Raw genomic sequence first — 230,686 nt, 5'->3', positions numbered from 1 at the left:
TATTTCTTTCATATTTTTTAATTCTTCAACGCAATCCAATCCTAAACGACCTTTAGCTCGTTTTAACGGTTCCTCAGAATCAGAAATTAGTTGTAATTCTTTAAGTACAAAGTCGGGAACAATAATCTTCCCTTCTAAAAATCCTGTTTTAGCAACATCGTGTATCCTTGAATCGATTAAAGCACTTGTATCAATTATTTTATTTAAAACATCTAAACTTTTTTTAGATTTAGAACGAGTTTCCTTATTTTTGTTTCCAATTTTAAACGCCGTAAAAATATTAACAAATTCTCCTCCACGACGATAACCTATTACAAGTCCTAAATAACCGCAAACTATATATATCACAGCTGATATAATTCTTCCCATTATTCCGGAACCTGCTATAACATCAACTCCTGCTGATAACAACATCGCAAGCAGAAGTCCCAGTATCAGTCCGATAGTGGTAAAAACTATCTTTTGAATTGGTGTTTTTGATAATCGCTCTTCTATAGCACTCATCGCTGTTACAAATCTATTAGAAAACAATAAAGACACTATTAAAAAAATTAAAGCTGTACCGATTGTAACAATTAATCTTAAACTAGTTTCACTAAGCGACGAAAATACTTCATAGGTTATTAATGCTGATGTTATTAATGTACCTACCGTTATTCCAAGTAATAGTGAAACTATCATTAACACTTTTTTAACATATAATCACTCCTTTTTTAAAATTTATAGTTCTATTCTACTACATTCAGTTAAAAATTAATATAATTTTATTCAAAAAATTTTAAAATTTTTTCTAATTTTATACTTTTCACTGGAGCAACTCAAAAATCATGGTTTTATTAAAAATCGATTTTGTAAGATCTTCCCTGTGAAATTCACCGAAATTAGAAAATTTTTCAAGAATATTTCCAAATCAATGAACTGCTGCATTTGACTACCAATAGGTAAATTCTATTAAAATTTTTAACTTTTAGGTTGATCTCACAACAATTATATACTTTTTCTCTTAATAATTTATATGTTATGTAATATTATCTACATTTATTGCAAAATCGTAGGGCATTTTACCCTACGATTTTATTAAAATATATTTTTAAATGCTATGTCTAAACATTGTCTAATGTCTTTAACAGGAATTATTTCTATTTCTTTTGGGAATTCTGAGTTTTTGATATTGCTCGAAGGAATAATTACACGTTTAAAACCATGTTTTTTTGCTTCATTAATACGTTGTTCTATTCTGCTAACACGCCGTACTTCTCCAGTTAAACCAACCTCTCCTATAAAACAATCATTCATATCAACCGCAATATCTTTGAAACTGGAAGCAACCGCCATTATAACACCAAGATCTACTGCCGGATCATCTATTTTAACCCCACCGGACACCTTAACATAAACATCTTGCTGTTGCAATAAATACCCCGCTCGCTTTTCTAATACAGCCATTAATAATACCAGCTTATTATACTCCAATCCGGTTGATACACGTCGCGGATTATTAAATGCTGTCGGTGTTGTTAATGCCTGAATTTCCACCAAAAGAGGACGACTACCTTCCATTGTGCTAATAATCGTTGCGCCTGCTAAGTCCTTACTTCGTTCTTCTAAAAACATTCGCGATGGATTTTCTAAATCATGTAGCCCGCTTGACTTCATTTCAAAAATACCGATTTCATTCGTTGAACCGAATCGATTTTTAACAGCACGTAAAATACGATAACTATGCTGACTCTCACCTTCAAAATACAAGACGGTATCAACCATGTGTTCTAACATTCTAGGTCCTGCTATCGTACCTTCTTTTGTTACATGACCAACTATAAAAATTGCAATATTTAAACTCTTTGCCATTTTCATTAATTGCTGAGTACATTCCCTCACCTGTGTAATACTATCGGGAGAATTTTCCAAACTTGGATTATATATAGTTTGAATTGAATCAATAACTAAAAACTGAGGTTTTATTTTTTTAACTACCTGATAAATCAAATTAAGATCTGTTTGTGCATAAACATAAAGTTCATCCGTATTGTTTTTTAATCTATCCGCTCTAATTTTCACCTGTCTTACAGATTCTTCTCCTGTAACATAAAGTACATTATGTTCTTTTGCTAAATAGGCTGAAATTTGTAACAATAGCGTTGATTTACCTATGCCGGGATCTCCTCCCAGTAATACTAATGACCCTCCAACAACTCCTCCACCAAGCACTCTGTTTAATTCTCCGCTATCAGTCAGCGTTCTTGGAACGTCTTTAGTAGAAACCGTTTTTAGTTTTCCGGCTTCTACTCGTTGTACTTTTGTTTCTTCTGTACGATATTCAGTATGTTTACTCTTTACTTTTGATTCAACAACCTCTTCTAACGATCCCCACTTTGAACACTTCGGACATTTACCCAGATATTTTAAACTTTGATAACCACAGGCATTACATTCATATTTTACATTTATCTTTGCCATAATTACCCCTTAGTTTTCTTTATCATAAACTTATCATTTTTATAATCAATATTGATTACACCGGTTATATCCGGATTTTTCAACAATTCTTCACTTAATAAATCTTCTATATTTTTTTGAATACTACGTTTAAGAGGTCTCGCACCGTATTCTTTTATACTACCATCTTCAACAATTTTTGACATCGCTTTTTTTGTTAATTTAATTGTAATATTTTTATCGACTAAACGTTTCGATAAACCGGCTATTAATAGTTCAGATATTTGTTCCAACTCTTCTTTTTCAAGTGTTTTAAAAACAATAATATCATCAATACGATTTAAAAATTCAGGACGATATTGTTTTTTTAATGCTTCCATCATTGTATTCTGAACATTTTTATAATCATTTTTAATTGATTCACTGCCGCCAAAACCGACAAATTTTTGATCTTTTAGCTCGCTAACCCCTACATTTGATGTCATTATAATAATGGTGTTTTTGAAATCAACTGTTCTACCGGCAGCATCTGTCAAACGCCCATCATCAAGAACTTGCAGCAAAATATTAAAAATTGATGGATGTGCTTTTTCTATCTCATCAAACAACACTACTGAATACGGTTTTTGTCGTACTTTTTCTGATAGTTGACCTGCATCTTCATAACCAACATACCCCGGAGGTGCTCCTATTAAACGACTGATTGAATGTGATTCCATATATTCACTCATATCTATACGAATCATATTATCCTCTGAACTAAATAGTGCTTCCGATAAACTTTTTGCAAGTTCTGTTTTACCGACACCCGTAGGCCCAAGGAAAATAAAACTACCGATCGGTCGATTTTCTGCTTTAAAACCGCTTCTTGCACGGCGAACAGCTTTTGCTAAACTTGTAACGGCTTCATCTTGCCCAATAACTCTCTTATGTAGAATTTCTTCGAGTTTTAGTAATTTTTCACTTTCCGTTTCTGTTAATTTCGTTACCGGAACACCTGTCCAACCTGCTAATACCTCAGCGATATGATCTGCATTAATCTGAATTTTTTCTTTTGTTAAATTATCCTGCCATGAAATTTTGAATTGTTCAATTTTTTGAATAATTTTATTTACTTCATCACGTTTTTTTGCAGCTATTTCAAATTCTTGATTAATTACAGCTCTATCCTTTTCTTTATTTAAACGACTTAATTCTTCCTCATATTGTTTTAATTTTTCCGGTGATTTGTAAAAACGCAATTTAACTTTTGAACAAGCCTCATCAATTAAATCTATCGCTTTATCCGGCAAACAACGATCCGGAATATATGTTGAACTAAGTTTAACCGCCGTTTCTAATGCTTTATCTAATATTTCAACATTATGATGTTCTTCATATTTATGTTTTAAACCTTTTAGTATCATAATTGCATTTTCTATATCCGGTTCTTCAACTTTAATAGGTTGAAAACGGCGTTCTAATGCAGCATCTTTCTCAAAATATTTACGATATTCTTCTGTTGTTGTCGCTCCAATACATTGGATTATGCCACGCGATAGTGCCGGTTTTAAAATATTTGATGCATCCGCACTTCCTTCAGTACCACCTGCTCCGATAATAGTATGAATTTCATCAATAAAGAGGATAATATTCCCCGCTTCTTCAATTTCTGAAATAATATTTTTTAAACGTTCTTCAAATTCACCACGATACTTCGTACCAGCTAGCAAAGATCCCATATCCAAGACCATAACTCGTTTACCTAGTAGATTACTTGGTACATCTTGTGAAACAATTCGTTGCGCCAATCCTTCTACTATTGCAGTTTTACCGACACCCGGTTCTCCAATCAGTACCGGATTATTTTTTGTTCTCCTATTTAATATTTCAATCATACGTGTAATTTCTTTGTCACGTGCTAACACCGGATCAAGTTTGTTATCTAACGCATCTTTCGTTAAATCTTTAGCCAAACTATTTAATATTTTTGTTTTTTCAGAATTATCTTCTACTACATCCACTTTTTTAAAACCATCAAATAATTTTGAGAATAATCCTTGGCTTTGTTTAACTAATTCGAATAATTCTGTTATTAGAACATCGGTGTTTATATTAAGTTTATCGGTTAATAATCTAACTGCCGTACTATTTTGTTCATTTAACAATGATAACAATAAATGTTCGCTGGTTACGACAAAACTTGATGTATCATCAGCAAACTGTTGGCTTTTTTCTATCGTTCTTACCGCACCGTTTGTATAATCAATTTTCATCAAAACATTTCGATAAAAATCCGTTCCTTCAAGCTCATTTTCATAAAAATCTAATACATCTTTCCTAAAGTCATCATAATATACACCATATTTATTTAATGTTTTACAAGAAAGTGTATTACTTAAACTCAACATCGCCAATAATAAATGCTCAGTTCCTACAGCTTTAACACCAAAATCATTCGCTTCTTCTTTTGCTGTTGTCAAAACTATAAGGGCAGTTTCATTAAATCTTATATACATTGCATTACCCTCTCTTATTGTATTTTATATTTGTTAAAAATTTAATCGTTAAATTTCTTAATTGTGCTTTAGTGGCATATTGCATCTTTTGTGCAACCTCATCACTAGCTGCCAACTCAAGAAATTGATTATGAACATCAGTTACCGTTTCTACACTATTGATAAAATGATTATAGTCAAATTTGTCGATATATTCTTTATCTAATAAAATTTTTGTTATACGAATGGCTTCATCTATTTCTATTATATCAGTAGGTAAATTATCAATTAAATAGTCCAAGTAGTCTGTACCTGTGTGTAATGTGATTTTCGTAATACGAATAAAACCTCCACCTCCACGTTTACTTTCAATAATAAAACCATGCTCAGGTGTAAAGCGGGTCTTTATCACATAATTTAACTGTGAGGGAACACAGTCAAACTTTTGGGCTACATTACTTCTTTTTATTGTTATATAGTCTTCTGTAGATTTATTGAATAATTCTTTAATATATTGCTCAAGTATATCTGTCATATTATTATTCATAAGCCCACCTCCTTTATTGACTAAAATTGACCTTTAAATAAATTATACTATAAAAGTGTCTTAGTTGCAATTACAACGGATACTAAATAACATAATTGAAAATTAATGTATATATTATTTTACACTGACATTTGTAATATTATCTCAAAAAAATAAAAACATAGAAGCTACTTACCTCTATGCTTTCGTTTCCTTTTAAGCTTTTTTAGTTCAAATAAATATTTTTTACGCTCCTCTCTTTGTATTGAACAATTTTTCTTGCGTTCTTTTTTATATTCTTCAAATTGTAATTTCAGTGCTTGTTGTGATTTTGATGAAAATGTTTTATTACAAGATTTTTTTACAGCACGCTGTAATCTTTTAGGATTTTTTATTTTTACTTTTTTCTTGGTCGTTACGCTTGAACCAAAATTAAATTTGGTATAATGATTAATTATGTACTCATATACTTCTTTGTCATTCGGTTCTTTTCCAAAAGTCACCTTAACTGCTGAAAGTTTTCCATCTTCAACCCTTTCAAAAACACCAATCCAATAAGAATTACCAAAAAATATATTACACGAAATTGACAAACGGTTCATCAAACATCCTCCTTTAATTTTTATAAAAAAGAATGGACAACCAAGGAGGCAGGTTACTTACAGTGGATACTTGATTTCCAAATATTCTCTGCGGCTGGACTACCAACCAGCACTGTGTTTTTATCTTTTTTCTATATATTTATTATAACATCTAACTATTTTTCTTGTCAGCAAAAAAGAACATTTCCTAAGTTGAAAATGCTCTTAGCTTGTTTACTCCCTTGTTTCTATCCTTATTAAAGCATTGGGTTAATTCTATGACAATAACGTATAATATACAAATTAACCACATAGCATCATTTCTCTAAACTGAGTAATACTATTTCTCACGTTTTTATTATACCCCTTTTACTATTTTTCTGCAAGCGGAAACATTAAAAAATATTTATTATAATTAAAACAATGTATTATATTATTTTTATAAAAATATATATTAAAAATAATTGTAATAAAAATACAATAAATTTCACTTCTTTTCTGCTCTCAGATTTCCAAAATTATAACTATTTAAATTTGCACATTGACCAATTTTGATATATAATATCAAGTGAAATATAAATTTAGGAGGAAACACAATGAATCTAATTCCTACGGTAATAGAACAAACATCTCAAGGAGAAAGAGCGTACGATATTTACTCAAGATTATTAAAAGATAGAATTATTATTCTTGGTTCTGATGTAAATGACCAAGTTGCAAATTCAATTACAAGTCAGTTATTATTTTTAGAAGCACAAGACAGTGAAAAAGATATTTACTTTTACATTAATTCACCGGGTGGAAGTGTAACAGCAGGTTTTGCAATTTATGATACAATGCAACACATAAAATGTGATGTTGTAACTATTTGTATGGGTATGGCTGCAAGTATGGGAGCATTCTTACTGACAGCCGGAACAATCGGGAAACGTTACGCACTTCCAAACGCAGAAGTAATGATTCATCAACCACTTGGTGGAGCACAAGGACAAGCAACAGAAATAGAAATAGCGGCTAAACATATTTTGAGAACGCGTGGAAAACTAAACAAAATATTAGCCGATAGAACGGGTCAGACAATCAAAACAATCGAACGTGATACAGAACGTGATAACTATCTAACTGCAGAAGAGGCTTGTGAATACGGTTTAGTTGATAAAGTTATGTATCCGGAAAATAATAAACTGCAAAAAAAGAAAAAATAAAAAAAGCAACAACTAAAAAAACAACTAAAAAATCGGAAGAATAATTGACCTATTTTCTTTCTATTATATTTATAGTTTACTCTTTATCCATAGCTATATATTGGCTAAATAAACAAAATAATATATAAGTAAAAAACACCGAAGAAAAAACTTCGGTGTTTTGACGTTGGTGTATAAGACCAAATATTAACGTTTTGAAAATTGAGGAGCACGTCTCGCACCACGAAGACCGTATTTTTTACGTTCTTTCATACGAGGGTCACGAGTTAGTAATCCTGCCGGTTTTAAATCTTTACGATATTCCGGATTTACTTCTAATAATGCACGAGCAATACCATGACGGATTGCTTGGGCTTGTCCGGTGTAACCTCCACCTTTAACGTTAACTAAAACGTCATAATTTCCTGTAGTAGATGTAACTTCTAAAGGTTGCATTAAATCTAATACCAATGATTCTAATGGTAAGTATTCACGCATTTCTCTATTATTGATAACAACTTTCCCTGTACCAGGTACTAATCTTACACGTGCTACTGAGCTTTTACGGCGTCCTGTACCGCGATATTCTACTTGTGCCATTTAATTATTTCCTCCTATATTAACCACGTAATTCATATTTTTCCGGTTTTTGTGCTGCATGTGGGTGTTCTGCTCCACGATAAACATGAAGTTTCATACCTTGAGCTCTACCTAAAGTATTTTTTGGTAACATACCTTTAATAGATAACTCTAAAAGTTCTTCCGGATATTTTTCCACCATTAATCCGGCAGTTCTTTCTTTTAATCCACCCGGGTGCATTGTGTGACGACGATAAACTTTATCAGATAATTTTTTACCAGTCAACACAATTTTTTCAGCATTGATAATGATAACATTATCACCGGTATCGATATGTGGTGTATAAGTAGGTTTGTGTTTCCCTCTTAAAATTGAAGCTACTTCTGATGATAAACGACCTAAAGTTTGTCCTTCAGCATCGATTACATACCATTTTTTTTCTACAGTTGATGGCTTTGCCATATATGTTTGACGCATGTCTTGTTTTCCTCCTAGATGTTGTTTTAAATCTGTCATAACGACTAAGTTTTCCGGGGCTTACTCGTGAAGATATATAAACAATATCACTAGATATAATATCGTATTTAAAAGTAAATGTCAAGTTATTTTCTTTACTTTTGTTATATATTTTTTCCCCAATCAATGAGTAAGACAGGTATTGCAATTTCAACACTCACAACACTCTGTCTTCTTCTTTTATAATAATTCCAATGCCAATTTTACACGTGTTCCTACACGTTTTTTACCTAATAATTCTAAACTTGTATTTAACTCCGGACCATGCATTGAGCCGGTTGATGCGATTCGAATAGGCATAAATAAGTTTTTACCTTTCACTCCTGTATCTTTCTGAATTGATTTGATTAGAACTTTTATGTTATCTGCGGTAAAATCTTCAATTGAATCAAGTTTGTCCAAGAAATCTTCAAATACTACTTTTGTAGTTTCTTGTTTTAATATTTCCAATTCTTCTTTATCAAATTTAATATCTTGAGTAAAAAATTGTTTTGTTAATCTTATTATTTCCGCTCCGTAACTCATCTGTGGTTGATATAGCGAAATAAGCTTCTCAAACCATGCCTTATTGGTAATTACTTCTTCTTCGGTAGCCACCCCTTCTTTAACAAAAAATGGTAACGCCAAATTTACTATTCTTTCAAGAGGTTGTGCTTTGATGTATTGATTGTTTATCCATGTTAATTTATTGTTATCAAAAAATGCCGGTGACTTACTTAAACGTTTTTCATCAAAAATTTTTACAAACTCTTCTTTTGTGAAGATTTCTTCTTCTCCTTCCGGTGACCAACCTAACAGTGTAATAAAATTAAACAATGCTTCCGGTAAATATCCTAAATCGTCATATTGTTCAATAAATTGAATAATAGTTTCGTCACGTTTTGATAATTTTTTCTTGTTTTCATTAACAATTAAAGTCATATGCCCAAAACGTGGCGCTTCAAACCCTAATGCCTCGTAAACTACCAATTGTTTTGGAGTATTTGATACATGGTCATCACCACGTAATACATGTGATATTTCCATTAAATGATCATCAACGGCAACGGCAAAATTATATGTTGCTACTCCATCATTTTTTACAATAACAAAATCACCAAAATCTTTCCCTTCAAACGATAATTCACCTTTTACCATATCGTCGAAACTATATACTCTATCTTGAGGAACTCGAATACGAATAGATGGTTTTCTTCCTTCTCTTTCAAATGCTTCTTGTTCTTCTTTAGTTAAATGGGCATGTTTTCCGCTGTAACGTGGCGGCAAACCGTTTGCAATTTGCTCTTCACGTTCTCTTTCTAATTCTTCAGCAGTCATGTAACATTTATACGCTTTATCTTCTTCTAAAAGTTGATTTGCATATTTTTGATAAATTTCAATACGTTCTGATTGACGATATGGGCCGAATTCTTTTTCCTTTCCAATACCTTCATCATAATCAAGACCCAGCCAATTCATATATTTGAGTTGACTACGCTCTCCTTCTTCTTTATTACGTTTAAAATCCGTATCTTCTATTCTTAAAACGAAGTCCCCTCCGTAATGTTTAGCAAATAAATAATTAAATAATGCTGTTCGTGCATTTCCAATATGAAGATTTCCTGTTGGAGATGGTGCATATCGTACTCTTACTTTTTTCATAGTTATCTCCTTTCGCTTTTTTCTAAAATTATAACACTAAATATTATATCATAGGTAACTACTTCTTTTCAATGCGAAAAAAATATTATTAATAGACTTTTTCCACATTTTAAGTTAATATTTAACTAGGAGTGTTATATTATGAATTATACAAACTTTAATATATTAAATATAAATTTATCATATGTAATAGATTTAATTGCAACATTTTTTAATAATATTAATTTTGATTTACTCTTAACATTGTTTTTAATTATTAATACAATACTCGCATTTTCTATTGTTTTTTTGGAATATCAAACAGCATCTTCATCATGGGCTTGGATTTTGGTATTATTTTTAATTCCTTATCTAGGGTTTATTTTATATTTGATATTTGGACGTCCCATATATCGAGAAAAAATTTTCCCTTTCTCAGATGAAGAAAAAATTTCATATCAAGAACGACTGTTGAATAGAACAACACCATATGAAATTACAAAAGATGAACAACTTATACATAAATATAGAAATTTAATTGAATTGAATTATGAAACAGATAAGGCATTTTTATCAAAAAATAATAAAATTAAAATTATAACCGACGGTAAAGAAAAATTTGATTTACTATTTGAAGATATAAAAAACGCTAAAAATTATATCCATATCCAATACTATATTTTAAAAAAAGATGGTATAGGTAAACAACTTTTTAAACTTCTTGAACAAAAACTAAAAGAAGGAGTTGCCGTTTATATTTTGTATGATGACATCGGTTCTAGAAAACTCAGCATATCATCTTTGAGAAATTTAACTAAAAATAATGCTAAAATAAAAAGTTTTTTTAAATCAAAATTACCGATAATAAACTTTCGTATGAATTATAGAAATCATAGAAAGATTGTTGTTATCGATGGTGAAATTGGTTATACCGGTGGTTTTAACGTTGGCGATGAATATTTAGGGCTGGATAAAAAGTTTGGTTATTGGCGTGATACACATCTTCGTATAGAAGGCGAAGCTGTAGGATCTTTAGAATATCGTTTTATTGATGATTGGAACTCTCAATCATCTAAAAAAGCCGAACAATTAAGTCTAAGACCTGACTTTATAGCTACTCATGTAAATAATTATACACCTATACAAATAGTATCAAGCGGACCAGATAGTAAACTTGAAAAAATAAAATATGGTTATCTCCAAATGATTTCACGTGCTAAAAAGTATATTTATATACAGTCACCATACTTCATTCCTGATGAAAGTGTTATGAACGCATTAAAAATGGCTATCCTTTCCGGTATAGATGTAAGAATAATGGTTCCAAATAAGCCCGATCACATTTTTGTATATTGGGCTACCTATTCTTATATTGGAGAATTAGCATCTTTCGGAGCAAAAACTTATATCTATGATAACGGTTTTATCCACACAAAAATGATTATAATAGATAATGAAGTTGCCAGTATCGGTAGCGCCAACTTTGACTATCGTAGTTTTAAATTGAACTTTGAAATGAATGCCTTTATTTATGATTATCAAACTACAAATACATTCAGAAAAATATTTTTACAAGATATTGATAAATCTATTTTGGTTTCATATTCAAAATACCAAGAACGTAGTATTATTATTAAAATTAAAGAAGCATTTGCAAGATTAATATCACCTATTCTTTAGTTGTTTTTAAATAAAAGATATGTTATATTTGTAAATAGTTATTAACTTATGGAGGAAATTTTAATGACAAAATTAAAAAAAGCTATTTTACCTGTAGCTCTTAGTATCTCTGTTATTGGTTTAGCAGGTTGTTCTTCTGGCGGAACAAAATACATCTCTAGTAAAGCCGGGGATGTTACAGAAAAAGATATAGTAGAAAGCATTGGTTCCAGCCAATTATCTAAAACGGCAACAAGCATGATGATTCAAAAAGTTCTTTTAGATAAATATAAAGGAAAAATTGATGACAAAGCCATTGATGAAAAACTAAAAAAAGCTGAAGAGCAATACGGTGGAAAAGAAAAATTTGAACAATTATTAAAACAACAAGGTTTCACCCTTGATAAATATAAAGACGGCCTTAAGGTTAAAGCTGCTCAAACACTTATGATTAACGAATACAACGGTGTTGACGATGAAACAATAAAACAAAGTTACGAAAAAAATAAACATCAATATCACCTTGCACACATCTTAATAAGTGTTAAAAGTGAATCAAACCCTAATGGACTGAGCGATGAAGACGCTAAGAAAAAAGCTGAAGAAATTCTGAAAAAAGTTAATGACGGAGAAGATTTCGCTAAACTTGCTAAAGAAAACTCTAAAGACACAGCTAATGCCTCTAATGGCGGCGATTTAGGTTGGTCTTCTAAAGAAGATAACTCTTTCGTTAAAGAATTTAAAGAAGCTGCTTATGCTCTTGAAAAAGGAAAAACTTCAGATGTAGTTAAAACTTCATTCGGGTATCACATAATCAAATTATTAGATACAAAAGATTCTACTTTTGAAGAATTAAAACCATCACTTGAAGAAAAATTAGCAGAAGAAGCTGTAAAAAGCGATCCAACAGTAGTAAGTAAAGCACTTAAAAATATTTTCGAAGAATATAATGTAAAATCTAGCAACAGCGATGTTGAATCTTACATTAAATCTATGTTAGAAGGAAACACTTCAGGACAATCAGGTCAATAATTTAAAAATCCCAGCTAATTAAAACTGAAATACCCTAAAGAGTTAGACAACCAAAAAATCTAACTTTTTAGGGTATTTCAAATTTTAATTGTTTTTTATTTGTAATATGAATGCAATTTTTTTACAAACGTTATAGTTGAATTATCAATCAATACAGCATCTATCCAATGTTTTTTATACATGTGATAAATCGGAGATGTTTTAAAAGAAATTTTTTATATTTTTATCCGATTGATTTTTTGGCTTTATCCAACACCTTCATTACCGACAAACTATGTCTTTTTTGTTTATTAACAAATGCAAAATCTCTTTGCGTTATTACCTGTGAAATTTTCTTAAATTCAGCATACATTCTGTGGTTATGACTGTTATCATTAATATTATCCTTAACTATATCCTTAGTTTTTAAGCTATAGTTTGACACTTCGTTAGTTGAACCTGTTACCTGTACTAAACCTTTATCCCCTTGAATATTAACATAACTATTATTAAAGGTATCTTTTGCTGCTATACATACCGCTTTAAATTTTTCATAAATTAAAACTAAAACTCCCGAAGTATCTATATCATTAATAATGTTAGGAAAATAATTTACGGTTTGAGGTTCTCCAAAAATCCCGACAATAAAATGAATATTATAAATATTCAAATCATTAAGAACACCGCCACCGTGTTCTTCGCTGAATACAGGTGCTATTTTCCCTTCTTTAAAATCCTTATAACGAGATGACAGCTGAGAAAAATTACATTCAATCAGTCTTACTTCTCCTATTTCTTTTACAGCTTTTTTTATCTCATAATAATTTTTTAAATATTGGTTTGTTATAGCTTCTATCAAAATTAAATTTCTACTTTCAGCTAATTCAAATAACTCTCTTGCTTCTTCATAATACAATGTAAAAGGCTTTTCACAAATAACATTTTTATTTGCCAATAAAGCTTTTTTCACAACACTATAATGAATATTATTTGGTATAGCTACATAAACAGTATCAATATCTTTATCAGTCAAAAATTCATCTATATTTGTATATATTTTTTTTATTTTATATTCTTTACTAAGTTTTTCCAGATTTTCTCTATTTCGTGCTACTATTGCTTCTAATTCTATTTCCGGTAACTCATCTGCTATGCTAAGAAAATCCTTTACTATCATTCCAGATCCAATAATTCCTAATTTCATACTAATCTCCTTTGTCGTCTTTCATAATCTCATTATATACTATATTTAAAAGAAAATCACAAAAACTTCATTAAAACCGTAGCGATTCTAACGAAGTTTTTTTCTATGCTTTTTTACGTGATTTTAATGTTCCAATTATTAGCGGTACTAAACTAATCAAAATTATTCCAATTACCACTAATGAAAAATTTTTCTTTACAATTTCAAAGTTCCCAAAGAAATAACCTACCGAAACAAACAGCAGACACCAGCAAGTTCCACCCAGAAAATCTATTGTTCTGAATTTGCTATATTTCATTTTACCGGCACCTACTATAAAAGGAACTATAGTTCGAATTATAGGAAAAAATCTTGCCAGAAAAATTGATTTCCCACCATGTTTTTCAACAAATTTTTCGGCATCTTTTATGTTCTCATCTGAAACAAATTTTTTAAACCATGACCTGCTCTTCAAATATTCAGAGAAATTTCTTCCAATAAAATAATTACAATTATCTCCTATTACCGCTGCGCTAATACATAGCATAAGCAATAAAAAAATATTATTTCCGGTAGCCGCCCACAAAGCACCGCTAGCAAAAAGTAGCGAATCCCCCGGTAAAAACGGCATAAATACCACACCGGTTTCTATAAATATTACTAAAAATATAATTCCATATAACCACCATGGACCATGTTGATTCATAAGCTCACCTAAATGTTTATCTATATGTAGCACAAAATCAATTAAAAATTTTATCGTGTTCACTCATAACCTCCTAAAACAATTATAAAATAGATTATAACATAGCTTAGCATAACTGTCTAATATTAATATAAGCTATTCACGAATAAACTTCTTCATCTCTGCTACATAATCTTTGTTTGAGTTATATTTTCTAAGATGATTTAAAACACCAATTGTCGGTTCACTGACGTCTTCCAATTTTCGTCGTGTTTGCCATAAAATTTTCACTTCATCTTCTGTTAATAACAACTCCTCTTTTCTGGTTGAACTTTTAGCAAAATCTATCGCAGGGTACACCCTTCTTAATGCCAGTTCAGGCGATAAAACTATTTCCATATTACCCGTTCCCTTAAATTCTTCAAAAATCATATCATCCATTCGAGAACCGGTATTTATCAATGCTGTTGCAATAATTGTAAGACTTCCACCGCCTTCAACATTACGTGCCGCTCCAAAAAAAGCCTTTGGCTTATGAAGACTTGACGGATCAATCCCTCCGGTTAACACTTTACCGCTACTAGGTTCAACTATATTATAAGCACGTGCTAAGCGTGTAATACTATCCATTAAAATAATAACATCTTGTCCCAACTCTACTCGACGTTTTGCATGCTCTATTACAAGCTCTGCCACTTTCACATGATTTTCCGATGTTTCATCAAAAGTCGAGCTAACTACATCTGCACCTTTTACTGAACGTTCCATATCGGTAACTTCCTCCGGTCTTTCATCAATCAACAAAATAATTAATTTTTTATCTGGATAATTTTTTCTAATTGCATTGGCAATATCTTTTAACAAAGTAGTTTTCCCCGCTTTAGGCGGCGCTACTATTAAACCACGTTGTCCAAGACCGATAGGTGCTACCAAATCAATAAATCTGGTTGATAATTTTTCTTTTGTAGTTTCCAAAACTAATTTACTGTCCGGATAAATAGGGGTTAACGCCTGAAAATGCGGGCGTGATTTTATTTCTTCAGCATTAACGCCATTAATAACATCTACTTGAAGTAACCCATAATATTTATCATTTTCTCTGGGAGGGCGAACTTTTCCGGTTACTTCATCACCCTTTTTAAGCTCAAAACGTCTTATTTGTGATGCCGAAACATAAATATCAGCTTCTCCTTTATTATAATTAACCGTCCTTAAAAAACCAAAGCCGTTGTCCGGGTGAATATCATCTAAAATACCGGTCATATAATAATTATTATCTTTTTCCATTTCCTTTTCTAAAATTGCAAGAACTAATTCCTTTTTATTAAGGGTAGAGTAACGAATAACTCCTAGTTTTTTTGCAAGAAGCGTCAGTTCCTTTGTCGTTTTACTTTTATACATATCGTCAAAAGTTTGATAATTATTATTCATTTGTTAAAATCTCTTTTCTCTTTTATAATTATTGTTAAAATACACTTATTTACCCCTTAATGTGATAATGAGAATATCAGACCTTACTAATACTCTCACCCTATTGTATATTCATTTTTCTTATTAAGCAAGTATTATCTTTTGCTTAAAACCACAACGGCAGATAGTATAAAGGCTGCTCCCAGCAAGTCTAAACTACTGAATGTTGTTCCAAGTAATAAAAACGAAAAAATTATCGCCGCTATCGGTTCAAAACAACCTATTATGCTACCGGTAACCGCTCCAATTAATTTAATTCCCTCTAAATACATGGTAAATGAAGCGATAGTTCCTATTAAGACAATTCCGGTTATACATAAAAAGTCAATTAAACTAAATCCTGCCGGTATATAATAACTTCCTGTCGCAAAATAAACAATCGTTCCCGCTATAAAAAGTCCCCATGCAGTTATGATTGTTGCACCATATTTTGTGGTAAGTCTTATTGAAGAAATATTGTAACTGGCAAGCCCAACCGCCGAGAAAATTCCCCAAAACAAACCGATTGCCGAAATAGATAATGTATTAAAGTCTAAATGAGTAGCCATCAAAACAACACCAAACAATGAAGTTATCATAGCTACAGCTTCCCTGATCATCGGCAAACGTTTATTTAAAACACAATAAAATGCCATTATCATAACCGGACCTGTAAATTGAAGAACTGTTGCCATTCCGGCATTGGTATATTTTATTGCTAGAAAATATGTTCCCTGACAAATAAGTAAACCGAAAAACGAAAAATTTATTAACCTTAAAACATCTTTTTTATCTTTAAACACTCTAAGTGTCACCTTTTTATTTTTTATTAATACTACAGCTAATAAAATTAATCCCGCATAGAATAAACGTGTAGCTATTACCCAAACAGAGTCTATTTTAGAAATATTAAGAAGATATTCTCCTAAAACCCCGGATAATCCCCAACATGTTGCTCCTGATATAGTAAGTAAAGTACCCTTTTGCATTGTACTTAATTTCATAACTTCCTCCTTAGTGATTAAATAATTTTAATCTTGAACTTACTATCGAATTTGTTCTTTCTATAACCTCATCATAACTGTCATCTTTTGATAATAAAATACTGGTAAATAAAGTTATCATATTTTCTAATGCAATCATGGTATTCCCGCAAGTATAAAACCTTGCATCTAAATTTGCATTAATATAACCGAAAGGCGAATACCAAAAACCATATCCTGTAGGACAATTTTCTTTTAAAAACTCTTCAGCAGCTACTTCGGGATAACCTTTTAATAGAGGAATCGGGTATAAAACACTAAGTGCCTTTATCGCCTTTTGTTTACTTATTATTCTTGTTTTTAGTACAGCATAAACATCTAACTTTTTACCCATTAACATCTTGTCATCCGAAACTTCAAAATCTTTCTCAAACTTAGCTTTAAACTCTTCTTTGTATCTGATAAATATATCCTTTTCATCAAACATAACAACACTTTTATCAGAAAAAAGATTTTCCTGTTTTAAATACAAGTACGCTTTTAATTCTTCATCATCAACATCTAACGATACCAAAGGATTGGTCGTTACAAAGAGGCTTTTTTTCATCTCAAATGCAATAAAATATCTCTTTTTATTAAGCAAATATTTTGTTATAGCAGCAAGTGAAGTTCTATTTTCTAATAATATCTGATTTTTTCTTGGTAATACTAATCTTTTAAGCTCACCTTGTTCTATTTTTAATAACGCTTTTCTTATATTTTCTTGCCAAACTTCCGGATAAATATCTCTTACTACAGATATTTTAGGTTCATTAAGTAATGGTTCTTCTTGAAAAACCAATTTTTCTAAAAATTCCGTTCTTTTTCGCCATAACTCCAGAAAGTCAACACCATCTTCCATATCAAAAAATAAGGTGAAATATACGAAGTCCCCTTTAAAAACAGCCAAAATTTCCGGTACTACAAAAGAAGTATCACTAAAATCTACCCACTCCTGCGTACTTTTATTACTACCGTCAGAAACACCGCCATATAAACCGAAATATTCCTCATCATGTTCATGAATATCAATAAAAGTTACCTGTGTTTTTAATTCTTCAAAACCCGATAAAATATTTTTATTATCAAAACTGGACAAAAAATCATTTGAATCTAATAACCAAGTTTTTTCATAACCTATTCCTATTTTAGAACTTCTGCTATCAGGTGTTTTTATTATAAATCTCTCCCCACGTTTGTGTGAAAATAAACTTATAAAGTCCCATTCACTAAAAGTTTTTTTCATTTTAAATTTTACTACTAACTTATTATCAAGAACTACATCATTGAAATCATAATTTATAATTCTCTGGTAATCATTCATTATATTCTCCATCACTCTGTATTTTCTCTATAATTTTCGCTTCTTTTTCTTCTTCACGACGTTGTTTAGCTAAAAGCTGTTTTTGTCGCTGTTTTATTAATCTATTTACTTCTTCTTCCGATTTATAACTTGCTTCTTTATCCGTAAAAATAAAAACATTATCATGCTCGTTTAAAAGTGATAAAATAGTTTCTTGTTCGTCATGATCATTTTCAAACAACTCCACCATATACTCTCTTTTATCAGCTCCTAAAACAACTATAAATAAACTTCTTGCTGATAGTAAATTTTCATATCCGATACTTATTAGTTTATTTCCTCGAAGTTGAATTCCGGACTTTTGTAACTGCGTTTTATCTTCCTTAGAAAACTCCAACAAATGAACTCGTTTATTTTCTTCGTTCATATATTTATAATCCAGTATCGTTCCTTCCGCACCTAAAAATACTATTGCTACATCAGCAATATTTTCTGCCAATATCTCTTCATATTTAGCAATATCATCTTCACTATTTTCACTATCCAAACATTTTGGATAATAAATATTCTTAGCATCCAAATCTAATTTTGTTATTAATTCTTTTCTAAGATAACGATATAATCCAAAATCTTCTTCTATATCTATATCTGCAAACTCTCTTTGTCCCACAAGAGTTATATGTTTATAGCGATACTTTCCGGCATTATAATCATCCACCATTCTATTCATAAATTGCGTGCCGATTATTTGTTCCGGCAACGACACAACAGCACCATCTTCTAAACATTTTTCAAATTCATCATACATTCTATTAAGCACCGCCGTCTGACTGTTACAAACTATATATTTCACTATTTCACCTCCAAATAAAGTCCGGTTATTTTTAATAACTATTATATCATATTTAGACTATAGTAACAATGAGAAGAAATTTACAGATTTTATCAAAAATTCACAAAATGTAACTCACCTGATTTCTACACTTCTATTAATTTTGATAAAGTGTAAGAATAGATGTAAGTCTTCACCTCAGTGCAATTATAATATTTTTTTACCGCTTCTTTATATATTTTCAACTGTTCACCATGACGTTTTTCTAAAATACTTTCACCGTTTTTCTTTGAAACATTATCAGTTTTATAATCTATTATTAAATATTGCCCATCTATATTAATTAACAAATCGACAACACCTTGAAGTATTACCTCAATATTGCTTTCACTTTCATTATAAAGCTCTTTTGCTTTTTTTAATGTTGTAAAAGACAATTCAGTTTCACAAGTATCTGCATCTTTTACAAAACTGATCACTTCACTTTCTAAAAACATTTTTACTTTAGTTAAATCATCTTCGTTATTTATTAGATTATACTCTTCTTTTGTCAATAAAGTTTTATTTTTTATATTATAGATAATATTATCCGTTCTAACTAAATTTTCTACATACGATTGAACATCAATTATTTCCTCTTTCTCAAAGACGCTTTGTACTATTCTTTCAAACAATTTATGAATAATATTACCCCGTTGTAAAGCTTTTGTAGCGGTAGTTATTTTATTTAGGTTAGATAATTCCAAGTAATTGATTTCTTTATTATCTTTTTTTATTATCTCATCTTTATCCTTATTAATTTTCTTCATAGCACTATATGAAGTTTTCGCCGGAAATATTTTGTTAGTCTTTTGTTTAATTAATTTATCTTTATTTTCGACTTCCAATTCTTTATAAATTTCAACAAAATTAACTTCTCTCTCATTTTCAACGGAAAATACTTTCTTATTTTGATTAGGTTCATAATATTCAAACTCCGCCGTTAATTCATTTTCTGCACGATCTTCGTTATTATAATTACTCAAGACAACGCTTAATATTTCTTCAAAATTTACTGCTTCAAAAACGCTACCGGTTACACTTATTTGTTTTTTTTCTTCGTCATTTAGCATAATACCGTTTGGACTTACCAAATACAAACCTTTCTCCGCTCTTGTTAACGCTACATAAAGATTTCTTATTTCTTCCTCACGTTCTCTTAATTTTATTAACTGTGCATTTAATTTATACAACTTAACAGGAAAAACGCTCTGATATTCATAATTATGCTTGGTTGCTATATTTTCCACATCAACACTAAACCCAAATTCAGAAGTGAATAATACTTCGCCGCTAAAACCTTGATTGTTAAAATCGGTATCTAAATCAGCGATAAAAACATACTTATACTCCAATCCCTTAGAAATATGGATAGTAGATAACGTTACGCTATTATTTGAAACTCTCTTCTTAGTTTCAAACTTCTCTTGTTCTCTTATATTTTCCAAATACACAATAAAATCACTCAAATTATTATTTACATTTTCATATTCATAAACGACATCTAAAAAATTCTCATAGTAATCAACTTCCTCATCATTTATATCAACTGTTCTCAAATAATTAATAAAATCTGTATCGATGACTATTTTTTCTAAGATAGTTCTTATTGAATTATTAAGGCTGTAATTCAGCCATGAATTTAAAATGTTTATAGTATGTCTATCTTTTACCTCATCACTAATTTTTAATTTTTTATAAAAAGTTTTTTCATTATTTAATGATAATTTCAATAACTCATCATTGGTATAAGAAAAAAGTTCGCTACGAAGTATAGCCACAAGGCTGCTATCTCTATTAGTATTATCTAAAAATTTAAAAATATTATAAAGAATATTAAATGTGTTTGATGAAGTAAATCCATCTTTCTCTTTAAAAAACAGCGGAATATTATAACTTGAAAAAATTTCTTTAAAACTTGCCATTTTTGTACTATTTCTTACTAAAATAGCATAATCACTATAATTATTACCTTGTTCTACACCGTTTAATATTTCAAAAGCGATATTTTTTATCGATTGTTCTCTATATCCTTTTTTATTTTCAATTTCCTGACCGCTAAAATAATCGATTTTACCATTTATTATCTTTGTCGGTATTGTTAATTTCGTCTTTTCTTTAACAGCCGGATAGTAAAGAGCATTTTCTTTATCATAACTAATTCCGGCGTTAAAATTCTTCATAAGTCGATTAAAAATATAGTTACAGCTACTTAAAACATTTACTTCACTGCGGAAATTTTCTTTCAACATTACACAAATTCCGGTTTTGGTTGTTTTCAAATGATATTCTTTTTCCATGCTGTAGTCTTCTATATTCAACTTTTCATAACTATTATATTTTTCTTCAAAAAGATCCGGATTTGAACCTCTAAACCCATAAATCGCCTGTTTTACATCACCTACTCTAAAAAAATAGACATTCTCCCCACGAATAATGTTTAGAATATACTCCTGAAGATTATTATTATCTTGATATTCATCTACATAAATTTCTAAAAAATATTTTTGATAATATTTAGCAGCAGCCGTTAATATCATTTTTCCATTTTCTTTTTTAGTCAAAGCTTTTATTGCTAAATGATTTAAGTCGGAAAAATCTAAAAAATTACTTTTTCTCTTCGTTTTTACAAACTCGAAATGAATTGTTCTAAGTATTTTTTGATAAGAACAGGCAAAATCTTTTATACTTCTTAAAATATTAAATTTTTCGGAATAACTTTTTAATTCTAAAAAAGTTGTTTCAAGCAACTGAGCATTAATTTGTTTTGTATCCTGCATTAGAAAAATATTTTCATCTAAAATATTAACTATTTTCTTTAGTTTAGTCTTATTTTCTATTCTACTACCAAAAATCGTTTCTTGTTCTATATCTCCACTAAAAAAATTGAATATTTTTTCTTTTTTTACATTATTCAAATCGACAGAAATAACAATGTCTTCTATTCTTCTAATATTTTTATCATTTTCTATAAAACTTTCTAAATATTTTGTAAATTGCCTTGCCGTTTGCAACGAATTATTCGTTGTTAAATCTGTTAACAAATTAAATTCAGACAAGACACTTTCATCAAAATTTTTAACCGTTGAATTTATATTAATCAAAAACTCTTTTTCCAAATAATTTTCAAAGTTAGGAATTGTGAGCAATTTATAATAAGTATCTTGTAAACTAGCTACAATATCCTTTTTTCCATTAAACACTGTAAATAAAATATCTGTTAATTTTGGAGAAATTTCCACAGTATTTTCTAAAACTGTATTTATTACTTGAGTTAACAAGGTCTTACTATTTGGCAGTACATTAAAGTTTGGTGATAAATAAATCATTTCCCCGTCAATATTTTCTTCAACAAGATAATAAAATTTTCTCAATACACTCAAGCAAAAACTATCTATCGTAGTTATCAAAGCATCATTCATCAACATTCTCTGCTTTCTTAAAAAGTGCAAAGCCTCTTCGTTATCAAAACTCAACAATCTATCTGCTATTTTATTTTCTATTCTTACTTTCATATTTTTTGCCGCCGCCGTTGTAAAAGTAAGTACTAAAATTTTATCAATATCCCATCTATCTATTGCCACTTTCCTTGAAATTCTCTCTGATAAAACTTCCGTTTTCCCACTTCCTGCTGCCGCAGCTACTAATATATCAGCACCGTCTATCCCTATAGCTTGCCATTGTGCCGGCGTTGGCGGATATTTTTTATTTAACGTAAATTTATCTATTTTATCAATCTTAATCATTATCTAAATCCTCAAAATCTAATTAATCATCTTTTATTTTATCATAAAGTTCCCATATGTTATAATATTTGTAATAAATATATTGAAAACAGTATAATAAAGGGGACATACATGAATTATAAAAAATTAGCATTGGCACTATCTATTGTGAGTGCCGCTTCTTTAATTAAACAAAATAAAAAATTAAAACTAAGTCATTTTAACTTGCCGTTTAAAAATCTTCCGAAAAATTTTCATAATTTTAAAATCGCTCACATTAGTGACATTCACTCCGCTAAAATTGGCATTAGTGATTTAATTTTTATAAAAAAATTAAAAAATGAACATCCCGATATTATAGTTATTACCGGAGATATGCTTGATAGTTACAAAAATGACATGGACTGTGTTTACAATATTCTCAGCCAAATATCTGAGATTGCACCGACTTATTTTGTTTCCGGTAATCATGAATTACGACTTCCTGATGAATATGAAAAACTTAAAACTATTTTAGCTAAACTTGGAATTGTCAATTTAAACAATTCTAATGTTTTTCTTACTAAAGAAAATGAAAACATAAATTTGGCAGGTGTTGAAGATTACAACTTTTTTAAAAAATCTTTAGACCATAGAAACTCTTTTAATACTAAGTTAAATAACTTACACTCTAATGATAAATTTAATATCCTTCTATCGCATCGCCCGGAAAAAATTAAAAATTACGTCCTCACAGGCTTCAACTTAGTTCTTTCCGGTCATGCACATGGCGGACAATGGCAAATTCCTTTTATCGGCGGAGTATTTTCCCCAAGTCAAGGATTTTTCCCAAAATATTCAAAAGGAATATATAAAGAAAATAATACAACTCTGGTTGTTTCTTGTGGTTTAGGTAACAGTTCATTTCCACTTAGAATAAACAATCAAATAGAATTGGTAATAATCACACTAAAAAAATTTTAAGGTAAACCTTGTAAAAACATCGACCCGGAAACCCCAAGTCGATGTTTTTGTACTAATATTTATTTTTCAAAATATAATTTTTCAAATTTAGCTATTTTTTCTGCAAAATCTTGTAATGCCGATTCAATAGCTTCCGGCTTAGACATATCTACACCGGCATTTTTTAAAACAGCTATAGGATAATTCGAATCCCCTTTTGATAAAAATTCATCAATATATATTTTTGCATTTTTACTATCTTCCAAAATTAAACGTGATAGAGCTTGTGCAGCCGAATATCCTGTTGCATATTGATATACGTAGTAGTTATAATAAAAATGCGGTACCCTTGACCACTCATATTTAATTTCCTCATCATATTCAAATACATCACCGTAATATTTTTTAATAAGTTTTAGATACTCCGTGTTTAAAAACTCTGCCGTTAATGCCCCACCATTTTGTAAATGGCGGTTCATCATGTGTTCAAATTCTGCAAACTGAGTTTGTCTGAATACTGTTCCAACAAAACCTTGCAATGCTTGGTTAAGTACTCTTAGCATCGCTTCTTTATTACCCTCTTTTTCGAATTTATTATACAAATATTCTGTTAATAATGCTTCATTACATGTAGACGCAACCTCTGCAACAAAAATTGAATATCCGCCGTAAACCACCGGTTGATGTTTTCTTGTATAATAAGAGTGCATAGAATGACCTAACTCATGAATTAATGTGTAAACATCATTTAATGTACCGTCAAAGTTCAATAAGATAAACGGTTTTGTCTTATAACCTCCCCATGAATAAGCACCTGAACGTTTCCCTTTATTTGGATAAATATCAATCCAACGCTCTTCAAATGCTTTTCGCATATCATTGACATACTCTTCACCCATTGGTTTTACCGCCTCCAGCACAATATCACGTGCTTCTTCAAAGGTAAATTTAATAGGTTCTCCATCAATCATCGAAACTGATCTGTCATATAATCTAAAATCTTCATAACCGATTACTTTTTTGTGAAGTTTGTAGTATTTATGCAATTCATCAATATGACTATTAACAACCGATACTAAATTATCATAAACTTCTTCCGGGATAAGATTTTCTGATAAAGCATGGTTACGTGTAGAAACATATTTATGAGTATCCGCACGGTATTTTTTCGCTTTTAAATTTCCTCCCAGAGTAGATGCCAGTGTATTTATATGTTTTTCAAAATAACTATATAATGAAAAGAAAGTATTTTTTCTCAGTTCTCTATCCGGACTTTCCATATACGCACCATAAGTACCATGAGTTAAAGTATGTTCATTACCGTCACTGTCTTTTACATCATCAAATATTACATCAGTGTTATTTAAAGCTGCAAATGTTTCATCACTGGCATTAAGTGCCTCACTCGCCATTGCAATAAGTTTTTCCTGTTCTTTATCCAATGTATGCGGACGTTTTTTATTAATTTTTTCTAATTCAAATTTATATATTTTTAAATCATCTAATTCGTTTAAATAGCTGTTTAATTTATTTTCATCAACAGCTAATAATTCCGGTGTTAAAAACGACCACTCCGCACCATATTGTGCAACCAAACCGCTAGCTTTAGCATACATTTCTTTATTCACAGCATCTGTGCTGTCTTGATCATTTCTAAGATGTGCAAAAATAAATATCGTTTCAAGTCTTAACCCCCACTCTTCAGTAGTTTTAAAAACTTCTAACAATTCTTTTGCGCCTTGTGCTACTTTCCCTTGGTAATTTTTGATTTGCGGGATAAAATTTTCCACAGCTTTAAATTCTTTCCAAAAATCTTCGTCAGTTGAAAATATTGAGGATAAATCCCATGTATTTTCCGGTTTTTGATCTTTTCTTAATAATTCTGTCATATTATTCCTCCTTATATAATATAATTATTTACAATTATAACAGTTTTCATTACAATATTGCAAAAATATTGCTATAATATTTAAAAATATTTTTTAAAATTTACTATACCTATCATCTGCTATATGAGTTTATTTTAAAAGATGTTAATTACAAACTTTTATACCTATAAAACTACAGTAGTATCTTTAGAAAAAACAGCATTAGCGATATATATTAAATACCTATTAAAAAAATATTTTTAATATGATATTTTATAAAATTTGATTATATAGCCTTTCAGTGTATAGATGAGCTAATTTTTTATGTTTTAAAATATAATATTAATAATACATACATATTTTTAATATTTATTGACAATGTTTTATTTTAATTGTACAATAAAACTGCAGTGATATAATATAATACTTTAGCTAAAGAATAACCAATCATGCAATTTATAAATTTAATATAATTTTTAAGGAGAATTCAATAATGGACACATTATATAACACCGCAAAAGAATTCGGGAAAACTCATCTATTACCGGAAGCAAAAGATGTTGACATTAAAGGTCGTTTCCCAAAAGAAGGAATTCAAGCGCTAAGAGATGCCGGATATTTTGGACTGGTTATCCCTACTAAATACGGCGGACAAGGTAAAGGGGTATTAGCTCACGCCGAAGTATGTACCGGTCTAGCCGAAAGTTGTGCTTCCGCTTCATTATGCTATATGATGAGTAATGTAGGTTCATACTGTCTATCATTATATGCCAGCGAAGAATTAAAACAGGAAATTTTACCGAAAGTTGCTAGCGGAGAAATTATCTTAGGATTAGCTTACAGTGAAACCGGATCAGGCACACATTTTTACAAACCTGATATGACAGAAGAACCGCATGACGGTTACTCTATTCTAAATGGTAAAAAAAGCTTCGTAACTACTGCACGTGAAGCAGATTATTATTTAACTATTACAAAATCCGTTGTGGACGGCACTATTAATTTGTGGCTTGTTCCTGCTGACAGCAACGGTTTAACATTTGATGAAGCCGGTTGGAATGGTGTCGGTTTACGCGGAAATGTTTCGGAACAAATGTATCTAAAAGATACTAAAGTTGACCATTTCTATAAAATAGACGGTAACGGTGACGGCGACAGACTTATCTTTGTTGTCGGTCTTGCATCGGCTTGTGCCGGAATTTCTATGGCTATTGCTGATGAAGCTGTTAGATACACAACATCAAGAAAATATACAAGCGGAAAATCTTTAGCCGAAATTGAAACTGTTGAAACTCATTTAGGTGATTTATATTCAAGAGCTTATGCTGCACGTGAAACACTGTTCTCAGCTGCTCGTAGCGTTGATAATAATGATGAAGACGCATTTAAAAATTGTATCGCAGCACGTGTTACATCTACAAAAGCAGCTGTTGAAAATGGGCACGAAGGAATGCGTGTTTGTGGCGGTATCGGATATGTTAGAAATCATCTACCTATGGAACGCTTAATGCGTGATTCTCTAGCGGGTCAAGTTATGGCTCCCGGTATTGATGTACTTCGTATTTGGCTTGGTAGATTACTTGCTGACTTAGATTATTTAGCAATCATGAAATAAACCATACTATATTTATAATTTAAAAAGAGAAAACAAGGAGAATTATTGTTATGAGTAAGATAAAAGTAGGAGCTGTTGTTTATGCTCCACAGGTAACTGTTATTTGGGGAATTATCGCTGACTATTTTAAAGAAGCCGGCATGGAAATTGAAACAGTATTCTTCAAAGATTATCGTTCTCAAGATAAAGCACTTTTAGACGGCGAAGTAGATATTATTTGGAACTCTCCTTTAGCATTTGTTGAGTGTGACATAAAATCTAACTCAAAAGCTACTTATAGCTATATGAGAGATACTGACCAAGACAGAACCAGTTGTTTCCTTACTAAAAAAGACAGCGGTATAAAAACTACCGAAGATTTACGTGGAAAAACAATCGGCTTCGGAGCCGTTGATTCACCTCAAGCCCGTTTGATACCGATTCAACATCTTAGAGAAAACGGCCTTGAGTATAATAAAGATTACAAAGAAGTAACTTTTGATGTTGCTTTAGGTTTAGACGGTGACCACGAAGGTGGAGAGTATGATGCATTGGAAGCACTAAGACGCAGTGAAGTAGATGCTTGTGTAACAACTGATAATAACCGTCGTTCATGGGAACTTAGCGGTAAATTAGATCCTAACCAAATTATAGTTTGTTCTACTACCGGACTATATGACCACTGTATATTCTCTGTAAGAGAAGGATTCCCTAAAGATCTATTAGAAAAATGGGAACAAATTCTTTCTGCTATGGATTATAACAATCCTAAACATAAAGAAATGATGGACATGGAAGGTCTTAAAAAATGGGTTCCGGGCAGACGCTCAGGCTTTACCCTATTAGAAAAAGCTGTTGATTATTTAAAATATTTTGATTAAAAATAACAATTATAAATTAGAAAGGTATCAATTTGTTGTACAAATTGTATTGGGGTGAAATCACAAAGGATTTCACTGACAAAATAAATAAGTTATATTATCCTAGTTGTGATTTCAAAATCACCCCTTGGGAAAAATTATTATGAATGAGAATAACAAAATTAAACCCAATGGATTGGCTTTATTGCCATTTATAATATTCGTTGGTATGTATTTAGGGGTCGGTATTATCCTAACACTTAATGGAGATAAGTTAGGATTTTACACCGTTCCCGCTTATATTTCTACTATTGTCGGTATTATTGCAGCCTTTATTTTATTTAGAGATTCAGTTAATAAAAAATTTGAACAACTTGTTGCAGGTTGTGGGGAGTCCAACATTATTATTATGTGTCTTGTTTTCTTGTTGGCAGGTGCTTTTTCAAAAGTTACCGCCAATATGGGTAGCGTAGATTCTGTTGTTAACCTTGGACTAACATACATCCCACCTCAATTTTTAGCGGCCGGAGTATTTATTATTGCTTCTTTCGTTTCCTTTTCTATCGGAACAAGCGTCGGTACCGTCGCTACCATGGGAGCAATAGTCTTTGAGCTTGCCAGTAAAACCGGCATCTCTCCTGCATTGATGCTCGCTACTCTTTTGTGCGGTGCAATGTTTGGGGACGGATTAACTGTAATCTCTATGACAACTATTGCATCAACTAAAATCTTAAATATAGATATTAATTCAAAATTTAAAAATCATCTAAAATTAGTTGTCCCAGCTTTCGTGTTAACCGTGATTTTACTACTTGTTTTCGGTTCTCCAAAAGATATCGGGAACATTAATATAGGTGACTTCAGTTTTGTAAAAATTATTCCATATATTTTTGTTTTAGTCGTCGCCTTGATCGGCGTCAACGTCTTCATGGTATTAACCTGTGGAATTATTTTATCAGGTATGATTGGTATTGCAACCAAAGACTTTACCCTTTTAAAATTTACTACCAGTATTAATGAAGGGTTTATGGGAGTCATCGATGTATTAATATTCTCTTTACTTATCGGTGGGCTTGCTTATATGGTTCAGCAACACGGGGGTATAGAATGGCTAAATGTTAACTTGAAAAAATTTATAAAAGGAAAAAAATCTGCACAAATCGTATCATTATTAATGATGATGATTGTTAACATCGCTTTAGCCAACAATACTGTATCGGTTATTATAACCGGAGCAGTTCTTGGCGACGTTTCTAAAAATTTCAAAGTTGACCCTAGAAAAATGTCAAGTATCGTCTGCGTAGCCGCCTGTGTTACTCAAGGTCTTATTCCATATGGAGCACAAGCATTGATGGTAACCAGCTATTCTAACGGAGCAGTCGCTCCCGTTCATTTAATACCATATTTATGGTACTTCTTCTTATTGATATTAAGTACGGTAATTTCTGTATTTATTCCGTTTGATAAAGATAAGACAGAATGGGATTATGAAACACACGCTCCAGTAGCAAGCACTAAAGCATAAAATTAAATATAAATTAAGTGGAATAAAGAAAATGTTCTTAACTTTATTCCACTTTCAATATATTATTTTTTTACAATCATATGATCATAATGTTCATGACCGATATATATTTCACAATCTTTTTTAAAACCATAACTTTCATACAGTCTTCTTGCTCCATGATTCGATTGTGCCACATTTAGACTTTTTAAACTATAGTTCTCTTTTACAAACTGCGTAAGTAACTTATTGCCAACACCTTTTCCACGACTGTCGCTAAAAACATACAATGTATCCAAATAATATTCATTAGGCAGCAATTCATCATAATCAAAAATAATTGTTTCAGGTTGTAGATCAAACCTTTTCCCTGCATCATTAAACCAAAAATCTCTCATTTCATCTAATTTATTATAATGGTAACCAAATGAAAATCCAAGTATTTCCCCATTTTCTTCGTAAACTGTACAATATTTATGACTAAACCTATCTTCTTCCGATTCAAAAACGTAATTTAAAATTTCTTGAAATGTTTTCATCGATACTTCTTTTAGTATATCAATCTCCAATGATTCAATAAACTCACCAAGCCCTTCAAGTACCTTCTTATCTTCTTTAGTAGCTTTTCTTATCATAATAATATATTGCTCCTATACTCTATTTACTTATTTTCTACTTCTCCAACATTGGCATATTTTGCAAATGAAGGTTCATAATTTCTTACACTATAACCTAATTCTTCTAAAATAATTGCAACATACGCAGCACGAACACCGGTAGTGCAATATGTAATCAACTGTTTATGTTTATCCAACCCTTTGTTTTCTACATACTTCTCCAACTCTGTTCTTGTTTTTATAAAACCATTTTCATCTACTAATGAATTAAACGGCAATGATATAGCATTAGGTATATGCCCTGCTTTATTTTCTCCATAAATTACTCTTCCATTATATTCTACTTCCAAACGTGTATCAATAATTTGAACATCTTCTTTTCCTATCAAAGATAACAGTTCATCTGTAAAAATAGCTTTTCTATTATTAACAGCCTCTTTTCTTTCAATATCACTTACATCTATTCTATCTTGTTTCGGATTATATTTTTTATTAAAACCTAATTTTTCTACTTGCTTAAATCCACCGTCAATTATTTTCACATTATCGAAGCCTACATAATTAAATGTATATATAATACGCCCTTCATCACCAAAACCTTGATCGGGCATTGTAAATCCGTAAACTATTACTTCTGAATCAGGGGTAATATTAAGTTTTGAAAAAATTTGTTGATAATTTTCCTTAGTTAATAATTTCCCTAATTCTTCCCCTCCGAACTCTCCAAGCAAACTAATATTCGTCCAATCGACAACAGTTGCTCTATCATACATTAATGCACCTTCTTCCAACATTCCGCCGCGTGCATCAATCACGACAAGATTATCGTTATCTCTATTTTGCGATAAATACTCTACATCCACTAATTTTCTAAAATCAAATTTTGTCATATTTACCGTTCCTTTCTAATTATTTAATATACGAATTATTATAACATATCCCAAAATAAAAATCATATTTTCCACTTATTTTCAACCTATTTCTAAATATTTTGTACTAATACATTTTAAGGTATGTATAAAATAAAAAGTTAAATATATCCTTTAAAACGAATTATCTAATAATATAGGTTTTAAATATTTACTAACTTTAGGAATATAATTTTAAATCGGAAACAATACTATTTACAAAACAAAATATTTATGATATACTAAATCGGAATAATTTTGAATTAAAAAACTAAAAGGAGTTATTATGACAAAAAATAATAAGAAAAAAATAATTATTACAGGTGCATGTGGTACGGTTGTCATTGGATTATCAGCCTTTGCCGGATATGAATATGGCAAATATTCTAATAATTATCCTCATCAACCAATCCACAACATAGCACAAGCGAAAAAAATAAACTATGCCGATAAAATCAGCACTGTCGTTGTAAGTGAAATAACTGAAGACGGTTATGCTACTTTACATGGTGATCATAGCCATTTTGTAAAAGGGCTTGTACCATATAATGCCAAAATTTTAGAATCTCTTGTTTATAAAGATGATAAATACGTCCTTAAAGATGAAGATATTCAATACGAATTAGCTCAAGGTTATGTTATTAAAGTAAATGGTAAATTTTACTACTACCCTAAAAAGGGAGTAACCCAAACAAATGTTGTTGACGAAAAAACTGCAAGAGAAATAACAGCACATTCACATCATCATAGCCATTCCGAAGGTGAAAAAGAAGATAACTACACTTTTAATCCTAAAGATATTGTTAGTGAAACTGCTGACGGCTATGTAGTTCGTCACGGCGATCACTTCCACTATATTAAAAAAAGTGATTTAACCGCCCAACAATTAGCACAAGCAAAAAAACACGGTGTCAATACAGTATTAGCATCGTCAACAGCCGGAATTACCACACCCACAAGTGACGGTTATATTTTCAAAGGAGAACGTGATATTATAGGCAGAAATAGTTTAGGTTTTATCGTTCGTCACGGTAATCACCAACACTTTATTCCATATAGCCAGTTACGTGGCACAAAATGGGAATATCTATTATCTTCACCTTCAACACCATCTCATAATCATAATAACACACCTTCTGTACCTTCTACAGAAGATAACTACACTTTTAATCCTAAAGATGTTGTTTCTGAAGATGAAAATGGTTATATTGTTAAACATGGTGACCATTATCATTATATTCCGAAAAAAAATAATAATTCCAATAACGGCACACAAACACCGGATAAACCTAAACCGAATACACCCACACAAGATGACAAAAAAGATTTTAACAGCATCTTAAAATTCCCGGGAATTCATTTTACCACAAGCGACGGATTTTTATTGAGCGAAAACGACAAAATCACTACTACTTCTTCCGGAATTTCAGTAAAACATGGCAAACATGAACATTTTATCTACTATTACCAACTTGTTAATAGTAAATTTGAAAACTTAATTCCTAGTGAATATAAAGATAAAGCAAAAGATGAATATGCAAAACTGGAGCAAGAAGTAACTAAAAAAATTAATTACCTTGCACGTAAAAATAATGCTGATGCTAAAGAATTTCATTTTGTTGTGACAAATGAAGGTAATGCAATTGAATTTAAAGGTAAAACAACGTTGTTAAAAGATATTGTTATCGACAATACAGCAGATAACACAAAACCTAATGACACAGATGAAGATAAATCACTACAAGAAAAAATCAATTATTTAGCAAAATCGTTAAATATCGACCCATCTACTATTAAAGTTATTGATACCGACAAAGGAAAAGCATTAGTATATCCGCATGGCGATCACAGTCATACTATCTTAGCAAAAGACATTGATACTTCTAAACCGATAGAAGATCCACATCACAATGCCGGTGCCGATACACTTAAAAAACTAGGTTTTGACGATGATATTATCCATGATATTCAACATGCTTCTGCGGATACCGATTTCCCTACTCATGAAACTGATACAGAAAAAATGAAAGAATGGTTAAAAACTGTCAAATATCTAAATATAGGACAAAATAAAGACCCACTAAAACGTAAAGGTCTTGACCTTATGCCTAACATTGAAGTTCTTGGTGTAGGATTTACACCGATTGACGATATTACACCGGTTTATAAATTCAAAAAATTAAGACACTTATATGTATCAAAAACCGGTATTAAAGACTATTCATTTATTAAAAATATACCAACACTGGAAGGAATTGACTTTTCCGAAAATGATGTTGATGATATTTCGTTCTTAAAAGATTATCCTAATCTAAAATTAGTAGCCGCAGCCGGAAATAATATTAAAAATATTGATGTTCTTAAAAATCTTAAAAACTTGGAATCATTAAACCTTGATAACAATAAAATTAGCGATATTTCCGCTCTAAAAGATTTAACACACTTAAAAGCGGTAAGTTTGGAAAATAATAATATTACAAAACTTGATGCCTTTAATAATAAACCTGAGTTAAGTCGCTTATTCTTATCTAATAACGGCGGTTTAGAACTTGCTACACTTAAAAATAATAACCTTGAACAATTAACGGTAAATAACTGTAATATTCGTGATTTAAGTGTTGTTTCCAACCTACCTAAATTAAAAAACTTGGTAGCAAATAATAATAAAATTTCCACCCTTTCGCATCTTAAAAATGCTAAAAGTTTAGATTCAGTTGAAGTAAATAACAATAATATAGATCGTTTAGACTTTGAGAACAATACTATTACAAGTTTGGAAATTAAAAACAACAAACTGGATAATATTAATAACATACATAAATTAACATCACTTGAAAATCTTGATGCAAGCGATAATGAAATTAGCGAACTTCCAACAAATAAACACAACAAACTAGTTAATTTAACACTAAGTAATAACAAAATCACAACACTGGAAAATGTGAACAACCTTACTGCATTAAAATATTTAACAATGTCTAATAATTATGTATCGACACTAGTGCTAAAAGAAAAAAACAAAACACTTGAATATTTAGATATTAGTCATAATAATATATCAAAAGAAGAATTAACCATTCCTAGCGGGAAAAAGATTCCTAAAGGTATAGCAGATAATTTCGAAAAAGTTGACGGCGGTGATGTTAAAGATAACTACACACTATCTGCCGATTATATTACCAATGAAGCAAAAAAACTTCAAGAAGAAATTTTAAAACTTAAAAATGAGAAAAAATTAGATTCTAAAATTGCTGACGAATTAAAACAAAAAGCGCGTCTCATTGATCTTGATATTACATACAGTATAGATAAAAGTAAAAATAAATTAATCAGCTTAGAAAAACAACTTAATGAAATACGCAAAGATGTTAAAGAACGTTTAACTAATAATCAAACATCGCATAATAATGATAATCAAGGAAATCAAAACTCTCACCACGATGAAAACGAAGAACATAAATTTGAATTTGATGTTAATAATATAATTCGTGAAGAAGGTGACGGCTATATTGTAAAACATGGCGATCACAATCATTTTGTTAAAAAATCGGATTTAACCGCTGAACAATTAGAACAAGCTAAGAAATTTTTAGCAAACAAAGAAAACGGTTCAACCACTACCGATAAAGAAACTTTAGCTAAAAAGAAAAATTATATCGCCCTATTCTACGGAATAAAAGAAACTGACATTAAAGTCGAAAATAATACATTAGTCTTTAACTACAAAGGTACTGTCAAACGATTGGTACTTAGTGACATAACCGTTCCGGCGATGAGCGATGACTTAGAAGCAGATTTTGAAAAAGAAATTACCGCACTGGCTACCAGCATGAATACAACGGTTGAACATATCCAAGTTCAAGACGGACAAATGATAGTTAATCATGGTGATCACAATCACTATTATCCGATAAAAAGTCCGGGATGGAGATTATACAACCAAAATAAAATACCTTATATTGAAATTCCAAAAGTAAAAGGAACCATTGATGAAGCTGTTGTTAATAACAAAATAACCGAATTGGAAAACAAAGCAAAAGTCGTTTTAGCTAAAAATCCTGCTAAATTAAGAAAAGTTTTAGCATGGCTTAATAATTTCAGAGAAGTCAGCCTAGCTTGGCACGTAACAGCGACCGATGGATATTTACAAGCACTGGCTACTTTTGAAAAAACTCAATTAAATGGCTAAAAATACTTGACATTTACTACAAATATGGTAGAATAAATCTAAATAAATATATAATTTGATTATAGACATGTTTTAATCTAAATACTTTACAGAGAGGATATGGTTGGTGAAAATATCTAAGTCATATTTTAAAATTCTACTATAACTTTTATCAAATTGATGTTTTAAAGAATCCAACGGATTAAATTTGGGTGGAACCACGGTGAAAATTAATCGTCCCTTGCGTTTTAATAAACGCAGGGGATTTTTATTTTATCACTTAAGCTACTAATAAATAAAAAAGGAGAAATATTTATGTTAGATATTAAACTATTTAGAGCAAATCCTGAAATGGTTAAACAAAAATTAGCGGCTCGTAACCTCGAAACAGATGTTGTCGATTTATTAATCGATCTTGATAAAAAACGTCGTACTCTTCTTGTTAAAGTAGAAGACCTAAAAGCACTTCGTAATAAAAAAAGTGAAGAAATCGCTATTTTAAAAAGAAAACGTGAAGATGCCAGTGATGTTATAACTGATATGAAAAACGTATCTGATGAAATTACTGCATTAGATATTGAAGTAAAACAAATCTCTGATGAAGTCAACGAAAAAATTATTCGTATTCCTAATCTAATTTCTGATGAAACACCAATAGGTGAAGATGAAGACGAAAATATCGAAGTACGTCGAATCGGTCAGGTCAGAGAGTTTGGCTTTGAACCGAAAGCACACTGGGATCTTGTCGAAGAACTGGATATTGTTGACTTTGAACGTGCTGCTAAAATAGCCGGTAGCCGTTTTGTATTCTATAAAAAAGCCGGAGCATTACTGGAACGTGCCTTAATTAATTTTATGCTGGATACTCATGTTCTAGAACATGGTTATGAAGAATTTATGGTTCCACAATTAGTTAATCGTAATTCATTATTCGGTACCGGACAGTTTCCTAAATTTGTTGAAGACGTTTATACAATAGAATCAGAAGGATTAACGCTTATTCCAACTGCTGAAGTTCCTTTAACAAACTACTACAACGGTGAAATACTAAGCGAAGATATGTTACCGAAAGCAGTTACATCATTTAGTGTTTGCTTCCGTTCAGAAGCCGGAAGTGCCGGGCGTGATACTCGAGGTTTAATTCGTCTTCATCAATTCAATAAAGTTGAAATGGTTCGCTTTGCTAAACCGGAAAATTCATATGAACAACTTGAAATCATGACTTCACATGCAGAAAATATATTAAAAAAATTAAACCTACCATATCGTGTTATCACGCTATGCTCAGGTGATACCGGATTTTCTAGCGCAAAAACCTATGATATTGAAGTATGGTTACCAAGCTATAATGCTTATAAAGAAATAAGTTCTTGCTCTAACTGTACCGACTTCCAAGCAAGACGTGCTAATATGCGTTTTAAACGTGAAGACACCGAAAAAATAGAATTTATACACACGTTAAACGGTTCAGGTTTAGCTGTCGGTCGATGCTTAGCAGCAATTATCGAAAACTATCAAAATGAAGACGGTTCTATCACAATACCGGAAGTTTTACGCCCATACATGAGAAATATTGAAAAAATAGAAAAAATCTAATTTATTATATCCTTAAAATGAACTAATCTTCTAACCCGGCTCATTTTAAGGATATTTTCTGCTTTAATAATTTACGATTATAAAAATAATTAGTATAGTTTTACTATCCATACTAATTATTATATATCCATTATTATATTCCATTTTCTACTAATCAACTGAGATTTCACTAAATTTTAAACTAATTACCATAAAAATCTTTAGTTTTCTTTTTTATTTTTCCAACAATCAGCATTATCTATTTTTATCGGTAAATTATCCAGATAAAACTCCGGATTTTTCCCTTGTTTATGTTGTTTAACATAATCTTTTAATACCACATAAACTATCGATGATAAGCCTATTATAGCAATTAAGTTAAGCAAACTCATTACACCCATTGTTACATCGGCAAGTCCCCAAACTAAGTTCAAATCCATGACACTTCCAATATAAACAAAAATACAAACTATAACACGATATATATTTACCGCCCATTTTTTAGGTATTAAATACTGAATATTAGTTTCTCCATAATAGTAATTTCCAATTACTGAACTATATCCAAATAAGAAAATTGCAACAATTAAAAATATTGTTCCGATACTTCCTATTTGAGAAGTTAATGCAGCTTGCGTTAATTTAATACCCTGAAGTTTATCGTTGCCGTATTCTACTCCCGGATACAAAAGAATTAAAAATGCTGTTGCTGTACAAACCAGACAAGTGTCAAAATATACTCCAAGTGTTTGGATAAATCCCTGCTTCGCCGGATGTGAACTCTCTGCGGTCGCTGCAGCATTCGGTGTCGATCCCAACCCCGCTTCATTGGTAAACATTCCACGTTTTACCCCAAGAAGAATAGAAGTCGCCATTCCAATTACTCCACCACCAACCTGTTCAATACCAAAAGCTGATTTCACTATTTGTCCTAACACTGTTGGGAGTTTATCATAATTAATAACCATTATTATTAAAACAATAAAAAGATAAATGACTGCCATAATCGGAACTAACCACTGCGTTATTTTTACAACCTTAGTTACTCCACCAAAAATAACAAAAACAGTAAGTGCCAACAACACGCCTCCGGCTACTTTTGGATTAATATTATAAACCGCCAGTGATTGAGCAATTGTATTAGTTTGTACTGAGTTAAATGCAATTCCGTAAGTTATTGAAATAACAATGGCAAACAGTATCGCCATCCATTTCTGCCCAAGACCTTTTTCCATATAATAAGCCGGTCCTCCACGATAGACACCCTTTCTATCTCTTACTTTATATACTTGAGCAAGTGTTGACTCCGCAAATGAAGAAGCACCACCAAAAAGTGCAACAATCCACATCCAAAATACAGAACCGGGTCCTCCCATTGCGATCGCAATTGCAACCCCTGCTATAGTCCCCGTTCCAACACGTGATGCTGCTGATATTGTAAATGCTTGAAATGCCGATACTCCTTTTTTTTCTCCATTTTTTCCTATTTTCGGTTTTTCTGTAATTAATCTAAACATTTCTTTTATATAAGTGAACTGTATAAAATTTGTACTGAATGTAAAATATACCCCCGTCACCACAACAAGCCCTATTAGAAAATACGTCCATATAAAATCGTTTAAATTAGTTAACCATGTTAACAAATTATCCATTCTATAATCTCCTTAATAAATTTTTATATTCACTATTATACTTATTAATGATTATTTTTTAAAATATATGTCAAATTTTATAACAATTAAACGCAAAAATAACCTTGAGATTAGTTTTTTCAAAAAAATTCCCAAGGTTATTTATATATTTTTGTTAGATATATTCCATATTTTGAATACTGTTATTATGCTGTGCTTGATTATTATCCGCTACTAAACAACGTTTTCTACTTACTAATATTTCATTTATCTGTATATTATCCAATGAATTATAATCTAACTTATCATGTAGTATTTTCTTACCGCTTTGTACTTGTCTTCTTATGTCACCTGCTGAATATAAAGCGACGACGATAAATATTATTGTTATAGCTATCGTAATTAAATTAACAGTCGATTTTAAATCCGGATTATTCTCAGCTGTGATGTTCATTATTCCGGCAATTTGCGATACACCGAAAATTAAATATAATACCAAGATAACCTTTCTTGCTGTAGTTAACATTAGAGGCCAATATAGAATGACAGAAAGGATAATGTTAAAAACAGTTGATACTACTCCCAGCACCATAATCACTATTAACCATAAAAATAATCTCGAAATAATATCTAATATAGCATCTTCTGCATTCATACCACTTGTTACATTTGTTATTAACATTGGAATAAATTCTAAAAATATTACTACTAAAAATACATATAACAGAAAAGATATTACCGTAACTGCTACATATACTATTCCCCAATTACTTTTCCACACTCTTCCTTTGTATTCTTTGTATAATCGGTATGTATTATAAATAGGTATAAAGGCAAGTCCTTTTTTCACTCCAAGTACCTCAAATAAAATTGCACAAAAAACAACATTTATAATATATGCCATTAATAGTATTATTCCCACAATTATGGCTATTGCTACTAACAATCCTGTTGTAAAATCCGTAAAATCTGTAAAATCCATTGTTCCCATCTCCTTTTTTATGTTTTTTTTAAGAATTGTATATAAATAATGATTAAACTTGATAATGATATTTATTCCGGATGCAACTAGAAAATCTCAATTTCTTAAAGTTGGATTTTGTTAAGCCGTATCTTCAAAATTTACTAGAGGTACCCAAAAATTTTTGTAAAACAAATCTGAATATCGGCAAACTACCTGCGTCTAAATTAAATTATAAACGTTTTTATTAAAAATTAAGACTTTCGAATTATCTCCAAGTATCCATACCACTATCAATTATTGTTAAAATTTATCAAAAAACTTATTTTTTTTACTTATGATAACTTGCTCCCATAATTATACGATATGCCCTATATACCTGTTCAAGTAAAATAACACGCATCATTTGATGTGGGAAAGTCATTTTACTAAATGAAAGTGCATAGTTACTTCGTTTTTTGACACTATCGGATAATCCATAACTTCCACCTATCACAAGTACCACATCACTCTTTCCAGTTATCATTAAGTTATTGATTTTTTCTGAAAATTTCTCACTTGAAATACTTTCACCGAGTATTTCCAAGGTAATAACATATTGCGTATCTTTTATTTTGGATAAAATATTGTTTCCCTCTTTTTCCATCGCAACTGCTATTTCTGATGAATTTTCAACTTTAACCTTTTCATCCGGTATTTCAACCGTTGTTAATTTAACATATGCACTAAGGCGTTTTTCATATTCTTTTATAGCTTCTCTATAAAATTTTTCTTTTACCTTTCCAACACATAACAATGTTACTTTCATTTTTTACTCTCTTTCGAAAACAAATTTTTCTACTGCATAGGCAAAACCATCTTCATCATTCGACTTTGTAATAAAATCCGCCTTCTCCCTTACTACATCACCGGCATTTGCCATTGCCACACCTACACCTGCAAACTCTATCATACTTAAATCATTTAACCCATCACCAAGTGCGATAACATTTTCTCTTTTAAATCCTAACTTTTTACACAAAGCACTAAGAGAGACACCCTTTGATATTCCTTTATCATTAATTTCTATAAAAAATGGTTTTGACATTGCGACTTCGTAACTATCACTAAGCTCTTTTTCTAATTTTTCCTTTATTCTTAATGCTTCAGTTGGTTCTTTTAAAACAATTACTTTTGCTGCACCCTCATTAATATAATCTTTCATGTTTTCCTTTATCGAAAGTTCAGCACCCACCAGTTCTGATTCTATTCTTGCATATTTATTATCACTATTCGTAAGTATTTTCCCATTTTGATAAGTTAAAATATCGCAATTGTTTTTTAAAGCTACATCTACCAAAAACTTTAATCTCTCTTTTGATAAAAATTTTTCATATACTTACTCTTTCGTTTTTATATTGGTTATTTTTGCACCATTAAAAGATAATAAATAATTATCATAATTATTCAAACCTAATTCTTTTACCATTGGTAACATTCCAAAATCCGGTCTACCTGATGCCAAAACTACTTTAATATCTTTTTTCTTACATCTTTCGATTATTTCTCTATTTTTTTTAGAAATTTCATGTTTGCTGTTCAGCAATGTATCATCTACATCTGTAACAACTAATTTTATCATACATTAGCTCCTTTTTTAATTTACTATGCGTGGTACGTTTTGATTTATAGGAACAAAGTGACGCATAAATCATTACGTACAACGTATGCAAAAACAACTGGAATTATCAAATCACAAAGTGATGAAGATAATTGCTAGTTGTAACTGCTGGGAGGGGCAAAGCCCTCTTAGGGGGCATTGCATTGTACATTTGTGTTTTTAGAAGCAAAGCGACGACAAAAAACTTAGGTACAGCGTATGCAAAAACAACTGGAATTATCAAATCACAAAGTGATGAAGATAATTGCTAGTTGTAACTGCTGGGAGGGGCAAAGCCCTCTTAGGGGGCATTGCATTGTACATTTGTGTTTTTAGAAGCAAAGCGACGACAAAAAACTTAGGTACAGCGTATGCAACGAAGACTTACTTTCAAAGAAACAAAGTGACGCTTGAAAGTTTAGTCAAGACCGTCTACGATTTTTATCAATATTGTTTTAATAATATTCTACAAATCTGTTTTCGCCTAGTTCTATACATATATTATATCAGATAACATTATTTTCTCATAGAAAAAAAGAAAAATCATATCACATTGATGTAGTGTTACAATAGATGTGAGACATATAATAAAAAAAAGAAGAGTAAATCCTGTATAATGAAGTTACACCAAATCAAAAAAAGGAATTTACTCTTATGAAAACTATTATAACAGAAAATATAGAAAAAACACAACGATATATACCTCATACTTTACAAACAAGAATAGCTGCAGTTAAAACTTATAGATTGGTATTAATTTTATTATATCTAAAACACTAAACTTATTTTCATCAAAAACAAATTCTTTAGAATCAATATTTGTACGTAAAGGAAATATTCCTTCTTCATTTAAATCTACTATATTTTCTCCATGCATTTTTAATTTTTTATATTTATTAAAAATTTTCTTAAAGCTTTTCACTTCACCGTCATAGTTTATTTCACCATCACTAATTAAAATCATTCTCTTACATACTTTTTCAATATCCGAAATCTCATGAGTTGTTAGTATGATAGTTGTATTATACTTCTCATTTATTTTTAGTATTAATTCCATAATCTTCTTCTTTGTTTCTATATCTAAACCAATTGTTGGTTCATCTAAGAACACCAATTGAGGCTTATGAATAATACTAGCTATAAATTCTCCGCGCATTCTTTGTCCTAAAGAAAGTTGCCTCACTGGTTGATATAAGTACTCTTTTACATTTAATTCTGTTATCAAATAATCTAACCATTCTTTATTATCTACTTCATAGATTTTTGATAAATACTCAAAAGAATCAATTAATGGTAAATCCCACCATAAATGTGATTTTTGTCCAAATAGCACACCTATATTTTCAGCATTTTTTTGCCTATTAACAAATGGATCTTTACCAAACACTTTTATTGATCCTTTTGTACTAGTTAGTATCCCTAACAGTAATTTTATAGTTGTGGATTTCCCAGCTCCATTATTTCCTATATATCCTACAATTTCACCTTCTTTTATACTAAAATTTATGTCCTTCAATGCTTGTTTAATTATCTTTTCCGTATTGAAAAAGCTAATTCTATTTTTTATTATGTAGTCTTTACTAAGTCTTTTAACAATAATTATCTCTTTCATGATATTTCCTCATATTTTTAAATTTTTCTATATATTAATGTTTTTTACAACATAACTATTGTTTTTATGAATTTTCTTTATATATGTTTTTACCATAAATTAAATACCGTTCTTTATCCAAGACTTTTTCATAACTCCTAATATTATTAATACTAAAACAAAAATAGAAGCAATATATAGTAAAATTTCCGGTATATTTAACATACTATAATCACCTGTAGAAAAATACTTTTCAAAACCTTTGTAAGTCTTATTGGTAGCGTCAAAGAAAGAAAAAATTGAACTTCCACCTAATATGCTATTTATAACTATTCCTGCTATCCAAAAAACTATATTCACTCCGAATGAAAAAAGTATATTAGAAAATAAATATGCAAAGATACCGGAAGTTAATAAAATACTAATAATTACACTAATAAAATAAAAACATATTATTAAAAAATCATCAAATTTATTATAGTACAGAGATAGTATTATCAGTGATGATATAGTCGATAGGAAATACCAAAAACAAACCACTAAAATTTTTTCGAAAAAATATTTAAAAACTGTATAGTTTAAAGTTTTATAAAATATAATATTTTTTTCTTTATAATCAACATTAATAAAATTTATAATAGGAATAGATATTATTAACGGACCGAACTGAGTAAATACCGTATATACAGACAGAATAAATTGATAATAATTAACTTGATTTATATTATCTATAGTCTTCAGCAAAATATATCCAAATACAAACATAACATATGACGATAAAGTTATGAATAAAAACAATTTATTATTTAAAGATCGTCTAAATTCCATATTTATATATCTCCTTTTATATATTTTTCAATAACTATTTCTTTGTTTTTATACTCTTTTATATTATTATTCTCTATTAAATAATATTTCCCTTCTAACTCAGACAAATCCGCCATGTTATGTGTAATATTTAAACATATAGTTTCTTTAAATTCGTTAATATAATTTTTTATGAATTTATACAATTCTAATGTAGTTTGTTTATCTAGTCCATTTGTAAATTCGTCAAAAATAATAATCTTAGGTTTTTTCATTAAATAAAATAATAATTTTAATTTTTGTTTTTGTCCATCGCTTAATTTTGATATTTGAATATTTTTATCTATATTTTGCATATTAAGTGTATCTTTTAATTTATCAATAAAACACTTGTCATTATTTAATACTCTCTCTAAATCGCTCCACTTTAAGTCAGAAGGAATATTACTATATGAAGCTATTATTACAAAATCAGTTGCACACACTTCTCCAGAATAATCAAATCTTTTCTCCAATGTCTTTACTAGACAAGATTTCCCAGATCCATTTCTGCCTATTAAATGCGATATTCCGCTACTAAACTCTATATTTACATCATCAAATAATTTTTTATTTCCTACTTTCAAAGAAAAATTTTTAAATTTCATCCTTTTTATCCTTTCCATAGACTAATTATATACCAAATAGATAAAATTATATTTAATAATACTATTACCTTAATAATTACTTTGTTTCTCTTATGCATTTTCTTCATTTATAAAAATATTATATCAAAATAACTAATATGTTCCAATATAATATATTACAAAATATTTAGTTTATACAAATAAACCTACCATAGAATTTATTTCTACAGTAGGCTCACATCTTACCTTAATAATTCATTTGCTTTTTGTTGCACTTTATTGTAGTCATAACCGGCACTAGTAAGTCTATTAACCCTACCTTGTCCATTATCTCACATTCCTCTTGGGCTACATCAATTAAGTTATTGATTGTAGCATCACCGTGTAATAACTTATTCGTTATATTTAATACTTCAAGTATTCTTCTTACAGGATTTTGGATACACATCATTCTTTCCATCTCCTCTATTTATTATACAGCTTATATTTTTGTACTTTGTATAACTTAAAAGTATCGGCATTACCATAATTGAGTTGCTGTAACACCATATACAATCTTTTTTATTTAGCACCTGTTTACTTTTTCTTATGCCCCGTATTTGGTATATTCCTCATCTTTATTAACATAAATTTAATATTTATTTACAATTTTATATTTTCTAATAATATGTTGCAACTGTTTTTGTGTGATTTTTTCTTTTTTATAATCGATATTTTCCTCAGTTAAATAATTTAAAACACGTCGTATACTTACATAACCGGTTTTTGCTATAATAATGTGGTCTAACATCTCTATTCCCACTATCTCCCCAACTTCTAATAAATTAACCGTTGTTTTAATATCTTCCAACGATGGTGTTGCATCACCACTCGGGTGATTGTGAATACATATTACACTTGATGCACTGTTTTTTATTGCATTTTTGAAAATTTCTCGCGGGTGAATAATTGACATACTAAGACTACCTTTAAAGACTTCTCGCTGTTGTAAGATTTTTCCCTTTGTATTAATATCAAGTGTAATAAAAATTTCTTGTGTTAAATTTTCTAATGAGGATTTTAAATAATGTGCTATTACATTAGGGTTATTGCATATTACTTCAGGTTGCTCGGTTGCATAAATTCTTCTTGCAAATTCAATATTTGCTAGTATATGAATGGCTTTTTCATCACCAATTCCTTTATGCTTAGTTAATTCATTAAAAGTTACCTCACGAAGATTCCTTATTCCTCCGGCATCTTTTAAAATACCGGTAGCAAGTTCTAACACATTTTTTTCTTTTGTTCCCGTTCTTAAAAGTATTGCCAAAATTTCTCTATCACTAAGAGATGTTGCACCAAGTGTTCTTAATTTCTCCCTTGGGCGTTCATCCATCTCTAACTCTTTAATCGTATATCCCTTTACCATAAAATTGCCTCCCTTATTAAAATTATTGTTAAATAGGATAAAGTAATAAACGGCACCAAAGCAATCTTAGACCCTTTTTTTACTTTATTTAAAATTAATAACCCTACCGCAAAACCTCCGGCATATAAAAAAGTAAAAATCAGCAAATACAATCCCTCGTAAAAATTAAGACTAAGAGCTAAAATACAAAAAATTTTTATATCACCGTATCCCATTTTAAAACGTGTTAAAAAATATAAAATATGAAATAGAACAATTAATCCAAAAAAATTATAGAAAGAAAAAAATTTAAAATTATAAATTGCAAAAATTATACTGCAAAATAATAACGGGAAAAATAATTCATCAACCACTTCAAAATGCTTCACATCTTCAATAGAAATAAAGGAAAGTAAAACAGCAATTACAAGATGAAAAATACTTAAAAAAATAAACTGCTCCTGAAAAATAAAATATAATAAGGTTAACGTACTTGCAACAACTTCATACATAAAAATATCAATAGGAATATGAGTATGACAATAGCGGCAACGCCCTTTACTGATAATAAAACTCACAATCGGTATTAAATCACTTAACCCCAATAGGTGCTTACAGCTATCGCAACAACTTCTTCTATATAAGAAACTTCTTTTATTGCTACTGTCAATAAAACATTTTATTCCACTTGCAAATACACTCATTATTACAACATAAAAACAAAGTAATACTCCCTTTTCCATATTATTTCTCCCTAAAATAAATAACATTTATAGCCTTATTGTATCATACTGAAAAATATTTTAAAATAGATTTTAACCTAAAATAAAGACAGCTTTTTGGCTGCCTTTATCTTTCGTGTCTATTCATTATTTAACAGGTAATACCGCACCATTCCATTTTTCTTGAATGAATTTTTTAGTATCTTCCGATTTTAATGCTTCCAAAATTTTCTTAACAACAATTTTATCTTTATCTCCTTCACGTACTGCCAAAATGTTACCATATGGGTTATCTTCTGTTGCTTCTTCAACCAAAACAGGATCTTTTATCGGGTTCAAACCATTATCAACCGCAAAATTGGCATTAATAGAAACTAAATCACCCTCTCCATTTTCGTAGAACTTAGTCATTAAGGCAGGATCATTCTCGTAACTGAATTTCAAGTTTTTAGGGTTTTCAGAAATATCATCAAATGTAGCTGTTATCGGATCAACACCATCTTTAACTTTTACCAATCCTTTTTTAGCTAATAATTTAATTACACGTCCCCACTCAGATTTATTATTACTTACTAATATCTGTGCTCCATCTTTTAACTCAGAAACATCTTTTACTTTTTTAGAGTATAACCCGATCGGTTCTAAGTGTACTGCGCCGGCATTTTCAATTTTATAACCATTTTCTTTGACCGCATTTTCTAAAAACGGTAGGTGTTGGAAATAGTTAATATCTATTTCTTTATCGTTTAACGTTTTGTTAGGTACATAATAATCTTGGTAAGTAATAATATCTAATTTGATTCCTTCTTTTTCCAACTGTGGTTTAACATGCTCCAATAATACCGCATGTGGAACGTTAGTTGCTCCTACTTTAACAGTTACAGGATTGCTCGGGTCTAATTTTTCAACATCAATACCTTTTTTCTCGCTTGATTTACTTGAACAAGCTGTTAAAACTACTACAAGTGCTAAAAGACTTGCAACGAATGATAATATTTTCTTCATATGAAAATCTCCTTTTATATTATAATATTTTTTTGTTAACTGTGAGTTTTCCATAAAATAAAAAACACCCCTACTCTCCTAAGAGAATAAGGGCGAAATCAATTTCACGGTACCACCTTACTTTTCGTAAATACGAACTCAATCACTACATTTGAATATATTATATATCCAAAGATAATGTGCATTTATAACGTAATGCACACGAAAAGAGTTTGTTTAAAACTCACTCTTTTTACCATTCAAACCATTTTCATATATCGTCTACATTATGTGCTTACACCTACCCACACTCTCTGAAAAAGTTCTTATATACTACTTATTTGAATATTGGTAATTCTTAACTTGAATATATCTTATCACCATCGGTATTAATTGTCAATAGTTTTTCTAACTTTTTACTAAATTTTTTGAAAATTCTTTTTTGTAAAGGTTTTAATTTGGGCGTTTGTCTATCTAAAAAATACATTTTCCTAAATAATCAATAAAATAACACAAATTTTTTATTTAAAATTATTTTTTTCTAACCACTCGTTTATAATTGATATTGTAACACTTCTAAATTTCGGTGCTTCGTACATATGATCAGAACCTTGAATAATTTTTAATTCAGAATTTTTATAACGTTTCGCTGTAGCTTTTGCGATATTGGGTGAAACCATTTTATCATCTGTGCCGGTTATTACTAGAACCGGTTCTGTTACTTTATCAAAATCTACACTTGCACCTTTTTGTCTATCTAAAAACGGTAATGCCATTTGAAAATATACAAAACCGGACTCCGGAACCAGCTTAGCAAATTCTCTTTCTTTATCATGTAATTCCTGATTATTCATACAGTAATCATAAAAAGCATGCTTATATGGTGGCATAGGCTTTTTCCAAAAACCCCAACGTAAAAAATGTTTATAAAAACAAATTATCATATTTGGATAAAAAGCAAAAATTCCTGTAGCCGGTGCCGTTCCCATAAGTACAATACCCTCTACCTTTGTTCTAACAGCTACTAGTTGTGCTATCAATCCACCGAGTGAATGCCCTAATATTATCGGCGGTTCATTTAAACTTTCTACCAGTTGCACAATATCCTCCACATAATCATTAAGGCTTACCGTTCCGACTTTTTCTTCAACTTCTTTATACGGTAAATCATGGTATCGAAGACTTGGTGTATAAACTCTTAAACCTAGTTTTTCCAATTCCACAGCGAATTCTCCCCAGACACTTCCGTCACACCATGTACCATGAATCAAAACAATATTCTTCATAACACTATCTCCTTTAGTAAATTAAATTTTACACTTATTATACTTTAATTAACAAAAAAATAAAATTATTTTGAGAGTGTTTGAAAAATATATTTTTTGAAAGTATTTATAATTTATAGAACTTTAACAAAATTTTAATATATTTTACTTTTACCAAATGTTAATATTAAATTTAGATAGAAAAATTTTAGTAAAAATCTAAGGGGGGATTAACCACACATCCTCCTGCATTTTTTTAAAACAAGTAGCTTAATAGTCAACAAGAAAAAACAACTTTATCAAAAGTTTAAGTGAAGCATCTCTTTACTAACAATGTTAGTTTTTTCTATTTATTTTATACCATATTTTTCTATATATAAATTTTCAATAATATAAAATAAACTCTATAAATTTATTTCATAATATGATTTACTTTTTTGTTTTACATTTACTGTAACTCCACAGTTATTTTTAAGTTTATTTTAAGTTTTGTACATTTGTAAATGATGTGAGACAAAAAAGTAAAAAATAAATACCGGATATAATAGAATTACATAGAAGCTAGCTTCTATGTAAACCGTATGAAGCCCCCGACGTAAATTACATTATTTGATTAGATTTGCCAGCTTTAATTCCTTAGAGAACATTTCAGATTTCTAAAACTTATTTGTCAAGGATTTGAAAAAGGCGTAGCCCTTGTCCTTGACAAATAAATTGTGAAATCTATTATCTAACAAGGAATTAAAGCCGGCATATTTTTATAGACTCTTTCCGTAGCTCTTTTCTTTTTTCAACAGGAGAAAGCCAATTTAAAGTCTGCATAGGAAGACGGTTAGAGCGATATAGATACTTTTTCATCTGAGATATAAGATCATCATACGAAAAGAAAGATAAATGCCTGTAAAAACGTTCATTATCATTTCTATGACTACGTTCAACCTTACCGTTATGTCTAGGAGTTCTAGGTCTAATAAGTTGATGTTTAATGCCAAGATTATTACACAATACATCAAAAGGGTGTATTCGTTTAGTATCTTTAAAATGCGTAAATTCAAAACCATTATCAGTTTGAATTATCTTAGGTTTATACCCAAAATAATCAATAGCCATTTTAACAAATTGAACAGTAGAATATGATGATTGTTCTTTAAAAGGGAAAATAAATCTTTCCCTAGTAGCTTCATCAATGATAGTATATTGATAAAATTTATCTGGAACTTCTCCTACATAACAACGTTTAGGAACATATTTCACATCAAGTTGCCATTTTTTACCAATTTCAGTAGGTGTATCATAAGGTTTAGGTTTATAAGGAATTACTTTTTTCTTAGTATCTTTATAAAAACCTAATTTTCTAAGTACTCTAAATAAAGAACAAGGATGTCTTTTATAACCTTTGTTGAATTTAAGTTTAGCATATAATTCAATCATAGAAATATTAGGGTTACGTTTAATAAGATTTTTAATCCAAGACAATTCTTCAACTGTATGGGCGTTAGGGTGAATAGAATGAGGTCTATGAGACTTATCTATAAGAGACTCTTTAGTACCGTCATATTTTTTATTCCAACGCAAAAGAGAGGCTTTTGATATTTTATAGCGCCTACAAATAAAGCGGATAGAGTTACCATTTCTATAAGTTTTAACTGCAGCTATTCTTGTTTGTAAAGTATGAGGTATATATCGTTGTGTTTTTTCTATATTTTCTGTTATAATAGTTTTCATAAGAGTAAATTCCTTTTTTTGATTTGTAGGTAACTTCATTATACAGGATTTACTCTTCTTTTTTTTATTATATGTCTCACATCTATTGTAACACTACATTATTTTTAAGTTTATTTTAAGTTTTTATTTGTATTTTTCTGTAAGTCATGGTAATATATTTAGTGAGCAACCTAGTTGTGTATTTTTTTTAAACACCTATTGATAACGATTATCTTTATCGTGATTTCTTTAGAGATTATTTAAAAAAACACACAATAAAGTTTTAAACAATAAATATACTAAGAGAGGTTATCTTAATGAAAAAAAATAATTTATTTACGTTGTTGCTGGCAGGAGTTGTAACAACCGGTATAAGTGCACCTTATACGACACTCAATCATAATAACGTAGCAAATGCTACCGATAAAACTGCCGCTACCAACAAAACTTTAGATATTAAAAATCTAAAAGACGGGGAATACTCATTTGATGTGAAAATCTTAAATTTCAGCAATGGAAAAGCGGCATCGATGGCAGACGGTGCTGTAAAAAGAGAAAACACACGTCTTATTGTTAGAAACGGGCAATATTTTATAAGACTTTCTTTCCAACCGATTGAACATGGTATGGGAAGTCAAAAATTCAGAGGTTACTTAGGTGATTTAAAATATTACAGCGGTGATAAATCTTATGCTGATAGAATGAAAATCGCTGATAATGAATTTAAAGAAGCAACAATAGTAGAAAACTATAACACTAACGAAAAAGATGACTTTTTCGATACTTATAAAAAACACTATCCTTCTCGAACTGCTTATCCTAAAACAGTAGAATATCCTGTTGATAAAAATAAAATAACTGCCGACAATAAATTAATTGCTTTCGGTCAGGTCTACGTCCCTGTTATGGATTCTATTAGCGAGGGTCTTGGAACACAAAACATTATACTAAATCATGATTTTAGTACACTTAAAGTAATTAAAGTAACAGAAGATCCGAAACCTGTTGAACGATATGTTAACATTCATGTTAAAGATGATACTATAGTATCTCCTGTAGTTAGAAAAAATGTTGATACTATCGGAAAATTAGTTCAAGAAAATGGACAAGAATACTTAGTTCTTACCTATTATAGTAAAATAGGTGAAGGAAAAAATAACAACGGTCTTCAAAATATTAAATATGCGGATAAAGCTATTGAAAATGCTAAAGACTCTGATTTAAAAACTCCTACAGAGGTAAAAGTAATTCAAACTTTAAAAACTTCCGAATCCGTTTTTGAAATTTCTCAAGCTAAAATCCCCGTTACCGGTAAAAAAGAAGTTTTTGTTTACGGTGATTTTCAATATCCGGCAGGTATATTCAGAAAATACGGAACCGTCACTTGGGACGATAAAAATGTTAATATCAACAAATCCCCTAAAGTAGATGCTCCTAAACTATTTTCTCTTAAACCTGTAGTACATGGAACTACCGTTAAAAAAGCCGGTGACCCTAAACAAGAATTCGATTTTTCTAAAGATGGTGTTGATTATTCACCATATAACGGTATTAATGGCGATAAATTCAAATTAGCTAATAACTACTTCTTCTCATTAGAAGCTGCATTTGAACGACCTAGTCTTGTGAATACTAAAACTCGTTATTTAAAATATACCTTAGATGGCAGCGAACCGACATTTTCATCACGAGATGCCGTAGCACGTTTCGCTAATGCAAATCCACATAAACCGGAATTTTACTACAACTTAAACATAGATCCTTTTGAAGAAGGTTCTAAAGTACCAACTACCGGTGGAAACTTAACATTAAAAGTAAAAGCATTTAGTGAAGACGGTAAAGAAAGTAGTGAAACAAAAACTTACGTATTACCTTTTGACAAAGAAACACTTGACAAAACAGAAACTACCGTTGACATGGATGGTACCAAGTACAAAGCTACATTATCTTCTGACAGAAAATTCTTACTTGATGAAAACGCACGTCTTGAAGCTACTCCTATTTCTGAAGAAATAATAAATAAAACACTGGACAGCAAGATTAATGAACTAGGCTTAAAAAATGCTAAAACTTTAAAATTAAATATTACTAAAAAAGATGGTTCTAAATTTACTCCTACTACCAAAAACGGTTGGAATATTGATGAAAACCCAATCTTTACTTTAAAACTGGAGAATTATAAAGCAACAACTAATACTCATGCTTATATCTATGAAAACGGTATTCTTCGTCCGGTTCCGACAACAGCAACAGTTTCTAAATCTACTTTGCAATTCAATGTTAACAGCGATGAAGCATACTTTGTTATCGCTGAAAAAGATACAAAAGCATTAACTGAAGAAAAAGTCGCGGAACTTAAAGAAAAAGCTGAAGAAGCGGAAAAAATTCTTGCTGAAACTACCAGCATTTCTACTGCAAAATCTAATTTAGAAGCTGAATTGCAAAAAGTTAAGAAAAAAATTAAAAAAAATAGTTTTACATTAAACGCTGTTCTTCTTCATCTGGAAAACATGGATAAAAATATAAAAATTTTAAAATCTGAAAAAACAACAGATATAAAATACTTACAAAAAAATGCTAAAACTCTAAGTGATATTGTTGATTCTGATATTTTAAAACAATTATTAACACCTGAAAAACTTTCTTCTTTAAATGAGTTAAAAACACGTGTAAATAATTCATTAACAGATACCGAAGCACTATCTAAAAACCTAAAAGACTTGCAAACCGCATTAAATACATTAGAGTACAAGTACCCTACTCAAAATGTTGAGTTCGCTATTAAAAAATTCCATCGCCCGGAAGAAACTTCAATGGCAAATAATGTATTTGTTAACAAAGGAAAATTAATCTTCACTCCAACTAAAACTTACTTGGATATTGATTTAAAAACTATGATTTTCGGTTCAGTACATGCTCATTTATTAGATTTTGATATTTTTAAAGACCAACTTGATGGAGAAAAACTACCATATCATGTCGTTAATAAATACGATGATCTTAATTCGCTAACCGGAGAAATCGGTAACTTTAATAAAAAATTGCTTGTTGAATTAGAAAAAGATGTAAAAACCAGCTATGATGTTCGTGTACCTAATGACGGAATGGGAACTTCAAGACCGGAGGCAAAATTAGTTTTCTCTACCACCATTAATCGTCCTGAAGCGCCAAATGACGAAGAAATGGCAGCAAAAAAACTAAAAGAAGCCGTTGAAAATGCAAAAACTGAGATTGAAAAATTACCTGATTTAACTAAAGAACAAAAAGAAAAATTTGTTAAACAATTAAATGATGCAAAAGATATTAATTCAGCTAATAAAATCTTAGAAGATGCGAAAAAACAAAACGAAGAAAATAAATCCGGCGATAACAACAATAATAACAATAATAACAATAACAACAATAACAACAATAACAACAATAACAACAATAACAATAATAACAATAATAACAATAATAACAATAATAACAATAATAACAATAATAACAATAATAACAATAATAACAATAATAACAATAATAACAATAAACCTACCGATAACGGTAAAAAATTACCTAGTACCGGTATTCATGCTACAGCCACTGCCGGCTTAGGTTTCTTGACACTGCTTTTCGCTTTGGTTCTTCGTAGAAAAAATAATAAATAATTACTAAAAAAGGATATACCACTATTAATTTAGTGTATATCCTTTTTATCACTTTGCGAATCGTCTTCAAAAAAGTGATTTCCTTTGGAGGCTTTTTATAATTGTTTTATCATGGTTTTAACGGTTTCTTCTATATTACCTGCATAGGAAATGGCAGAAATAATTGATACACCATCTATCCCAATGTCTATAATATCTTTAATATGTTGTATATTAATACCGCCTATTGCGACGATTGGCAAATCTTTTGCCAATTCTTTTACTTTGTTTAAGCCGGTATATCCTATTGCACTACCTGCATCATTTTTGGATATTGTTGAAAAGACAGGTCCCACTCCAATGTAATCAACATAGGCTAGTTTTGAATTTTTATACTCTACGGTATTCCCTACTGACAACCCGATAATTGCCTTTGGAAGTAATTTGCGAATTTTTTCTACATCAATATCCTCCTGACCGACATGGACACCATCTGCTTGAAGCTTTATTGCTAAATCAACATCATCATTAATAATAAATGGTACATTGTATTGCTTACATAGGTTTTGGATCGTTCGTGCCATTTGTTCTTTTTTATCACCTTTTAATGCTCCCATACCCTTTTCACGAAATTGAAACATTGTTATACCACCTTTAAGTGCCTCTTCAACAACATCAGGTAGATATTTATTATCACAAGTAGTCGTTCCGCAAATAAAATACAATCGTAAAACTTGTCTATTAAACATACTATTTCACCCTTTTATAATGTGCTATATCTTCGTCCGCTACCGTATATAAAGCGTTAATAAATTCTACTTTATACGTACCCGGTAAGTCTGCACGTGGCATTTTTTCCGCAATTTCTCCGGCAATATTATATGTCAGCAAAGCGGTTTCCAAAGCAACTAACAGATTATCTTCGTCTACTCCGATAAAACTTGCCAATACCGCACCTAAAAGACAACCCGTTCCTATAACCTTAGGCATCATTGCACTACCATTATATATAGTACGAACTTCGCCATTTACCGCTATCGCATCTACTTTGCCCGTCACTACTATCGGAATATTATATTTTTTGTTCGCCAATAACGCTAGCTCCGCTACATTATCTACCGTTGCACTGTCAACGCCTTTTGATTCTATATTCATTCCTACTAAACTGCCGATTTCTCCCGCATTACCACGTATTACGGCTAATTTATGATTACTAATTAAATCATTAACCACTCTTTTACGGTAAGCACTCGCTCCGCAAGCAACCGGATCAAGCACCGCCGGTACTTTATAACGCTCGGCAATCGTTAACGCATCTTTGTAAAGTTGCCAATTCTCATCGGTTAATGTACCGATATTAATAAATAATCCACTCGCATAACGTAATAAATCTTCCAAATCATCTTTATACTCACTCATTGCCGGTGATGCTCCGAGTGCTACCAATCCGTTTGCTGTGAAATTTTTCACAACGTCATTAGTAATACAAATAACCAACGGAGATTTTTCTTTTATTAATTTTATACTACTCATTATATTATTCTCCCTTGTATGCCAAATGATTAACGGGTCCATTCCCATGCCCTATCCCCGGTGCTTCGGATATCGCCGTTGATATAAATTTTTTAGCTGTTGCCACCGCTTCAACCAAATCACGCCCTTTTGCCAACTCCGCTGTAATGACCGCAGAAAATGTACAACCTGTCCCATGTGTATGACGTGTATTTACACGTTCGCTTAAAAATATATGACGTGAACCGTCTTTGGTAAACAAATAATCCGTAGCATTACCTGTAAGATGACCGCCTTTAATAACAACCGACTGACATCCCACTTCCGATATAATAAATTTTCCTGCTTTATTAATATCCGACTCCGTTATTATTTCAAAATTTACTATTTCTTCTGTCTCCGGAATATTCGGTGTAATAACCGTAGCTAAAGGTAAAATTTCTTGTTTTAAATTTCTTCTTGCTTTATCATCTATAAGTTTATCTCCACTTGTGGCTACCATAACCGGATCAACTACGTACAGATGATTTTTCGGTATATATCGTTTTATTAATCTCATCATATCAGCATTAGCTATCATTCCGGTTTTAATAGCGTGGGGTGCTATATCGTTAAATACGCTGTTCAACTGTGCTTCTATCGTTTCCAAATTCAGATGTTGAATATATTGAACACCCAAAGTATTTTGGGCAACAACACTGGTTACTACCGCCATACCATAGACACCACGTGCCTGAAATGTTTTCAAATCTGCCATAATACCCGCTCCTCCTGTCGGGTCTGTGCCGGCTATCGTCAACGCAATATTTAACTTACTCATTATTCTTTCAACTCCCAACATTCTTGTGTATATGCCATATTAAAGAATTTTCTTTCATGTTTGCAACTTTCCAAAAAATTTTTAATAAGTCGTTTCCTATCAGCAATAGACATATGCTCAGCTAAACGATTAATTATTCTATAATACCAATGTAAACAATCTTTTGCCAAATCTCCGGCATAGAACTCAACCCAAAATTTTAACGGGTGATCATCTGCCAATTTATTTTCTGCCAAAATTTTCTCTGCTATTTTCGCATAAATCCATGGGCACGGTGCCATAGCACTAAGTGTTTCTGCCATACCGAAAGCATAGGCATTATAATACATATGCTTTATATAATGATCAGCCGACGGATACCACTCACCACCTTTAATAATTTCATTGTAATCACGTCCTATATAATCGGCTAAGTTTTTATGAGCGGCAATTTCTTCATTTAAAACAAAATTTATTTGACTTAAAAAGAAATTTTTTTCATCTTTATTATCACTTTTTGCCAGTAATAATGCGTAAATATCGCTAAAATTAGCTAAATACAACGCATCCGCTTTTAAATAATGAACAACTGCTTCCTCTGATAAATCAGCATGAATTAATCCTTGAATAAAGCCGTCATAATAAATTTTATCAATAATCGGTAGTGCCTTTTCTTCCATTATATCTGTAATTTGTTTCATCAATATATCCCCCTCAGTATTTTATTTGATTATAAACACAACCTAAAAAACTCCCAAACGTAGTGCATGGGAGTTAAAAAGTATATTAATATTTACATAAAAAGACAAATTTTTATCACATTTCCTACGCTAGCATTATCTAGTTCAGGTCAAAGGGTCTAACATTTGTTATCTCAGCCTAAAGGCACCCCTAGTGCTTATATTTAATTTACCACCCTATCGTAACAGACTTTTTTAAAAATGTCAATCTTAATGCAATCGTTTTATTTATTTTTATATATCACTTAAATCATTGAAAATTATCTTTATTTTTATAATAAAACAAAGATAATAACCTTATATTTTACTGAAATTATATATTTTTTTAAATAAATTAAGAATGATTATCATTTTCTTCTTTATTTTTTACAGATTTTATAATATAATATTGCTTAGCGATTTTTTAAAAATCGATTACATATAAATAAGGAGATTTATCAATATGAAAAACAACACATTATTAAAAGTTCTTTCTGCTACGGCAATTTTCTCTGCAATAGCAGCCATAGAAGCCTACAATCAGGACGAACTTGCATACGCTGCGGAAGATAGTGCTATTCATGCTACAACAGGAGTAAGCACACCCAACACCACTCCGAAAGTACAAACTACCGCTACTACTTCGACTACCACTAAACAAGATGGTAAAAACTTAAAAAATGATGGAGGTAAAAAAGTTACAGCTGACAACTACGAGGCTGCTACATATAAAAACCCGAATAAAGACAGAGAGGTTGATTCAAAAACTGTAAAAAAAGAATTTCCACTTAATGTCCAAGGGCATCTAAGAAATGCAAACAATAATGATGAACCGTCACTATATGAACCGGCATTAGATAACAATGTTAAAGTCGAAAAAATCGGTAATAAATATAAATATACGTTTAGAATTAAACCGGGAATTACCGACGTCGGCGGAGAATTTTACAATTTTGAATTAAGTAAAATTATATATCAAGATAAGGTGCTGGAATTAAAAACATTAAGCGAAAAACAACGTATTAAAGAAGCATCTATTACATCAGATAAATTATTGGATAAAATTCAATTAGACGGTACTTCTAAATATCCCGACGGACGTGATATGTCTCACTTTGTCACATTGCAACTGTATTACGAAACTGCTCGTAAATGGGAAGACAGACCTATCGTTGAAAAAGATGGTTCTACTGAACCGATTACTCCAAAACCTACTAAACCTGTAAAACCGGAAAAACCTAAAGAAGAACCTACCCCGGCTAAACCTATTGCCGAAGACCACGAAGCTGAGGCTAATAAAGTGCCTAATACTTTCCCGACCACAGTAAAAGGAGAACTTAACGGGAGAAATCGTGATGATTCTTCTATTTATTCTAACGCTTTTGTTAAAGATGTAAAAGTTGAAAAAATTGGCAACAAATATCAATATACTATCCAAGTAAAAGAGGGAACATCGTCTAATATGTTGCTTCGTAACAAACCGTTTACCCTTTCTAAAATTTATTATAAAGGTAAGGAAATAACACTTACTGAAATAGATTCAACCACTAAATTATATGAGGGTAAAATTATTACCGATAGTTTATTGGACAAAATTCAGCTGGATGTTATCGTTAATGTAAGGGTAAAAGCCGGTGCAAAACCTCGTTATGAAGATAGAACGACGGAAACTACTTTGGCTTTAAACTTCCCGATGGTAGAAAAAGCTGACAGTCCTTATAATAGCGTTCCGGCTAAACTTCTTAATGCCAATACCGATAATCTTTCTATGGGAAATCCGGCCTTAGTTAGTGAAAAAACTCGTGTTGAAAAAATCGGTGATACATATCACTACTACGTAACATTTAAAGACTTACATGTAGGACCTATTGTAGGTAATGTAAGTCGTCTTACAGTTAACGGTAAAGAGGCGGAAGTAAAAGACCTTGGTGGTAATGACCATGAAAAACAATATCATTTCACCAGCTCTGAAAAATTAACCACTGCACCTGTCACTATGGATATTTCTGTCGGTGGAAAATTATTCCATGCAAATACGCCGGCACGTCTATCGTTCGACTGGTCTAAAGCTACTCCTTTAACTAAAGAGCAAGTTCCTAATAACAAAGAAGATAATAAACTTCCAAAAGAACAAGAACCCGGCATTAAAGATAAAAACAAACTGCCTAAAGAAGAAGATAAACAAGAAAATAATACTAAAGAAGATAATAAAAAAGTTGAACAAGAAACTTCTATTAAAGAAAAAGATAAAAATAAAACAGATAAAACTTCTCAACTTGGTAGCAATAACTTAAATAATCAAAGTTCTGTCGGTAATATTTCAAATAATAAAAAAGTATTACCTAATACCGGTATTGCAACCGCTACCTTTAGCGGACTTGGTTTCTTAACTCTTCTTTCTGCATTAATTTTTCGCAGAAAAATTAATAAGTAGTAAATAATTTTATTAGAGTAGTGTAGGTTTTACATTACTCTAATATTTTTTAAGTTAAAGATACTAAAAGAATTAATAATGATTATCATTTACTACTTTATTTTTTGTTATTTTTATACTATAATAATAGTTAAGTTAAATAAAATATAAAAAATAAAAGGAGATAATAGATATGAAAAAAAATAATCTATTAAAAGTTTTTTCTGCCGCTGTTATTGTATCCACATTATCAGTGACCGAACTTTCTAATGTGCAAATACCTGCAAAAGTAGCAACAGCTGCTGAAAATACACCTAGTTCAGCTGTGTATGATATTCCTGTTAAACTGATGAACTATTATACACCTAATAAGCTATCTATGGGTAACGCTGCAATGGTAAAAGCTACCGTACAAAAAATAGGTAATCAATTCAAATATACTGTAATACTAAAAGATATCACATTTTTAGGAATGAGTGACGGAATCAGAAAATTCTGGGTTGAAGGGAAAAAAATACCTCTTAAATCTATAACTTATCCGGATCCTAATGTTAAAAATCCTGTTCAAGTGGAATTTATGAGTCCTGCACTTAAAGATTCTTTTGATGTAGAAGTATTTGTTAATGCTATGGAACAAATTATGCCGGGTGCCGGTCGTCAAAAAGCAAAACTCACTTTTGATACTTCAAAAGTCCCTTCTTCAATAAATGATCTTACTTCTGAAGAAACAAAAACTGAAGAAATTCCATATAAAACTACAAAAGTAGAAAATCCTAATCTTGAAAAAGGAACTGAAAAAGTCAAAACACCGGGTAAAAAAGGTGTTAAAACTGTTGTCTATACAGTAGTTACTAAAGCTGACGGTACTCAAACAAAAACTGTTAAATCAGAATCCATTACGCAACAACCTGTTGACGAAGTAATTGAAGTCGGTACAAAAGTTGTACAACAAAATAATCAAATTCAACAAACAGTTGTTAAATCTGGATACGTTGTACCTATAAAGTTACTTAATTATTATGAAAACAACAAATTATCTATGGGGCATGCTGCTATGGTAGATGCTTTTGTTTATCAAGAAAATGGTGTATATAATTATGTTATAACTATGAAGGATATTACTTTCTTAGGTCAAACAGACGGTGTTAGTGCTTTTTGGGTTAACGGTAAAAAAGTTGACTTGTATGAAGTAAAAATACCGGGACTTCTTCACCCTAAACAAGCTGTTTTCACTAGCACTAAAAAACTGGACAAAGTAGAAGTTGAAGTCTTTGTTAATACCATGGAAAAAATTATGCCGGGAGGCGGTCGTAAAAAAGCTATTCTTACATTTGATTGGAGTAAAGCTAAATTAGATGAGCGTACAGTCCCTACAAGTTCAACTCCTAAGGTTGATGGTGGTATCGGCGGTCCATCAGATAATGGTGGTCGAGTTGATAACAGCATACTACCTAGAACCGGTTTAGAAACGTCTTCTTCTCTATTAGCAGGTGCTATTACATTAATGGGTGCTGTTTTACTTGGTAGAAGAAAACAAAAATAATAATTAAATATAGTTAGTAGCCCCGCTCTTATTTTGGCATGTTACTACTAACTCTAAAAGCGGGAAAATTTATTCCCGCTTTTTATTTTTGAAAAGATATATTTATTTAGAAAGTGAGTAATAATAATGAAAAAAATATTGAAATTTGTTGCAATAACAATTACTACTTTAGCGTTTATTGTAACATCAAGTAATGTTCAGTTAAATCATAAAGTACAAGCTGCAGATAAAGTTTATAATGTTCCGATTGAGCTATGGCATTCTGAAAATACCGGGCGTTTATCGATGGGAAATAAGGCATTAGCTACACATGCTACCGTTAAGGTTCACGATAATAACACCTCATCAATTACCGTTCAATTCGTTCCGATGGATTTTAATAATATGCACGGTCATTTACTATCATTAAGCATTTATTCATCACCGATTTTTTCCGGTAAATTAACTCCGGCTTCTGTCGTAAGCACCTATAACGATACTAACCTTGACGGTGGAACCAGTACCTACCCTAGCAATTTAAGTTTTGACTTTGGAACTGCTAAACCCGATAAAGTCGGAGTTAGAGTTTCTGTTGATGCTATGAATAAAATTATGGGTGGCGACGCTTCTCAAAATGCTATTATAAAATTTAACTGGTCAGCTGCAAAACTGGTTTCAGGTACTGAAGACGGTAATGCCGATAAAGATAAGAATAAAAAAGAAGAAAACAAAGATACTGAGAAAAAAGATGAAAATAAAGCACCGGAAGGGTTTGTTACTAAGAAATTAGAAGATTACTTTAAAGAAGATCAAAAAACTAAAAACACCGGTGTTTATAACCTTGATATAACAGGCTCTTACCTAAGCCCATTAACCGGAATTACCGCTGACGGCGGAACTAAAAATGCCGCAATCGGTGAAGGTATGGTTCAAGGAGTTATATCTCCCGTTAATTCCGGCGGGAACTTAAACGATGCTCTTAAAAATCAAAAAGCGGGTGGAGAAAAACGTTGGTCTAAAGCCTTATTACAACGAACTAAAGATGGAAAATTATATGCTACCGTTAGAATTCACTTAATGAACTGGGTTCAACGTAGTAAAGAGCAAGGACCTTTTATTAAAGTATTGCAAAAAGACGGAGAATTTAAACAAGTTACAGCCACCGAAACAAAAGTTAATATTGAACAATATAAAGACAGCTATGTTGACTATCGTTTTGAAGTACCGAATGAAAACTTCTTAGCGATGGTTCAAATGTATGTAGAACCTATGAATCGTCCGGTTAGATTTTTCGTTGAAGTAAATACCGATACCATTCAAAACGGAAACGGTAATCTTGATATGGAAGTAATAAAAGAAAAAAATTACCTACCGTACTACCTTGGCGGCGGTGCTGTTGTTCTTGTACTAATCGCCGGCATCTTCATTGGCGTTAAAAAACGTAAAAATAATGTAGTTACCGAAAACCCTACCGAAGAAATCAAAGAAGAAAACGAATAAGAGGTCATAAAAATATGAAAAAAAAATTATCACTATTATTAACGATTCTTTTGAGTTTTTCACTGATTTTAACTGCTTGTTCTTCCAACAAGAACGCTAACACAACCGGAGATGAACCAAATATTGCTGATAAGGCTTTTAATGAAACTATTGACCTTACGGGAGTTAACAAAGATAAAAAATCCGAAGAAGAAAACGGTAAACGTGTTGTAATGGATTCTGTGGCTCTTTGTCAAGTTGCAGATGTTCTTGATATTAAACTTGCGGGTATTCCTACAACAAGATTAGGTCATATGCCAAAAAGATATGAAAACACCGTTCAAATCGGTTTGCCTATGAATCCGAATATGGAAGTAATTAAATCAATAAATCCGTCAATCGTTTATTCACCTGACAGTTTACAAGATTGGATTAAAGAAGGATTTGAAAAAAATAATATTCCATACAAGTTTGTTGATATTCGTAGTGTCAGCGGTTTATATTCTGTAACAGAAGATTTAGCCAAAGAGTTTGGAAAAACTGAAAAATTTAACCAACTAAAAAAAGAACATGATACATTTTTTGCAGAGTTTAATAAAAAAATAGCCGACAAAAAGAAACCTAAAGTATTAGTTTTAATGGGATTACCCGGCAGTTACATGGCTGCTACCGAAAAATCATATGTGGGTAATTTAGTAAAACTTGCAGGTGGAGAAAATATTATTAAAGGCTCTGAAGAATTTACACAATTAAACTTAGAAACTGCACTTAATGAAAAACCGGACTATATTTTACGTACGGCACATGCTATGCCTGAAACTGTAATGGAAATGTTCAAAAAGGAATTTGAAACAAATAAAAGCTGGTCACACTTCGATGCAGTTAAAAATAATAAAGTAATTGACCTTGATAATTCCATATTCGGCATGACCGCTACATATGACTATCAAAAAGGTCTTAATAACTTATACCAAGTATTTTATGGAAATTAATGTTACCAATCCGGAAGTAGCATATGCCTCTTCTGGATTTTCCTAATAATCACTAAATATATTTATAAATTTTTACAATCAACTTTATTTATTCGCATTTAGAAAGGAGGAAGTTATGTTGCGTAATAAAAAAATAATCTCTTTTATTGTTCTTGTCTTGTTATTGCTGACAACAATATTTGTTTCCGCAAACAGCGGTAGTATTAAGGCGGGTGTTTATGAACTTGTTGTTGGAATTTTTAATAACAAATACGCTAATGTTAATGCTATTGTAGATGTACGTTTTCCCCGTATTATTATTACGATTTTAGTGGGAGCGGCTCTCGGTGTTAGTGGTTTACTGCTTCAAACCGTCTTAAAAAATCCGCTCGTTGACCCAAGTATTATTGGAGTATCCAGCGGAGCTAACTTATTTTTATATCTTGGTATTGGACTATTTCCCCAATTATTAATGTTCAAAACAGTTTTTTCTATTATAGGGGGGATAATTGGATTTATTATTATCTATTACCTTGCAGGTCATACTAAAAATAATGTCAAGATCATTCTTATCGGTATTGCTATCAGTTATTTCTTTACAGGAATATTAAGTAGTATACAGTATATTACTCAATCAAGTCCGTCTACATCATCAGCTGCTAAAACCGTTTCCCTTGGAACTAAAAACTGGGAAGATGTGCGACTTCTTTTAATATGGATTCCTGCGTTATTAATTATCAGTTTGTTTTTAGCAAAACTATGTAATATTTTTACACTTGATGACAATATTATTGCTTCACTCGGAATTAACATTAACAATATACGTTTACTTATTTCATTTGTTGCAGTAGCACTTGCCTCTGTTGCAACTGCGGTTGCCGGTGTTTTAGTATTTTTAGCACTTATAGTACCACATATCGCAAAAATTATTATCGGGCGTAATCATCTCTACACAATACCTTTTAGTGCTGTTTTAGGTGCATTTGTATTACTACTTTTTGATACTTTAGGACGTGTGGTGTTTGCCCCTGTAGAAATCCCTGCGGATCTAATTATGATGATTATTGGTGGCCCTGCATTTATTATTCTTGTTAAGAGAGGGGTTAACTAATGGAACATATTATTGAAATTAATAATTTATCATTCAAATATAATAATGACACCGTGATTTTTAATAATCTGTCATTAGCTATTGAAAAAGGAAAAATTACCACCCTACTCGGTAAAAATGGTTGTGGTAAAAGCACTTTAATTAAAATACTGGCAAAAAATCTTCCTTATCATAGTGGTAGTATTCTCTTGGAAAACAAAGAATTAAAAAATTATTCTTTAAAACAATTGGCAAGTTCACTTTCCATAGTTTATCAAAAAAATGAAACTCCTAAAGAAATTACAGTCTATGACATGGTCAGCTTTGCTCGACTTCCATATCAAAATATCTTTTTCTACAGAAAAACACCGGAAGATATAGAAAAAATTGATTTTGCATTGGAACAAACCAATCTTACCGATTATAAAGATAAACGTGTTGATGCTTTATCCGGCGGTCAATTACAACGTGTTTATATTGCGATGTGCCTTGCTCAAAGCACCGATATTATAATACTTGATGAACCGACAACATTTCTTGATATTAAATATCAAAAATCAATTATGACGTTGGTAAAAGAGTTGAATGCACGTTTCGGTATAACTATTATTATGGTGCTTCATGATATTAACCAAGCGTTGACATACAGTGATAATATTATAGCATTGCATAATGGCATGGTAGTAAAACAAGATAAAGCAAGTGAATTTTATAATACAAAGCTGCTAAATACCATTTTTGATGCTGATATACAGATTAAAGATAAAACTGTTATTAGCTGGTAATACTTAAAAACCTAGAAAATCTCTAGGTTTTTTAAAATTTTTACCTAGAAAATACGTATTTTTTTACTTCTCATATCTAATAATTTCCCAATTAAGGAGTAAGGATCGACTTAAAAGTTGTAATCTCAACTATTCTATAAAGTCACTCCTATTTATATCTCACTATATTTTATTGTAAAAAATGTAGTTCTTTAAACTTTACTCCGCTGAAAATTACTGCTACAATAAAAATAGTATATACTATTTAAAAAGAGGAATTGTATGAATACGAAAGAGAAAATTTTAATAACCGCACGAGATCTTATTTACGAAAATGGTTATGCAGGAACTTCTGTCAATGATATTTTAGTAGCTGCTAATGTCGGCAAGGGGCAGTTTTATCATTATTTCGAATCAAAACATGATATCGCTTTAAAAATTATTGAGTTAAATATTTCTGAGTGGGAACAAAAACTTTTTAAACCTATTTTAATGAGCAACAATAATCCTGATAAAATATTTTGCGATATGATTGATTGGTTTTCTAAGGCACAAGAATCGGGAAAGCCGGTATTTCATGGTTGCCATATAGGAAATCTAATTGTCGAATTTTCTGCTAAAGAAGAACATTTTAGAACTTTATTAAGTGATTTATTGCTTACTTTTGCTGATTTAATCGCAAAAAATTTAATGGAATTAAATAACAACAGTTTTAATACCTATAATGTAGCTTTTAACGAGGCAAAATTTATTATTGCTGTAATTCAAGGAAATACTCTTCTCCTTAAGGCAACACAAGACATAAATGTTTTCAAAGATAATTTGAATTTACTAAAGAATAAATATCTTAAATAAAAATGATGACAGTCACATAAAACGACTGTCATCGGGTTAACCTTGTAGAATATTCTTATGTTCGATAAAATCAACCATAGAATAAATTAGAAATTATATAAAAGAAAGTATTTGTACCTACTAGTAGGTACAAATACATATTATCATTTTATTACTCTTTTGTCAATATTCTTATATATATTTTACAAATATTTCCGCAATAATTAGGTAGTGATATGAACCCCCACAACTAACTTGAACTAATCCTGAAATTATTTTATCCTTTTTCAAAAGGAACAACCAAGATTACTTTTGATTATTTTTTTAAAATAATCTTCTCAACGAAATTAAAGGCTTGTTTCTGACTATTTTTTCGTTGCCGATAAACTTCCTCATTTCTTTAAGACATTTTCCGGCATTTTTTACTACAAAATTAAAACTGCCATCTTTTTTAGTATCTATAAAAAATCCTCGAATATATTTATCTTTGAAAAATATTTGCGCTCTTACCCTTTCGATTTGCTCCCACGGTATTTGGATATAGTCTTCAGGGTTACGATGATTATAAAATTCTATAGCTTTATCTCCTACTAAAATATCACCATGTTTATTACCTATTCCACCCGATAAAAAATTAGCCTTTGTATTGTAAACTACTTTAGTATTTATAGACATTGCCATAAAAACACCTCCTTTATTTATTTTTTCTCCAATAACTTCGTATTCCTGTTAGTGTTATTAATACTATTATAAACATAAATATATAATTTTTAATACTGAAATACTTTGATGCTTCCGTTTTTATAACTTCGATCTTTTTATCAATATTATTATTCTTTTTAACAACTTTGTTATGTTCTTCAAATTTTTCCAAGTCGTTATTGCTGATTTTTGTATTTTTTACCGCAACATAATAAATATATTTCAAATCATTTAACGGTTTTATTTCTTCTACCGCTGTATTGGAAATATCCAAACTTGCCAAATTACCTGCGGTGGCTAGTGGAGAAATATCTTTTAATCCCAAATTATCATTAAGCATTAGACGATATAAATATTTCTTGCCGTACAATGCTCTTATATCTTCAATACTGTTTTTGTATAACAATAACTCTTCCAAATTTTCTAGTTTTCTTAGTGGGCTTATATCTATTATATTATTTCTATCTAAATATAAAATTCTTATATTGTTTAAGCTCTCAAGCGGAGTTAGATCTTTTATTGAATTTTCTTCTGCAATCAAACTTTCCAATTTTTTCGCATTTTTTAAAAATGTTATATTGTCAAAACCAATTCCTGAAATATTTAAACTCCTTATATTGTCCAGTTTTAAGTTATTCGGGACATAATCTTTTAAAGCTCCGTTTATTGAAATATCCAGCGACTCTACATTTAATTCATTAAGAAAATCTAAATTATTCATTAAATTTTTTCTTAATGACAGTTGTTTTAATTTCTTTAGCTGTGCCAAACTTTTTGTATCTTTTATTTTATTATTAGTTAAATTCAAATCTTCTATTTCTTTAAGATTTTCGAGTGGCGATAAATCTTCAATAAAATTATTGGATAGATTCAATGTTTTTAAATTTGTTGCATACTCTAACCCTTTTAAAGAAAAAATATTCATCCACGGTAATGACAAACTTGTAAATTGTTTCATCATTCCTACAGTAATATCTTTTCCTTTATAATTTTTATCAATATGAAATTTATAATATTCCAATAATGATTCTTTTAAATTCAAATCTTCAAAGTCTATTATTTGTCCACTTTCTTCCTTTGATAAATCCTTTTTTCCGAACGGAACGTAAATATCACCGGCAGAAACGATTTTTGTATTAAACTGTGAAGTCATTAAACTCAAAGTTGCAATCATAAAAACACTACACATTACTTTTTTCATTTTGTTCCTCTTTTATTTTTTATATGTTAATATTTTATTTTTAACGACAACTAATCCATAAGCCGCTAAGGGTAGAAGAAAAACAAAATACGGAAAAACATATCTGCTCTTCGCTTCCCAAATCATATGGAATAGAGTTCCACCTACAAATGCTATCGGTATAAGTGCATATACTTCCTGTTTACGTCTATATATTACTACCGAAAAAACAAAGGTGAATATATAAATAAACACTTGAAATATCTTCATTAAAAAGTTTAAGAAACTATGTGTTTCATTAAAGTAAATCTGTTTAACAAAAAAATCTTTAACCTTTTCCAGTTGTGTTTCACTGTCAAAATTACGCTGTGGTGCCGTCACCAATAAACTTTGAAACGTCGGTTCTATAAATTGATTTTCATATTTTCTCTTATAAAAATCCAGTGCATAACTAGGATTTTCTTTAAAAACATTTAATCTTTGTTTAATAGAATTTTTTGCGATTTCTTTTATTCTTTCATCATTATATTCTTCTTCCGGCATAATATCATAGTTAAATCTATTCCACCAACCTGCTTCTCTTTCACCTTCCTGCATACCCATAGCAATCCAAGTTATTTTATTTACTCCGCTAGAAATTTCCCTTTGCGATTTCACCTCGTAATAATTATAAATAATACTTTTACCTGCTATCATTACAAAAAGACATGAAATAATAAATAATGGTATCTTTTTGTCTTTTTTCTTAATAAAGTACACCATCGCAACACTAAAAATCGCCAACATATGAATAATATTATTACCTATCAAAATAATCGAAAGATTAAGTGCAAATAAGCTGATAACCAACATATACCATTGTTTTTGCTTTGTATACTTTATAAAATAATAATAAGCTACAAGTGTTAAAAACATTCCCGGCAATATACCATAAACAAATGCTACATAAAAAACTAAAGGAAAACACAATGCACCAAGAATAACTACAAGATAATTTGTATCTTCATCATCAAATAATATATTAGATATTTTATATAACATCATTATGATAAAACTTATCGAAAAACTTTGCATAATATACAAAATAAATGTTGCTCTTCCAAAAAGATTAAGTATTATTTGGAATATAAAAATAGTCGTTATTTGGTGTGAGTATATATATAAATAATTATTTCCTTTATCAAGCCCACTATAATTACCACGAATAAAGTTGTTTGTTTGATCAATAACATTAAATGGATCAAACTGTACATAATCACGTCGTAAAATTGCGAATAATATACTCATTATAAAAGCATAAATCATTACAATAAGTACCAAACGCTTTACACTAATAATTTTTTTTAGATATTTTGTACACATTAAGATAACTATACTAAATATTACGAGAAAAATAATATTTAGTATAGTATTATCTTGTTTATAATATAATGTTTCTTGATAATCTCTTGGAAATATTGCTGTTTTTGTTAAAACTAATAGTGTATTAAATCCCATTAATAAAAAGAATATAATGGCTATTACTTTTATTAAAAAATTAGCAATTTTAGATAATATTTCCTTACTCATAGATTATTCCTTTGTTTCTTCGTTTAAAAATTTTTCAATAATAAAGCGTGGACGCTCTTTTGTTTCAAGATAAATTTTTCCTACATATTCGCCAACAATTCCCAGAGAAATCATAATCATCCCTCCGATAAACCACATTGAAATCATTGTACTTGACCAGCCCGGACGTGCAGAACCTGCAAAATAGCTGTATAATGTGTAGAAAAATACAATCACCGCTATAAAAATCATCAACATTCCACCGACTGTAATAAAACGAATTAGTTTTACCGACAATGACGTAATTCCCTCAAAAGCGAATGCAAGCATTTTTGACAACGGATATTTACTTTCCCCCGCAAAACGCTCCGCACGTTCATAAGTAACAACATCTGTCGGATACCCGATCATAGGAACGATACCGCGTAAAAATAAATTAACTTCTTTAAATTCTGCCAAACCTTCCAAAGCACGTTTGCTCATTAAGCGATAGTCAGCATGGTTAAACACCGTATTAGCCCCTAATTTTTCCATCATACGATAAAAGGCTTCTGCTGTAAAACGTTTAAAAAATGTATCGGTTGTTCGAGCTGAACGTACTCCATAAACAATATCACAACCGTCATAATATTTTTTTATCATTTTATTCATGGCATCAATATCATCTTGAAGATCCGCATCCATTGAAATACTCACATCACAATAATCTTTTACCGTCATAAGTCCGGCTAAAAGTGCATTTTGATGTCCACGATTACGACTTAAGTTTATTCCGCTGAATAACGGATTATTTTTGTGTAATTTTTCTATCATTTCCCATGTTTTATCTTTTGAACCGTCATTCACCAAGACAACTCGACTATCTTCGGCAATCAAGTTTTCCTCTATCATAGTGTTCATTTTTATTTCTAAACGTTTTGCCGTTTCGTTTAATACCTCTTCTTCATTGTAGCAAGGTATTACCACATATAGTTTTTTCATTACTAATCTCCTAATTACTTTTTACTAATCGCTTTATTAAGTCTATTAAGCAAAGCTACGTTTTCTTTAGTTTCTTTTATGGGTAGCATATATATTTCATCTACCTTCTCATTATCGAACTCTCTTAGAATATTATATAAATTTTTATTCGATTGTTCAATATTTTTTTCGTTGTTCGCAAGAAATTTTACTACTACCGGTAAGTCTTCTACTTTTTTTTCATTATCACTATAAGTTATTAAACCTGTTTTTTTATTTTTTGTTTTTAAATATTCTATCAATTTGTCTAAAGTATCATGATAAACTATAAGTTCCGCTTCCGGTGAATAGTGTCGGTACTTCATTCCCGGCGCTATCGGGGCTTTAGTTTCAGTCATTATTTCGTCATTATATTTTACACTGCCTGTACCTAGTACAGCTTCAATATTTTCTTTTGTTATCTCTCCGGGTCTTGCTATAACGAGCGGTGTTCGTGTACAGTCAATCACCGTACTCTCTAACCCAAATTCCGCTTGTTCATCTTCGATTATTACCTCTATTTTCCCGTTCAAATCATGGTAAACATGCGAAAAACGTGTCGGTGACGGTTTCCCGCTGGTGTTGGCACTCGGTGCTGCAAGTAATATACGTGTTTCTTTTAAAATATTTCGTGCCGTTTTATTCGACGGCATTCTTACCGCCAATGTTTTTAACCCTGCACTAGCTTTTTTTGATATATTGTTATTAACTTTTGCATTTAAAATAAGGGTCATCGGGCCAGGCCAAAAATACTCTGCTAATTTTTTTACACATTCATCTGAATAATCAACAATATTATCCAACTGGCTAATTTCATAAAAATGGATAATAAGCGGATTGTCACTCGGTCTTCCCTTAGCAGTATAAATTTTTCCAACCGCCTCATCTTTAGTTGCATCAGCACTTAATCCATAGACCGTTTCTGTCGGAATAGCAACTAATTTATTTTCATTATAATATTGTTTTAATTTTTTATAAATACTCTCCTTATCAGTGCTTGTATTTATATTAATTATTTCCGTTTCCATATATTCTCCTTACATTATTAGGTGAAATTCAGACTAATTATTTTAATTAATAAAAGTCATAATATCACTATAAATATTGTAATAGCTATAATTAATACATAGCTTAAATAATCATATTTTTGATAATGTAATACCTTGTATCGTGTTCTTTTAGCTGTTGTATTATAGCCCCGCACTTCCATTGCCGTTGCCAGTTCATCAGCCCTTTTAAGAGTAGCTATAAACAACGGGATAAGTATAGGAATAATTTTTTTTGTTTTTTGGAGTATATTCCCCTCATTAAAATCTGAACCGCGTGATACTTGAGCATTAATTATTCTATTAGCTTCTTCCAAAATCGTTGGAATAAAACGCAGTGAAATAGATAAAACTAAGGCGAAAGTCGAAATAGGTACACCAATTTTATTTAAAAATCCAAGACTTTTTTCTATTGCGTGGGTAATTTCCGTTGGAGAAGTTGTCATCATAAAGACTATCATAATCATTACTACCAACGAAAAACGACAGGTAATAAGTATTATACCGTACAACGCACCGCTGTATAATACAAAACCGTAATACTCAATTAACTTTTCCCCCGTTCTATTAAACACCAAGTGTATTAGTGATGTAAAAAAGATTAATACACTAACCGATTTGATACTGAATATTAATTGCTTTAATGTTGTTTTAGATAAGTGTACACTTATTATCAATATTATAAATAATATCAAAAATTCTACAATATCAGTTGCTATAAATACATCAACTAAATACACCGTTACAAAAAACAGTTTTAGTCGCGGATCTAAATTATGAATAACTGTTCCTAGCGGTATATATTTACTAATTAATGAATTATTCATCTTTAGCCCTTTCCAGTAATAATTTTATGCCCTTTGTTAAATCAGAATATTTTCTTGGGAATAACCCTATGTCTATTCCCTGATTTTTTAATTTATTATACATTTTTAATACTTCCGGCAATTCCAGTGCATTTTCCGTTAATATCGTTTTATTGGTAAAAAGTTCTTCCGCACTTCCGCTAAACACTACTCTACCTTTTTTCATTACAAAGACCTTATCGGCATACTCAAGCACATATTCCATATTATGTGTTACTAAGACAATTGTCATATTTAACTGTTCTTTTAATTTACTTATAAGTTTCATAATCTCTGTTCTGCTTTTATAATCAAGTGCTACCGTCGGTTCATCAAGTATCAGTGTTTTAGGCTTAAGTGCCAAAACACCGCAAAGAGCGATTTTTCTCATCTCTCCGCCGGATAGTTCAAATGGTGATTTATCCAAATATTCTTCACTAAGTCCTACCAGATTAATTAATCTTTTTGCACGATTTATCGCTGTTCGTTCGTCAACACCGTAGTTTAACGGAGCAAAAATAATATCTTTTAACACAGTTGTTTCAAATAGCTGTTGTTCGGAAAATTGGAAAAGTACAGCTACTTGTTCTCTAAGATTACGTAATGTTTTTGCCAGTTCTTTACGTTCTTTTTTATTTTTTGCTTGTCTTAAGACTGTCGTACCGACCGTAACTTCTCCCGTGCTTGGTACCAATAAACCGTTTATATGTTCTATTAGCGTCGATTTTCCACTGCCCGTCTTGCCTACGATAACAGTATAACTGCCGTCTTGTATATCTATATTGATATTTTTTAGTACCTTTCTTTCGTAAGGGGTTTTTTCATTATAATTATAATCTACGTTTTTAAAACTAATTTGCATAATTTATCTACCACGCTCTTTTCGCTATCTGTTACTGTAAATATATCGCTATTTGTATATTCATTTAGGTTTCGTTTAAATTTCTCAAGAAAAGGTACTTCTAAATGATAATTTTCCAATATTAGGGCATTATTATATAAACTATTATAATCTCCTTTATATACTATTTCACCTTTTTTTAAAATAATTATATTATCAGAATAGATGCTTTCTTCCGCATCATGCGTTATCGAAATAATCGTCAATTTTTGCTCTTTGTTAATTTTTTTTATATATTTTAATATATAACTTCTTGCCCCCGGATCAAGCATACTTGTCGCCTCGTCCAATATTAATAGTTGCGGTTTAAGTGCCAGAGCGGATGCCAACGCAACGCGCTGTTTTTGTCCACCGGATAATGCTGTCGGTTCGGACTTTCGATATTCTTTCATATCAACAATCTCCAAAACTTCATCAATAATCATATCCATTTTTTCACGAGGAATATTATTATTCTCAAGTCCAAAGGCTATATCTTCTTCAACGGTGCTACCTACAAATTGATTATCAGGATTTTGAAATACAACCGCTATTTTACTATGAATTTCATTCAGTATTTCTTTTGAATATTTTTTATTATTTAGAAAAATATTACCGCTACTTGCAATATTCTGTCCATAAATTAATTTCATTAATGTTGATTTACCACTACCATTTTCTCCAAGGACGGTTAACCAACTGCCCTTTTCTACCACAAAAGTAATATTTTTCAATACTTTTTTTTTAGTGTTATTATATATAAAACTTACATTATCAAATTTTATCATCTTTATGTCCTTGCCTTAACAATATCATTTTATTATACCAAATTTCTTTATATTTCTCAAACTTTAGTACCGGTTGAAAATTAAAATTCTATAAAAAACAAAATATCCGGTATTTTTAATTTTTTCAAAAATAATAATTTTATTTTTTAATATCATAACCGGTTCTGATTTGTTTTTTCAATATCAATATAATATTTTAGAATTTTTCTCAAATATTTCCTTTCACTCAATTTTTTCGATAAAAAAGAATTAAGAAAAACCTTTTTCACCAAAACGGCGATTAAGTATTTTCCCTAATTCTATTACCCCATACCCCAAACCGGTTTTTATCTTAATTTTAAATTTCTTTAAGGGAAAAATAACCCGTGGTACTATGTATAATTTCTTCCTCTTATTCAATCTGTTTAAAACCTAATAATTCGTATAATTTTATCACCGGAATTAAAGCAGTTCTCGGAATATCTAACTTTTCTTTTACTAAGCTCGTTCTGATAATTTTCACCATTTTCTCATCATAAGCTAATAAATCTAACATCATTATTTATAATATTTTAAAGCATTTTTTATAAATCTATTAACAACTTCATTATTATATTCTACACATTTTAAATATAAACCTTGTGCGTCAGCACGTGCTCCGGCAAATTGTCTATCTTGTTTTTTAAATATTTCTTCAATATATTCAGCTTCATATTTTCCATTTGCAACATTTATTATAGTCCCGACAATAATTCTTACCATATTATATAAAAAACCATTACCGGTAATTTCAAAATTAATTATATTATCATTTAAACTGTCACGTTCTATAGAAAAATCATAAATTGTTCGAACTTTGTCTTCTACACTGCTATTTTTTGAACAAAATGAGGTAAAATCATGTTCTCCTAAAAAATATTGTATTGTACTCTGCGCTTTTTCTAAATCAAAACGAAAAGGTTGATGCCCTACATAATTAATTAACAGAGGATCTACTTCTTTTCCGATATATAATTTATAAAGATATGTTTTTTTTATGCTATTATATCTCACATGAAAATCATTATCCGTTAACATTGCAGATACAATACGAATGTCTTTAGGTAAATTTGCATTTATTGCCCTTTTCCATGCCTCACCCGAAATATTTAAATCACTATCAAAATGTAACACTTGGCCATAGGCATGCACCTTGCTATCGGTACGCCCACTCATATAAATACGCACATCTTTTTTGTGTATTTTTTTTAAACTCTGTTCTATTTCTGCTTGAACGGTATTATTATTCGGCTGAATTTGAAAACCGTGATAGCCGCTCCCGTCATATCTACAAAGTAAAACTACCCTCACATTATTCCTCCTTAGTAATTTTTCCTATATCCAACCATAAAATTTTTATGGATAATAGATTATTCCATTTATGTCTTAATAAGCTTTTGCCTCTTCTTCACTCATCCAAAAATGAATACCACCTGTTGAATCATACCAACGATCTTCATTGAAATTTTTGGCAAAAGCCCATTCTCCTAATTTATAGCAAAAGTCGTTATCAACAGTCGACCATGCTTCATCGTAATGCTTCGTCCCATCAAAACTTTTTATTTCTAAAACTTTAGCTTTGTCGCATCTGCAACAATTCATCGTTGACGATACTCTTTTAGCATCGCCGGGTATCAATAACTTTACTATTAAATTATTGATACATTTTTTATAAGCGATAAATGCTCCCTCTTCGGGGCAATGTAATGTAAAGTTTTTAGTCATATTATCAAATTTTATATTTTTTAAATTGGCATTCTCTAAAATCGCACCATATAAATTTGCTCCGCTAATATTCGCTCCTTCTAAATCTGCCCTACGAAGTGAAGCTGTTTGTAGATTAGAGTTTTTAAAATTAGCATTTTTTAATGAACAATCATCTAACAAACAATTTTTCAAACTACTGTTTGAAAAATTAACATTATCTAAACGGACATTAATAAAATTAGAATTTGAAAAGTCGATATTGCTTAAATCATAGTTTCTTAAATCACAATTTTCCAATATAATATCCGACAAATTCAATCTACCAGTTCTATTGTGCAGCATGTTTTTTAATTTATCAAGGTTAACTATTTTCATATCATCACCTCACATACTATTATACAATAAAAGTAAACAGCTGCAAAAATAAATTTTACAATTTATTCCGCAACTGTTTGTTTTTTCATATTTACCCTTATTATCTTTCAACTAATGTTCCGTCTTTATAAGCATCAAGCAACACTTTCAGCTGTTCTATCTGTATTTTTATCTCTTGACCGGTATCTGTATCAGCTATTGTTTTTCGCTCAACTTTCTTATCAACAACACGACGTGTCGACACAATATCCGTTTCATCTTTAAGAGCTTTTTTCTTACTTTGAAATATATCATGTCGCATAATCTGCAATCCATAAGAATTATAAGTTAATGTATATCCACCATGCCCCGTAGTTTTATGATAAGCACGTGACATACCGCCGTCGATAACAATAGTGCGTCCGTTTGCTTTAATCGGATTTTCTCCTTTTGTTTCTTTAACCGGTGTATGACCGTTAATAATATGACCACTTTCTGACAATCCAAATTCTTTTAATAACTTAATACAAAACGCTTCGTTATCACGTAATTTATAATAAGCATTTTTTACTTCTTCGTGAGAAGCCTTATCTTCAATAAAGTAGCGTTCAAATGTAGTCATATCACGTTTACCGAAGAGCGGAGAATATTCCCCTTGCCATAGATAGAAAAATAATCCGTCACCGCTTCGATCATTACTGTAAAAAATGCTACGAACTTTTTTATCAAAAAAGTCCAACATCGCTTTTCCTGTATAAGTTTCTCCCCTATAGGTAAATGTTTGGAAATTACCGTTCACATCAACCGGCATACAACCGTGAATTAATAGATTACCGTTATAACATTTATACATCGCACCTTTATTTATAAATAATTCAATATGTTTTTTTAATTTTTCACTGGTGGTAAATAACTCTCTTAATTTTTTCACTACTTTTTCTTCTTCCTTACTCAGTTTATAAGGATTTTTTCTATCAACGGTCGGAAAATTACATGACGTCATCGGATATGTTTTCCCACGCACCTCTACAGTTTTTTTCTCAAAGTTTATTTTATCAAGTAAAGCACGACTACCTAAATTAAATTCCGGATTTGCATCAATTTCCTGTTTTTCCAATTTAAACTGAATTACCGCTATAGCCTTGTGCATACGTGCTATTTGCATAATTTCATGTTCACTGTATTTTAATTCGTCATTTTTCGATAATTTCGGCATAAATTCCTTACAAGGATCATCTTTATAATATGTTTCACTAAGATTTAATAAACTTCTTAAAGAAATTCCATATCTGTCTTCTATAATATCCAAATTGTCATATCTCGCACAAATTCTCAGTACATTCGCCATAGTAATTGCATCGCCACAATATGCTCCAATCCACAACATATCATGATTACCCCATTGAATATCTACAGAATGATAATTAAGCAGGCGATCCATGATTTTATCAGGATAAGGCCCACGATCATAAACATCACCCACTATATGCAGGTGGTCAATAATCAGTTTATGAATAGATAAACTAAGTTCAATAATAAACTTATCCCCTGCTCCTAATTCAATGATATTTTCAACAATTTTCTCATAGTAATCAGCTTTATCACGTGTTTGCATTTTGTATAACAATTCTTCAATGATGTAACTAAAATCACTTGGTAGAATTTTTCTTACTTTTGAACGTGTATACTTACGTGCCGCTATTTGAGTTACTTCTAATAAACGTAAAAGCAAAATCTTTTGATATTCTTTATATTCGTTCTCAGTAAATTCTTTTTTCAATATATTTAACTTTTCTTCCGGATAATAGATAATTGTTGCCAATAAATTTAACTCTTTTTGTTGCAATCTATTACCAAAAACTTCTTTTAATTTTTCTTTAATTACACCGGAACCATTACGTAATACATGGTCGAACGCCTCATATTCGCCGTGAATATCACTAAGAAAATGCTCTGTTCCTTTTGGCAATGATAAAATCGCCTCAAGGTTAATAATTTCTCTCATTGTTTCATTAATATTTTTAAAATTATTTGATAATAAACGTAAATGTTCCCTAGATATATCCATAGTTTTCTCCTTGAAATCGTTTTATACCTATCATTCTATCACTTTTTTTATCATATTTCAATTAGAAAACGTATCATAATACTAAAATTAGATTGTTATTATTTCCTGTTATTTTAAATATCAAATTCAATTATTTTTTCGTTATCCTGATAAAAGGTTTTACAACAATAGTTTTAATTTCAAGAATATAGCCACCCTATATATATTATATTTTTACACATTTAATCCGGCATCTCTCACATATGAATAACCCTTGTTAAAATTAAATACCTACTATTTTTACTTTTGATGAATTATTATCAGAATATACTTCCACTCCGGCTCGTACCCGCTCTTTTAATTCACTAACATGGGATATTATTCCGATATTTCTACCATATGACTGCAATTCAATAAGAGTTGAGATGGCAGTATCGAGTGTTTCGCTGTCTAATGAACCGAACCCCTCATCTATAAAAATCGTTTCAAGAGAAATACTGCCGCTTTCTTGCTGAATAATTTCAGCAAGTCCTAATGCTAGGGATAGCGAAGCTAAAAATAACTCACCTCCGGAAAGAGAACTAACATCTCTGTTACTGTTTGAATTAACGTCATATACTTCTATATCCAAACCTTGAAGTCCATTACCTTTTTGACGTTCTAATTTTCTTATAAAACTGTAACGCCCCTCGCTCATTTTTAAAAATCGCCTTGAGCCGGCTTCTAATATCAGATCAAGATAATAACCTTGAACATATGTTTCAAGGGATTTTTTGTTATCGGTTTTCCCGCTGATAACATTACTTAAATGGATAATTTCGTTGCTGTTACCAACATCTTTTTTCCATATATTATATTCACCCAGTAAAGCATTATACAACTCATTATTTGTGTTAAAAATTGTTTCAAGGACAACCGCTTCTTTCTTTATTTCCTCTAAGGAATTTCCTTTTTTGTCCAATTCTAGTTTTATTTGTTCCAACTGTGGGCGTTGTTTTCCTAGCAGTTCTTTTTTCAATCTCTCAATATTATTCAATAACATATTTACGTTATTATTATATTCTTTTACCGTTAAACGGTATTCCTCTAATTTTTTTATTTCAGACAAATTATCATTGGCAGTTTCAATACTATTATAGTATTGTTTTAATTTTGAATTATTAAATTCTTCTGTTAAATTACTTTTGTCAATTTCCAACTTTTCAAACTGCTCTATATTATTTTTTATTTCAAAATCTAATTTAGCATCAGCAAGCACCAAATTATTTTTTGTTTCGATATATATTTTTTCTTTTTTCTGAAAATCTTTTATTCTGTCCAGTAGCGAATTATAATATTTTTCAAAATCATCAACATTAACTTTTATTTTTTCTTTATATTGACTTATTTTAATTTGAGCGGATAATAATTTTTCCTTATAGCTTTGTTCTTTTTGCAAAACTTCTTCTAATTGTACTATCTCTTTTTCCGACTCATTTACAGCTTTTTGTATTTTTTTTAAACTTTGTTTTATTTTATCACTTTTCTCTTTTAATCTGCTCTCGTTATTACTTAATTCTTCCAACTCTTCGGCTGCTTGTTTATTTATCTCCATTTTCAGCGTAGCAGATTTTTTCTCCAATTCAGAAATATCTTCTTTATTTTTTTGGAATGTTGTTTCCAATTTTATTATTTCCCTTGTAATATTTTCCAACTCATCTTTAAAATTAGAATCTAACTGAACTACATTTTCTTTTTTGGGAAGATGTTTTATCTTTTGCTTGCAAAGTGGACAATCATCACCAATATGAAGTTTCTCCACTAAATTATTTATTAATTCTCTATTTTTATTTTTTTCTATTTCAGCTACTTTATTTTCCAACTCTTTTTTAGTTATTAGTAACCCCTCTAATTTAGTCTTATCAGCCTTAACTTTTTTTAATTTATTTTCTATTTCTGTTGTTAAGTTATAATAATTTTCCAGATTTTCTACTTCATATTCTTTCTTTAAAATTTCCAGCTTAATATTATTGAATTCTTTTTCCACTACGATATTATCTTCTTCTATTTCCTTTTGTTTAGCGATTTGTTCTTCCAAACCTATTTTATATTCCCTAAGTTTGTTCTTATCAGCTTCTAAATTACTAATTTCCAAAAGATATTTTTTTTCATCAAAAAATGCTTCCTTATAGCTGTTAATATTATTGTAAAAATAACTTCTTTCTTCTACATACTCTAATTCTTTTTCTTTTGTTTCGGCAATATTTTTTAAATAATCTCCTAAATTATTATTTTTCTCTAATTCCTTAATATAATTTTCTTTTTTCTTTATTAATTCTTCGCTTTTATCTTTTTCGTTCTTTATTTTTTCCAACAAAGTATAATACAACTCTATTTTATGTTTATTTTTCCCCAATTCTTCTAATTTCTCTATTATTTGATTAAGGTTTGCAATATTTTCTTCTTTAGCCTGTAAGTTTTCATATTCATTATTGTAATTATCCAACTGAATAAACTTATCATCTACTTTACCTAACTCTAAATACTTATTTTGAAGTTTTAAAAACTCCATTTCTTTTTCTTTTAAGTCTTGATCTAAATTATTTTTTTCTTGTTCTTGTTTTTTAAGCTCCTCTTTTAAATTATCAAAACTATTTTCTTGGAGATATTCTACCTCTTCCAACTTATTTGAAAATTTAAAATGACTAAATCTATTTATCAATTCTTTTTCTTTTACCTTGTATTCACTCGCTAATTCTTTAGCGTAATTTTGTAATTTTTCTACAAATTTTTGGTATAAATAAGTATTAAATAATGAGCGTAAAATTGCAGCCTTTTCTGATGATTTTGAGAGTAACAGCTTTTTAAATTCTCCTTGTGGCAAAATTATAATTTGACAAAATTGTTTATCATCAAGCCCTAACAGTTCTATCACTTTTTCATTCACCGTTGTTTCTTTACTCGCAATAACTTTTATATTATCGCCGTTTATTTGCATAAATTCAACTTTACCGGGTGTTAGCGACCTGTTTCCTTTTTTAAGATACGCTAACGTTCTTTCTAAACGATAGCGTTTTTCTTTTATCTCAAAATCAAAAATAACCTTTGTCTTAATTTTATCATCGGCAGTTTTTGAGCGTAAGCTATCAATATTCTTACCACCGCTAGTTTTGTTATAAAGTGCATAAACCATTGCATCAAACAAAGTTGATTTTCCTGCACCGGTTTTTCCTGTTATAAGAAATATCGGTTCATTTATTATTTTACTCCATTCTATTATTTCATGTTTATATGGTCCAAACTCCTGTAATTCTAATCTAATTGGTTTCATCGCTATTCACCGCCTTAAAAATATTATCCAGTGTTTTTTTCTGAATATATGTAAGTTCTCCACTAGCTTCTTCTTTATAAAAATTTTCTATAAGTTCTAACGGAGTTTTTGATAACATTTCTTTGGTTAAACTTTCTTTTTCGTTATTTTCTTTTTTTGTTTTTTTCTTTAATAATAGGGTATTGGGATACATTGCCTGTATTCTTGGCATCGGATCTGTTATACCGTCCAATCCGCTAAGTTCCATACTAAAAAAATCATTCTTAAAATTAAAGTTTTTTTGAAACTCCTTAGTCATTACTTCGCTATAATCCGCCACTACATTATGTAGCTTTCGCAGTGGTTCCAACGGTAAAAACTGTTCTTCAAATGAATTTTTCGTAATATTAATAAGCCTTGTCCCTTTTATTTGTTTTGCTTCACTAAATGAATATGCTAACGGACTACCGCTATATTTTATTTTTTCTTCATTACACGCATTCGGATTATGAAGATGTCCAAGTGCCACATAATCAAATTTTTCAAAAACATCAACTGCCACATTTTCTACGGTACCGACAGAAATTTCACGTTCGGAGTCGGTTTCCAAACTACCGGCAACAAAAGTATGTGCAACAAGAATATTAATATTCTTCTCACTCATCGTACTATATATTTCATCAACAACTCTCTTAGTCGCTTTATGATGTGTATCAAGTGTATTATCGTTAAAATACTCCCTTGCTTCATACGGCTCAAAATATGGTAACAAATACATGTCTACATTATCAAATGTTATTTTTTTAAAACTTTGCTCAAGTGTTGTATGTAAGTAGAAATTATGCTGACTGAACCACGCCTCTCCTACCGAAAGTCGCTCTCTACTATCATGATTACCGCTAATCGCAACAATCGGTAAATTATGTTTGATATTAATATCGGAAAGTGCTTGTTGTAGCAAATGCGTTGCCTCTTTACTCGGGATACTCTTATCGTATAAATCACCCGCAATAATAAGTAATTCCGGATGATATTTCTCTATTTGATTAATAATTTGATTAATAATATATTCTTGGTCTTCCAGTAGACTAATCCCTTGTAATTTTTTCCCAATATGCCAATCGGCTGTATGTAATATTCTCACACCAATTCCTCCGCTATATTTAATATAATTATTATAACAAATTTTTTTACCCAAACCAACGTAATTATAAATATATATTATTTTACAAACATTGTTATTAGGCTCGTTTCTATCCTTTGTGGTTGATTTTTTAAGGTTACCACCACTATAGAATTAGCAACAAATAATATTTTATATATAAATATATACAAAAAGCTAGTTGGGCAAAACAGCAAAATCTATTTTTACCCGACTAGCTTTCTTTATAATATTGTTACATTATCGGTTTTAAAAATGCCGACCATGTTTCGTAATTTTCTTCAGCACGTGCTTCTTCCGTATTATCCCACTTTATAACAAGCGTATCGTTTTCTTTAACTTCGACTTTATCTTTATCAACTTCACAAGTGTAAACTACTCCGACATGTACTTGACCGACAACTTCTTTATCATCATTTATTAAGCCTACAAAATGAAGATTTTTTAGTGCGTAATCCTCATCTACTCCTACCTCTTCGTTCAATTCTCTTGCCGCATTAACTTTTAACATCTCGTATATTGTCTTTCCTGCTACTTCGTTCATATGCCCGCCAATTCCTACAGATGCTTTCCCGTGAAGTCTTGCTTCACCGCCTCCTACCAGACGACGATATACTAATACTTCTTTAGTTATTTTATCTTTTACCAACACATAACCGATAAGTTGCTTATATTTTGGATTTTCTTCCATATCGCCACGACGTTTTACTTCGTAATGTTCAAATGTATCTACTATTTTTTTTACTTTCTCGTCTTCTTTTGGTAAAAAACCGTAGAAATCATTTTCCTCATTATTAAATAAAATTTCTCTTTTCACGACCAATATTTGTTCATCCCACTTGCTCATTACTATTCTCCTTTATTTTATCTTATATGTTCCATCTCTCAGTTCTTTTGCAATTTTGGATATTTTTCTAAAACGGTGGTTAAGCCCCGATTTTGATAAGTTTCCATCCTCTATCATTTCCGCTATTTCTTTTAACGGATACTCCGGATATTTTAAACGTGCTTCTGCCACAACACGAAGTTTATCATCAAGATTATCAAGTCCCAACCGCTCTTCTATTACATTAATATCTTCCACTTGTTTAGCAGATGCGTTTACCGTTTTATTCATATTAGCCATATCACAATTTTGCATTCTATTGACGGAGTTATTAATATCACGAACTATTCTTTCATCCTCAAACTGAAATAACGCTTGATATGCACCGACTAAATTTATAAATTCCGCTATTTTTTCCGACTCTTTAATATAAACTATATAACCTTTTTTTCTCTCTAAGGTTCTTGAGTTAAGTTTATAAAAATTTAATAACTCATTGAGTTCTTTAATATGTTCCAAATAAGATGAAAAAATTTCCATATGATAACTTGAAGTTCTCGGATTATTTATTGACCCTCCTGCTAAAAATGCACCACGTAAATAGGCTCTTTTTTTCTCATCTGTATTTATTAATTCATTAGCTATATCCACACGCATTGTATAATCATCACCTAAAATATATAACTCGGTTAAGATCTCTTTAACATTTTGTTCCAAACGACAAATATAGACATTATTTTTTTTTAATTTTAATTTTTTTCGCACCGAAATATGAACGTCAACATTATAAAAATATTTCACCAAAGAAAACATTCTTCTTGCTATTGAGGCATTTTCAGTTTGAAAGTTAAGGCTTAGTCTGCCATTTGCTATTGTTAAAACACCATTCATTTTTATAAGTGCTGATAACTCTGATAAAAATTCTTCTTTTTTCGTTATTTCTATTAGAGTTAATTCTTTTTTCATATCCGACGCATATGACACACCAATCCCTCCTTTTTACTTTAGCTTTTTTATTTTACCATGATAGCCATTAATAGACAACTGTTTTAGTGTATCAAAATAAATTCAAAGAGATTTTTTTCCCTTTGAATTTATTTTAACTCATTATTTTTAAGATTTTTTCTTTTGTTTCAACGTTTAGATCAATCCGTTCTCTTATCCCGTTTTCATCAAAGTGCAATACTTCATCGGCAACTGTACATAAAAATTCATAATCATGAGTTATGATAAAAATAACTACATCGCTTTTTCCTATTTCATGAATTAATTTACTCAATTCTATCATATTAATGTAGTCCAAACCACTTGTCGGTTCATCAAAAATAAGAATTTTTTTCTTTGATAAAAGAGCCGAAGCAATAGCTACCCGTTGCTTTTCTCCACCGGATAATGTATTGGGGTGTCTTCCTAACAGTTTTCTTATACCCAGACTATCGACTATTTTATCAAACATTTCTATATTATTACAACCCAATTTTATTTCTTTATCCACTAAATTGGTAAATAGCTGATAATTAACATCCTGCATTACTTGGAAAGTGTTTTTTAACAAACCTTTTTTAGAAATAACTTCCCCGGCTAATTCTATATTATATTTAATTTTTACTAAGCCACTTAACGCATTTGCAAAAGTAGTCTTACCACAGCCGTTATCTCCAATAATGGCATAAACTTTTGAAGTTGAAAAGTTTTCCCGTTTTATTTCTATATTTTTTTTATTTACCTTGTAGCTAAGAGAATTTATCATTAAATAATTTTCTTTACCATCTGTAACTCTTTTTCTTGTAGCAAGCTCTACTTTGTTCAAATCTATTTGTCTTGTTTGACAAGCTCTACCGTCAAAATTATTTAATTCTTCTTTACCAACAGAATGAATGACTTTACCGTCTTTTATGATGTACATTCTATCTATTAAATCTTTTAAGTAGTATATTCTATGTTCAGCAATAATAACCGTTTTTCCATTTTTTTTCAAATTTTGTATAATGGTAGAAATTAGCTTTATAGCCTTAAGATCTAGGTTACTCGTTATTTCATCAAGAACGTAAATATCAGCATCCAACATCATGCTTGCCATAAAAGCTAATTTTTGTTTTTCTCCGCCACTAAGTTCAAGGACGTTTCTATCAAGAAGATGTTCAGCAGAAAATTCGCTAATAACCTCATCTATTCTTTTTTGAATTTTTTCCCTTGGATAACCGTAGTTTTCCATACTAAAAGCAAGTTCACTCGTTGAATCAAGGTTAAAAAATTGATTTTTAGGATTTTGAAAAACGCTGCCGACTATTTTTGAAAATTCCCTTAATCTATCACCAATATTCAAATGAAGAACCTTAAGTTCGCCACTATACCCGCCTGAGAAAAATTCCGGTGCAAGACCGTTTAGCACTCTAAGAATTGTCGTCTTACCGCTACCGGAGTTTCCGGTAAAAAGAACACACTCCTCTTTTTTTATATCAAGCGATAAGGAATCTATATTTAATTTTTCCGATTCTGTATATTTATAATTAAAATTTTTAAATGTTATCAACTTACCACCCCATAAACATAATATAACTGAATAAAGCTAAACATACCAATATAACTAGGTAATCCTGTATTCTAAATTTCAATGTAATAAATGAAGTAGGTTTAGCCTCATTATCTATTCCTCGACATAAACAAGAAACCGCAAGTTCATTAGCAATATTCGTACTAATAATAACATAAGGAACAAAAACATATTCAAAAAACTTGAACGGATGAATTAGGTAATACCCTCTGGTTATACCTATTCCTTTCATTTTTAGAGAATTTTTTATCTGTTTATAGTCCGTCATTAATACGGGGAAAAATCTATACAATACCGCCAAAACAATTATTGCATTTTTCGGTATCTTTATCATTCTTAAAAAAGTTATTAACTCTGATACTTTAGAACTGCTAACCAATGCTATTCCGGCACAAAGCGGGAAATAAATAGTTTTAAACATTAAAGAGGTCAGCAGCAAAAAGCTATCCAACATCTTTACTATGGAAACATGCCCGAAATATACCTCATAAATAGTAAAAATCAAATATACAAGAAACATTCTCCCTGCTCTTATAGGCTTGGACTCTATCGCTAAATATAAAGTAAAAAATATAGCTACACCTAAATGCCACATTACATCTAATGATTTAAACATAAGTACATTAGCCAATATAAGCAATAGTATTTTTGTTCTTATATCCAACTTCAACATAATTACAAACCTGCTTTATGGAAATTTTTAAAGTATAGTTTTCTACCTAAATATGCTCCAATAAAAGATAATAGTACCGTTAATACTATAATTAAAATAAAAGTTTTAATATCAGAACTTCCCATTACAAAATCTATTTTTTCTTGAGAATAATTTCTCCCTTGAAGATGTTTTATATAAGTATCTTTCATAAAAAACATTGGAAGTATTATACCGATATTTCCAAGATTAAAGAATAGATAAGACAAATATTCATTATTCTTTCTAAAGAAAAATTCTGCAAATATTGCACAAACAATCATAGTTACAGAGCCAACCAATGAATGACCCGTTAAAGCTATAAAAACTGCAATTATTGTTATCATTGTGAAAATTGCCATGTTTTTATTTATTTTATTAAAAATTAAACTATAAGCACTTCCACAAACTAACGCAGTCGCAGCAGAAACATATGTTGCAAAATAAACCTTACCGCCAAAAACAACTGATGTTACCAATGTTCCGATACCTACTCCGATTGCCATTGATAAAATCAAAAGTATTGTATAAAGCCCTAATGTAATTAAATCTTTTATTTGAAGTTTTTTATTACCTTGTTTATCTATGTATTTTAATTCTGTCATTAATTACCTCTTATAATATTTTTTTTACAACTTCTAGTGCAGCTTCATAGTTCGGTTCACTACCGACTTCTTCGCAAAGTTCTTTATGACGAACTACACCTTCTCTATCAAGTACATACACTAATCTTGCCAATAAACCTAATTCCTCAATTAGTCCCCCGGCATTATTTTCAAAATCTTTGTACTTGTAGTCGGAAACTGTTATTGCATTTTCGATTCCTTTATCTGCACAAAAACGTCCTAAAGCAAACGGTAAATCTTTTGAAACAGTAATGACAACCAAATCGTTGTAGTTTTTTACCTCTTTATTAAATCTTATAGTCTGCAAAGCACAAATTCCTGTATCAACCGATGGAAAAGCGTTAATAACAACAACTTTACCTTTATAATCTTCTAAATTAAAATCAGCAAGTTCTTTCGTTACCGCTTTAAATGTCGGAAATACATCACCTACTTTAACTATATCTACCACTGTGACCGGTTTTCCTTTAAACGATATTGTTTTCTTCATAGCAATTACCATCACATGATAAAAAATATCATGTGTCCTTTCTTAATTTTATCTACTTAATGATAACATATTTCAATTAGGATGGTAAAGTTTTTTTTATTATTTTAACTCATTTTTATGTAGTAGTAATAGAATTTTATGGTATAATAAAATATAATAATTAGTACGAAAGGATTGTTACAATGACACAAGATGAAAAAGATAAATTAACCGATCAAGAAGAAAATTCTTCTAAAATTGATCCTGACGACAACACTAATATATCTTTTTTTGGTCGCCTTAAAAGTCAATTAGGAAATTTTAAAAAAAACAAAACAGAAAATAGCAACCTTGAAGAAGACCATCCAGAACAAAAATTTTCACCATTTCAAATAAAAAAAGAAATCAAACAAAAAGAGCAAGAAGCTAGGGCTAAAGCCGAAAAACTGGAATATGAGAGAAAACAGTTTGAAGCTGCACAAAAAAAAGCGGAAGAAGAACGTGAAAAACACCATTTAGAACGAATGGAACAAGAACGTATTGAAAAAGAGCGTATCGCTCGTGAAAAAGAACTTGAACGAGAGCGTATTGAAAAAGAAAAAGCTGAAAAACGTGAAAAAGAGCGTATTGAAAAAGAGCGTATCGCCCGTGAAAAAGAACTCGAACGAGAACGTATCGAAAAGGAAAAAGCTGAAAAACGTGAAAAAGAACGTATCGAAAAAGAACGTATCGCCCGTGAAAAAGAACTTGAACGCCAGCGTATCGAAAAGGAAAAAGCTGAAAAACGTGAAAAAGAACGTATCGAAAAAGAACGTATCGCTCGTGAAAAAGAACTTGAACGCCAGCGTATCGCAAAAGAACAAGCTGAAAAAAGAAAACAAGAATTTTTCGAAAAAGAGCAGGCATTTAAACTGGAAGGCGATAAAAAACAGGTAGAATTTCTGGAAAAAGAAAATAAAATAAAAGAAGCAGAAAACCAAATATTAATGCTTAAAACAGATGCCATAGTATTAGACGATAAAATCGCCGAAGAAAAAAGAGCTATAGACAGTTTAAAAATAAATAATGATGATAAAGAAAAAATTACTTATCACGAAAAAAAATTAGCCAACTTTACCTTTGAAAAGCAAAAATTGGAAAAAGAGATTTCTCTAATAACCAAATCTATCGAAAAAATCAAAAAAAATCTTGAACTTGAACACAAATTAGTTGGGCTAAAAAAAGAAATATACAATATAAAAAAAGAAGTCGTTAACGAAAATGAAACAGCATTTAAAATAAAAGATTATGACAATAAGGTGAAAAATATTTTCTTAGTAGCTTTCGCATCTATAAAAGCATTTATTTTAAAAAATATTTTTAGAAAAAATGTCGAAAACTATGATAAAATTAGGAAAATTTCAAAAAATATTAAAATAAAAATTGCAATTTCCTTTATTCTTGCGATAGTTTTATCAATCTTCTTCCTTATTCTACTAAAATTTGTTTCTTCTGCCAAGGAACATTATGCTGATTTCGACAATGTTCAAACCCCTGCTGTAGACTCTACAGAAGAGATGAAAAAACAAAAAGAAGCTGAAGAAAAAGCTAAGATACTTGAAGCACAAGAAAAAGCAAATGCGGCAAGAATCGATTCGGCAGCACAAGATGAAGAAATAACCGCAAAACTTGGTGGAACATTTGTCAGCTATTCTTTTGATGTTAACCGTGAAATTACGGTAAACAAAAAAATTCATACATTCAACTCTGCCAACTGGAATGATGTTGATAAAGTTGTTGAATCCGGGACTAAATTTACAGTTAATAAACTGGTTTCCCCTGCCGGATATATGATGTATCAAATTACTTCCGGTGACCACGCCGGAAAATTCATTACGGCTAATGAAAAATTTGTTACTATTGATAAAAAAAATGATGATACCTCTAATTTTATTTCTAAGACAAGTGCTATTAAATTCCTTGCTACTCAAAATGTGTATAGCGATGAAGAAATTAGTAAGGTTAAAGCTACTTTCGGTAGTAACGCCGTCCTTAATATCAGTGGATACGGTATTTCTAAAAATAATAGATTAGTATATCATATTACAGACGGTTCATTTATTCCGGTTAATCCTGTGAGATTAATTGAAGTTACCCGTGAATCAGCTAAATCAAAAAATATTGATAAAGATAATAATAACAGTTCTAACAATCAAAAAAACAGTACCACACAAAACACTACCCGTTCTAAAAAAAATAACAGATAATTAAAAGTGGTGCTACATAAGTAACAAAAATAAATAAATTAGGATTATTTCAAAAATTTCAAATTTTTTATAAAATAAGAGCGGTTTTAAGTATGATTTCAAAAATCACATTTTAACCGCTTCTAATTTATTTAATAATCTCAAACCTAAAAACCTCACAAACTGCCAGTTCAATTTGTGAGGTAATTATTTTATTATCTTATTTCTGCACCATTTGGAACGTCAGCACTAATTTCCACTACTCTTAGTATTCCATCTTTTTCTGCTGATAAAATCATTCCTTCGCTTAATTCTCCACACAATTTAACTGGTTTTAAATTTGCAACAATCGCTACTTTTTTACCGATTAACTCTGTCGGTTCATAATACTTGGCAATACCCGAAACGATTCTACGTGTATGATTTCCTAAATCCAGCTTGAACTTCAATAGTTTAGAACTTTTTTTCACTTTTTCACATTCCAATACTTCTGCTACTCTTAATGATGTTTCAAAAAATTTATCAATGGTAATTTCTTCCGCTAATTCAACAAAAGAATTATCTTCTTCTTTTATTTCTGTTTCCAAATTTGCCAATGATTTTGGTGACATTTGCTCTTTAATGTACCCAATTTCAACTTCTTTATCAAAACGTGGGAATATCGGCATCGGTTTTTCAATTACTTTTACATCACCTTTAAAAACACCGAATGTTTTTACCGTATTAAATGTTAATAAATCTTTATTAATCCCTAATTGTTTTGCAATTTCTTTAGGTGCATTCGTTAATGCCGGACTAATCAGAATGGTTGCTATTCTCAAACTTTCTGCCAAGTAATTCATTACCTTATCAAGTTCTGCTTTACTATTTTCGTCTTTTGCCAAAATCCACGGTGTTGTTTGGTCAATATATTTATTAGTTCTTGAAATAAATTTCCAAACAGATTCCAACGCTTTAGAAAATTGCATATTTTCCATATAATCTTCATAATCTTCAACAACTTCTTTTGATAATTCGATTAATTCTTTATCAAATTCAGTAGTCGGTGCTACGAATTTCGGAATAATACCACCACAGTATTTATTAATCATCGAGATTGTTCTGTTCAACAAGTTTCCTAAATCATTTGAAAGATCCGAATTAATTCTTTCTATAAAACTCTCCGGTGTGAAAATACCGTCCTGTCCAAACGGAACTTCACGTAATAGGTAATAACGTGCCGCATCTAAACCATAACGTTCAATTAACATATATGGATCTACTACATTACCTTTTGATTTACTCATTTTACCGTCTTTCATTAAAAACCAACCATGAGCAAAAACTTTTTTAGGCAGTGGTAAATCTAATGCCATTAATAAAATCGGCCAATAAATCACGTGGAAACGAACAATTTCTTTCCCAACTACTTGTACATCAGCAGGCCAGTATTTATTAAATAATTCTTCACTCTCACCGGTAGCATACCCCAAAGCTGTAATGTAATTTACCAAAGCATCTATCCATACATATACAACATGTTTCGGATTTGATTTTACTTTCACACCCCAGTCAAAGGTTGTTCTGGTTACAGCCAAGTCTTCCAATCCCGGTTTAATAAAATTGTTTAACATTTCATTTTTTCTACTTTCCGGTAAGATAAACTCCGGATGTTCATCATAATATTTTACCAAACGATCTGCATACTTACTCATCTTAAAGAAGTAACATTCCTCACTAACAAGTTTTACCTCGTTACCGCTTGGTGCAATACCTCCGATCATATTTCCGTTTTCATCACGAAATACTTCTTTTAGTTGAGTTTCAGTAAAGTACTCTTCGTCACTTATTGAATACCACCCTTTATACTCACCAAGGTAAATATCACCTTTTTCAATAAGACGTTCAAAAATTTCTGCAACGGCTTTTTCATGATAATCATCAGTTGTTCTAATAAACTTGCTATAATCAATATCCATCGCTTTCCATAATTTTTTTATATTTCTAATCATTTCATCAACATAAGCCTGTTCACTAATTCCTTTTTCCTGTGCTTTTTGTTGAATTTTTTGTCCATGCTCATCAGTCCCTGTTAAAAAATAAGTATCAAAACCGCTTAATTTTTTATATCTAGCTATTGCATCACATGCAACCGTTGTGTAAGCATGACCTATATGTAAATTACCACTTGGATAATAAATGGGTGTTGTAACGTAAAATGTTTTTTTAGTCATTTCACAAAACTCCTCTCGTAAGTTTCATTATAATATACAGTAACTATTGTACCATATATTAAAGGCTATTGCATAACTTTTTACAATGTACAGGGTAAAAAAAATAGGATAAAAATATCCCAACTCTAATATACTCGAAATTTACATCTTTCTCAAACTTTATCTTATATCCTATCCATTCGGACACTGTACATCTATTAATATTTAGTACTCTCGAAATTCACACATACTATTAGTCTAAATATCCATATAATCTCAGATTTTTATAAATAACTGCTCACAACGAGCAACCTTTCGGCATCTTAAATAAATTTTTATTTGAACTCTTTTGTAAATTTCGAATATGTCTATATTGTACCCTTGATTCTGTAAAAAATCAAGTTATACTATATTTACTATACTTTGTACATTTGTAAATGATGTGAGACAAAAAAAGTAAAAAATAAATACCAGATATAATAGAATTACATAGAAGCTAGCTTCTATGTAAACCGTATGAAGCCCCCGACGTAAATTACATTATTTTATTAGATTTGCCAGCTTTAATTCCTTAGAGAACATTTCAGATTTCTAAAACTTATTTGTCAAGGATTTGAAAAAGGCGTAGCCCTTGTCCTTGACAAATAAGTTGTGAAATCTATTATCTAACAAGGAATTAAAGCCGGCATATTTTTATAGACTCTTTCCGTAACTCTTTTCTTTTTTCAACAGGAGAAAGCCAATTTAAAGTCTGCATAGGAAGACGGTTAGAGCGATATAGATACTTTTTCATCTGAGATACAAGATCATCATACGAAAAGAAAGATAAATGCCTGTAAAAACGTTCATTATCATTTCTATGACTACGTTCAACCTTACCGTTATGTCTAGGAGTTCTAGGTCTAATAAGTTGATGTTTAATGCCAAGATTATTACACAATACATCAAAAGGGTGTATTCGTTTAGTATCTTTAAAATGTGTAAATTCAAAACCATTATCAGTTTGAATTATCTTGGGTTTATACCCAAAATAATCAATAGCCATTTTAACAAATTGAACAGTAGAGTATGATGATTGTTCTTTAAAAGGGAAAATAAATCTTTCCCTAGTAGCTTCATCAATGATAGTATATTGATAAAATTTATCAGGAATTTCTCCTACATAACAACGTTTAGGAACATATTTCACATCAAGTTGCCATTTTTTACCAATTTCAGTAGGTGTATTATAGGGTTTAGGTTTATAAGGAATTACTTTTTTCTTAGTATCTTTATAAAAACCTAATTTTCTAAGCACTCTAAATAAAGAACAAGGATGTCTTTTATAACCTTTGTTGAATTTAAGTTTAGCATATAATTCAATCATAGAAATATTAGGATTACGTTTAATAAGATTTTTAATCCAAGACAATTCTTCAACTGTATGGGCGTTAGGGTGAATGGAATGAGGTCTATGAGACTTATCTATAAGAGACTCTTTAGTACCGTCATATTTTTTATTCCAACGCAAAAGAGAGGCTTTTGATATTTTATAGCGCCTACAAACAAAACGAATAGAGTTACCATTTCTATAAGTTTTAACTGCAGCTATTCTTGTTTGTAAAGTATGAGGTATATATCGTTGTGTTTTTTCTATATTTTCTGTTATAATAGTTTTCATAAGACTAAATTCCTTTTTTTGATTTGTAGGTAACTTCATTATACAGGATTTACTCTTCTTTTTTTTATTATATGTCTCACATCTATTGTAACACTACACAAGTTATACTATATTTACTATACTTCATATTGAAAATATAAAAATAACCGTGTATAATTAAATTATCTATAAAACATCACAAAAAAGGAGAAAAAATTTCCATGAAAAAAATATTTAAACTATTGACCGTTTTACTTACAGTTTCGTTGATTTTGACAGCCTGTTCGAAAGAAAAAACTAAAGTATTCACTCAAACTCACGATCAACAAAATAATGAAATAACCATCTATTATAAAGGAGATGTAGTTAATAGAATAGTTAACGTTTCAACAATCAATGAACTTGGAACGGATAAGGATAAAGCCATAAAATCCATAAAAGAATCAATAAAAGAACATTATGGCGATGTCGAAGGTCTAACTTACGAGTTTGAAGAAAAAGATGACAAACTGATAATGAAATCAGTATTGGACTATACTAAAATTGATTATGATAAAGCTAAAACCAAACTTAGATTTAATAACACATCGCTTGATGAAGAACGTAAATTATCAAATGTTGAAAAACGTATAATAGATAATAACGGAAAAGAGAAAAAATAATTATAACCATAAGTCTAAAAAGGGGGGACTCAAAATTATGATTTCGTTAAAAATCAATTTTATAGGGTCGCCCCATATAGTTTATTAATTCGAAAAAACTCTTTAAAGCATATTTTTAAATCAATAAATCATCACGTCTAACTGCTAATAAATTCTATCAGAATTTTCAGCTTTTAAGCCAATTCCTTTATAATACTCTGCCATAAAACCCAAATATACTAAAGATTTATTATTTTCACCTTGGCTAACTTATCTTTTTGACTTTCTTTTCTATTTATGAAATAATAGTATAGAAATTTATATTATTAAACAATACAATATTTAAGGAGAATTTTAATTTGATTACAACTAAAAATATAATTATTGATCCTCATGATACTCTAAGAGCTCGTGCTAAAGAAGTATCCAATCCTATTTCAGATGAGGACAAAGAAATCTTACGAAATTTATTAGATTACGTTATTGCATCTCAAGATGACGAATTAGCAGAAAAATATGGATTAAAACCGGGAATCGGTCTGGCAGCTCCACAAATTAATGTAAGCAAACGAATGATTGCTGTTCACATTCCCAACTATGAAAATCCGGAAGATACAGTTTCATACGCACTTTACAACCCTAAAATAATTTCCAACTCGGTTACGAAATGCTATCTGGCAGGTGGTGAGGGATGTTTATCCGTTGAGGAACAAATTCAAGGATACGTACCACGATATTCAAAAATTAAAGTCGTCGGTTATAATGAAAATAACGAAAAAATTACACTAAATCTGACGGGTTTACCTGCTGTTTGTTTCCAACATGAAATTGATCATCTCAACGGTATTATGTTCTACGATCATATTAATAAGGAAAATCCATTTTCTGTTCCTGAAGATTATGAGAAACTATAATGTTTATCTTAAAATAACTGTAAATATTAATAAAATAACCAATATAAATACTTAGATTTATTATCTATAATATATTTTTTATTAAAAGAGAAATAAATTCTAAATTATATTAATTATTTAATAAGCAACAATATTACAAATCCATAATATTGTTGCTTATTTTTTAAAAATGTGGTATATTTAAAGTATAGATAAATATCAGGAGGATTTACCGTTATGAAAAAATTACTAACTATATTATCAGCTGTTTTACTTATATTCCTTGCGGGATGTTCGGGAAAAGAGCAAAGCAAGACTTTTACAAAGTCTGAAAATGGTGTTACAATGGAATTGACATATTATTATAAAGGCGATAAAGTTACTAAACAAACTGCCAATAATACGATGGAATATTCTAAATTAGGTGTTACTAAAGAAGCACTGAAAGCAACATTAGAACCTATAATGAAAAAATATCAAGGGGTTGAAGGGTTGGAAGAAAGTGTTGATTTTCAAGATGATAAAGCTGTAGAAAAACTAACTATTGATTACACCAAAGCAAAAATCAGTGAACTTAAAGGAATCCCCGGCATAGAACTTGATGCAAAAGACGGTGACTCTGTCAGTTTGAAAAAATCTGAAGAAGCACTAAGTTCACAAGGTTTCAAAGAAAAAAAATAAGATAACAAAATAAGATGATACCGGATTTAATGAAAATCTGATATCATCTTTTTAAATTGGCAACTACTTTCCTTGCATATAATAATGAAGATACGCATCGATAAAATCAATAATCTCACCATCCATTACTTTATCTACGGTTGATACTTCATAATTTGTTCTATGATCTTTTACCATGGTATATGGTGTAAAAACATAAGATCGAATTTGTGAGCCCCAACTAATATCTTTTTGTTCGCCACGAATACTTGCCAACTCTTTTTCTTTTTCTTCCAATTCTAATTTATATAGCTTCGATTTTAAATTTTTCATCGCATATTCTCTGTTTTTTATTTGACTGCGTTCTGCTTGAGATTGAACAACTATTCCTGTAGGTATATGTGTTATTCTTACTGCCGAATCGGTAGTATTAATATGCTGCCCGCCCGCACCTTGTGCTCTATAAGTATCTATTTTTAAATCTTCCGAATTTATTTCTATATCTATCTCATCATCAGAAAATTCCGGTATAACATCTATTGAACAAAACGACGTATGACGTTTACCTGACGGATCAAAAGGAGAAATACGAATTACACGATGAACACCTTTTTCCCCTTTTAATAAACCATATGCAAAATCACCCTCTACTTTTATAGTAGCTGATTTAACTCCTGTAATGTCACCGGTTTGATAATTCAAATAACTATAATTTAAACCCTGCTTAACAAAAAACCTCTCGTACATCCTAAGCATAAGCTCCGCCCAATCTGTAGCGTCTGTCCCGCCGGCTCCTGCATGAATTTCCAATATTGCCGCATTGTTATCATATTCCTCTGAAAATAATAACCTGAAGCTGAAATCATCTACTTTCTTTTTTAAATTTTTTACAGTATCAATCAATTCCGTATAAATTTCTTCATCTTCATCTTCTTTTAAATACTCTATCATTTCACTTGAGTGTTCTGCATAATCAATCATTTCATTAAATTCATCTAATTCTTTTTTTATGTTCTTAGATTCCGTAACCATTTCACCGGCTTTTTCCGCCTCATTCCAAAAGTCAGCTTCCAACATCATATTTTCTATTTCAGCAACACGTTCTTTTTTATCTTCTATATTTAGAGAATTTTTAAATTCTGTAATTTTCTTTTCGATTTCTTCCAGCTCTCTTTTTAATTCAACAAGTTCCAAAATTGTCACCTCTTTTTCCTTTTTTATTATACAAGAATTATCTCCAATATACAAGAGTTCATAACAGTAAATACTTTTATATTAATATTTCACATTGAAATAGATAGTGAATAAAATTTTAATACTTTTTTCACATTGATAAACATACCCTATTATAATAAAATTACCGGGATTATATAGTATAATATTATGAGTTTTGAATAAATTATTTTAGTTTATAATTCACATGGGCAATAAAATAACAAATTTTCTCTATCGTATTATTAATTCTTTTCACCACTATATATTATAATTAATTTTTCTATTTTCAACAGTGAATTTTCTGAAAGTTTATTTTGTATTTTTTCTTTATTCATGGTATGATAGTTGTAATATTTATTTATACGATTAATAGGAGGATAATATGACTTTTGAACAATATCAATACACAAGACCTAATATTGAAGAAACAAAATCTAATATTTTAAAAATTGAACAAGAAATAAAAAATGCTAAAACCGCTAATGAAGTATTGGAAGTATTTACTAAATATAACACTCTGAGAAATTCTCTTGAAACAATGTCCGTTCTAGTTGAAATCAGACATACTATTGATACAACAGAAAAATTTTATGAAAGTGAACGAGAATTTTGGGATGAATTTTCTCCTGAATTAACTGCATTAAAAACAAAGGTTGACACTGCAATTTTCAATTCACCTTTTAAAACCGAGTTAAAAAAAGAAATCGGAGAACACTATTTCAATCTAATTGAAACTAATTTAAAAGTTTTCAACGACGATATAATTGAAGACCTTAAAGAAGAAAATAAACTTGCTTCTGAATACACTAAATTAACTTCAAGTGCAAAAATTCCTTTTGACGGCAAAGAAAGAAACCTTAGCGGTATGGCTAAGTACACTCAACATGAAGATAGAAATGTAAGATTGGAAGCGGGAAGAGCCGTTGCTAAATTTTTCACCGATAATCTTGAACAATATGACAGCATTTACGATCGCATGGTTAAAGTTCGTACTCGAATTGCTAAAAAACTTGGTTTTGAAAACTTTGTTGAAGTTGCATACCTTCGCTTAAACAGAACGGATTATAATGCTAAAGATGTTGCTAATTACAGAAAACAAATTCTTGAAGAAGTTGTTCCTTTAGTCGAGGAATTAAAGAAAGCTCAAGCAAAACGCCTTGGTTTAGAAGCACTTCGTTTCCAAGATGAAGCCGTAAACTTTAAATCCGGCAACCCCACTCCAAAAGGTGACAGAGCCTATCTGGTAGAAAGTGCAAAAACTATGTATAAAGAATTATCACCTGAAACAGATGAATTCTTTAGCTTTATGGTAAATAACAATTTACTTGATCTTGATACAAAACCGGGCAAAACAGGTGGCGGTTATTGTACATTTTTACCCGATTATAAAGCTCCATTTATCTTCGCAAACTTTAATGGGACACCTCATGATGCCGAAGTCCTAACACACGAAGCAGGTCATGCTTTCCAAGTATATCAAAGTAAAAATCATTTACCTGAATATGTCTGGCCTACTTTTGAAGCATGCGAAATTCACTCAATGAGTATGGAATTTCTGACTTGGCCGTGGATGGAACTATTCTTTAAAGAAGAAACTGAAAAATTCAAATACTATCACCTGACAGGCTCTTTAAAATTTTTACCATACGGCGTAACAGTAGATGAATTTCAACATGCTGTATATGAAAATCCGGAAATGTCACCAAAAGAACGTCGTGCAAAATGGATAGAAATTGAAAAAAAATATTTGCCATCACGTGACTACACCGATATACCTGAACTAAACAACGGTATGTTCTTCTATCGTCAACTTCATCTATTCCAAATGCCATTCTATTATATAGATTACACACTAGCACAAGTTTGTGCATTCCAATTTTGGAAAAAAGCACGTGACAATAGAGAAAAAGCGTGGGAAGAATATCTTCACCTATGTCGTTTAGGTGGAACACTTCCTTTCTTAGCATTAGTTAAGGAAGCAAATTTAGAAAATCCATTCCAAGATGGAACTATTTCTCACATTGTACCTGAGATAAAAAAATATATTGATTCTGTTAATGCAGAACAATTTTAATAAAAATAGGGCTGATCCCAAAACTAAAAATTCTAACAAATTTTACTTATTGGTAGTCAGCCACAGCGGTTCATTGATTTAAAAAGTTACTTTAAAAAACTTTTACCCTACATCAATGAACTGTACGGGGCGTCTTAACAAAATCGATTTATAACAAAATCATGATTTTTTAAGTCGCTCCCTACTCTTATAATGGAGGTAATCTTATGAACAAAAAAAAGAAGATTGCAGCGTTCTTTGATATTGACGGAACTCTTTATAGAGATTCGTTAATGACAGAACACTTTAAAAAACTAATAAAGTACGAAGTTGTCGATGAACGTTATTGGATAAACGGAGTAAAAGATACCTATATAAATTGGGATAAACGCTTTGAAGACTATGACAACTATTTATTCGAGGTTTCAGAAGCCTATGTTCAAGCAATAACGGGACTTCATAAAAAATACATTGACTTTGCTACCGAGCAGGTTATGAAATTAAAAGCCGATCGAGTATATAAATTCACGAGAAATATTATTGAACAACACAAAAAAGATGAACACCTTATTATCTTTATTTCAGGTAGCCCTGATTATCTGGTAGAAGCTATGGGCAAAAAACATCATGCGTTTTTTGCAGTAGGTAGTAAATACATAATAAAAGATAATAAATTTACCGGTGAGGTTATCCCTATGTGGGACGCCGACAGTAAAAATGCAATGATAGATAAATTGGTAAAAGAATACAATATTGATTTAGAAAAATCCTTTGCTTATGGCGATACAAACGGCGATTATAATATGCTAAGACGAGTAGGTAATCCTGTAGCTATGAACCCGAGCCGTGAACTTCTCAGTAAAATTAAAGACAACAAAGAACTGTCAAAAAAAGCTACTATTCTGATAGAAAGAAAAGATGTTATCTACAAAACTCATGCTGATATAGAAATTGTGGAGGTATAAGAGGAATTAGGTTTTATAAAACCAATCAAATTTTATTAATAGTTTTAAAATAAATCCCCTTAGAAAATAGCCCTCAAAACACTTGAAACAACTGTGTTTTTGAGGGCTATTAATTTCTTAAGTGATAAACTTATGGTTAGTTTATAATACCTATTTTCTCATGTTTTGTATTTAATCTAGGGTCAAAAAACTGATTAATCTTGATAATTAATTGATTAAGGCTGTACATCATATTTATACCGCGTTATTTCTTTAAGACCGCATTAATAATAACAAATAACTCTATCCATGCCAATATTATTAAAATAACCATTTGTAGTAAATTGTTAATTAGTAAATCCATATCCCACAATGCATGCATCAGTATAATAGATGAAAAGAAGAAAATAAATTGAGATTTCATAAAATGAGATAACTCTAAATTTTTATCTCTTTTAGCTATTATTAATGCACCACCCGCTATAGCTGTCCATGCAAGATGAACACCAATAGATGTAGTAGTACGTAAAATAGTTATATTCATAGGTTGGTATTCTTTCATGAATAAGTCTTTAGAATAAAAAGATTATCTTTAAAGACATATCCAACTCCTACTAAAATAAATATGAGAGAAGCAAAAACAGAGTAGAATGTTTTTTTATCTTCTCTTTTTATGTATATTTTGTTCATATGTAGTATTATTTGAGTTCATCTTTTTTCCGTATGGCTGACAGAAATTAGAAGTAGCACTATTTTCTTTCCCACAATTATCACAAAATTTCATAATACATTATTTCCTTTATATTTCGTATTCTATAATATTAATTTACACTTATAAAGAGATTATCATCGTACACATGTATGACATATCCTCCAAATGCTCCACTTATCCATTGATAATTGAATTCTGCAGTTTTAGTTTCTCCATTTTTCATTTCTATGTAAATAGTAATAGGGTCATCTGGATTCACTTGATGAAGAGAATTGTAATTTGTAGTAATTCTTTTTGCATTTTTATACGAACTTTTAACCGTTGATAACATTTCTGAATCCCCACCTCTTTTTATCCATTCTTGTTGAAGACTTGTTACATTATCAGGAATAGTCATACCCATTGAGTTTTTTCTTTCCATTTTTACAGGTTTATTTTCTGAAGTCGTATTTTGATTTTTAACTGATGTTACCTTTTCGGTATTTTCTTTATTCTCATTTTTATTTGCTTCATCACTCAATTTAGCTTTTAAAGCACTGTGATTAAATTTATATTTATCTAAAATATCATTAATACTGCTGCTATCTTTATTATCTAGTGCTTCAATTTCTTTTAATGCCTTATCGTAATTTGTAATATCCGATTTTAACCACTCTTCTACCTGTGAAAAAGTATCATCCATTTTTAATGTTTCTACTTTTTCCAGTGATTTTTTAGCTCCCTCAATATCCTTGTTATCCAAACTATTATGAGTATTTTTTAATTCTTTCGCTATTTTTATTTCTGTTTTTATATTAGAAAGTGATGATTTGTCTTGCAAACTCTCTAATCCCGCCACACCGGTATCAAAATCGTGTGTAATATTAATAGCATCAATATATTTTTGATGTTCAGCTTTTACATTTTTACTGCTACCGCTACCTAGAAAAAAGTAATATCCCACAAAACAAATTATAACAAATACTATCATTCCTGAAACTATTCCTACTGTTGTTTTTTTCATAAAAACCTCCTTAGTTTAAATATAACTTAATTTACATTGATATAAACATGTAAATTTCATATATTTCTAATGTTTAACTTTCTCATTTTATACTACTCCACCAAGAAAAGAGTAACCTACTTCAAAACAAAATACATCAAATACTATTGCTCTGAAGTCATTACTATATTTTTTATATTTCACTTGAAATATTATTTTCTACAACTTTCTCTTCGTCCCCATAATCTCTCACTACTCCTTGAACTATATCTAAATCTTTTTGTGCTTTTTTCTCTGAATAATCATAAGTAACTTCACTCAATCTTTGTCTTAAATTTTCACCTGATTTACTAAGACTTACATAAGTAATTCCACCTGATATAAATCCACCGACTACAGGAATTGATTTTTGAACTACTTTTCCTAAACCGCCTTTCGTAACTTTTATACCAAAAAATTTGGCTACCGATTTTATTATTGGGTACCATACTGTTTTTGTTACAGCTGTTTTATTCAAGATTTTTACTATTTCTTTAGGTGAATTTTTTGAAAATAATCCTATTGCTGCTGTTGCCGATGAGGAACCTAACATTACTCCAAAATATGCAATAATCGTATTATAGCCATTTTCTTGTAGTACACCACTAGCATCATGTAAATCATTTTCTCCGTAAAGATAAGCTAATTTTTGCGCTAATCTTAAGCTATGAGCTAAATTTTGTAATATATCTGCTGGAATAGTTCCAGCTATTGCATATCCTCCTGGAAGACCGGTTGCAAATGCTGCTGCCGACGAACGATTTGTTTCTGTTTTTATTACTTTTTTTGCTAATCTATCTATATAATATCGTGAAAATAATTCTACATTTCCTGTTTTTATATATTCTTCTATTTTATTAGAACTCTCGTTTTTAAAAGTATCATACAAAAATTCTCTTCTATTAATTTTTACATAAGGTAATGTTAAAGCTTTACTAATATATTCTTCACCTGTTTTAATATATATATTTTTTTCTTCCATTGTTAAATTAATTCTCCTTTTGAATAGTATTTATTTATTTTTATTAATTTTTGATATTATTCTTTCATCTTTTTCCTCCTTTTAATTTAGATATACTATTTATTATTCTCAACATCGACAGACAAAAAATAGCTTTTTTTGCATCTCTTATTCTTAATGGTCTTTTTACAGCTTCATTCATCAAAATTCCTATTATTCTATTCATCCCCCTACACCTCTCTTTCTTCTAATATTTCAACATCTTCACCTTGACTGTTAAGCCACATGTTTATGCCATTGCCGTAGCTTTCTGCTTCAATTATATGTATACCATTTTCTGATTTTAATACTTTAGCTGTCGGTAGTCTGTCTAAGATGGATTCTAATGATTTTCCACTAAATTTGAATTTTACTTTTTTAAGTTTTCCTGTATACATAAATTGAATTCTCTTTCTAAATTCTCCGTCTTCGAATTTATCTCTATACGGAATATAAAAACTTTCATCTGTATATTTGATTTCACTCATTCTATCTATTCTAAAGATAATCGGAATTTTTTCTTCATCTTTTTTATCAAATGCTATTAAATAAAAATAATATTCCGAAAACATTATAGCTACCGGTAACATTTCTTTTTTAGTTTTTTTACCATCCATTCTTGTATAATTAAACTTTATAACTTTACTATCTCTTATTACTACAGATAAGTCATATATCAAATCCAAAAGTTTCTTTCCATGCTGCGGTTGTACATAATGGTATACTTCATTATCTAAAATACTCTTGGCATTCTTTTGTAAAATCTTAGGTAATTGAGCGATTAATTTATCGTATAATAATTTCAATTCGCTATTATTAAATGCTCTACTTCCCAAAATTATTTTTGAAACAGCTAATATTTCTTTTTCGTTCAAGTTTTTGCTGATATCATCTTTTATTTCATATATTTCTTTTGCTCGTGAATAGTTGATACTCACATCGCCGTATCTTTCTTTTTTATCAAAAATATACTGTCGCACTTCCTCAATATCCCGTTGAATAGTTTTTTCACTAACTCTATATTCTTGTGCTAAAGATTTTTTCGTCAACGATTCATTATTTTTTAACCTATCAAAAATATCCAGTACCCTATAACTCTTATGTTGTGATAAATAATCGTTCACTTTCCTACCCCTCTTTCTAAATATACAACTGTATTTTCCACCACTATAATATATATTCAAATATTGATAATGTCAAGCTAAAAATTAAAAAATATTTTTTATTCGTCCTTACTTATTTATTATATATTTTCATATGGACTTTTATTGTCCTTTTGGTAATTTTTTAAAAAAAATGTTATATATGAATTTTTTCTTTCTATGAAATTATCTATTCTAAATTTTTATTTTTTAAATTTATTAAAAACAACTACCTTAATTTTTAAAAATTATCTACTATAAGCTCCTTTGAACTATGAATTATTTATTTTTTAATATAATATAGTTTAAAACTTTTTATCTTTTTTATTAATTTTCTTTCCTCTTGGTAAACTTTTTTATATTTATTGAAAATTACTTTACTTTCTAATTGATAGAGATTATAATTTTCAGTAGATACAAATTTATATAAAATATGAAAGTGAGTAATTATTATGAAAAAATCTAAATTATTTTTAGCTATTATGACCGGTGCTATTGTTATTAGCGGATGTTCTGCCAAGACTGAACAGAAAAAAGAGGAAAATAAAACCGAACAGGTTGATACCTCTAAGAGTACAAAAGAACAGCTAAAACAGGCTACTGATCTTTATAAAAAATATGTTGAAGGTCAAGTGGATAATCTTCTTAAAGATACTGAAAAATTTGCCGAAGCACTTAAAGCCGGCAATTTAGATGAAGCTAAAAAACAATATCCGTTAATTCGTATGGCTTATGAACGTTCTGAGCCTATCGCTGAAAGTTTTGGTGAATTAGACGTTAATATTGACTTCCGTCTTGCTGATTATTTAGAAGAGAATAAAACAGAAGAAGGTTGGAGAGGATTCCACAGAATTGAAAAAATCATGTGGGAAAAAAATACGACTAAAGGTACTGAAGAATATGCTGATCAACTGGTTAAAGATATTAAAGAACTAAAAGCTAAAGTTGCAACCGTTGATGTTACTCCTGATTTAATGGTAACCGGTGCTGTTGACTTACTAAATGAAGTAGCTACACAAAAAATTACCGGTGAAGAGGAAATTTTCTCTCATACCGATCTTTATGACTTTAAAGCTAATATTGAAGGTGCGGAAGAAATTTTTAAAATCTTTAAACCTCTTATTGAGAAAAAAGACAGCAAACTTTCTTCTGACTTAGTTGAGAAATTCAAAGTTATTAATGACTTATTAGATAAATATAAAACTGATGATAAAAATTACAAACTTTACACTGAATTAAGTAAAGAAAATACTAAAGAATTATCAGAAGCTGTTACAAAACTAGGTGAACCACTTTCTCAAATGGGTGTAATTTTAGACGAAGAGGCTAAGTAGTATGGAAGAAAAAGGTAAAAATTGGACAAATAAGAAAATAACACGACGTGATTTTCTTAAAAAAGCAGGTATGACCGGTGCCGGAGCTGTAATCGGTGCTTCAGCACTTGGAGGTTTTTTCGCTAACAAGGCTGAAAACAACCGTGAAATTGCCGACGGTGATGAAAAAATTACCTTTTACGGTAAACATCAAGCCGGTATTACAACAGCGATGCAAAAATGTATATATTTTGTTGTTTTGGATTTATATTCTACAAAACGTGAAGATGTTATTGATATGTTCAAAGAATGGACTAAATACAGTGAAAAACTTATAAATGGTGAACTCGTTGAACCCGCTCTTAAAAACCATTATTTACCGCCAAAAGATACAGGTGAAACGGTAGGGCTTAACCCCTATCGTTTAACTCTTACCTTTGGAATAAGTCCAAGTTTTCTTAAAAAAATGAATCTTGGAAATAAAGGATTAAATGAGTTTAAGGAGCTTCCACCTTTTGCCAGAGAGCAATTAAAAGAACGTTATACCGGTGGTGATATTTGTATTCAAGCGTGTGCCGATGATGAACAAGTAGCTTTTCATGCTGTAAGAAACTTAATAAGAAAAGCACGCTCTACTATCACTATGAGATGGAGCCAATCCGGTTTTGCGGCAATCGGTAATCGTTTAGAAACTCCACGTAATTTATTCGGTTTTAAAGACAGTACAGCCAATGCTACAAAAGAAGAACAATTTAATAATATTGTTTGGTGTGATGGAAACAACTGGCTTAATGGCGGTAGTTATTTAGCTGTTCGCCGTATACAAATGCACCTTGAAACATGGGATAGAACAAACCTAAATGAACAAGAACACACATTCGGTCGCTACAAAGACAGCGGAGCACCGATTGGAGAAACTGATGAATTTGCTACCGTTGATTTCGATAAAAAAGATTCGGACGGTAAGCCGTATATTCCAACCGATTCTCATGTTCATCTGGCACATAAAACAGGTGTCGAAGTATTAAGACGTTCTTACTCTTATTCTGACGGTATTAATGAAACTACCGGTCAATTTGAATCCGGTCTACTCTTTATTTCATTTCAAAAAGATCCTAAGCAGTTTATTACCATACAGAACAGTCTAGGGAACGAGGACAAAATGAATGAATATATTACACATATCGGTAGCGGTCTATTCGCTTGTTTCGGTGGAGTGAAAGAAGGTGAGTATATTGGTCAAAAATTATTTGAGTAAAATAATAATAGCTGTTGCCATTGTACTTAGTGCGATACTTCCTTATAGTTACTACGCTCAGGCAAAAGATAGAACATCTTACAGTCAATTATTTATTAAAATTACCGATGCTACCACAGCTTTAAAAAATAATGATAATGATAAAGCAAAAAAATTGATTGAAGAATTTAAAACAGAGTTTGAATCTACTAAAAATTCAGACTCTGAAGCCGGAAAAAAGGTTAAACAAACAATTAAGACAGATAATATTAATGAAGAACAACTAAGAGAACTTTCTACCGCACTTCTAAACTTTGAAAACGAGCAAAATCCACTGGATGTTGATGCGGAGAAAAAAGCATTTAAAACAAAATTATTTCCGGCTTTTAATAAATTAGAAAAAGCTATCGACACTAAAGATGTTGAAACGATGAAAGCCGAGTATGTGAAATACAATGCCGCTTGGGTTAGAAATGAAGGTATTCTCCGCACGTTAGAACCTGCTTATTACGGAAAAATAGAAACAACTATGTCGTTTTTGCGTAGTTCTATGGAAGTCGAACCTTATGATTACCAAACGACAAAAATGTATCTGACAGATTTAAAAAAATATCTTGATGATTTTTTAGTAGGGAAAAAATTAGAACAAAATAATGATGTGAAAACTCTTGAACAAGGTATTAAACTATTAGAAGAAAGTTATAACTCCTTTGTTAACGGTGATAAAGCCCAAGGTTCTCAAAAAATGAAAAAATTTATTGAAGTTTGGCCTGTTATCGAGGGAGATGTTCGTACTCGTAATGCCTCACTTTATACAAAAGTGGAAAGCGAAACCCCTATTATTATGGTTAAAGGTGATGAGGTTAAATATCAGGAGCAACTGAAAAATTTAATCACCGAACTTTCTAAAATTGACACAAAATCTAATTATAACGCTATCGATTCAATGCTTATTCTGTTACGTGAGGGTGTAGAAGCACTTGTTATCGTCTTATCACTAGCCGGTGCATTAAGAGCGGCTAAACAACGTAAAGGTTTAATCTGGGTTTATGCGGGTGCTATTGTCGGTATTTTAGCCAGTATTCTTGCGGCGGTAATACTAAAATATTCATTCCCTGTTTTGGCGTCCGGAACCAATAGGGAAATTATTGAGGGAGTTGTTGGTATTTTTGCCGTAGTTATGATGATTGGTATCGGTATTTGGCTACATGGTAAATCATCGGTTAAAGCATGGAAAAATTATATGGATAAAAAACTGAATTTGATGCTTTCTACCGGTAGTTTTATTTCAATGTTTACGTTAAGTTTTCTTGCAGTATTTCGTGAAGGAGCGGAAACAATACTATTCTATGCCGAAATTATGCCGCTAATTAGTACCGCCAGCCTGTTGACAGGAATCGGATTAGCCGTCATCGCTTTAATTATTATCGGCTTTGTTATGCTTAAAGCTTCCGACAAACTACCTATTAGCAAAGTATTTCTTGTGCTTTCTTGGTTAATTTACATACTTGGATTTAAAATGTTGGGTGTAAGTGTTCATGCTTTACAAATTACGAATATGGTTTCCAATCATATACTTGAACATATTCCCACTATTGAATGGTTAGGTATTTATCCGAGTACAGAGGTACTTGGTTCACAGATTATTTATATAATTATAGTTGTTGCCAGTATTCTTTATGAAAAATCTAAACATAAATAGGGTATAATTATGAAATATGGTGATAAAGTATCAACCGTCGATCATTTAACGGAACTTAGACGGAGATTGATATTAAGCCTTTTGTTTTTTATCATCTCCTTTCTTGTAAGTTTGGTATGGTCTGCGGATATTTATAAATTTTTAACGAGTAATTTTAAAGATAAGTTGATTGTTTTAGGTCCTAATGATATACTATGGATATATTTAACTTTAGCGGGTATTTGTGCTATTACATTTACGATACCTTTCGCTTGTTATCAAATATGGGCGTTTATCAAACCTGCACTTGAAAGAAGAGAAGCACGCGCATTGCTTGCTTACATTCCGGCGGTCTTCATCTGTTTTACAGTCGGTTTATTGTTTGGTTTTTTCTTGGTAACTCCTGCCATTTTAAACGTACTGCTTTCAATAGGTAATGATTTATTCAATACTCAGCTGACAGCACAAAATTATTTATCTTTTGTTATTAACACAACTATACCAATCGCTATCTTATTCGAGTTTCCGGTTGTTGTTGCGTTTTTAACATCTCTTGGAATTGTTACTCCAAAATTTCTTACAAAAAACAGGCGTTACGCATATTTTATTTTAATCGTTATTGCTGTTGTTATTACACCGGCGGATTTTATAAGTGATATTGTAATGTCTATCCCATTGATACTAATTTATGAAGTAAGTGTTCTGATTAGTAAATATATTTATAAAAAAAGAGGTTAATAACTATGGGTTTTTTGCGTGATATAGGTGCTCCCGGAGTTATTGTGCTTATTATTGCAGCACTAATTATCTTTGGACCGAAACGTCTTCCGGAACTTGGTGAATCAATCGGAAAAATGTTTACATCATTTAAAAAATCAATCTCCGGATTAACTGATGAAAATTCTTCATCAGAAAAAGAAAAAAAAGAACAGGAAAATAAATAAAATTGAGTTTTTGACTCAATTTTATTTATTTTATAACTATTTATACTATTTTTCTAAGTTTTTTAAATCATACGGTGTTAGTTGATATACTTGATTTAGCCAATTATGATAGAATAAATATGCTACACATCGCCACGTGTTTTTAGGTTCTTTTGTATCATCATTTTCCGGGTAATAATTAAATGGAACTTCTATCGGCAGACCACTACTTTTATCTCTTATATATTCATTGTGTAAAGTATCTGCTTCATATTCAATATGGCCCGTTATAAATATTTTTCTTAAATTTTTTGTAGTAATCAACAGCGTTCCGGCTTTGTCTGTTTTTGCTAAGATTTCTAATTCATCAATAGTCAATAATTTATCTTCTTCTATTTTTGTATGTCTTGAATGTGGTGCTAAAAATACGTCTGTAAAGCCACGTGTCAACGCATGGTTTTTAATTAAAACTTCATGTTCAAAAACTCCAAATATTTTTTCTGAAACCTTTTCTTTTTTTACACGATAATGATAGTATAAACTCGCTTGTGCTGCCCAACAAATATTTAATGTTGAAAATATATGGGTTTTACTCCATTTAAAAATCTCTTTAAGTTCTTCCCAATAATCCACTTCTTCAAACTTTAAATGTTCTATCGGTGCTCCCGTTATGATAAGACCGTCATAATACTCATTTTTTATCTCAGAAAATGTTGTATAAAATTTTTCTAAATATGAATTTGCCGTGTTTTTAGCAATGTGAGTTGCTACATGCAAAAATTCCACTTTTATTTGTAGAGGTGAATTTCCTAATAATCTTAGTAATTGTCTTTCTGTTTCTTCTTTTTTTGGCATTAAGTTCAATATTAAAATTTTAAGTGGTCTAATATCTTGATTTTTTGCTCTATTTTCTTCAATTACCACAACATCCTCTTTTAATAAATCATTTTTTACCGGTAAATCATTTTGAATACAAATTGGCATAACTTTTTCTCCTTAACTATTTTTTATACAGATAATTTTTCTATAAAGTGCAACGTAAAAAACTCATCTCTATTGCATTTTACTACAATAGGGACGAGTTTATCGTGTTACCACCCTGTTTTATAAATAATCTCACAATTATTTACCTTAATCAGTACATTATAAATACCGTATGCTTTAACGTGCATTAACGTAACCACCTATTAGATAATTATAGCTCCAAGACCATTTTCAATTAACTGATATTTTGTTTTCTTTCACCGAACAAAAACTCTCTTTATTTATACCGAGATAATTTACTTATCTTTTCAACACTAATTCTTATTAAATTATCTATAGTATAATTAATACTCCAACTTTTGTCAAGAAATTATACAGCTATATCATATGAATTATCCTTAATATTTTTTATAGTTTATTGTTAATATTCTAAATATAATCAAGGTTACAAAACATTAAAAGAGTGATGAATTTTTCCATCACTCTTTCTTTTCCTGATTTTTTAATCAGTTTTGTTTAATAGCCCAAAACGTTTATTACTTTTGTTTATTTCTATTCTTCATCTTTTCTTTTTCTTCTTAATGCTAATCCAAGTCCTGCCAATAATGTTGCCACTCCTGCATATATTCCATTTGTTGCCTCATTACCTGTTTTTGGTAATGGTGTTTTTGGTGTTGTCGGTGGTACCGGATTAGTTGTCGGATTGGTGTCTATGTCTAATACTCCGTCTGATGTACGGGCTATATTTTTAATCTCTTTGCCATATGTTTCTTCATTGACTTTTACTTTAAATGTTACTGTCCATGTTTCACCTTTGGCTACTCTCTTAGTCCATACTACTTCTCCGTTTGTGTATTTTCCATTGTTATCTGCTGAATTTTCTACATATGTTGTGTATTCAGGGATTTTATCTTTAATTGTTACATCTCGGTCTTCTCCCGTTGTATTTGTGTAACTTACTGTATATGTTAAGATATCTCCAGGTTTTACCGCTTTTCCGTTTATTGTTGTTCCTTTATTATCTACAACATCTTTTATCGGCTTTTTCGGTGTCGGGTTATTTGTTGGGTTGGTATCTATATCCAATACTCCGTCTGATGTACGGGCTATATTTTTAATTTCTTTACCATCTACGTCATTGTTTACTTTTACTTTAAATGTTACTTTCCATGTTTCGCCTTTAGCTACTTTTTTACTCCATGTTACTTCACCATTAGCGAATTTTCCGTTGTTATCCGCTGAGTTTTGTATATATGTTGTGTATGCCGGGATTTTATCTTTAATTGTTACTTCTCTATCTTGGTCTGTTGTATTTTTGTATTCAACAGTGTATGTTAGAGTTTCTCCAGGTTTTACTACTTTTCCGTTTATTGTTGTCCCTTTATTGTCTACAACATCTTTTACTGGTTTTTTCGGTGTCGGGTTATTTGTCGGATTGGTGTCTATATCTATTACTCCGTCAGCTACTCTAGCTTTGTTTATTACCTCAACTCCATTGGCATCGTCATTTACTTTTACTTTAAATGTTACTTTCCAACTATCTCCCTTAACTACTTTTTTACTCCATGTTACTTGTCCATCTGCGAATTTACCACCGTTATCCGCTGAGTTTTCTACATATGTCGTGTATGCCGGGATTTTATCTTTAATTGTTACTTCTCTATCTTGGTCTGTTGTATTTTTATATTCAACAGTGTATGTTAGAGTTTCTCCAGGTTTTACTACTTTTCCGTTTATTGTTGTCCCTTTATTATCTACAACATCTTTTACTGGTTTTTTCGGTGTTGGATTATTTGTTGGGTTGGTGTCTATATCCAATACTCCATCGGCTACTCTAGCTTTGTTTATTACCTCAACTCCATTGGCATCATCGTTTACTTTTACTTTAAATGTTACTTTCCAACTATCTCCCTTAGCTACTTTTTTACTCCACGTTACTTCACCATTAGCGAATTTACCACCGTTATCCGCTGAGTTTTCTACATATGTCGTATACGCAGGGATTTTGTCTTTAATTGTTACTTCTCTATCTTGGTCTGTTGTGTTTTTATATTCAACAGTGTATGTTAGAGTTTCTCTAGGTTTTACCGCTTTACCATTAATTGTTGTTCTACTTTCGTTTACAACATCTTTTACTGGTTTGGTAAATTCTTCAAGTACCCACTTACCTATAAAGTGAACATCTTGACCATCTATAGTTTGTGTCTCTTTATCATACCCTTTAAATACCCAGTTACCTTCTTTTACAGTAACTTTAGTTTTTGTAGGTTGATCCGGATGCACTACCGTACCGTTTGGAATTCTTTCAACGGTTTTTGGTGTCAAATCCTTAACAGATTGTGGCAATTCTTTGCCCGGAGTTCCACTAATAAACTCATGAGTTTTTTATAAAGTAAGGTTGTTCTTACTTTATTAGATGGTGTTAGTGTGTTATCAGCTTTTAAAGTTACTATATTATCTATAATTCCTGAAGTTTTTCCTTCTACTTTTTTATTGGTTTCCATATTATAAGTAACAGTAATTTCTTTTCCTGCACTTTCACGTTGCAAATATTCATCTCCCATATTGACAATAACCGTTTGTCCATATGTTGTAATAGTATAATCCTTATTTTCCGTTAATGTTTTTCCATCTACATCTACTTTTAAACTCTTGAAGTCTAAACGGTCATCAAAATTATCTATTAAATTTAAATTACTTAACGGTCCTATAATATCTTTTCCCGGAGTTGGAACTTTAAATGTCCCTGTGTAAACAATTTTTTCGCCGGCTTTAGCCAATACTTGCGGTTTATCGACAGTTTTTTTAGGTGCCGGAATTTTACCTTCTACAAAAAGTCCAAAGACTGTTGAGCAGTTTATCGTTGTATGATATCCAAAGTTTAATTTATTATCAACAGAACGTACGGCTAATCCCGATACATTATTTTCTTGGTCATCACCTTCTGTTGTGGTGGTTGCCTTCCAGTAAGTTGAATCACCTTCTGTTACTTGATTTAATTTATTTCTATTATTTATAACTCTTTTGTCAACACTTGTACTATAATTTTTAATATAAAAAGTTTCTCTAAGAGAACCATCAACAACATCAATATCAGCCGGACGCATAACTAATTTTAAATCTGTTTTTGAACCATCTGAATATCTTAATTCAGCTGTTATGTCTGCATCATTCCAAAAAGCCCCTTTTATAAGATTAGTAGGGTTTTCATCTTTATATGGATCATATTTTTTCTCACTATAAATAAGGTTTCCTATTTCAAAATTTCCACCTTCACCCCAAAAGCTTGAAAGTTGGAAAAATGGAACAGCAGTTTTACCTTCTTTTTCAAGAGCATTTTTAGCTACTTCATTATTTAAATAATGAAGAGTAACCTTATTAAATTTTAAATATGCATCAACTTTTTTACCGTAAACTTCACCTACATTTGAAAATTTCAACTCCAAAGGTTTATAAAAAACCTGATTCCCTTTATTATTTTTATCAACTTTAAGGGAAAAATTTTGCAATGGTCCGGAAAGCTGTTTTAAATTTCCTTCATACCATGGATTATTTAATGTCGTTTCTTCGACTGCATCAGATTTTGATACTACGGTGGCATTATTTATATTTAAATTAAATTTATATGTATTGATTTTTGCCAAATCCGTATCATCTTTTACTTCATTTACCGAAGCCGCAGCTTTTTTAGCTGGAAAAAGCGATAAAATTACCATAATTGATAAAATTATTACAAACAGTTTTTTTAGTTTAGACAACCTAAATTTTGCCTTTATCATAAATATTCTTCCTCCTTAATTTATTAAATATTTTTCCTTTCTGTGTATTTTTTAGTAGGAATTAATTTACACATGAATTTTATTATGTTATACTATATCATATAGTAAGGATATTGGTTTATATGATTGATATTTATGACTTTTCTGTCATCAGTGTTTTATAATATTATGTGTTATTTTAAGTGTAAATTAAATCCTGATTTTTTTACACTATATACTATGGCAATACCTTGTTTAAACTGTTTTAACTAAGATAAAATTTAACTTTAAAATTAATTTTAAAAAAGAATATTTTCAAAAATTTAACACTTCTCAAATTTGATTAAATTTGCGAAGTGTTATTAATTAGGTTATTAACTAAAAAAATAAAACCGTACCTTAACTAATTTCTTATTAATTGCTATTTATTAAACTCTATTAATGTAAAATTCTCTCCGTCATAATCCAAAATACTTACCGATGTATTAATAATAGTACCTCGTCCTACTTTTTTTATACCTTTTTCAGTAAGAAATGAACGAATTAATCCACCATGACACACCGCTAAAATAATTTCGTTTTGATGTTCTTTATGTTTTTCTTTGAAAAATTCTTCTACTCTATCAGCTGCTTCTGCATCTGTTTCCATTCCACGAAATTCTCCTGCTGTAAGACCCGCACTATATTCTTTAAAAGAAACTCCCTCGTATCCTCCATAAGATTTTTCTATTAAACGTTTATCTTTGTTCACTTTAAGTTTAGAATTATTTTCGCTATTTGAATTATCCAACATATAACGTGCGGTATCAAATGCTCTTCCCAAGGTGCTACTATATGCCGTATCTATTTTGTATCCTTCTATTTTTTTACCCGCTTCTTTTCCTTGCTTTATCCCCTCTTTATTAAGCGGAATGTCACTATGCCCTTGTACCTTTTTACCTTTATTATAGTCCGTTTCACCATGTCTTGCTAAAATAATTCTCATATCATTCTCACTTTCTTTAATTATTATATACTTTTAACAAATAAAGCAGAACATTAAATTATTTATTTGTCCTGCTTTTATATATTATTATATATTAAATTGTTCCAATGTAAAGTTTTTCCCATCAAAATCTATTACATTTAATGCTGTATTATTTATTAGTATATTTGTTTTAGGGTAAAGACCTAATGTTCGCAAAAAAATTCTAATCAAAGCTCCATGACAAACTACCAAAATAGTTTTATCTTCATGAGAATTATATTTTGACGCAAAAAAGTCATTTGTTCTTTTAAATACTTCAGCATCAGTTTCTATAGTTTCTAAACCTTTATTATTTTCTAAAGCTGTAAAATATTCATCAAAGGTCACTCCCTCAAAATCTCCAAAATATTTTTCTATCAATCTATTGTCTTTTTCTATAATAAAGTTATTATTCCCTGAATGTTCAAGCATAAGAGCTGCCGTTTTTACAGCTCTTTTTAAGGGACTACTAAATGCCAAGTCTATATTAAATTCTAAGATTTTATCAGCAGCTTTTGTTGCTTGAGCTATCCCCGTAGCATTCAGTTCTATATCGCTATGTCCTTGAATTTTTCTGTTTTTATTATAATCCGTTTCACCATGTCTTACCAACAATATTTTCATGATATTTACTCCTAGTCAAAAATAAAATCTTCATCTTCTATTGATTCGACGTTCATACTTACTACATAACCATCACCCTTTACACTAAAGAAATCATGATTTTTAGTAGAGGTATTCATCGCATTTTCAATAATAGGATTAATATCCTTATCTTCAAAATATCCCGGATAACCTAAGTTTGCCAAGGCACGATTTGCATTGTATTCAACATAATCTTTTACTTCTTCGTACAATCCTATTTCACCGTAAATATCTTGGGTATATATCAGTTCGTTTTCATATAAATCTAATAATAGTTTATACATTTCTTTATTCGCACGCTCTTGTTCTTCGGGAGTTAATGTTTTGAAAACCTCCTGTGCATCAAAGCCGGTAAAACTACCGTGAATAGTTTCATCTAATAAAATCTTACGGATAATTTCTCCTGATGTGGTTACTTTTCCTTGCCCTGCTAAGTATAACGGATAAAAGAACCCGCTGTAAAAAATGTAGCTTTCTAAAAATACAGAAGCAACTCGTGCCATATATAAATCATAATTTTCTACTTCTTGTTTAAAAAGTTTTAAATAATATTTTTCAATAATTCTCGCTTTAAATTGTAACTCTTTATTACTTGGTACCCATTCGTCTAATAAATAATCCGTTTCTTGACTTGATATTAAGGATGTAAAAATTGTTGAATAGCTCTTGGCATGAATCTGCTCCATCATTCCCATAAAACTATATACAGCTTGTTTACGCATATCCTCGGTGTGAAGAGATACTAAGGGCATTCCAATATCTCCTTGTTGAGTGTCAAGTCCGGTTAGTCCTGCCAATACTTTTTTATAAGTATCACGTTCTTTGTCATTTAAGTCTTCATTCCAACTTTTTATATCTTTTGATACCTTAAACTCCGTATCAACCCAAAACTGTGCAATATTTTGTCGCCAATACATAAATGTTAAGTCATCTTGTTTATTCCAGTTTACTGCTTTCATCTATGATTCCTTTCTCTTATTATATTGAACATGATGTACATTCTTCTACTGATAGAAGTTTATTACGTGTATAATATAGGGATTTTAGTCCTTTATAATGAGCATAGATATAATATCTAGCTAATTCTCTTGTTGTAATATCTGAATTTACATATAAAATTACAGAAATACCTTGATCAATATGTTCTTGAATTACTGCCATTAAATCAATTAATTTCATTTGATCCATCGTAAATGCCGATTTATAATACCATTGCGTTTTTGGGCTTAAGTATGGCATCGGATAAAATGTTTCAGCGTTTCCATATGTTCTACGTTCAATTTTATCAACGATTGGTAAGACACTTGAGGTTGAGTTTTGAACATACGAAATACTTTGTGTCGGTGCAATCGCCATTCTATAAGCATGATATAAGCCATTTTCTTTTACTCTATTTTTTAAACTACGCCAATCTTCTTTAGTTGGGATATAAATATCTTCAAACAAGATTTTAACCTTATCTGTCTGTGGAAAGAAATCTTGTTCTACGTATTTATCAAAATAACTCCCACTATAATAATCAGATTTTTCAAAATCTTTAAAAGTTGTATTGCGAGCTTTTGCAATCTGCATCGAACGTTCTAATGTGTAGTAGTTCATCATCATAAAGAAAACATTGGCAAAATCTTTTGCCTCTTCGCTCTCATAGGCTATTAAGTTTTTTGCTAAATAACCGTTTAAGTTCATCGCACCTAAACCTACTGAATGAAATTCTTCATTAGCTTTTACTACACCGGGGGCATTTTTTATCTTGGTTGAATCACTGACAAACGTTAAGGCATCCATGCCGGAATAAATAGATTCTTTAATTTTTTTACTCTCCATTACATTTACAATATTTAATGACGCAAGATTACATGAAATATCACGTTTTATAATATCTCCTTCTCCATAATCTTTAATAATTGATGTTTCTTGTAATTGGAAAATTTCCGTACATAGATTACTCATTTTAACCTGTCCAATATCTTTTAACGCATGATGTTTGTTTGCATTATCTTTAAACATTAAATACGGATACCCTGATTGAAGTTGTGTTTGTGCAATTAAATTTAACATATCACGAGCGTTGTATTTGCGTTTTAATATATTTTCATTATCTACAAATTCATCATAATATTTTGCTAAATCAATATCATCAAGAACCAATCCGTATTCTTCATAAATTGAATGTGGCCCAAACATATAAAAGTCTTTATTATCTTTAGCCAACTCAAAAAATAGGGACGGCACTATAATTCCGGTTGAAATAGTCGGTAAACGTAACTCTTCATCAGCATTTACTTTTTTAGTATCCAAAAATTCCAACACATCATAGTGAAAGATATTCAAATAAACCGCTCCTGCACCGGGGCGTTGTCCCAGCTGATCTGCATAGGCAAAACCTTGTTCAAGAGATTTAGCAACAGGTATAACACCCTTAGCCACTCCTTTTATTCCTTTAATACTTTCTCCACGTGCACGAAGTTTAGATAGATTAATAGCTACCCCACCTCCAATTTTTGAAAGTTGTTTTGCCGTAGAATCAATGTAATTAATAGAATTTAGTGAGTCGCCTACTTCCAGTAAGAAACATGATACTAATTCTCCACGACGACTACGTCCGGAATTTAAAAATGTCGGTGTCGCAGGTTGAAGACGTTGTTCAAGCATTGCAATAATTAGTTCTTTAGCGAGATTTACATCACCATCGGCTAGATACATTGCAACGATAAATACGTGTTGGTTAAAGTTTTCCAAATATTGTTTTTTATCATTTGTTTTTAGAGCATAATCTTTATAAAATTTACTTGCTGCCATGTAACTTTTAAACTTGAATTTAAAGTTTGCAGCCAGTTCTAAGCATTCTAATATTTCATCTTCAATATATTTATCAAAAATATTATAATAAAAATTTTCTCTCACTAAGTAACGTAATCGTTTAATTTCCGAACTAAACTTTACGGTTTTATAATCTACTTCACGAAGAAACTCCTCAATGGCTTCTTGGTCTTTTTCTAATTTGAAAAAACCTGTTTCACCACGTTTCGTTACCTCATTATTTAATTCAATATGGTTAAATTTTTCCATTCTTTGTACTCTCCAAATAAATTTTCTTGAATTTAATTAAATCTCTAGTATTACCATGTAATTCTATTTTCATTAACAATGGCACATTATATTGTTTGCTAATTGTTTCTGATGCCTTAGCGAAACGATTTCCCCAATTTTTATTACCACTCCCAACTACACCGACCAGATGCTTACCATTTTGTTCTAAAAACGTAATAACATCATCAGGTACTTTCCCAAAACCAATCGTCGGTGTGACAAGTATATAGTCAAAATCTACATCATAATCTACTTCCCACAAATCCAGTACATCTTCGACAGGTATTTTACAGCGTTCAACAAATCGTTTACAGTTTCCTGTTAAAGAAAAATATATTACTTTCATGGTCCCCCTCCAAAACTCTGAGAAATTATTTCCCGGAAATTTAAAACTTAATTAATATTATACCTTGTATTTTATTTTTTTTCAATAAATATTTTTTTGATTTTCCGACTTAAAAATTTAATACATATTTTTTATTTTATTTTCTAATCTTCCACCTTTATTCTACTCTTTTCTTTGCTTTTACTATAACAAAATATTTTATAAATTTTTTTACCGAAATGTAAAAGAGTATATATTAGCCGGCTACTAACATATACTCTCTTTAAGATTATTTTTTATTTGTTCTACGTGCAAACTCTGAAAAATGAAATTTGTCTACCCTGTGGCGACTTTCCGTATAATGAAGAAAATCTGTTCCTTCCGTATATACATCGCCCTTTACAACTGCAATATGCTTATTATCGTTCAAATCAATATAGTTCTTGTCTTCTTCATTTATCGGCTCTATTTCAAAGTGTTTATTACCATATGAAATTTTAATCCCCATCTCATCTTCCAAATAGTCATACAATGAATCTTCTACCTGTCTTGTCGGAACGTTTTCTATAAAAGTTTTCTTGATATAGTCTTTATCTAAAATAACAGCTTCACCATCTATAAATCTCTGTCTTAACAAATAAATCAGTTTTTCTCCTCTTTTAGCCAGACCGAGTTTTATTAAAAATTCCGGAGCTTCTATTTCCTTGTTTTCTATTACTTTTGTAGTAGAAACCGTATTTTGAAGTTCTTGTATTTCTTTGAAACTTATAAGCCCTGAAACCGGTACTCTGTATTTATGAATATCTAAAACAATAGAACCCTTCCCTTGAATTTTATGAATATAACCATTTTCTAGTAACAGTAAAAGTGCTTTTCTAATAGTTTCCCTAGATACACCGTATTCTTTCGCCAATTCGTTTTCACTTGGCAACAGACTGTTATATCTATATTGCCTGTTTTCTATTTTTTCTCTTAATTCTAAATAGATTTTAAAAAACTTATTCATGATTTCCCCCAAATAAAATACTATATGTTGATATTTTAACATAATTTTTTCTATTTAGGAACATTTTTACTCAAAAACTTTAATTATCAATTCTGTTTTTATTAAAAATCGTAAATATGTAAACCAAATTTCATCTATTATAATTTTTTATTTAAGTAAATTTTTATTAATTTTCTTCTTGAGCTATCGCTTTTGCTTCTTCTTCAAGTTTATCTATGTGCATCATATCATTTAAGCGACCTTTAATTAGAAGCAACACTATACCGAATATTAATACTATCGCACCAATGTAAGTAAATACTTGAGTAAAGCTTAATTTTACTGTTAGTTTTGCTAAATATCCTGAAATAATATTTGATAATGAGAATGTCATATACCAGATACCCATTGATAATGATGCGTATTTAGCCGGTGATAATTTGTTAAACAATGACATTCCAATTGGAGAAAGTAGTAATTCTCCTATAGTTAACAACACATAAGTTATTAAAATATATGATATATTCATTTTAGCACCTGATTCTATATTTCCACCAATAGTGTTAACACCTAAAATCATAACTCCAAATGCTATACCTGAAAGTATCATGCCTAGACCCATTTTAGTTCCGGTATCCAAATCCCCGTGTTTAGTTTTACTTAGTTTAACCCACAATGCACCGAATGCAGGCGCTAATGCTGCACATAATAATCCGTTAAATGAAATTAACCACGGTGTAGGAACTGTCCAACCGAATATTGTTCTATCTACTGCTTTTTGTGTAAGAATTGCAAATGATGTTTGTGTTTGATACCATGCAGACCAGAACAATGTTGAGAATACAAATAGTATAGCCATAGCTTTCATTCTATCGATATCAATTTTAGTTAATGGATGATTTACTGATTTTTTAGCTTTTTTACTTGCTACAGGATATTTACCTTTTTCTTTTAACCAAGAAGGTGCAAATAAAGCAAAAACTAAAAATTGAACAAATGCCAATGCTGCCGCCACTAAGAAACCATAACGATAACCATAAGAGATTACTTTGCCGTCACTTCCGACTTTAGCAAACCAACTGTCTGTCATTAAACCGAAGATAATCGGTCCGAATAGGCTTCCTATATTAATAGCCATATAATAAATACTGTATGCGGCGTCTTTCATAGTTACTTGGTCACGTTCATATAACGCACCTACCAACGCACTAATGTTACCCTTACCTATACCGGCTGCTATTAAAAGTAATAATAAGCTGGCTATTACTGTCCACAGTTCACTGGTGGAAAAATATAGTGCTACATATCCAAAACAGCTGAACAATGTTCCTAAAATAATCGATTTTTGGATACCTAAATATTTATCCGCTAACCAACCACCTACAAGTGCCATCATATAACCTAAAGCACCATAATAACCGTATAATTCTGAAGCAAAACCTCTATCCAATCCTAATCCGTTTTCTGCTGTACTGGCAGTAAAGAATAGAATTAAAAATCCTATAATACCGTAAGCATATAAGTTTTGTAACACGGTTACAACGTTAACCAGATGTAGCCCTTTGGGGTGCTTCATTTTTTCAACATTCTCCATAATTATATCCTCCTAATAAATAATTTATGTGTTACGCTTTCATTATATTATATAAATTCTCATAAATCAATAAAAATTTTAGTAAGAAAACTTATTATGAAAATTATATATTTTTATTACTAAAAAAATATATATTCATTTTATTTAATTTTTTTAAAAGAAAAAATATCAAATATTTTAAAATTTTCTATATTGACATATTTTAATAAATCTAATAATACACCTTATAAATTCATTATTTAACCCTTATGTTAAATTTTATAATTATTTTAATCTATATATATTAATATCAATTAAATATTATCACTTACTTTTTTATATTTTCAATTATATTTACATTGTTTTTAAAGATTTAATATAAAAAGAAAGTTCCTTTGATTATCAACAGAACTTTCTTTTTGTTTTCATTATTTATAGAGCAACTACGTTAGCTGCTTGCGGTCCGCGATTTCCTTCTTCTACTTCGAATTCTACTTTTTCGCCTTCTTTTAAAGTTTTAAATCCTTCTTTTTGGATACTAGAGAAGTGTACGAATACATCTTTTTCACCCTCTACAGAAATAAATCCGAATCCTTTTTCCTCGTTGAACCATTTTACTGTACCTTGTTTCATAAGTTACAATCTCCTTTTATTTTTTATTATCAATAATCAATCGTATTCTTGCTTTTAAAGATAATAAATAAAATAAATAGAATATCTTTATTCACTTACAAAACTTAAAACCTGTATTACAATTATTACTTTATATTTTACTGACTTTGTCCATTATATCCTATTTAGAATAAATTAGCAATCAATATGAAAACACCGATAATTTTTATTTTTCGGTGCTTTTATTGTTTAATTCTTAAAATTCGTCTTCTTCTTCGTTTATATTAAACTTAGATACTATTCCGCCATTATCAAAGTCATAGACTTCATCATTTTCTTCTATGTCTTCTTCTTCGATTAATTCGTCAACTTCGTCATGAACATCTTCTTCATCTTCATCAACCATTTCATCAAGTTCTTCATCTTCGATTTCAAATTTTTGAACACTTGGTTCAACAAAACTCTTAATATCCTCAACTAACAGCGTATCTCTTAATTTCCAACTTCCATCTTCTACACAGATAAATCTTCCATCTAAATTTAAGTCAGTATAAAAATATGCTGCTTGAGCTGAAAACTCTTCTTCATCTACTTCTCTTAACGGTTTTATATAATCAAGAAAATCATAAATATTTAATTTCTCAATTTTTTCATCTATCATATATGCGTAACATAAGTCTATTAACGACATTTCTTTTATTTTTTCACCGCTTAATTCTTTTAATTTCGTCATTATCTATTATATCCCTTCTTTTACATTTTTTCCGGAGCTGATACTCCGATTAGTTCCAGTGCATTTTTTATCGTTGTTTTAACAGCAGTTATTAATGCTAAATAACTCTGTGACTGTTCTTTATCCTCTGTTATTACTTTATTATTGTTGTAGAATTTATGGAATGAACTTGCTAAAGTTTGTAAATAATTACAAATTCTATGAGGTTCATAATTTATAGCTGCTTGGGATACAATCTCCGGGAAGTATGCTAAATTTTTAAGTAAATCTACAGAATAATCATCTGTTAATAACTCATAATCACAATCGGTCACATTAATAAAACCTTGTTCTTCAGCCTGACGTAATATTGAACAAATACGTGCATGTGCATATTGAACATAATATAATGGATTATCATTGGATTGTTCTTTAGCTACTGCGAAATCGAAATCCAAATGACTGTCCGCACTTCTCATTACTAGAAAATAACGTGCAGCATCCTTTCCTACCTCATCAATTAAATCACGAAGCGTAATAGATTTTCCTGTTCTTTTACTCATTTTTACAACTTCGCCGTTATTTAATAACTGAACCATTTGCATAATTAGAACCTCTAATTGTTCTGCTTTATACCCCATCGCCACAATACTGGCTTTTAAGCGACCGATATATCCGTGGTGGTCAGCTCCGAGAACATCAATTAATAAATCAAAACCGCGATCTAATTTATTTTTATGATAAGCTATATCGCTGGTTAAATACGTCAATGCACCGTCCGCTTTAATCAATACCCTGTCTTTATCATCACCGGTTCCAAGTGCTGTGGTTTCCAACCATAACGCTCCATCTTTTTCATAAACAAAACCTTGTTCTTTCAAAGAAGCTAATGCTTTGTCTATAGCACCTTCTTGATATAATGATTTTTCGCTAAAATATACATCGTACTCTAAACCAAAATCACCAAGATCTTTTTTTATATTATTCAGTTCATATTCTATTGCATAATTACGAATAAATTCTTCTAAATCGGTACGTAATAATAGACTGTCGCCGAATTTTTCTTTTAACTCTTTTCCGAGAGTTTTAATATCTTCACCATGGTAAGCATCCTCTGGCATTTTTGCATCCAGACCTAATGCTTGTTTATAACGAACTATAGCGGAACTAACAAGGTTATTAATTTGATTGCCTGCATCGTTAATATAATATTCACGTGAAATATTATAACCCGCCTTTTTCATAATTCTGGCTAAAGAATCTGAATAGGCAGCATTTCTGGCGTGACCTACATGAAGTGTTCCGGTAGGGTTAGCAGATACATATTCTAACAATACTTTCTTGCCGTTCCCTACATCAGTTTTCCCGTAATCGTCACGTTCTTTTAAAATTTTATCTATTATACCGCCAAGGCTCGATTTTTTAACATAAAAATTAATAAATCCGGGACCTGCTATTTCAATTTTTTCAACAGATTCATCATCTTCTATATTAGAAATTATCTCTTCGGCTATTATACGCGGATTTTTTCTTAATACTCTTGTTAACTGCATAGCAACATTAGAAGAAAAATCTCCGTTATTTGTGTTTTTCGGTGTTTCTACATAAACTTCTATATCGTTTATATTTAACTTTTTCAAAGAATTTTGCAACAATTCTACTATTTTAGTTTTCAATTACAATACCTCCTTAATAAAATTACTCTAATTGCGTTTCAATAATATTTTCAATGTATTTTTTTGTTTGTTATCGGGATTAAAAATAATATTATAACTTATTTCAAAGAAAACAAGATTATTACGTTCTTTTTTCTTTATCTTAATAAGCTGCATAGCAAGGTTAACTATCCCCATTTCAGTTTTATAATTAGATTTTTTAACAATATAAGTTATATCAATTTTAAAATCATCTTTCTCTATACTAACACTTTCTTTTATTTTGTCAATAAAAATTTTTATTTTTTTATTATTTTTATCATAATACTCTATTTTTTCATATTCTTTTTGATTAAAATATTCTCCAATATAGCTTTCCTCAAGAAGTTTTTCTTCATCTACATAGGTTGTAATTTTTATCTTCATCTATCAATCCCGCAAACTTTCTAATTCTTCTTCTACCATCAGCCACTCTTCATTTAAAGTATCCAGTCGGTCGTTAATAACTTTTAATTGTTCATTAAATTCTTGAGTTTTTATGGCATTTGTGTAAATTTCTTCTTTTATTAATTCTGAATTAATTTCAGAAATATGGTTTTCCAACTCTTCGATTTTTTCAACTATTTCATCTCGAGTTCTCTCCAGCTTTCGAAGATATTTTTTTTCTTCTTTACCCAATATATAACTATTTACTTGTTTTTTTTCTATTTCTACTTCTTTTTCTTCTAAGCTCGCCAGTAGCTTTTCTTGTGCCAATTTTTCCAAATAATAATCATAATTTCCTAAATAAATACTGTAACCCTTATCTGTAATATCAAGGACTTTATTGGCAATTTTATTAATAAAGTATCTATCGTGACTGACAAACAAAATAGTTCCTTCGTAATTTTCCAACGCTTCTTCTAAAACTTGTTTACTGGTTATATCTAAATGGTTGGTAGGTTCGTCCAATATTAAAAGATTATTCTTTTCTAGCATAAGTTTAGCTAGTTGTAATCTTGCTTTTTCTCCGCCGGATAAATCTTTGACAATTTTTAAAACATCATCACCTCTAAAAAGAAATCTTCCCAAAACATTTCTTATTTCCGCTTCTTTCATTAACGGGTATTCGTCCCAAAGCTCATTTAAAATGGTTTTTGATGATTCAAATTCAGCTTGTTTTTGATCATAGTAGCCTAATGATACTTTACTGCCATAACTAACTGCCCCACCAAGAGGATTTTGCCTTTTAGCTATTGTTTTAATCAAAGTAGATTTACCAATACCATTTTTTCCGACTACCGCTATTCTATCTCCTTTATAAATAGAAAAATTATATTTTTCTCCAATCTGACTGTCATAACCCACAGTCAAGTTGTTTATCATTAGAACATCTCGTCCGCTTTGTTCTTTTATTCTAAACTCTATATTTGCTGCTCTGTTATCTTTTTTAGGATTATCTATAAGCTCCATTTTTTCTAACACTTTTTGACGGCTTTTTGCCATTTTACTGGTAGAAGCACGAGCTATATTTTTTTGGACAAAGTCTTCCAGTCTTTTTATATCTTTTTGTTGACTATTATATTCTTTTAATTGTTTACTATAATCATCTTCGTATTGAACTATAAACTTGGTATAGTTCCCTACATATTTTTTTAATTTCCCAAATTCAAGATTATAAACTACATTCACTACTTTATCTAAAAAATATCTATCGTGGCTGACTATAACAATTGCACCGTCATAAGAACCTAGATAATTTTCTAACCAAGCTACATTCTCCATATCAAGATGGTTAGTCGGTTCATCAAGAATTAGAACATCAGGTTCACTAAGAAGCAGTTTTGCCATAGATAATCTAGTTTTCTCACCACCGGAGAATGTACTTATTTTTTTATCAAATACTTCTTTTTTAAAATCTAAACCGAATAAAACACTCTCTATTTTACTTTTATAATGATAATCCTTATGGGTTAAAACTTCATTTTGCAACCTGTCATAACGATTAAGAAGTTTAGAGTCTTTTTCTAAATTTTCCGGTGTTAATTCAGAAGAAAGTTTTTCTAATTCTTTTTCCAAGACTATTATTTCAGAAAAACAGGTAATCATTTCTTCATATATCGATAAATCCTCTCTAACAATAAACTCTTGTGAAAGATAACCTATGCTGGTTCCTTTAGATACCGCTCTTTCTCCGGTATCAAAGCTAAGAGTACCCGCTATAATTTTAAGTAATGTACTTTTCCCCGCTCCATTTCTTCCGACTATAGCTATTCTATCTTTATTATTTATCTCCATTTTTACATTCGAAAAAATTTTATTAACAACAAAATTTTTTGTTATATTATTAAGTTGAATTAACACTTTCTCACCCCTTTTTATTGTCTAAATTTTATATGTAACTAAAACATTATACCACAAACTATATATCTTAGCTAATACTATAGTACACTTTTACCCTTTTATGAGAAAATTTCTCAAATAATTATTCCTCTTAGTTAATTGATAGTTAATATCAATTAAAACAATTATCATCTACTTCATTATTATATTTTAAAATATAATTTTTTTAAAACTTTATTTATATAATAATTAAATATTTTTAAAAGTTAAATTATATTTATTAACGTTTTATTAAAATATAATTTTATCTATCCATAATTTTTATAAAAAAATATTTTTTGTTAAACAATTAAATTTCTATAAAAAATATTTTCTAGCTATTTATATAATAATGTTTTTATCAAAATATTATTGTTTAGTTTTTATATAAATGTTATAATACAAATACAAAAATCATTTCAGGGGGTATTTCGTAATGAAATCGAAAAAAATATTATCTGTCTTAATGTCTGCAGGATTATTAGTTACGCTTGCCGGTTGTAGCAATAGCAACAACAATAATTCATCTACACAAAATTCTAATCAGCCTGCTGACTATGTAAAAGGAGTTTCTTTAGATAAACCGCTAAAAGTGGACAAAGAGGCAGGTACTGTCACAGTACTAACTAAAGTTAACGGTAAATATTTCGAGCAATCTACTCGTCATAATTCTGTTGAACAAAGCGGAACTAATGGTGCTAAATCTATCTTTACAGCATTTGCTAAACCGGAAGATTTTTACAACGCACTTATCGAAATCGGTGCTAAACCCGGTGAAAATATGAATGCTAACAATGCGGAAACTACTCATGTTGAAGGTGATATAATCGATACAAAAGTAACTTGGAACGGTGCTAACAAAGATTATGATATTAACGAAGTAGTAAAAGATAGCAACGGTAAAAAAATTGAATTCCATTTTGGCGGAAACTTAAAAAATGCTAAAGAAAAAAATACCGGTTGTCTTTCTTGCCTAGATAGTTGTCCGGTGGGTATCATTTCAAATTCTACTTACACTTATGGAGCTGTTGAAAAACGTAAAGAGGTTAAATTCACCGGTAACCAAGATGTTTTACCGGAAGACGGAACATACGTTGCTGTTATTTACAGTGTAAAAAAATAATTAATTAAATTTATATTCAGTCGGAGTATCTGCTGTTCTGATACTCTCGACTTTTATTTTAAAAGATTGGAGAGATTTAATGAAACGTTTAAGATTACTATTTTACTTCACTACTATTGGAATAGCCTTAGGTTATTTTTTTGCAGTGTTGCTGTCATTTTTCGTTCAATATGCAATGTTAGCTGATGAAAGTCTTATAATGTATGTTTGGACGCTATATGGTATTATGACAGGTTTTGTCTTTAAAAAAATCGGCAACAAATATGGATTCTTCATTATTGAAGGACTTGTTTTAATAATGATGCTTATTGCCGGTAGAATGAATATTCTATTTTATATTACTAAAGAAGCACTTGGATTAACGTCAGTTAAACAGATTCATACACCGCTTCTTGTTATCATTGTACTGGTAAATATTATTAACTTCTATATAGTCTACACTCGTTCTAAATATCAAAAAGTTTATAGTCGTGAAGAGCTTAAAAAAATTAAGGAAGAAGAGGTTAAACTTAGTGACTTACGTGAAGTAAATCCGGAAGAAGAAGCTAAACGTAAAAAACAACGTAGAAATGCACGTATTATTACTATTGTTGCCTTCGCACTGTTCTTTGCAATTTATTTTACTGTCCCTAGTTTTAAATCAGGAATTAACACGGCATTTGCAACGCTATCACAGTTTGATACTAATGCTGTTATTGAGTATCTTCGTAGTTGGGGAGCGTGGGCAGCCGTAGTATCATTTATTTTAATGATTTTACAATCAATCGCCGCTCCTATACCGGCATTCTTAATTACATTATCTAATGCTGCTATTTTCGGTTGGGTAATCGGTGCTGTCCTTTCTTGGTCATCTGCCATGGCAGGTGCTGCTGTGTGTTTCTATATAGCACGTGGTTTAGGTCGTGATGTTGTTGAAAAATTAACAAGTAAAGGTGCTATGGCCAGTATTGATGTTTTCTTCGAACGTTATGGAGATCGTGCTATTTTAATCTGTCGTTTATTACCGTTTGTATCATTCGACTTTGTCAGTTATGCTGCCGGTTTAACCAATATGGGATTCTGGAAATTCTTTATTGCGACAGGTATCGGACAACTTCCGGCAACTATCATTTATTCTTATGTTGGAGGTACACTTTCAGGCGGAGCAAGAAATCTGTTTATAGGTTTAATGTGTCTATTCGCCCTATCTATCGTAATCGGTATTATGAAAAAAATATACATTGATAAGCACAAAAAAGAAGAAGAAAAACAAAAAACCGGTGAAATGGTAAAATAAAATTATAAGTAATTTTCTAAACTATTTTAAAAAAACTAATTACACCTCTTTATGAAAGTGTAATTAGTTTTTTTTAATAACTAACTCCTGTTTGAGTTAATTGCGAAGTAAATAAAAATTTATTTATATCTATCGTTACATTATTTTTATCTAAAATAAGATTTGATGCTATAAAAATTTTAAATTCTCCTGTTTTATATTCTGTAAAATTATTTCTATTAGAAAAATTTTTCTTTGCTAAAATCGTAATAGCTTTTCTCTTTCTTCCTCCTCAACATAATATCTCATCTAAAGTTATAATTATGTTATATCTTTGTTTTTTTACTAAATATTCTTGTGCCTTTTTTGTAACAGTAATCGTCATTATATCATCTCCTTAAAAATAATAATATTTTTTATAACTACTCTATAGCTTTAAGTGCTTCTACCATATTTACTTTTTTCAGTTTTCTGTGCATGATTAACGTTACAACTATAGTTATTAATATAGTAACTCCTGTTGCCAAGGCATAGACAATAACAGGTACTCTACTACTAAACATCATATTCCTTCCTGCCAGTTCCAAGATTATTCTTAAATATAATCTATAGCCGAGATAATTCCCCAATATTATTCCAACACCGCTCAAATAGAATATTTCTCTAAAAACATATATCGTCACTTCCTTTGGATAAAAACCAAGCACTTTTATCGTTGAGAGTTCTCTAATACGTTCTGAAACGTTAACATTAATTAAGTTATACAGCACTACTAATGCCAATGTTACTGAACAAAGTACCATTACTGCCACAATAATATCTATACCTTTTATAAAATTATCCAATGTTTCCTGAATTTTTGAATTATCACTTACGCCAACAATATCTTTATTATTTTTTAATGTGTTTGTTAACTCTTCTACTACACCACTGTTTTCATTTGTTTTTATTAAAAATGTATTGTCCTGATATTTTTTACCGAACACAGTTTCATAATAATTTTTATTTATATATATAGTATGACCGAAATAATTTTTATTAATCGCTCCTACTTTTAAACTATATTCCTTATCATTAACGATTACCGAAAAATTATCACCTATATTCAGTTTATGCAAATATGCCAGCTTTTCATTAATCACCGCACTATCTTGAGGTAAATCCAATTCCTTTGAATTATCTTTTAATGATATATAATCTTTGTAGTTACTTTCGTCTAAGGTTAGCAACTGAATACTGTCCAATATCTCATGATTTTTTTCAATAGTGGCTAACTGCATATTCACTTTTGCACTTCTAATTACATTGTTATTATTATTAATTTCATTTTGAATATTATCGACATCTTTTTCATCAATATATGGATTATAAGTAGCTGCTATATCAACTCTATTTATAACTTTGAATTGTTCGTTAGATATGTCTATGACGCCATAGCGTATTCCAAAACCTATAAACATTAGCGCTAAGCATCCCGTAACGCCAAAAATAGTCATAAGCATTCTTATTTTATAACGAAAAATATTTCTAAATGTTACCTTTCTTAAAAAGGTTAATCTTCTCCAAATGAAAGAAATTTTTTCTAAAAATATTCTACTACCTCCACTAGGTGCTTTAGGTCTTAACAAATAAGCACTTTTTTCTTTAAGGTTTTTTCTAAGTGGTATAAAAATTGATAAAATTATACAACCTACAGCTATACCAAATGCTGATATTAAAATTAACGGGCTGTAGACTGATACCGGTTTATTCAGCGTGAAAAATCTGGCATATGAATTATAAACCACCGGTACAATAACTAAATAAGCTCCTATTATACCTAATATTGTTCCAATTAAAGTTGATAACACCCCATAAATATAATATTTTTTAGAAATTTGCCAGTTGCTGTATCCTAAAGATTTTAATGTTCCTATATTTATCCTATTTTCATCTATCATTCTGGTTAAAGTCGTCAATGAAACCAAGATAGATACTACAAATAAAAATATAGAAAATACATTAGCTACAAAAGTTAAACTGGCAGCTGAATCAATAAATTGAGCATAATTTTTCAATCCTCTAATATTTTCAACATTAAATCTTGGATAAGTTTCATTTTCTAAACTTCGTTTTGCTACATTAAGCTGTTTTTTATTCTCTTTAATTTTCAATTCCGATTCAGTTATTTTTTTTACTTGTTGATTATACTGATTAATATCAATATTTTTTAGTGCTTCCACCTGATCTTTTGTATCTTTTAGAGTTTTTTCCGCTTCAATTATCTTTTGCTCATTTTCCTGCAATTTTTTCTTATTAACTTCTAAATAATTTTTTTCATCTATTCTCTGCTGTACTTGAAGTTGCTCTATTAAATTATCTCTACTTTTATTTACTTCTTTTGTGTAATTTTTATCACTATACTTATATTTAATATTTGTTAGTTTTATGTTTACTCCGGTTGCATTTTTAAAAGAAAAATTTTCTTTAATTACATAACCGAAGTAATCTTTATTCGCTAAGTTATGATTTGAAACTTCAATATGATCTGCCCCTTGAACAAAACCTACCAGTTTATAACTTGTTTCTTTTAACTTATTTTCGTCGCTATCATTTTGATTGAATGTGATGGTATCACCGATTTTATATTTATTTTGCAATGATTCCACCAATGCTATTTCCTTATTATTTTTAGGGAGTTGTCCGGAAGTTATTTTTGGTGTTGCTAATTTTTCAGGTAGCGATTCTACGTTTAAATAATCACCATTATTATTTATCTGCAATTTTTTTATATAATACTTTTCTAATTCTGAAATGTTATCTAATTTTTTTATAACATTCAGGTCATCATCACTAATTCCAAAATTATGTGTAATTCTTAAATCATAAAAATTGTATTTTTCAAGGTGTTTATTGTAGGTATTTTCCATAGTTGGAGATGTTTCTTTTAAACCGACGAATATAAAAACACCTAAAAACATTATTATCATTATAGAAATAAATTTTGCTTTTGTTTTTAATATTTCTCTAAAAATGTCTTTATTTATTGCTTTCATAACACTACCACTCTATTTCGTCTATACTTTTTGGATTTTTATTGATAATAATATCTTTTACTTTTGCATCATAAATTTCTATTACCTTATCCGCCGCTTGTGCTATTGAACTGTTGTGAGTAATAATAATAACCGTTTTATTTTCATTTTGACAATACTCTTTTAAGATTTTTAGTATACTTTTCCCTGTTTTATAGTCTAACGCCCCTGTCGGTTCATCACAAAGTAAAACATCAGGATTTTTAGCTATTGCACGTGCTATAGCTACTCGTTGTTGCTCACCGCCGGATATTTGACTTGGGAAGTTATGTAATCTATGTTCTAAGCCAACAATTTTTAATATTTCTTCAGCCGATTTTGGACTCTTTACTATTTGTTCAGCCAATTCTACATTTTCCAAAACGGTTAAATTCGGTATTAAGTTATAGAATTGGAAAACAAAACCAATTTTTTCTCTACGATACTTTGTTAATTCTTTATCATCTAAAGCTACTATTTCCTTACCAAATATTTTTATTGAACCCGATGTTGCTGAATCCATACCTCCAATAATATTTAACAGGGTACTTTTCCCCGCTCCGCTGGGTCCTAATATAACAACAAATTCCCCTTCGTCTATTTCAAAATTTATATTATCGTTCGCAATTACTTTGTTATCATTTTCTCCGTATTCTTTTACTAAATTTTTGACTATTATTTTTTTCATATTATCACTCTTTCAATCGTATTCCCTTTTATTATACCATATAATTTACATAAAAAATAATCCCAAAATCTAATTGATAATGGGATTATCCTTTAATTTTTTCTTATCGAATTTCTTTGATACGAGCAGCTTTACCACGTAAATTACGTAGATAATACAATTTAGCACGTCTAACTTTACCTTTACGTACTACTTCAATTTTCTCAACTTTTGGAGTATGAACAGGGAATGTTCTTTCTACACCAACACCGTTAGAAATTTTACGTACAGTATATGTAGCAGAAATTCCGCCACCACGACGTTTAATAACTACTCCTTCAAATTGTTGGATACGTTCACGTCCACCTTCTACGATACGAACATGTACTCTTACTGTATCCCCGGCTTTAAATTCAGGAATATCTGATCTTAATTGCGATTTAGTTACCGCTTCAATGATTTTGCTCATTATTCTTTCTCCTTTTTTTACAAAATGCTCGTTATTAATGCTTGATTAACAGAGGAACATCGTAATTAATGCTTTCACATCCTGTCTATTGTATCATTTTTAAAACTAAATAGCAAGAAAAAATTGAAAATTTTTATTAGTCAGCTAATTTTTTATTGTAAGTTAGGTTATAATAAAAAACTATATATTATTTCACAAATATTCCAGCAAGTTATACTTTCTTATTTTTTTACGATTTTTTTGAAAACTCCCTTAGCAATTTATCATTTTCCTTATAATTCGGATAAAATTTTCCTAATAACTTATAAAATCTAGGTGTGTGATGTGTTTCTAATAAGTGCGTCATTTCATGAACTACGATATGTTCTAAACATTCTATCGGGTATTTTGTAAGCTCTTCATTAACCCAAATTCTTTGTTTTTCTATATTACAAGTTCCCCAACGTGTCTTCATTTTTTTTATTCTAAGTTCGTTTACCTTAACATTCATTATTCTCTCATAATGTTTTACAAATTCTCTAGCCTCTGTTAGAAGAACTTGTCTTAACTTCCTACCCATAAATTTTTCTTTATCAGTTTTATCAGTAATTCCTAATATAATACTATTGGAGATAACTAAAAAATTTTTATCCGCATTTTCTACTAAAAGTTTTCTTTCTTTACCGAAAATATAAAATTTCTCTCCGGTTACATACTCTCTACTTGAATTGCTTTGGTTAATATTTTCAATTCTAGTTTTTACTTCTTTAATATTGTCACATACCAATTTTTTTATAATATAATTCGGTGTTTTGGGAGGTGCAGAGACTGTAATATTCCCATCTTTTTCAACTTTCAAATAAATATTTTTCATATTTTTTCGATATTTTACGATAATATCTAACTCTTCAACTGTAATATTTTTTTTCAAATTTAATCCCTCTTTAATTCATTCCCAACTAAAGCAGTTCCTATACGAATATGTGTTGCACCTTCCTCCAGTGCGATTTTATAATCATTGCTCATTCCCATTGATAAGTATTTACATGGAGCATAAGGTAAATTCAAATTTTTGATTCTGTCCCGTAGCATTTTTAATTCTCTAAAACAATTTCTCAATATAATTTCATCTTCAATAAACGGTGCCATTGTCATAAGTCCAACGACTTTTATTTTTGAATAGTTTTCTAATGATTTAATAAAATTCTCCGCTTCGTCGACTTTTAAACCGTGTTTACTTTCTTCACCGGATACATTCACTTGTACAAAACAACTAATTTCTTTTGTCGCCCTTTTATTGATTTCTTTGGCTAAATTTTCTCTGTCCAAAGCGTGAAAATAATCCACTTCATTTATCACATCTTTTACTTTTCTAGTTTGTAAACTACCGATTAAATGCCACGTATAATTTGGAAAAATATTTTTTCTTTTACTATAATTATCCGATCTATTTTCTGCAAAGTTTGTTATTCCTGAATTTATCACCTCCGCAACTCGTTTATCAGTTACATATTTTGTTACTGCTATTAACTGCACTTCCTCAGGATTTCTACCCTTTTTCTTACATATTTTTCTTATATTATTTTGGATATTATTAAAATTTTCTCTAATATTCATTTAATTATCACCTTTTAAATGTTTTATTGTTAAAGAGCATAACCAAGACAAATATGTTCGCCTTAATTACACTCTTTGTTCTTTGTTTCTTGTTAATATAATTCTAAGCCCTATAAGGAAATAAATTATACAGCTAATAAATAATATTCCTAAACTGAATACCAACAGCACAACACTGTATAACAGTAATAAAAATGCTACGATATTATGATTAATGCCTTTCTTAAATAACATAAATATCATCAAGAGAAATAAAACTATTAATAACGCAAAATATATCCAAGCAAGCTGTCCCATTACCTGAAAAATAAAATGCATATCTTTTGTTGATACATTTGCACTATCTTGTGTAAGTTTTGTTTGTTCTCTTATCTGATCAACAATTTTCGTGCGTAAATATTCATTACCAACATAATTTTTAAATAATTTTATAGTAGTTCCCAGAAAAATTATATAAATTACGTAAACTACACCGGCTATAAGTAATAAAATCTTCTCTAATTTATCAAGAACCATTACTTCGCACCTTTTTTATCTTTGCATTTTTTGCAAATACCATAGAAAGATAACGAATTATCCTGAACCTCAAATTCATACTCTTTTTTCATATACTCTATCAATTTATTAAATATTGGATTTGAGACTTTTTCTATTACATTACATTCTGTACATATTAAGTGGTGATGTAATTCTTCATTATTTGCTTGTCGTAGATGATATTTTGAAACACCGTTGTTAAATGAAATCTTCTCTAAAATTTTCAAATCATAAAATATATCTAAAGTTCTATAAACTGTAGCAATCCCAATGTCCGGAGTTTTTTCTTTCAGAATAAAGTACAATTCCTCCGCACTTAGATGCTTATCTTTATTTTCTATCAAAATCTCAACAATTTTTTCACGTTGTGGGGTTACTTTGTATGGTGATTTTTGAATTACTTTTATTATCTTCTCAAAAATATTCATATATTATAATTTTCCTTTCCTTGTTTTTAAATATAATAATGCCAACATTGTTTTACTATCTGTTATAACATTATCATCCAACAATTTTATCGCCTCATCTATAGGATATTTTTTCAAATTAATAAATTCATCTTCATCAGGATTTTGCTCACCTGCGTATTCCAAATTGTCTACATAATAAATGGTGATTAATTCTGAACTATACCCAAGTGCTACATGGACATCACAGATTTTTTCCAATCTATCTTCCGTTACAACATAACCGGTTTCTTCTTGAAGTTCACGTACTGCTGATTTTTTCTTATTATCAGCTTCTCCGTCTTCTAATTTACCCGCGGGTATTTCCAAAGTAACGCTGTCTATAGCTTTTCTATATTGCTCTACCAAAATCACCTCATTATCTTTTGTTACGGCAAGTATCGCTACAGCCCCTCTATGATTAATCAATTCTCGTGTTGATGTTTCCCCATTAGGTAAACTTACAGTATGAATTTCGACATCTAAAACTTTTCCTTTAAAAATTTTTTTCACTTCCACTGTTTTTTCTTCTAGGTTATTTTTTACGGTGTTGTTTTTCATAAGCTTCTCCAAATATTAAATTTTATATTCAGCAAAATCTTTTGCAATATAAGTATTACATTCCTTTAGCAACTGACTTTTCACTTCATTTTCAATAATTTTATCATATCTTGCACTAATATGAGTTAAATATAGATTTTTAATATTATTATTTTTTACCAAATTCTCTACATCAATTACACTTAAATGAGCATTTTTTTTAGCTAAGTTATGGTCTTTTTTATCTAAATATGTACATTCAGTAATGAATACATCACTTCCTTTAACAAAATCTCTCAACTCTATAAAATACCTTGTATCCGCTATGACGGTTATGACCTTTCCTTTTTTATCTTCTGATAAAAAATCTGTTGAATTATAAGTTTTTCCATTAAATTCAAAAGTATCTGCATCTTTTATCACCCGATAAAAAGGTCCGGGTTCTATACCGAGTGATTTTAATCTCTCAACATTTAAACTACCTTTTTGATCTTTAAAAACCATCTTATACCCATAACATTCTACATTATGTCTTAATGGGTAAGCATAAACGCTCAAGGTTTTATTATCTATTATACACTGTTCGCTAGAAAATTCAATAAATTTTATATTATAACTTAGTGAACAATATGTGAATTTCAAATTCATTAAAATATATTCTTTTATACCGACCGGCCCGTATATTTCTAAATCTGTACTTTTTTTATCCAACAAAAAACTTCGTGATGATAAAAAACCGATAAGTCCCAATACATGATCACCATGAAGATGACTTATAAAAATTTTTTTTATTTTGGTAGGTTTTATTGTTGTTTCCAATATTTGATGTTGTGTGGCTTCTCCACAATCAAACATCCAACACTCATGAAGTTCCTGCATAAAATTAAATACGATACTTTGAGTATTTCTAAATTTAGACGGTAGCCCCGCTCCTGTTCCTAAAAATTGAAAATTCATTATTCACCTTTATAATTTTACTATGAAGATCTGAGCATCTCCCAAGCAGGTAATAACGTGTTCAACCCCTGCCGGAACTTCCAACAACTCAAATTCATTTAAGATTTCAACTGTTTCTTCAAATGTAACTGTAATTTTTCCACTAATATTAAACAGTAATATATTTTTATTATTACTGTAAGAATCTGTTTGATTCCCTGCTTTTAAATTCATATGAACTACTTGATAACGTTCATGTTCTAATACTATTCCACCTAATAAAGCATTTTTATCTAATTTAACTTTTCTCATTTCTTATCTTCCTTTACGTTTATATAATCCATCTTCTTCAATCATTATTAATTTATTCTTAAACAATCTTCCCACAGCACGCTTGAAACTTCCCTTACTCATCCCAAAAACAGCTTTTATTTCTTCAGGAGATGATTTATCGGTGAAATCACAGTACCCGTTATTTTCGATATAATCAAGAATAGCCTGTCCATCTTTATCCATTCGTTCATAAGCACGTGGTAAAAATGAACCGTTTATTTCTCCGTTATCCTTTATCCCAATAACTCTAAGCGATACTTTTTCTCCAAGACGAGGCTCAAGTTCACGCTCCGATTCATGAACAAAAATTTTGTATCCATCTTTTGATAACAAGAATGTTCCTACTTTCATTAAACGATATGGGTATGCTTCCAAGTCTTTATTTTTTAAATTTTTTGTAGCTTTTGAATAAAGTGTTGATACTATTGTTTCCGTTGCAAGACGAGCAAAAAGTTGCCCTGTATAGTCACGACGCAATGTTATAAATAACTCATCACCTTCTTTTGGCCAAACACTTCGTAATTTTGGCAAATCTTCTGCCAATAATGGAATTTCTCGAGAAAAACCTATATCCAGACCTACCCTGTCTTCTTCTACTTTTACTACTTTGCTAAAGGCATATTCTCCGTAAGTAACTTCCGGAATATTAGGCGTTGAAAATAATTTTCCACTTCTTGAAGGATAAACAAACATTGAGTATTCTTCTCCTAGATTATAATTATTCAAGCTATCTACATCCGATTCATTACAATTTATTTCTTCTCCGTTTGGACCTTTAAATACAAGAGAAGAACTCTTTTTTTCTACAAGTTCTAAAAAATGAATTTCTCCCGTTATAAACTTAGTATCTTTTTCCATCTAATACCTCTTTCTTTTTATTATTAAATACTCATAAAAAAAGGTTGATACCTAATATCAACCTCTCTCTTCTTAGTTAAAAGCAGTATCAGGGCATACTTACTCAACTTCGCTCTTTATTTGTTTTAATTGATTTAATTGATTTACTCTAATTTCTTTTGGAAGAAATCTTCTAATTTCATCCTCGTTATATCCTACTTGTAATCTTTTATCGTCTACGATGATAGGTCTTCTTAGCATTCCCGGATTATCACGTATAATTTTATACAAATCTTGTATTGACATACTATCTATATCTAAGTTCAACTTTTGAAAGGTCTTAGATCTAAATGAAATAATGTCCTCTGTTCCGTGTTCAGTAATTGAGAGAATATTCTTTATTTCTTCCGTTGTCAATGCTTCAGAGAAAATATTTCTTTCTACAAACTCTATATTATTTTCCACTAACCAAGCCTTTGCTTTCCTACAAGAAGTACAACTAGGCGATGTAAACAATGTAACTACCACCAGCATTCACACTCCTTTATAAAAATAACATTAATATTTTTATAATCTATATACTCCTATATTATACTATATAAGTTATACTTTGGCAATATTATATTTAAAGAAATATTTTAATGTTTACCAAAAATAAGTATTGGAAACTAGTGTTAATTACTGTAGATTTTACTTTTTATTTTCTTTACGACGTTTGGCGATTAATAACATTCCTAATACTCCCAAAGCTAATCCTGAAAATGATAAATCTGTATTTTGTCCTGTATTAAACAGTTTTTTTATCGTTCTTTCATTAGTATTCAAATTGGATTTTTCTGGTAATATTTTTTTAAATTTATCCTTTTGTTTTGATTTTATTGATATATTATTAATTGCACTTACTCCCGCGTCTTTCGCTTTTGTCACGTCTTCGTTTGTTGTTGCTTCGTCTATTGCTTTATTCGCTTTGTCAGCTTCTTCTTTTGCTTTAGCTTTCACCGCTTCTTTTTCTTCTTTTGTTCCTTTACTTGCTTCGATTTCTGCCTCTTTTTCTTTAAGTATTTTGGCAATATCAAGTTTTTCTCTATCTTTTGTTAATTGAAGTTCTAAACTATTTATTGTAGCTTGATTAGCTTGATCTTGCACAGGTGTTTGATCTGTTTCCGCCAAAATTTTTTCGGCTTTACTTATGGTATTTTGCAACGCATTCCACGAATCTTTTGTATAATCTGACTGTTTTAAACCTGTTAATGAATTTTTTACAGTTTCTAGATTCTTACGAAGTTCTTCCTTGTACATTTTAACAGTTATTATTTGTGTATTTACTGTTTCTTTTCCTTGATTTTTTGTTTTGATACCACTTTGATTAATTACCATACCATTGGTTTCATAATTTACAATTCCTTCCAAACTTTCTTTTATCGGTGTATCAGCCGGTAATTGAAGTTTATAAGAAATTGTTTTAGATGTATGACTTTCAACTTTACCGACATTAACAGTTAACTCTCCATTAGATTCGGTGCCACCTGAAAGTACCTTCGCACCTTTTGGTAGTTTCACTTTATAGATTGTGTTAGCTGATGATTCCCAGCCTTTATTTTCCACTTTAACAGTTACGGTAACTTCAACCGTTTTTGCTATTTTTGATGATGAACTTACCTCATAATTCGTTTTGGTTACTTGGGATACTATATAAGAACCGCTGTTAACACGAACATTACTTACTACACCACCTGGATAAACTTTTGTTTTATTCTTGGTATCAAATTTATTATTATCCGTGTTTGCATGGTTATAATTGTCAGCATCCTCAAATGTTATTCGAATTCTTTTTACTGTTTTTGGAATATTAATAATCTTTCCGTCAAATTTCCCAAAGTTTTGAAAACCACTCCAATTAGGAACTCCGCTATATAAGATATTACTTAGATTATCAGCATCTGAAACAGTTAATTTTGCTCCGGCAAAACCATAAGCTGCTCCAAAACTTGAAGAATTGTATTTTACCAATAATTCAGAACCAGGAGTAACATCAAACTCCTGATATATGCCACCTATTGTATCAACTTTGGTAGTACCAGGATTACCTTGATTTGTTTTTTTCTCAGTATACCCACCCAAAACAGCTCCATATGGGGCGTTTGAATCAGAGGTATTTGAACCATAATCTGATTTTTGAGCATTAGCTATAGGTATTTCCGTTTGTTTAGTCGGATCTACAACTTTCCATCCTGCTACTTTATCTTTATCATTTGTCACTATATTAGTTGATCCTTGGGGCAATTGTAATCCTTGCCCTTGTTCAAAATTACCATTAATAATATTAAGTTTTTTTTCATTTTTGTGATGAGTGTCGTCTTTAGCTTCTGTTTCATTTACAGAACGAAAACTTGATGTTCCCATTCTTAAACTTTTATCCAATATACTATTAGATTCTATATTAGTTTTACTTGCCTGTATGTCAGATTTATCAGTCTTATTCCCTTTTATTTTAACTGATGTCTCTCTGTAATTATCCTCTTTTTTAGATTCTAGTTTAGAATTTACTATAGTTACCAATGATTGGTAAGCACTATCTATTTCCTTTTGAGAAGTAGCAGTTGACGAAATATTTTTTGCTTCTTTTAATTTTTGTTTTAAAATATTTATGCTTTCTTCCGTTTTATTTTTATAACTGCCATTTTCTAATTTTTCCTGAATATTTTGTATGTAAGCTGTTAATCGATTTTTTTCTAGTTCAACATTGGTAACTGCGGATACTTTCTCATTAACAGTTTTTTCTTCTGCATGGGCAACTCCCCCTACTCCTAGAAAAATTGAAGCAGCTACCGCTACCGAAGCCGTTCCTATAGTAAGTTTTTTTATTGAATAATGATTAAATTTTTCCCCTCTTTTTTCTAAATATAATTTATAATTATTTTTTCCAATTGTGTACATATTATATATCCTTTCATTTTATAACACTATGTTCAATTATCCTACTTTTTTCTTAATTTGTCCATAAATTTGGATATAAATATTTTGATATTATCGTTATAAAGTATTAACATAGTTAAAAAAATTTATAATAATAAAATATAAACTTGGATATTTAATGATAAAATTAAAATAAAAATAACGTTTCCAGAAAATAAAAATATAATTAGTTTAAATAATTTTATATTTAAAACAACGATAAATAATTTTAACCAACAAACTACTATAAAATGTTTTTTGCTCATAGTTTTATTACTAACTATATATACTCATCACAATATACACATTATAATACTAAATAAATTTTTGAATTTAATTTGAAAATTGTACATTTGTAAATGATGTGAGACAAAAAAAGTAAAAAATAAATACCAGATATAATAGAATTACATAGAAGCTAGCTTCTATGTAAACCGTATGAAGCCCCCGACGTAAATTACATTATTTTATTAGATTTGCCAGCTTTAATTCCTTAGAGAACATTTCGGATTTCTAAAACTTATTTGTCAAGGATTTGAAAAAGGCGTAGCCCTTGTCCTTGACAAATAAGTTGTGAAATCTATTATCTAACAAGGAATTATAAAGCCGGCATATTTTTATAGACTCTTTCCGTAGCTCTTTTCTTTTTTCAACAGGAGAAAGCCAATTTAAAGTCTGCATAGGAAGACGGTTAGAGCGATATAGATACTTTTTCATCTGAGATACAAGATCATCATACGAAAAGAAAGATAAATGCCTGTAAAAACGTTCATTATCATTTCTATGACTACGTTCAACCTTACCGTTATGTCTAGGAGTTCTAGGTCTAATAAGTTGATGTTTAATGCCAAGATTATTACACAATACATCAAAAGGGTGTATTCGTTTAGTATCTTTAAAATGCGTAAATTCAAAACCATTATCAGTTTGAATTATCTTAGGTTTATACCCAAAATAATCAATAGCCATTTTAACAAATTGAACAGTAGAATATGATGATTGTTCTTTAAAAGGGAAAATAAATCTTTCCCTAGTAGCTTCATCAATAATAGTATATTGATAAAATTTATCAGGAATTTCTCCTACATAACAACGTTTAGGAACATATTTCACATCAAGTTGCCATTTTTTACCAATTTCAGTAGGTGTATTATAGGGTTTAGGTTTATAAGGAATTACTTTTTTCTTAGTATCTTTATAAAAACCTAATTTTCTAAGCACTCTAAATAAAGAACAAGGATGTCTTTTATAACCTTTGTTGAATTTAAGTTTAGCATATAATTCAATCATAGAAATATTAGGATTACGTTTAATAAGATTTTTAATCCAAGACAATTCTTCAACTGTATGGGCGTTAGGGTGAATGGAATGAGGTCTATGAGACTTATCTATAAGAGACTCTTTAGTACCGTCATATTTTTTATTCCAACGCAAAAGAGAGGCTTTTGATATTTTATAGCGCCTACAAACAAAACGAATAGAGTTACCGTTTCTATAAGTTTTAACTGCAGCTATTCTTGTTTGTAAAGTATGAGGTATATATCGTTGTGTTTTTTCTATATTTTCTGTTATAATAGTTTTCATAAGACTAAATTCCTTTTTTTGATTTGTAGGTAACTTCATTATACAGGATTTACTCTTCTTTTTTTTATTATATGTCTCACATCTATTGTAACACTACAAAATTTTTGAATTTAATTTGAAAATTTTTTTGACAAACTATTACTATTTATGTTATTATATATAGGTAATGCCAGCATGGCGGAATTGGCAGACGCACTGGACTCAAAATCCAGCGATGGTGACATCGTGCCGGTTCGACCCCGGCTGCTGGTATAATTAGAGAAAATCAAAACGGTTTCTCTTTTTTTATCCAACTATTTTGTTTTACAAAATACCATAGATATGTTAGTATATTGTTAAACAAAGTACCCAAAGGAGATATTTATGAAAATTAACACATCTCAAATACTGAAAGGCACGCTCGAAGCATGTGTACTTAGATTAATTGAAAATAAGGATATGTACGGTTATGAAATAACTGAAGAACTAAGTAAATTTGGGCTTGAAATGGTTGCCCAAGGAACTATATATCCCCTCCTTTTAAAATTAGAAAAAGAAAAATTAATATCCAGTTATCTTAAAGAAAGTACCGATGGGCCTCCTCGAAAATATTATACATTGACATCTGAGGGTAGTGAATATATTGATGAATTTTCTCATGTTTGGCATCAAATATCAACTGCAATTAATAATATTTTACAACAATAAAGGAAATACACATATGGAAATATCAACATTAATTAAATACAATAATAAACTAAAACACCAATTAACGAAAGAAAATAAAAAACATTTTGATGAACTCTTAGTCTTTCTACGAACCAAATCCTTTTTTAAGGATGAAAAACAACTTGAAATAATATTACTTGAGATAGAGCAAGATCTTATTATCTATCAATCACAAGGAAAAACATTTATCGATGTTTATGGGGACGTCAAAAACTTGGCTAACAGAATTATTAATGAATTATCCGCCGCACCATTAAGACAAATATTACGACCTCTCATGATGTTAGCTTTAATATTTCTTAGTATAAATATTATTCCATATCTTTTTGAAGATAATATTTATCCGATATATACATTAGCAAGCAGTGTTACAAATATAATATTAAGTATATTAGCATTATATATTGCTTTTACACATAATAGATGGTACATTTATATATTTTCAGGGTTCTTACTCAGTATTTCTTTTACTATAATACCGCTTCTTACAACATACGGTTATCTTAATGTCTTAAAAGCATATTCTATCCCACTAACACCATTTATTACAGAAATTATATTATTTTTATGTTTAATTACAGTCGTTTATACAATTTTAAATTTTAAAAAATAAAAAGTTCGCCCAAGAGAAACAAATTTAGTTTTAAATTAAATATGTTTCTATTGATTAATTTTTTTAAAACTTGTTATAATAATTAAACACTAATTTTAGGAGTATATTATGGGTAACAATTCTATTTTTGATAAATTAAAAAAAGCTGAACAAGGGGCTAAGTTAAGTATTTTATCTTACTTAATTCTCACATTAATAAAACTTTCCTCCGGGTATTTATTTTATTCATCCGCATTGGTAGCCGACGGAATTAATAATGCAACGGATGTTATATCTTCGATTTTTGTTTTAATAGGTCTAAAAATTTCCAGAAAGCCTGCTGATGACGATCATCTTTATGGTCACTTTCGCGCTGAGCTTATTTCTACCCTAATAGCTTCATTTATTATGCTTTATGCCGGTATTGAAGTGATAATTTTTGCAATCAGAAAAATTATCACCCACAGTTATGAGCAACCTAATATGCTTTCTGCTATTGTTGCCCTTATTGCAAGTAGCATTATGTTTAGCGTTTATTTTTATAACACCAAACTGGCAAAAAAACTCGGCAGTAAATCATTGAAAGCAGCTGCTCTTGATAATCTTAGTGATGCTTTGGTTTCTGTCGGTACGCTTGTCGGTATTGTTATGACTTACTTCGGTATTCCTATAGCAGATTCGATAGTCGCAATAATAGTCGGAGCATTAATAGTTTGGACCGCTATTAATATATTTAAGGAAGCAACTTATGTATTAACAGATGGCGTTGATACTGAAACTATAGAAAAAATTGAGGCAATATTGCATAATATTGACGGTGTCATGTCTATAGTTGATATTAAGGGTCGTACTCATGGGCTACTTTATCTTATTGACATCACAATTACCGTAGATCCTAATTTAAATGTTAAACAAAGTCATGATATAACTGTTAATATAGAACGAAAATTAGCTAAAGAATTTTACTACTGCGAAACGCTAATTCACTTAGAACCTTACGGTATACAATGCCACAAACATTAAATAATTTAAAAAGCGATTAATAAAGTAATATGGCTGAAATTTTTTACTTACTTTATTGATTAGCTTTTTTATTTGTACTCTGTTATATGTTATGATATTTTTAACTTTACTTGTTTGACAAATCATCAAGGTATCAGTATAATTAGTGTACATTAGAATTTATAATTTCATTTTTGAAATTATTTTTAAAATTTAAAAATTTTTGCGAGGGTATTATGACACACGCTAAAGCAATTTTTTTTGGAGAGCATGCTGTTGTCTATGGATACAAAGGAATTACTATTCCACTTCCTGAGATGCAAGTTGATGTTACTTTAAAACAAACAAATACTGTTCAACAACGTGATAAAATATTAGATTTTATAGCTAACCGTTGTGATATTGATAAAACAACTGAAATTAATATTAACAGCACTATACCCGTAGGACGAGGTCTTGGCTCTTCTGCGGCACTTAGTGTTGCAATAGCTCGTTCAAAAAATATAACTGATGTAAAAACTATTGCCAACGATTGTGAAAAATTTATCCATGGAAATCCCAGTGGAATTGATGTTAATCAAGTTTTAAGCGACAGTCCGCTTCTTTTTTCTAAAAAGGACGGTTCTGAAATTTTGAATTTTTCTTTAAACAGCTTTTTACTTATTATTGATACCGGAGTTGTCGGTATTACTAAAAAAACATTAAAACACATAAAAGATAATTTTAAACAATACAAAAAATATATTGATAATCTTGGAAAAATTACAGATGAAGTAATTCCTTATTTAAAAGATAAAAATATTGATGTTATCGGTGAATATATGTATGAGTCTCATAAATTACTTCAAAAACTCGGTGTTAGTCATAAAAGTAATGACGAAGTTGTTGAAATTTGCAAAAAAAATAATGCTAAAGGTGCAAAATTAACCGGTGGTGGTGCCGGCGGATGTTGTATCTGTCTTAGTGATTCATTAAATAATGCAAGAAAAATTCAAAATTCGCTTAAAGAGAAAGGATATAACTCATGGATAGTTACAGTCTAGGTTATGCCAACATTGCGTTGGTAAAGTATTGGGGGAAAAAATCAAAAAATCCCGTTTTACCATTTAACCCAAATCTTTCACTTCGTTTAGACAATTTAATTTCAAAAACAAAAATCGAAAAAAGTTTATCCAATGAAGATGAGTTTTACATTAATAATGAAAAACAAAACAATGATGAAGTGAAAAAAATAATTAACTTTATTTCAAAATTCACTCCGCATGATAGAGAGAAAATCTGTATAAAAAGTTACAATACCGTACCTACTGCAGCCGGTCTTTCTTCCAGTTCCAGCGGTACTATGGCGTTAGTTCTTGCTTGCAACAAATACTTTAATCTTAATAAAACTACCAAAGAACTAATCGAAATATCTAAAGAAGGATCAGGCTCTTCTTGCCGTAGCTTTTACAAACTTGCTTCTTGGCTTGAGGACGGTAGTGTTGAGGAACTTTCTTGTTCACTTGATTTTGGAATGATGGTTCTTGTTGTTAACGAGAATAGAAAAAAAATCTCAAGTCGTGAAGCCATGGAACGTTGTGTTCAAACTTCTACCAATTTTTCCAACTGGGTTAATCAGGCAAAAAAAGATTTTGCAGCTATGAAAGACGCTCTTGAAAATAATAATTTTGAAAAAATCGGTGAAATAACGGAAAGAAATGCTCTACTTATGCACTCAACAACCAAAACCGCAACACCCGGTTTTTCATTTTTAACCGATGAAAGTTATCAGGCTATGAATATAGTAAAAAAACTTCGAAACAGCGGCTATCGTTGCTATTTTACAATGGATGCCGGTCCCAATGTTAAAGTTCTTTATCTTAAAGAAGATCAAGAAATATTATATAAGGAAATTTCTAAATTATGGAACAAAAAAATAATCATGTGTATGGAGTAGCTTATGGAAAACTCTATATTGCCGGTGAATATGCTATTTTAGAAGATTACTCAAAAGCAATCTTGCTCGGAGTTTCCAAAAAAATTACTGCCATTATAGAACCAAGTGACACAACTACTATTTTCGATACATTGTACAATAAAAAAATAACTTTAGATGAAGATAATAAAGATTTTCACCTTATACAAAATTTTATTAAATTTACTCAGAATTACTTAAGAAGTAAAAATTCATTTTCACTTACTATTTTAAATGAGCTACATGGAAAAAACAGCAAATATGGGTTAGGTTCTTCAGGGGCTGTTCTTGTTGCTATTGCTAAAGCAATGTTTAATTTCGAAAAAATTGCTTTTGACGATTTATTAATTTTTAAACTCGTTGTTCTATATAATATTAAACATAATATTTGCAGCTCTATGGGAGATGTGGCAGGGAGTTTAACACAAGGTTTAACTTATTACGAAAAATTCTCACACAACAAGCTTTTATCACTAATAGAAAAAAGTAATTCCGATAAAGAAGTAATTGAAAGTCCTTGGCATGGTCTTATTATAAGAAAAATATCAACGAATATACCGATAGAACTTTTTGCTCACTGGACAGGAGATTCTATTGATACAAGAGAACACATTAAACTTTGGAACAATAATAAAAGTAGTAAAATAGATAACTACTCAACTTTTATCAGGCAATCAAATACTTTAGTAAGTGAACTGTATTTAACATTTTTTACTAATGATGTTAATACATTTTTAAATACTATTAATAAAATCCGTAAAAATTTATTATTTTTAGAGAGTTTTTCCAATATCCCAATGGAAACTGCTCCAATGAAAAAATACATAGAAAAATTTCCGGCTGGAAAACAAAGCGGCTCCGGCAGCGGAGATATAGTTTTAGGATTTAAAAACTCTGATAAACCTTTTTCAATAAATCTAATATTGAAAGAATTACAAATAAACTAAGACGTAGAGAGGAATATATATGAGAAAAAATGATCATATCCGACTTGCATTGGAAGATAAAACAATACTAACCAGCTTGGACAACTATGCTATTGACTATTATAGTGTTCCACGCTTTGGATTAGAAGATGTTGATACCTGTACGAATATTTGCGGTATAAGTTGGCAATACCCATTCTATATTAACGCTATTACAGCCGGTGGTAAGGAATGTAATAAAATAAATCAGGATTTTATAGAAGTAAGTAAAATATGCGGAATAAAATTTTTCCCCGGCTCTTACTCTCCGGCATTAAAAAATAAAGAAGATGCACATGCTTACCCTAAAGGATATTCTGTCAATCTCGGCTTAGATAAATCGGTTGATGATATATTAGATGCAATTAAACAAACAAAAGCACAGTATCTTCAAATGCACACAAATCCACTCCAAGAAATGATTATGCCTGAAGGAGATCATAATTTTGAAACATGGTATTCCACACTAAAAACGATTAGCGAAAAATCTACCATACCTATTATCTTAAAAGAAACCGGCTTCGGTATGAACAAAGAAACAATAGAACTAGCTATAAACTTAAACATATCTGCTGTTGATATTAGTGGAAAGGGCGGAACAAATTTTGCAAAAATCGAAAATGGTCGTCGAGAAAAAAAATCCGGTTACTTAGAAGAAATTGGTTTAACTACAGCAGAAAGTTTGGAAATTGCAAAAGAATACCGAAATAGAATTGATATACTGGCTAGCGGCGGTATTAGAAATCCTCTTGATGTGATTAAATGCCTTGCACTAGGAGCAAAGGCTGTCGGAGTATCAAGGATATTTTTAGAAATTTTAATCAATAACGGAAAAGAAGCATTAATAGAAGAAATAGAACATTGGAAAAAAGAATTAAAATTTTTAATGATTTTAATGAATGCTAAAAATATACCTGATTTATACGGGAAAATACGAAAAGTACGTTAAAGAAGACGCTTAAATGAGTTTAGTTTAAGGGTTGTATAATAAATACGGGGCATGGGGAAAATCCATACCTCGTATTGTTTTTTAATATACAAAAAGACAAATATCCAATATAATTAAAGTGCAAAAAAATAAACTATGAAAGGATATCTGTCATCAATAATTTTAACACAAAAACAAAAGAAATAAAAGAGGGAGAATTCATTAAAAACCTACTACAAATAAAAGATAAAAATATAACTATTGAGAAAACACATAACGAAACTATAAAAAATAATCAAAAGTACTTTGTATTCAAAGGTACCTTAACATATAAACCCAAGAAGTGTGAATGCTGTGGTTGTCTTAATAAAGGTTATACTGTAGTTAAAAACGGCTTTAATGAACTTACTAGAATTAATCTATTAAAAATATCAGGTATCCCTGCTTATTTGGAACTAAGAAAGCAACGTTTCAAGTGTAAAACTTGTAATAAAAAATTTGTAGCTACTACTTCTTTTGTAGATAAATACTGTAGTATTTCTAAAAATGTTAAGTTTTCTATAATGAGTGATTTAGCTGATACTTTATCTTTTAAACAAATAGCCAAAATGAATAATGTATCGGTTAATACTGTTATAAGAACTCTTTATAAATGTAAATCCCATGTAGACATTCTTAACTATAATACCTTACCTGAGTATTTATGCTTTGATGAGTTAAAGTTTACTAAAGATAGTAAAAATGGTATGAGTTTTATTTTTTTAGATGCTTTAACTCATGAGATTATTGATATAGTTGATGGTAGAACTGAGTATATTTTAAATAATTATTTTTCCAGATTTTCTAAAGAGGCTAGAAGTAATGTTAAGGCTATTTGTATTGATATTTATACTCCTTATATGAAGTTGATTAGAAATAAGTTTCCTAATGCTGAAATTGTTATAGATAGGTTTCATATTATTCAAAATGTTAATAGAGAACTTTATTCAAAATGTTAATAGAGAACTTAATAGAACTAGAGTTAAGCTAATGAATATTTACAAAAAACAAAAAGGTATTAATTATACTCTTTTAAAAAATAATTGGAAGTTAATATTAGAAGATGAAAGTAATGTTACTCATGGTAGGTTTTTCTTTAATAGGAGTTTTAGGAGTTTAGTTACTAGACGTGATATTTTAGATTATTTATTAGGATTAGATTGTATATTTAAGGCTAGCTATGAGAGAGTTCAGGATATTAGATATGCAATAAGGTATAGAAATGAGTTGGAGTTTAAAGAATTAATTGAAAAATCTACTATCGATTTATCTGATGGTGTTAGTAAGGCTATTAATACTATGAGAAAACATAAAGGGTATATGCTTAATAGTGTTAGGTATTCTATTTCTAATGGTTCTTTGGAGGGTATTAATAATAAGATAAAGGTTTTAAAGAGAGTTTCTTATGGTTATAATAGCTTTTATAACTTTAGATTACGCATTTTAGTTGTTTCTAGGTTATTTGTTTCTGAGTATAAAAATAATATTTCTTTTAAGGGCGTTTTGAAAAATGCCAAGCAACACTGCATTGCTTAGCATTTTATCCTTATTTTTTCTCATGCCCCGTATTTGACACAGAGCCAGTTTAAGTATCTTCTTTATTTTCTAATTTAGCAATCCTCTTAACTGCTTTTTTTAAATCTTCATCCATTTTTAATATTTTTGTTTTATTTTTTTGATTTTCAGCTATTAAATACCAGCATGATACTAATAACATAAAATTCAAACAAATTATTGCAAACATATATTCTCCTTTTTTTAAACTTGGCATTTATAAAAAATTCCTACTTGAGAATTCAAGTAGGAATATACCTATCAAAATAAATCTAAAAGAGGGAAATCTTTAGACTATTCCTTAATAAATTTTTACAATTTACCAATTAGTATTTACGTTTTCTAGCCGCTTCAGATTTTTTCTTACGACGTACGCTTGGTTTTTCGTAGAATTCACGTTTACGAACTTCTTGGATAGTTCCATTTTTAGAAACAGCACGTTTAAAACGACGTAGTGCATCCTCTAGTGATTCATTTTTACGAACTACAGTTTTTGACATTGGATTTCCCTCCCTCCGATAAAAAAAAGTCTAATCTTAATACAATCAAACGACCGTAAATTAAAATAAATACATAAAAGTCATTTAATTAATTCGATTGCTTAAGCAATCTACTTAAACATTGTATTATATAATCAAGGTATTGTCAACCTTAAAGACAAAACAAACCTATAAAAATAATAAAAAATATATATAATTTTTATCAAGTTTTTAAGTAATGATAAACTATAATGAAAATTTTGTTAGCTAACTTGGATTAATTATAAAACCGATACAACTCTTTTATAATGAAATGTTTTTGATAAAGCTCTATATTATCTTTCCTTTAACCACTTTTTAAATTCTTCTATAAAGTTTGAATATTGTTTTTTATTTTGATAACTTGGGATTTCTGCTAAAAACACTTGTTTAGGAAGCAGCTTCTGTTCTTTTTTAGTTATTAAAATAATAACTTTAACTTGCTCATCAGTTTTAAACATTTCTACAGGTAATGTTATCACGGCATTAAGATTAATATCTTTTTCTAAAAATTTTTTAAACTTATTATCAAGTTCCAAAACCTTTCTAGAAACTACCAATATTCCAATTCCATCATCTTTTAAATAGTTTACCGTTTGCTCTATAAAAAGAAGAGAATTAAGGCTATAACCATTATTACTACATAATTTATAATTTAAGCTGTTGTCAATATCAGCATAATATCCAAACGGAACATCGCTTACAATAATATCCTGTTTTTTTATATCTAACGGTTTTAAGACATCTTGATTAATAATATCAACATTCGTTTCCAATAAATTAAAAATATTTTGTTGAAGTTTAACATAATTATTATCAACATCAATCGATGTTAATCTTTTCTCTCCGTTGCTTAAAGCTGCAATATTTATTAAAAAATTTCCACTCCCACTTGCAAAATCTGACACACTTATACTTTTTTCACCGAAAATACATTCTATTAAATGAGAAACATACATTGTTATTATTTCCGGGGTAATGCTGTAGCTTGGATCATTAAGTTCTTTTAGTGACTTCAATAGAAGAAATTGATACGCTTTTCTTATAGTTTCTTTTGAGTAATTATCAACTATTTCAAAATAATCTTCATCTTTTTCTAATGATAAATAATTTATCAATGATTCAAAATAAGTATTATTACTTCTATTTTCTTCCGTTTTTCTATCAATCTTGAAAAATAATTCTTCTAATTCCGACAATTTTCTCACTCCATAATTTTATTATACATAAATTATAATATAACCGCTGATATTTAACAACTCTATCCTTAAAGTATTAAAAATGTATTTCTAACGGCTATTGCAGTACATTCAAAAGAAATTCAAACTACCAGTATTAAATTATATTTGCTGAAATTTAAAAAATTATTAAATATAGTAAAAATAATCAATCAGCAAATAACTTCTATAGATATCTATTTAGTTTTAGAACTTATTAATTAGTTATTTAATTAAAGTAAAGCCTGTTCCCATTGCTCTTCTTTATATCCCAACAGCAATATATCATTTTCCAAATCAAACGCTAATGGTCTTTTTATCAACATTCCATTATCTACCAACAATTTTAATACCTCATCTTCTGTTAAATCGGCTAATTTATCTTTTAATTTTAATTCTTTATAAACTAAACCGCTGGTATTAAATAATTTTTTTATAGGTATATTAAACGTAGCTAATATCTTTTTAAAATTTTCAATAGACGGCGTTTCTTCTTTTACATTAAAATATTCTGCTTGTATATTATTTTCTTTTAATAATTTTTTTGCTTTTTTACATGTAGAACACGCCGGATATTCATAAATATAAAGCATATTTCTTCTCCTTTTATTTCTTACATTTTCTAAATTAATAATAATTTTTAATATTAAATATTATAGTCTTTAAGTAACTATTGTGTAAAGAAATATGCTTAATATACAAAAAAGCTAAAAATTCCTTTAATAAAATTATATAAAGGAACTTTTAGCTTTTTAACTATGCAGATGCACCACTTGTTGCGTCCGCTGCCGGTGTTGCTGCCGGTGCACCATGTGAATGACCTCCGCCGGATGCGCCGCTTGTTGCATCTGCTGCCGGTGCTTGTGCATAACCACCGGACATCGCCATACCATTTTTTACTAATGTCTGTCCTGTTTGTTTTAAATACCAGTCAACAATAGGTTTAAAATCTAAAATATACTCGTTAATTCCGGCATATTTTCCGTCTTTATCATACATTGCTTGATAGTTATGAACTACATATTTATCCGGACCGTGTGTTGGAACATGAGTTCTAAATACATCGATCTGACCTGAACGAAGTAAACCTACTAACCAGCTAACACTTCCATGCACTCTTTCGGGGTGAACCGCTGATAATGAGCAACCAACTTGTTCCGGTCGACGTTTAGCTAACATTTCATGCTCTTCTTTATTATAATTATAGTATAAGAATTGGTTATTACTATCGGCATAAGTTAATTCTATCGGCATAGAATTTAGGAAACAATTTAATTGATCTACAGTTAAAATACCACGATCAAGTTTTACATAGGTATCACCTGATACTGCATTTACTTTCTCTGCAGCTTTTTCATACCAGTCATCATCATTTCCTTCAACACCTTCTATAGTTGTAGAAATTTTCCCGCTAGCTGTTAAATCTTCAGGCGGCGTCGGTTTTCTCTCTGCTAAAGATTTTGCAACGGTAGCGAATTTTGCAAATTTAGTTAAACATATTCTAAGATATCCAATAGTACGTTCATCTTTGATATTTCCATTTTCATCAAATGCCTCTTTTGCTTTTCCTAAAAGAAACTCATTTCCCGGGAAAACTATGGCATTTACTCCCGGTGCGTCCAACACTTGACGTAGGTGAAGTTGAGCACGTGATGACCCTTGGTCATAATAAGAAGCTCCAACTACCATAACCGGTTTATTTTCGAATGGATGTAATTCAAACGATAACCACTCTAATGCACTTTTTAGCGATGCAGTTATTGTGTGATTATGCTCGGGTGTTGCAATAATAACTCCATCTGATTGCAAAATTTTACGATTCATTACTATTAAATCTTTATTTTCTTTAGAATGGTCTTCATCTTGGTTAAACATCGGCAAGTTTGTAATATCCAATAATTCCAAAGTAAATAAATCTTTATATTCTTTTGCTATAAATTCCATTAATTTGCGGTTGTATGAAACTTCCGCATTCGAACCTACAATTCCTACTAATTTCATATGTCTACACTCCTATTCTATTTTAACTCTTCCCAAGAAAAGTTTTCTATTTCTTTTGCTGCTTGTTTATGAGCATTCATTAGTTTTTCAGTAATTTTAATAAACAGTAAGAAATCTGCAAATAAACTATCTAATTTTTGAACAGTTTCCGGATTACTAATATCCCCTACTTCATCAAATGCTTGTAATGAATGACCTAATAAAAATTCCGAACTTGGCATAACTCGTGCTTTGACTTCCGGAGAATCTAAAATCTGACGAATATGTGCCTGAGCACGTGATGAACCAAGTGTACCGTAAGATGCACCGGTTAACATTACAGGTTTATCCAATAGTGGATGAATTCCATAAGATAACCACGCTATTAAACTCATAAGTGATGCCGGAACTGCGTGATCATACTCCGGAGAACTAATAATAACTCCATCAGCAGCTTCTATTTTTGCTGCTATTTCAGTCACCTGCACCGGAAGAACTTTATCAGCAGGTTTGTTAAATAAAGGAATATCTTTTATTTCAACTAACTCTATCTCCGCCTTATTTGCAAAATGTTTTTGAATATATTGTAGAAGTTGGCGATTTGTAGATTTTTTAGAATTTGTACCAACTATACCAATTAATTTAACCATCTTTTTATGTCCTTTCCCTTTTGTTATATTATTTTTTTCAACCGTAGTTTTGTTAGAAACTTCTTTATTATTTTTTTTAGAATTTTTTATCTCTTGAACCAATTTTCATAACCCTCCTAAATATTTAAAAGCATCTTATATTATTACAATATCTTTATCTAACTATACTGCTTTCCAAACCGTCAGAATAATATACCTCACCGGTGGTAGTAACCACAACCCCCTCTATATCAGGTAACGAATGTAACTTATCCATTATTTTCTCAACACTTTTCCCAAATAGCCGTGTTGTCCAAATTTCACCATCAACAGACAAATTAGAAATAATTGTTAATCCGGCAACGTTAGTTTCAACCGGATAACCGGTTTTAGGGTTAAGAATATGATGATAAGTATTTCCATTTTCTGTGTAATTTCTTTCATAAATTCCGGAAGTTACTACAGACTGATTTTTTATTTTTATTGTAAAAATATGATTACCTCTACTAAGAACGGGGTCTTGAATACCTATCCGCCAATAATAATCCGGATTATGAAGAGCATTTCCAAACGTTAAAACATTTCCGCCTAAATTAATAAGCCCTGAATTTACTCCTCTTTGTTTTAAATATTTCACCAGTAAGTCGGCTATATACCCTTTAGCTAAAGCTCCCAAATTTATAGCCATTCCTTTTCTTGTTAAATAAACTGTTTGTTCTTCATCGTTTAATATAATTTGGTTCGGATCCGTCAACAATAATAATTTTGATATTTCTTCATCTGTTGGAACTTTTGCATCTTTAAAACCAATTCTCCAGCTTTGAACGATGGGACCAAGTGCAATATTCAGTAAACTGTCATTTGCCAAACTGTGTTTTTTTCCTATCTTTATTAATTCGTATAATTCCGGCTTTACTTTAACAGGTTTTATACCGGCATTGTGGTTTACAATCATAAGTTCTGAACTGTCATCATTAGCACTAAATCTATGTTCATATACTTTTAATAATTCTATAGTTTCATCAAGTATTAATTCAACCTCTTCTTGATCATAGATTGTAATATCAATCGCTGCTCCCATTAGTTTTATTGACCTTGTTTTTAATTCCATTACATTCACCTCAAAGTCCAAATTATAAAAAACTATTTTTAAAACTTAATTAACTTAAGTTTTATAGTATATAATATATATTTTACAATAAATAATTATTTTGTTAATAAAAAACTTTCCTTTTTTCTATTGTAGTACAATTATATAGCAATTTGAAAAATAATGCAATACAATATTTTAACATTAGATTAAAATAATTTTTCAAGAAAAACTTATTATATCAGTTATTAATATTATTAATTTTTATTAATTAAAATAAATATTATAACATTAATTTTATAATATTTTAAAAATAAAAACTGTATTAAGTTTTTTTATTTTCTATTTTATTTTTCAGTTTTTAAATATTTTTTATTTATCAGGAATAAAAGAAAGTTGATTTATAAAATCACCCTCTGAAAACAGTATAAAATAAGAATTTATTAATAAAAAATTATTTCTTAAAAATATAGTCTTAAAACAGCTGTTTTTAAATGTTTATTTTTATTTAATGATATTTTTATTCTGTACTATAAAAAACAAGTATAAAAAAACTATATCCTCTCCAATGTAATTTATCTTTACTTTTGTAAACCAAATTTTTTCTAAAAATAAATTTCAATTTATATATTTAATTTAAAATCAAAATGTTTATATCGTTATTAATAACAGCTATCAATTAAGTAATTCTTATTATTATTTTCAAATTTTTTTAATAATTTTTTTCCATTATAACCAATGTATTTTTGGAAGTTTTTGTATTTATAAAATGCAAATTTTTCTAAAATAAACTCTAACATATACGAACATAATAGATCAAAAATTAATTACTTTATATTCGGTAAATAATCATAGGTTCAAACAACTGTTTTATATATAAACTTTTGAAAATAATTTTACTAAGAGAATAAAAAATAGGAGCGACTCAAAAATCATGATTTCGTTAAAAATCAATTTTATTGAGTCGCCCCTCGTATACTTCATTAGATCTGGAAAAAAGCTCTTTATAGCAAATTCTTAAATCAATGAATCACTGCGGTCTTACTAATAAGTAAATTCTTTTAAAAATTTTTTACTTTAGTTAACCCTTGTTAAACTTATTATCTTATTAACGTTTAATATTATAAAACGCTTTAATTCCCGGATATTCAGCTGTTACATCTAATTCATCTTCAATACGCAATAATTGATTGTATTTAGCGATACGGTCTGTACGGCTAAGTGAACCTGTTTTGATTTGTCCGGCATTTGTAGCAACTGCTATATCTGAGATGGTTGAATCTTCAGTTTCTCCGGAACGGTGAGAAATAACAGCAGTATATCTGGCACGTTTCGCCATTTCAATAGCATTTAATGTTTCTGTTAAAGTGCCGATTTGGTTAACTTTAATTAAGATTGAGTTACCAACACCTTGTTCGATACCTTGTGATAATTTTTTAGTGTTGGTTACAAATAAATCATCCCCAACTAATTGTACGCGATTTCCTATACGTTCTGTAAGTAATCTCCAACCTTCCCAGTCATTTTCATCCATACCGTCTTCAATAGTGATAATTGGATATTTGTTTACCAACTCTTCTAAATAATCTACTTGTTCAGCTGAAGTACGTTTTGCTCCACCTTCTCCTTCGAATTTAGTATAGTCATATACTCCATTTTCATAGAATTCTGATGATGCACAGTCAAATCCCAAGAATACATCTTTCCCCGGCTCCAATCCGGCTGCTTTAATGGCTGACAGAATAGTTTCAACAGCATCTTCTGTTCCCTCAAATGATGGAGCAAATCCTCCTTCATCACCTACTGCAGTTGATAGACCACGAGCATGTAATAATTTTGCTAAATTATGGAATACCTCTGCACCCCAACGCAATGCTTCTTTAAATGTCGGAGCTCCAACAGGTAAAATCATAAATTCTTGGAAAGCGATCGGTGCATCTGAATGAGAACCTCCGTTTACTATGTTCATCATTGGAACCGGTAATTCTTTTGAGTTGGTTCCACCCAAATATCTGTATAAAGCTACACCTAACGCATCAGCCGCAGCGTGTGCCACCGCTAAAGATACACCTAAAATAGCATTTGCACCCAGACGACCTTTATTTTCAGTACCGTCCAACTCAATCATAGCATAGTCAATACCTACTTGGTCAAATACGTCGAATTTACCTTCCAATAATGGAGCAATTTCTTCATTAACATTGGTTACAGCCTTAGTTACACCTTTTCCTAGGTAACGAGCTTTATCTCCATCTCGCAATTCAACCGCTTCATATTGTCCAGTTGATGCTCCTGACGGTACTAAAGCACGCCCAAATGCTCCTGATTCGGTAGTTACTTCTACTTCAACAGTTGGGTTCCCACGTGAATCTAAAACTTCTCTTGCATATACTTCTGCGATAATATCAAATGTTTTTGCTAACATTAATTTTCTCCTTCATAATTTAAAATTTATATTTATTATAATAGTAAAATTCCTTAAAATTAAGCTAATTTTCCGCCTTCTAATAAAGCTAAAAATGAATCTGCTTTAAGTGAAGCCCCACCTACTAAAGCTCCATCAACATCCGGACATGCTAAGTATTCTTTTACATTTTCCGGTTTTACAGAGCCGCCATATTGAACTCTCACTTTGTCAGCTACTTCTTTTCCATATAATCCCGCAACCACATCACGAACAGATTTACACATTTTTTGTGCATCTTCTTTAGTTGCTGATTTACCGGTTCCGATAGCCCAGATTGGTTCATAAGCCACTACAAGTTTTTCAGCCTGTTCTTTTGTTAAATCCGCTAAATCTTTTCGTAACTGACCTGTAATTACATCAACGGCTTTTCCTGTTTCATATTGTTCAAGTGTTTCACCGCAACAAACGATTGGTATCAACCCATTGGCAAATGCAGCTTTTGTTTTTTTATTAATTAATTCATCAGTTTCACCGAAATATTCACGACGCTCTGAATGCCCTAGTATAACATATTTTACACCTAAATCATTCAGTACATATGGAGAAATTTCCCCTGTATATGCTCCGCTTTGCTCAAAGTGGCAGTTTTCAGCACCAATATTTAATTCACTGTTTTTAGTTAATTCTACTAATGCCTCTAAGTGAGTTGCCGGTGCACAAATAGCCGACTCCACACTTGCTGCGGCAGGCACTTTACCTGCTACCGCTTGTGCAAACTCACGTGCCTCTTTCACTGTTAAATTCATTTTCCAGTTTCCTGCTATAAATGGTAATCTTGTCATAATTGTACTCTCTCCTTGAGTTTTAAAAATTATTTATTTGATAATGAATCTATACCCGGTAATACTTTTCCTTCAAGATATTCTAATGAAGCACCGCCACCGGTTGAAATGTGAGAAAATTTTTCTGCATATCCTAAAGAAATAGCTGCCGTAGCACTATCTCCACCACCGATAATAGTAGTAGCACCCTCTAAGTGCGCAATAGCTTCACAAACGCCAATTGTACCTTTGGCAAAGTTAGGCATTTCGAACACTCCCATAGGTCCATTCCAAATAACCGTTTTAGCACCTTGCAATGTATTTTTAAATAATTCTATTGTTTTCGGTCCAATATCTAAGCCTTCTTCGTCTGCTTCAATATCATCTGTTGCTATACGGCTTGGTGCATCATTTGAAAATTCTTTTGCAACAACTGTATCTACCGGTAATATCAATTTATCTCCGGCTTTTTCCATCAGTTTACGAGCATAATCTATTTTATCATTTTCACATAATGAATTACCGATTTCTTTTCCTTGTGCTTTCATAAATGTATATGCCATACCACCGCCAATTATTACTTTATCAGCTTTTTCCAATAAATTTTCAATAACCGCGATTTTATCCGATACTTTAGCGCCACCCAGAATAGCTACTAATGGACGTTCAGGATTATCAACGGCACCACCGATAAATTTAATTTCTTTATCTACCAGAAATCCTGAAGCTGAATTACCTTCTCCAATATTTGTAGCAATACCGACATTAGAAGCATGAGCACGGTGTGCAGTACCGAATGCGTCATTGACATAAACATCACCTAGTGATGCCCAATATTTCGCAAGTTCTGCATCATTTTTAGATTCTTTCTTGCCATCAATATCTTCAAAACGTGTATTCTCGAACATTAAGATTTCTCCATCTTTCAGTTCTTTTATAGCAATTTCTAATTTACTACCACGTGTTTCAGGTACAAATTTAACATCTTTACCTAATAATTCTGATAACCTTTTAGCTACCGGTGCAAGTGATTTAGATGCTTTATCCGCCTCTTCTTTCACACGACCTAAATGAGAAAATGCTACTACTTTTGCACCTTGATTAAGGGCATACTCAATAGTCGGCAATGCCGCAGTAATACGATTATCATTAGTAATCTTACCGTCTTTTAATGGTACGTTAAAGTCAACACGCATTAAGACAGTCTTTCCTTGTAAGTTACCTAAGTCTTTGATAGATTTCTTCATGGAAAACTCCTTTTTAAATATATTAGAATATAAGACAAAAAGCCAACTTATAAGCAAGATTTTAATACTCTTAACTGTATGTAGTATACTACAAGAAAAAACTAATTATAAATTAATTTTTTCAAGATACTTTACCACCATAGTTGAAAATACTATTTGATGAATTTTGTATGTTTATCTTAATTATTCATCATTTCCTACTTTTAAGTCAGCTCCTTATCTATTCTTCTTATTATCTATTATAAATTATTTTATCAATCCTGCAAAGTATTTTAATGTTCTTACTAATTGAGAAGTGTAAGACATTTCATTATCGTACCAAGAAACAACTTTTACTAATTGTTTATCACCTACTGTTAATACTTTTGTTTGAGTTGCATCAAATAATGAACCGAATTCTATTCCTACGATATCAGAAGAAACGATTGGATCTACATTGTATCCGAATGATTCAGTAGAAGCAGCATGCATAGCAGCGTTAACTTCTTCAGCAGTTACAGTTTTTTCAACTACTGCTACTAATTCAGTTAGTGAACCTGTCGGTACCGGTACACGTTGTGCTGCTCCGTCAAGTTTACCGTTTAATTCAGGGATAACTAAACCGATTGCTTTTGCAGCACCTGTTGTGTTAGGAACGATATTCACCCCTGCTGCACGAGCACGACGTAAATCCCCACCACGATGCGGTGCATCAAGTGTATTTTGGTCACCTGTATATCCGTGAATTGTAGTCATTAACCCTTCTACTATTGTAAAGTTATCGTGTAGTGCTTTTGCCATAGGTGCTAAACAGTTGGTTGTACATGATGCCCCTGAGATAACAGTTTCTGTTCCATCTAATGTTTCATGGTTTACATTAAACACGATAGTTTTAATATCACTACCTCCCGGTGCAGAGATAACAACTTTTTTAGCACCTGCTTGAATATGTGCTTCCGCTTTTACTTTAGAAGTAAAGAAACCTGTACATTCTAACACTACATCTATTCCTAACTCTCCCCATGGCAATTCTGCCGGATTTGGATTAGCAAAACCTTTTACTTCTTTACCGTTTATTATTAAACTACCGTCTTTTTCAAAAACTTCCCCTTGGAAACGCCCTTGAGTTGTATCGTATTTTAACAAATGTACCAATTGATTAACCGGAGTTAAATCATTAATTGCTACTACTTCAATTCCTTCTACGTTTTGAATTCTTCTTAATGCAAGACGCCCAATACGTCCAAATCCGTTAATTGCTACTTTCACTGTCATTTTTTAGTTCCTCCTAAAAATTTTATTTATTAATTTTAGTAATTATTTTTCTACATATTGCTTCATCAATAATAAGTGTTGCATTGATCGGTTTTGTATTTAAGTAACTAAATACCGCCTGCGCTTTATTTTCTCCACCAACTATTGTAAAAACATCTCCAATGCTATCAACATCTTTAAAACTCATCCCTATAGTAGAGGTTTTAAATATTTCGTGACCGTCTTCATCGAAATAACTTCCAAATGATTCACAAATAGCATTTTTCTTTTTTAACACTTCGAGAATATCTGATGAAGTTCTTCTTCTATAAGCCATCTCAAAAGCATTCCCTATACTATGTATTATAATTGATGTTTTTTCTATAACGTCCAAAGCATTTTTCACAACAGGTTCTTTAACAAGTTCTCCTAATGCTTTTTGTCCTATATTATCCGGTGCGTGTAGTAATTGATAGTTATTTCCGGAGTTATTAGCCATTTTTGCCGCTATATCATTTGATTGATACTCCGTATTAACTTCTGATAATCCGCCGCGAATAGGTGTTATAGTAACATTTTTTCCATATCCGAATGTTTTATCTGCCCTATCTGCAACATAGTACATTGTACTTCCTCCACTTACTCCGATTACACACTCTTTGGTTATTTTTGAATTAACCTTATCAAGAAGTAAGTCCGTCATCTCTACCCTAGTCGCTTCACTATTTACAAAATCTCCTGCCACTATGTAAACATCTTTTATTGAAAAATGTTTTTTTATAATACCTCGTTCTTTAACGAATGTATCATTGGTAATAAAAGATTTTATTTCTACTAAAAATTCCTCGCCTTTTTCCGTAAGACTCATTCCGGTAGTTTTCTTAGTAATTAAACCCAGTTTCGATAATACCTCACATTCAGTACGTAACTGTCGTTCAGTTATGGTCACAAAATTTAATAATGTTTTTCTTCCTACCGGTTGATTTATTTTAATAGTAAGAAGTAACTCATAGCGATCATTAAATTTTTTCACCATCTCGGGTACAAGTTTATTTTGCATATGTAACAAATGTAAAATATCCATATTATCATGCCCTTCTTGTTTGAAAATTCATCTTTAATATTATCGTTGGTCGGAATACGTCCTTATAGGTCGAAATACGTCCAAGTTGTGGTAAAAAAATAAACTTTCTGAATAGTATTATAACAGAGCACTCTTAAAAAATCAAGAGTTTTAACTATAATTCTATCAAAAAATTTATCCATTATTTTAAAACCGTTAACAATTCTACTTGAATAATAAAGTAGAAAACAAAAATCATTTCATGTTCTTTATAATCTAGCGGCAATGGCGAAATATATTGTTTTGGATAATTTAATTCAATTTCTTTTTTCAAATCATCTATACTTATCTTTTTAAGATTATATCTATTCAGTATTAAATCTAATTCTTTCTCGTTATAAAAGAATATATTTTTTACCTTTGTAGCGAATAATCTATCCGAAATCATAATATTACTAATTATTGATAAGGTAGATTCCAACTCTTTACTCGCTGTTGCAGGCGTATTTAACATTTTATAAATATTTTCTATTAATACTTTTGGTATTTGATAATCAAGTTCCAATTTCTTAAAATCTATTTTTAAAGATTTTTTAATATTATGTTTTCCCTCAGCTTTCTCCTTATTATAGAATATAACATATCTATCTTCTATTGTGATGAGTTCTTTCTTATTAAAAATTATCTCTATACCGGCATCATTTAAAAGTTTGATCGTTTTATCTTCGTCTAATTTCATAAACGGTCGTTTAAATTTATTATTATCTAATAGATAAAATCCTCTGTACGCCCTATGATATTTGAATTTCAAAATTATACCCCTTTCTTACTAAAATCCTTTATCATACTATCATATTTAGGAAAAATATTCAATATTGAGTATTATAAATTTGATATTAAAACTTTTCTCTTAATTTTTCCGGTTTTATTCCCGCTTCCAATAAAACCAACAACTTTATTCTTGCTTTTTGACCACTTAAACCGGTTGTAAAAATAACTCCATCTTGACAAAATCTTTTCCCTCCGCCCTCATAATCATAAACATCTTGAGTTACACCGTTAAAAGCTCTTGATACAAAAACAACGGGAATATTTTTTTCAATACATCTTTTTATTGCCGGAACTGTTTTAGGCGGTAAGTTCCCTGCTCCTAATGCCTCTATTACTAAACCATCTATTTTCAAACTACAAACTGAATCTATCAACTCTGCTCCCATACCGGCTTATGCCTTTAATAAAAATACTTTTTTATTGTTTGTAGTAATATTATAATGCTCTTTTTCTATTAATTTTTGAAAATAGATAACTTTATTTTTTAATACCAACCCTACCGGGCCAAATGTCGGCGTTTGAAAAGTAGCAACATTTGTTGTATGAGTTTTGGTAACATATGTTGCTGTATGTGCTTCATCGTTCATTACCACAAGCACACCTTTATCACAACTTTCATCACTTATTGCTACTACCAATGCGCTTCTTAGATTTACCAGCCCGTCAGATCCTAATTCATTACTTGAACGCATCGCTCCCGTTACAACTACGGGAATATTTACATCCAACGTTAACTCTAAATAATAAGCTGTTTCTTCTAAAGTATCCGTTCCATGAGTTATAACTACTCCATCATACTCTTCCTCAACAGCCTTTAGTATTCTTCTTTGAATACCTAGCATTTCCTGTTCTGTTATTTGCGGTGATGCTAAATTATACAGCTCCTCTACGGTTATATCTCCCATATATGAAAAAATGTTTTCACTCATTCCTATAGGATTAATTTTTGTTGGCGATACTTTGCCTGTAGTATGATCTTCACTCATTGAAATAGTACCGCCGGTACTTATTATTAAAATTTTCTTCATTATACCTTTCTCCTTCTATAATAAATATCAATTATAATTATATATATTCTAATAAAATAATATTATTAATACTTCTCCTAAATTCTACTCATGCCCTCTATTATAACACGCATAAAAAAAATATAAAACTCTAAGTATCATTTTTCCTTAAAGTTTTATATTTTTCCGGTTAGTTATTACTTAATCCATTCAACAAGCTTATTCGCCTCTTCCGGTCCCATTGAACCTTGGTCATAACTATAAAGAGGTGCCCCTTGTTTATGATATTTATCTAATAAATTATTAACAAACTGCCATGATACAACAATTTGATCCCATTGCGAAAACAATGCTCTGTCACCTTTTAAGCAAGCATCTAATAAACGTTCATACGCTTCAGGAGTATTTATTCTGTTTTCCAATATACAGCTTTGACAAAAATCTAAAGAAATCTGTTGCAACTCCTGTTCCGTTCCCGGTTTTTTAGCATTAAATTGGAAGTACACTCCCTCGTCCGGTTGTATTTTAATAATTAATACATTTCCGGGTGTATCTCCTATTGCTTTAAATTGGACTACAACTTGAGTTTCTCTATCACCCATTTTTTTACCTGTACGTATAAAAAACGGAACATCTTCCCAACGTTCGTTATCTATAAACAATTTTAGCGCTGCATATGTTTCTGTTTTTGAATTAGGTTGAATATTTTTTTCATTTAAGTAACCGTTATACTGCGCCATAACTAAATTGGCATTGGTATCTTCTACCGGTTTTATTGCGGACAATAAATTATATTGGCTATTGTGTATCTCGGTGCTGTTATCTTCTATCGGCTCCTCCATAGCAACAATTGATAATACCTGAAGTAGATGATTTTGTACCATGTCTTTTAAAGCACCGTTTTTATCGTAATACCCGGCACGTGTTCCTACCCCGACGGTTTCCGCTGCTGTTATTTGGATATTTTCGATAAAATCTTTGTTCCAAATTCCTTTAAAAATAACATTTTTAAAGCGAAGAGATAATATGTTCTGAATCATCTCTTTTCCTAAATAATGATCAATATGATAAATCTCATGTTGTCCAAAGAAATCTGCCAAACTGTCATTCAATATTGATGCTTTCTCCAGATCTTCTCCAAACGGTTTTTCAATAATAACCTTTGCATTATTATTTGCACAATATTTTTTAAGACCGTTTGTTATAGTAATAAAAAACGTCGGAGCTACCGCATAGTAATAAATATGCTGATCTATTTCCATTAATGTATAAAATGTTTGTAATATACGATATTCTTCTTCATTTGTCATATCCATCTTAAAATAAATAATACGACGTGCATACGAACTAAACTGCTCTTCATCGAATTTCGTTCTTGCATGTTCTTTTATCCACTCTCGTGCTATTTTGATATAATCATCCGGAGTGTACGCCCTACGACCAATAACAATTATTTTAAAATTATCGTCTAATTTTCCTAATACATCTAAATTATATAAAGCCGGTAGTAATTTTCTATAAGTTAAATCACCTGTTCCGCCGAATAATGTAATTGCATTATTATTTTTCATTATTTCCCACCCAATCATAATGGTAATTTCCTTCTTTATCCGTTCTTTCAAAAGTATGAGCTCCGAAATAATCTCGTTGTGCTTGGATTAAATTAGCTCCACTATCTGCTGTTGTATAAATATCTAAGTAAGAAATAGCAGAAGTCATTGCACTTAGAGGCAATCTATTTTGAATAGCCAATACTGCCACTTCTCGCAAATTATCTTGCCTTGTTTCTATAATATTTTTAAAGAACGGATCGAAAATAAGATTTTCCAGTTGAGAATTATTTTGATATGCTTCAATAATGTTTTGTAATATTTTTGCTTGAATAATACACCCACCACGGAATATTTTGGCTATATCGGCATAATTAAACTCCCACCCGTATTCTTTTTCAGCAGCTTGAAACAATTTAAACCCTTGTGCATAAGAAATAATTTTGGAAATAAACAGTGCATCTTTTACGATTTCCACTAAATGTTTTTTATCTGTTACAACATTATAAACCTTACGTGAAAATTCTTTTTCTGCTTTAATACGTTCTTCTTTAAGGTTAGACATATAACGACCATTTAATGCACTTGTAATTACGGAAACATCAATACCTAAATCGATTGCCTGCTCATTTGTCCACTTACCTGTACCTTTTTGACTGGCTTTATCCAGAATTTTATCAACTAGATAATCTCCGTTTTCTTCTTTAACTTTAAAAATGTTTGCGGTAATTTCTATTAGATAAGACTCTAATTCCCCTTTATTCCATTCTTCAAAAATTTCTTGCAATTCTTTATTATTAAAACCTCCAAGATGTTTTAATACTTTGTACGCCTCGGAAATTAACTGCATATCTCCATATTCAATACCGTTATGAACCATTTTTACATAGTGTCCCGCACCACCGGTTGACGTATAACTACAACAAGCAACTCCGTTTACTTTGGCAGCAATAGCTTCTAAAATCGGACGAATTTCTTTATAAGCAACTTCATCTCCTCCCGGCATTAATGCAGGGCCGAATCTCGCACCTTCTTCACCTCCTGAAACACCTACACCAAAGTAATTAATTCCTTTATTTAACAGTAGTTCATATCTTCTTTGAGTATCTTTAAAAAATGAATTACCTCCGTCAATAATAATATCCCCCTTGTCTAAAAGAGGTGTTAACTGTTCAATTAAGCTATCTACAGCTGCACCGGCTTTAACCATCAATACTACTTTTCTTGGTTTTTCCAATCCATTTACCAACTCTTGTAATGAGTGTCTTCCAACTATATTTTTATGAGGATGTTCTTTTAACATCTTATCAACAACACTGGTTGTTCTGTTAAACACTGCTACTTCAAATCCGTTATCAGCTATATTTAAAGCTAAGTTACTCCCCATAACCGATAAACCGATCACTCCGATATTTTGCTTCATTAAGTGAGCCTCCTAGTTTTTTTATCCATTATACCACTAATTTTTATCTTTGCTAAGACTTTTTCTTAAAAAATATTTATTAAACGTTTTCTTATTGGAAAAATATACAAAGGATTACTTCATTAGTCAAAAATTTGCTTTGAAGACAAAATATTTGAGTTTTAATTACTATATATTGTATAATTTATGCAGGGATGGTAACGTTTACTTACCTAATTTTATATATAAGGAGAATTTATTTATGAGTGAAGTTAAAGTTTTAAAGATGTTTATTGGGGGAAAATTTGAAGAAAATATCAAACGAGAATTTATCAAAGTGGTAAATCCCGCTACTGAGGAAGTTATTGCGAAAATTCCAGCCGGCAATTGTAAAGATGTTGATCATGCTATTACAGTTGCCGATGTTGCTCAAAAATCTTGGGAAAAACTACCCGCTATAGAACGTGGAGCATATCTGAAAAAAATAGCAGATCGTATTAGACAAAGAGAACCGGAAATTACACAAACTATCGTTAATGAGGGTGGAAAAACTTTTGAACTGGCTAAGGTTGAAGTGTTATTCACGGCTGATTACATGGATTATATGGCAGAGTGGGCTAGAAGATATGAGGGAGAAATAATTCAAAGTGATAGAAAAGATGAACATATATTCTTATTCAAACGTCCTTATGGTGTAACAACAGGTATTTTACCATGGAACTTCCCATTTTTCTTAATAGCGAGAAAAGCTGCACCGGCTTTACTTACCGGTAATACCATTGTTTTAAAACCTAGTCAATTAACCCCGATTAATGCCAATATTTTTGCGGAAATTTGTACAGAAGTCGGATTACCTGAAGGGGTATTAAATATTATTTATGGACGTGGTTCTGTAGTTGGGAACAGATTAGCTTCTCATCCTAAAGTGGGATTAGTTAGTCTTACCGGTAGCTTGGCAGCCGGACAAGAGGTAATGAAAGCTGCTGCCGATAATATTACCAACGTATCTTTAGAACTTGGCGGAAAGGCTCCTGCTATTGTATTTGAAGATGCCGATTTAGAACTTGCGGCAAAAGCGATAGTTGCATCGCGTGTTATCAACTCAGGGCAAGTTTGTAACTGTGCTGAACGTGTTTATGTCCATGAAAATGTAAAAGAACAATTTGAACAAATATTATTTGCAGAATTAGACAAAGTTAAATTCGGTGACCCGAACAAAGAACGTGGTTTGGATTATGGTCCGTTAATTGAAAAAAGAGCATTAAAAAAAGTCATTGAAAGAGTAGCATATGCCGTTAAACAAGGAGCAACATTAGCATATGGCGGTGATGTAGATAAAGAACAAGTAGGATATTTCTACGGGTCTACCGTCTTAACAGATGTAACCAATGATATGAGCATTATGAAAGAAGAAACATTTGGTCCTGTTATTCCAATTGCCACATTTAAAACATTAGAAGAAGTCATTAATTATGCCAATGATTCAGAATACGGTTTAACATCTTCAGTTTATACAAAAAACTTAAATACAGCATTTAAAGCTGTTAATGGACTGAAATTCGGTGAAACTTATATCAATCGAGAAAACTTCGAAGCAATGCAAGGTTTCCACGCAGGGCGTCGTAAATCAGGTATTGGAGGTGCTGATGGTAAACACGGCTTAGAAGAATATTTAACTACACAAGTAGTTTATATGCAGCTTGGTGATGAATAATATAAATAATTACTAAAAATTAGAAAAAGTTGATAAAAAAAGGTTATCAACTTCTTCTTTTTAATAATTAATAATAATTTTAAATTTAAGTTTTTATTTCGAATAATTCGGACTTTCTTTTGTTATTTGAATGTCATGCGGATGTGATTCTACAAGCCCCGCTCCTGTCATTCGGACAAATTGTGCCTCTTCACGTAATGTACGCAAATTTCTTGAACCGGTATATCCCATGCCGGCACGCAATCCACCAATTATTTGATAAATCGTTTCCGATACCGCTCCTTTGTAAGGTGTACGCCCTTCAATGCCTTCCGGTACAAGTTTTTTACCATCTTCTTGGAAATAACGATCTTTAGAACCTTTTTCCATTGCCGAAATAGAACCCATTCCACGATATGTTTTGAATGAACGACCTTGGAAAATTTCCAATTCACCCGGTGATTCTTCACAACCTGCCAACATTGAACCGAGCATTACAGCATGTCCACCTGCTGCAATAGCCTTAACAACATCTCCTGAATATTTTATTCCCCCATCGGCGATTATCGTTTTTCCTAATTCACGTGCTACCGTTGCACAATCATAAATTGCCGTAATTTGAGGAACTCCAACCCCCGCAACTACACGTGTAGTACAAATAGAACCTGGTCCAATACCAACCTTAACAACATCTGCACCGGCTTTATATAAATCTCGTGCTGCTTCTCCGGTTGCAACATTACCCGCTATAATATCTAATTCCGGATAATTTGTACGCAACGTTTTTACCGCATCTAATACACCTTTAGAATGACCATGAGCGGTATCAACAACAATTGCGTCCACTCCGGCATCTACCAATGCCTCTACTCGTGCTATTGTATCATTAGTAACACCTACAGATGCCGCTACCAATAAACGTCCTTTGTCATCTTTTGCGGAATTTGGATATTTTGCAAGTTTTTCAATATCTTTAATCGTGATTAATCCTGTTAATCTACCGTCAGCATCAGTCAAAATTAATTTCTCAATTTTATGACTGCGTAATATAACGCTAGCTTCCTCCAATGTTGTATTCGCCGGTGCTGTAATTAAATGTTCTTTTGTCATAACCTCACTAATTTTCACATCAAAATCAGTTAAAAAACGCATATCTCGATTTGTGATAATACCGACAACTTTCATTTCTTCTACATTATTAACAATAGGTACACCGGAAATACGATATTGTTGCATTAAACTTTCCGCTTCATCTACTAAACTGTCCGGTGTTAAAAAGAAAGGATCTGTAATAACTCCACTTTCCGAACGTTTAACTTTTCTTACCTGCTCCGCTTGCTCTTTTATAGACATATTTTTATGAATAACACCCAGTCCACCCTCACGTGCCATAGCAATAGCCATTTTATATTCTGTTACCGTATCCATTGCAGCTGAAATAACAGGAACGGATAATTTAATTCGTTCTGTTAGATTTACTTTTAAATCCACTTTTTTAGGTAATACATCACTTTTTGCCGGAAACAACAACACATCATCAAATGTTAAACCTTCTTTTTGAAATTTATCTTCCCACATTATTTTTATATCCTTTCTTATCGTTCATCGTCCGCTATATTAAATGTCACTTTATTATTTTCTAAAGAGGCTATACGACACAACGAACATACATCAATACCACGCTCTTCCAATAAATGTCTACCGGATTGAAAACTTTTTTCAATCAAAATACCGACACCTACTAAACTTGCAGCTGCTTGCTCAACAATTTGCATAAGTCCCAACGTCGCCTGTCCGTTTGCCAAGAAATCATCAATAATCAACACTTTGTCATCTTTGTTAATAAATTTACTTGAAACTACTACCGTGTTTGTAATATTTTTAGTATAACTATGTACCTGCGCCTCATAAATATCATTATTTTTTAGTGTTGACGGTTTACTTTTTTTAGCGAATACCATCGGTACCCTAAATAAATTTGCTACCATAATAGCCGGTGCTATACCACTCGCCTCAATCGTTAATATTTTCGTAACTTCTTTATCCTTAAAATAATCTTGCAAAGTTTCTGCCATTTTAAGCATAAGGTCCGCATCTATTTGATGATTTAAAAACGAGTCAACTTTTAACACATTATTATCATAGACCTTACCATCAGTAAGTACCATTTCTCTTAGTAATTCCATTATTCCTCCTTAAATAGTGTGTTTATTTTCTACTACCGACAACGAAATATTGATTTATATTTTAGAAAGAGGGATTAGGTATTTTTCCTATCCCTTCGTAATAATTTCTATTTAAAATTTTTACCAATAATTAATTTTTTTATTAATAATACCAAATTTTTACAAAAAACTCAAGTATCTAACTAAAAGTTGTTCATTATCTCTTTTTATTCGAACATTTACTGCGAATTTTCTAATAAATCAGTAATTTCGGTTTGAGAAAACAGATATTTCTGTTTACAAAATGAGCAGACCAACTCCGTTTCTTTTTGTTTTGCCAATGTCTCTAATTCTTCACGCCCTAAAGTTACCAAAGCATCGGCATATTTTTCTTTAGAACAGGTGCATTTAAAAACTACATCATTTTTTCGTAAAATACGATAATTTTCACCACTTCCAAACAATATATCTGCTATTTCTTCAGGAGTTTTCCCTTCATGAATAAGTGACGAAATAGGTTTAATATCATTGATTACTTGTTCTAATTTAGTAATTGTTTCATCCGTAGCATTAGGTAATACTTGGAAAATAAAACCACCGGCAGCAATTACCGAATTATCCGTATCTACTAAAACACCAAGCGATACACAAGAAGGTACTTGTTCACTTACAGCAAAATAATAAGTAAAATCTTCGGCAATTTCTCCTGAAACAATCGGCGAGGTCGTCGTATATTTTTCATTAAGCCCATAATCACGTACTACTGTGATGTTCCCTGCCCCTACTGCACCCTTAACATCTAACTTCCCTTGGGAATTACTCGGGATATGCACTTGCATATTTTTAGCATAAGCCGCTGTTTCCCCCAACTCATCAGATGTGGCGTAAATTGTACCTATAGGGCCATCGCCTCTAACTGCTATATCAACCCTATCCCCACTTTTTAACATTGCTCCCATCATAGTTGTTACCGTTGCAGTACGTCCTACTGCAGCTATTGATGTAGGATAAGCATCATGACGTCGTCTTATTTCTTCTATTAAATCTGTTGTCTTAGTCACAAAAAAGCGAATTTCATCATTAAAAGCCAAGCCTCGTATTAAATAATCTTTCATAATATATCCTTTCGCAAAACAGTTTCATTATCCCTTTAGAATGTATTTTACTATTATATACGGTTTTTTTCAACAAACAAGTTATAATGTTTATTTATAGTATATATTATTTTACAAATATATATATTATTTTATAAATATTTCAGCAATAGTTAGTAGTAGGGGCTAGAAATTCCATTGTCACTATATTTCCTTGAAATACCAATTCTTTATTCTTTAAAAAAGAATTATAGTTTAAGGAACATAGCTTGATTATATATTTTCTAAAAGCTCCATTATGCGATTAAAAGGAATTTTCCCCCTAATTTCTTTACATGCTGTGCGTGCGTTCATACCGGGTTTGCTTATTTTTGAAATAAGATTTTCCACAATCTTCGGCTCTTCTCTCAACGCCTCCACCAACCATATTAACGTTTCAGGACGACCAAAATTATTATACATTTTTAACGCACTGTTGTTCGGTGCATGCTCAAAATCTTTAATTCCCCCGGTTGGTTGAAATAAGCACCATACGGTAAGATGTTCTCTTTGGCTTAGCCACCACCTGTTATCTTTTTGTCCATATCTCGTATCATAACTATCTGCCAAAGGAGTTTTACCGTCTAACATACTTATTTTTCTGGCAAATTCTATTACGTCTATATCTTTTCTCTCTAACATTATTTTATTCCTTATACACACTATACGTCCTTATTCAATTTATACAATTCTATAATACCTTTTAAAGTTAAATCTTCATCAACAATATCAACTAAACTACTATATCTTGCAATAAATTTTGATAATCCGCCGGTTAAAACAACACGATACTCTTCGTCTAAATCTTTTTTTAAATGTTTAATAATATTCTCAAATTGTCCTAAAAAACCATAAAAAAGTCCTGCCTGCATTTGGGAAGTAGTGTCCATTCCCAAACTTGTATCAACAGCAGCAAATTCGACACGTGGCAGTTTGGCAGCTTTTGTATACAATGCTTCGGCACTGACATTCATTCCAGGACAAATAATACCGCCACGATAATTCATATCACTATCAACACAATCAAATGTCGTTGCTGTTCCAAAATCTACAACAATAGCCGGAAGATAATTACTCACCTTAGCTCCTACTATATCCACCACTCTATCTGAACCAAGTTTACTGCTATAAGGAGCAGGTACTTTTATACCGGTATTTATACCGGCAGTTACAATAATCGGATCTTTTTTGAAATATTTTTTACTAAGTAACTTTAGTGCAAACATCATTCTAGGAACAACGCTTGAAATTACAACACCGTTAAAATCTTCAAACTTAATATTTTTATCGACAAAAAAATTACGGATAATAACATACAGCTCGTCTTCCGTCTTTGTATTATCGGTAGCTATTCTCCATGAATGTAGCAATCTATATTCACTACTGAATACTCCTAAAACAATATTCGTATTCCCAACATCTAATGCAAAAATCATTTTTAATCTCCCACGCTATTTATTTCTTCATTATGAATGATTTTATTATATCATATTAATAATAGCAACTAAAACAATATATTGTAAATTTAACATGAATAAATTGCAAGTGATAAATGATATATTTTAGTCAACTAACACTTTTCAACAATAGCTACTTACCGGTTTTTATGCTATTACTTTTTATTATCTTTTAGTTTACAGATTTATATTTTTGTTTTAATATAAGGTTTATATACTAAAAGTAGGTGACAAAATGAGAAAAATTATAATTTCAGATATTCATGGTTGTTTTTATACAATGCAGCATTTATTAAAAGAAATAAACTTTAATCCTAATAATGATAAATTAATTTGTTTAGGTGATATGGGTGATCGCGGGAAAAATACAAGATTAGTATGGGAATACTTTTTTACTTTACAAAAAGAGTGTACTCATCATGTAGTTTTACTCGGAAACCATGAAGATATGTTTAACCTTGCAATGAAAGAAGCAATGTATAAACCTTATGAACGAAAAAGACAAGAGCATTATTTCCGAAACGGTGGGCTTATGACACTTAGATCATTTTATCCGGAGGCTACAAAAGAAGAAAGCGGCTTTTATTTTAAAAAAATAGCTGATAAACATAAAGCGTTACGATACTGGTTAAAAAATCTGCAAACAAGATATGAAAGTGATAATTTTTACTTTGTTCATGCCGGTGTTGATCTTTCTAAAACATTTTGGAATCAAAACCATCTTGATATGATTTGGATAAGAGAACCCTTTTTAAGCAGTAACAACAAATATAATAAAAAAATATTCTACGGTCATAGTCCTGTTATGGAAGAACCATATTATGAAATAAAAGAAAATAGAATTAATATTGACGGCGGTTGTGTTTACGGCGGAAAATTAAATATTTTTATTATTAATGATGATAACATACTTATTAAACAAAGTACCATTGATGAAAGGGATATATATGAAAACAATAGATAAATTAAATATAGAATTAACACGTTTTAAAGTTAAAGACGGCAAAAGTGAAACAGTAGATGAATGGCTTGATTTTCTTAACGGTAATATGCAAAACGTTTTATTAACGCTTGAACGTGAGCAGATGTATGTTGAAACTATTTTTCGTGAAACCTTAAACGGTGCAGAATATCTGTACTGGTATTCTATTCAAGGCGAAGACGGAGAACCTGTTGAAACATCAGAAAATGCCATTGATAAACAGCACCTAAAATATTGGAAAGAATGTATAGATCCGAATTATCCGGCAGTTGACTTAACCCCTGCCGTCGTTATGATACCGAAAAATATAACAAAAGTGATGAGAAAACTTTAATACATACTTATATAAAATCTTTCTGCAATAAAATAACAAAAATTTATAAAAAAAAGAGCCGAGAACTTTAATCTCGGTCTTTTATAGAAAAGGAAAGTTTATGAAGTTTATAACTATTTACTAGTTATATCTATATTATAAATATCGAACCTTAAATATAACTTAAATTTTAATTTAATTTTGAAAAAAATTAAAAATAGCCAAAAAACTTATATATCAGCGTTTTATGAGAAAATGCCCATACTTTGATTTAATCATTTCATTTAAGACGGTTAAAAAATAAGATAAATTAAATAATTATATTTTATGAAATTATTTTTACTCAATAAACTCTTTTTCCTGAATATCTTTTTGATACCACACAACATCATACCAGCGATTAAATTTATAACCAACTTTTTCAAAATGTGCCACTTTTCTAAAATTATGTTTTTCATGAAAAGATATACTCCCTTCATCAGGATATGAGATACATGAAGTTAAACGACAAATTCCTTTTTCAATTAATTGTTTTTCCAACTCATTATAAAGCAACTCTCCAATCCCTTTTCCTCGTGCCTGTTTATCTAAATATATTGTAATTTCCGCAGTCCAATCATAAGCACGCTTTGGATAAAATTCTCCGGCATAAGTATATCCGAGAATTTTCTTATTTTCTACAGCTACTAAGAAAGGGTATTTTTGCATCGTTTTTGAAATTTTTTCTTCAAATTCATGTATATTAGGCACTTCATAATCAAAAGTAATCGCTGTTTCTTCTACGTATGGTCTGTAGATATCGACTAATTTTTGTGCATCTTCTAAATCTACTGTTCTTATTTCTATCATTTGGCCACCTACTTTAAAGTTTTCTCTACTCATAATTATATCATAAATTTATTTTATTTTAGAAGAAATCAAACATTATTAATCTAAGTAACCTAATTTTTTAATTAATTCTGCAGTTAATACCGCACCCCCTGCCGCACCTCGCAAGGTATTATGTGATAAACCGACAAATTTATAGTCAAATAAATTATCCTCACGAAGACGTCCTAGAGTTATTTGCATTCCTTTTTCGTTGTTTCGATCTAAGACAGGTTGAGGTCTGTCGTCTTCTTCATAATATTTAATAAATGGTGTTGGTGCTAAAGGAAGTTTATATTTTTCAATTTCCGGTACAAAATTTTTAATTTTTTCAATTAATACATCTTTTCCCGGATTATTTTTTAGATTAAACGATACACAAGCTAAGTGCCCATCTAACACCGGTACACGAATACATTGTGCTGACAGTTTCATATTATCAGTCGGAACAATTTTTCCGTCTTTAATTTCTCCAAAAATTTTTAACGGCTCTTTTTCGCTTTTTTCCTCTTCTCCACCAATGTAAGGAATAATATTTTCTATCATTTCCGGCCATTCATTAAATGTTTTTCCGCTTCCTGATATTGCTTGATAAGTGCAAATAGATGCTTCTTTGATTCCATATTCTTTAATAACCTCAAAAATAGGCACATAACTTTGAATTGAGCAATTCGGTTTAGTTGCGATAAATCCTTTTTCAGTCCCAAGTCGTTTCCTTTGGGTTGGAATAATATCAAGATGTGCTGAGTTTATTTCCGGAATAATCATCGGTACATCATCTTTATTTCTATTGGCAGAATTATTGGAAACAACAACGACTTCATGTTTTGCATAGTCTTCTTCCAATTTAACTAATTTTTCTTTGTCTAAGTTAATCGCACAAAATACCAAGTCAATACCCCTAGTTACTGAGTCAATTTCATATAAATCCTCTACTATTAAATTTTTTGCATATTCCGGTATGGCTAAATCCAATTTCCAACGATTTTCCATTAACTCTTTGTATTTTTCCCCCGCCGAGCGTGGCGAAGCCGCCAATTTAACAACGTCAAAATATGGATGATTTTCTAATAATACTAATAAACGTTGTCCTACCATTCCTGTTGCACCTAAAATAGCTACTTTTGATTTTTGCATAATTTTTTCTCCTCTTTTCTATAATTTTTATATTACTACCGTTCCTTCCGTATCTACTTTTAGTAAAATCGGACGCCAATTATATTTCAATTTGGCTAAATCTTCTTTTATTTTCTCTATACTTTCTACACACTCTACTATATTCATAAGTGTTGAACCGCTACCTGAGATAAAAAAGCCTTTACTATCCACTTTTTCACAAATTTCTTTTACTTCTTGATATTCATGTATTATTCTTTTACGATAAGGTTCATGAATTTTATCACCCATTACTTTATTTAATAAAGTTAAATTATAGGTTTCAAACGCTTTAATCACCGAACCCAGTCTTGATAATGAATAAATAGCATCTTTTAAAGAAATTTTTTCCGGCATAACTTTTCGTGCTTGTTCCGTTGATGTTTCAAAATCCGGAATAAGTGCTAAAAAGTTAAAACGTTCGTCCACCTTATATTTTACCGTTACAGCTTCTTTGTCATCAGTTGTACACGATGAACTCAAACTTCCAAAAATTGCCGGTGAAACATTATCGGGGTGTCCTTCTATTTCATTAGCAATCGTAAATATTTCTTGTTTATCAAGCCTTGTATTTGTCAATAAATATGCACCGTAAATCCCTGCTACAACGCATGTGGAACTGCTACCCAAGCCTCTTGAAATCGGAACATCATTTTGAATAGAAATTCTAACTCCGCTTATTGTTTTTTCTAATTTTCTTAATACCGTTTGTAAAGTAACATATACCAGATTTTTTTCATTGGCAAATCGTTCTTCAAAACCGACGAACTCCACTCCACTTTCGATTATTTCAAAATCAAATGTGGCATATAAAGTTAAAGCTACACCTAAAGTATCAAAACCGCAACCGATATTGGCTGATGTAGCCGGCACTCTTACTTTTACCATTATAACTCACCTAATTTCTCTAAAATATATTTTTTCATATCTTCTTTTTTAATCACATCTTTGTGTCTAATTTCTTTTTTATCCAAATCCTTAAGATTTTCCGGAATAGAAACCTGCGTTTTTTTATTTAATTCTTTCATTAATTCAAATTCGTCTTTATCACTTATTCCGTTTATTGCCGAATAAACACTTTCGGTAAATTTATACGGAGAAGCTGTTGAAAGAACAACATTTATATGTTCTTTATCCGGATTATCCAACAAAACCTTGTAAGCCACCGCTGTATGAGTATCTAATAAATATCCGTCTTTTTTATAAATATCTTTGATAATTTTTTTAGTAGTGTTATCATCAGCAAAACCTGATTGAAATTTATCGGTAATTTTTCGCAATATATCATCATTAACTTTGTAGCATCCTGTTTCTTTTAAGTCTTCCATAAGTTTATCAACATATTTGTTATCACAACCGCTCATGTAGTAAATTAACCTTTCAAGATTACTGGAAATAAGAATATCCATGCTTGGAGATATAGTTTTTAAAAATTCACGATTTTTATTATAAATACCGGTTGTTAAAAAATCATGTAAGACATTATTGCTGTTACTTGCACAAATTAACTTATTAATGGGTAAACCAATTCGCTCTGCATAATAACCGGCAAGGATATTTCCGAAATTTCCGGTAGGAACGATAAAATTTATTTTTTCTCCCACCGTAATTTTTTGCTCTTTAATTAAATCTACATATGCTACAATATAATAAACAATTTGAGGAATTAATCGTCCGATATTAATTGAATTTGCGCTTGATAATTTAATATTTTTTTCTAATAATTGTTTTTTTAATTCTTCATCTGTAAACAGTTCTTTAATACCACTTTGTGCATCATCAAAATTTCCATAAATAGCACATACTTTTGTATTCTTTCCTTCTTGAGTTTGCATTTGCATTTTTTGAACTGTACTCACTCCATCATCAGGATAAAAAACCATTATTTTTGTTCCCGTTACATCTTTAAAGCCTTCCAATGCTGCTTTTCCGGTATCTCCGCTCGTCGCCGTTAATATAAGTATGTCATTTTTATCTTTTACCTTTGTTAAAGCTGTCTTAGTTAGTTGCGGTAATAATGACAAACCAATATCTTTAAACGCACTCGTCGGACCATTAAATAATTCCAATATATAACCGTCACTTAACTTAACAAGCGGGGTTATATTCTCATCAGAAAATTTTCCACGATAAGCATTATTTACACAGTCTTTAATTTCCTGTCTGCTAAAATCAACGAATAGTTTTAATACTTCCTCTGCAATTTCATAATAATTTTTACCAACCAAGCCTTTTAAATCCAATTTATTTTTTCCCAAATCTCTTAATACAAATAAACCTCCCTCTTCACTTAATCCTTGAAGAATAGCTTCACTTGGACTAATTTTTTTATTTATATCTCGTGTACTTTCATAAATCATAAAAAATCTCCTTGCTTTATCAATGTATATATGATACAATGTTCTCTGTAAAATTACAAGTGTTTTTCTCAAAAGAATAAAAATTTTTTATTTATTTTTTAAATATAAATTAATATAAAGGAGATTATTATGAAAATAGCAATTTTAGGATTTGGAACAGTAGGTAGTGGTGTTTATGATATTATTGCCAATTCCACTACTTCGGAACTAAAAAATATTGAAGTAAAAAGTGTTTTCGCTCGCAGCCGTGATAAGATGCCCCTTGCAACAAACGATATAAACGAAATCTTAAATGATAAAGAAATTTCTCTTGTTGTTGAGTGTCTGGGTGGTTTAACACCTGCATATGAATTTATTAAAAAATCGCTAGAACATAAAAAACATGTGGTAACTGCAAATAAGGCTGTTGCTGCGAAGTATCTTAATGAATTTATTGCTCTTGCTAAAAAAAATAATGTTAAATTTTTATTTGAAGCAAGTGTCGGCGGTGGAATACCATGGTTAGCAGGTCTTGAAAAAGCGGGAAGAGTAGACAAAATAAATCGAATCTACGGAATTTTCAACGGAACCAGCAACTACATCTTAGATAATATGTATAGAAATAATCAAGAATTTGATTCTACATTAAAAACTGCTCAAAATCTCGGTTATGCAGAAGCAGATCCAAGTGCGGATATTGATGGTGGTGATGTTGTTAACAAAATTATTTTGAGCAATGCGTTAGGATTTAATATTCATATTTCACCAGAATTTCCTACATACTCAATGCGTTACATCACAAAAAACGATATTGATTATCTGAAAAAACATGATTTCGCTATAAAATATATCGGTGAAGCAAATGTTAACGATTCAAACTATGAAACTTCCGTTATGCTTACTATTTTTTCTAAAGATAGTCAAGAAGCCGTTGTTCCGTTAAATAATAATATTATTACACTAAACGGAAACTTTATAGGCGAACTTAAATTTTTCGGACAAGGGGCAGGAAAGTTTCCAACCGGTAATGCTATTGTCCAAGATATAATTGATATTAATTCAAACGTACCGAGAAAAGAGATTACTATAAAAAATCATCTTGTCTTCTCTAAAAAACTTACCAGAAAGAATTATTTACTACGCTCTAAAGTTAATTTAAACCATGATTTTATTGAAAGCAGTGAACAATATAAAGAAAATCATTATTTAAAAACTAAGGAAATTACTTTAGAACAATTAGAACAACTGCTAAAATTACTAAAACAAGATAACAATATATTAGTGGCTAAATTTCATTAATAGTAAATAATGCTAAAGTAACAAATGAAATTATTGAAAAGGAGATTTTAAATGGTCAAAGTAGCTAAATTTGGAGGAAGTTCAGTAGCAAGTGCTGAACAATTTAAAAAAGTTAAAAATATAGTGGAACTGGATCCTGCAAGAAAACTTGTAGTAGTCAGTGCAATAGGTAAAGCTGACAACAAAGATAATAAAATAACAGATTTACTATACTTGTGCTACGCTCATATTAAATACAATATCAGTACTGACACTATTTTTTCAATGATTGAGAATAAATATTTAACTATTGCAGATGAATTAGGATTAACATTTGATATTCAAGGTGAACTTACCAAACTTAAAAATGAACTTACTAAGGACATTGATGAAGAATATCTGGTTAGTCGTGGCGAATACTTGACAGGACTTCTTATGGCTGAATATTTAGGCTATTACTTTGTTGATGCCAAAAATTTAATTTTTTTCAATTACCAAGGTAAAATTGATTACGGAAAAACTCAAGATGCTTTTAATAAATTAATTAAAAAGCATGATAAATTATTAATTCCCGGTTTTTACGGAAGTCTGCCGAATGGTGAAATTAAAATAATGTCACGTGGAGGCGGTGACGTAACAGGTGCTATTATTGCAAATATCGCAGATGCCGAGGTTTATGAAAACTGGACGGACGTTTCGGGTATTCTTATGGCTGATCCGCGTATTATAAAAAATCCGCGTGAAATTAAAGTAATCAACTACTCAGAACTACGTGAACTTTCTTATATGGGGGCAAGTGTTCTCCATGAAGAAGCGATTTTTCCTGTTCGTGATAAAGAAATACCTATTCAAATTAAAAATACCAATAACCCTAAAAATACCGGTACAATTATTAGCGATAATGCAGATATAATTGAAAATAAAAATATCGTTACCGGTATCGCCGGCAAAAAGAATTTTTCCATCATTACTATTAAAAAAAATCATATGGCAAACGAAATCGGATTGGTAGGAAAAGTCCTTAAGGTACTCGAAGAATATCACGTCAATATCGAACATATTCCAAGTGGTATTGATTCATTCTCTATTGTTGTCGAAACAAATACGATCAAGCCATTTATTCATGAACTTGTAGCAAAAATTAAAAATATTATTCAAGCTGATGAAATTAATGTAACAAACGAAATTTCTCTTATAGCCACCGTTGGTGAAAAAATGAAAAATTCTCTCGGCTTATCGGCACGTTTATTCGGTTCTTTAGGTAAAGCAGGAGTTAATATTGCATTAATCTCACAAACCAATGATGAAATAAATATTATTATCGGTGTTCATAATAATGATTATGAAAAAACAATAACCGCCCTTTATAATGAATTTAAGTAACAATTAAGTATCTTAAACCTAAATTTTTCGGTTTAAGATACTTTTTTATGATATAATGTTACTAAAAATCATCTTCAAAGGAGAATTGTTATGAACGTATTGCAAATTCTTTGCCATCCGGATTTTGATAACAAAAATCGTGTTTCCAATATTTTAGCCTTAACCGGTGAAACAGAATTAAAGAAGAAAGGTTTTAACAATATCAAAACTTTAAACCTGTACTCACCGAATTGTTATATTCCTGTTATGGATAAACATATGTTTAATTATGAAAACAAAAAATTGACACCAAAAGAACAAAAAGATTATACAAGACAAAAAGAATTATTAGCCCAATGGAAAAACACTGATATAATATTTATCTATATGCCGCTTCATAATTTTAATATTGTTTCTAAATTTAAAGATTATATTGATAATATCGTTATAGTAAATGAAACTTTTGAATGTGAAATAGAAACTTTAATTGGGCTTGATAATCCGGACAAAAAAATTATCTTTGTTCTTACAAGTGGCGGAGAATTTGATAGCCATATTCAGTATATAAATCTTGATTTTACCGTTGATTATCTCCGAGGAATACTCGGTGTAATGGGAATAAATCATATGCAACTTTTGCGTGTTCAAGGGTTGGATTTGGGAAAAAATAATAAAGAAAGAATAATAGAAACTGCAAAAATGGATTTAACAAAAATAATAAAAGAAACCTTATAATTATCTTATTATTGTTTTCAAAACTAATTTAAACACCAATAGACTACTGCATAAATTAAATATAACAAATTGAAAAAGACTAATCTAAAATCTAATAAATTATCAAGGGCGACTTAAAAAATTGATTTCTAACAAAATCGCAATTTTTAAGTCGCTCCCATTTTCTATTTACTTCATATTATAAAAATATATACTTTAATATATACGCACCTGACATTAATAATCCTATAAAAATAGTTAATTTAGCAGTAAGAACCATATAAGGTGCCATAGTTTTTTTATCATTATTATCGTTAAAGCCTTTTATTATTTTTACAGCTAAAGGTAATGTTAGCAAAACGAGTAAGTTAAAAAATGTACCGTACTTAGTGAATGAGAATAAAATATTTAAACTATAAACAATAATAAACACTGCGGCTAATGTTTTAATTGCATAGTTTTTTCCTACAACTATTGCGTAAGTCTTTCTGCCTGAATTTTTATCATTATCCAAATCACGAATGTTATTGGCAAGAAGGATACTGCCGATTAATAAAAACAGCGGTGCTGATATTATTACTATATCTATATTTACAAAAGTTGTTTGAATATAAAATGCTAAACTTACTATCACAGTACCCATAAAAAATCCGGATACAATTTCTCCAAACGGAGAATATGCAATAGGATACTTATCTCCTGTATAAAAATATCCTGCAAACATACAAATTATCCCGACTATAAAAATATTAAAACTTGTTATAAAAGAAAGAATTATCCCGAAAATCAGTGCTATTAAATAAAGAAGTATTGCACCGACTAAGACTTCTTTAGCACTTAACCTACCTTTTATTATTGAACCGGAAATTCCTTCTGAATCAATTTTATCTAAGCCTTTCTTATAATCATAATATTCATTAAATAGATTTGTTGCAGCTTGAATTAATAAACATGCTACTAAAAATATTAAAAATTTTATATATGATATACTCTTAACATAATTTAAAGCATAGGCTGATCCAAGTAGTACGGGTGCAAAAGCTGCAGGATAACTATGCGGTCTTGTACATAAGAAAAATTCTCTTAATTTATCCACAATAACCTCCAAAAATTATTTTATACTTTATCATTATAGCATATTTCTTAAAAAATAATTAAATTAAAGATTAAGAAAATAATTAAATCCCGATTGGCATTTAAAAGTAGAACGTTTACATTATTTTATGATATAATAAAAAAAGAAATAGAATAACGGAGGATATAATTATGAAAATTGTATGGATCGGTACCGGTGTAATGGGAGAAAGTATGGCTGGGCATTTATTGGATGCCGGACATGAGTTATTTGTTTATAATCGAACTCAGTCTAAAACAGCAGCCCTTATTAAAAGAGGAGCAACCCTTTTAGAAAAAATTGAGGATGCACCGTTAAAAGCTGATATAGTTTTCTCTATGGTCGGCTATCCTAAAGATGTTGAAGAAGTTTATTTAGGTGAACACGGACTTTTAAAAAACGCTAAAAAAGGGCAAATATTTGTAGATATGTCTACATCATCACCTACTTTGGCAGAAAAAATAAGTGCCGAATTTGCAAAAGTTGGAGCTTTTGCTTTAGATTTACCTGTTACCGGCGGAGATATAGGTGCTAAAAACGGTACACTCTCTATTATGGCAGGTGGAGATAAAGATGTCTTTGAAAAAAATGTTTTACCGCTGGTACAACATTTAGGTAAAAATATCACCTATTTCGGCAAAGCGGGTAAAGGTCAATATACAAAACTTGCTAATCAGATCGCTATTGCCACTACTATGATTTCAGTAGCAGAAAGCTTTAAATTTGCGAAATCTGTCGGTCTGAATATGGACGATTTCTTTAAAACCGTTTCAACCGGTTCCGGTGGAAGTTTTTCTATGACTTCTTACGGTCCACGTATCTTGAAAGGTGATTTTAAACCCGGATTTTTCGTCCATCACTTTATAAAAGATATGCGATTGGCACTAGAAGAATGTGAAAAAATGAATATTAAACTTCCGGGTCTTGAACTTGTCTATAAACTTTATACCAGTTTAGAAGAAGAAGTTAAAAATACTAACGGAACACAAGCCATCTCTAAATACTATAATCTTTAAAAATAACGGGAACGACTCAAAAATCATGATTTTTTAAAAATCAATTTTATCGAGTCATTCCCGTATAATTTATCTACTAATAAGTAAATGCTAAAATTTAGATTGGCTTTTTAAAATTTTTAGCATTTGGACAGTACAGTTTGCGGTGTTATTTTCTATATCTATCTTATCTCCTCTATATAATATTTACTTGGGCTGTTTCCCCCTTCATAATGTTTATTATTTAAACGAAGGATATATTCACCGTCTACTCTTCCATTTTTTGAAATATCTATTATCGGTACAATTATTCTTTCTCCATCTTCCTTATATTGTGATAAATCTTCTGAAGGCGATATCGGTGACGCTCCGCCTATTCCGCCCATTGCGGTTAAGTATATATTATCTTTTTTAAAAAATACCGTTTCTCCTAATTTTATATCAGAAAGCATTGTTTTTCCGTTTTTCTCAAAACTGTCATCTATTTCTTTATACATTTCTTTTGTGTTAGAATTTTTTATGACATTTATTATATCATCTTTTACTTGTGAGTCATTATAGGTATCCGGATAAACTGTATTGTATATGTCCGTTAATTCCTGTAATGAAATAACAGTAAATCCGGTTATATCGCCTGTTCCTTGTATTCTTTTGTCAGGATCCGGAAGATAACCGAACAAAGTTACCGGTTGTAATTTATATCCCTTTTTATCATGTATATGGAATAGATATGTTCTTACCGTTTCATACGCCGCTTGTCTATTATGTTTTGTGTTTTTTAAATTGATATTATTCCATTTCAATTTATCTTTAGTTTTTGTCTTTAAATCTTCAATATTATCATTAGTTTTTTCTAATTTATTATTGCCGACTTTATATATACCTATCCATCTGTTTATATCTATCGCTTTATTATCTTTGTAATAACCACCTGTTTTTACAACTATCTTATCTTCACCGGAACTGTTATCTACCGCATAACTTAGACGTGAATTATAGTTGTTAATAGTACCTATAGTATAGTTATCCAAATTTATTAATGATTTTAAATTTTCTATATCTGTTGTATTATTTATTTTTTCCAAAATTACCGTTGTTTCTTTTGACAAATCCTGTTTATTAACATTTCCTAAATTGGCACTTTCATTTATAGTATTTTGCTCTTTGTACTCTTCATACTTTACTATTCCAAAAACACAAACTAGCGCCGCTAAAAATATTCCAACAAAACCTAATACATATTTCATCATCTTATTCATAATCTACCAATTCCTTTATCCTTCTTCTTTATCAAATGTCGGCACATAAAAGTGGCGTCCTTCTAAACCGAACAGTTTATCAGAAAAACTACCCGGTTCTACATTTGCTAAATTTTTATCAAACATTTGCATTCTGGCGTCTATATTATCTATAAAATTAATAATTTCCGCTTCCTTAAGCATCGGTAACTTAGGCGAACCAAATTCATACTTACCATGATGTGCCAAAATAATATGACGTAGCAAAATAATTTCCTCGCCATTTATACCAAGTTTTTCAGCCGCTCTGGCTACTTCATCACTCATAATAACTATATGCCCTAAAAGTTCACCCTCGAGTGTATAAGATGTTCCTATCGGGCCGCTTAATTCAACTGTTTTTCCTAAATCATGCAAAATAATACCGCTGTATAATAAATCTTTATTTAGTGACGGATAAATAACAAGCAATGCTTTTGCCACCTTTAACATAGTTGTTGTATGGTAAATAAGTCCTGAATAAAAATCATGGTGCATAGACTTCGCCGCCGGAAAAGTCAAAAATTGTTTTTTATATTTATTTAATAATTCTATTGTTACCGCTTTTAATTTTGCATTATCTATATCTTTTAAAAAATTATTTAATTCGCTTATCATTACCTCTTTAGGTAGTGGTGCTGTTTGAATAAAATCTTGAATATTAATATTTTCATCACCGGTTTTTAAGCGATAATTTTTTACTTTTAGTTGTAATTTACCACGATAATCTAATACTGTCCCCTCGACAAAAATTATTATTCCTGATTTTAAATTTTCCGTATCTTCATCTTTAACATCCCAAATTTTCCCGTCAATACTCCCTGTTTTATCTTTTAAGGTTATGGTTAAATAAGGTTTCCCGCTTGTTGCTATACCACGAACTACATTATCCAAAAGAAAAAACATACTAACTTCCATATCGGTTTTAAATTCGTTAATAAACATTTTTCCACTCCTTCTTCGTATTTTCCATATACTATTTTACTAACTCTCAGACAAAAATTCAAATTAAACGGGATTTTTCAAAAAATTTTATAATTACCAAAATATAAAAAAATTTGAAAATTACATTCTATATATTTATTATTTTAAAATATTACTACTTTCTTTGTTTAAGGTATTATAAATTTTTATGTATATATATTTCCCAAAAAATTATTGACAAGAAAAAAATAATATGTTACTATCTTTATCAACAGTTAATAAATAAGCGTTGAAGTGAAGAACAACGGTATTGAATTTTTCAGAGAGCTTTCATTAGGTGAAAGAAAGTATTTTTATCCGTCGTAGATAGTCACTGAGCAGGATTAATGAGCAACAGTAAATTAATCACGATTGATTATCGTTATAAATCTTTGAGGTAATTTTAATTTTTTATTTTAAGATTATAAATTTGGGTGGTAACACGGTTTTTTCGTCCCTTGTGTTACCGCCTTTTTGTTTATTTTATAACTGTCTATTAATATATATTATACAGGGAAAAGATGAGTAAAAAAAGGCGTTTATATTAGAGAATCTCGGTAGCTGAAAAGAGATTAAACAATTTTTTTGAATATGGTCTTGGAGTTTTAATCATCAAGCACTGCGAGATGATTACGCTTAACAGCGTTAATGTTTAATGAGGTTTACACGGTGTGTAAATAAACTAAGGTGGTACCACGTAATTTACGTCCTTTAGCAATAGTATTTATTGTTAAAGGACGTTTTTTACTGCATAAATATACTGTCATACATATTTTAATTTTTTAGGAGGAAAGTTACATGACAAAAATTTCAAATTTAGGATACCCTCGTTTAGGTGAAAAAAGAGAATGGAAGAAATTAATTGAAGGTTACTGGAACAAAACAATTCGACAAAATGAATTATTTGAAGAAACTACCAAACTACGTAAAGAATTTTTGAAAAAACAATTTGATGCGGGAGTAGATTTTATTCCGGTCGGAGATTTTTCGCTATATGACCAAATTTTAGATTTATCAATTCAATTCAATATTATTCCAAAACGCTTTTCTGACAGAAAAGTTGATATTGATTTATTTTTCGATATTGCACGCGGTAACAAAAAACATGTTGCATCAGCATTGAAAAAATGGTTTAATACCAATTATCATTACATTGTACCGGAATGGGACAATGCCCAACCGAAACTAAATAACACTCGCTTACTTGATTTATATAAAGAAGCTCGTGAAATCGTCGGTAATAAAGCTAAACCTGTCATTACAGGTCCAATTACCTTTATAGCATTATCATCAGGAGTTAGCGACTTTAAAGACGCCTTGAATAAATTAGTACCTCTTTATACCAAAGTATTTAAAGAATTAGTAACTGCGGGCGCCACTTATATCCAAATAGATGAACCTATTTTTGTTACCGATGAAGGAAAAAATTATATTGAATATGCTTATGAAGTTTATAATCATTTTAATAAAAATATAAATGCAACATTAATTTTTCAGACATATTTTGAAGCATTGGTTAGTTCTGAAAAATTAATAGATTTACCGGTTGCATTCGGTTTAGATTTTGTTCATGGCTTAGAAGAAAACTTATCTTATATCGAATCCGGTTTATTTAAAAATAAAACCGTCTTTGCCGGTGTTGTTGACGGACGTAATATTTGGAGCAACAACTTTGAAACTACTGAAAAATTATTAAAGATATTAAAGGACAATGTAAAAGAATTAATTATTCAACCATCATCATCTCTTCTTCATGTTCCGGTAACCGCTAAAAATGAAACTGAATTAGATAAAACTTTATTAAACGGGCTGGCTTTCGCTGATGAAAAATTAACTGAATTAAAATTATTAGCTGAAAAATTAGACGAAATTACCAACCCTGATTATAATAACCACATCGAAAATTACAAAAAACTTCAACAAGCTGATTTTAGAAATTTGGAACTTGAATCAATAAACAATATTCGTTCTACTCGCTTATCCAACTACGCCGTTCGTCGTGTTGTTCAAGCTAAACGTTTTAACTTCCCGTTATTACCGACAACAACAATCGGCTCATTCCCACAATCTAAAAAGGTTCGTTTGCAACGAGCTTTATGGAAAAAAGGAGAATTATCTGATACTGATTATGAAAAATTCATTAAAGAAGAGATTGCACGTTGGATAAAAATTCAAGAAAATCTTGATCTTGATGTATTTGTTCACGGTGAATTTGAACGTACCGACATGGTGGAGTTTTTCGGTCAACGTTTTGCAGGCTTCGCTTCGACAAAATTCGGTTGGGTTCAGTCTTATGGTTCACGTGGAGTTAAACCTCCCATTATCTACGGAGATGTAAAACATATTCAGGCTGTAACTGTTAAAGAAACCGCCTATGCTCAAAGTTTAACTAATCATCCTGTTAAAGGAATGTTAACCGGACCGATAACTATTTTAAACTGGTCATTTGAACGCACAGATATTCCTAAAGCTGAAATCTTTAATCAAATCGCTATAGCACTTAAAAATGAAATTAATTTGCTGGAAAAAGCGGGTATTTCCGTTATTCAAGTTGATGAACCGGCTTTACGTGAAGGATTACCGCTGCGTAATAACAAAAAAACTAAATACCTTGAAGAAGCGGTATTTGCATTTAGACTTGCTACTTCATCGGTTAAAGATGATACCCAAATTCATACTCATATGTGTTACTCCAACTTCGATGAGATAATCGACTCGATCCGTGCATTAGATGCCGATGTTATATCTATTGAAACTAGCAGAAGCCACGGAGAATTAATTTCCGCTTTTGAAACTGCAATCTATCCGTTAGGAATCGGTTTAGGAGTTTATGACATCCACTCACCACGTATCCCGACAAAAGAAGAAATTAGACACAATATTTTACGTCCATTACAAAAATTATCCAAAGAGCAATTTTGGATTAATCCGGACTGCGGTCTTAAAACACGTGATGAAAAAGAAACCATAGAAGCCCTTAAAATATTAGTAGAAACAACTAAAGAAATTCGCCAAGAACTTTCCGATAAATAAGGAGGCATGTATATGCGTGATTTATTAAAAAGACTGGAAACGGATATTCTCGTTGCTGACGGTGCTATGGGTACCGCCCTTTATGGTAATGGTCTTGAGAGTTGTCATGAAAACTATAATTTAACAAATCCAAAAAGTGTGGAAAAGATACATCTTTCATATATTAATGCCGGTGCAGACATAATTCAAACAAATACTTACGCTGCAAAAAAATATCAACTAAAAGTCTACGGCTACAGTAATAAATTTAAAGAAATCAACAAAAAAGCGGTCGAAATAGCTCGAAAAGCCGCCGGAGAAGATCACTTTGTATTAGGAACTATCGGAGCTATTCGCGGACTTCGTGAATGTGAACTTACTTTAGACCAAATAGTAGATGAAACAATCGCTCAAGTAAATGTATTATTGGCAACCAATAAAATAGACGGTCTACTCTTTGAAACATATTACGATCAAGAAGAAATACAGGAGGTACTTAAAGCGGTAAGACCACTTACATCTTTACCTATAATAACTAATATTTCTCTGCTTGAAGCAGGAATAACACAAGACGGTCAAAAAGTAACGAATTCTCTAAGCGTACTCGTTAATCTCGGTGCTGATATAGTCGGTCTAAACTGTCATCTAGGTCCATATCACATGATAAAAAGTCTAAAACAAGTACCGCTATTTGCTCAAAGTTATTTATCGGTATATCCTAACGCAAGTTTATTACAACTAACCCAAACAACCAACGGTAGTGAATATCGTTTTAGAAGAAACTTTACCTATTTTGAACAAAGTGCCAAACTATTAGTTGAAGAAGGTGTTAGACTTATAGGTGGTTGTTGCGGAACTACACCCGACCATATTCGAGCTATAAAAAAGGTATCAGAGGGCTGGCACCTGTTAAACGTAAATTAATAACTCCTCTTCCCGCTGAAGAAGAATTAATAAAAGATTCTAACAATAAGCCAACTATTGTTGATAAAGTTAAACAAAAAGTTACAATTATAGCTGAACTGGATCCACCTAAACATTTAAACATCGATAAATTTATCAAAGGGGCAAAAGCTATTGATAAAAAAAATATTGAAGCCATTACATTAGCAGATAATTCTTTGACAAGTACACGTATTTGTAATCTAAGTGCTGCGACTATCCTAAAAGAACATATTTCAACTCCAACACTGCTACACCTAACCTGTCGTGATCACAATCTTATCGGTCTACAATCACGACTTATGGGAATGGATTTACTAGGTTTTAACAACGTTCTTGCAATCAACGGAGACCCCAGTAAACTTGGAGATTTCCCCGGAGCAACAAGTGTTTATGATGTAACAAGTCTAAAACTTATACCGTTTATTAAACAACTTAATAACGGTTTAGGTTATAACGGAGCTTCACTGAAAAAAACCACTAACTTCACAGTAGCGGCAGCTTACAATCCTAATGTAAGAGATATTAATAAAACCGAACGGCTGATTGAGAAAAAAATAAATGCGGGTGCTGATTACTTTATTACGCAACCAATTTATGAACATAAAAAAATTGAACAACTCTCAGAAATTGCAAAAAATATCCGGATACTCCATTTTTTATCGGTATAATGCCAATTACAAGCTATAACAATGCAATATTTCTTCACAATGAAGTACCGGGAATAAAATTATCAGAAGAGTTCCTTAACAAGTTGGAAGAAGTAAAGAATGATAAAACAGCTTGCCAACAAATCGCTTTGGAAGAAAGTAAAAAACTACTAAACACAGTATTAAAATACTTTAACGGCATTTATCTGATTACCCCCTTTTCTCAATATAGCTTTACCATTGAATTAATAAATTATATAGAGAGCCTCCAGAAAAATTAAAAATATTTAAGCTCGGAACTTTAAATTTTCTAAAGCTCCGAGTTTATTAAATATAACTAATTAAAATACTATTAAAAACAAAATTATAATTTTATTTTTTAATAACAACTATAATTTACTATTTTTCTTAATTATATTTTTAAAAGCACTCCTATCACACTAAATAATTAAATATCTCTCTTTAAAAATTACAAGTATAGTAGTATAATGATAGTAATGATACACATGAAATGAGGGGGAACTTATGTTTTTAGTTGTTAAAAATTTGAATAAAGCTTATGGAACAAAAGAAAATAGAATCAATATTTTAAAAGATATAAATTTTTCTCTGGAAAAAGGAACACTTTGTACTCTATTAGGTCCTTCAGGATCGGGTAAATCAACTTTACTTAATGCAATCGGCGGACTTGAAAAAATCGACAGCGGTTCTATTATAATAAATGAATTTGAAGTTTCAAATTTAAAACAAAAAGATCTTACTAATTTCAGAAGAAAATATTTAGGGTTTGTTTTCCAATTTTATAATTTAATTCCTGATTTAACCGTAACGGAAAATATTCAGGTCGGTTCTTTTATTCACAACAATCCTATGGATATTGAAAAACTGATAAAAGACTTAAGTTTGTGGGAACACAGAAATAAATATCCAAGACAATTATCAGGCGGGCAACAACAACGATGTGCAATAGGCCGTGCTTTAATTAAAAAACCTGAAATACTACTTTGTGACGAACCGACAGGTGCTCTTGATTACAAAACTTCAAAAGATATTTTATCCCTTCTTCAAAAAATCAATAAAGAACATAAAACTACGATTATAATAGCAACACACAACGAAGAAATAACAAAAATGTCAAATACAATCATAAGACTTAAAGATGGCGCTATAGCTCAAAAAATAGAAAATGAAAAAGTGGTTGATGCACAAGAATTGGAGTGGTAGTATGAGAAACTTAAACAAAAGAATTTTTCGCAGTTTAAAAAAACAATGGTCAAAAAATTTATTTCTCTTTATTCTTATGATTTCCATGATTTCCGTAACATCAGGTATGCTGGTTGCATCAGGAAGTATTAAGGGATTATATTATGACCTTATGTCAAAAGGGACTGTAGAAGACGGAAAAATAGTATTCGCCTTTGATCCGACGGATGAAATTATGAAATCTATTGAAAAAGAAAATACAAAAGCCGAAAAAACATCTTATATTGATACAAAAGTTAAGGGAATTACAAAAGGTAATAATGACAAGGAAATTAGAATTTTTAAAAATAGAACAACCATAAATATTCCCGTTATAAATGAAGGTACCCTTGCGACAAATAAAAATGAAATAGTTGTAAATAACCTGTTTGCCAAAAATAACAATTTAAAAATTGGAGATACGATAACATTCCAAAAAGAATTTTTTAAAGATGGAAAAGAACATACTTTCAAAATAGTAGGGCTTGCCGCTCTACCTGATTATAACTCGGCATTTCAAAAAAACAGTGATTTATTATTTAATGCAATAGACTTCGGAGTCGGCTTGGTATCTGAAGAAGAAAAAGATATTTTTAATGAAAGTAAATTAAAATATCAAGTTTCCTACCGTTTTAACGAACGAAATCTCAACAAAAAAGAAATTGATGAAAAAAACGAAAATATATTAAAATCAGCAAATAAATTAAAAACCGTTTCAGAACAAATTACAAAAAAAGATAATAATGCAATAAGTTATCTAATAGATGATATGGGCGGAGATAGACCTATGATGATCGCTATGCTTTGTCTTATGGTAATTTTAATAGGATTTATATTTGCACTTTCTATCGTAAGTAAGATACAAGAAGAATCTGAAATAATCGGAATACTTCTCGCAAATGGATATAAAAAATCGGAACTTGTTTTAAATTATATTGCAAATTCGTTAATAATAACTTTTTTTGCAGCAATTTTGGGAAATATTTTAGGATACACGTATTTCACGAACTCATTCAAAGAAGTTTACTACAAGTCTTATGATCTTCCAAACTTCACCCCTACTTTTAATTTGGAAGCACTAATAATTACAACAATAATTCCGATTTCTATAATTTTGATTTTTAATTACTTATATATATATAGGAAATTAAATTTTTCTCCATTAGATTTTTTAAGAAAGAATTTAAAACATTATAAAAATCAGGCAAAAGCCAAATCTATAAAAAATTTTAAAATCAAGAAGAATTTTTTAGGATCGTTCAAAAAGTCTGTTGTAAAATCAAACAGAGGAGATTATGTTGCAATAATACTCGGAATTTTTATAACTTCTATATTGTTTATTTTTGGGATTTCCGCAAAACCTACATTTGAAAACTATGGAAATAAATTAAAAGAAAACTTAATGTGTAACTATCAATATATCTTAAAAGCACCGACAGAAATTGAAAATAAAACAGCGGAAAAATATACAACAATATCTGCAAGTGTTTATCATACAATCAAAAAAACTGATGAAAATATTCTCTTTTTAGGAATTAGTGAGAATTCAAAATATTTTGAAAATACAAAACTACCCGAAAATAAAAATGAAATAGTTATAAGTGAATATCTTTCAAAAAAACTCAGAAAATATGTAGGCGATGAAATAACCGTAAAAACTAAATTATTAGATAAAGAAAAAACTTATAAGATAGTTGATATTTATAAAAAATCATCTAATCTTTCTGCTTTTGTAAAAAAAGAATTTCTTAATGAAGAAATAGAACAAGAAAAAAATTTCTTTAATGGGTACTTCAGTAATGAAAAATTAAATATTGATGAGAAATATATTGCAACTACCATAGATGCAACTACTATAACTGATGTTTCCAAACAATTATATGATGTTATGGGACCTCTTGTAAATGCGTTTATATTCTTATCCGCTATTTTCTTAGCAGGTTTTATGTACAGTCTTATGAAAATAATAACTGACAAAAATACTGTACAAATAGCATATTTAAAAATTTTTGGTTATACTGACGGTGAAATTTCAAAAATCTATATCCGCCCTATAACAATAACAATATTGACCAGTTTAATAGTTTTAACACCTCTTGAAATATATGCGGTAAGAGAGATAACTTATTATTCTATGCTTAAGTTTTCAGGATATTTAGAACTTTATATCTCTGCAAAAACGGTAATATTATCTATCCTTATAACACTATTAATCTACGCATTTGTAAGTGTATTGCAATTTTATAAAATATCAAAAATGAATTTCAGTGAAGTTTTAAAAAATAGAGAGTAACTTATTATAAGTTTTATAACAAGTACAATAATAAAAATAGGGCGACTTAAAAATCGATTTCCCCAAGTCGCCCTTCCACAGTTTATTAGATTTTGGAAAAATTTTTTAAAGTAAAGTTCCAAATCAATGAACTGCTGCCTCTAACTACCAATAGGTAAATTCCAATAAAATTTACTAGACGTTTAAAAATCTTTTGTAAAGTGAAGTTAAACATCAAATACTTGCTAAACAATTATACACCTAATATTTTCCAGAATAATGCCAAAATAGGAAATAATGCCAAACCTAAAATTGATACGATGCTACAATATAACGTCATTTTTGTTTTTGATAAATTTTCGCTTTGTAATGCTACCATTAACGGCGGTGCTTGAAATGGGAAAAATATATTCGAAAACCCTAAGACTTCCGTCTTATACAAAAATTCCTTTGAAACATTACTTACTTCAGAAATCTTTTCTATTAACGGAGTTACTATCGCCGGAACTCCAACTAGAGTTACTATAAAACTTAATATAATACACAACACTATAATAAATATCGCAACTTCCACTTTACTTTTAGTCGATAGTTCAATTCCCTTCGCCATATACTCTGCTGCCAAATTTGCAATACCGGAATATTTAGCTACATTACCTAAACTTACAATCCCCGCTACGTAGAAAAAAGGTTCAAAATTAATCTTTCTTAACGGTTGGCTATCCACAAGTCCAATTCCGGAACCCATACATACTAAAGATGTCAACATTCCCGTCCATCCTGTCGGAATTTTATGAATATACTCGGTTATCCACATAACCATAGTAATAAATAACAAAACTGATAATATTTTTTGTTGTTTTGTAAGTGACATTTTATTAAAATTTATAACCTTAGTATCTTGGCATTTTTTATAAAAAAATAACATTATAAAATATAAAATTATCAACTTACCTATACCTAATACCGGAAAATACCACAAAAAATATTGACTATACGAAATATTTGTTGCATATAAATTCTGAATAATACCTATAAAAACATTATTAGGAACGTTTGACGGCAATACATAAAATGCCGGTATATAGGTCGAAAGAATTCCCATAACAAGAACTCCTTCCCATTCCTTAGTCAGTTTCTTATAACCCAACTCTTCTGATAAAGCATTTAAAATAGGAAGTAGCAAAACAATTCTGCTCATTGCTGAAGGCATTAAAAAGAGTAATGCTACTCCCAACAACATAACACCAAACAATACCTTTGAATACTTTCCTTGACATATAGGTAAAAGAATCCTTGCAAGCACTCTGTCTAATTTTGTATATTTAACCGATGAACCAATAATTATTCCTGATATAACCAACCAAGAAGCATCCGAAATAACTCCAGACAACAATATCTCTTTAGGAGCTAAATTACCGATAATACAAGATGTAAAAAATAGTAATCCTGTATACCACGCCGGAACAATATTACTTGCCAAAAGAAAAATTGAAATCAAAATTAAAAATCCTATCCGCATTGTTGCCGAAAAAAAATAGCAAGCTGATATTGTAACCGATAATAGTATAAATATCCACTTTACCCTTATAAGCATTTCTAATAATATCACCCTTTCAAAAATTTTATATCTATATAATTACATTCTAACAATATCACATTTTATATATTAAAAGCAAATAAAATTTTACAATATTATTCTACATCAACGATTATATTGATATTAAAAAATAATTAATTCAATCATTATTTTTATTATTTCATAATGAGTAATAATACTTATCCTTTATTTTATATGTTTCTTTATCTTATATATTATAATAGAATGTATGGATTTATTGTAACAAAATAATATACGGTTGTCAAATATAAAAGAGAAGAAATATGAGAAAAGTATTATTCATGAAGAAAAAATTTTTATAGATAAATCATGTAATAAATTTAATAAAAATAGTTGAATTAAAATTAACAATAACCGTATTAACGTCAGCTAGTTGAATACAAAGAAAAATACTATTCTTAAAAATAGGTGCTGTACCGAATAGAGAGAATGTAGAAAATTTTAGAGAAAAGCTAAGAAAAATTTTAATTGTTTCTAGGCTATTTATTTCTGGATATAAAAATAATACTATCCTTAATGGCAATTTAAAAAATGCCAAGCAACACTGTGTTGTTTAGCATTTTATCCTTATTTTTTCTCATGCCCCGTATTTGACGCAGAGCCTTTTTTCTCATGTACCATATTTATTACACAACCGAAAGATTTTAATCTTAATGCCGTGTGCTTTTTTAGTAATCCATTTTTTAGATAAATCGGAAATTTACACTCTCAATTTATTTAAAATCACCGTATATTTAATATTAACCTTAGACACCGTTTCTTTTGTATTCACCAACACTCATACCTGTCCATGTATTAAACGCTCTGAGAAATGAGTTTGTTTCTAAGTATCCCAAAAGAAACGCTATATCATCAACACTCATAGTAGTTGTTTTTATATAATGTTTTGCAAGTACCTCTCTGGTAGCATTTAACTGTTTTTGAAAAGTTGTATTTTCTTCACTCAAATGTCTTTGCAAAGTTCTTTTACTCATCCCCAGTTTTTCGCTAGCATCATCAATGGTGCATTTTCCCGCCGGAAGCAGCTCTGACATTACACTTCTGATACGGGCACTTACACTGTTATCTATTTCCATTTCATCAATACGCTTAACCAGTTCCGGCTCAAAATATGATAGCATAGCACTATTTTCTGTGATAAAAGGAATCTGCATATCGCTTATAGAAAATACAATTTCATTGCTATCAGATATTTCAATTTCAGAACCAAGAAATTTAGAATACTCATGTCCTACTTCTTTTCCTTGTATCATAACTGATATAGGTTTAATCATCTCTTTCGTTGCTCTTCTAATTAAACTTACAAGAAACAGGAATTCTCCGATAACAAAAGTTTGTGATAACTCCCCATTGTCTACGGAAGTCAAATTTATAATAAAATTTTCATCGCTTTGCGTGATTTTATACACTATAGGTCCAATTAGTTTTTTATATCTACCCAGTCTCTTCAAACATTCTTCGCCATTTTTGCTACAATAGGCTGCAAAGATTGGAGGCGAGAACATCTCGATTCCTTCCCCTGTTGCCATATGAATAAATATTTCAGGTTCGGGAACAAGCATGCCTATGGCGTCCATAAATCTCTTGTATTCATCTGAAGTCATCATCACCCTGTCTGAAGTGAAAATTCCTATAGGCAGGTCTGCCTTTTTCAACACTTCGTTAAGTTTCATTCCCTTCATTTCAAGCAGTCTACCATACTGTCCATCTACTATATATTTTTTCATAACAGCTTCCTTTTAACGACTTGTCTGCTGATCTGCAACAAATCCCATTATTGTTTTTTTTGGCATCATAGGCATTAATCCTACAAATACACTCTGCCAACCGGGTAATCCTGAAATAACACTGAGTTTCCCTGAAAGCATACCCTTGTAGCCGTCTTCTGCAACTTTATTAGGCTTTCCTGCGTTTGAAAACATCTTTGTTGTAGTCAGTCCACTTGCAGAAGCAAATCCTGTATCCATAGCTCCCGGCATCAAGACTGTACATGTTACTCCCGTTCCCTTAAGCTCGTACCATACTGCATTGCTCAGAGAAGTCAGATATGCCTTTGATGCATAATATTCTGCCTGAAGAGGCCCGGGCGTAAGTGCTGCTGTAGAAGAAACATTCAGTATTTTACCACTGCCACATTTTACAAAATCAGGAATGAAAAGTTTCATCAACTTTGTAGGTACTACAATATTTACATTCAACATTTCAAGATCCTGTTCCATGGTTCTATCAGCGAAAGAACCTTGACCACCTAACCCTGCATTGTTAATTAAATAATCTACGGCGATCCCCATCTCCTTAACTCTGTTATAGATTACTTCAGCAGCATTATAATCTGTGAAGTCTACAGCAATGGTATATACCTTAACTCTATAGTTATTCTCGATTTCTTTTTTTTGCTCATCAAGCTTCTTTTGGTTACGAGCGACAAGTACAACATCTCCACCACTCTTTGCATGAAGCTTTACGAATTCAGAACCAAGTCCTCCTGTAGAACCTGTAATAAGTGCTGTTTTATTTGTCATAATATTTCCCTCCGTTATATTCTGTTTACTTTTGATAGATATATTATACATAAAAATACAAAGAACGTAAACATCATATCACGTCATTTTGTTATCAATTTATGCCAAATGTTTTTTCATAGAACTAAATACTAATGATAACTTTATTTCCTGTGCTTATAATACAAATAGTAATTTTAATTCGGTAAATCCTAATTTCCTTACCACGACTTCCAAAAAAGCCTCCCATAAAAATGATGAAATGTCCTCCAAATAATTTACCTAAATTCAACAACTCCCTTTCAGACCTACTTTTTCCTATTTTTAGTATCAAAACAGTATCACTGAGGAGATTTTTGCTCCTGCAAAACGCTGAAATACTGTATTTTCAACGGTTTTATTGACAGAAACATATTTATTACTCTATTCCCACTCTTCTTTTTCTGCTGTTCAATATATCCAAAACCGTTCAAGATAAAGGCTTCTCGTTTGTTAGATGCTGGAAAATTTGTTTAAATTAAGCTCATTTTTAGATTTTTTTACCCGTACCAGTCCCAGTTCCAATATGATATTTACTTATCTTATAATTTTATTAAAGAGTGAAACCCATTTCGTAATATATTCATCAGGTATCATTTCAGAAATATTACCTGATATTAAGTCGCGTTTAATATCCTTTGATAACTCAACTTTATAACCTTGAATTAAATCTATAGAATAAGTATTCGCCCACTCTTCAATTTGGCTTATTACTGGTTTATTTCTATCAAATTCATCTTTAAATCTAAAGTCCCTATCATTTATTATTCTTTCAATTGGTCGTTCTAAAATCACTTCAGGAAACAAATCTTCTATTTCAGCATTTTCAATTCCAACAAATTTTTTTATCATTAGTATTTTATCTTTGTCGTTAGAATATAACTCTTTTTCTAATTTAGAAGCATAATCTTCCCCAGACTTATCTGAATCTAATACAACAACTGGAAGTTCTTGCTGTTTCCCAGCAATCAACGATGTTAATTGCTTCACTGACTTTACTCCTCCTGCTGGTACAAAAATCATCTCCTTTACAGGCGAAATTTTATTAGTAGAAATGAGATATTGCTTAATAGCGTTTAAATAAAACTGATCAGATTGTCCTTCAACAACAATTAAATTGCATCCATTTAATAACCCTTCCGATACAGACAATCCTAATGCTGCATGAACCGCATATACCGCTCCTGTTGCATTTTTCTTTTTCTCCCCGGCTCTCAAGTCTTCAGATACTTTTGTATATCCTTTATCATCAACAAATACAACCTTAGTTCTCTCAAGATGATTTACATCAACTAAAAATGGAGAATGTGTAGTTGTAATTATTTGATTTGTAATAGAAAGATTTTCAAAAAAATTCAATAAATCTTTTTGAGCCATAGGATGCAACGATGTACCAGCTTCATCTAATAATAAAACACAATTTTTATGTGAGTCCTTACTTTCTACTAAAAATACCATAAAAAAACTTAAAAACCATTGTAATCCTGTGCTTCTATCTTCTAAAGGAATACGTGCTGGGCGTTTTTCGTCTGAAACCCAAATTCTAAAATACTCACCATCTGCTCTCAAATCAAATATATAGTCCCCTTGCTTCCACCATTCCTTAAAATCTTTTGTCAATTTGGTAGATGCTGAATTTAATAATACTTCTCTCTCTTTGGTTTTTTCTTGACCAGCTTTAATCTGTTCCTCTGTTAATTCGGTGATTGTTCCATATTCTTTTGTTCTATATGAGTATTGCCCCATCTCCATTATTTCATCAGGGCTTAAATTAACATAATCAAACAAAACTTTCAAAGTTCGTATTTTGGCATTAAATTTTTCGCTATGTTCTTTAGTAGATTTAAAATCTTTTATAACTTTCGGCAAATATATTTCTGAATCTAAATTACCATAATTAGCATAGTACACAAAACTAGGTAAATTTTTTATAACCAAGTCCCGTATATTGGAATTCTCCTCTTTATTCAATAAATTTACAATTTCATCCAATCCAGAAAATTTTTCAACAAATTCATCAATGTGGGGATTTATTGATGATGTTGCCATACTACTTTTTTCTATTTGGTTTACTTCTTCTTTTAATTTCAAATACTGATTTGTTGATATGTTAGTTTCTATTTCAATTTTAGATAACAAAGCATCTAGTTTCTCTATTAAACTTTCTTTAAATCCATCTTCTCCTTTTCCTGCATTACTCAAATCATTAACCTTTGTTTTAAAATCACCTATTTTATCCAAAAGTATATTTTTAATTGTAATTCCTCTCTCTTCAAATTTTGGAAATTTCACAATATATTTTCCAGCATAATTTCTTGATACTAATACATCATCAAAGATCGAAGCATCTATACAAAATTCATTTGATAAATCTTCAATTAAATCTTTTTTTATAATTTTAAATTCAGCATCTATAAAATAATGTTGTTCTGGATTTGTCCTGTATTCTGCTAATTTTTCTACAGGCATATCACTCGTGAAAATTATCTCCCCATTTCTTGCTGGATTCAATTTCCACAATGCCAATAATAAGTTGGATTTTCCCGCTTCATTAACACCTATTAAGTTGGTTATGTTTTCACATTTTATAACTCCGCTATCCTGTACTGATTTAAAATTCCTAACTCTAAATTGTACTAATTTCATACTTTCCATTGTAAATTTACACCTCCTCTAAAGCACTTCCTCAAGCAATATCCATCTATCATTATTCGTATCATCCACATACTCTGTGTTATTCAGATACAGTTCATCATTTTTATCTCTAACAAACCCAAACTTATACTTATGCTTATTCGCAAACTGCTTAAATGCTTCAAACTTATTTTCTATTTGAACATCAATATTTTTACTTTGTCCTTGATTTTCTCCACCTTTTGTTTCAATTAGCCATATTGTATCGTCCTTAAGCTGCACAATATAATCCGGATAGAATAGTCTTTGCTTATCAAAATTTGTTCCATAAACGATTGATAAATATTGCTGTCCACTGTCTCCATTCTTATAAACATACTTCACATTTTCATTTTTCTCGCAATATTTCTCAAATAGTCTTTCTGAAGTCGAGCGAAAATCATCTGTAATCATAGAGGTGTTATATCCTTTATACACATTGCTTCCCAGCTATTTTACATACCGTTCAAATGGAACATACCTGTAATGCTCTTCAAGAGGAATCTTAAATTCTTCCGTCTTATTCTCAAGGAACATAAGTTGATCCTGTCTTTGCCCGGAAAACTCAATAAAATCTCGTTTTAGAAATTCTGCATTGTTGATAATAAAAGCATAATATTCCCGCAAGGTTAAGTTTAAGAGTTTGTAATTATTATTACCGAACCCTTTTAAGAATAATGTTTTCAAGATCTGACTGGTTTTATTATATACAAGTCCTACATGCTTCTTTATAGCATCAACATTATGCTGAAGTTCAATACCATGTGTATGGGTATTTACTTCAATTGACATAGCACTATAATTAACAACTTCTTCTCTCACTTCCATTAAAGTTGTATATTTACCAATTAAATACTGTCTTGATAGTGCTGTTCCAAAAACAAAACTGTTATTTTCTAGTAATTTAACATTATCCGCCTTGATATTTGAAAGATGATACTTTTCCTTAAAAAACTCATAAACTCTGTTTCTAATAGCCTGCTCATCAACATAACTGCCGTCAAGGTTTCTTATCTCTTTAACCAGTTTTATATTTTTAGGTTCTTCTTTGATAAATACTCTTTGAGTTTCAAAACCATTGCCAGCTTTAATAACCTCCAGTTTATATTTTTCGTCAAAAGTATAGAGATAAGAGCAGTCTAAAATTTCTTTGCCGTAATGTTTTGCTTTAGGCATACGTCTTAAACGACCAAGAGTCTGGATTTCAAAGGTTTCACTCATATTCTCACGAAGTTTAACGAGTATCTTTGCACGTGGGCAATCCCAACCTGTCGCCAGAGCTTGTTTAAATAGCAAAAATACAGGAGTTGCATTTGATTTTGTTACGCTATCATCTTCTGTTGTTCCAATATTTATTTTCCCTAATTTCTTTGACTTCCTATCTTTATCCTCTTTATTTTCTGCTGAAAACCAACTTGCAAGAAGCTTATTCTCATATGAATATCCCATTAAATTCAGCTTCTCTTCCACGTGTTCTATTAAATCATCATTCAAGTTAGGAAATTGAACTAATACAAGAGGTCTTATATCTTCCTTTTCGTCAATATAAGCCTGAGCAATTTGCTTTCGAATTTCATCTGCTTTTTCTAATAAAATATCTGTCTCATGTAATGTATTTTCGACTGCTACTGTATCAAGCCCATCATTAATGTACATAAACCTTGTAATAAGTCCTTCGTTTATAACATCAATCTCAGGAATCTCATAGAACTCTCCGACCACCCTTTTATTAGGAGTTGCCGATACACGAATTTCATATTTTGCATTAATACTCGAGATAATATCATCTGCCTTTGAAGTATTATTCTGATGTTCTTCATCAATGATGACAATAAAATTTAAGTTTCTATTATGTGCTTCACTAATTCGTTCAAACAGATTTTTCCTTTCACTATCTCTTATAGCAGTATTATCTTTTTTAGTAATAGCCTCCCAATTAATGAAATAGGTAGTCGCACTTTCAAAACCGGTATTTAAAATATCGAAAACATTTCCTGTTTTTAGCGTTGGAGCAAAGCGTTCCATTTTTTCTTTCGATTGTTCTTCAAGTTCTCCCTTTCCTGAACAGAACCAACAAACTACACTATCTCTATGAAAATCGAGATATTTTTCAATATATGCAACTAAAATAATAGTCTTTCCACTTCCTGTCGGGCTCTGCATCACAATCTTAGGTTTGGAATTGCTGTCTGTTGTTTTGCTAAATAAGAAGTCAACGGCATCTTCTTGAAAATTTTTAAGTTTAATATTTATCATAGCTCGCCAACCTCCTTTAGTTCTTCTCTGAAATAGTATTCCGGAATTTCAATGATACTGACCCCCTTTTCTTCAAGTATTCTTTGATTACTCCGTGATAGGAATATACCCGAACGCACAAATAATTTTCCGCCATTTTCAATTTTAGATATAGCTTTATCTAACGCATCTTCATCGTCAAGAATAATATATTTCTTATCATCAAGCTCGATAGCATATTCCAGTTCAATCAACTCTCTAATATATTCCATCATCTTATCTGAGATACTTTCCTCATCATCAGAAAATTTTGGTATAAAATCAGTTTTATAATATTTCAGATTATGTGGGAATTCCTCTTGAATATTCTTAAGTCTTTGATAAGTAATTTCCTCGCAAATATTGTTTTCATTATTCGTACAGAGAATATATTTACGATTACCACCATCTTCCTTATTAAGTTGCATAACAGCATGACCAGTAGTGCCTGACCCAGCGAAGAAGTCAAGGATTATATTATTTTTACGACCAGATTCATTAAATTTGACCAAATAAGATACTAAGGATTTAGGCTTTGGATAATCCATGCTATTATTTGGAACTAATTCGAATAGCTCTCTTTTAGCAGTCTCATTTGTATCTACTCCACATTCTTCTTTTGAAATTATATCGGAAGGACGCTTGCTTTTTATTACTTTTCTAATAAAACGAATTGATAGCTTTTTACTTTTCACGATAAATGTTGTCCCTAAATCAACTTCTTTATTCAAAGTCTCTTGAGTCCATTTAAATTCACCACTTATTGTAAAATCTTTATCAGCTAATCCATCAATTATTTTTATATCATTTTTTAATTCAACCCTGTCGTAAATTCCAGGTTTTAATTCTCCATCAAACATAAACTTGACACTGCCTTTTTTAAAGAAAATGTCCCTAACATTATTTCCTCTATTCAACAACGGAACATCTCCACCGTCCACTGTTCCGCCATTATAATTTATTGAATTTCTTATTTTTTCATAACAAATAATATATTCATACTTGTTCCTGACTTTTTGTGACAATGATGGTGCTGTAGCAGTTTTGTTCCATTTATAAACTGCAATAAAATTATCCTCACCAAATATACTGTCACATAGTAATTTTAATTGAGCCTGTTCGTTATCATCAATAGAAATAAATATTACTCCATCACTCGAAAGAAGTTCTCTCGCAATCACTAACCTTTTCTCCATAAATGACAACCATTTACTGTGTGCATATCCATCTGTTTTATCTACAAATGAATCATCATAAATAAAATCTTTATTCCCTGTATTATAAGGCGGATCAATATAGGTAACATCAATCTTTCCCTTGTGAGTTTTCTCCAATAATTTCAAAGAATGAAGGTTATCTCCTTCAAGTAAAAAGTTATATGGTTCATCTTCGTTTGCTGTGATTTTTCTCGTCTCATCTTCTATAAAGATCGGGATATTATGTTCCAGCATTTTATCGACTTTTTCAGAGTGTTCTTCCCATACAAGACCATATTTCTTTTCATTAAGTGCATTTTCTATCTCTGTAATAGCACGAATGTTTTCATCATTATTATTTTGTACCTTCAATTTCTCAAGATACTCAAGCATTTTTTCTCGCTTGATTTTAGATAAATTCGCCATACTCTACCTCACTTTATTTACAAGACTCTTAACCAAGTCTTTATCTTCTATTTTCGTAATTCCAAAACTCTTTTTACCAACATCTTTGATAGAAGCTCCAATATGATAAATTTCTGCTTTATCTATGATCAAAAATCTATCGTGAAAATCCATAGTAGTTTTAACCGATAGCTTTGGATATTGAGCGTTAAATTTCGTTACATCTTTTGTTGATAAGCTCCCTTTGCCGGCTGTCGTAATAGTAACATCCACACCTTGATTTTTCTTGCACAGAATATTTAAGGTGTTGACATCTACATAGTTATCAATTAAGATTATTTTTTTCTTAGCCTTTTTAACAAGTCCCACAATAAAGCTAAATGCATCATATATTTGCCCATCGAAAAAAACATTTTGCTTAACCTCGGTATTGGCAGCTATGTAGTTAAAGACTTCCTCCAGTTTCCTATCTGTTCCTGATTGTTTTAACTCAACTCTATCAAGACGAGCAAACATTTCTCTGTTAGAAAGCAAAAAGTTTCTCATCTCCACAAAGCTATTCATAATTTTAATACTGACTTCGACTGCTACATCGCTTTTAAGAACAGCAGAAAGCATGGCGATACCTTGTTCTGTAAATACATATGGCATATATCTTCTGCCACCCGAACCACTTTCTTTTTTTGTGGCGACATTTTGGCACCTCAAAAATTCATACTCTTCTTTAGTCAATTGAAAGCAAAAATCCTCTGGAAATCTATCGGCATTTCTGCTTCTCTGCCTGTTTAAATATTTTGTTTCAACTTGATATAGAATAGCTAAGTCACTGTCTATCATCACTTGCTTATCTCTAATGGTATAAATCAGATTCTGTATTTCTTTATTATCAACAATGACGAGATTTTTATCTTCTGCCATAAATACCTCCATCCTTTAAAACTTGAGATTCCATTTTGCCACCTCAAGTTTTTTATTTCTTTTGCTCTATAATTGAAACCATATCTCCAAAATCAACACCTTAAAAAAATCGGACTTGATTTTTCATCAGTCCGTTTTTTTGTTGAGCCAATAATTATCGATAGCCTTTATTGGCAAATTATCCAACTTTTCAAATAGCTCCTTTGGTTGGAAATTCATCTAATAAAAGAATTGCTTTTTCTATCTGTTCAACAGTGCTTATAGCCGATTAAGAAGATAACAAATGATTCGCAATGTAGTCATAAATATCGTCTATATCTTGAACCGCCTTAGTTGATAACAACACACGATACTTACCAAAGTGTTTCGTCCTCAATGCTTTCAGTGTCATTTCTGCTTCATGCAATTCACCATCTGATTGAATATCACGTTCAGCAATTGAAATAGCCTCGTCTATCGTTATATGTTCCTAAACGTTGTTATGTAGGAGAAATTCCTGATAAATTTTATCAATATACTATTATTGATGAAGCTACTAGGGAAAGATTTATTTTCCCTTTTAAAGAACAATCATCATATTCTACTGTTCAATTTGTTAAAATGGCTATTGATTATTTTGGGTATAAACCTAAGATAATTCAAACTGATAATGGTTTTGAATTTACGCATTTTAAAGATACTAAACGAATACACCCTTTTGATGTATTGTGTAATAATCTTGGCATTAAACATCAACTTATTAGACCTAGAACTCCTAGACATAACGGTAAGGTTGAACGTAGTCATAGAAATGATAATGAACGTTTTTACAGGCATTTATCTTTCTTTTCGTATGATGATCTTGTATCTCAGATGAAAAAGTATCTATATCGCTCTAACCGTCTTCCTATGCAGACTTTAAATTGGCTTTCTCCTGTTGAAAAAAGAAAAGAGCTACGGAAAGAGTCTATAAAAATATGCCGGCTTTATAATTCCTTGTTAGATAATAGATTTCACAACTTATTTGTCAAGGACAAGGGCTACGCCTTTTTCAAATCCTTGACAAATAAGTTTTAGAAATCTGAAATGTTCTCTAAGGAATTAAAGCTGGCAAATCTAATCAAATAATGTAATTTACGTCGGGGGCTTCATACGGTTTACATAGAAGCTGGCTTCTATGTAATTCTATTATATCCGGTATTTATTTTTTACTTTTTTTGTCTCACATCATTTACAAATGTACAAAAAGCTACCTCGGCTAAAAGGTGGCTGCTATCTGACTAAATGAATAAAAGAAACGTTAATTCCAAGAACAATTATTATTTATCATTTTTGTTATTGTTAGAATTTAAAATTTCTCTAATAAGCAAGAAAAGTAAAAGTTCTAAAGAATTGCTCAATGTTTCCACCTCCTCGGTGTTAATTATTCAAGATAGCAAAATAATTATAACATAAAAATAAAAAGAACGAATAATCCCAATTAGTTTTTTCCGGAGCTAGAGCAAAAAAAGGGAGACAACAAAATAAAAATGCGATTTTTTCGCTATAAAATATATAGAGAGAAAGCATAAAAAATAATTAATTGTTTTTCCGTATGCTTTCGCAAGGAATAATAATAGCGAAAAATTAAAAAAATCAAGGGATAGCAAGGAAGATTTTTTTTATTTATTATTAAATAAAAAAAATACTCTTGCCCTTGAATTTTTTAAAGCAAACAACATAAAATTGGTGATGAGGGTAGAATTAGAAATAAAAAGTTAATAATTTTTTTTATTTTGATATAAGAGATAAAAAAATTCGATTAATTATTTTTCTTTAACTAAACAGTTTGTTTGCTTTTTAGTTTTTTTTATGTTATTTTTTCCCTGTATACTAGTAAATTTACTTTTTAAAAATTACAATTTTTATTTATATTAATTAATTTTTATATATATTAATCAAATTAATTTTAAGGAGGATTTCATTATGAATAAACCTTTTAAGTTAGCTGGTGCTATAATATCATTAATTCCTAGAATAGGTGTTTTTGGAAGTGCAGCAGTATCAATAATTGTATCTGTTGTTGTTGGAAATTTAATATCTAATAATTTCGACTATAGTAGAGGAATTGTGGCATATTTTAAATATGGACATTTAGTACGTATTTACAGCCAATAGATAAAATGTATATAAGTTTAGAATCTATTTTATATTTTGGTATTCCAGGTGGTATAGCTGGAGTATTAGTTTATAAATTAATTGAGAAACGTAGAAAAAAAATAAGAAAAAGCGAAAAGATTAGATAAATTTCAAAGATAAAGAAGATCATATGGTCTTCTTTATTTTTGAATAAAACGAGAAAAATAAAAATAAAAAAAAGAAAGACAGCACACCATAAGGTTGACCAGTGCTGTCTTTTGCTCCTTGCTTTTCCGCAAAACCTTAATCGTCATTATAAATGAAAACAAAAAAGAAATCAAGAAAAAAAGTCAGCCTGGTCAAAGGCTAACTGCTACCAAGTCTAAACGAATTAAATAACACATTCCTAAAAAAGGTTATTTTTTATTATTGTGGTAAGAGTTTAACTCTCGAACCAAATAGATAAGCAATACTATTTCAATAAGGTTTTGAGTTTGTCATATATGAAAAATTATTTTTTGTAATCTGGATAAGTGTACATTTGTAAATGATGTGAGACAAAAAAAGTAAAAAATAAATACCGGATATAATAGAATTACATAGAAGCTAGCTTCTATGTAAACCGTATGAAGCCCCCGACGTAAATTACATTATTTGATTAGATTTGCCAGCTTTAATTCCTTAGAGAACATTTCAGATTTCTAAAACTTATTTGTCAAGGATTTGAAAAAGGCGTAGCCCTTGTCCTTGACAAATAAGTTGTGAAATCTATTATCTAACAAGGAATTAAAGCCGGCATATTTTTATAGACTCTTTCCGTAACTCTTTTCTTTTTTCAACAGGAGAAAGCCAATTTAAAGTCTGCATAGGAAGACGGTTAGAGCGATATAGATACTTTTTCATCTGAGATATAAGATCATCATACGAAAAGAAAGATAAACGCCTGTAAAAACGTTCATTATCATTTCTATGACTACGTTCAACCTTACCGTTATGTCTAGGAGTTCTAGGTCTAATAAGTTGATGTTTAATGCCAAGATTATTACACAATACATCAAAAGGGTGTATTCGTTTAGTATCTTTAAAATGTGTAAATTCAAAACCATTATCAGTTTGAATTATCTTGGGTTTATACCCAAAATAATCAATAGCCATTTTAACAAATTGAACAGTAGAGTATGATGATTGTTCTTTAAAAGGGAAAATAAATCTTTCCCTAGTAGCTTCATCAATGATAGTATATTGATAAAATTTATCTGGAATTTCTCCTACATAACAACGTTTAGGAACATATTTCACATCAAGTTGCCATTTTTTACCAATTTCAGTAGGTGTATCATAAGGTTTAGGTTTATAAGGAATTACTTTTTTCTTAGTATCTTTATAAAAACCTAATTTTCTAAGTACTCTAAATAAAGAACAAGGATGTCTTTTATAACCTTTGTTGAATTTAAGTTTAGCATATAATTCAATCATAGAAATATTAGGGTTACGTTTAATAAGATTTTTAATCCAAGACAATTCTTCAACTGTATGGGCGTTAGGGTGAATAGAATGAGGTCTATGAGACTTATCTATAAGAGACTCTTTAGTACCGTCATATTTTTTATTCCAACGCAAAAGAGAGGCTTTTGATATTTTATAGCGCCTACAAATAAAGCGGATAGAGTTACCATTTCTATAAGTTTTAACTGCAGCTATTCTTGTTTGTAAAGTATGAGGTATATATCGTTGTGTTTTTTCTATATTTTCTGTTATAATAGTTTTCATAAGAGTAAATTCCTTTTTTTGATTTGTAGGTAACTTCATTATACAGGATTTACTCTTCTTTTTTTTATTATATGTCTCACATCTATTGTAACACTACAAAATTATTTTTTGTAATCTGGATAAGGGAATTGACAAAAAGAAAGTATTAGTTTAAAATTAGTGTATAAGCAAAAAGTAAATATAATTTGCATAGAGAAAAGACAGGACCGTGAATCCTGTCTTTTTTATATAGGCTAGTTACTTTTTAAAAAATCTATCTAACCATTTGCAAATATAATAAGCAAATACACTTGCCATGATAGAAATAATAAAAGTAAATATAATATTAAGCATAGAGTTACACCTCCCTCTGTTACGAGATTAGTGAAAAAGTAACGATGTAAGTATAACACGAAAACGAAAATAATACAAAGTCATTCTTTCCGGTGCAGAGCAAGAATGTTAAAAAGAGAATAATAGGGCGATTTTTTTGCTATATACTGTAAGACCGAAAGCATAGAGCAAATAATTTATTCTTTCCGTATGCTTTCGCATAAGAGGAAAATAGCAAAAAATAAAAAAAGTAAAGTATCAGCAAGGAAGATTTTTAAGGTTACGAAAAAATACTCTTGCCCTTTACTTTTTTTAAGCTAATAAATTATATTATTTTATTTATTGGTTGCAAAATGGTTGCATTTATGGAAATCAAGTATTGTTATAAGTTGATTATACCAACGATTTGATAAGTTTTTACAATTATTCCCACTCAATCGTTGCCGGTGGCTTACTTGTAATATCATAGACTACACGATTAACGTGAGCTACTTCGTTTACTATGCGAGCTGAAATTTCTTCAAGAACTTCAAATGGTATATGTGCCCAACTTGCTGTCATACCGTCAATACTTGTTACCGCCCTAACAGCAACTGTATAATCGTAAGTTCTTACATCTCCCATAACCCCTACTGAACGAATTTCTGGAAGGCACGTAAAATATTGCCAGATTTCTCCTTCTAAGCCACGTTTAGCGATAACATCACGTAGAATAAAGTCACTATCTCTAACGATTTGAAGTTTTTCTTCCGTTACTTCTCCTAAAACACGAATACCTAATCCCGGACCCGGAAATGGCTGACGCCAAACGATTTCATGTGGTAAGCCTAGAGCTTCTCCTAATGCACGAACTTCATCTTTGAACAATGTATTTAAGGGTTCAATTAGTTTAAAACGCATGTCTTTTGGAAGTCCACCTACATTGTGATGCGATTTTATCGTTTGGGCATTTTTTGTTCCTGATTCTATGACATCCGTGTAAAGTGTTCCTTGTGCTAAAAATGGTACATCATGTAATTTAGCACACTCTTCATCAAAAACATAAACAAATTCATTTCCGATAATTTTACGTTTTTGTTCCGGATCACTAACCCCTTTAAGTTTTCCTAAGAAACGCTCTTTAGCATCAACCTTTATTAAATTCATATTGAAACCGCCGGCAACTTCTTTACTAAATGTAGACATAACACCCTCAGCTTCGCCTTTTCTAAGTAATCCATGATCAATAAACATACATATTAGTTGTTCTCCGATTGCTTTGTCTAATAATGCGGCAACAACAGATGAATCAACCCCACCTGATAAGGCACATAATACTTTTTTATTTCCAACTTCTGCACGAATTTCTTCAATTTTTTCTTCAATAAAATTTTGAATAGTCCAGTTTTCAGTACAATGACAAGCATTACGGATAAAGTTTTCCAATAACTTATAACCATATTCAGAATGACGCACTTCCGGATGAAATTGGAAACAATAAAATCCTTTTTCTACATTTTCTGCTGCGGCTATTGGACAATTATCACTTGTTGCTACGGTCTTAAATCCTGAAGCTAAAGAAACTACTTTATCAGAGTGGCTCATCAGCACTTGTTGAGTGGTCGGTGTATTTTCAAACAATTTAGCACCTGTCACTACATTGATATTATGTGCTCCGTATTCTCTGCTTGTAGCCGATTCCACCTTACCTCCTAATTTATGTTGCATAAGCTGCATACCATAACAAATACCTAACACCGGAATACCTAAGTTAAATATCTCATCATCAATAGTTAGGGAGTTCTCTTCATATACGGAATTTGGGCCACCTGATAAAATGATACCTTTAGGATTCATTTTTTTTATTTCATCAATTGATATTTCATTATCATGTAACTCAGAATAAACACCTAACTCACGCACACGACGTGTAATAAGTTGATTATACTGACTTCCAAAATCAAGAACTAATATAAATTCGTGTTTCACAGCGTTCCTCCTAGTTTTTTTATAAATAATACTTTACCATTATATCAATTAATATGAAATATGTAAAACTTTAATACGGAAAATGCTGAATTATTTTAGTGAAATTTAGTTTATACTAAAAAATTTCAACTAAATAACGAATAATCTCCTATATAGGTATATCAAATTTTACTTATCTTGGACAATACTCAAAAATTATTTTATTTAGGGGAAGCTTTGTAATATTTATTTATTTTTCCTGTCTAATTTGATTTTACAATCTTCCTTAGGTTTTAAAATCAAAAAATGCTAAGTAATTATATTTACCGGCTCTGTGTCAAATACGGGGCATGAGAAAAAATAAGGATAAAATGCTAAGCAATGCAGTGTTGCTTGGCATTTTTCAAAACGCCCTTAAAAGAAATATTATTTTTATACTCAGAAACAAATAACCTAGAAACAACTAAAATGCGTAATCTAAAGTTATAAAAGCTATTATAACCATAAGAAACTCTCTTTAAAACCTTTATCTTATTATTAATACCCTCCAAAGAACCATTAGAGATAGAATACCTAACACTATTAAGCATATACTCTTTATGTTTTCTCATAGTATTAATAGCCTTACTAACACCATCAGATAAACCGATAGTAGATTTTTCAATTAATTCTTTAAACTCCAACTCATTTCTATACCTTATCGCATATCTAATATCCTGAACTCTCTCATAGCTAGCCTTAAATATACAATCTAATCCTAATAAATAATCTAAAATATCACGTCTAGTAACTAAACTCCTAAAACTCCTATTAAAGAAAAACCTACCATGAGTAACATTACTTTCATCTTCTAATATTAACTTCCAATTATTTTTTAAAAGAGTATAATTAATACCTTTTTGTTTTTTGTAAATATTCATTAGCTTAACTCTAGTTCTATTAAGTTCTCTATTAACATTTTGAATAATATGAAACCTATCTATAACAATTTCAGCATTAGGAAACTTATTTCTAATCAACTTCATATAAGGAGTATAAATATCAATACAAATAGCCTTAACATTACTTCTAGCCTCTTTAGAAAATCTGGAAAAATAATTATTTAAAATATACTCAGTTCTACCATCAACTATATCAATAATCTCATGAGTTAAAGCATCTAAAAAAATAAAACTCATACCATTTTTACTATCTTTAGTAAACTTTAACTCATCAAAGCATAAATACTCAGGTAAGGTATTATAGTTAAGAATGTCTACATGGGATTTACATTTATAAAGAGTTCTTATAACAGTATTAACCGATACATTATTCATTTTGGCTATTTGTTTAAAAGATAAAGTATCAGCTAAATCACTCATTATAGAAAACTTAACATTTTTAGAAATACTACAGTATTTATCTACAAAAGAAGTAGTAGCTACAAATTTTTTATTACAAGTTTTACACTTGAAACGTTGCTTTCTTAGTTCCAAATAAGCAGGGATACCTGATATTTTTAATAGATTAATTCTAGTAAGTTCATTAAAGCCGTTTTTAACTACAGTATAACCTTTATTAAGACAACCACAGCATTCACACTTCTTGGGTTTATATGTTAAGGTACCTTTGAATACAAAGTACTTTTGATTATTTTTTATAGTTTCGTTATGTGTTTTCTCAATAGTTATATTTTTATCTTTTATTTGTAGTAGGTTTTTAATGAATTCTCCCTCTTTTATTTCTTTTGTTTTTGTGTTAAAATTATTGATGACAGATATCCTTTCATAGTTTATTTTTTTGCACTTTAATTATATTGGATATTTGTCTTTTTGTATATTAAAAAACAATACGAGGTATGGATTTTTCCCATGCCCCGTATTTATTATACAACCTATTTACCTAGCACTTTTATCATACTTCGTATTTGACATAGAGGCGAACTTTAAAAATCCCTACAATATTTTCCTATTTTTCTTTATTATAGGATTAGAATTTATTATATTTATCTTCCTAATTTTCGTAGAACAATGTTTATATTAATACCACCATAGTTTTTTATAGCGGTGACCTATTTGCAATGATAAATCTTTTTTATTCTGGTCTGCTCCGTTAATATAAAGTTTCCCAGCTTCGTACATATCAACCATCTCATTCGGTACGCTTGATATGACGATGCTGCCATTATTTTCAGTTTCTATTTGTGAAAATTTCACTGCATAATTTCCTGCCGGCAAATCGTCAAAATACCAACGCAATGTATAAGTTTGTAGGGGGATTTCCCAATACAACTCACGATAAATAAATGTATGTTCTCTTACTACTTTATTATTTTTTTTATCAATAATTTCAACTTTATAACGTGAGTTATTTTTTTCATCATATGATGAAATATAGCCTCGAATATAATTGAAACTGCGAGTTGCCTCAAATGTTTGTTCTACCTCAGTATCTTTATTTACCCTGACAATACCGTCTCTTAAATAGTTATCCGTTGCATAAATGCTGATTCCGTTAATCACACGTGAATCATAGTCTAAATTCATTGAATAAGATGGGCGTAAAAAACTGTCCGTTCCAATTTGCAAGGCAAAAACAACAGCAAATGAAATATATAATTTTTTCTTATAACGATCAAAAATAGTTGTTTCATAACGTTCAGCAAAGAGTATTAACCCTTTTGCCCCAAGTATAAAAATAATCGGCAGCCAAGCGTAAACATAGCGAGGTTTAGCTTCCCAAATCAGATGGAACATAAATACTCCGAATATAATAATTTGGAATAAGAAACACGATGTAATATATTCTTTACGTCGCTTGTAGATATAATAAACCATACCAAAGATTATAACGACATATATCATCTGCGAAATATAGACAAAAAAGCTGTTATTACTGCCATAAAATAGCTGCCATAAAAAACCGTCGCCATCACGTAAAGCACGTGTTCCGTTGGTGTAATTTATAGTCCCGTCACTCCAATTACCACGTATTTTTAAGACAAATACCAATAAATTTAAAAATAACGGTCTATGTGTCAGACGATTAAAGAATAATCCTAAATCATCCGCCGCTTTATTTTGACTAAGATATGTAAATTGAAAATCTTGCCAGTTATAACTTCCACCTTGAATACTCATCCCCATCATTACCCAATGTAACATTGGAAATCTGTATCCTGCGTCTTGAATAAAACCATAGTGATTCCACAGCATATCAAACCCTTTACCAAAAATAATAAACGATATAGCGAAAGTTACAAGTAATATCATTAAATTTTTATACCATTTGAAAAACAATAGATAAACAATAAGGGCAGGTAAAACAATAATAATATTTGAACGTAAATTCCAGCCAAAAGCGATTAATATAGCAACCGCTACAATATGTTTTGTTCTAAAAATAAAACTGCCGTCAGATGGGATAAGTACATAAATGATAAGCGATACCATAATAACCATTAAACTATCTGAATAGTAAAATAAACTATACATTTGAAATGGAATATATAATAACATCAGCGCCAGTATAATTGTTTGTTTTTGCTTTGATAACAATTTCCCTGCCGTTTTAAATGTTAAATACATTGTGACTGAAGTAATAGCAAAACAAAAAATATGCAATGCCCATACTTCTGATATATGTAATACCCCGGCTATACGATATATCCAATATAAAATAATCGTAGGATTAATATTATTCGGATAAACTAAAAAATAACGCTCACCTGAAAATTTTCCATAGTTTAGCATATAATGTGATTCGTTTTCTATTTCAGCACCATCGGAAAAATTCAGCGTATCCATCGATAGAATAATAGCTTGAAATATTAAATATACCACAACAATAATTCTATTGTATTTTTTTAACAATTCTTCATCTGTGTTTAGTATTTTTTTTGCCCCGTATATAAATAACATAAAGAACACCGGAACACCTAATAATAAAGCAAGCGGATTGAGAATACGCTCATAAACAAACGGTGCAACATATGCCCAAATAAGCACTATCGTAAAAAGTCCGATAAAAACATATGCAAACACATTATGTAAAATTCTTCTCATTACTATCCCCTTTCTTTTCTGTTTAAATGACCGGCAAATACTATCGGTGATATATTCAATAACATTTTATTTATAAAACTGTCGGTAGCGAAATAATGTTTCTTCGTTTTTATTAATTGAACCAATTCTACTTCTTCTTCCATATTATCATACATACGAAGTATATCAAGCCATAAATAACCGCATAGTAAATTAAGAGTTTCTTCGTATTTTTTCCCTTTTTTAAATACTTCTATTCTTTCGGTAGCATTCATTATTCTTCTTGTTGAAGCTGAAATCATCGCCTGATTACGAACAGTTTTTTGTTCCGTTAATTCTCTATAACTACATTTATCACTTTGACAAACTTTCATAGCGAGATCAAATGTTTTCAGTTTAAAATATAAATTCTCCAACGCCAACATATCTTCTTGGAATTGAAGATTATAAACATCAAGAAATTTTTTCTTAAACAAACAAGATGTTAAATTATAGTCTATATCATTTTTAAATATTTTAATTTCAGTTATTAAATAATCTACTCCGGTAATTATTTTATTTTCTAATACGGTACTATAATTTTTTCTAGTTGCAATGGCTATATCTAAGGAATTATTGTTTGCTGAGGAATATAATTTTTCAAAATAATTTTTTTCAAAATTTATATTTTCTTCGAGAAAAATCACATATTCTCCTTTGGCAAATTCCAATGCACAATTTTTTGCGGCGGCATTTGACCCTAGTTGCTTTTTAATGTAATTAATCTTACTGTTATCGTGATTTGTAATAAATTCTTCTATTTTCTGTTCGGTTGAGTCATCAATAATTATCACTTCAAATTCTTGCATTGTTTGATTAAAAACATTTGCTAATACATCACGTAATCTACTAATACTTCTAAATGCTGCAAGAACAACTGTTATTTTAGTTTTTCCTGACGTTTTTATTCGTTTAATTAAAATTTCATTTCCCAAAAGCATTGTATCTAAAAAAATGTCTTTTGTTCTGTCTAGTGTTCTACTCATTATCATTCCCCTATTCTAAAAGGTTTATATATCTTAGTTATTATAGCATAGTTTGAAAATTTTTTCATTTATTAGCAGAGTAATAAATAAAATGATATAATGTAAATAATTACAACAGTTTAGGAGATAATTTATGCCAAAAGCCTATATAGGAACATATACAAAAAAGGAAAGTCAAGGTATTTATAAAGTAGAATTGGATGTTCAGGGAAAAGTTAAAAATATTGAATCGGTAGCCAAGATAGAAAATCCGACATATTTAGACTTTTCTACAGATAAACAATATTTATACAGCGTATCAAAAAAAGATAAGAGCGGTGCCGTAACAAGTTTTAAAATTTTACCCGATGGAACATTAGAAGAACTTACATCAGTTGAAAAAGAGGGCAATCCTCCTTGCTATGTAGAAATAAGCCGGGATAATAAATATCTACTGTCAGCTAACTATCACACCGGAACGATTGACAGTTATTCCGTAGTAGATGGTAAATTATCCTCACTTTTATCTACGGATATACACTTCGGTAGCAGTATCCACCCTCGTCAAGAAAAGCCCCATGTCCACTTTTCAGGCTTTACACCTGATAATAAATATGTATTCAGCTGTGACTTAGGTACTGATGAAATCACAACATACACATTAGAACACGGTATATTATCAAAACGATATACCACTCCTGTAAAAAGTGGTAGCGGACCTCGTCATATTATCTTTGACAGTACACTAACCCATGCATTTGTCATTACCGAACTTACAAGTGAAGTTATAGTTTTTGATTATGACGATGGTAAGTTGTCAAATCCTAGATACTATGCAACCTTACCTTCTAATTTTGTTAAAGAAAATAAGGGCAGTGCCATAAAAATATCAAATAATAATCGTTTCATATATGTATCAAACCGTGGTCAAGACAGTATCGTCGTCTTTAAAAATAATAACGGCATCCTAACCCATATCCAAACTATTAGCACCTATGGGCAAAATCCACGTGATTTTAATTTGAGCAAAGACAATCATCTTGCCATTGCGACAAATGAAACAAGTGGAACCATTACAACATACATGGTTAACACAATTACAGGGAAATTAACAGCTGTCGATAAAGAAATTTCGGTACCTGAAGCAGTTTGTATAAAATTTTATTAAAATCATTCATATAAAATGGTTTTATATAAATATAGAAAGCATTTTCCTTTATTTTGCCATAACCTAAAAAAAGAAGTGAAGTTTTCACCTCTTTTTTTATTTGTAGTAACTTTTGATAAATTCTTTAGTAATGATTAGCAGTAAAACGGATTTTCCGATCAACTCTTTATAGTAACGAATTTCATTTCAAAATACGAAAAGACCGACTTATCAGTATAAGCCGATCCTTGTATAGTTTTTACTATTAATCTATTACAGACACTTTTAAAAAGTTAGTAGAGCCTACATTACTTCTTGAAGTATTCACAGGAATACCACCGGTAATCACAATTGCATCACCTTTTCTAGCATATCCCGATTCTTCTGCAATTTTCTTCGCTGTATCCAACATTTCATCTGTTGATTTTACCTGTTCCGAAATTTTTGCATCAACTCCCCATACAAGACTTAAACCACGTGCTACTTTTTCACTTGGTGTCACTGCCAAAATTGACGCATTTGGTCTATATTTGGAAATTAAACGTGCTGTTTGCCCAGATTCTGTATATGTTACGATTGTGTGCAGGTCTAAGTTCAATGCTGTGTAACCCACAGACACTCCTATAGCATTTGTAATATCTTTTGATACAATTTTTTTTGAACGATCTTTTAGGATACGTGAATAATCTTGCATTTCTTCTGTATGTTTTGCAATGGTTGCCATAGTACGAACCGATTCAATCGGATAAGCACCGGCTGCTGATTCTCCTGATAACATAATCGCATCAGTCCCGTCGTAGATTGCATTCGCTACATCTGATACTTCCGCACGTGTAGGGCGTGGATTTTTTTGCATTGAATCCAGCATTTGAGTTGCTGTTATTACAAATTTACCGGCACGATTACATTTAGTAATAATTGATTTTTGCATAATCGGTACTTCTTCCGCCGGCACTTCTACTCCAAGGTCACCACGTGCAATCATAATACCGTCTGATACTTCAATAATTTCATCAATATTATCAATAGCCTCTTGACATTCAATTTTAGGAATAATTTGAACATGCTCGCACCCTTCCTCTTTAAGAATGCGTCGTACTTCTAATACATTTTCTTTTGTACGGACAAACGATGCTGCCACAAAATCAATATCATTTTTACAACCGAAACGAATGTCTTCTTCATCTTTTTCAGTAATTCCCGGTAATTTTGTTGAAACTCCCGGAACATTTACACCTTTTTTGTTTTTAAGTACCCCACCGTTTTGAACTGTTGTATAAATTAACCCGGCAGCTGTATCTACATTATTTACTGTTAAACCGATTAAACCATCATCTAATAAAATAGTATCCCCGGCTTTTACATCGTGTACCAATTCTCCATAAGTAATTGAGAATTTATCCGCTGTTCCCAACACTTCTTCCATTGAAACGATAACATCTTTCCCTTTTTCTAAGATAATCGCATCATTTTCCATATTATGTGTTCTAATTTCCGGCCCTTTTGTATCTAATAAGATTGCAAGGCAGGTACCCGTTTCTTCTCTTACTTCTTTAATCGCTTTAATACGTGCCCCATGCTCAGCATAATCTCCGTGTGAAAAGTTTAAACGGCATACATTCATTCCCAGTTCTACCATCTCGGTTAATCTTTCTTTTGTTTCTGATTTAGGACCTATTGTACAAATAATTTTCGTTTTTTTCTGTATCATATAATTATTTACCTCTTAGCTTTTATCCAACACTTATTGTATCGTATTTTCAATATGTTTTCAAATTATTTCACTATTTTACAAAAATAATTTTCTAAATTGATAATTGTTTAGAAACATCGTAAATCGTTAAATCTACTTCATGTGTATTACTGAATACATCTTCAAAACGTGTACTTACTAATCTGTTATTTTGAATACCAACAGCACGACCTGATTTTTCTGCCAGCAATAGTTGAACCGCATAATTTCCAAAGCGTGATGCCAATACTCTATCCATTGCTGACGGTGTCCCTCCACGTTGAATATGCCCTAAGATAGTACATCTGATTTCTTCACCTGTTAATTCTTTAAGTTGTGCGGCTAGAACTTGTCCACCCATAACGCCCTCTGCTAAGACAATAATAGAATGTTTTTTCCCTCGTTTTTCGCCGGCTTTAATTCTGCTTACAATATCGGAAATATCTTCTCTTTTTTCAGGAATTAACAAACTTTCGCTACCTCCGGCAATACCGGCAAGAAGAGCTAAATCCCCTGCATTACGACCCATCACTTCAATAATGAACGCACGTTCATGGCTTGAAGCTGTATCACGAACTTTGTCAATTGCGTCAACAATAGTATTAAGCGCCGTATCAAACCCGATGGTAAAATCCGTACAGCAAATATCATTGTCAATAGTTCCGGGAATACCGATTGTTTTAATAGACATCTCATTACTAAGTGCCATCGCACCACGATAAGATCCATCTCCACCGATAACAACTAATCCGTCAATACCTAATTTTTCTAAATTTTTAATAGCTATTTGTCTAACTTTAGGATCTTCAAATTCCGGAAGACGTGCTGAATAAAGTATTGTACCCCCACGGTTAATAATACCTCCTACATCTCCGACTTCTAATTTTTTTATATTATTTTCTACTAATCCCTTATAGCCTTGGTATACTCCATAAACTTCCAATCCGTTATAAATCGCTGTTCTTACAACCGCTCGCACCGCCGCATTCATTCCCGGTGCATCGCCACCACTTGTTAAAACTGCTATTTTTTTCATGTAGTCTTACCTTCTTCCATATTTTGTATAGATTTTCATCAGATATTATACTGAATATTTTTAAATTTACTTTACAACAATATCATATTTTTTATCTTTTTTCTAGTAAAAAATTTGTTTTGTTTGTTTTTTGTTTGTTTTTTTTACTATTTATCCTTATATTCTATTTTAATAGGCTTATCAGGATATGTTTTCAAAAAATTATGAACAAATTCTTGTTCATTTTTTATTTTAACAGCTGTCGCTTTATTGGAATCATTAGCCAATAAACTTACCACTTTTATACCTTTTTCGGTTGTTTTATATCGAGAAAGTAATTCTCCACTTTCTTTGTCCGCTACCAGATAAATCTTTTTTATATTATTTATACAATATTGATTATAATTTTTTAAACTTGTTATTTTTTCGAGTATGTACTGCTCACGTCCATCACGTAGTTGTTTTTTCAAAGTTACCACAGCATATTTTCCAACCTCAATAAAAGCATCGGCATATTTATAAACACTTGGGAATACAGTTACATCATAGTCACCTTTTCCGTCATTAACTGTTAAAAATGCCATATAGTCACCGTTTTTTGTTTTTATTTCTTTTTTTGATACTACCTCAACATAGCTGTCCGCCAAATTTTTACCGATATAATGTAGTGGTAAATATGTATAGCGTTCTTTTTCAATCTGGACAGGGTGTTTTAAAAAATATGTTCCTGTCGCTTCTTTTTCCATGCGAATTTTTTCTTGAATAGGATAATCTTCTACCTCTTCTATTTTAAGTGTTAATCCGCTTTCTGCATAAAGTGCATTACGAACGGTATACATATGATTACGTGTATCTTCATAATATTCTTTTACTTTATTCATTAATGTTGCTCTGTTATACCCAAAAGTATCCAATGCTCCGGCTTTTACTAATGATACTGCCGCTTGATAATCGACTTTCTTATTCATTCTCTTTAAAAAATCATCAATATCCAAATATTTCCCAAAGTTAAGTCTGTCTTGAACAATTTCAAAAGCACTTCGATAACCGACGTTTTTTATGGCAACAAGAGCAAAAACTATCTCATTTTTATAAACACTAAAATCCCTAAGACTAACGTTAACGTCCGGTTTTATTAAGTTTATTCCGAAACTGCTTAATTCTTGCTTATATTCATTTATTTTTTTCTCACTACTGATAACATTATTTAAAAGAGCTGTCATAAAATATTTTGTATAATATACTTTTAAATATGCTAATCTGTAAGCTAACATACTATACACAACAGCATGACTTTTATTAAATCCGTAATTGGCAAACGTTACTATTAATTCAAATAGATGTCGCGCTATCTCAATATCATGACCTGCTTTTACAGTTTTTTCAATAAAGATATTACCATAATATTCTAAATCTTGTTTTTTCTTTTTCCCAACAGCACGACGCATATTATCCGCTTCGGTAAGTGTCATATGTGCAAAATTCACCGCAATAAGCATAATTTGTTCTTGATAAACAATAACCCCATATGTATCTTTTAATATCTTCTCTAATTTTTTATGCGGATATTCTATACATTCTTTACCATGTTTTCTCCTAATATAAGTTTCTACTTGTGCCATAGGTCCCGGTCTATACAGTGCATTCATAGCTACTATATCGTTAAATTCCGTAGGTTGCAGTAAACATAATTTTTCTCTCATCCCACTCGATTCAAATTGGAATATTCCTTCTGTTCTCCCGGCGGCAAAAATCTTATATACCTTTGGATCCTTATAATTAATACGTTTAATATCAAACTCCGGATTATCATGATGAATTTGTTCAACAATATTTGCAATCATAGTTAAATAACGAATACCGAGGAAATCAATTTTTAATAATCCTACATATTCTATATCATCCATCGTCCACTGTGTAATGTGCTGTGTCATATTGGATGGTGCAAGAGGAGTATATGCAACTAACGGTTTACTGTCGCTGATAACGATACCCGCCGCATGTACTGACGTGTTTTTCGGTAAATTCTCCAAACCGATTGCAATACTGAACCAACGTTTATTTCTATTAGTTGAATTCACAAAATTCCTTAAAGACTGCGATTCCCTATAACATTCCTTTAACGTACGTGTAGAACTGATATGGGTACTTATAAATTTTAATGTTTCATCATCAAATTGTAAAATACGTGCACTTTCACGTGCTGCACTTTTTGACTGAAATGTAGTAAACGTAGTAATTTGCGCTACCTTATCCGCACCATATTTTTTTTCAACATATTTTATCACTTCATCACGACGTGTATCCTGAAAATCTATATCAATATCCGGTAATGAAATACGCTCTTTGTTTAAAAAACGTTCAAACAATAAATTATATTCTAATGGATCCGCTTCGGTAATATCTAATAAGTAACAAACTAAACTTCCCGCTGCGCTACCTCGTCCTGCACCAACCAAAATATTATGTTCTTTAGCATATTTAACAAAATCATAGACAATTAAAAAATAGTCATTAAACCCCATTTCGTCTATAATTTCCAATTCATATTCATAACGTTTTTTATACACATAAACATCTTTACCTTGCAATTTCTCCTTTGCACCTTTTAAGACAAGATAAGATAAATACTCCTTTTTAGTCATAGAATTGTATATTTCTTCATGTTCTCCGTAAATATACTTAGGTAAATGGTAACCTGAAAAATCAAGACTATATTGACAGCTGTTTACTATACTTTGCTGCATTTTTAAAGAACGCGTTAAAATTTCATTTTTTAAATCTGAACTATTTTGTAATAATTTTTTAAAGTCTTCTTGTGTACGAACATAATGTATCCCACTTGTCACTGTTAATTCAGCAATATTAAGTTTTTTATTATCACGAATAGCACGACTTACAATTACTTGCTGATAATCCTTATTATCTATGTAATAACTCGGTTGAGTATAAACTATATTGTCATAGTCTACATATATATTCTCATTGAACTGTTCGTTATAGCCGAAATAAAAATCACAATTCTCAAATAGCTGGTTCAAATAACTGAACTCCACACTATCATACAATTCATCAACAACTATTAATATACAATGTTCACTACTTTCTTCCATTTTCCGAGCAAATGTTTCTACATCTATCTCTTCATTATGTTGAAACTGTGTAGCAATATTCAGTAACGTATAAAACATCTGTTCCGTTTTGCATAAAATATTAAATTTTAATAATTTCATGCCGTACATCAATTTAACTTCTAACGCATGTATAAGTCTAATATTGTACTTATCTGCCAATTTATACGCTTTTATTGCACCGTACATATTCGGATCTGCAATAACGACTGTATATTGGTTATCGTCTACCAGCTTTTGAAATAATTCTTCTAATTTTACTGTACTATTTAATAAATCATATGCACTATGAACTTGTAAATTATACATATTGTTTCCTCCTTTCAGCCATAATAAAAACTTATCAATTCAAAATAAAAAACTAAATGACCTTTTTCTTTATTAATTTTAAATTTTTTCTACGTTCAGCACTTTAAATTGTACTATGTAATACTATTGCTGTCAATGATTCGATCGTTTCTAAAAAACGTCTTTTATTCTGTTTATTTTATAAAAAAAGACACCTATAAGCATATTAAAATTCCAAAAAACTCTTCTTTTTTATAAGAGACGATTTGATTATTCAAGGCTTCTTAGTGTCTTTTATTTTATTATTAGTATTTATCAAATACTTTAACAACTAAATTCAATATTATCCGCAGATACTTTCATCTGAAAAACAACCCATGTTTTCACCTGAAATCTTACTTTCTTCGTTAAAGTAGCGATATATACGTTGATTGTCATCACCCAAGTAATAAATCGGATTAAATTCGGTTCCAATTAACTTTGATTCAGCATCAATCAAATTTTCACATACTAAACGTCGCTTGATTGTACCTATGAAATTAGTGTATCCGTTATGGTCAATTATACTATGCACCGTACATTCTATTGACAACATACACTCGTCAAGTAAAGGTGCATCAACATATTTTCCTATATCATATGTTATATCTGCCATTCCTATTTTATTTTGACCGGAGTAAAAACCGCAAATTTCAACCTTATTCAAAATACTTTGACGTGGCACATTAACAGTAAATTCTTTATATTGTTTAATATTCTTTACAGCATTACTCGCACTCGATAATGCCATTGTTATCGTATCACCCAGCGTATATGACGAACTGGATGTCGTTACATTATAATTCCACTTACTATCCTTATACCCGACCAATATTACCGGAAAACCATAATATAATTTTTTAGTTTCTATCTCTACTTTCATTTTACTAACCTCTCTTACGTATTACCTTGCGATAAATACTAACTTCTTATCCTCTGATAAACTCCCATCATAACTGTAATTATCGAAAGTTATTCTCTTTAACTGCTCTATATTTTCTACCTTTTCTTTTATCAATTTCGTTAAAAATTTTCCTCGTGCTTTTTTAGAAATTGTTGAATGAATTTTAAGTTCTCCATCTTTTTCTTCCATGAAGATAACTTTTATAAAATTATCTCGAATACTTTTTGAAAATACCTCCTCAAATTCATTAGATAGTAGCGAGATAACCAAACTTTCATCTTTTACATGACTGTCAAAATTATCCCTCCACAAAAACTTTAACGTCTTATTTTCAACCATAACTTTTTGTAAAAAATCTAAACGATGCACCGGAATAAAATCATACAGATTAATTATTCCGCATAGTGCCGTAGTTATCAACACATTTTCCTTAATATATTCAACATCACTATTATCAAAACTGTCTCTTGCGATATTTCTATACATAAGCCCATTAAATAATTCCAGTGCAGTATAGAAAGAACTTCTTCTCTTTTTTAAATCTTGCCAATATTTGTGTTCAATTTTTGCTTTTTCGCTCTTCACCTTATATATTTTCGCTAATTCTTCTGAACTCTTATTAGCAAATTCATCTATTATTTTTATAGTATTTCGATTTAATTTATCTAAAAAGTCATAATGTTTTATATTAAGATTCATTTCTTTTGCTGTGGGTATTAATATTTTCACCGATTACTACTCCATTTCCGGTAAAACCAAAAAACTATTTTCTATAAGACTTTCTATTTCCATTAAAACAAAATTTTTCTCCGTTATTTCGAGTTGCGGATCAATAATCAATGTATTAAAATATCCTACAACAAAATCACGGTTTGCTACTTCCAACTTAAACATATACTCGCTAATTTCATCAACTAAAAATGCAATTTCTTTTAATTTTTTATCCTCGTAGGTATTGGCATAATGAACTTTCTCCAAAAGTCTGCGTATTTCCATTTCCGGATATTGTTCTTTAAACCTTTTTTGAATATGTTTTGCCAGTTCAATATCTTTAAATTTTAAAACATTAACTTTCTTTTTCTCCAGCGCTCCACCTTGTTCTAATTTTTCCAATAAATGGGCTAATCGTTTATTTAAGCTACTCATTATTACTTCTCCTTAACATTTTTCATTATATTTTTCTCATCTACTACTTATTGTATAAAAAAAAGTATAAAAGTTCTAGCTATAAGGTAAAATGTTTACATTTTATCTTATAATTTTGACACAATCTTATTCTTCGGAAAATACCTGTGTAGCCTTTACAGCTTGACACCAGCCTTTATAAAGTTTTTCACGCCTTTTATCTGTCATATTAGGAATAAAAAGTTTCCCTGCTGAATTCAAATTTTTGATTTCTTCAATATTTTTCCAATATCCCACCGAAAGCCCTGCTAAAAATGCTGCTCCCAGTGCTGTTGTTTCCAAATTTTCCGCCCTGGCTATTTTCACACCGAGTATATCAGCTTGAAATTGTAACAAATAATCATTAAGAGCCGCTCCCCCGTCTACTTTCAAGAGAGGAATTTCTATATGAGCATCTATTTTCATAGTATCAACTATATCCCTTACTTGGTAGGCTATTGATTGTAAAGTAGCTTTTACAATATCTTCTTTAGTTGATCCCCGGGTTAAGCCGAACATTGCTCCGCGTGCATTAGAATTCCAATAAGGTGCTCCCAATCCGGTGAAAGCCGGCACTAAATAAATTTCATCATCACTGGTCGATTGCAGTGCTAATTTTTCACTATCCGCAGATTTTTTTATCATTTTTAGACTGTCACGAAGCCATTGAATTGCACTACCTGCTATAAAAATAGAACCTTCTAGTGCATAATTTATCTTACCGTCTATTCCATAAGCTATGGTAGTCAATAAATTATTATTTGACAACTCCATGCGTTCTCCCGTATTCATAATAATAAATGATCCTGTCCCATAGGTATTCTTTATCATTCCTTTATCAAAAGCAAGTTGCCCAAATAATGCAGCTTGTTGATCGCCTGCCATACCGCTGATAACCACTTCACCGCCGTAAAAATGATAATCCGTTGTTACACCGTAAATTTCCGAGTTTGATTTTACTTCCGGCAACATAATCTTAGGGATATTTAAAAGTTTCAATATTTCATCATCCCATTTTAATTCTTTTATATTATATAGCATTGTTCTGGCAGCGTTTGTATAATCTGTTACATGAGTTCTTCCACCTGTTAATTTCCATACTAACCAAGTATCAATCGTGCCAAAAAGTAATTCTCCATTTTCGGCACGTTGCTGTGCGTTTTCTACATTATCAAGAAGCCATCTTACTTTTGTTGCAGAAAAATAGGCATCAACGACAAGTCCAGTTTTTTCATGAATTATTTTTTCAAAACCGCATTCTTTTAAATCCTCTGCTATTTTTGCAGTTTGTCGTGATTGCCAAACTATTGCATTATAGATTGGCTCTCCGGTCTTTTTATCCCAAATAACAGTCGTTTCTCTCTGGTTTGTTATTCCAATACTCTTTATTTGTACCGGTTTTATCCCACTTTCAATAAAAACTTCTGCTATTACGGATTGAACGGAATTCCAGATAACATTCGCATCATGTTCCACCCATCCGGCTTTTGGAAAAATTTGCGGAAATTCTTTTTGACTGCTTGCCACAATCTCCGCTTTTTTATTAAAAATTATTGCCCTTGAACTAGTAGTCCCTTGATCTATTGCCATTATATACTGTTCCATATTGTTTACCTCTGCACATTATCTATATTATGATTATAGCATATCTATAATAAAATGATAACTCTACGGCTAACCATTAATAAGTAATTCAATTAAAATTTTTATCTTTTAGATCAACACCTTATAGTTATTACTCCACTTTTAGATAAGATAATAAGGATTATAAAAAACACATGAAAAACCCTAATCACTATATTATTAAATAACGACAAAACCTTAATTTAAAGCATTTGCAAACATTCTCAAAAATATTTCATATTCTCTCTTTTAAGTTGATTTATTTTTTAATATATATTATCATTATTGTAGTACATATATTCATATGTATATAAATTAAAATATTGGAGGATATTATGAAAAAATCTATTAAACGTATTTTATTCTTATTCACTACTATGCTACTAACCGTAGTTCTTGCTGCGTGCAGTTCAGGCGGAGGTGGCACTAAAACTATTTCTTCACAAGAAGCTGTGGATAAATATGTTGAGGCGGCTAAAAATATTAAAAGTGCAAAATTCACTTCTGATATCAATGTGAAAATGACTAACAATAACACAACACGAGAAGTTATCATGAAGATGAACGGATCAGTAGCAACTGAACCTCTAAGTTTATTGGTAGATTCAGAATCAAAAATAGCGACTCAAAGCCAAAAAATGTCGATATACCTTAAAGATAATGTACTATATGCAAAACAAGGCAGCCAAACTAATTGGTCTAAACTTCCAATCAGTGGGACATTCCAAAAACAAATTGAATCGTTAAAAAATGTCGGTAATACTGAAGATGCATTAAATTATTACAAAAATAATGCTAATGATTTTAAAGTAGAAGCACAAGGTGACAATTATGTATTATCTTATTCAGGTAATGATGAAAAATTCAAAGAGTTATTAAAAACTTCTGTTAAAACTACAGGGCAAAATATTAGCAATTTAGATAGTGTTGATATAAAAAATGCTTCTTTCAAAATTACTGTTAAAAAATCAGATTTCCAACCCGTTACATCTGAACTTTCAGTAGAAATTTCTCAAAAAGATAAACCTGA

The 230,686-nt window shown here is 30.5% G+C and carries 191 protein-coding genes, 1 tRNA gene, 5 pseudogenes, 1 riboswitch and 2 other annotated features (2 of these 200 only partly in view); of the genes and pseudogenes, 57 read left to right on the top strand and 140 right to left on the bottom strand.

What is annotated here, in order from left to right; genetic code table 11:
* The 5 genes from AXE85_RS02510 to AXE85_RS02490 form a co-directional block, all read right to left on the bottom strand.
* On the bottom strand, nucleotides 1–681 hold the 5' portion of the coding sequence (locus AXE85_RS02510) for a PIN/TRAM domain-containing protein (protein ID WP_062173000.1). 387 nt of this gene lie to the left of the window's left edge; only the first 681 of its 1,068 coding nucleotides appear in the window; its start codon is at nucleotides 679–681; its stop codon lies beyond the left edge, outside the window.
* A gap of 396 nt (nucleotides 682–1,077) precedes the next feature.
* Nucleotides 1,078–2,460 (bottom strand): DNA repair protein RadA, encoded by a 1,383-nt coding sequence (gene radA, locus AXE85_RS02505; RefSeq protein ID WP_062172999.1) that lies wholly within the window; start codon nucleotides 2,458–2,460, stop codon nucleotides 1,078–1,080.
* 2 nt (nucleotides 2,461–2,462) lie between these two features.
* Nucleotides 2,463–4,937 carry an ATP-dependent Clp protease ATP-binding subunit gene (locus tag AXE85_RS02500; RefSeq protein WP_062172998.1) on the bottom strand — a complete coding sequence of 825 codons (2,475 nt, stop codon included), beginning with the start codon at nucleotides 4,935–4,937 and terminating at the stop codon, nucleotides 2,463–2,465.
* Between the two features lie 4 nt (nucleotides 4,938–4,941).
* Entirely contained in the window at nucleotides 4,942–5,463 is a 522-nt protein-coding gene (locus tag AXE85_RS02495; protein WP_062172997.1) for a CtsR family transcriptional regulator, read from the bottom strand.
* A gap of 167 nt (nucleotides 5,464–5,630) precedes the next feature.
* The gene (locus AXE85_RS02490; protein ID WP_062172996.1) at nucleotides 5,631–6,044 is read right to left on the bottom strand and encodes a YjdF family protein; all 414 of its coding nucleotides are present in this window, start codon (nucleotides 6,042–6,044) and stop codon (nucleotides 5,631–5,633) included.
* A 575-nt stretch (nucleotides 6,045–6,619) separates the two neighbouring features.
* Between AXE85_RS02490 and clpP the strand changes: the two genes are divergently transcribed.
* On the top strand, nucleotides 6,620–7,228 hold the full coding sequence (gene clpP, locus AXE85_RS02485) for an ATP-dependent Clp endopeptidase proteolytic subunit ClpP (protein ID WP_062172995.1): 609 nt from the start codon (nucleotides 6,620–6,622) through the stop codon (nucleotides 7,226–7,228).
* Between the two features lie 186 nt (nucleotides 7,229–7,414).
* On the opposite strand, the gene rpsI is transcribed toward clpP, so the two are convergent.
* The 3 genes from rpsI to gltX form a co-directional block, all read right to left on the bottom strand.
* Complete coding sequence (rpsI, locus tag AXE85_RS02480) at nucleotides 7,415–7,807, bottom strand: 30S ribosomal protein S9 (RefSeq protein WP_062172994.1); 393 nt, start codon at nucleotides 7,805–7,807, stop codon at nucleotides 7,415–7,417.
* Nucleotides 7,808–7,826: 19 nt separating this feature from the next.
* A complete protein-coding gene (gene rplM / locus AXE85_RS02475; RefSeq protein ID WP_040461052.1) occupies nucleotides 7,827–8,264 on the bottom strand; it encodes a 50S ribosomal protein L13 in 438 nt (145 codons plus the stop codon).
* A 219-nt stretch (nucleotides 8,265–8,483) separates the two neighbouring features.
* Nucleotides 8,484–9,944 (bottom strand): glutamate--tRNA ligase, encoded by a 1,461-nt coding sequence (gene gltX, locus AXE85_RS02470; protein ID WP_062172993.1) that lies wholly within the window; start codon nucleotides 9,942–9,944, stop codon nucleotides 8,484–8,486.
* 141 nt (nucleotides 9,945–10,085) lie between these two features.
* On the opposite strand from gltX, the gene cls reads away from it, so the two are divergent.
* Together cls and AXE85_RS02460 are read left to right on the top strand one after the other, a co-directional pair.
* Nucleotides 10,086–11,603 (top strand): cardiolipin synthase, encoded by a 1,518-nt coding sequence (gene cls, locus AXE85_RS02465; protein WP_062172992.1) that lies wholly within the window; start codon nucleotides 10,086–10,088, stop codon nucleotides 11,601–11,603.
* A 63-nt stretch (nucleotides 11,604–11,666) separates the two neighbouring features.
* Nucleotides 11,667–12,614: a foldase protein PrsA gene (locus tag AXE85_RS02460; RefSeq protein WP_062172991.1), complete on the top strand. Its 948-nt coding sequence runs from the start codon at nucleotides 11,667–11,669 to the stop codon at nucleotides 12,612–12,614.
* Nucleotides 12,615–12,837: 223 nt separating this feature from the next.
* Here AXE85_RS02460 and AXE85_RS02455 read toward each other — a convergent pair whose 3' ends face one another.
* The 7 genes from AXE85_RS02455 to AXE85_RS02425 form a co-directional block, all read right to left on the bottom strand.
* Nucleotides 12,838–13,797 (bottom strand): Gfo/Idh/MocA family protein, encoded by a 960-nt coding sequence (locus tag AXE85_RS02455; protein WP_062172990.1) that lies wholly within the window; start codon nucleotides 13,795–13,797, stop codon nucleotides 12,838–12,840.
* 103 nt (nucleotides 13,798–13,900) lie between these two features.
* On the bottom strand, nucleotides 13,901–14,545 hold the full coding sequence (locus AXE85_RS02450; protein ID WP_062172989.1) for a VTT domain-containing protein: 645 nt from the start codon (nucleotides 14,543–14,545) through the stop codon (nucleotides 13,901–13,903).
* A gap of 72 nt (nucleotides 14,546–14,617) precedes the next feature.
* Entirely contained in the window at nucleotides 14,618–15,892 is a 1,275-nt protein-coding gene (gene rho, locus AXE85_RS02445) for a transcription termination factor Rho (RefSeq protein ID WP_062172988.1), read from the bottom strand.
* 134 nt (nucleotides 15,893–16,026) lie between these two features.
* Nucleotides 16,027–16,914, bottom strand: a complete 888-nt coding sequence (locus AXE85_RS02440) for a DMT family transporter (RefSeq protein ID WP_062172987.1) — start codon at nucleotides 16,912–16,914, stop codon at nucleotides 16,027–16,029.
* 10 nt (nucleotides 16,915–16,924) lie between these two features.
* On the bottom strand, nucleotides 16,925–18,256 hold the full coding sequence (locus AXE85_RS02435; RefSeq protein ID WP_062172986.1) for a hypothetical protein: 1,332 nt from the start codon (nucleotides 18,254–18,256) through the stop codon (nucleotides 16,925–16,927).
* Nucleotides 18,249–19,088, bottom strand: coding sequence for a 6-phosphogluconolactonase (locus tag AXE85_RS02430; protein ID WP_062172985.1), 840 nt, complete (start codon nucleotides 19,086–19,088; stop codon nucleotides 18,249–18,251). The genes AXE85_RS02435 and AXE85_RS02430 overlap by 8 nt, the downstream gene beginning before the upstream one ends.
* Nucleotides 19,089–19,213: 125 nt before the next feature.
* Nucleotides 19,214–22,852 (bottom strand): UvrD-helicase domain-containing protein, encoded by a 3,639-nt coding sequence (locus AXE85_RS02425; protein WP_062172984.1) that lies wholly within the window; start codon nucleotides 22,850–22,852, stop codon nucleotides 19,214–19,216.
* A gap of 111 nt (nucleotides 22,853–22,963) precedes the next feature.
* Between AXE85_RS02425 and AXE85_RS02420 the strand changes: the two genes are divergently transcribed.
* On the top strand, nucleotides 22,964–23,794 hold the full coding sequence (locus tag AXE85_RS02420) for a metallophosphoesterase (protein ID WP_062172983.1): 831 nt from the start codon (nucleotides 22,964–22,966) through the stop codon (nucleotides 23,792–23,794).
* A gap of 59 nt (nucleotides 23,795–23,853) precedes the next feature.
* Here AXE85_RS02420 and pepF read toward each other — a convergent pair whose 3' ends face one another.
* Nucleotides 23,854–25,662 (bottom strand): oligoendopeptidase F, encoded by a 1,809-nt coding sequence (pepF, locus tag AXE85_RS02415; RefSeq protein ID WP_062172982.1) that lies wholly within the window; start codon nucleotides 25,660–25,662, stop codon nucleotides 23,854–23,856.
* Between the two features lie 472 nt (nucleotides 25,663–26,134).
* On the opposite strand from pepF, the gene AXE85_RS02410 reads away from it, so the two are divergent.
* The 3 genes from AXE85_RS02410 to AXE85_RS02400 all read left to right on the top strand — a co-directional run bounded on the left by AXE85_RS02410 (nucleotide 26,135) and on the right by AXE85_RS02400 (nucleotide 29,620).
* On the top strand, nucleotides 26,135–27,256 hold the full coding sequence (locus AXE85_RS02410; RefSeq protein ID WP_062172981.1) for an acyl-CoA dehydrogenase family protein: 1,122 nt from the start codon (nucleotides 26,135–26,137) through the stop codon (nucleotides 27,254–27,256).
* 50 nt (nucleotides 27,257–27,306) lie between these two features.
* A complete protein-coding gene (locus tag AXE85_RS02405; protein WP_062172980.1) occupies nucleotides 27,307–28,116 on the top strand; it encodes a phosphate/phosphite/phosphonate ABC transporter substrate-binding protein in 810 nt (269 codons plus the stop codon).
* A 142-nt stretch (nucleotides 28,117–28,258) separates the two neighbouring features.
* Nucleotides 28,259–29,620, top strand: coding sequence for a Na+/H+ antiporter NhaC family protein (locus AXE85_RS02400; RefSeq protein WP_062172979.1), 1,362 nt, complete (start codon nucleotides 28,259–28,261; stop codon nucleotides 29,618–29,620).
* A gap of 62 nt (nucleotides 29,621–29,682) precedes the next feature.
* Here the strand turns inward: AXE85_RS02400 and AXE85_RS02395 are convergent, their stop codons facing one another.
* Together AXE85_RS02395 and AXE85_RS02390 are read right to left on the bottom strand one after the other, a co-directional pair.
* Nucleotides 29,683–30,234, bottom strand: coding sequence for a GNAT family N-acetyltransferase (locus tag AXE85_RS02395; protein ID WP_062172978.1), 552 nt, complete (start codon nucleotides 30,232–30,234; stop codon nucleotides 29,683–29,685).
* 26 nt (nucleotides 30,235–30,260) lie between these two features.
* Complete coding sequence (locus tag AXE85_RS02390; protein ID WP_062172977.1) at nucleotides 30,261–31,106, bottom strand: sulfurtransferase; 846 nt, start codon at nucleotides 31,104–31,106, stop codon at nucleotides 30,261–30,263.
* A gap of 304 nt (nucleotides 31,107–31,410) precedes the next feature.
* On the opposite strand from AXE85_RS02390, the gene AXE85_RS02385 reads away from it, so the two are divergent.
* Nucleotides 31,411–35,313: a pneumococcal-type histidine triad protein gene (locus tag AXE85_RS02385; RefSeq protein ID WP_062172976.1), complete on the top strand. Its 3,903-nt coding sequence runs from the start codon at nucleotides 31,411–31,413 to the stop codon at nucleotides 35,311–35,313.
* A 294-nt stretch (nucleotides 35,314–35,607) separates the two neighbouring features.
* A complete protein-coding gene (gene serS, locus AXE85_RS02380) occupies nucleotides 35,608–36,888 on the top strand; it encodes a serine--tRNA ligase (protein WP_062172975.1) in 1,281 nt (426 codons plus the stop codon).
* Nucleotides 36,889–37,088: 200 nt separating this feature from the next.
* Here serS and AXE85_RS02375 read toward each other — a convergent pair whose 3' ends face one another.
* From AXE85_RS02375 to AXE85_RS02315, 13 genes and pseudogenes are all read right to left on the bottom strand, one after another.
* Nucleotides 37,089–38,519 (bottom strand): alanine/glycine:cation symporter family protein, encoded by a 1,431-nt coding sequence (locus tag AXE85_RS02375; protein WP_062172974.1) that lies wholly within the window; start codon nucleotides 38,517–38,519, stop codon nucleotides 37,089–37,091.
* 154 nt (nucleotides 38,520–38,673) lie between these two features.
* Nucleotides 38,674–39,480 carry a hypothetical protein gene (locus AXE85_RS02370; protein WP_062172973.1) on the bottom strand — a complete coding sequence of 269 codons (807 nt, stop codon included), beginning with the start codon at nucleotides 39,478–39,480 and terminating at the stop codon, nucleotides 38,674–38,676.
* A gap of 310 nt (nucleotides 39,481–39,790) precedes the next feature.
* On the bottom strand, nucleotides 39,791–40,267 hold the full coding sequence (gene rlmH, locus AXE85_RS02365; protein ID WP_062172972.1) for a 23S rRNA (pseudouridine(1915)-N(3))-methyltransferase RlmH: 477 nt from the start codon (nucleotides 40,265–40,267) through the stop codon (nucleotides 39,791–39,793).
* Nucleotides 40,268–40,270: 3 nt separating this feature from the next.
* A pseudogene (locus tag AXE85_RS02360) lies at nucleotides 40,271–41,080 on the bottom strand (Cof-type HAD-IIB family hydrolase).
* A gap of 751 nt (nucleotides 41,081–41,831) precedes the next feature.
* Nucleotides 41,832–42,710 carry an ABC transporter ATP-binding protein gene (locus tag AXE85_RS02355; protein ID WP_082729116.1) on the bottom strand — a complete coding sequence of 293 codons (879 nt, stop codon included), beginning with the start codon at nucleotides 42,708–42,710 and terminating at the stop codon, nucleotides 41,832–41,834.
* A 99-nt stretch (nucleotides 42,711–42,809) separates the two neighbouring features.
* The gene (locus tag AXE85_RS02350; protein WP_062172971.1) at nucleotides 42,810–43,517 is read right to left on the bottom strand and encodes an ABC transporter permease; all 708 of its coding nucleotides are present in this window, start codon (nucleotides 43,515–43,517) and stop codon (nucleotides 42,810–42,812) included.
* Nucleotides 43,518–43,519: 2 nt separating this feature from the next.
* Entirely contained in the window at nucleotides 43,520–44,143 is a 624-nt protein-coding gene (locus tag AXE85_RS02345; RefSeq protein WP_062172970.1) for an ATP-binding cassette domain-containing protein, read from the bottom strand.
* A gap of 221 nt (nucleotides 44,144–44,364) precedes the next feature.
* Nucleotides 44,365–44,415: pseudogene (locus tag AXE85_RS08845) on the bottom strand (hypothetical protein); the annotation flags it as partial.
* Between the two features lie 338 nt (nucleotides 44,416–44,753).
* The gene (gene radC / locus AXE85_RS02335) at nucleotides 44,754–45,530 is read right to left on the bottom strand and encodes a RadC family protein (protein WP_062172968.1); all 777 of its coding nucleotides are present in this window, start codon (nucleotides 45,528–45,530) and stop codon (nucleotides 44,754–44,756) included.
* Nucleotides 45,524–46,252 carry a prepilin peptidase gene (locus AXE85_RS02330; protein WP_062172967.1) on the bottom strand — a complete coding sequence of 243 codons (729 nt, stop codon included), beginning with the start codon at nucleotides 46,250–46,252 and terminating at the stop codon, nucleotides 45,524–45,526. The genes radC and AXE85_RS02330 overlap by 7 nt, the downstream gene beginning before the upstream one ends.
* 126 nt (nucleotides 46,253–46,378) lie before the next feature.
* Complete coding sequence (locus AXE85_RS02325) at nucleotides 46,379–47,236, bottom strand: MetQ/NlpA family ABC transporter substrate-binding protein (RefSeq protein ID WP_062174677.1); 858 nt, start codon at nucleotides 47,234–47,236, stop codon at nucleotides 46,379–46,381.
* Nucleotides 47,237–47,736: 500 nt separating this feature from the next.
* A complete protein-coding gene (locus tag AXE85_RS02320; RefSeq protein ID WP_062172966.1) occupies nucleotides 47,737–48,501 on the bottom strand; it encodes an alpha/beta fold hydrolase in 765 nt (254 codons plus the stop codon).
* Nucleotides 48,502–49,221: 720 nt separating this feature from the next.
* Nucleotides 49,222–50,205, bottom strand: coding sequence for a DDE-type integrase/transposase/recombinase (locus tag AXE85_RS02315; protein ID WP_062174043.1), 984 nt, complete (start codon nucleotides 50,203–50,205; stop codon nucleotides 49,222–49,224).
* A 296-nt stretch (nucleotides 50,206–50,501) separates the two neighbouring features.
* Here AXE85_RS02315 and AXE85_RS02310 point away from each other — a divergent pair, with 296 nt between their 5' ends.
* Nucleotides 50,502–53,831: an LPXTG cell wall anchor domain-containing protein gene (locus AXE85_RS02310; protein ID WP_062172965.1), complete on the top strand. Its 3,330-nt coding sequence runs from the start codon at nucleotides 50,502–50,504 to the stop codon at nucleotides 53,829–53,831.
* A 95-nt stretch (nucleotides 53,832–53,926) separates the two neighbouring features.
* Here the strand turns inward: AXE85_RS02310 and thiE are convergent, their stop codons facing one another.
* Genes thiE through tenA form a run of 4 tightly spaced genes read right to left on the bottom strand, consistent with a single transcriptional unit; the run spans nucleotide 53,927 to nucleotide 56,822 of the window.
* Complete coding sequence (gene thiE, locus AXE85_RS02305; protein WP_062172964.1) at nucleotides 53,927–54,559, bottom strand: thiamine phosphate synthase; 633 nt, start codon at nucleotides 54,557–54,559, stop codon at nucleotides 53,927–53,929.
* A gap of 1 nt (nucleotide 54,560) precedes the next feature.
* Nucleotides 54,561–55,343: a hydroxyethylthiazole kinase gene (gene thiM, locus AXE85_RS02300; RefSeq protein ID WP_062172963.1), complete on the bottom strand. Its 783-nt coding sequence runs from the start codon at nucleotides 55,341–55,343 to the stop codon at nucleotides 54,561–54,563.
* A 4-nt stretch (nucleotides 55,344–55,347) separates the two neighbouring features.
* Nucleotides 55,348–56,142 carry a bifunctional hydroxymethylpyrimidine kinase/phosphomethylpyrimidine kinase gene (gene thiD, locus AXE85_RS02295; protein WP_062172962.1) on the bottom strand — a complete coding sequence of 265 codons (795 nt, stop codon included), beginning with the start codon at nucleotides 56,140–56,142 and terminating at the stop codon, nucleotides 55,348–55,350.
* Complete coding sequence (gene tenA, locus AXE85_RS02290) at nucleotides 56,142–56,822, bottom strand: thiaminase II (RefSeq protein ID WP_062172961.1); 681 nt, start codon at nucleotides 56,820–56,822, stop codon at nucleotides 56,142–56,144. Before tenA ends, thiD begins: the two co-directional genes overlap by 1 nt.
* A 103-nt stretch (nucleotides 56,823–56,925) precedes the next feature.
* A riboswitch (TPP riboswitch) is annotated at nucleotides 56,926–57,024 on the bottom strand.
* A gap of 279 nt (nucleotides 57,025–57,303) precedes the next feature.
* Between tenA and AXE85_RS02285 the strand changes: the two genes are divergently transcribed.
* From AXE85_RS02285 to AXE85_RS02255, 7 genes are all read left to right on the top strand, one after another.
* Complete coding sequence (locus tag AXE85_RS02285) at nucleotides 57,304–59,274, top strand: LPXTG cell wall anchor domain-containing protein (protein ID WP_062172960.1); 1,971 nt, start codon at nucleotides 57,304–57,306, stop codon at nucleotides 59,272–59,274.
* A gap of 172 nt (nucleotides 59,275–59,446) precedes the next feature.
* On the top strand, nucleotides 59,447–60,796 hold the full coding sequence (locus AXE85_RS02280; protein ID WP_062172959.1) for a G5 domain-containing protein: 1,350 nt from the start codon (nucleotides 59,447–59,449) through the stop codon (nucleotides 60,794–60,796).
* A 126-nt stretch (nucleotides 60,797–60,922) separates the two neighbouring features.
* Nucleotides 60,923–62,275, top strand: coding sequence for a heme-binding Shp domain-containing protein (locus tag AXE85_RS02275; protein WP_062172958.1), 1,353 nt, complete (start codon nucleotides 60,923–60,925; stop codon nucleotides 62,273–62,275).
* A 14-nt stretch (nucleotides 62,276–62,289) separates the two neighbouring features.
* Nucleotides 62,290–63,246: a heme ABC transporter substrate-binding protein IsdE gene (gene isdE / locus AXE85_RS02270; protein ID WP_062172957.1), complete on the top strand. Its 957-nt coding sequence runs from the start codon at nucleotides 62,290–62,292 to the stop codon at nucleotides 63,244–63,246.
* A 115-nt stretch (nucleotides 63,247–63,361) separates the two neighbouring features.
* Nucleotides 63,362–64,336, top strand: a complete 975-nt coding sequence (locus AXE85_RS02265; RefSeq protein ID WP_062172956.1) for a FecCD family ABC transporter permease — start codon at nucleotides 63,362–63,364, stop codon at nucleotides 64,334–64,336.
* A complete protein-coding gene (locus AXE85_RS02260; protein ID WP_062172955.1) occupies nucleotides 64,336–65,100 on the top strand; it encodes an ABC transporter ATP-binding protein in 765 nt (254 codons plus the stop codon). The genes AXE85_RS02265 and AXE85_RS02260 overlap by 1 nt, the downstream gene beginning before the upstream one ends.
* A 261-nt stretch (nucleotides 65,101–65,361) precedes the next feature.
* A complete protein-coding gene (locus AXE85_RS02255; protein WP_062172954.1) occupies nucleotides 65,362–65,934 on the top strand; it encodes a TetR/AcrR family transcriptional regulator in 573 nt (190 codons plus the stop codon).
* A 303-nt stretch (nucleotides 65,935–66,237) separates the two neighbouring features.
* Here the strand turns inward: AXE85_RS02255 and AXE85_RS02250 are convergent, their stop codons facing one another.
* From AXE85_RS02250 to tpx, 20 genes are all read right to left on the bottom strand, one after another.
* The gene (locus tag AXE85_RS02250) at nucleotides 66,238–66,594 is read right to left on the bottom strand and encodes a DUF956 family protein (protein WP_062172953.1); all 357 of its coding nucleotides are present in this window, start codon (nucleotides 66,592–66,594) and stop codon (nucleotides 66,238–66,240) included.
* A 13-nt stretch (nucleotides 66,595–66,607) separates the two neighbouring features.
* Nucleotides 66,608–67,816: a leucine-rich repeat domain-containing protein gene (locus AXE85_RS02245; RefSeq protein WP_062172952.1), complete on the bottom strand. Its 1,209-nt coding sequence runs from the start codon at nucleotides 67,814–67,816 to the stop codon at nucleotides 66,608–66,610.
* A 12-nt stretch (nucleotides 67,817–67,828) separates the two neighbouring features.
* Nucleotides 67,829–69,364 (bottom strand): hypothetical protein, encoded by a 1,536-nt coding sequence (locus tag AXE85_RS02240; RefSeq protein WP_106388763.1) that lies wholly within the window; start codon nucleotides 69,362–69,364, stop codon nucleotides 67,829–67,831.
* A 3-nt stretch (nucleotides 69,365–69,367) separates the two neighbouring features.
* The gene (locus AXE85_RS02235) at nucleotides 69,368–70,324 is read right to left on the bottom strand and encodes a glycosyltransferase family 2 protein (protein WP_062172951.1); all 957 of its coding nucleotides are present in this window, start codon (nucleotides 70,322–70,324) and stop codon (nucleotides 69,368–69,370) included.
* 14 nt (nucleotides 70,325–70,338) lie between these two features.
* Complete coding sequence (locus AXE85_RS02230; RefSeq protein ID WP_062172950.1) at nucleotides 70,339–71,370, bottom strand: L-threonylcarbamoyladenylate synthase; 1,032 nt, start codon at nucleotides 71,368–71,370, stop codon at nucleotides 70,339–70,341.
* 56 nt (nucleotides 71,371–71,426) lie between these two features.
* Complete coding sequence (locus AXE85_RS02225; protein WP_062172949.1) at nucleotides 71,427–72,215, bottom strand: energy-coupling factor transporter transmembrane component T family protein; 789 nt, start codon at nucleotides 72,213–72,215, stop codon at nucleotides 71,427–71,429.
* Complete coding sequence (locus AXE85_RS02220) at nucleotides 72,208–73,095, bottom strand: energy-coupling factor transporter ATPase (RefSeq protein WP_062172948.1); 888 nt, start codon at nucleotides 73,093–73,095, stop codon at nucleotides 72,208–72,210. Before AXE85_RS02220 ends, AXE85_RS02225 begins: the two co-directional genes overlap by 8 nt.
* Nucleotides 73,071–73,901: an energy-coupling factor transporter ATPase gene (locus AXE85_RS02215; RefSeq protein ID WP_062172947.1), complete on the bottom strand. Its 831-nt coding sequence runs from the start codon at nucleotides 73,899–73,901 to the stop codon at nucleotides 73,071–73,073. The genes AXE85_RS02220 and AXE85_RS02215 overlap by 25 nt, the downstream gene beginning before the upstream one ends.
* 391 nt (nucleotides 73,902–74,292) lie before the next feature.
* Nucleotides 74,293–74,439: a hypothetical protein gene (locus AXE85_RS08365; protein ID WP_156439980.1), complete on the bottom strand. Its 147-nt coding sequence runs from the start codon at nucleotides 74,437–74,439 to the stop codon at nucleotides 74,293–74,295.
* The gene (gene truA, locus AXE85_RS02210; protein WP_062172946.1) at nucleotides 74,439–75,230 is read right to left on the bottom strand and encodes a tRNA pseudouridine(38-40) synthase TruA; all 792 of its coding nucleotides are present in this window, start codon (nucleotides 75,228–75,230) and stop codon (nucleotides 74,439–74,441) included. The genes AXE85_RS08365 and truA overlap by 1 nt, the downstream gene beginning before the upstream one ends.
* 75 nt (nucleotides 75,231–75,305) lie before the next feature.
* On the bottom strand, nucleotides 75,306–76,001 hold the full coding sequence (locus tag AXE85_RS02205) for a pentapeptide repeat-containing protein (RefSeq protein ID WP_062172945.1): 696 nt from the start codon (nucleotides 75,999–76,001) through the stop codon (nucleotides 75,306–75,308).
* Nucleotides 76,002–76,101: 100 nt separating this feature from the next.
* Nucleotides 76,102–78,048 carry a fructose-bisphosphatase class III gene (locus tag AXE85_RS02200; protein WP_062172944.1) on the bottom strand — a complete coding sequence of 649 codons (1,947 nt, stop codon included), beginning with the start codon at nucleotides 78,046–78,048 and terminating at the stop codon, nucleotides 76,102–76,104.
* A gap of 262 nt (nucleotides 78,049–78,310) precedes the next feature.
* Nucleotides 78,311–81,337 carry an SbcC/MukB-like Walker B domain-containing protein gene (locus AXE85_RS02195; protein WP_062172942.1) on the bottom strand — a complete coding sequence of 1,009 codons (3,027 nt, stop codon included), beginning with the start codon at nucleotides 81,335–81,337 and terminating at the stop codon, nucleotides 78,311–78,313.
* On the bottom strand, nucleotides 81,324–82,460 hold the full coding sequence (locus tag AXE85_RS02190) for an exonuclease SbcCD subunit D (RefSeq protein WP_062172939.1): 1,137 nt from the start codon (nucleotides 82,458–82,460) through the stop codon (nucleotides 81,324–81,326). The genes AXE85_RS02195 and AXE85_RS02190 overlap by 14 nt, the downstream gene beginning before the upstream one ends.
* 253 nt (nucleotides 82,461–82,713) lie before the next feature.
* A complete protein-coding gene (locus tag AXE85_RS02185) occupies nucleotides 82,714–83,325 on the bottom strand; it encodes an NUDIX domain-containing protein (RefSeq protein WP_062172938.1) in 612 nt (203 codons plus the stop codon).
* A gap of 12 nt (nucleotides 83,326–83,337) precedes the next feature.
* Nucleotides 83,338–84,288 carry a DNA-binding protein WhiA gene (whiA, locus tag AXE85_RS02180; RefSeq protein ID WP_062172936.1) on the bottom strand — a complete coding sequence of 317 codons (951 nt, stop codon included), beginning with the start codon at nucleotides 84,286–84,288 and terminating at the stop codon, nucleotides 83,338–83,340.
* Between the two features lie 115 nt (nucleotides 84,289–84,403).
* Complete coding sequence (locus AXE85_RS02175; RefSeq protein WP_062172934.1) at nucleotides 84,404–85,837, bottom strand: ATP-binding cassette domain-containing protein; 1,434 nt, start codon at nucleotides 85,835–85,837, stop codon at nucleotides 84,404–84,406.
* 1 nt (nucleotide 85,838) lies between these two features.
* Nucleotides 85,839–86,531: an energy-coupling factor transporter transmembrane component T gene (locus AXE85_RS02170; protein WP_062172931.1), complete on the bottom strand. Its 693-nt coding sequence runs from the start codon at nucleotides 86,529–86,531 to the stop codon at nucleotides 85,839–85,841.
* A gap of 2 nt (nucleotides 86,532–86,533) precedes the next feature.
* On the bottom strand, nucleotides 86,534–87,154 hold the full coding sequence (locus AXE85_RS02165; RefSeq protein ID WP_062172929.1) for an MptD family putative ECF transporter S component: 621 nt from the start codon (nucleotides 87,152–87,154) through the stop codon (nucleotides 86,534–86,536).
* A gap of 10 nt (nucleotides 87,155–87,164) precedes the next feature.
* Nucleotides 87,165–87,665, bottom strand: coding sequence for a thiol peroxidase (tpx, locus tag AXE85_RS02160; protein ID WP_062174675.1), 501 nt, complete (start codon nucleotides 87,663–87,665; stop codon nucleotides 87,165–87,167).
* 182 nt (nucleotides 87,666–87,847) lie between these two features.
* Here tpx and AXE85_RS02155 point away from each other — a divergent pair, with 182 nt between their 5' ends.
* Entirely contained in the window at nucleotides 87,848–89,890 is a 2,043-nt protein-coding gene (locus AXE85_RS02155) for a DUF5776 domain-containing protein (RefSeq protein ID WP_062172927.1), read from the top strand.
* Nucleotides 89,891–90,084: 194 nt separating this feature from the next.
* Here AXE85_RS02155 and metG read toward each other — a convergent pair whose 3' ends face one another.
* Together metG and AXE85_RS02145 are read right to left on the bottom strand one after the other, a co-directional pair.
* Nucleotides 90,085–92,082, bottom strand: coding sequence for a methionine--tRNA ligase (gene metG, locus AXE85_RS02150; protein WP_062172925.1), 1,998 nt, complete (start codon nucleotides 92,080–92,082; stop codon nucleotides 90,085–90,087).
* A gap of 655 nt (nucleotides 92,083–92,737) precedes the next feature.
* Nucleotides 92,738–93,721, bottom strand: a complete 984-nt coding sequence (locus AXE85_RS02145; protein ID WP_062174673.1) for a DDE-type integrase/transposase/recombinase — start codon at nucleotides 93,719–93,721, stop codon at nucleotides 92,738–92,740.
* Between the two features lie 200 nt (nucleotides 93,722–93,921).
* Here AXE85_RS02145 and AXE85_RS02140 point away from each other — a divergent pair, with 200 nt between their 5' ends.
* The 3 genes from AXE85_RS02140 (at nucleotide 93,922) to AXE85_RS02130 (ending at nucleotide 95,915) form a co-directional block, all read left to right on the top strand.
* Complete coding sequence (locus AXE85_RS02140) at nucleotides 93,922–94,362, top strand: DUF1307 domain-containing protein (RefSeq protein WP_062172923.1); 441 nt, start codon at nucleotides 93,922–93,924, stop codon at nucleotides 94,360–94,362.
* Nucleotides 94,363–94,700: 338 nt separating this feature from the next.
* A complete protein-coding gene (gene def, locus AXE85_RS02135; RefSeq protein WP_062172921.1) occupies nucleotides 94,701–95,255 on the top strand; it encodes a peptide deformylase in 555 nt (184 codons plus the stop codon).
* Nucleotides 95,256–95,471: 216 nt separating this feature from the next.
* Nucleotides 95,472–95,915: a YehR family lipoprotein gene (locus AXE85_RS02130; RefSeq protein ID WP_062172919.1), complete on the top strand. Its 444-nt coding sequence runs from the start codon at nucleotides 95,472–95,474 to the stop codon at nucleotides 95,913–95,915.
* Nucleotides 95,916–95,978: 63 nt separating this feature from the next.
* Here the strand turns inward: AXE85_RS02130 and prfB are convergent, their stop codons facing one another.
* Complete coding sequence (prfB, locus tag AXE85_RS02125; protein WP_062172917.1) at nucleotides 95,979–97,088, bottom strand: peptide chain release factor 2; 1,110 nt, start codon at nucleotides 97,086–97,088, stop codon at nucleotides 95,979–95,981.
* A gap of 403 nt (nucleotides 97,089–97,491) precedes the next feature.
* On the opposite strand from prfB, the gene AXE85_RS02120 reads away from it, so the two are divergent.
* Together AXE85_RS02120 and AXE85_RS02115 are read left to right on the top strand one after the other, a co-directional pair.
* On the top strand, nucleotides 97,492–99,183 hold the full coding sequence (locus AXE85_RS02120; protein WP_062172916.1) for a M3 family oligoendopeptidase: 1,692 nt from the start codon (nucleotides 97,492–97,494) through the stop codon (nucleotides 99,181–99,183).
* 206 nt (nucleotides 99,184–99,389) lie between these two features.
* Complete coding sequence (locus AXE85_RS02115; protein WP_062172913.1) at nucleotides 99,390–100,127, top strand: HAD family hydrolase; 738 nt, start codon at nucleotides 99,390–99,392, stop codon at nucleotides 100,125–100,127.
* A gap of 244 nt (nucleotides 100,128–100,371) precedes the next feature.
* Here AXE85_RS02115 and AXE85_RS02110 read toward each other — a convergent pair whose 3' ends face one another.
* The 4 genes from AXE85_RS02110 to AXE85_RS02095 form a co-directional block, all read right to left on the bottom strand.
* The gene (locus AXE85_RS02110) at nucleotides 100,372–100,668 is read right to left on the bottom strand and encodes a PrsW family glutamic-type intramembrane protease (protein ID WP_062172912.1); all 297 of its coding nucleotides are present in this window, start codon (nucleotides 100,666–100,668) and stop codon (nucleotides 100,372–100,374) included.
* Between the two features lie 259 nt (nucleotides 100,669–100,927).
* Nucleotides 100,928–101,821 carry a hypothetical protein gene (locus AXE85_RS02105; RefSeq protein ID WP_062172909.1) on the bottom strand — a complete coding sequence of 298 codons (894 nt, stop codon included), beginning with the start codon at nucleotides 101,819–101,821 and terminating at the stop codon, nucleotides 100,928–100,930.
* Between the two features lie 172 nt (nucleotides 101,822–101,993).
* Entirely contained in the window at nucleotides 101,994–102,821 is an 828-nt protein-coding gene (locus tag AXE85_RS02100; protein WP_072520128.1) for a hypothetical protein, read from the bottom strand.
* Nucleotides 102,822–103,030: 209 nt separating this feature from the next.
* Nucleotides 103,031–103,963 carry a helix-turn-helix transcriptional regulator gene (locus AXE85_RS02095; RefSeq protein ID WP_197415959.1) on the bottom strand — a complete coding sequence of 311 codons (933 nt, stop codon included), beginning with the start codon at nucleotides 103,961–103,963 and terminating at the stop codon, nucleotides 103,031–103,033.
* A 470-nt stretch (nucleotides 103,964–104,433) separates the two neighbouring features.
* On the opposite strand from AXE85_RS02095, the gene efeO reads away from it, so the two are divergent.
* Genes efeO through AXE85_RS02070 form a run of 5 tightly spaced genes read left to right on the top strand, consistent with a single transcriptional unit; the run spans nucleotide 104,434 to nucleotide 109,156 of the window.
* On the top strand, nucleotides 104,434–105,315 hold the full coding sequence (gene efeO, locus AXE85_RS02090; protein ID WP_062172907.1) for an iron uptake system protein EfeO: 882 nt from the start codon (nucleotides 104,434–104,436) through the stop codon (nucleotides 105,313–105,315).
* Between the two features lies 1 nt (nucleotide 105,316).
* Nucleotides 105,317–106,552 carry an iron uptake transporter deferrochelatase/peroxidase subunit gene (gene efeB, locus AXE85_RS02085; protein ID WP_062172905.1) on the top strand — a complete coding sequence of 412 codons (1,236 nt, stop codon included), beginning with the start codon at nucleotides 105,317–105,319 and terminating at the stop codon, nucleotides 106,550–106,552.
* Nucleotides 106,521–108,233, top strand: a complete 1,713-nt coding sequence (locus tag AXE85_RS02080; RefSeq protein WP_231723796.1) for an FTR1 family iron permease — start codon at nucleotides 106,521–106,523, stop codon at nucleotides 108,231–108,233. Before efeB ends, AXE85_RS02080 begins: the two co-directional genes overlap by 32 nt.
* Before the next feature lie 9 nt (nucleotides 108,234–108,242).
* Entirely contained in the window at nucleotides 108,243–108,950 is a 708-nt protein-coding gene (gene tatC, locus AXE85_RS02075; RefSeq protein ID WP_062172903.1) for a twin-arginine translocase subunit TatC, read from the top strand.
* A gap of 5 nt (nucleotides 108,951–108,955) precedes the next feature.
* The gene (locus AXE85_RS02070; RefSeq protein ID WP_062172901.1) at nucleotides 108,956–109,156 is read left to right on the top strand and encodes a twin-arginine translocase TatA/TatE family subunit; all 201 of its coding nucleotides are present in this window, start codon (nucleotides 108,956–108,958) and stop codon (nucleotides 109,154–109,156) included.
* Nucleotides 109,157–109,201: 45 nt separating this feature from the next.
* Here AXE85_RS02070 and AXE85_RS02065 read toward each other — a convergent pair whose 3' ends face one another.
* From AXE85_RS02065 to AXE85_RS01995, 15 genes are all read right to left on the bottom strand, one after another.
* The gene (locus tag AXE85_RS02065; protein ID WP_062172899.1) at nucleotides 109,202–110,119 is read right to left on the bottom strand and encodes a homoserine O-succinyltransferase; all 918 of its coding nucleotides are present in this window, start codon (nucleotides 110,117–110,119) and stop codon (nucleotides 109,202–109,204) included.
* A gap of 552 nt (nucleotides 110,120–110,671) precedes the next feature.
* Nucleotides 110,672–112,465: an SHIRT domain-containing protein gene (locus AXE85_RS02060; protein ID WP_082729113.1), complete on the bottom strand. Its 1,794-nt coding sequence runs from the start codon at nucleotides 112,463–112,465 to the stop codon at nucleotides 110,672–110,674.
* On the bottom strand, nucleotides 112,441–113,898 hold the full coding sequence (locus tag AXE85_RS02055) for an Sgo0707 family adhesin (protein ID WP_062172895.1): 1,458 nt from the start codon (nucleotides 113,896–113,898) through the stop codon (nucleotides 112,441–112,443). The genes AXE85_RS02060 and AXE85_RS02055 overlap by 25 nt, the downstream gene beginning before the upstream one ends.
* A gap of 400 nt (nucleotides 113,899–114,298) precedes the next feature.
* Nucleotides 114,299–114,862: a histidine phosphatase family protein gene (locus AXE85_RS02050; RefSeq protein ID WP_062172893.1), complete on the bottom strand. Its 564-nt coding sequence runs from the start codon at nucleotides 114,860–114,862 to the stop codon at nucleotides 114,299–114,301.
* Between the two features lie 87 nt (nucleotides 114,863–114,949).
* A complete protein-coding gene (locus tag AXE85_RS02045; protein ID WP_062172892.1) occupies nucleotides 114,950–115,507 on the bottom strand; it encodes a histidine phosphatase family protein in 558 nt (185 codons plus the stop codon).
* An 11-nt stretch (nucleotides 115,508–115,518) separates the two neighbouring features.
* On the bottom strand, nucleotides 115,519–116,487 hold the full coding sequence (gene nrdF / locus AXE85_RS02040) for a class 1b ribonucleoside-diphosphate reductase subunit beta (RefSeq protein ID WP_021752530.1): 969 nt from the start codon (nucleotides 116,485–116,487) through the stop codon (nucleotides 115,519–115,521).
* A gap of 19 nt (nucleotides 116,488–116,506) precedes the next feature.
* A complete protein-coding gene (gene nrdE, locus AXE85_RS02035; RefSeq protein ID WP_062172890.1) occupies nucleotides 116,507–118,597 on the bottom strand; it encodes a class 1b ribonucleoside-diphosphate reductase subunit alpha in 2,091 nt (696 codons plus the stop codon).
* Nucleotides 118,584–118,964 (bottom strand): class Ib ribonucleoside-diphosphate reductase assembly flavoprotein NrdI, encoded by a 381-nt coding sequence (gene nrdI / locus AXE85_RS02030; RefSeq protein ID WP_062172888.1) that lies wholly within the window; start codon nucleotides 118,962–118,964, stop codon nucleotides 118,584–118,586. The genes nrdE and nrdI overlap by 14 nt, the downstream gene beginning before the upstream one ends.
* A gap of 268 nt (nucleotides 118,965–119,232) precedes the next feature.
* On the bottom strand, nucleotides 119,233–119,949 hold the full coding sequence (gene treR, locus AXE85_RS02025; protein ID WP_040460791.1) for a trehalose operon repressor: 717 nt from the start codon (nucleotides 119,947–119,949) through the stop codon (nucleotides 119,233–119,235).
* Between the two features lie 166 nt (nucleotides 119,950–120,115).
* Nucleotides 120,116–121,522, bottom strand: coding sequence for a peptide MFS transporter (locus AXE85_RS02020; protein ID WP_062172886.1), 1,407 nt, complete (start codon nucleotides 121,520–121,522; stop codon nucleotides 120,116–120,118).
* 411 nt (nucleotides 121,523–121,933) lie between these two features.
* The gene (locus AXE85_RS02015; protein ID WP_021752428.1) at nucleotides 121,934–122,134 is read right to left on the bottom strand and encodes a cold-shock protein; all 201 of its coding nucleotides are present in this window, start codon (nucleotides 122,132–122,134) and stop codon (nucleotides 121,934–121,936) included.
* A 235-nt stretch (nucleotides 122,135–122,369) separates the two neighbouring features.
* On the bottom strand, nucleotides 122,370–122,846 hold the full coding sequence (gene rpoE / locus AXE85_RS02010) for a DNA-directed RNA polymerase subunit delta (RefSeq protein ID WP_021752427.1): 477 nt from the start codon (nucleotides 122,844–122,846) through the stop codon (nucleotides 122,370–122,372).
* A 20-nt stretch (nucleotides 122,847–122,866) separates the two neighbouring features.
* Nucleotides 122,867–124,501 carry an arginine--tRNA ligase gene (argS, locus tag AXE85_RS02005; protein WP_062172883.1) on the bottom strand — a complete coding sequence of 545 codons (1,635 nt, stop codon included), beginning with the start codon at nucleotides 124,499–124,501 and terminating at the stop codon, nucleotides 122,867–122,869.
* Between the two features lie 27 nt (nucleotides 124,502–124,528).
* On the bottom strand, nucleotides 124,529–124,906 hold the full coding sequence (locus tag AXE85_RS02000) for a hypothetical protein (protein ID WP_062172881.1): 378 nt from the start codon (nucleotides 124,904–124,906) through the stop codon (nucleotides 124,529–124,531).
* A 3-nt stretch (nucleotides 124,907–124,909) separates the two neighbouring features.
* Nucleotides 124,910–126,823: an ABC-F family ATP-binding cassette domain-containing protein gene (locus AXE85_RS01995; protein WP_062172879.1), complete on the bottom strand. Its 1,914-nt coding sequence runs from the start codon at nucleotides 126,821–126,823 to the stop codon at nucleotides 124,910–124,912.
* 454 nt (nucleotides 126,824–127,277) lie between these two features.
* Between AXE85_RS01995 and AXE85_RS01990 the strand changes: the two genes are divergently transcribed.
* Both AXE85_RS01990 and AXE85_RS01985 read left to right on the top strand, forming a co-directional pair.
* On the top strand, nucleotides 127,278–127,964 hold the full coding sequence (locus AXE85_RS01990) for a YdjY domain-containing protein (RefSeq protein ID WP_062172877.1): 687 nt from the start codon (nucleotides 127,278–127,280) through the stop codon (nucleotides 127,962–127,964).
* A 79-nt stretch (nucleotides 127,965–128,043) separates the two neighbouring features.
* Nucleotides 128,044–129,240, top strand: a complete 1,197-nt coding sequence (locus AXE85_RS01985; RefSeq protein WP_062172875.1) for a TVP38/TMEM64 family protein — start codon at nucleotides 128,044–128,046, stop codon at nucleotides 129,238–129,240.
* Between the two features lie 401 nt (nucleotides 129,241–129,641).
* Here AXE85_RS01985 and AXE85_RS01980 read toward each other — a convergent pair whose 3' ends face one another.
* The 14 genes and pseudogenes from AXE85_RS01980 to AXE85_RS08215 all read right to left on the bottom strand — a co-directional run.
* Nucleotides 129,642–132,254 carry an FtsX-like permease family protein gene (locus AXE85_RS01980; RefSeq protein ID WP_062172874.1) on the bottom strand — a complete coding sequence of 871 codons (2,613 nt, stop codon included), beginning with the start codon at nucleotides 132,252–132,254 and terminating at the stop codon, nucleotides 129,642–129,644.
* A 4-nt stretch (nucleotides 132,255–132,258) separates the two neighbouring features.
* On the bottom strand, nucleotides 132,259–132,960 hold the full coding sequence (locus AXE85_RS01975; protein ID WP_062172872.1) for an ABC transporter ATP-binding protein: 702 nt from the start codon (nucleotides 132,958–132,960) through the stop codon (nucleotides 132,259–132,261).
* A 103-nt stretch (nucleotides 132,961–133,063) separates the two neighbouring features.
* Entirely contained in the window at nucleotides 133,064–133,408 is a 345-nt protein-coding gene (gene rplS / locus AXE85_RS01970; protein ID WP_062172870.1) for a 50S ribosomal protein L19, read from the bottom strand.
* A 229-nt stretch (nucleotides 133,409–133,637) separates the two neighbouring features.
* Nucleotides 133,638–134,318 carry a M48 family metallopeptidase gene (locus tag AXE85_RS01965; protein WP_062172868.1) on the bottom strand — a complete coding sequence of 227 codons (681 nt, stop codon included), beginning with the start codon at nucleotides 134,316–134,318 and terminating at the stop codon, nucleotides 133,638–133,640.
* A 2-nt stretch (nucleotides 134,319–134,320) separates the two neighbouring features.
* Complete coding sequence (locus AXE85_RS01960) at nucleotides 134,321–135,004, bottom strand: YggS family pyridoxal phosphate-dependent enzyme (RefSeq protein ID WP_062172866.1); 684 nt, start codon at nucleotides 135,002–135,004, stop codon at nucleotides 134,321–134,323.
* A 66-nt stretch (nucleotides 135,005–135,070) separates the two neighbouring features.
* On the bottom strand, nucleotides 135,071–135,520 hold the full coding sequence (locus AXE85_RS01955) for a DUF4064 domain-containing protein (protein ID WP_062172864.1): 450 nt from the start codon (nucleotides 135,518–135,520) through the stop codon (nucleotides 135,071–135,073).
* Nucleotides 135,520–135,969, bottom strand: a complete 450-nt coding sequence (locus tag AXE85_RS01950; RefSeq protein WP_062172862.1) for a Fur family transcriptional regulator — start codon at nucleotides 135,967–135,969, stop codon at nucleotides 135,520–135,522. Before AXE85_RS01950 ends, AXE85_RS01955 begins: the two co-directional genes overlap by 1 nt.
* A gap of 3 nt (nucleotides 135,970–135,972) precedes the next feature.
* Nucleotides 135,973–136,548, bottom strand: a complete 576-nt coding sequence (locus AXE85_RS01945) for an NUDIX hydrolase (protein ID WP_062172860.1) — start codon at nucleotides 136,546–136,548, stop codon at nucleotides 135,973–135,975.
* 15 nt (nucleotides 136,549–136,563) lie between these two features.
* The gene (gene rnz, locus AXE85_RS01940) at nucleotides 136,564–137,484 is read right to left on the bottom strand and encodes a ribonuclease Z (RefSeq protein WP_062172858.1); all 921 of its coding nucleotides are present in this window, start codon (nucleotides 137,482–137,484) and stop codon (nucleotides 136,564–136,566) included.
* A 9-nt stretch (nucleotides 137,485–137,493) separates the two neighbouring features.
* Nucleotides 137,494–137,775, bottom strand: coding sequence for a cupin domain-containing protein (locus AXE85_RS01935; protein WP_062172856.1), 282 nt, complete (start codon nucleotides 137,773–137,775; stop codon nucleotides 137,494–137,496).
* A 3-nt stretch (nucleotides 137,776–137,778) separates the two neighbouring features.
* Nucleotides 137,779–138,654, bottom strand: a complete 876-nt coding sequence (locus AXE85_RS01930; protein WP_062172853.1) for a CvfB family protein — start codon at nucleotides 138,652–138,654, stop codon at nucleotides 137,779–137,781.
* A gap of 99 nt (nucleotides 138,655–138,753) precedes the next feature.
* Nucleotides 138,754–139,167, bottom strand: coding sequence for a transcriptional regulator SpxA (gene spxA, locus AXE85_RS01925; protein WP_021752501.1), 414 nt, complete (start codon nucleotides 139,165–139,167; stop codon nucleotides 138,754–138,756).
* 156 nt (nucleotides 139,168–139,323) lie between these two features.
* Nucleotides 139,324–141,570, bottom strand: coding sequence for a SasC/FmtB family protein (locus AXE85_RS01920; RefSeq protein WP_062172850.1), 2,247 nt, complete (start codon nucleotides 141,568–141,570; stop codon nucleotides 139,324–139,326).
* Nucleotides 141,571–142,221: 651 nt separating this feature from the next.
* Nucleotides 142,222–143,172: pseudogene (locus tag AXE85_RS08215) on the bottom strand (DDE-type integrase/transposase/recombinase); the annotation flags it as partial.
* Nucleotides 143,173–143,340: 168 nt separating this feature from the next.
* Here AXE85_RS08215 and AXE85_RS01910 point away from each other — a divergent pair.
* The 10 genes from AXE85_RS01910 (at nucleotide 143,341) to AXE85_RS08565 (ending at nucleotide 150,896) form a co-directional block, all read left to right on the top strand.
* Nucleotides 143,341–143,424: transfer RNA gene (locus AXE85_RS01910), tRNA-Leu, on the top strand.
* A gap of 111 nt (nucleotides 143,425–143,535) precedes the next feature.
* On the top strand, nucleotides 143,536–143,859 hold the full coding sequence (locus tag AXE85_RS01905; protein ID WP_082729112.1) for a PadR family transcriptional regulator: 324 nt from the start codon (nucleotides 143,536–143,538) through the stop codon (nucleotides 143,857–143,859).
* Nucleotides 143,860–143,872: 13 nt separating this feature from the next.
* The gene (locus tag AXE85_RS01900) at nucleotides 143,873–144,493 is read left to right on the top strand and encodes a DUF1129 domain-containing protein (RefSeq protein ID WP_062172848.1); all 621 of its coding nucleotides are present in this window, start codon (nucleotides 143,873–143,875) and stop codon (nucleotides 144,491–144,493) included.
* 108 nt (nucleotides 144,494–144,601) lie between these two features.
* Nucleotides 144,602–145,495 (top strand): cation diffusion facilitator family transporter, encoded by an 894-nt coding sequence (locus tag AXE85_RS01895; RefSeq protein ID WP_062172846.1) that lies wholly within the window; start codon nucleotides 144,602–144,604, stop codon nucleotides 145,493–145,495.
* Between the two features lie 215 nt (nucleotides 145,496–145,710).
* The gene (gene mvk, locus AXE85_RS01890) at nucleotides 145,711–146,517 is read left to right on the top strand and encodes a mevalonate kinase (RefSeq protein WP_062172845.1); all 807 of its coding nucleotides are present in this window, start codon (nucleotides 145,711–145,713) and stop codon (nucleotides 146,515–146,517) included.
* Entirely contained in the window at nucleotides 146,499–147,410 is a 912-nt protein-coding gene (gene mvaD, locus AXE85_RS01885) for a diphosphomevalonate decarboxylase (RefSeq protein WP_062172843.1), read from the top strand. The genes mvk and mvaD overlap by 19 nt, the downstream gene beginning before the upstream one ends.
* Nucleotides 147,377–148,375, top strand: a complete 999-nt coding sequence (locus AXE85_RS01880) for a mevalonate kinase family protein (protein ID WP_062172841.1) — start codon at nucleotides 147,377–147,379, stop codon at nucleotides 148,373–148,375. Before mvaD ends, AXE85_RS01880 begins: the two co-directional genes overlap by 34 nt.
* A 19-nt stretch (nucleotides 148,376–148,394) precedes the next feature.
* On the top strand, nucleotides 148,395–149,342 hold the full coding sequence (gene fni, locus AXE85_RS01875; protein WP_062172839.1) for a type 2 isopentenyl-diphosphate Delta-isomerase: 948 nt from the start codon (nucleotides 148,395–148,397) through the stop codon (nucleotides 149,340–149,342).
* 128 nt (nucleotides 149,343–149,470) lie between these two features.
* Complete coding sequence (locus AXE85_RS08570; RefSeq protein WP_335339307.1) at nucleotides 149,471–150,319, top strand: ISL3 family transposase; 849 nt, start codon at nucleotides 149,471–149,473, stop codon at nucleotides 150,317–150,319.
* Entirely contained in the window at nucleotides 150,288–150,896 is a 609-nt protein-coding gene (locus AXE85_RS08565; RefSeq protein WP_231723783.1) for a transposase, read from the top strand. Before AXE85_RS08570 ends, AXE85_RS08565 begins: the two co-directional genes overlap by 32 nt.
* Before the next feature lie 49 nt (nucleotides 150,897–150,945).
* Here the strand turns inward: AXE85_RS08565 and AXE85_RS01860 are convergent, their stop codons facing one another.
* The 16 genes and pseudogenes from AXE85_RS01860 to gnd all read right to left on the bottom strand — a co-directional run bounded on the left by AXE85_RS01860 (nucleotide 150,946) and on the right by gnd (nucleotide 167,930).
* The gene (locus AXE85_RS01860; protein WP_062174664.1) at nucleotides 150,946–151,104 is read right to left on the bottom strand and encodes a hypothetical protein; all 159 of its coding nucleotides are present in this window, start codon (nucleotides 151,102–151,104) and stop codon (nucleotides 150,946–150,948) included.
* Between the two features lie 136 nt (nucleotides 151,105–151,240).
* Complete coding sequence (rpsU, locus tag AXE85_RS01855; protein ID WP_003147339.1) at nucleotides 151,241–151,414, bottom strand: 30S ribosomal protein S21; 174 nt, start codon at nucleotides 151,412–151,414, stop codon at nucleotides 151,241–151,243.
* A 314-nt stretch (nucleotides 151,415–151,728) separates the two neighbouring features.
* Nucleotides 151,729–152,640, bottom strand: a complete 912-nt coding sequence (locus tag AXE85_RS01850; protein ID WP_231723795.1) for a class I SAM-dependent methyltransferase — start codon at nucleotides 152,638–152,640, stop codon at nucleotides 151,729–151,731.
* A gap of 242 nt (nucleotides 152,641–152,882) precedes the next feature.
* Entirely contained in the window at nucleotides 152,883–153,242 is a 360-nt protein-coding gene (locus AXE85_RS01845) for a Spx/MgsR family RNA polymerase-binding regulatory protein (protein ID WP_062172833.1), read from the bottom strand.
* A gap of 163 nt (nucleotides 153,243–153,405) precedes the next feature.
* Nucleotides 153,406–154,650, bottom strand: coding sequence for an NAD(P)H-dependent oxidoreductase (locus AXE85_RS01840; protein ID WP_062172831.1), 1,245 nt, complete (start codon nucleotides 154,648–154,650; stop codon nucleotides 153,406–153,408).
* Between the two features lie 17 nt (nucleotides 154,651–154,667).
* Nucleotides 154,668–155,381 (bottom strand): NADPH-dependent FMN reductase, encoded by a 714-nt coding sequence (locus tag AXE85_RS01835; RefSeq protein ID WP_371524216.1) that lies wholly within the window; start codon nucleotides 155,379–155,381, stop codon nucleotides 154,668–154,670.
* A 52-nt stretch (nucleotides 155,382–155,433) separates the two neighbouring features.
* A complete protein-coding gene (locus AXE85_RS01830; RefSeq protein ID WP_062172829.1) occupies nucleotides 155,434–156,369 on the bottom strand; it encodes an FAD:protein FMN transferase in 936 nt (311 codons plus the stop codon).
* A 1,087-nt stretch (nucleotides 156,370–157,456) separates the two neighbouring features.
* Entirely contained in the window at nucleotides 157,457–158,773 is a 1,317-nt protein-coding gene (gene eno, locus AXE85_RS01825; RefSeq protein ID WP_062172827.1) for a phosphopyruvate hydratase, read from the bottom strand.
* A 59-nt stretch (nucleotides 158,774–158,832) separates the two neighbouring features.
* A complete protein-coding gene (tpiA, locus tag AXE85_RS01820) occupies nucleotides 158,833–159,597 on the bottom strand; it encodes a triose-phosphate isomerase (protein WP_062172825.1) in 765 nt (254 codons plus the stop codon).
* 29 nt (nucleotides 159,598–159,626) lie between these two features.
* Complete coding sequence (locus AXE85_RS01815) at nucleotides 159,627–160,823, bottom strand: phosphoglycerate kinase (RefSeq protein WP_062172823.1); 1,197 nt, start codon at nucleotides 160,821–160,823, stop codon at nucleotides 159,627–159,629.
* Nucleotides 160,824–161,069: 246 nt separating this feature from the next.
* Nucleotides 161,070–162,077, bottom strand: a complete 1,008-nt coding sequence (gene gap, locus AXE85_RS01810; protein ID WP_062172821.1) for a type I glyceraldehyde-3-phosphate dehydrogenase — start codon at nucleotides 162,075–162,077, stop codon at nucleotides 161,070–161,072.
* 22 nt (nucleotides 162,078–162,099) lie between these two features.
* On the bottom strand, nucleotides 162,100–163,140 hold the full coding sequence (locus AXE85_RS01805) for a sugar-binding transcriptional regulator (RefSeq protein ID WP_062172819.1): 1,041 nt from the start codon (nucleotides 163,138–163,140) through the stop codon (nucleotides 162,100–162,102).
* 181 nt (nucleotides 163,141–163,321) lie between these two features.
* A complete protein-coding gene (locus AXE85_RS01800; protein ID WP_062172817.1) occupies nucleotides 163,322–163,930 on the bottom strand; it encodes a hypothetical protein in 609 nt (202 codons plus the stop codon).
* A gap of 85 nt (nucleotides 163,931–164,015) precedes the next feature.
* Nucleotides 164,016–164,978: pseudogene (locus tag AXE85_RS01795) on the bottom strand (asparaginase).
* Between the two features lie 176 nt (nucleotides 164,979–165,154).
* Nucleotides 165,155–166,546, bottom strand: coding sequence for a glucose-6-phosphate dehydrogenase (zwf, locus tag AXE85_RS01790; protein WP_082729111.1), 1,392 nt, complete (start codon nucleotides 166,544–166,546; stop codon nucleotides 165,155–165,157).
* Nucleotides 166,518–167,930, bottom strand: coding sequence for a decarboxylating NADP(+)-dependent phosphogluconate dehydrogenase (gene gnd / locus AXE85_RS01785; RefSeq protein ID WP_062172815.1), 1,413 nt, complete (start codon nucleotides 167,928–167,930; stop codon nucleotides 166,518–166,520). The genes zwf and gnd overlap by 29 nt, the downstream gene beginning before the upstream one ends.
* A 241-nt stretch (nucleotides 167,931–168,171) precedes the next feature.
* Here gnd and aldA point away from each other — a divergent pair, with 241 nt between their 5' ends.
* On the top strand, nucleotides 168,172–169,623 hold the full coding sequence (aldA, locus tag AXE85_RS01780; RefSeq protein ID WP_062172813.1) for an aldehyde dehydrogenase: 1,452 nt from the start codon (nucleotides 168,172–168,174) through the stop codon (nucleotides 169,621–169,623).
* A gap of 93 nt (nucleotides 169,624–169,716) precedes the next feature.
* Here aldA and guaB read toward each other — a convergent pair whose 3' ends face one another.
* The 5 genes from guaB to AXE85_RS01755 all read right to left on the bottom strand — a co-directional run bounded on the left by guaB (nucleotide 169,717) and on the right by AXE85_RS01755 (nucleotide 174,336).
* Complete coding sequence (guaB, locus tag AXE85_RS01775; RefSeq protein WP_062172811.1) at nucleotides 169,717–171,180, bottom strand: IMP dehydrogenase; 1,464 nt, start codon at nucleotides 171,178–171,180, stop codon at nucleotides 169,717–169,719.
* 17 nt (nucleotides 171,181–171,197) lie between these two features.
* Nucleotides 171,198–171,788: a xanthine phosphoribosyltransferase gene (locus AXE85_RS01770; protein WP_062172809.1), complete on the bottom strand. Its 591-nt coding sequence runs from the start codon at nucleotides 171,786–171,788 to the stop codon at nucleotides 171,198–171,200.
* 218 nt (nucleotides 171,789–172,006) lie between these two features.
* Nucleotides 172,007–172,882 (bottom strand): Hsp33 family molecular chaperone HslO, encoded by an 876-nt coding sequence (gene hslO, locus AXE85_RS01765; protein WP_062172807.1) that lies wholly within the window; start codon nucleotides 172,880–172,882, stop codon nucleotides 172,007–172,009.
* A gap of 252 nt (nucleotides 172,883–173,134) precedes the next feature.
* Nucleotides 173,135–173,542, bottom strand: coding sequence for a hypothetical protein (locus AXE85_RS01760; protein WP_062172804.1), 408 nt, complete (start codon nucleotides 173,540–173,542; stop codon nucleotides 173,135–173,137).
* Between the two features lie 20 nt (nucleotides 173,543–173,562).
* Complete coding sequence (locus tag AXE85_RS01755; RefSeq protein WP_062172802.1) at nucleotides 173,563–174,336, bottom strand: type III pantothenate kinase; 774 nt, start codon at nucleotides 174,334–174,336, stop codon at nucleotides 173,563–173,565.
* A gap of 256 nt (nucleotides 174,337–174,592) precedes the next feature.
* Here AXE85_RS01755 and AXE85_RS01750 point away from each other — a divergent pair, with 256 nt between their 5' ends.
* A complete protein-coding gene (locus AXE85_RS01750; protein WP_062172800.1) occupies nucleotides 174,593–175,321 on the top strand; it encodes a metallophosphoesterase family protein in 729 nt (242 codons plus the stop codon).
* Nucleotides 175,305–175,673: a DUF6176 family protein gene (locus tag AXE85_RS01745; protein ID WP_062172799.1), complete on the top strand. Its 369-nt coding sequence runs from the start codon at nucleotides 175,305–175,307 to the stop codon at nucleotides 175,671–175,673. Before AXE85_RS01750 ends, AXE85_RS01745 begins: the two co-directional genes overlap by 17 nt.
* A 318-nt stretch (nucleotides 175,674–175,991) precedes the next feature.
* Here the strand turns inward: AXE85_RS01745 and AXE85_RS01740 are convergent, their stop codons facing one another.
* The 4 genes from AXE85_RS01740 to thrC form a co-directional block, all read right to left on the bottom strand.
* Nucleotides 175,992–176,501 carry a GNAT family N-acetyltransferase gene (locus AXE85_RS01740; RefSeq protein WP_062172797.1) on the bottom strand — a complete coding sequence of 170 codons (510 nt, stop codon included), beginning with the start codon at nucleotides 176,499–176,501 and terminating at the stop codon, nucleotides 175,992–175,994.
* A 78-nt stretch (nucleotides 176,502–176,579) separates the two neighbouring features.
* Nucleotides 176,580–177,656: an aspartate-semialdehyde dehydrogenase gene (gene asd / locus AXE85_RS01735; protein WP_062172788.1), complete on the bottom strand. Its 1,077-nt coding sequence runs from the start codon at nucleotides 177,654–177,656 to the stop codon at nucleotides 176,580–176,582.
* Nucleotides 177,657–177,683: 27 nt separating this feature from the next.
* On the bottom strand, nucleotides 177,684–178,562 hold the full coding sequence (gene thrB, locus AXE85_RS01730; RefSeq protein WP_062172786.1) for a homoserine kinase: 879 nt from the start codon (nucleotides 178,560–178,562) through the stop codon (nucleotides 177,684–177,686).
* Nucleotides 178,562–180,034 (bottom strand): threonine synthase, encoded by a 1,473-nt coding sequence (gene thrC, locus AXE85_RS01725; RefSeq protein ID WP_062172784.1) that lies wholly within the window; start codon nucleotides 180,032–180,034, stop codon nucleotides 178,562–178,564. Before thrC ends, thrB begins: the two co-directional genes overlap by 1 nt.
* 129 nt (nucleotides 180,035–180,163) lie before the next feature.
* Between thrC and AXE85_RS01720 the strand changes: the two genes are divergently transcribed.
* The 3 genes from AXE85_RS01720 to AXE85_RS01710 all read left to right on the top strand — a co-directional run bounded on the left by AXE85_RS01720 (nucleotide 180,164) and on the right by AXE85_RS01710 (nucleotide 183,388).
* On the top strand, nucleotides 180,164–181,312 hold the full coding sequence (locus AXE85_RS01720) for a homoserine dehydrogenase (RefSeq protein ID WP_062172782.1): 1,149 nt from the start codon (nucleotides 180,164–180,166) through the stop codon (nucleotides 181,310–181,312).
* A gap of 51 nt (nucleotides 181,313–181,363) precedes the next feature.
* A complete protein-coding gene (locus tag AXE85_RS01715) occupies nucleotides 181,364–182,674 on the top strand; it encodes an aspartate kinase (protein WP_062172780.1) in 1,311 nt (436 codons plus the stop codon).
* Nucleotides 182,675–182,764: 90 nt separating this feature from the next.
* Entirely contained in the window at nucleotides 182,765–183,388 is a 624-nt protein-coding gene (locus AXE85_RS01710; protein WP_062172778.1) for an NAD(P)H-dependent oxidoreductase, read from the top strand.
* A gap of 178 nt (nucleotides 183,389–183,566) precedes the next feature.
* Here AXE85_RS01710 and AXE85_RS01705 read toward each other — a convergent pair whose 3' ends face one another.
* On the bottom strand, nucleotides 183,567–184,463 hold the full coding sequence (locus tag AXE85_RS01705; RefSeq protein ID WP_231723794.1) for a 1,4-dihydroxy-2-naphthoate polyprenyltransferase: 897 nt from the start codon (nucleotides 184,461–184,463) through the stop codon (nucleotides 183,567–183,569).
* Nucleotides 184,464–184,633: 170 nt separating this feature from the next.
* On the opposite strand from AXE85_RS01705, the gene AXE85_RS01700 reads away from it, so the two are divergent.
* Entirely contained in the window at nucleotides 184,634–185,497 is an 864-nt protein-coding gene (locus AXE85_RS01700) for an NAD(P)-dependent oxidoreductase (RefSeq protein ID WP_062172776.1), read from the top strand.
* A 161-nt stretch (nucleotides 185,498–185,658) separates the two neighbouring features.
* On the opposite strand, the gene AXE85_RS01695 is transcribed toward AXE85_RS01700, so the two are convergent.
* Together AXE85_RS01695 and AXE85_RS01690 are read right to left on the bottom strand one after the other, a co-directional pair.
* Entirely contained in the window at nucleotides 185,659–186,735 is a 1,077-nt protein-coding gene (locus AXE85_RS01695; protein ID WP_062172774.1) for a hypothetical protein, read from the bottom strand.
* A gap of 15 nt (nucleotides 186,736–186,750) precedes the next feature.
* On the bottom strand, nucleotides 186,751–187,698 hold the full coding sequence (locus tag AXE85_RS01690; protein WP_062172771.1) for an HD domain-containing protein: 948 nt from the start codon (nucleotides 187,696–187,698) through the stop codon (nucleotides 186,751–186,753).
* Nucleotides 187,699–187,957: 259 nt separating this feature from the next.
* Nucleotides 187,958–188,178: a binding site (T-box leader), on the top strand.
* Between the two features lie 42 nt (nucleotides 188,179–188,220).
* Nucleotides 188,221–188,431: a binding site (T-box leader), on the top strand.
* A gap of 83 nt (nucleotides 188,432–188,514) precedes the next feature.
* On the opposite strand from AXE85_RS01690, the gene metE reads away from it, so the two are divergent.
* The 6 genes from metE to AXE85_RS01670 all read left to right on the top strand — a co-directional run bounded on the left by metE (nucleotide 188,515) and on the right by AXE85_RS01670 (nucleotide 195,855).
* Nucleotides 188,515–190,749 (top strand): 5-methyltetrahydropteroyltriglutamate--homocysteine S-methyltransferase, encoded by a 2,235-nt coding sequence (metE, locus tag AXE85_RS01685; RefSeq protein WP_062172769.1) that lies wholly within the window; start codon nucleotides 188,515–188,517, stop codon nucleotides 190,747–190,749.
* Nucleotides 190,750–190,761: 12 nt separating this feature from the next.
* A complete protein-coding gene (locus AXE85_RS08560) occupies nucleotides 190,762–191,652 on the top strand; it encodes a homocysteine S-methyltransferase family protein (protein ID WP_231723793.1) in 891 nt (296 codons plus the stop codon).
* The gene (locus AXE85_RS08555; protein ID WP_250636701.1) at nucleotides 191,577–192,341 is read left to right on the top strand and encodes a methylenetetrahydrofolate reductase; all 765 of its coding nucleotides are present in this window, start codon (nucleotides 191,577–191,579) and stop codon (nucleotides 192,339–192,341) included. The genes AXE85_RS08560 and AXE85_RS08555 overlap by 76 nt, the downstream gene beginning before the upstream one ends.
* A complete protein-coding gene (locus AXE85_RS08745) occupies nucleotides 192,341–192,601 on the top strand; it encodes a hypothetical protein (RefSeq protein ID WP_250636700.1) in 261 nt (86 codons plus the stop codon). Before AXE85_RS08555 ends, AXE85_RS08745 begins: the two co-directional genes overlap by 1 nt.
* A 244-nt stretch (nucleotides 192,602–192,845) precedes the next feature.
* The gene (locus tag AXE85_RS01675) at nucleotides 192,846–193,544 is read left to right on the top strand and encodes an ABC transporter ATP-binding protein (protein ID WP_062172767.1); all 699 of its coding nucleotides are present in this window, start codon (nucleotides 192,846–192,848) and stop codon (nucleotides 193,542–193,544) included.
* 1 nt (nucleotide 193,545) lies between these two features.
* A complete protein-coding gene (locus AXE85_RS01670; protein ID WP_062172765.1) occupies nucleotides 193,546–195,855 on the top strand; it encodes an ABC transporter permease in 2,310 nt (769 codons plus the stop codon).
* A gap of 232 nt (nucleotides 195,856–196,087) precedes the next feature.
* Here AXE85_RS01670 and AXE85_RS01665 read toward each other — a convergent pair whose 3' ends face one another.
* The 9 genes from AXE85_RS01665 to AXE85_RS08815 form a co-directional block, all read right to left on the bottom strand.
* Entirely contained in the window at nucleotides 196,088–197,335 is a 1,248-nt protein-coding gene (locus tag AXE85_RS01665; RefSeq protein WP_197415958.1) for an SLC13 family permease, read from the bottom strand.
* 866 nt (nucleotides 197,336–198,201) lie between these two features.
* Nucleotides 198,202–199,128 carry an AraC family transcriptional regulator gene (locus tag AXE85_RS01660; protein WP_197415957.1) on the bottom strand — a complete coding sequence of 309 codons (927 nt, stop codon included), beginning with the start codon at nucleotides 199,126–199,128 and terminating at the stop codon, nucleotides 198,202–198,204.
* Between the two features lie 66 nt (nucleotides 199,129–199,194).
* A complete protein-coding gene (locus AXE85_RS01655; RefSeq protein ID WP_062172761.1) occupies nucleotides 199,195–199,977 on the bottom strand; it encodes an SDR family NAD(P)-dependent oxidoreductase in 783 nt (260 codons plus the stop codon).
* Nucleotides 199,978–200,532: 555 nt separating this feature from the next.
* Nucleotides 200,533–202,650 carry an AAA family ATPase gene (locus AXE85_RS01650; protein WP_062172759.1) on the bottom strand — a complete coding sequence of 706 codons (2,118 nt, stop codon included), beginning with the start codon at nucleotides 202,648–202,650 and terminating at the stop codon, nucleotides 200,533–200,535.
* An 18-nt stretch (nucleotides 202,651–202,668) separates the two neighbouring features.
* Nucleotides 202,669–203,082: a hypothetical protein gene (locus tag AXE85_RS08445; protein WP_197415956.1), complete on the bottom strand. Its 414-nt coding sequence runs from the start codon at nucleotides 203,080–203,082 to the stop codon at nucleotides 202,669–202,671.
* Nucleotides 203,083–203,118: 36 nt separating this feature from the next.
* Entirely contained in the window at nucleotides 203,119–204,924 is a 1,806-nt protein-coding gene (locus AXE85_RS01645) for a DEAD/DEAH box helicase (RefSeq protein ID WP_197415955.1), read from the bottom strand.
* Entirely contained in the window at nucleotides 204,921–206,564 is a 1,644-nt protein-coding gene (locus AXE85_RS01640) for a site-specific DNA-methyltransferase (protein ID WP_062172757.1), read from the bottom strand. The genes AXE85_RS01645 and AXE85_RS01640 overlap by 4 nt, the downstream gene beginning before the upstream one ends.
* A gap of 3 nt (nucleotides 206,565–206,567) precedes the next feature.
* Nucleotides 206,568–207,461, bottom strand: a complete 894-nt coding sequence (locus tag AXE85_RS01635) for an ORF6N domain-containing protein (protein WP_062172755.1) — start codon at nucleotides 207,459–207,461, stop codon at nucleotides 206,568–206,570.
* A 268-nt stretch (nucleotides 207,462–207,729) separates the two neighbouring features.
* Entirely contained in the window at nucleotides 207,730–207,852 is a 123-nt protein-coding gene (locus tag AXE85_RS08815) for a type 1 periplasmic-binding domain-containing protein (protein ID WP_257721424.1), read from the bottom strand.
* 71 nt (nucleotides 207,853–207,923) lie between these two features.
* On the opposite strand from AXE85_RS08815, the pseudogene AXE85_RS01630 reads away from it, so the two are divergent.
* Together AXE85_RS01630 and AXE85_RS01625 are read left to right on the top strand one after the other, a co-directional pair.
* A pseudogene (locus AXE85_RS01630) lies at nucleotides 207,924–208,397 on the top strand (DDE-type integrase/transposase/recombinase); the annotation flags it as partial.
* Nucleotides 208,398–209,405: 1,008 nt separating this feature from the next.
* Nucleotides 209,406–209,597, top strand: a complete 192-nt coding sequence (locus AXE85_RS01625; protein WP_062172750.1) for a hypothetical protein — start codon at nucleotides 209,406–209,408, stop codon at nucleotides 209,595–209,597.
* A 747-nt stretch (nucleotides 209,598–210,344) separates the two neighbouring features.
* Here the strand turns inward: AXE85_RS01625 and AXE85_RS01620 are convergent.
* From AXE85_RS01620 to AXE85_RS01600, 5 genes are all read right to left on the bottom strand, one after another.
* Nucleotides 210,345–211,328: a DDE-type integrase/transposase/recombinase gene (locus tag AXE85_RS01620; protein WP_062174648.1), complete on the bottom strand. Its 984-nt coding sequence runs from the start codon at nucleotides 211,326–211,328 to the stop codon at nucleotides 210,345–210,347.
* 735 nt (nucleotides 211,329–212,063) lie between these two features.
* The gene (gene guaA / locus AXE85_RS01615) at nucleotides 212,064–213,608 is read right to left on the bottom strand and encodes a glutamine-hydrolyzing GMP synthase (protein ID WP_062172749.1); all 1,545 of its coding nucleotides are present in this window, start codon (nucleotides 213,606–213,608) and stop codon (nucleotides 212,064–212,066) included.
* A gap of 353 nt (nucleotides 213,609–213,961) precedes the next feature.
* Nucleotides 213,962–215,251 carry an ISL3 family transposase gene (locus AXE85_RS01610; RefSeq protein ID WP_231723814.1) on the bottom strand — a complete coding sequence of 430 codons (1,290 nt, stop codon included), beginning with the start codon at nucleotides 215,249–215,251 and terminating at the stop codon, nucleotides 213,962–213,964.
* Between the two features lie 354 nt (nucleotides 215,252–215,605).
* Nucleotides 215,606–217,630: a glycosyltransferase family 39 protein gene (locus AXE85_RS01605; RefSeq protein WP_062172745.1), complete on the bottom strand. Its 2,025-nt coding sequence runs from the start codon at nucleotides 217,628–217,630 to the stop codon at nucleotides 215,606–215,608.
* A gap of 2 nt (nucleotides 217,631–217,632) precedes the next feature.
* Nucleotides 217,633–218,634, bottom strand: a complete 1,002-nt coding sequence (locus AXE85_RS01600; protein ID WP_062172744.1) for a glycosyltransferase family 2 protein — start codon at nucleotides 218,632–218,634, stop codon at nucleotides 217,633–217,635.
* Nucleotides 218,635–218,767: 133 nt separating this feature from the next.
* On the opposite strand from AXE85_RS01600, the gene AXE85_RS01595 reads away from it, so the two are divergent.
* Complete coding sequence (locus tag AXE85_RS01595; protein ID WP_062172742.1) at nucleotides 218,768–219,781, top strand: lactonase family protein; 1,014 nt, start codon at nucleotides 218,768–218,770, stop codon at nucleotides 219,779–219,781.
* A 244-nt stretch (nucleotides 219,782–220,025) separates the two neighbouring features.
* Here the strand turns inward: AXE85_RS01595 and pyk are convergent, their stop codons facing one another.
* The 7 genes from pyk to glpK all read right to left on the bottom strand — a co-directional run bounded on the left by pyk (nucleotide 220,026) and on the right by glpK (nucleotide 229,638).
* Nucleotides 220,026–221,471 carry a pyruvate kinase gene (pyk, locus tag AXE85_RS01590; RefSeq protein WP_062172740.1) on the bottom strand — a complete coding sequence of 482 codons (1,446 nt, stop codon included), beginning with the start codon at nucleotides 221,469–221,471 and terminating at the stop codon, nucleotides 220,026–220,028.
* A 94-nt stretch (nucleotides 221,472–221,565) separates the two neighbouring features.
* The gene (gene pfkA, locus AXE85_RS01585; RefSeq protein WP_062172737.1) at nucleotides 221,566–222,528 is read right to left on the bottom strand and encodes a 6-phosphofructokinase; all 963 of its coding nucleotides are present in this window, start codon (nucleotides 222,526–222,528) and stop codon (nucleotides 221,566–221,568) included.
* Nucleotides 222,529–222,674: 146 nt separating this feature from the next.
* Nucleotides 222,675–225,947, bottom strand: a complete 3,273-nt coding sequence (locus AXE85_RS01580) for a DNA polymerase III subunit alpha (RefSeq protein ID WP_062172735.1) — start codon at nucleotides 225,945–225,947, stop codon at nucleotides 222,675–222,677.
* Between the two features lie 322 nt (nucleotides 225,948–226,269).
* Nucleotides 226,270–226,848 (bottom strand): flavin reductase family protein, encoded by a 579-nt coding sequence (locus AXE85_RS01575; RefSeq protein WP_062172733.1) that lies wholly within the window; start codon nucleotides 226,846–226,848, stop codon nucleotides 226,270–226,272.
* Nucleotides 226,849–226,869: 21 nt separating this feature from the next.
* Entirely contained in the window at nucleotides 226,870–227,598 is a 729-nt protein-coding gene (gene yaaA, locus AXE85_RS01570; RefSeq protein WP_062172731.1) for a peroxide stress protein YaaA, read from the bottom strand.
* Between the two features lie 6 nt (nucleotides 227,599–227,604).
* Nucleotides 227,605–228,015, bottom strand: coding sequence for a hypothetical protein (locus AXE85_RS01565; protein ID WP_062172729.1), 411 nt, complete (start codon nucleotides 228,013–228,015; stop codon nucleotides 227,605–227,607).
* A 126-nt stretch (nucleotides 228,016–228,141) separates the two neighbouring features.
* A complete protein-coding gene (gene glpK, locus AXE85_RS01560) occupies nucleotides 228,142–229,638 on the bottom strand; it encodes a glycerol kinase GlpK (RefSeq protein WP_062172727.1) in 1,497 nt (498 codons plus the stop codon).
* A gap of 353 nt (nucleotides 229,639–229,991) precedes the next feature.
* Between glpK and AXE85_RS01555 the strand changes: the two genes are divergently transcribed.
* On the top strand, nucleotides 229,992–230,686 hold the 5' portion of the coding sequence (locus tag AXE85_RS01555) for a DUF6612 family protein (protein ID WP_062172725.1). The gene runs 82 nt beyond the window's last position; only the first 695 of its 777 coding nucleotides appear in the window; it begins with the start codon at nucleotides 229,992–229,994; the stop codon falls past the right edge of the window.

Origin of the sequence: Gemella sp. oral taxon 928, assembly GCF_001553915.1 — a bacterium.
In the GTDB taxonomy this organism is placed as follows: domain Bacteria; phylum Bacillota; class Bacilli; order Staphylococcales; family Gemellaceae; genus Gemella; species Gemella massiliensis.
This window is presented reverse-complemented; position numbering and strand designations above follow the sequence as displayed.

Bases quoted from the DNA above. Each gene is read 5' to 3' on its own strand.
- radA (WP_062172999.1), bottom strand. From the start codon at position 2,460: ATGGCAAAGATAAATGTAAAATATGAATGTAATGCCTGTGGTTATCAA.
- AXE85_RS02500 (WP_062172998.1), bottom strand. From the start codon at position 4,937: ATGTATATAAGATTTAATGAAACTGCCCTTATAGTTTTGACAACAGCA.
- AXE85_RS02495 (WP_062172997.1), bottom strand. From the start codon at position 5,463: ATGAATAATAATATGACAGATATACTTGAGCAATATATTAAAGAATTA.
- AXE85_RS02490 (WP_062172996.1), bottom strand. From the start codon at position 6,044: ATGAACCGTTTGTCAATTTCGTGTAATATATTTTTTGGTAATTCTTAT.
- clpP (WP_062172995.1), top strand. From the start codon at position 6,620: ATGAATCTAATTCCTACGGTAATAGAACAAACATCTCAAGGAGAAAGA.
- rpsI (WP_062172994.1), bottom strand. From the start codon at position 7,807: ATGGCACAAGTAGAATATCGCGGTACAGGACGCCGTAAAAGCTCAGTA.
- rplM (WP_040461052.1), bottom strand. From the start codon at position 8,264: ATGCGTCAAACATATATGGCAAAGCCATCAACTGTAGAAAAAAAATGG.
- gltX (WP_062172993.1), bottom strand. From the start codon at position 9,944: ATGAAAAAAGTAAGAGTACGATATGCACCATCTCCAACAGGAAATCTT.
- cls (WP_062172992.1), top strand. From the start codon at position 10,086: ATGAATTATACAAACTTTAATATATTAAATATAAATTTATCATATGTA.
- AXE85_RS02460 (WP_062172991.1), top strand. From the start codon at position 11,667: ATGACAAAATTAAAAAAAGCTATTTTACCTGTAGCTCTTAGTATCTCT.
- AXE85_RS02455 (WP_062172990.1), bottom strand. From the start codon at position 13,797: ATGAAATTAGGAATTATTGGATCTGGAATGATAGTAAAGGATTTTCTT.
- rho (WP_062172988.1), bottom strand. From the start codon at position 15,892: ATGAATAATAATTATCAAACTTTTGACGATATGTATAAAAGTAAAACG.
- AXE85_RS02440 (WP_062172987.1), bottom strand. From the start codon at position 16,914: ATGAAATTAAGTACAATGCAAAAGGGTACTTTACTTACTATATCAGGA.
- AXE85_RS02435 (WP_062172986.1), bottom strand. From the start codon at position 18,256: ATGAATGATTACCAGAGAATTATAAATTATGATTTCAATGATGTAGTT.
- AXE85_RS02425 (WP_062172984.1), bottom strand. From the start codon at position 22,852: ATGATTAAGATTGATAAAATAGATAAATTTACGTTAAATAAAAAATAT.
- AXE85_RS02420 (WP_062172983.1), top strand. From the start codon at position 22,964: ATGAATTATAAAAAATTAGCATTGGCACTATCTATTGTGAGTGCCGCT.
- pepF (WP_062172982.1), bottom strand. From the start codon at position 25,662: ATGACAGAATTATTAAGAAAAGATCAAAAACCGGAAAATACATGGGAT.
- AXE85_RS02410 (WP_062172981.1), top strand. From the start codon at position 26,135: ATGGACACATTATATAACACCGCAAAAGAATTCGGGAAAACTCATCTA.
- AXE85_RS02405 (WP_062172980.1), top strand. From the start codon at position 27,307: ATGAGTAAGATAAAAGTAGGAGCTGTTGTTTATGCTCCACAGGTAACT.
- AXE85_RS02400 (WP_062172979.1), top strand. From the start codon at position 28,259: ATGAATGAGAATAACAAAATTAAACCCAATGGATTGGCTTTATTGCCA.
- AXE85_RS02395 (WP_062172978.1), bottom strand. From the start codon at position 30,234: ATGATAAGAAAAGCTACTAAAGAAGATAAGAAGGTACTTGAAGGGCTT.
- AXE85_RS02390 (WP_062172977.1), bottom strand. From the start codon at position 31,106: ATGACAAAATTTGATTTTAGAAAATTAGTGGATGTAGAGTATTTATCG.
- AXE85_RS02385 (WP_062172976.1), top strand. From the start codon at position 31,411: ATGACAAAAAATAATAAGAAAAAAATAATTATTACAGGTGCATGTGGT.
- serS (WP_062172975.1), top strand. From the start codon at position 35,608: ATGTTAGATATTAAACTATTTAGAGCAAATCCTGAAATGGTTAAACAA.
- AXE85_RS02375 (WP_062172974.1), bottom strand. From the start codon at position 38,519: ATGGATAATTTGTTAACATGGTTAACTAATTTAAACGATTTTATATGG.
- AXE85_RS02370 (WP_062172973.1), bottom strand. From the start codon at position 39,480: ATGGATTTTACAGATTTTACGGATTTTACAACAGGATTGTTAGTAGCA.
- rlmH (WP_062172972.1), bottom strand. From the start codon at position 40,267: ATGAAAGTAACATTGTTATGTGTTGGAAAGGTAAAAGAAAAATTTTAT.
- AXE85_RS02355 (WP_082729116.1), bottom strand. From the start codon at position 42,710: ATGAAAGAGATAATTATTGTTAAAAGACTTAGTAAAGACTACATAATA.
- AXE85_RS02350 (WP_062172971.1), bottom strand. From the start codon at position 43,517: ATGGAATTTAGACGATCTTTAAATAATAAATTGTTTTTATTCATAACT.
- AXE85_RS02345 (WP_062172970.1), bottom strand. From the start codon at position 44,143: ATGAAATTTAAAAATTTTTCTTTGAAAGTAGGAAATAAAAAATTATTT.
- radC (WP_062172968.1), bottom strand. From the start codon at position 45,530: ATGGTAAAGGGATATACGATTAAAGAGTTAGAGATGGATGAACGCCCA.
- AXE85_RS02330 (WP_062172967.1), bottom strand. From the start codon at position 46,252: ATGGAAAAGGGAGTATTACTTTGTTTTTATGTTGTAATAATGAGTGTA.
- AXE85_RS02325 (WP_062174677.1), bottom strand. From the start codon at position 47,236: ATGAAGAAAATATTATCATTCGTTGCAAGTCTTTTAGCACTTGTAGTA.
- AXE85_RS02320 (WP_062172966.1), bottom strand. From the start codon at position 48,501: ATGAAGAATATTGTTTTGATTCATGGTACATGGTGTGACGGAAGTGTC.
- AXE85_RS02315 (WP_062174043.1), bottom strand. From the start codon at position 50,205: ATGAAAACTATTATAACAGAAAATATAGAAAAAACACAACGATATATA.
- AXE85_RS02310 (WP_062172965.1), top strand. From the start codon at position 50,502: ATGAAAAAAAATAATTTATTTACGTTGTTGCTGGCAGGAGTTGTAACA.
- thiE (WP_062172964.1), bottom strand. From the start codon at position 54,559: ATGTTTAATAGACAAGTTTTACGATTGTATTTTATTTGCGGAACGACT.
- thiM (WP_062172963.1), bottom strand. From the start codon at position 55,343: ATGAGTAGTATAAAATTAATAAAAGAAAAATCTCCGTTGGTTATTTGT.
- thiD (WP_062172962.1), bottom strand. From the start codon at position 56,142: ATGAGTAAGTTAAATATTGCGTTGACGATAGCCGGCACAGACCCGACA.
- tenA (WP_062172961.1), bottom strand. From the start codon at position 56,822: ATGAAACAAATTACAGATATAATGGAAGAAAAGGCACTACCGATTATT.
- AXE85_RS02285 (WP_062172960.1), top strand. From the start codon at position 57,304: ATGAAAAACAACACATTATTAAAAGTTCTTTCTGCTACGGCAATTTTC.
- AXE85_RS02280 (WP_062172959.1), top strand. From the start codon at position 59,447: ATGAAAAAAAATAATCTATTAAAAGTTTTTTCTGCCGCTGTTATTGTA.
- AXE85_RS02275 (WP_062172958.1), top strand. From the start codon at position 60,923: ATGAAAAAAATATTGAAATTTGTTGCAATAACAATTACTACTTTAGCG.
- isdE (WP_062172957.1), top strand. From the start codon at position 62,290: ATGAAAAAAAAATTATCACTATTATTAACGATTCTTTTGAGTTTTTCA.
- AXE85_RS02265 (WP_062172956.1), top strand. From the start codon at position 63,362: ATGTTGCGTAATAAAAAAATAATCTCTTTTATTGTTCTTGTCTTGTTA.
- AXE85_RS02260 (WP_062172955.1), top strand. From the start codon at position 64,336: ATGGAACATATTATTGAAATTAATAATTTATCATTCAAATATAATAAT.
- AXE85_RS02255 (WP_062172954.1), top strand. From the start codon at position 65,362: ATGAATACGAAAGAGAAAATTTTAATAACCGCACGAGATCTTATTTAC.
- AXE85_RS02250 (WP_062172953.1), bottom strand. From the start codon at position 66,594: ATGGCAATGTCTATAAATACTAAAGTAGTTTACAATACAAAGGCTAAT.
- AXE85_RS02245 (WP_062172952.1), bottom strand. From the start codon at position 67,816: ATGAAAAAAGTAATGTGTAGTGTTTTTATGATTGCAACTTTGAGTTTA.
- AXE85_RS02240 (WP_106388763.1), bottom strand. From the start codon at position 69,364: ATGAGTAAGGAAATATTATCTAAAATTGCTAATTTTTTAATAAAAGTA.
- AXE85_RS02235 (WP_062172951.1), bottom strand. From the start codon at position 70,324: ATGAAAAAACTATATGTGGTAATACCTTGCTACAATGAAGAAGAGGTA.
- AXE85_RS02230 (WP_062172950.1), bottom strand. From the start codon at position 71,370: ATGGAAACGGAAATAATTAATATAAATACAAGCACTGATAAGGAGAGT.
- AXE85_RS02225 (WP_062172949.1), bottom strand. From the start codon at position 72,215: ATGAATAATTCATTAATTAGTAAATATATACCGCTAGGAACAGTTATT.
- AXE85_RS02220 (WP_062172948.1), bottom strand. From the start codon at position 73,095: ATGCAAATTAGTTTTAAAAACGTAGATTATAATTATAATGAAAAAACC.
- AXE85_RS02215 (WP_062172947.1), bottom strand. From the start codon at position 73,901: ATGATAAAATTTGATAATGTAAGTTTTATATATAATAACACTAAAAAA.
- AXE85_RS08365 (WP_156439980.1), bottom strand. From the start codon at position 74,439: ATGATGTTAGATTTATTAGCTTATGATGAGAAAATGGTGAAAATTATC.
- AXE85_RS02205 (WP_062172945.1), bottom strand. From the start codon at position 76,001: ATGAAAATAGTTAACCTTGATAAATTAAAAAACATGCTGCACAATAGA.
- AXE85_RS02200 (WP_062172944.1), bottom strand. From the start codon at position 78,048: ATGGATATATCTAGGGAACATTTACGTTTATTATCAAATAATTTTAAA.
- AXE85_RS02195 (WP_062172942.1), bottom strand. From the start codon at position 81,337: ATGAAACCAATTAGATTAGAATTACAGGAGTTTGGACCATATAAACAT.
- AXE85_RS02185 (WP_062172938.1), bottom strand. From the start codon at position 83,325: ATGAGCAAGTGGGATGAACAAATATTGGTCGTGAAAAGAGAAATTTTA.
- AXE85_RS02170 (WP_062172931.1), bottom strand. From the start codon at position 86,531: ATGTTGAAGTTGGATATAAGAACAAAAATACTATTGCTTATATTGGCT.
- AXE85_RS02165 (WP_062172929.1), bottom strand. From the start codon at position 87,154: ATGACAGAATTAAAATACATAGATAAACAAGGTAATAAAAAACTTCAA.
- tpx (WP_062174675.1), bottom strand. From the start codon at position 87,665: ATGAAGAAAACAATATCGTTTAAAGGAAAACCGGTCACAGTGGTAGAT.
- AXE85_RS02155 (WP_062172927.1), top strand. From the start codon at position 87,848: ATGACACAAGATGAAAAAGATAAATTAACCGATCAAGAAGAAAATTCT.
- metG (WP_062172925.1), bottom strand. From the start codon at position 92,082: ATGACTAAAAAAACATTTTACGTTACAACACCCATTTATTATCCAAGT.
- AXE85_RS02145 (WP_062174673.1), bottom strand. From the start codon at position 93,721: ATGAAAACTATTATAACAGAAAATATAGAAAAAACACAACGATATATA.
- AXE85_RS02140 (WP_062172923.1), top strand. From the start codon at position 93,922: ATGAAAAAAATATTTAAACTATTGACCGTTTTACTTACAGTTTCGTTG.
- AXE85_RS02130 (WP_062172919.1), top strand. From the start codon at position 95,472: ATGAAAAAATTACTAACTATATTATCAGCTGTTTTACTTATATTCCTT.
- AXE85_RS02120 (WP_062172916.1), top strand. From the start codon at position 97,492: ATGACTTTTGAACAATATCAATACACAAGACCTAATATTGAAGAAACA.
- AXE85_RS02115 (WP_062172913.1), top strand. From the start codon at position 99,390: ATGAACAAAAAAAAGAAGATTGCAGCGTTCTTTGATATTGACGGAACT.
- AXE85_RS02110 (WP_062172912.1), bottom strand. From the start codon at position 100,668: ATGAAAGAATACCAACCTATGAATATAACTATTTTACGTACTACTACA.
- AXE85_RS02105 (WP_062172909.1), bottom strand. From the start codon at position 101,821: ATGAAAAAAACAACAGTAGGAATAGTTTCAGGAATGATAGTATTTGTT.
- AXE85_RS02100 (WP_072520128.1), bottom strand. From the start codon at position 102,821: ATGGAAGAAAAAAATATATATATTAAAACAGGTGAAGAATATATTAGT.
- efeO (WP_062172907.1), top strand. From the start codon at position 104,434: ATGAAAAAATCTAAATTATTTTTAGCTATTATGACCGGTGCTATTGTT.
- efeB (WP_062172905.1), top strand. From the start codon at position 105,317: ATGGAAGAAAAAGGTAAAAATTGGACAAATAAGAAAATAACACGACGT.
- tatC (WP_062172903.1), top strand. From the start codon at position 108,243: ATGAAATATGGTGATAAAGTATCAACCGTCGATCATTTAACGGAACTT.
- AXE85_RS02070 (WP_062172901.1), top strand. From the start codon at position 108,956: ATGGGTTTTTTGCGTGATATAGGTGCTCCCGGAGTTATTGTGCTTATT.
- AXE85_RS02065 (WP_062172899.1), bottom strand. From the start codon at position 110,119: ATGCCAATTTGTATTCAAAATGATTTACCGGTAAAAAATGATTTATTA.
- AXE85_RS02055 (WP_062172895.1), bottom strand. From the start codon at position 113,898: ATGATAAAGGCAAAATTTAGGTTGTCTAAACTAAAAAAACTGTTTGTA.
- AXE85_RS02050 (WP_062172893.1), bottom strand. From the start codon at position 114,862: ATGAGAATTATTTTAGCAAGACATGGTGAAACGGACTATAATAAAGGT.
- AXE85_RS02045 (WP_062172892.1), bottom strand. From the start codon at position 115,507: ATGAAAATATTGTTGGTAAGACATGGTGAAACGGATTATAATAAAAAC.
- nrdF (WP_021752530.1), bottom strand. From the start codon at position 116,487: ATGAAAGCAGTAAACTGGAATAAACAAGATGACTTAACATTTATGTAT.
- nrdE (WP_062172890.1), bottom strand. From the start codon at position 118,597: ATGGAAAAATTTAACCATATTGAATTAAATAATGAGGTAACGAAACGT.
- nrdI (WP_062172888.1), bottom strand. From the start codon at position 118,964: ATGAAAGTAATATATTTTTCTTTAACAGGAAACTGTAAACGATTTGTT.
- treR (WP_040460791.1), bottom strand. From the start codon at position 119,949: ATGAATAAGTTTTTTAAAATCTATTTAGAATTAAGAGAAAAAATAGAA.
- AXE85_RS02020 (WP_062172886.1), bottom strand. From the start codon at position 121,522: ATGGAGAATGTTGAAAAAATGAAGCACCCCAAAGGGCTACATCTGGTT.
- AXE85_RS02015 (WP_021752428.1), bottom strand. From the start codon at position 122,134: ATGAAACAAGGTACAGTAAAATGGTTCAACGAGGAAAAAGGATTCGGA.
- rpoE (WP_021752427.1), bottom strand. From the start codon at position 122,846: ATGACGAAATTAAAAGAATTAAGCGGTGAAAAAATAAAAGAAATGTCG.
- AXE85_RS02000 (WP_062172881.1), bottom strand. From the start codon at position 124,906: ATGAAGATAAAAATTACAACCTATGTAGATGAAGAAAAACTTCTTGAG.
- AXE85_RS01990 (WP_062172877.1), top strand. From the start codon at position 127,278: ATGAAATCGAAAAAAATATTATCTGTCTTAATGTCTGCAGGATTATTA.
- AXE85_RS01985 (WP_062172875.1), top strand. From the start codon at position 128,044: ATGAAACGTTTAAGATTACTATTTTACTTCACTACTATTGGAATAGCC.
- AXE85_RS01980 (WP_062172874.1), bottom strand. From the start codon at position 132,254: ATGAAAGCAATAAATAAAGACATTTTTAGAGAAATATTAAAAACAAAA.
- AXE85_RS01975 (WP_062172872.1), bottom strand. From the start codon at position 132,960: ATGAAAAAAATAATAGTCAAAAATTTAGTAAAAGAATACGGAGAAAAT.
- rplS (WP_062172870.1), bottom strand. From the start codon at position 133,408: ATGAGCAAAATCATTGAAGCGGTAACTAAATCGCAATTAAGATCAGAT.
- AXE85_RS01960 (WP_062172866.1), bottom strand. From the start codon at position 135,004: ATGAATATTAGAGAAAATTTTAATAATATCCAAAATAATATAAGAAAA.
- AXE85_RS01955 (WP_062172864.1), bottom strand. From the start codon at position 135,520: ATGGTTCTTGATAAATTAGAGAAGATTTTATTACTTATAGCCGGTGTA.
- AXE85_RS01950 (WP_062172862.1), bottom strand. From the start codon at position 135,969: ATGAATATTTTTGAGAAGATAATAAAAGTAATTCAAAAATCACCATAC.
- AXE85_RS01945 (WP_062172860.1), bottom strand. From the start codon at position 136,548: ATGAAAAACAACACCGTAAAAAATAACCTAGAAGAAAAAACAGTGGAA.
- rnz (WP_062172858.1), bottom strand. From the start codon at position 137,484: ATGAATTTTCAATTTTTAGGAACAGGAGCGGGGCTACCGTCTAAATTT.
- AXE85_RS01935 (WP_062172856.1), bottom strand. From the start codon at position 137,775: ATGAGAAAAGTTAAATTAGATAAAAATGCTTTATTAGGTGGAATAGTA.
- AXE85_RS01930 (WP_062172853.1), bottom strand. From the start codon at position 138,654: ATGGAAAAAGATACTAAGTTTATAACGGGAGAAATTCATTTTTTAGAA.
- spxA (WP_021752501.1), bottom strand. From the start codon at position 139,167: ATGCTGGTGGTAGTTACATTGTTTACATCGCCTAGTTGTACTTCTTGT.
- AXE85_RS01920 (WP_062172850.1), bottom strand. From the start codon at position 141,570: ATGTACACAATTGGAAAAAATAATTATAAATTATATTTAGAAAAAAGA.
- AXE85_RS01905 (WP_082729112.1), top strand. From the start codon at position 143,536: ATGAAAATTAACACATCTCAAATACTGAAAGGCACGCTCGAAGCATGT.
- AXE85_RS01900 (WP_062172848.1), top strand. From the start codon at position 143,873: ATGGAAATATCAACATTAATTAAATACAATAATAAACTAAAACACCAA.
- AXE85_RS01895 (WP_062172846.1), top strand. From the start codon at position 144,602: ATGGGTAACAATTCTATTTTTGATAAATTAAAAAAAGCTGAACAAGGG.
- mvk (WP_062172845.1), top strand. From the start codon at position 145,711: ATGACACACGCTAAAGCAATTTTTTTTGGAGAGCATGCTGTTGTCTAT.
- mvaD (WP_062172843.1), top strand. From the start codon at position 146,499: ATGGATAGTTACAGTCTAGGTTATGCCAACATTGCGTTGGTAAAGTAT.
- AXE85_RS01880 (WP_062172841.1), top strand. From the start codon at position 147,377: ATGGAACAAAAAAATAATCATGTGTATGGAGTAGCTTATGGAAAACTC.
- fni (WP_062172839.1), top strand. From the start codon at position 148,395: ATGAGAAAAAATGATCATATCCGACTTGCATTGGAAGATAAAACAATA.
- AXE85_RS08565 (WP_231723783.1), top strand. From the start codon at position 150,288: ATGTTAATAGAGAACTTTATTCAAAATGTTAATAGAGAACTTAATAGA.
- AXE85_RS01860 (WP_062174664.1), bottom strand. From the start codon at position 151,104: ATGTTTGCAATAATTTGTTTGAATTTTATGTTATTAGTATCATGCTGG.
- rpsU (WP_003147339.1), bottom strand. From the start codon at position 151,414: ATGTCAAAAACTGTAGTTCGTAAAAATGAATCACTAGAGGATGCACTA.
- AXE85_RS01845 (WP_062172833.1), bottom strand. From the start codon at position 153,242: ATGCTTTATATTTATGAATATCCGGCGTGTTCTACATGTAAAAAAGCA.
- AXE85_RS01840 (WP_062172831.1), bottom strand. From the start codon at position 154,650: ATGAAATTAGTAGGAATTGTAGGTTCGAATGCGGAAGTTTCATACAAC.
- AXE85_RS01830 (WP_062172829.1), bottom strand. From the start codon at position 156,369: ATGGAATTAAAAACAAGGTCAATAAAACTAATGGGAGCAGCGATTGAT.
- eno (WP_062172827.1), bottom strand. From the start codon at position 158,773: ATGTTAGCAAAAACATTTGATATTATCGCAGAAGTATATGCAAGAGAA.
- tpiA (WP_062172825.1), bottom strand. From the start codon at position 159,597: ATGACAAGATTACCATTTATAGCAGGAAACTGGAAAATGAATTTAACA.
- AXE85_RS01815 (WP_062172823.1), bottom strand. From the start codon at position 160,823: ATGAAGAAATCTATCAAAGACTTAGGTAACTTACAAGGAAAGACTGTC.
- gap (WP_062172821.1), bottom strand. From the start codon at position 162,077: ATGACAGTGAAAGTAGCAATTAACGGATTTGGACGTATTGGGCGTCTT.
- AXE85_RS01805 (WP_062172819.1), bottom strand. From the start codon at position 163,140: ATGGATATTTTACATTTGTTACATATGCAAAATAAACTTGTACCCGAG.
- zwf (WP_082729111.1), bottom strand. From the start codon at position 166,546: ATGATTGGGTGGGAAATAATGAAAAATAATAATGCAATTACATTATTC.
- gnd (WP_062172815.1), bottom strand. From the start codon at position 167,930: ATGAAGCAAAATATCGGAGTGATCGGTTTATCGGTTATGGGGAGTAAC.
- aldA (WP_062172813.1), top strand. From the start codon at position 168,172: ATGAGTGAAGTTAAAGTTTTAAAGATGTTTATTGGGGGAAAATTTGAA.
- guaB (WP_062172811.1), bottom strand. From the start codon at position 171,180: ATGTGGGAAGATAAATTTCAAAAAGAAGGTTTAACATTTGATGATGTG.
- AXE85_RS01770 (WP_062172809.1), bottom strand. From the start codon at position 171,788: ATGGAATTACTAAGAGAAATGGTACTTACTGATGGTAAGGTCTATGAT.
- hslO (WP_062172807.1), bottom strand. From the start codon at position 172,882: ATGAAAGATTATTTAATACGAGGCTTGGCTTTTAATGATGAAATTCGC.
- AXE85_RS01760 (WP_062172804.1), bottom strand. From the start codon at position 173,542: ATGTTAGAGAGAAAAGATATAGACGTAATAGAATTTGCCAGAAAAATA.
- AXE85_RS01755 (WP_062172802.1), bottom strand. From the start codon at position 174,336: ATGATTTTTGCATTAGATGTTGGGAATACGAATATTGTTTTAGGAGTA.
- AXE85_RS01750 (WP_062172800.1), top strand. From the start codon at position 174,593: ATGAGAAAAATTATAATTTCAGATATTCATGGTTGTTTTTATACAATG.
- AXE85_RS01745 (WP_062172799.1), top strand. From the start codon at position 175,305: ATGAAAACAATAGATAAATTAAATATAGAATTAACACGTTTTAAAGTT.
- AXE85_RS01740 (WP_062172797.1), bottom strand. From the start codon at position 176,501: ATGATAGAAATAAGAACAGTAGATTTAGAAGATGCACAAAAATTAGTC.
- asd (WP_062172788.1), bottom strand. From the start codon at position 177,656: ATGCAAAAATCAAAAGTAGCTATTTTAGGTGCAACAGGAATGGTAGGA.
- thrB (WP_062172786.1), bottom strand. From the start codon at position 178,562: ATGGTAAAAGTAAGAGTGCCGGCTACATCAGCCAATATCGGTTGCGGT.
- thrC (WP_062172784.1), bottom strand. From the start codon at position 180,034: ATGATTTATGAAAGTACACGAGATATAAATAAAAAAATTAGTCCAAGT.
- AXE85_RS01720 (WP_062172782.1), top strand. From the start codon at position 180,164: ATGAAAATAGCAATTTTAGGATTTGGAACAGTAGGTAGTGGTGTTTAT.
- AXE85_RS01715 (WP_062172780.1), top strand. From the start codon at position 181,364: ATGGTCAAAGTAGCTAAATTTGGAGGAAGTTCAGTAGCAAGTGCTGAA.
- AXE85_RS01710 (WP_062172778.1), top strand. From the start codon at position 182,765: ATGAACGTATTGCAAATTCTTTGCCATCCGGATTTTGATAACAAAAAT.
- AXE85_RS01700 (WP_062172776.1), top strand. From the start codon at position 184,634: ATGAAAATTGTATGGATCGGTACCGGTGTAATGGGAGAAAGTATGGCT.
- AXE85_RS01695 (WP_062172774.1), bottom strand. From the start codon at position 186,735: ATGAATAAGATGATGAAATATGTATTAGGTTTTGTTGGAATATTTTTA.
- AXE85_RS01690 (WP_062172771.1), bottom strand. From the start codon at position 187,698: ATGTTTATTAACGAATTTAAAACCGATATGGAAGTTAGTATGTTTTTT.
- metE (WP_062172769.1), top strand. From the start codon at position 188,515: ATGACAAAAATTTCAAATTTAGGATACCCTCGTTTAGGTGAAAAAAGA.
- AXE85_RS08560 (WP_231723793.1), top strand. From the start codon at position 190,762: ATGCGTGATTTATTAAAAAGACTGGAAACGGATATTCTCGTTGCTGAC.
- AXE85_RS08745 (WP_250636700.1), top strand. From the start codon at position 192,341: ATGCCAATTACAAGCTATAACAATGCAATATTTCTTCACAATGAAGTA.
- AXE85_RS01675 (WP_062172767.1), top strand. From the start codon at position 192,846: ATGTTTTTAGTTGTTAAAAATTTGAATAAAGCTTATGGAACAAAAGAA.
- AXE85_RS01670 (WP_062172765.1), top strand. From the start codon at position 193,546: ATGAGAAACTTAAACAAAAGAATTTTTCGCAGTTTAAAAAAACAATGG.
- AXE85_RS01660 (WP_197415957.1), bottom strand. From the start codon at position 199,128: ATGAAACTTAACGAAGTGTTGAAAAAGGCAGACCTGCCTATAGGAATT.
- AXE85_RS01655 (WP_062172761.1), bottom strand. From the start codon at position 199,977: ATGACAAATAAAACAGCACTTATTACAGGTTCTACAGGAGGACTTGGT.
- AXE85_RS01650 (WP_062172759.1), bottom strand. From the start codon at position 202,650: ATGGAAAGTATGAAATTAGTACAATTTAGAGTTAGGAATTTTAAATCA.
- AXE85_RS08445 (WP_197415956.1), bottom strand. From the start codon at position 203,082: ATGATTACAGATGATTTTCGCTCGACTTCAGAAAGACTATTTGAGAAA.
- AXE85_RS01645 (WP_197415955.1), bottom strand. From the start codon at position 204,924: ATGATAAATATTAAACTTAAAAATTTTCAAGAAGATGCCGTTGACTTC.
- AXE85_RS01640 (WP_062172757.1), bottom strand. From the start codon at position 206,564: ATGGCGAATTTATCTAAAATCAAGCGAGAAAAAATGCTTGAGTATCTT.
- AXE85_RS01635 (WP_062172755.1), bottom strand. From the start codon at position 207,461: ATGGCAGAAGATAAAAATCTCGTCATTGTTGATAATAAAGAAATACAG.
- AXE85_RS08815 (WP_257721424.1), bottom strand. From the start codon at position 207,852: ATGACACTGAAAGCATTGAGGACGAAACACTTTGGTAAGTATCGTGTG.
- AXE85_RS01625 (WP_062172750.1), top strand. From the start codon at position 209,406: ATGAATAAACCTTTTAAGTTAGCTGGTGCTATAATATCATTAATTCCT.
- AXE85_RS01620 (WP_062174648.1), bottom strand. From the start codon at position 211,328: ATGAAAACTATTATAACAGAAAATATAGAAAAAACACAACGATATATA.
- AXE85_RS01605 (WP_062172745.1), bottom strand. From the start codon at position 217,630: ATGAGAAGAATTTTACATAATGTGTTTGCATATGTTTTTATCGGACTT.
- AXE85_RS01600 (WP_062172744.1), bottom strand. From the start codon at position 218,634: ATGAGTAGAACACTAGACAGAACAAAAGACATTTTTTTAGATACAATG.
- AXE85_RS01595 (WP_062172742.1), top strand. From the start codon at position 218,768: ATGCCAAAAGCCTATATAGGAACATATACAAAAAAGGAAAGTCAAGGT.
- pyk (WP_062172740.1), bottom strand. From the start codon at position 221,471: ATGATACAGAAAAAAACGAAAATTATTTGTACAATAGGTCCTAAATCA.
- pfkA (WP_062172737.1), bottom strand. From the start codon at position 222,528: ATGAAAAAAATAGCAGTTTTAACAAGTGGTGGCGATGCACCGGGAATG.
- AXE85_RS01580 (WP_062172735.1), bottom strand. From the start codon at position 225,947: ATGTATAATTTACAAGTTCATAGTGCATATGATTTATTAAATAGTACA.
- AXE85_RS01575 (WP_062172733.1), bottom strand. From the start codon at position 226,848: ATGAAAGTAGAGATAGAAACTAAAAAATTATATTATGGTTTTCCGGTA.
- AXE85_RS01565 (WP_062172729.1), bottom strand. From the start codon at position 228,015: ATGAGTAGCTTAAATAAACGATTAGCCCATTTATTGGAAAAATTAGAA.
- glpK (WP_062172727.1), bottom strand. From the start codon at position 229,638: ATGGAACAGTATATAATGGCAATAGATCAAGGGACTACTAGTTCAAGG.